The sequence below is a fragment of the Pseudomonas sp. SM4 genome, from assembly GCF_051913165.1.
Lineage (GTDB): Bacteria > Pseudomonadota > Gammaproteobacteria > Pseudomonadales > Pseudomonadaceae > Aquipseudomonas.
This window is the reverse complement of sequence record NZ_JBODOE010000009.1, coordinates 56,660-286,235: the sequence shown is the minus strand read 5'-3', so window position 1 is coordinate 286,235 and position 229,576 is coordinate 56,660. Positions and strand designations below refer to the sequence as shown.

General features: G+C 59.8%; 206 protein-coding genes and 1 pseudogene (2 of these 207 cut by a window edge). 113 read left to right on the top strand and 94 right to left on the bottom strand.

Annotation, left to right across the window (positions count from 1 at the left end; genetic code table 11):
* Positions 1-670: the 3' end of a DUF7844 domain-containing protein gene (locus ACQ4MY_RS18825; protein ID WP_440096091.1), read on the top strand. It extends 1,292 nt beyond the left edge of the window; the window shows 670 of its 1,962 coding nt (coding positions 1,293-1,962); the start codon falls outside the window, past its left edge; the stop codon is at positions 668-670.
* 208 nt (positions 671-878) lie between these two features.
* Here the strand turns inward: ACQ4MY_RS18825 and ACQ4MY_RS18820 are convergent, their stop codons facing one another.
* The 3 genes from ACQ4MY_RS18820 to trpB all read right to left on the bottom strand — a co-directional run bounded on the left by ACQ4MY_RS18820 (position 879) and on the right by trpB (position 3,516).
* Positions 879-1,334 (bottom strand): anti-virulence regulator CigR family protein, encoded by a 456-nt coding sequence (locus ACQ4MY_RS18820; protein WP_440096090.1) that lies wholly within the window; start codon positions 1,332-1,334, stop codon positions 879-881.
* Between the two features lie 122 nt (positions 1,335-1,456).
* Positions 1,457-2,269, bottom strand: a complete 813-nt coding sequence (gene trpA / locus ACQ4MY_RS18815; protein WP_158831633.1) for a tryptophan synthase subunit alpha — start codon at positions 2,267-2,269, stop codon at positions 1,457-1,459.
* Entirely contained in the window at positions 2,269-3,516 is a 1,248-nt protein-coding gene (trpB, locus tag ACQ4MY_RS18810) for a tryptophan synthase subunit beta (protein ID WP_440096089.1), read from the bottom strand. Before trpB ends, trpA begins: the two co-directional genes overlap by 1 nt.
* A 114-nt stretch (positions 3,517-3,630) precedes the next feature.
* On the opposite strand from trpB, the gene ACQ4MY_RS18805 reads away from it, so the two are divergent.
* Positions 3,631-4,548 carry a LysR family transcriptional regulator gene (locus ACQ4MY_RS18805; protein WP_440096088.1) on the top strand — a complete coding sequence of 306 codons (918 nt, stop codon included), beginning with the start codon at positions 3,631-3,633 and terminating at the stop codon, positions 4,546-4,548.
* Here the strand turns inward: ACQ4MY_RS18805 and ACQ4MY_RS18800 are convergent.
* The gene (locus ACQ4MY_RS18800; protein WP_007911686.1) at positions 4,521-4,847 is read right to left on the bottom strand and encodes a DUF883 family protein; all 327 of its coding nucleotides are present in this window, start codon (positions 4,845-4,847) and stop codon (positions 4,521-4,523) included. The two genes, ACQ4MY_RS18805 and ACQ4MY_RS18800, sit on opposite strands and share 28 nt — an antisense overlap.
* A 157-nt stretch (positions 4,848-5,004) precedes the next feature.
* Here ACQ4MY_RS18800 and ACQ4MY_RS18795 point away from each other — a divergent pair, with 157 nt between their 5' ends.
* On the top strand, positions 5,005-5,220 hold the full coding sequence (locus tag ACQ4MY_RS18795) for a dodecin (RefSeq protein WP_008081151.1): 216 nt from the start codon (positions 5,005-5,007) through the stop codon (positions 5,218-5,220).
* 128 nt (positions 5,221-5,348) lie between these two features.
* Positions 5,349-5,573 carry a DUF1161 domain-containing protein gene (locus ACQ4MY_RS18790; protein WP_008081153.1) on the top strand — a complete coding sequence of 75 codons (225 nt, stop codon included), beginning with the start codon at positions 5,349-5,351 and terminating at the stop codon, positions 5,571-5,573.
* Positions 5,574-5,730: 157 nt separating this feature from the next.
* Here ACQ4MY_RS18790 and ACQ4MY_RS18785 read toward each other — a convergent pair whose 3' ends face one another.
* Entirely contained in the window at positions 5,731-6,732 is a 1,002-nt protein-coding gene (locus ACQ4MY_RS18785) for an LLM class flavin-dependent oxidoreductase (protein WP_440096087.1), read from the bottom strand.
* Positions 6,733-6,973: 241 nt separating this feature from the next.
* Between ACQ4MY_RS18785 and ACQ4MY_RS18780 the strand changes: the two genes are divergently transcribed.
* Both ACQ4MY_RS18780 and ACQ4MY_RS18775 read left to right on the top strand, forming a co-directional pair.
* Positions 6,974-7,405, top strand: a complete 432-nt coding sequence (locus tag ACQ4MY_RS18780) for an OsmC family protein (protein ID WP_008081156.1) — start codon at positions 6,974-6,976, stop codon at positions 7,403-7,405.
* A gap of 259 nt (positions 7,406-7,664) precedes the next feature.
* Complete coding sequence (locus ACQ4MY_RS18775; protein WP_008081158.1) at positions 7,665-7,904, top strand: DUF1161 domain-containing protein; 240 nt, start codon at positions 7,665-7,667, stop codon at positions 7,902-7,904.
* Positions 7,905-7,910: 6 nt separating this feature from the next.
* Here the strand turns inward: ACQ4MY_RS18775 and ACQ4MY_RS18770 are convergent, their stop codons facing one another.
* Together ACQ4MY_RS18770 and ACQ4MY_RS18765 are read right to left on the bottom strand one after the other, a co-directional pair.
* The gene (locus ACQ4MY_RS18770) at positions 7,911-8,330 is read right to left on the bottom strand and encodes a PA0061/PA0062 family lipoprotein (protein ID WP_440096086.1); all 420 of its coding nucleotides are present in this window, start codon (positions 8,328-8,330) and stop codon (positions 7,911-7,913) included.
* Between the two features lie 41 nt (positions 8,331-8,371).
* Positions 8,372-8,794 carry a PA0061/PA0062 family lipoprotein gene (locus ACQ4MY_RS18765; protein ID WP_440096085.1) on the bottom strand — a complete coding sequence of 141 codons (423 nt, stop codon included), beginning with the start codon at positions 8,792-8,794 and terminating at the stop codon, positions 8,372-8,374.
* Between the two features lie 60 nt (positions 8,795-8,854).
* Here ACQ4MY_RS18765 and ACQ4MY_RS18760 point away from each other — a divergent pair, with 60 nt between their 5' ends.
* Positions 8,855-9,931: an aminopeptidase gene (locus tag ACQ4MY_RS18760; protein ID WP_440096084.1), complete on the top strand. Its 1,077-nt coding sequence runs from the start codon at positions 8,855-8,857 to the stop codon at positions 9,929-9,931.
* A gap of 100 nt (positions 9,932-10,031) precedes the next feature.
* Here ACQ4MY_RS18760 and ACQ4MY_RS18755 read toward each other — a convergent pair whose 3' ends face one another.
* A complete protein-coding gene (locus ACQ4MY_RS18755) occupies positions 10,032-10,682 on the bottom strand; it encodes an HAD family hydrolase (RefSeq protein WP_440096083.1) in 651 nt (216 codons plus the stop codon).
* A gap of 29 nt (positions 10,683-10,711) precedes the next feature.
* On the bottom strand, positions 10,712-11,257 hold the full coding sequence (locus tag ACQ4MY_RS18750) for a gamma carbonic anhydrase family protein (protein ID WP_440096082.1): 546 nt from the start codon (positions 11,255-11,257) through the stop codon (positions 10,712-10,714).
* Between the two features lie 88 nt (positions 11,258-11,345).
* Here ACQ4MY_RS18750 and prlC point away from each other — a divergent pair, with 88 nt between their 5' ends.
* The 3 genes from prlC (at position 11,346) to ACQ4MY_RS18735 (ending at position 15,845) form a co-directional block, all read left to right on the top strand.
* Positions 11,346-13,397, top strand: a complete 2,052-nt coding sequence (gene prlC / locus ACQ4MY_RS18745; protein ID WP_440096081.1) for an oligopeptidase A — start codon at positions 11,346-11,348, stop codon at positions 13,395-13,397.
* The gene (locus tag ACQ4MY_RS18740) at positions 13,394-13,687 is read left to right on the top strand and encodes a YheV family putative zinc ribbon protein (protein ID WP_158830075.1); all 294 of its coding nucleotides are present in this window, start codon (positions 13,394-13,396) and stop codon (positions 13,685-13,687) included. Before prlC ends, ACQ4MY_RS18740 begins: the two co-directional genes overlap by 4 nt.
* A gap of 112 nt (positions 13,688-13,799) precedes the next feature.
* Entirely contained in the window at positions 13,800-15,845 is a 2,046-nt protein-coding gene (locus ACQ4MY_RS18735; protein WP_440096080.1) for a M3 family metallopeptidase, read from the top strand.
* Here the strand turns inward: ACQ4MY_RS18735 and ACQ4MY_RS18730 are convergent.
* On the bottom strand, positions 15,838-16,482 hold the full coding sequence (locus tag ACQ4MY_RS18730) for a dual specificity protein phosphatase family protein (RefSeq protein WP_440096098.1): 645 nt from the start codon (positions 16,480-16,482) through the stop codon (positions 15,838-15,840). The genes ACQ4MY_RS18735 and ACQ4MY_RS18730 overlap by 8 nt on opposite strands.
* Before the next feature lie 300 nt (positions 16,483-16,782).
* Between ACQ4MY_RS18730 and ACQ4MY_RS18725 the strand changes: the two genes are divergently transcribed.
* The 6 genes from ACQ4MY_RS18725 (at position 16,783) to ACQ4MY_RS18700 (ending at position 24,346) form a co-directional block, all read left to right on the top strand.
* On the top strand, positions 16,783-17,529 hold the full coding sequence (locus ACQ4MY_RS18725; RefSeq protein WP_158830073.1) for a gluconate 2-dehydrogenase subunit 3 family protein: 747 nt from the start codon (positions 16,783-16,785) through the stop codon (positions 17,527-17,529).
* A 2-nt stretch (positions 17,530-17,531) separates the two neighbouring features.
* Entirely contained in the window at positions 17,532-19,316 is a 1,785-nt protein-coding gene (locus ACQ4MY_RS18720) for a GMC family oxidoreductase (RefSeq protein ID WP_440096079.1), read from the top strand.
* Between the two features lie 12 nt (positions 19,317-19,328).
* The gene (locus tag ACQ4MY_RS18715; RefSeq protein ID WP_440096078.1) at positions 19,329-20,630 is read left to right on the top strand and encodes a c-type cytochrome; all 1,302 of its coding nucleotides are present in this window, start codon (positions 19,329-19,331) and stop codon (positions 20,628-20,630) included.
* Positions 20,631-20,704: 74 nt separating this feature from the next.
* A complete protein-coding gene (locus ACQ4MY_RS18710) occupies positions 20,705-21,763 on the top strand; it encodes a PA0069 family radical SAM protein (protein WP_440096077.1) in 1,059 nt (352 codons plus the stop codon).
* A gap of 237 nt (positions 21,764-22,000) precedes the next feature.
* Positions 22,001-22,729, top strand: coding sequence for a carbonic anhydrase (locus ACQ4MY_RS18705; protein WP_008081186.1), 729 nt, complete (start codon positions 22,001-22,003; stop codon positions 22,727-22,729).
* Positions 22,730-22,819: 90 nt separating this feature from the next.
* On the top strand, positions 22,820-24,346 hold the full coding sequence (locus tag ACQ4MY_RS18700; protein ID WP_008081189.1) for a SulP family inorganic anion transporter: 1,527 nt from the start codon (positions 22,820-22,822) through the stop codon (positions 24,344-24,346).
* A 123-nt stretch (positions 24,347-24,469) separates the two neighbouring features.
* Here ACQ4MY_RS18700 and ACQ4MY_RS18695 read toward each other — a convergent pair whose 3' ends face one another.
* A complete protein-coding gene (locus ACQ4MY_RS18695; RefSeq protein WP_008081191.1) occupies positions 24,470-25,120 on the bottom strand; it encodes a hypothetical protein in 651 nt (216 codons plus the stop codon).
* 369 nt (positions 25,121-25,489) lie between these two features.
* Between ACQ4MY_RS18695 and coxB the strand changes: the two genes are divergently transcribed.
* The 4 genes from coxB (at position 25,490) to ACQ4MY_RS18675 (ending at position 30,081) form a co-directional block, all read left to right on the top strand.
* Positions 25,490-26,617, top strand: a complete 1,128-nt coding sequence (gene coxB / locus ACQ4MY_RS18690) for a cytochrome c oxidase subunit II (protein ID WP_440096076.1) — start codon at positions 25,490-25,492, stop codon at positions 26,615-26,617.
* Between the two features lie 82 nt (positions 26,618-26,699).
* The gene (gene ctaD / locus ACQ4MY_RS18685) at positions 26,700-28,286 is read left to right on the top strand and encodes a cytochrome c oxidase subunit I (protein WP_008081194.1); all 1,587 of its coding nucleotides are present in this window, start codon (positions 26,700-26,702) and stop codon (positions 28,284-28,286) included.
* A gap of 330 nt (positions 28,287-28,616) precedes the next feature.
* Positions 28,617-29,168, top strand: coding sequence for a cytochrome c oxidase assembly protein (locus tag ACQ4MY_RS18680; protein ID WP_440096075.1), 552 nt, complete (start codon positions 28,617-28,619; stop codon positions 29,166-29,168).
* 25 nt (positions 29,169-29,193) lie between these two features.
* A complete protein-coding gene (locus ACQ4MY_RS18675) occupies positions 29,194-30,081 on the top strand; it encodes a cytochrome c oxidase subunit 3 (RefSeq protein ID WP_053125435.1) in 888 nt (295 codons plus the stop codon).
* 9 nt (positions 30,082-30,090) lie between these two features.
* Here the strand turns inward: ACQ4MY_RS18675 and ACQ4MY_RS18670 are convergent, their stop codons facing one another.
* Entirely contained in the window at positions 30,091-30,294 is a 204-nt protein-coding gene (locus tag ACQ4MY_RS18670) for a twin transmembrane helix small protein (RefSeq protein WP_016986462.1), read from the bottom strand.
* A 71-nt stretch (positions 30,295-30,365) separates the two neighbouring features.
* On the opposite strand from ACQ4MY_RS18670, the gene ACQ4MY_RS18665 reads away from it, so the two are divergent.
* From ACQ4MY_RS18665 to ACQ4MY_RS18645, 5 genes are read left to right on the top strand one after another with little or no spacing between them, the layout of a single operon-like run.
* Positions 30,366-31,106, top strand: a complete 741-nt coding sequence (locus ACQ4MY_RS18665; protein WP_440096074.1) for an SURF1 family protein — start codon at positions 30,366-30,368, stop codon at positions 31,104-31,106.
* Positions 31,072-31,665: a hypothetical protein gene (locus ACQ4MY_RS18660; protein ID WP_440096073.1), complete on the top strand. Its 594-nt coding sequence runs from the start codon at positions 31,072-31,074 to the stop codon at positions 31,663-31,665. Before ACQ4MY_RS18665 ends, ACQ4MY_RS18660 begins: the two co-directional genes overlap by 35 nt.
* A gap of 10 nt (positions 31,666-31,675) precedes the next feature.
* Positions 31,676-32,755, top strand: a complete 1,080-nt coding sequence (locus ACQ4MY_RS18655; protein ID WP_141126083.1) for a COX15/CtaA family protein — start codon at positions 31,676-31,678, stop codon at positions 32,753-32,755.
* A complete protein-coding gene (gene cyoE, locus ACQ4MY_RS18650) occupies positions 32,743-33,642 on the top strand; it encodes a heme o synthase (protein ID WP_038365028.1) in 900 nt (299 codons plus the stop codon). Before ACQ4MY_RS18655 ends, cyoE begins: the two co-directional genes overlap by 13 nt.
* Entirely contained in the window at positions 33,639-34,274 is a 636-nt protein-coding gene (locus tag ACQ4MY_RS18645) for an SCO family protein (RefSeq protein ID WP_440096072.1), read from the top strand. Before cyoE ends, ACQ4MY_RS18645 begins: the two co-directional genes overlap by 4 nt.
* A 241-nt stretch (positions 34,275-34,515) precedes the next feature.
* Here ACQ4MY_RS18645 and ACQ4MY_RS18640 read toward each other — a convergent pair whose 3' ends face one another.
* The 3 genes from ACQ4MY_RS18640 to ACQ4MY_RS18630 all read right to left on the bottom strand — a co-directional run bounded on the left by ACQ4MY_RS18640 (position 34,516) and on the right by ACQ4MY_RS18630 (position 37,045).
* A complete protein-coding gene (locus ACQ4MY_RS18640) occupies positions 34,516-35,286 on the bottom strand; it encodes a MetQ/NlpA family ABC transporter substrate-binding protein (RefSeq protein WP_440096071.1) in 771 nt (256 codons plus the stop codon).
* 77 nt (positions 35,287-35,363) lie between these two features.
* Positions 35,364-36,038 (bottom strand): methionine ABC transporter permease, encoded by a 675-nt coding sequence (locus ACQ4MY_RS18635; protein WP_008081214.1) that lies wholly within the window; start codon positions 36,036-36,038, stop codon positions 35,364-35,366.
* On the bottom strand, positions 36,038-37,045 hold the full coding sequence (locus tag ACQ4MY_RS18630; RefSeq protein WP_008081216.1) for a methionine ABC transporter ATP-binding protein: 1,008 nt from the start codon (positions 37,043-37,045) through the stop codon (positions 36,038-36,040). Before ACQ4MY_RS18630 ends, ACQ4MY_RS18635 begins: the two co-directional genes overlap by 1 nt.
* 260 nt (positions 37,046-37,305) lie before the next feature.
* Between ACQ4MY_RS18630 and katE the strand changes: the two genes are divergently transcribed.
* Complete coding sequence (gene katE, locus ACQ4MY_RS18625) at positions 37,306-39,447, top strand: catalase HPII (RefSeq protein ID WP_440096097.1); 2,142 nt, start codon at positions 37,306-37,308, stop codon at positions 39,445-39,447.
* Between the two features lie 75 nt (positions 39,448-39,522).
* Here the strand turns inward: katE and ACQ4MY_RS18620 are convergent, their stop codons facing one another.
* The 4 genes from ACQ4MY_RS18620 to ACQ4MY_RS18605 are packed head-to-tail and all read right to left on the bottom strand — an operon-like array spanning position 39,523 to position 42,322.
* Positions 39,523-40,236, bottom strand: a complete 714-nt coding sequence (locus ACQ4MY_RS18620; RefSeq protein WP_008081221.1) for a PA5502 family lipoprotein — start codon at positions 40,234-40,236, stop codon at positions 39,523-39,525.
* Between the two features lie 37 nt (positions 40,237-40,273).
* The gene (znuB, locus tag ACQ4MY_RS18615) at positions 40,274-41,062 is read right to left on the bottom strand and encodes a zinc ABC transporter permease subunit ZnuB (RefSeq protein WP_008081222.1); all 789 of its coding nucleotides are present in this window, start codon (positions 41,060-41,062) and stop codon (positions 40,274-40,276) included.
* Positions 41,055-41,840, bottom strand: a complete 786-nt coding sequence (znuC, locus tag ACQ4MY_RS18610) for a zinc ABC transporter ATP-binding protein ZnuC (RefSeq protein WP_008081224.1) — start codon at positions 41,838-41,840, stop codon at positions 41,055-41,057. Before znuC ends, znuB begins: the two co-directional genes overlap by 8 nt.
* Positions 41,840-42,322 (bottom strand): Fur family transcriptional regulator, encoded by a 483-nt coding sequence (locus ACQ4MY_RS18605; RefSeq protein ID WP_007911760.1) that lies wholly within the window; start codon positions 42,320-42,322, stop codon positions 41,840-41,842. The genes znuC and ACQ4MY_RS18605 overlap by 1 nt, the downstream gene beginning before the upstream one ends.
* Positions 42,323-42,388: 66 nt before the next feature.
* On the opposite strand from ACQ4MY_RS18605, the gene ACQ4MY_RS18600 reads away from it, so the two are divergent.
* Positions 42,389-43,309 (top strand): zinc ABC transporter substrate-binding protein, encoded by a 921-nt coding sequence (locus ACQ4MY_RS18600; RefSeq protein WP_440096070.1) that lies wholly within the window; start codon positions 42,389-42,391, stop codon positions 43,307-43,309.
* Positions 43,310-43,420: 111 nt separating this feature from the next.
* Here the strand turns inward: ACQ4MY_RS18600 and ACQ4MY_RS18595 are convergent, their stop codons facing one another.
* Both ACQ4MY_RS18595 and ACQ4MY_RS18590 read right to left on the bottom strand, forming a co-directional pair.
* Positions 43,421-44,374 (bottom strand): homoserine kinase, encoded by a 954-nt coding sequence (locus tag ACQ4MY_RS18595; protein ID WP_440096069.1) that lies wholly within the window; start codon positions 44,372-44,374, stop codon positions 43,421-43,423.
* 61 nt (positions 44,375-44,435) lie between these two features.
* The gene (locus ACQ4MY_RS18590; RefSeq protein ID WP_008081231.1) at positions 44,436-44,732 is read right to left on the bottom strand and encodes a DUF2782 domain-containing protein; all 297 of its coding nucleotides are present in this window, start codon (positions 44,730-44,732) and stop codon (positions 44,436-44,438) included.
* A 74-nt stretch (positions 44,733-44,806) separates the two neighbouring features.
* On the opposite strand from ACQ4MY_RS18590, the gene polA reads away from it, so the two are divergent.
* Entirely contained in the window at positions 44,807-47,611 is a 2,805-nt protein-coding gene (gene polA, locus ACQ4MY_RS18585) for a DNA polymerase I (RefSeq protein ID WP_440096068.1), read from the top strand.
* A gap of 409 nt (positions 47,612-48,020) precedes the next feature.
* On the opposite strand, the gene yihA is transcribed toward polA, so the two are convergent.
* Positions 48,021-48,665, bottom strand: coding sequence for a ribosome biogenesis GTP-binding protein YihA/YsxC (gene yihA, locus ACQ4MY_RS18580; RefSeq protein ID WP_008081236.1), 645 nt, complete (start codon positions 48,663-48,665; stop codon positions 48,021-48,023).
* Between the two features lie 191 nt (positions 48,666-48,856).
* On the opposite strand from yihA, the gene ACQ4MY_RS18575 reads away from it, so the two are divergent.
* From ACQ4MY_RS18575 to ACQ4MY_RS18545, 7 genes are all read left to right on the top strand, one after another.
* Positions 48,857-49,162, top strand: a complete 306-nt coding sequence (locus ACQ4MY_RS18575) for a c-type cytochrome (RefSeq protein WP_045123119.1) — start codon at positions 48,857-48,859, stop codon at positions 49,160-49,162.
* A gap of 30 nt (positions 49,163-49,192) precedes the next feature.
* Positions 49,193-49,804: a c-type cytochrome gene (locus ACQ4MY_RS18570; RefSeq protein WP_008081240.1), complete on the top strand. Its 612-nt coding sequence runs from the start codon at positions 49,193-49,195 to the stop codon at positions 49,802-49,804.
* 266 nt (positions 49,805-50,070) lie between these two features.
* Positions 50,071-50,712, top strand: coding sequence for a thiol:disulfide interchange protein DsbA (gene dsbA, locus ACQ4MY_RS18565; protein ID WP_008081242.1), 642 nt, complete (start codon positions 50,071-50,073; stop codon positions 50,710-50,712).
* 14 nt (positions 50,713-50,726) lie between these two features.
* Positions 50,727-51,605 (top strand): endonuclease/exonuclease/phosphatase family protein, encoded by an 879-nt coding sequence (locus ACQ4MY_RS18560; RefSeq protein WP_008081244.1) that lies wholly within the window; start codon positions 50,727-50,729, stop codon positions 51,603-51,605.
* The gene (locus ACQ4MY_RS18555) at positions 51,602-53,686 is read left to right on the top strand and encodes a diguanylate cyclase (protein ID WP_440096067.1); all 2,085 of its coding nucleotides are present in this window, start codon (positions 51,602-51,604) and stop codon (positions 53,684-53,686) included. The genes ACQ4MY_RS18560 and ACQ4MY_RS18555 overlap by 4 nt, the downstream gene beginning before the upstream one ends.
* Before the next feature lie 101 nt (positions 53,687-53,787).
* Positions 53,788-54,570, top strand: a complete 783-nt coding sequence (locus ACQ4MY_RS18550) for an N-acetylmuramoyl-L-alanine amidase (RefSeq protein ID WP_008081248.1) — start codon at positions 53,788-53,790, stop codon at positions 54,568-54,570.
* A gap of 76 nt (positions 54,571-54,646) precedes the next feature.
* Positions 54,647-56,260 (top strand): EAL domain-containing protein, encoded by a 1,614-nt coding sequence (locus tag ACQ4MY_RS18545; RefSeq protein WP_440096066.1) that lies wholly within the window; start codon positions 54,647-54,649, stop codon positions 56,258-56,260.
* Here the strand turns inward: ACQ4MY_RS18545 and ACQ4MY_RS18540 are convergent.
* Both ACQ4MY_RS18540 and algB read right to left on the bottom strand, forming a co-directional pair.
* Positions 56,257-58,047 (bottom strand): KinB sensor domain-containing domain, encoded by a 1,791-nt coding sequence (locus tag ACQ4MY_RS18540; protein WP_440096065.1) that lies wholly within the window; start codon positions 58,045-58,047, stop codon positions 56,257-56,259. The two genes, ACQ4MY_RS18545 and ACQ4MY_RS18540, sit on opposite strands and share 4 nt — an antisense overlap.
* Before the next feature lie 10 nt (positions 58,048-58,057).
* A complete protein-coding gene (gene algB / locus ACQ4MY_RS18535; protein WP_007954049.1) occupies positions 58,058-59,404 on the bottom strand; it encodes a sigma-54-dependent response regulator transcription factor AlgB in 1,347 nt (448 codons plus the stop codon).
* A 427-nt stretch (positions 59,405-59,831) separates the two neighbouring features.
* Between algB and ACQ4MY_RS18530 the strand changes: the two genes are divergently transcribed.
* The 5 genes from ACQ4MY_RS18530 to ACQ4MY_RS18510 all read left to right on the top strand — a co-directional run bounded on the left by ACQ4MY_RS18530 (position 59,832) and on the right by ACQ4MY_RS18510 (position 64,289).
* Entirely contained in the window at positions 59,832-60,122 is a 291-nt protein-coding gene (locus ACQ4MY_RS18530; protein WP_008081254.1) for a hypothetical protein, read from the top strand.
* A gap of 73 nt (positions 60,123-60,195) precedes the next feature.
* Positions 60,196-60,360 carry a DUF1328 domain-containing protein gene (locus ACQ4MY_RS18525; protein ID WP_003177151.1) on the top strand — a complete coding sequence of 55 codons (165 nt, stop codon included), beginning with the start codon at positions 60,196-60,198 and terminating at the stop codon, positions 60,358-60,360.
* Positions 60,361-60,362: 2 nt separating this feature from the next.
* Positions 60,363-60,827 (top strand): inhibitor of vertebrate lysozyme family protein, encoded by a 465-nt coding sequence (locus ACQ4MY_RS18520; RefSeq protein ID WP_008081255.1) that lies wholly within the window; start codon positions 60,363-60,365, stop codon positions 60,825-60,827.
* 702 nt (positions 60,828-61,529) lie between these two features.
* Complete coding sequence (gene gltP / locus ACQ4MY_RS18515) at positions 61,530-62,861, top strand: glutamate/aspartate:proton symporter GltP (RefSeq protein WP_158832320.1); 1,332 nt, start codon at positions 61,530-61,532, stop codon at positions 62,859-62,861.
* A gap of 198 nt (positions 62,862-63,059) precedes the next feature.
* Positions 63,060-64,289, top strand: a complete 1,230-nt coding sequence (locus ACQ4MY_RS18510) for a nucleoside recognition domain-containing protein (protein WP_440096064.1) — start codon at positions 63,060-63,062, stop codon at positions 64,287-64,289.
* Between the two features lie 121 nt (positions 64,290-64,410).
* Here ACQ4MY_RS18510 and ACQ4MY_RS18505 read toward each other — a convergent pair whose 3' ends face one another.
* The 9 genes from ACQ4MY_RS18505 to ACQ4MY_RS18465 all read right to left on the bottom strand — a co-directional run bounded on the left by ACQ4MY_RS18505 (position 64,411) and on the right by ACQ4MY_RS18465 (position 75,021).
* On the bottom strand, positions 64,411-65,037 hold the full coding sequence (locus tag ACQ4MY_RS18505; RefSeq protein ID WP_440096063.1) for an ABC-type transport auxiliary lipoprotein family protein: 627 nt from the start codon (positions 65,035-65,037) through the stop codon (positions 64,411-64,413).
* Positions 65,034-65,972 (bottom strand): MlaD family protein, encoded by a 939-nt coding sequence (locus tag ACQ4MY_RS18500; RefSeq protein ID WP_440096062.1) that lies wholly within the window; start codon positions 65,970-65,972, stop codon positions 65,034-65,036. Before ACQ4MY_RS18500 ends, ACQ4MY_RS18505 begins: the two co-directional genes overlap by 4 nt.
* A gap of 1 nt (position 65,973) precedes the next feature.
* Positions 65,974-66,777 (bottom strand): ABC transporter ATP-binding protein, encoded by an 804-nt coding sequence (locus ACQ4MY_RS18495; RefSeq protein WP_008084317.1) that lies wholly within the window; start codon positions 66,775-66,777, stop codon positions 65,974-65,976.
* Positions 66,774-67,922 (bottom strand): MlaE family lipid ABC transporter permease subunit, encoded by a 1,149-nt coding sequence (locus ACQ4MY_RS18490; protein WP_440096061.1) that lies wholly within the window; start codon positions 67,920-67,922, stop codon positions 66,774-66,776. Before ACQ4MY_RS18490 ends, ACQ4MY_RS18495 begins: the two co-directional genes overlap by 4 nt.
* A gap of 54 nt (positions 67,923-67,976) precedes the next feature.
* Positions 67,977-69,005, bottom strand: coding sequence for a DUF5924 family protein (locus tag ACQ4MY_RS18485; protein WP_007911799.1), 1,029 nt, complete (start codon positions 69,003-69,005; stop codon positions 67,977-67,979).
* A gap of 191 nt (positions 69,006-69,196) precedes the next feature.
* The gene (locus tag ACQ4MY_RS18480) at positions 69,197-70,588 is read right to left on the bottom strand and encodes a M16 family metallopeptidase (protein WP_440096060.1); all 1,392 of its coding nucleotides are present in this window, start codon (positions 70,586-70,588) and stop codon (positions 69,197-69,199) included.
* Positions 70,589-70,765: 177 nt separating this feature from the next.
* On the bottom strand, positions 70,766-72,424 hold the full coding sequence (locus ACQ4MY_RS18475) for a Na/Pi cotransporter family protein (protein WP_440096059.1): 1,659 nt from the start codon (positions 72,422-72,424) through the stop codon (positions 70,766-70,768).
* 452 nt (positions 72,425-72,876) lie between these two features.
* Positions 72,877-73,644 (bottom strand): TerC family protein, encoded by a 768-nt coding sequence (locus ACQ4MY_RS18470; RefSeq protein ID WP_008084323.1) that lies wholly within the window; start codon positions 73,642-73,644, stop codon positions 72,877-72,879.
* Positions 73,645-73,713: 69 nt separating this feature from the next.
* A complete protein-coding gene (locus ACQ4MY_RS18465; RefSeq protein ID WP_008084326.1) occupies positions 73,714-75,021 on the bottom strand; it encodes a CitMHS family transporter in 1,308 nt (435 codons plus the stop codon).
* Between the two features lie 324 nt (positions 75,022-75,345).
* Between ACQ4MY_RS18465 and ACQ4MY_RS18460 the strand changes: the two genes are divergently transcribed.
* A complete protein-coding gene (locus ACQ4MY_RS18460; RefSeq protein WP_440096058.1) occupies positions 75,346-75,747 on the top strand; it encodes a GFA family protein in 402 nt (133 codons plus the stop codon).
* Here ACQ4MY_RS18460 and ACQ4MY_RS18455 read toward each other — a convergent pair whose 3' ends face one another.
* Positions 75,748-76,074 (bottom strand): DOPA 4,5-dioxygenase family protein, encoded by a 327-nt coding sequence (locus ACQ4MY_RS18455; protein WP_008084331.1) that lies wholly within the window; start codon positions 76,072-76,074, stop codon positions 75,748-75,750.
* 82 nt (positions 76,075-76,156) lie between these two features.
* Between ACQ4MY_RS18455 and ACQ4MY_RS18450 the strand changes: the two genes are divergently transcribed.
* The gene (locus ACQ4MY_RS18450; RefSeq protein WP_440096057.1) at positions 76,157-76,825 is read left to right on the top strand and encodes an NAD(P)-dependent oxidoreductase; all 669 of its coding nucleotides are present in this window, start codon (positions 76,157-76,159) and stop codon (positions 76,823-76,825) included.
* 30 nt (positions 76,826-76,855) lie between these two features.
* Here ACQ4MY_RS18450 and ACQ4MY_RS18445 read toward each other — a convergent pair whose 3' ends face one another.
* Complete coding sequence (locus ACQ4MY_RS18445) at positions 76,856-77,806, bottom strand: choline sulfate utilization transcriptional regulator (protein WP_440096056.1); 951 nt, start codon at positions 77,804-77,806, stop codon at positions 76,856-76,858.
* 114 nt (positions 77,807-77,920) lie between these two features.
* Between ACQ4MY_RS18445 and betC the strand changes: the two genes are divergently transcribed.
* The 3 genes from betC (at position 77,921) to ACQ4MY_RS18430 (ending at position 82,108) form a co-directional block, all read left to right on the top strand.
* Positions 77,921-79,435 carry a choline-sulfatase gene (gene betC, locus ACQ4MY_RS18440; RefSeq protein WP_440096055.1) on the top strand — a complete coding sequence of 505 codons (1,515 nt, stop codon included), beginning with the start codon at positions 77,921-77,923 and terminating at the stop codon, positions 79,433-79,435.
* Between the two features lie 16 nt (positions 79,436-79,451).
* Positions 79,452-80,372 carry a choline ABC transporter substrate-binding protein gene (gene choX, locus ACQ4MY_RS18435; protein ID WP_440096054.1) on the top strand — a complete coding sequence of 307 codons (921 nt, stop codon included), beginning with the start codon at positions 79,452-79,454 and terminating at the stop codon, positions 80,370-80,372.
* 167 nt (positions 80,373-80,539) lie between these two features.
* Positions 80,540-82,108, top strand: a complete 1,569-nt coding sequence (locus tag ACQ4MY_RS18430) for a SulP family inorganic anion transporter (protein WP_008084340.1) — start codon at positions 80,540-80,542, stop codon at positions 82,106-82,108.
* A gap of 114 nt (positions 82,109-82,222) precedes the next feature.
* Here the strand turns inward: ACQ4MY_RS18430 and aroE are convergent, their stop codons facing one another.
* The gene (aroE, locus tag ACQ4MY_RS18425; protein WP_440096053.1) at positions 82,223-83,044 is read right to left on the bottom strand and encodes a shikimate dehydrogenase; all 822 of its coding nucleotides are present in this window, start codon (positions 83,042-83,044) and stop codon (positions 82,223-82,225) included.
* A gap of 9 nt (positions 83,045-83,053) precedes the next feature.
* On the bottom strand, positions 83,054-83,968 hold the full coding sequence (hemF, locus tag ACQ4MY_RS18420) for an oxygen-dependent coproporphyrinogen oxidase (RefSeq protein WP_053125461.1): 915 nt from the start codon (positions 83,966-83,968) through the stop codon (positions 83,054-83,056).
* 149 nt (positions 83,969-84,117) lie between these two features.
* Between hemF and ACQ4MY_RS18415 the strand changes: the two genes are divergently transcribed.
* On the top strand, positions 84,118-85,095 hold the full coding sequence (locus ACQ4MY_RS18415; protein WP_440096052.1) for a quinone oxidoreductase family protein: 978 nt from the start codon (positions 84,118-84,120) through the stop codon (positions 85,093-85,095).
* Positions 85,096-85,207: 112 nt separating this feature from the next.
* On the opposite strand, the gene ACQ4MY_RS18410 is transcribed toward ACQ4MY_RS18415, so the two are convergent.
* From ACQ4MY_RS18410 to ACQ4MY_RS18400, 3 genes are all read right to left on the bottom strand, one after another.
* A complete protein-coding gene (locus tag ACQ4MY_RS18410; RefSeq protein WP_440096051.1) occupies positions 85,208-85,765 on the bottom strand; it encodes an L-threonylcarbamoyladenylate synthase in 558 nt (185 codons plus the stop codon).
* Positions 85,766-85,820: 55 nt separating this feature from the next.
* Positions 85,821-86,918: a DNA-processing protein DprA gene (dprA, locus tag ACQ4MY_RS18405; protein ID WP_440096050.1), complete on the bottom strand. Its 1,098-nt coding sequence runs from the start codon at positions 86,916-86,918 to the stop codon at positions 85,821-85,823.
* 84 nt (positions 86,919-87,002) lie between these two features.
* A complete protein-coding gene (locus ACQ4MY_RS18400) occupies positions 87,003-88,028 on the bottom strand; it encodes a LysM peptidoglycan-binding domain-containing protein (protein WP_158830509.1) in 1,026 nt (341 codons plus the stop codon).
* A 158-nt stretch (positions 88,029-88,186) separates the two neighbouring features.
* Between ACQ4MY_RS18400 and def the strand changes: the two genes are divergently transcribed.
* The 5 genes from def to ACQ4MY_RS18375 all read left to right on the top strand — a co-directional run bounded on the left by def (position 88,187) and on the right by ACQ4MY_RS18375 (position 92,899).
* Positions 88,187-88,693 carry a peptide deformylase gene (def, locus tag ACQ4MY_RS18395; RefSeq protein ID WP_008084349.1) on the top strand — a complete coding sequence of 169 codons (507 nt, stop codon included), beginning with the start codon at positions 88,187-88,189 and terminating at the stop codon, positions 88,691-88,693.
* A 57-nt stretch (positions 88,694-88,750) separates the two neighbouring features.
* Positions 88,751-89,710: a methionyl-tRNA formyltransferase gene (fmt, locus tag ACQ4MY_RS18390; RefSeq protein WP_440096049.1), complete on the top strand. Its 960-nt coding sequence runs from the start codon at positions 88,751-88,753 to the stop codon at positions 89,708-89,710.
* Positions 89,707-91,017, top strand: coding sequence for a 16S rRNA (cytosine(967)-C(5))-methyltransferase RsmB (gene rsmB / locus ACQ4MY_RS18385; protein WP_440096048.1), 1,311 nt, complete (start codon positions 89,707-89,709; stop codon positions 91,015-91,017). Before fmt ends, rsmB begins: the two co-directional genes overlap by 4 nt.
* Positions 91,018-91,039: 22 nt before the next feature.
* Positions 91,040-92,416: a Trk system potassium transporter TrkA gene (trkA, locus tag ACQ4MY_RS18380; protein WP_008084356.1), complete on the top strand. Its 1,377-nt coding sequence runs from the start codon at positions 91,040-91,042 to the stop codon at positions 92,414-92,416.
* Between the two features lie 168 nt (positions 92,417-92,584).
* Entirely contained in the window at positions 92,585-92,899 is a 315-nt protein-coding gene (locus tag ACQ4MY_RS18375; protein WP_440096047.1) for a tetratricopeptide repeat protein, read from the top strand.
* 4 nt (positions 92,900-92,903) lie between these two features.
* Here ACQ4MY_RS18375 and ACQ4MY_RS18370 read toward each other — a convergent pair whose 3' ends face one another.
* From ACQ4MY_RS18370 to ACQ4MY_RS18360, 3 genes are all read right to left on the bottom strand, one after another.
* The gene (locus tag ACQ4MY_RS18370) at positions 92,904-93,143 is read right to left on the bottom strand and encodes a PilZ domain-containing protein (RefSeq protein WP_158830514.1); all 240 of its coding nucleotides are present in this window, start codon (positions 93,141-93,143) and stop codon (positions 92,904-92,906) included.
* 121 nt (positions 93,144-93,264) lie between these two features.
* Positions 93,265-94,152, bottom strand: coding sequence for a lysophospholipid acyltransferase (locus tag ACQ4MY_RS18365; protein ID WP_440096046.1), 888 nt, complete (start codon positions 94,150-94,152; stop codon positions 93,265-93,267).
* Between the two features lie 40 nt (positions 94,153-94,192).
* Positions 94,193-94,750, bottom strand: coding sequence for a DNA-3-methyladenine glycosylase I (locus ACQ4MY_RS18360; RefSeq protein ID WP_008084360.1), 558 nt, complete (start codon positions 94,748-94,750; stop codon positions 94,193-94,195).
* Between the two features lie 81 nt (positions 94,751-94,831).
* Between ACQ4MY_RS18360 and glyQ the strand changes: the two genes are divergently transcribed.
* The 4 genes from glyQ (at position 94,832) to ACQ4MY_RS18340 (ending at position 99,243) form a co-directional block, all read left to right on the top strand.
* Positions 94,832-95,785, top strand: coding sequence for a glycine--tRNA ligase subunit alpha (gene glyQ, locus ACQ4MY_RS18355; protein WP_025112261.1), 954 nt, complete (start codon positions 94,832-94,834; stop codon positions 95,783-95,785).
* Positions 95,782-97,836, top strand: coding sequence for a glycine--tRNA ligase subunit beta (glyS, locus tag ACQ4MY_RS18350; protein WP_440096045.1), 2,055 nt, complete (start codon positions 95,782-95,784; stop codon positions 97,834-97,836). The genes glyQ and glyS overlap by 4 nt, the downstream gene beginning before the upstream one ends.
* 4 nt (positions 97,837-97,840) lie before the next feature.
* On the top strand, positions 97,841-98,380 hold the full coding sequence (gene gmhB, locus ACQ4MY_RS18345; protein ID WP_174245032.1) for a D-glycero-beta-D-manno-heptose 1,7-bisphosphate 7-phosphatase: 540 nt from the start codon (positions 97,841-97,843) through the stop codon (positions 98,378-98,380).
* An 83-nt stretch (positions 98,381-98,463) separates the two neighbouring features.
* Positions 98,464-99,243, top strand: coding sequence for a lysophospholipid acyltransferase family protein (locus ACQ4MY_RS18340; RefSeq protein ID WP_008084363.1), 780 nt, complete (start codon positions 98,464-98,466; stop codon positions 99,241-99,243).
* Positions 99,244-99,411: 168 nt separating this feature from the next.
* Here the strand turns inward: ACQ4MY_RS18340 and ACQ4MY_RS18335 are convergent, their stop codons facing one another.
* Positions 99,412-100,944, bottom strand: coding sequence for an ATP-binding protein (locus tag ACQ4MY_RS18335; RefSeq protein ID WP_440096096.1), 1,533 nt, complete (start codon positions 100,942-100,944; stop codon positions 99,412-99,414).
* Positions 100,945-101,113: 169 nt separating this feature from the next.
* Between ACQ4MY_RS18335 and ACQ4MY_RS18330 the strand changes: the two genes are divergently transcribed.
* Complete coding sequence (locus ACQ4MY_RS18330) at positions 101,114-101,833, top strand: response regulator transcription factor (protein ID WP_242207938.1); 720 nt, start codon at positions 101,114-101,116, stop codon at positions 101,831-101,833.
* Between the two features lie 14 nt (positions 101,834-101,847).
* On the opposite strand, the pseudogene dinD reads toward ACQ4MY_RS18330, so the two are convergent.
* The 5 genes and pseudogenes from dinD to dnaA form a co-directional block, all read right to left on the bottom strand.
* Positions 101,848-102,609: pseudogene (gene dinD, locus ACQ4MY_RS18325) on the bottom strand (DNA damage-inducible protein D); the annotation flags it as partial.
* Between the two features lie 279 nt (positions 102,610-102,888).
* Positions 102,889-105,306 carry a DNA topoisomerase (ATP-hydrolyzing) subunit B gene (gene gyrB, locus ACQ4MY_RS18320; RefSeq protein WP_008084382.1) on the bottom strand — a complete coding sequence of 806 codons (2,418 nt, stop codon included), beginning with the start codon at positions 105,304-105,306 and terminating at the stop codon, positions 102,889-102,891.
* A 5-nt stretch (positions 105,307-105,311) separates the two neighbouring features.
* A complete protein-coding gene (recF, locus tag ACQ4MY_RS18315) occupies positions 105,312-106,415 on the bottom strand; it encodes a DNA replication/repair protein RecF (RefSeq protein WP_007911886.1) in 1,104 nt (367 codons plus the stop codon).
* A gap of 14 nt (positions 106,416-106,429) precedes the next feature.
* Positions 106,430-107,533: a DNA polymerase III subunit beta gene (gene dnaN / locus ACQ4MY_RS18310; protein ID WP_008084384.1), complete on the bottom strand. Its 1,104-nt coding sequence runs from the start codon at positions 107,531-107,533 to the stop codon at positions 106,430-106,432.
* A 39-nt stretch (positions 107,534-107,572) separates the two neighbouring features.
* Positions 107,573-109,099: a chromosomal replication initiator protein DnaA gene (gene dnaA / locus ACQ4MY_RS18305; protein ID WP_440096044.1), complete on the bottom strand. Its 1,527-nt coding sequence runs from the start codon at positions 109,097-109,099 to the stop codon at positions 107,573-107,575.
* Positions 109,100-109,666: 567 nt separating this feature from the next.
* Between dnaA and rpmH the strand changes: the two genes are divergently transcribed.
* From rpmH to mnmE, 5 genes are all read left to right on the top strand, one after another.
* Entirely contained in the window at positions 109,667-109,801 is a 135-nt protein-coding gene (gene rpmH / locus ACQ4MY_RS18300) for a 50S ribosomal protein L34 (RefSeq protein ID WP_003213577.1), read from the top strand.
* Between the two features lie 16 nt (positions 109,802-109,817).
* Positions 109,818-110,219: a ribonuclease P protein component gene (rnpA, locus tag ACQ4MY_RS18295; RefSeq protein ID WP_016984072.1), complete on the top strand. Its 402-nt coding sequence runs from the start codon at positions 109,818-109,820 to the stop codon at positions 110,217-110,219.
* Positions 110,212-110,457: a membrane protein insertion efficiency factor YidD gene (yidD, locus tag ACQ4MY_RS18290; RefSeq protein WP_010465488.1), complete on the top strand. Its 246-nt coding sequence runs from the start codon at positions 110,212-110,214 to the stop codon at positions 110,455-110,457. The genes rnpA and yidD overlap by 8 nt, the downstream gene beginning before the upstream one ends.
* Before the next feature lie 2 nt (positions 110,458-110,459).
* The gene (yidC, locus tag ACQ4MY_RS18285) at positions 110,460-112,139 is read left to right on the top strand and encodes a membrane protein insertase YidC (protein ID WP_008084390.1); all 1,680 of its coding nucleotides are present in this window, start codon (positions 110,460-110,462) and stop codon (positions 112,137-112,139) included.
* A 79-nt stretch (positions 112,140-112,218) separates the two neighbouring features.
* Positions 112,219-113,589, top strand: a complete 1,371-nt coding sequence (mnmE, locus tag ACQ4MY_RS18280) for a tRNA uridine-5-carboxymethylaminomethyl(34) synthesis GTPase MnmE (protein ID WP_008084392.1) — start codon at positions 112,219-112,221, stop codon at positions 113,587-113,589.
* A gap of 43 nt (positions 113,590-113,632) precedes the next feature.
* On the opposite strand, the gene ACQ4MY_RS18275 is transcribed toward mnmE, so the two are convergent.
* The 3 genes from ACQ4MY_RS18275 to ACQ4MY_RS18265 form a co-directional block, all read right to left on the bottom strand.
* On the bottom strand, positions 113,633-116,068 hold the full coding sequence (locus tag ACQ4MY_RS18275; protein ID WP_440096043.1) for a TonB-dependent siderophore receptor: 2,436 nt from the start codon (positions 116,066-116,068) through the stop codon (positions 113,633-113,635).
* Positions 116,069-116,187: 119 nt separating this feature from the next.
* A complete protein-coding gene (locus tag ACQ4MY_RS18270; RefSeq protein WP_440096042.1) occupies positions 116,188-117,135 on the bottom strand; it encodes a FecR domain-containing protein in 948 nt (315 codons plus the stop codon).
* Complete coding sequence (locus ACQ4MY_RS18265; RefSeq protein ID WP_440096041.1) at positions 117,135-117,641, bottom strand: sigma-70 family RNA polymerase sigma factor; 507 nt, start codon at positions 117,639-117,641, stop codon at positions 117,135-117,137. The genes ACQ4MY_RS18270 and ACQ4MY_RS18265 overlap by 1 nt, the downstream gene beginning before the upstream one ends.
* Before the next feature lie 568 nt (positions 117,642-118,209).
* On the opposite strand from ACQ4MY_RS18265, the gene mnmG reads away from it, so the two are divergent.
* The 19 genes from mnmG to ACQ4MY_RS18170 all read left to right on the top strand — a co-directional run bounded on the left by mnmG (position 118,210) and on the right by ACQ4MY_RS18170 (position 137,833).
* Positions 118,210-120,108: a tRNA uridine-5-carboxymethylaminomethyl(34) synthesis enzyme MnmG gene (gene mnmG / locus ACQ4MY_RS18260; protein WP_008084400.1), complete on the top strand. Its 1,899-nt coding sequence runs from the start codon at positions 118,210-118,212 to the stop codon at positions 120,106-120,108.
* Positions 120,105-120,749 carry a 16S rRNA (guanine(527)-N(7))-methyltransferase RsmG gene (gene rsmG, locus ACQ4MY_RS18255; RefSeq protein WP_440096040.1) on the top strand — a complete coding sequence of 215 codons (645 nt, stop codon included), beginning with the start codon at positions 120,105-120,107 and terminating at the stop codon, positions 120,747-120,749. The genes mnmG and rsmG overlap by 4 nt, the downstream gene beginning before the upstream one ends.
* A gap of 18 nt (positions 120,750-120,767) precedes the next feature.
* Entirely contained in the window at positions 120,768-121,565 is a 798-nt protein-coding gene (locus ACQ4MY_RS18250; RefSeq protein ID WP_008084406.1) for a ParA family protein, read from the top strand.
* Positions 121,566-121,574: 9 nt separating this feature from the next.
* Complete coding sequence (locus tag ACQ4MY_RS18245; protein ID WP_158830524.1) at positions 121,575-122,447, top strand: ParB/RepB/Spo0J family partition protein; 873 nt, start codon at positions 121,575-121,577, stop codon at positions 122,445-122,447.
* Positions 122,448-122,595: 148 nt separating this feature from the next.
* Complete coding sequence (locus tag ACQ4MY_RS18240) at positions 122,596-123,003, top strand: F0F1 ATP synthase subunit I (RefSeq protein WP_008084411.1); 408 nt, start codon at positions 122,596-122,598, stop codon at positions 123,001-123,003.
* Between the two features lie 16 nt (positions 123,004-123,019).
* Positions 123,020-123,889 carry a F0F1 ATP synthase subunit A gene (atpB, locus tag ACQ4MY_RS18235; protein WP_008084413.1) on the top strand — a complete coding sequence of 290 codons (870 nt, stop codon included), beginning with the start codon at positions 123,020-123,022 and terminating at the stop codon, positions 123,887-123,889.
* Positions 123,890-124,022: 133 nt separating this feature from the next.
* A complete protein-coding gene (gene atpE / locus ACQ4MY_RS18230) occupies positions 124,023-124,280 on the top strand; it encodes a F0F1 ATP synthase subunit C (protein ID WP_003097235.1) in 258 nt (85 codons plus the stop codon).
* A 59-nt stretch (positions 124,281-124,339) separates the two neighbouring features.
* The gene (locus ACQ4MY_RS18225; protein ID WP_008084415.1) at positions 124,340-124,810 is read left to right on the top strand and encodes a F0F1 ATP synthase subunit B; all 471 of its coding nucleotides are present in this window, start codon (positions 124,340-124,342) and stop codon (positions 124,808-124,810) included.
* A 12-nt stretch (positions 124,811-124,822) separates the two neighbouring features.
* On the top strand, positions 124,823-125,359 hold the full coding sequence (locus ACQ4MY_RS18220; protein ID WP_007911956.1) for a F0F1 ATP synthase subunit delta: 537 nt from the start codon (positions 124,823-124,825) through the stop codon (positions 125,357-125,359).
* A gap of 21 nt (positions 125,360-125,380) precedes the next feature.
* A complete protein-coding gene (gene atpA / locus ACQ4MY_RS18215) occupies positions 125,381-126,925 on the top strand; it encodes a F0F1 ATP synthase subunit alpha (RefSeq protein WP_158830525.1) in 1,545 nt (514 codons plus the stop codon).
* Between the two features lie 50 nt (positions 126,926-126,975).
* Positions 126,976-127,836, top strand: a complete 861-nt coding sequence (atpG, locus tag ACQ4MY_RS18210; protein WP_008084419.1) for a F0F1 ATP synthase subunit gamma — start codon at positions 126,976-126,978, stop codon at positions 127,834-127,836.
* 27 nt (positions 127,837-127,863) lie between these two features.
* Positions 127,864-129,243 (top strand): F0F1 ATP synthase subunit beta, encoded by a 1,380-nt coding sequence (gene atpD, locus ACQ4MY_RS18205; RefSeq protein WP_008084423.1) that lies wholly within the window; start codon positions 127,864-127,866, stop codon positions 129,241-129,243.
* Positions 129,244-129,288: 45 nt separating this feature from the next.
* Complete coding sequence (locus ACQ4MY_RS18200) at positions 129,289-129,714, top strand: F0F1 ATP synthase subunit epsilon (RefSeq protein WP_008084424.1); 426 nt, start codon at positions 129,289-129,291, stop codon at positions 129,712-129,714.
* Positions 129,715-129,831: 117 nt separating this feature from the next.
* Positions 129,832-131,199 (top strand): bifunctional UDP-N-acetylglucosamine diphosphorylase/glucosamine-1-phosphate N-acetyltransferase GlmU, encoded by a 1,368-nt coding sequence (gene glmU, locus ACQ4MY_RS18195; RefSeq protein WP_158830526.1) that lies wholly within the window; start codon positions 129,832-129,834, stop codon positions 131,197-131,199.
* 159 nt (positions 131,200-131,358) lie between these two features.
* Complete coding sequence (locus ACQ4MY_RS18190; RefSeq protein ID WP_008084428.1) at positions 131,359-132,135, top strand: DeoR/GlpR family DNA-binding transcription regulator; 777 nt, start codon at positions 131,359-131,361, stop codon at positions 132,133-132,135.
* Between the two features lie 2 nt (positions 132,136-132,137).
* Positions 132,138-133,970, top strand: a complete 1,833-nt coding sequence (gene glmS / locus ACQ4MY_RS18185; RefSeq protein ID WP_440096039.1) for a glutamine--fructose-6-phosphate transaminase (isomerizing) — start codon at positions 132,138-132,140, stop codon at positions 133,968-133,970.
* A 128-nt stretch (positions 133,971-134,098) separates the two neighbouring features.
* Complete coding sequence (locus ACQ4MY_RS18180; protein ID WP_440096095.1) at positions 134,099-135,025, top strand: LysR family transcriptional regulator; 927 nt, start codon at positions 134,099-134,101, stop codon at positions 135,023-135,025.
* Positions 135,026-135,130: 105 nt separating this feature from the next.
* Complete coding sequence (locus tag ACQ4MY_RS18175; RefSeq protein WP_440096038.1) at positions 135,131-135,757, top strand: glutathione S-transferase family protein; 627 nt, start codon at positions 135,131-135,133, stop codon at positions 135,755-135,757.
* 45 nt (positions 135,758-135,802) lie between these two features.
* Complete coding sequence (locus tag ACQ4MY_RS18170) at positions 135,803-137,833, top strand: pyridoxamine 5'-phosphate oxidase family protein (RefSeq protein WP_440096037.1); 2,031 nt, start codon at positions 135,803-135,805, stop codon at positions 137,831-137,833.
* A 114-nt stretch (positions 137,834-137,947) separates the two neighbouring features.
* Here ACQ4MY_RS18170 and ACQ4MY_RS18165 read toward each other — a convergent pair whose 3' ends face one another.
* From ACQ4MY_RS18165 to ACQ4MY_RS18130, 8 genes are read right to left on the bottom strand one after another with little or no spacing between them, the layout of a single operon-like run.
* Positions 137,948-139,078, bottom strand: coding sequence for a glycosyltransferase family 4 protein (locus ACQ4MY_RS18165; RefSeq protein ID WP_440096036.1), 1,131 nt, complete (start codon positions 139,076-139,078; stop codon positions 137,948-137,950).
* Positions 139,079-140,209: a glycosyltransferase family 4 protein gene (locus tag ACQ4MY_RS18160; RefSeq protein WP_440096035.1), complete on the bottom strand. Its 1,131-nt coding sequence runs from the start codon at positions 140,207-140,209 to the stop codon at positions 139,079-139,081.
* Positions 140,193-141,569 (bottom strand): glycosyltransferase family 4 protein, encoded by a 1,377-nt coding sequence (locus tag ACQ4MY_RS18155; RefSeq protein ID WP_440096034.1) that lies wholly within the window; start codon positions 141,567-141,569, stop codon positions 140,193-140,195. Before ACQ4MY_RS18155 ends, ACQ4MY_RS18160 begins: the two co-directional genes overlap by 17 nt.
* Positions 141,566-142,831: an ABC transporter ATP-binding protein gene (locus ACQ4MY_RS18150; RefSeq protein WP_440096033.1), complete on the bottom strand. Its 1,266-nt coding sequence runs from the start codon at positions 142,829-142,831 to the stop codon at positions 141,566-141,568. The genes ACQ4MY_RS18155 and ACQ4MY_RS18150 overlap by 4 nt, the downstream gene beginning before the upstream one ends.
* A complete protein-coding gene (locus ACQ4MY_RS18145; protein ID WP_158830546.1) occupies positions 142,831-143,628 on the bottom strand; it encodes an ABC transporter permease in 798 nt (265 codons plus the stop codon). Before ACQ4MY_RS18145 ends, ACQ4MY_RS18150 begins: the two co-directional genes overlap by 1 nt.
* Positions 143,629-145,071, bottom strand: a complete 1,443-nt coding sequence (locus ACQ4MY_RS18140) for a mannose-1-phosphate guanylyltransferase/mannose-6-phosphate isomerase (RefSeq protein WP_008078911.1) — start codon at positions 145,069-145,071, stop codon at positions 143,629-143,631.
* 3 nt (positions 145,072-145,074) lie between these two features.
* Complete coding sequence (gene gmd, locus ACQ4MY_RS18135; RefSeq protein WP_008078910.1) at positions 145,075-146,046, bottom strand: GDP-mannose 4,6-dehydratase; 972 nt, start codon at positions 146,044-146,046, stop codon at positions 145,075-145,077.
* Entirely contained in the window at positions 146,043-146,957 is a 915-nt protein-coding gene (locus ACQ4MY_RS18130) for a GDP-mannose 4,6-dehydratase (RefSeq protein WP_440096032.1), read from the bottom strand. The genes gmd and ACQ4MY_RS18130 overlap by 4 nt, the downstream gene beginning before the upstream one ends.
* 427 nt (positions 146,958-147,384) lie before the next feature.
* On the opposite strand from ACQ4MY_RS18130, the gene ACQ4MY_RS18125 reads away from it, so the two are divergent.
* The 7 genes from ACQ4MY_RS18125 to ACQ4MY_RS18095 all read left to right on the top strand — a co-directional run bounded on the left by ACQ4MY_RS18125 (position 147,385) and on the right by ACQ4MY_RS18095 (position 156,627).
* A complete protein-coding gene (locus ACQ4MY_RS18125; protein WP_440096031.1) occupies positions 147,385-149,007 on the top strand; it encodes a glycosyltransferase in 1,623 nt (540 codons plus the stop codon).
* Complete coding sequence (locus tag ACQ4MY_RS18120; RefSeq protein ID WP_440096030.1) at positions 149,001-150,305, top strand: glycosyltransferase; 1,305 nt, start codon at positions 149,001-149,003, stop codon at positions 150,303-150,305. The genes ACQ4MY_RS18125 and ACQ4MY_RS18120 overlap by 7 nt, the downstream gene beginning before the upstream one ends.
* Positions 150,302-151,183: a class I SAM-dependent methyltransferase gene (locus tag ACQ4MY_RS18115; RefSeq protein ID WP_440096029.1), complete on the top strand. Its 882-nt coding sequence runs from the start codon at positions 150,302-150,304 to the stop codon at positions 151,181-151,183. Before ACQ4MY_RS18120 ends, ACQ4MY_RS18115 begins: the two co-directional genes overlap by 4 nt.
* Positions 151,180-152,334, top strand: a complete 1,155-nt coding sequence (locus tag ACQ4MY_RS18110) for an acyltransferase family protein (RefSeq protein ID WP_440096028.1) — start codon at positions 151,180-151,182, stop codon at positions 152,332-152,334. The genes ACQ4MY_RS18115 and ACQ4MY_RS18110 overlap by 4 nt, the downstream gene beginning before the upstream one ends.
* Entirely contained in the window at positions 152,328-153,155 is an 828-nt protein-coding gene (locus ACQ4MY_RS18105; RefSeq protein ID WP_440096027.1) for a class I SAM-dependent methyltransferase, read from the top strand. The genes ACQ4MY_RS18110 and ACQ4MY_RS18105 overlap by 7 nt, the downstream gene beginning before the upstream one ends.
* Before the next feature lie 159 nt (positions 153,156-153,314).
* The gene (locus ACQ4MY_RS18100; RefSeq protein ID WP_440096026.1) at positions 153,315-154,502 is read left to right on the top strand and encodes a DUF3142 domain-containing protein; all 1,188 of its coding nucleotides are present in this window, start codon (positions 153,315-153,317) and stop codon (positions 154,500-154,502) included.
* Positions 154,489-156,627, top strand: coding sequence for a hypothetical protein (locus tag ACQ4MY_RS18095; RefSeq protein ID WP_440096025.1), 2,139 nt, complete (start codon positions 154,489-154,491; stop codon positions 156,625-156,627). Before ACQ4MY_RS18100 ends, ACQ4MY_RS18095 begins: the two co-directional genes overlap by 14 nt.
* On the opposite strand, the gene ACQ4MY_RS18090 is transcribed toward ACQ4MY_RS18095, so the two are convergent.
* Positions 156,624-157,253, bottom strand: coding sequence for a LysE family translocator (locus ACQ4MY_RS18090; protein ID WP_008078892.1), 630 nt, complete (start codon positions 157,251-157,253; stop codon positions 156,624-156,626). The two genes, ACQ4MY_RS18095 and ACQ4MY_RS18090, sit on opposite strands and share 4 nt — an antisense overlap.
* A gap of 144 nt (positions 157,254-157,397) precedes the next feature.
* Between ACQ4MY_RS18090 and ACQ4MY_RS18085 the strand changes: the two genes are divergently transcribed.
* Complete coding sequence (locus ACQ4MY_RS18085) at positions 157,398-157,871, top strand: Lrp/AsnC family transcriptional regulator (protein WP_053125245.1); 474 nt, start codon at positions 157,398-157,400, stop codon at positions 157,869-157,871.
* Between the two features lie 93 nt (positions 157,872-157,964).
* Here the strand turns inward: ACQ4MY_RS18085 and lpdA are convergent, their stop codons facing one another.
* A complete protein-coding gene (gene lpdA / locus ACQ4MY_RS18080) occupies positions 157,965-159,365 on the bottom strand; it encodes a dihydrolipoyl dehydrogenase (RefSeq protein ID WP_008078887.1) in 1,401 nt (466 codons plus the stop codon).
* 211 nt (positions 159,366-159,576) lie between these two features.
* Here lpdA and hflK (ACQ4MY_RS18075) point away from each other — a divergent pair, with 211 nt between their 5' ends.
* From hflK (ACQ4MY_RS18075) to cfaB, 5 genes are all read left to right on the top strand, one after another.
* Positions 159,577-161,538 carry a protease modulator HflK gene (hflK, locus tag ACQ4MY_RS18075; protein ID WP_440096024.1) on the top strand — a complete coding sequence of 654 codons (1,962 nt, stop codon included), beginning with the start codon at positions 159,577-159,579 and terminating at the stop codon, positions 161,536-161,538.
* A complete protein-coding gene (gene hflC, locus ACQ4MY_RS18070; RefSeq protein ID WP_440096023.1) occupies positions 161,535-162,575 on the top strand; it encodes a protease modulator HflC in 1,041 nt (346 codons plus the stop codon). Before hflK (ACQ4MY_RS18075) ends, hflC begins: the two co-directional genes overlap by 4 nt.
* Positions 162,572-163,621 (top strand): protease modulator HflK, encoded by a 1,050-nt coding sequence (gene hflK / locus ACQ4MY_RS18065; protein ID WP_440096022.1) that lies wholly within the window; start codon positions 162,572-162,574, stop codon positions 163,619-163,621. The genes hflC and hflK (ACQ4MY_RS18065) overlap by 4 nt, the downstream gene beginning before the upstream one ends.
* A complete protein-coding gene (locus ACQ4MY_RS18060; protein WP_440096021.1) occupies positions 163,618-165,528 on the top strand; it encodes a heavy metal translocating P-type ATPase in 1,911 nt (636 codons plus the stop codon). The genes hflK (ACQ4MY_RS18065) and ACQ4MY_RS18060 overlap by 4 nt, the downstream gene beginning before the upstream one ends.
* 224 nt (positions 165,529-165,752) lie before the next feature.
* Positions 165,753-166,940 carry a C17 cyclopropane fatty acid synthase CfaB gene (gene cfaB, locus ACQ4MY_RS18055; RefSeq protein WP_440096020.1) on the top strand — a complete coding sequence of 396 codons (1,188 nt, stop codon included), beginning with the start codon at positions 165,753-165,755 and terminating at the stop codon, positions 166,938-166,940.
* A 31-nt stretch (positions 166,941-166,971) separates the two neighbouring features.
* Here cfaB and cls read toward each other — a convergent pair whose 3' ends face one another.
* Entirely contained in the window at positions 166,972-168,411 is a 1,440-nt protein-coding gene (gene cls / locus ACQ4MY_RS18050) for a cardiolipin synthase (RefSeq protein ID WP_008078877.1), read from the bottom strand.
* A 131-nt stretch (positions 168,412-168,542) separates the two neighbouring features.
* Between cls and ACQ4MY_RS18045 the strand changes: the two genes are divergently transcribed.
* Entirely contained in the window at positions 168,543-169,061 is a 519-nt protein-coding gene (locus ACQ4MY_RS18045) for a DUF3617 domain-containing protein (protein WP_008078876.1), read from the top strand.
* 113 nt (positions 169,062-169,174) lie between these two features.
* Here ACQ4MY_RS18045 and ACQ4MY_RS18040 read toward each other — a convergent pair whose 3' ends face one another.
* Genes ACQ4MY_RS18040 through folE2 form a run of 6 tightly spaced genes read right to left on the bottom strand, consistent with a single transcriptional unit; the run spans position 169,175 to position 174,382 of the window.
* Positions 169,175-170,506, bottom strand: a complete 1,332-nt coding sequence (locus tag ACQ4MY_RS18040; RefSeq protein ID WP_440096019.1) for a dihydroorotase — start codon at positions 170,504-170,506, stop codon at positions 169,175-169,177.
* A gap of 4 nt (positions 170,507-170,510) precedes the next feature.
* The gene (locus tag ACQ4MY_RS18035) at positions 170,511-171,071 is read right to left on the bottom strand and encodes a gamma carbonic anhydrase family protein (RefSeq protein WP_008078874.1); all 561 of its coding nucleotides are present in this window, start codon (positions 171,069-171,071) and stop codon (positions 170,511-170,513) included.
* Positions 171,068-171,943, bottom strand: a complete 876-nt coding sequence (locus ACQ4MY_RS18030; protein WP_440096018.1) for a metal ABC transporter substrate-binding protein — start codon at positions 171,941-171,943, stop codon at positions 171,068-171,070. The genes ACQ4MY_RS18035 and ACQ4MY_RS18030 overlap by 4 nt, the downstream gene beginning before the upstream one ends.
* Before the next feature lie 11 nt (positions 171,944-171,954).
* The gene (locus ACQ4MY_RS18025) at positions 171,955-172,821 is read right to left on the bottom strand and encodes a metal ABC transporter permease (protein ID WP_008078872.1); all 867 of its coding nucleotides are present in this window, start codon (positions 172,819-172,821) and stop codon (positions 171,955-171,957) included.
* Complete coding sequence (locus ACQ4MY_RS18020; RefSeq protein WP_440096017.1) at positions 172,821-173,489, bottom strand: metal ABC transporter ATP-binding protein; 669 nt, start codon at positions 173,487-173,489, stop codon at positions 172,821-172,823. Before ACQ4MY_RS18020 ends, ACQ4MY_RS18025 begins: the two co-directional genes overlap by 1 nt.
* The gene (folE2, locus tag ACQ4MY_RS18015; RefSeq protein ID WP_440096016.1) at positions 173,486-174,382 is read right to left on the bottom strand and encodes a GTP cyclohydrolase FolE2; all 897 of its coding nucleotides are present in this window, start codon (positions 174,380-174,382) and stop codon (positions 173,486-173,488) included. The genes ACQ4MY_RS18020 and folE2 overlap by 4 nt, the downstream gene beginning before the upstream one ends.
* Positions 174,383-174,466: 84 nt before the next feature.
* Here folE2 and ACQ4MY_RS18010 point away from each other — a divergent pair, with 84 nt between their 5' ends.
* On the top strand, positions 174,467-175,669 hold the full coding sequence (locus tag ACQ4MY_RS18010; RefSeq protein ID WP_440096015.1) for an N-acetylmuramoyl-L-alanine amidase: 1,203 nt from the start codon (positions 174,467-174,469) through the stop codon (positions 175,667-175,669).
* Here the strand turns inward: ACQ4MY_RS18010 and ACQ4MY_RS18005 are convergent.
* The gene (locus tag ACQ4MY_RS18005) at positions 175,666-176,043 is read right to left on the bottom strand and encodes a glutamine synthetase (RefSeq protein ID WP_440096014.1); all 378 of its coding nucleotides are present in this window, start codon (positions 176,041-176,043) and stop codon (positions 175,666-175,668) included. The two genes, ACQ4MY_RS18010 and ACQ4MY_RS18005, sit on opposite strands and share 4 nt — an antisense overlap.
* 222 nt (positions 176,044-176,265) lie before the next feature.
* Here ACQ4MY_RS18005 and zigA point away from each other — a divergent pair, with 222 nt between their 5' ends.
* Positions 176,266-177,471 (top strand): zinc metallochaperone GTPase ZigA, encoded by a 1,206-nt coding sequence (zigA, locus tag ACQ4MY_RS18000; protein WP_440096013.1) that lies wholly within the window; start codon positions 176,266-176,268, stop codon positions 177,469-177,471.
* Complete coding sequence (locus ACQ4MY_RS17995; protein ID WP_440096012.1) at positions 177,471-178,115, top strand: DUF1826 domain-containing protein; 645 nt, start codon at positions 177,471-177,473, stop codon at positions 178,113-178,115. Before zigA ends, ACQ4MY_RS17995 begins: the two co-directional genes overlap by 1 nt.
* On the opposite strand, the gene ACQ4MY_RS17990 is transcribed toward ACQ4MY_RS17995, so the two are convergent.
* Positions 178,112-178,468 (bottom strand): NADH:ubiquinone oxidoreductase, encoded by a 357-nt coding sequence (locus ACQ4MY_RS17990; RefSeq protein ID WP_440096011.1) that lies wholly within the window; start codon positions 178,466-178,468, stop codon positions 178,112-178,114. The two genes, ACQ4MY_RS17995 and ACQ4MY_RS17990, sit on opposite strands and share 4 nt — an antisense overlap.
* A gap of 29 nt (positions 178,469-178,497) precedes the next feature.
* Here ACQ4MY_RS17990 and ACQ4MY_RS17985 point away from each other — a divergent pair, with 29 nt between their 5' ends.
* Positions 178,498-179,463, top strand: a complete 966-nt coding sequence (locus ACQ4MY_RS17985; RefSeq protein WP_440096010.1) for a CobW family GTP-binding protein — start codon at positions 178,498-178,500, stop codon at positions 179,461-179,463.
* Between the two features lie 78 nt (positions 179,464-179,541).
* Here ACQ4MY_RS17985 and ACQ4MY_RS17980 read toward each other — a convergent pair whose 3' ends face one another.
* Positions 179,542-179,955: a DUF3301 domain-containing protein gene (locus tag ACQ4MY_RS17980; protein WP_122593228.1), complete on the bottom strand. Its 414-nt coding sequence runs from the start codon at positions 179,953-179,955 to the stop codon at positions 179,542-179,544.
* Positions 179,956-180,072: 117 nt separating this feature from the next.
* Here ACQ4MY_RS17980 and pdxY point away from each other — a divergent pair, with 117 nt between their 5' ends.
* Positions 180,073-180,945 carry a pyridoxal kinase PdxY gene (gene pdxY, locus ACQ4MY_RS17975; RefSeq protein WP_008078854.1) on the top strand — a complete coding sequence of 291 codons (873 nt, stop codon included), beginning with the start codon at positions 180,073-180,075 and terminating at the stop codon, positions 180,943-180,945.
* 101 nt (positions 180,946-181,046) lie between these two features.
* On the opposite strand, the gene ACQ4MY_RS17970 is transcribed toward pdxY, so the two are convergent.
* Positions 181,047-181,529, bottom strand: a complete 483-nt coding sequence (locus ACQ4MY_RS17970; protein WP_003229693.1) for an acyl-CoA thioesterase — start codon at positions 181,527-181,529, stop codon at positions 181,047-181,049.
* A 279-nt stretch (positions 181,530-181,808) separates the two neighbouring features.
* Between ACQ4MY_RS17970 and ACQ4MY_RS17965 the strand changes: the two genes are divergently transcribed.
* Entirely contained in the window at positions 181,809-183,572 is a 1,764-nt protein-coding gene (locus ACQ4MY_RS17965; protein ID WP_440096009.1) for a cation:proton antiporter, read from the top strand.
* 20 nt (positions 183,573-183,592) lie between these two features.
* On the opposite strand, the gene ACQ4MY_RS17960 is transcribed toward ACQ4MY_RS17965, so the two are convergent.
* The 3 genes from ACQ4MY_RS17960 to uvrD form a co-directional block, all read right to left on the bottom strand.
* Complete coding sequence (locus tag ACQ4MY_RS17960; RefSeq protein WP_008078852.1) at positions 183,593-184,000, bottom strand: SMI1/KNR4 family protein; 408 nt, start codon at positions 183,998-184,000, stop codon at positions 183,593-183,595.
* A gap of 138 nt (positions 184,001-184,138) precedes the next feature.
* Positions 184,139-185,017 carry a Tim44 domain-containing protein gene (locus ACQ4MY_RS17955; protein WP_008078851.1) on the bottom strand — a complete coding sequence of 293 codons (879 nt, stop codon included), beginning with the start codon at positions 185,015-185,017 and terminating at the stop codon, positions 184,139-184,141.
* Positions 185,018-185,321: 304 nt separating this feature from the next.
* Entirely contained in the window at positions 185,322-187,505 is a 2,184-nt protein-coding gene (gene uvrD / locus ACQ4MY_RS17950; protein WP_440096008.1) for a DNA helicase II, read from the bottom strand.
* Positions 187,506-187,762: 257 nt separating this feature from the next.
* Between uvrD and ACQ4MY_RS17945 the strand changes: the two genes are divergently transcribed.
* The 3 genes from ACQ4MY_RS17945 (at position 187,763) to ACQ4MY_RS17935 (ending at position 191,987) form a co-directional block, all read left to right on the top strand.
* Positions 187,763-190,636, top strand: coding sequence for a putative bifunctional diguanylate cyclase/phosphodiesterase (locus ACQ4MY_RS17945; protein ID WP_008078847.1), 2,874 nt, complete (start codon positions 187,763-187,765; stop codon positions 190,634-190,636).
* A gap of 127 nt (positions 190,637-190,763) precedes the next feature.
* Complete coding sequence (hexR, locus tag ACQ4MY_RS17940) at positions 190,764-191,630, top strand: transcriptional regulator HexR (protein ID WP_008078846.1); 867 nt, start codon at positions 190,764-190,766, stop codon at positions 191,628-191,630.
* Between the two features lie 153 nt (positions 191,631-191,783).
* Positions 191,784-191,987: a PA3496 family putative envelope integrity protein gene (locus tag ACQ4MY_RS17935; RefSeq protein WP_008078845.1), complete on the top strand. Its 204-nt coding sequence runs from the start codon at positions 191,784-191,786 to the stop codon at positions 191,985-191,987.
* Here ACQ4MY_RS17935 and ACQ4MY_RS17930 read toward each other — a convergent pair.
* A complete protein-coding gene (locus ACQ4MY_RS17930) occupies positions 191,929-192,891 on the bottom strand; it encodes a LysR family transcriptional regulator (protein ID WP_158836288.1) in 963 nt (320 codons plus the stop codon). The genes ACQ4MY_RS17935 and ACQ4MY_RS17930 overlap by 59 nt on opposite strands.
* A gap of 190 nt (positions 192,892-193,081) precedes the next feature.
* On the opposite strand from ACQ4MY_RS17930, the gene ACQ4MY_RS17925 reads away from it, so the two are divergent.
* Together ACQ4MY_RS17925 and oadA are read left to right on the top strand one after the other, a co-directional pair.
* Positions 193,082-194,497 (top strand): acetyl-CoA carboxylase biotin carboxylase subunit, encoded by a 1,416-nt coding sequence (locus tag ACQ4MY_RS17925; RefSeq protein ID WP_053125176.1) that lies wholly within the window; start codon positions 193,082-193,084, stop codon positions 194,495-194,497.
* 11 nt (positions 194,498-194,508) lie between these two features.
* Positions 194,509-196,317 (top strand): sodium-extruding oxaloacetate decarboxylase subunit alpha, encoded by a 1,809-nt coding sequence (gene oadA, locus ACQ4MY_RS17920; protein ID WP_212545390.1) that lies wholly within the window; start codon positions 194,509-194,511, stop codon positions 196,315-196,317.
* A 164-nt stretch (positions 196,318-196,481) separates the two neighbouring features.
* On the opposite strand, the gene ACQ4MY_RS17915 is transcribed toward oadA, so the two are convergent.
* The 3 genes from ACQ4MY_RS17915 to ACQ4MY_RS17905 all read right to left on the bottom strand — a co-directional run bounded on the left by ACQ4MY_RS17915 (position 196,482) and on the right by ACQ4MY_RS17905 (position 200,557).
* Positions 196,482-198,629: an autotransporter outer membrane beta-barrel domain-containing protein gene (locus ACQ4MY_RS17915; protein WP_440096007.1), complete on the bottom strand. Its 2,148-nt coding sequence runs from the start codon at positions 198,627-198,629 to the stop codon at positions 196,482-196,484.
* Between the two features lie 273 nt (positions 198,630-198,902).
* The gene (locus ACQ4MY_RS17910) at positions 198,903-199,739 is read right to left on the bottom strand and encodes an amino acid ABC transporter permease (RefSeq protein ID WP_440096006.1); all 837 of its coding nucleotides are present in this window, start codon (positions 199,737-199,739) and stop codon (positions 198,903-198,905) included.
* Positions 199,736-200,557: an ABC transporter substrate-binding protein gene (locus ACQ4MY_RS17905; protein WP_158836294.1), complete on the bottom strand. Its 822-nt coding sequence runs from the start codon at positions 200,555-200,557 to the stop codon at positions 199,736-199,738. Before ACQ4MY_RS17905 ends, ACQ4MY_RS17910 begins: the two co-directional genes overlap by 4 nt.
* 113 nt (positions 200,558-200,670) lie before the next feature.
* Between ACQ4MY_RS17905 and ACQ4MY_RS17900 the strand changes: the two genes are divergently transcribed.
* Positions 200,671-201,570, top strand: coding sequence for a homocysteine S-methyltransferase family protein (locus ACQ4MY_RS17900; RefSeq protein WP_008078826.1), 900 nt, complete (start codon positions 200,671-200,673; stop codon positions 201,568-201,570).
* 63 nt (positions 201,571-201,633) lie between these two features.
* Here ACQ4MY_RS17900 and ACQ4MY_RS17895 read toward each other — a convergent pair whose 3' ends face one another.
* From ACQ4MY_RS17895 to ACQ4MY_RS17885, 3 genes are read right to left on the bottom strand one after another with little or no spacing between them, the layout of a single operon-like run.
* Positions 201,634-202,305 carry a GNAT family N-acetyltransferase gene (locus ACQ4MY_RS17895; protein ID WP_440096005.1) on the bottom strand — a complete coding sequence of 224 codons (672 nt, stop codon included), beginning with the start codon at positions 202,303-202,305 and terminating at the stop codon, positions 201,634-201,636.
* A 12-nt stretch (positions 202,306-202,317) separates the two neighbouring features.
* Positions 202,318-202,764, bottom strand: coding sequence for a GNAT family N-acetyltransferase (locus tag ACQ4MY_RS17890; RefSeq protein ID WP_008078822.1), 447 nt, complete (start codon positions 202,762-202,764; stop codon positions 202,318-202,320).
* A gap of 10 nt (positions 202,765-202,774) precedes the next feature.
* On the bottom strand, positions 202,775-203,398 hold the full coding sequence (locus ACQ4MY_RS17885) for an FMN-binding negative transcriptional regulator (protein WP_440096004.1): 624 nt from the start codon (positions 203,396-203,398) through the stop codon (positions 202,775-202,777).
* A gap of 92 nt (positions 203,399-203,490) precedes the next feature.
* Between ACQ4MY_RS17885 and pdxR the strand changes: the two genes are divergently transcribed.
* A complete protein-coding gene (pdxR, locus tag ACQ4MY_RS17880; RefSeq protein ID WP_440096003.1) occupies positions 203,491-205,044 on the top strand; it encodes a MocR-like pyridoxine biosynthesis transcription factor PdxR in 1,554 nt (517 codons plus the stop codon).
* 2 nt (positions 205,045-205,046) lie between these two features.
* Here pdxR and ACQ4MY_RS17875 read toward each other — a convergent pair whose 3' ends face one another.
* From ACQ4MY_RS17875 to ACQ4MY_RS17835, 9 genes are all read right to left on the bottom strand, one after another.
* Positions 205,047-209,609, bottom strand: a complete 4,563-nt coding sequence (locus tag ACQ4MY_RS17875; protein ID WP_440096002.1) for a dermonecrotic toxin domain-containing protein — start codon at positions 209,607-209,609, stop codon at positions 205,047-205,049.
* A complete protein-coding gene (locus ACQ4MY_RS17870; protein WP_440096000.1) occupies positions 209,606-214,198 on the bottom strand; it encodes a hypothetical protein in 4,593 nt (1,530 codons plus the stop codon). The genes ACQ4MY_RS17875 and ACQ4MY_RS17870 overlap by 4 nt, the downstream gene beginning before the upstream one ends.
* Before the next feature lie 150 nt (positions 214,199-214,348).
* Positions 214,349-215,374, bottom strand: coding sequence for a histone deacetylase family protein (locus ACQ4MY_RS17865; RefSeq protein ID WP_440095999.1), 1,026 nt, complete (start codon positions 215,372-215,374; stop codon positions 214,349-214,351).
* A 161-nt stretch (positions 215,375-215,535) separates the two neighbouring features.
* Positions 215,536-215,790 carry a hypothetical protein gene (locus tag ACQ4MY_RS17860; protein WP_440095998.1) on the bottom strand — a complete coding sequence of 85 codons (255 nt, stop codon included), beginning with the start codon at positions 215,788-215,790 and terminating at the stop codon, positions 215,536-215,538.
* Positions 215,791-215,794: 4 nt separating this feature from the next.
* Positions 215,795-217,432 carry an ankyrin repeat domain-containing protein gene (locus tag ACQ4MY_RS17855; protein WP_440095997.1) on the bottom strand — a complete coding sequence of 546 codons (1,638 nt, stop codon included), beginning with the start codon at positions 217,430-217,432 and terminating at the stop codon, positions 215,795-215,797.
* A gap of 71 nt (positions 217,433-217,503) precedes the next feature.
* Positions 217,504-218,496, bottom strand: coding sequence for an AraC family transcriptional regulator (locus ACQ4MY_RS17850; RefSeq protein ID WP_440095996.1), 993 nt, complete (start codon positions 218,494-218,496; stop codon positions 217,504-217,506).
* Positions 218,497-218,659: 163 nt separating this feature from the next.
* Positions 218,660-219,664 carry an asparaginase gene (locus ACQ4MY_RS17845; RefSeq protein ID WP_440095995.1) on the bottom strand — a complete coding sequence of 335 codons (1,005 nt, stop codon included), beginning with the start codon at positions 219,662-219,664 and terminating at the stop codon, positions 218,660-218,662.
* 171 nt (positions 219,665-219,835) lie between these two features.
* Positions 219,836-221,284: an alanine/glycine:cation symporter family protein gene (locus tag ACQ4MY_RS17840; RefSeq protein ID WP_440095994.1), complete on the bottom strand. Its 1,449-nt coding sequence runs from the start codon at positions 221,282-221,284 to the stop codon at positions 219,836-219,838.
* 608 nt (positions 221,285-221,892) lie between these two features.
* A complete protein-coding gene (locus tag ACQ4MY_RS17835) occupies positions 221,893-223,317 on the bottom strand; it encodes an aspartate ammonia-lyase (RefSeq protein WP_008078790.1) in 1,425 nt (474 codons plus the stop codon).
* 180 nt (positions 223,318-223,497) lie between these two features.
* Between ACQ4MY_RS17835 and ACQ4MY_RS17830 the strand changes: the two genes are divergently transcribed.
* The 5 genes from ACQ4MY_RS17830 (at position 223,498) to ACQ4MY_RS17810 (ending at position 227,317) form a co-directional block, all read left to right on the top strand.
* Positions 223,498-224,415, top strand: coding sequence for a LysR substrate-binding domain-containing protein (locus ACQ4MY_RS17830; protein WP_158836320.1), 918 nt, complete (start codon positions 223,498-223,500; stop codon positions 224,413-224,415).
* Positions 224,416-224,747: 332 nt separating this feature from the next.
* Positions 224,748-225,239: a 5-(carboxyamino)imidazole ribonucleotide mutase gene (gene purE, locus ACQ4MY_RS17825; RefSeq protein ID WP_007954291.1), complete on the top strand. Its 492-nt coding sequence runs from the start codon at positions 224,748-224,750 to the stop codon at positions 225,237-225,239.
* A gap of 10 nt (positions 225,240-225,249) precedes the next feature.
* The gene (locus tag ACQ4MY_RS17820) at positions 225,250-226,332 is read left to right on the top strand and encodes a 5-(carboxyamino)imidazole ribonucleotide synthase (protein ID WP_440095993.1); all 1,083 of its coding nucleotides are present in this window, start codon (positions 225,250-225,252) and stop codon (positions 226,330-226,332) included.
* A gap of 109 nt (positions 226,333-226,441) precedes the next feature.
* On the top strand, positions 226,442-226,687 hold the full coding sequence (locus ACQ4MY_RS17815) for a GlsB/YeaQ/YmgE family stress response membrane protein (protein ID WP_007920223.1): 246 nt from the start codon (positions 226,442-226,444) through the stop codon (positions 226,685-226,687).
* A gap of 93 nt (positions 226,688-226,780) precedes the next feature.
* Positions 226,781-227,317 carry a DUF3299 domain-containing protein gene (locus tag ACQ4MY_RS17810; RefSeq protein ID WP_008078784.1) on the top strand — a complete coding sequence of 179 codons (537 nt, stop codon included), beginning with the start codon at positions 226,781-226,783 and terminating at the stop codon, positions 227,315-227,317.
* 169 nt (positions 227,318-227,486) lie between these two features.
* Here the strand turns inward: ACQ4MY_RS17810 and ACQ4MY_RS17805 are convergent, their stop codons facing one another.
* Together ACQ4MY_RS17805 and ACQ4MY_RS17800 are read right to left on the bottom strand one after the other, a co-directional pair.
* Positions 227,487-228,386 carry a D-hexose-6-phosphate mutarotase gene (locus ACQ4MY_RS17805; protein WP_440095992.1) on the bottom strand — a complete coding sequence of 300 codons (900 nt, stop codon included), beginning with the start codon at positions 228,384-228,386 and terminating at the stop codon, positions 227,487-227,489.
* 57 nt (positions 228,387-228,443) lie between these two features.
* Positions 228,444-228,848, bottom strand: a complete 405-nt coding sequence (locus ACQ4MY_RS17800) for an acyl-CoA thioesterase (RefSeq protein WP_003229628.1) — start codon at positions 228,846-228,848, stop codon at positions 228,444-228,446.
* 376 nt (positions 228,849-229,224) lie between these two features.
* Here ACQ4MY_RS17800 and ACQ4MY_RS17795 point away from each other — a divergent pair, with 376 nt between their 5' ends.
* Positions 229,225-229,576: the 5' end (the start) of an MFS transporter gene (locus tag ACQ4MY_RS17795; protein ID WP_008078773.1), read on the top strand. The gene runs 947 nt beyond the window's last position; 352 of the gene's 1,299 nt are visible here — the first part of the coding sequence; its start codon is at positions 229,225-229,227; its stop codon lies beyond the right edge, outside the window.

Here is a 229,576-nt window from a genome sequence, read left to right as displayed (position 1 = left end):
GGACAGCATCATGCCCAACGGCTTGCTGGAAGTGATGAAGGGGCGCGGGTTGGCCGATACCAGTGTGCTCGATGATCCGAAAGAAGCGCTGCGTCTGGGTTATCGCTTCGACTCGTTCCGCGATCGCTACCAGGCGATGTTTGATGTGCTGAAGAAACAACTGCCGATCAAACAGACCACCGTTGAGGAATGGCTGTCGCTCACCGCCGAAGAACGCCGCGAGTGGTTCGAGCGTGCGGATCTGCGCACCAGCGCCGCCTTGTTGTTGCTGGAGCAGGCGAGTTATCGACGTCAGTTGCTGTTGGCTCAGGATGAGGTCAAGCAACGCTACCTCGGCGCGCGCGAGCTGGAAAATGGCGGCATGGACAAGGCCAACGCGACGCTGCAGGAAATCCTCGCCAACAGCGGCTTCCTCAGCCGTCCGGCAGAATTGCTCGATAGTCGTGGTTATGGGTTGCCACAGCCGAGCGAGTTCAAGCGACTGGAAGATGAAAGCAGCCAGCGGCAGAAGAAGTTGCTGGTGCTGTCGGGGGATCTCGACGCGGAGGTGCGCAAGTTGCTGGAGCCGAAGCGCGCTGCCGAGATAGCGGCGAGTGAGGAGAACGTGAAGCAGATCGGCGCGCATTTGCGCAAATTGCACAAAGCCTCTGGCGGGCTGGAACTGCCCTGAGCCTGATGCTGATGCTGATGCTGATGCTGATGCTGAGTGCATACCTTGTGGCGAGGGGATTTATCCCCGATCGGCTGCGAAGCAGTCGCAATCCCAGCGAACACAGTTTGACTGAAAAACCGCATTTGCCGGATTTGGGGCTGCTTCGCAACCCGTCGGGGATAAATCCCCTCACCACAGTTGATGGCCTGCCAGTTAGATCAGATGGTCAATAGAGGACACCCTCGAGAATTTCGTAGACGATCCCGGTACCCACCGCGATCAGCACGATATCGCCCCCCGCCCGGCGCCACTCATACCCCGGATACACCGGCAAGCGACCCAACGCGCGATTATCCAGGCGCTCGCCGTAATACCCGTGCGGCAGCGGCCGGCCACGCTCCAGATGAATCCCCGGAGGCGGCGGTGCGCCGCGTACGAAGTAGCCATGATTGTCACGAATGGTCTGGCGCACCGGGCCAAAGTCGCGCGGTGGCGGGCCACCACGGTGGTTGTTCTGCGGGCCGTGGTGATCATCACCATGGTTGTCACCGCGGTTGTCGTGTTGGCCCTGCTGTGGGCCGCCGTGGTCGTGATCGTCGCGCTGATCGGCGCTGGCCAGCAGCGGCGTTGCACTGATCATCAGTACGCCCAATCCGGCTATCAGACGTTTCGGCATTTTCATCGGGTCTTTCCTCACGGCACAAACAGCAAAAAGGGCCTCAGAACGATGTTCTGAAGCCCTCGGTCTTGCTGGATTAGTCTGCACTTTGAGGTGCTAATTCCTCTGTATCAGGAACTTTACCTTCAGCTGACGCGGGCCTTACGCACGCCTTCGGAGAGTGCCGAGCACAGGCCCAACACACCGTCGACGGCTTGGGCTGGAGTGGTCGCATTAGCGATGTGATCGATCAATGCCGAACCCACCACCACACCATCAGCCAGACGCGCGATGGCCGCCGCTTGCTCCGGGGTACGGATGCCGAAACCGATGCTGATCGGCAGATCGGTATGCCGACGCAGACGGGTCACCGCCTCTTCGACGTGTTCCAGCGTTGCAGCGCCAGCACCGGTCACACCAGCCACCGACACGTAGTAAACGAAACCGGAACTGCCATTGAGCACTTTAGGCAAACGCGCATCATCGGTGGTCGGGGTGGTCAGACGGATGAAGTCCAGACCTGCAGCCTGCGCCGGATCACACAGCTCGGCATTGTGCTCAGGCGGCATGTCGACCACGATCAGACCGTCGACACCGGCCTCTTTCGCGTCAGCGATGAAGCGCTCAACGCCATACATATGAATCGGATTGTAGTAACCCATCAGCACCAGCGGGGTGTCGCTGTTGCCTTCGCGGAATTCGCGAACCATTTGCAGGGTTTTCACCAGGTTTTGCTTGGCGCCCAAGGCACGGATGTTCGCCAATTGAATCGCCGGGCCGTCGGCCATCGGGTCGGTGAACGGCATGCCCAGCTCGATCACATCGGCGCCGGCACCCGGTAAACCTTTGAGGATCGCCAGCGAAGTATCGTAGTCCGGATCACCGGCGGTGACGAAGGTCACCAGCGCGGCACGGTTCTGTTCTTTCAGGTCGGCAAAACGGGTTTGCAGGCGGCTCATCAGTGTTTCTCCTGCTTGGAGGGCTCTTGTTGAGCGTTTTCCATGTGATGCATGACGGTCTGCATGTCTTTGTCGCCACGGCCCGACAGGTTGACCACCATCAGGTGATCCTTCGGCAGCTTCGGTGCGCGTTTGAACACTTCGGCCAAGGCATGCGCGCTTTCCAGTGCAGGAATAATCCCTTCCAGGCGGCAGCATTTGTGGAACGCATCCAGCGCTTCGTCGTCGGTCACCGAGGTGTACTGAACGCGGCCGATGTCATGCAACCACGCGTGTTCCGGGCCGATGCCCGGGTAGTCGAGGCCGGCGGAAATCGAGTGGGCGTCGATGATCTGGCCGTCGTCGTCCTGCAACAGGAACGTACGGTTGCCGTGCAACACACCCGGAACGCCGCCATTGAGGCTCGCCGCGTGCTTGCCGGTTTCGATGCCGTAACCGGCCGCTTCAACACCGATGATTTCAACGCTCTTGTCGTCGAGGAACGGGTGGAACAGGCCCATCGCGTTGGAACCGCCACCGATGCACGCCACCAGGCTGTCCGGCAGACGACCTTCCTGCGCTTGCAACTGATCACGGGTTTCCTTGCCGATCACGGCCTGGAAGTCGCGAACCATCGCTGGGTATGGATGTGGGCCGGCCACGGTGCCGATCAGGTAGAAGGTGTTGTCGACGTTGGTCACCCAGTCACGCAGGGCTTCGTTCATCGCGTCTTTCAGGGTGCCGGTGCCGGCAACAACCGGAATCACTTCAGCGCCCAGTAATTTCATGCGGAAGACGTTGGCCTGCTGACGTTCGATGTCAGTGGTGCCCATGTAGATCACGCAATCCAGACCGAAACGGGCGGCGACGGTGGCCGTGGCCACGCCGTGCATGCCGGCGCCGGTCTCGGCGATGATGCGTTTCTTGCCCATGCGTCGCGCCAGCAGGATCTGGCCGATGCAGTTGTTGATCTTGTGCGCGCCGGTGTGGTTCAGCTCTTCGCGCTTGAGATAAATCTTCGCGCCGCCGCAGAATTCGGTCAGGCGTTCAGCGAAATACAGCGGGCTCGGACGTCCGACGTAGTCACGCTGGAAGTAGGCCAATTCTTCTTTGAAGGCCGGATCTTCCTTGGCCGCTTCGTATTCGCGGGCCAGGTCGAGGATCAACGGCATCAGGGTTTCCGCTACGTAGCGGCCACCGAACGAGCCAAACAGGCCATTATCGTCCGGGCCGTTGCGCAGATTGGAAGTGTTCGAAGTCTGGGTCATGAGTTGCTCCAGGTGAATTCGGGTCAAAAGACAATGACGACCACTCTACCCCTGACCTTCCAGGCTGAAAACCGATAAGATCGCCACAACCTGTCAGGAAAACTCACAGATACCATGAGCCATGACCTTCCCCCGCTGAACGCCCTGCGCGCGTTCGAAGCGACCGCCCGGCTGAACAGTGTCAGTCAGGCTGCCGAGCAGCTGCACGTTACCCACGGCGCGGTCAGTCGTCAGCTCAAGGTGCTGGAAGAGCACCTCGGCGTCAGTCTGTTCGTCAAGGATGGTCGCGGCTTGAAACTCACAGATGCCGGTATGCGATTGCGCGATGCCAGTGGCGAAGCTTTTGATCGGCTGCGCGGTGTTTGCGCCGAGTTAACTCAGAGCACCGCCGATGCGCCGTTTGTGTTGGGATGCTCGGGAAGTCTGCTGGCGCGCTGGTTTATTCCGCGTTTGGGACGATTGAATGCCGATCTGCCGGATTTGCGTCTGCATCTTTCAGCGGGTGAAGGCGATCTCGATCCTCGGCGTCCGGGGCTGGATGCTTTGCTGCTGTTCGCCGAACCGCCATGGCCGGCAGACATGCAAGTTTATGAATTGGCCGCAGAACGTATCGGCCCGGTCATGAGCCCATTGTTCAGCGGCTACCAACGTCTGCAAACCGCGCCAGCCTCGGCCCTGCTCAATGAACCGCTGCTGCACACCACCTCGCGCCCACAAGCGTGGCCAAGCTGGGCACAGCAAAGCGACCTCGACGCAAAAGCGTTGAAGCTCGGGCAAGGTTTCGAGCATTTGTATTATTTACTGGAGGCAGCCGTCGCTGGTCTCGGCGTGGCAATCGCGCCGGAGCCGCTGGTGACGGAAGATTTGAAGGCCGGTCGCCTGGTTGCGCCATGGGGTTTCTGTGAAACCCCGGCGCAACTGGCGTTGTGGCTACCCAAGCGCGCCGCAGACGGACGCGCTCGGCAACTGGCGCAATGGCTCAAGAACGAGCTGCGCCAGAGCGATCACTCGCCGCGCTTGAACAGCAAGTAAGCAGCGAGCAGACCGATTGCACCGACCGCGACACCGGCAGTCGTCCACGGATGTTCCTGCGCGTAGTCGCGGGTGGCGATCCCGGTCTCGCGGGTTTTCACTTTGACTTCTTCATAGGCGTCGCTGAGCAGATGACGCGAATGTTTCAGCGCGCTTTCGGCGTTGCTCTTCAGCGCCTTGAGGGTCTTGCGCGACTCGTCCGAAGCGTCGTCCTTCAGGCTTTCCAACGACTTGAGCAGACTCTCGATCTCGGCTTCCATGCTTTGCAACGAGGCTTTACGTAAAGAGGTGTTGGCCATGGTGGCTCTCCTGCATTGGTGATGAGTGGCGTGTGTTGTTTGGGACTTCAACGGTTTGAGAAAGTGCAGAAAATCTGAACTTCGCCTGCGCAGAGCCACCGAAATCAACAGTGCAGATTCACTGCTAGTCTCAATTCCACACGCCAAGGAGTTCGTTATGAGTGACCATCACACGTACAAGAAAGTCGAGCTGGTCGGTTCGTCGACCACCAGCATCGAAGACGCCATCAACAACGCAATTGCCGAAGCCAACAAGACCATTCGCAACCTGGAATGGTTTGAAGTGACCGAAACCCGTGGTCACATCAAGGACGGCAAGGCCGCGCACTTTCAGGTGACGCTGAAAGTGGGCTTCAAGATTGCCAGTAGCTGAGTTTGGTCTAGTCTTCTGAACTTGCGCGCTGGCCGAGTGCCATAGGAATGGCAAAGCGCTATAGGGTGAGCGCATCGGGTGGATGACCCGATGCCCGCCTCTTTCAATCCGACCAGGGAGTGCGACCGATGAAGAAGTTTATGTTGGCGGTAGGTTTGTTGAGCCTTGCGGGTGGTGCGTTTGCTGCCGGTAAGCCATGTGAAGAGCTGAAAAGCGAGATCGCGGCGAAAATTGATGCCAAAGGTGCGTCCAATTACTCGCTGGAGGTTGTCGACAAAGGCGCAGCGGCTGACGGTAAAGTGGTCGGCACCTGCGAAGGTGGCACCAAGGAAATCGTCTACAAACGCGGTTGATCGCGCCTGAAATACAAAAGCCGACGCCAATGCGTCGGCTTTTTTGTGTCTCATGTAGGAGCTGCGGCACGCTGCGATCTTTTGATCTTGCTCTAAAAACCTGGATCAAAAGATCGCAGCCTCGTTTCACTCGACAGCTCCTACAGGGGGGCGCGCGTTATCCCTTCATGACTTGTGCCAGCAGTTCGTAGGAATGCACGCGATCGGCGTGTTCGTAGAGATCACTGGTGAAAATCAGCTCATCGGCCTGTGTTTGCTCGACCAACACCTCCAGCTTCGCGCGGATTTTCGCTGGGCTGCCGACCATCGCCAGCCCAAGGAAATCACCCACCGCCTCACGCTCATGCGGCAGCCACAGGCCGTCCATGGTTTTCACCGGCGGACGCTGCACCAGACTCTGCCCACGCATCAACGCCAGAATGCGCTGGTACACCGAAGTCGCCAGGTAATCAGCCTGTTCATCGGTATCCGCTGCCACCAACGGCACACCGAGCATCACGTACGGCTTGTCGAGCACCGCCGATGGCTTGAAGTGATTGCGATAGACGCGAATCGCCTCGTGCATGAAGCGCGGGGCGAAATGCGAGGCGAAGGCGTACGGCAAACCACGCTCACCGGCCAGTTGCGCACTGAACAGGCTGGAACCGAGCAACCAGATCGGCACATTGGTACCCGTGCCCGGCATCGCAATCACCCGCTGATCCGGGGTACGCGGGCCGAGGAAACGCACCAGTTCGGCGACGTCTTCAGGGAAGTCATCAGCGCTGCCGGAGCGTTCACGGCGCAGCGCACGCGCGGTCATTTGATCGGAACCGGGCGCACGGCCCAGACCCAGATCGATCCGCCCCGGGTACAGGCTTTCCAGCGTGCCGAACTGTTCGGCGATCACCAGCGGTGCGTGGTTGGGCAACATCACGCCACCGGAGCCGACACGAATGGTCGACGTACCGCCAGCCAGATAGCCGAGCAACACCGACGTTGCCGAGCTGGCGATGCCATCCATGTTGTGGTGTTCCGCCACCCAGAATCGCGTGTAGCCGAATTTCTCGACGTGTTGCGCAAGGTCCAGCGAATTGCGTAGCGACTGCGCCGGGCTGCCGTTTTCGCGCACTGGCACCAGATCGAGGGTAGAAAATTTTACGTCGGACAGTTGCTTCATAAACCTGCGTCTCCGAGTGAGGCGGCAGGTTTTTCTTGCAAACGAAAACCTGCCGAATCCATAAGCTTGTTTGTGCAATAAGGGCATATACCCGAGTTTCAATAGCGGAGCCGAAATTTCCTACTAAAAAAGTCAACGATTCAGACGGGCTGAACTTTGTTCCGACGTCTATCCTCAGAAGCCTTGCAGGCAAAAACCACGACGGCGCGGCGTTTCCGCGTCAGATCTTGAGGAGGCAGACATGGCTATCGTGAAGAAAGCATCCGCACATTGGGCAGGCGATCTGAAAACCGGCATTGGCTCGATCTCCACTGAAACCGGTGTCCTCAGAGAAGCACCGTACGGTTTCAAGGCGCGCTTCGAGGGCGGCAAGGGCACCAACCCGGAAGAACTGATCGGCGCTGCACATGCCGGTTGTTTCTCCATGGCGTTTTCGATGATTCTCGGCGATGCGGGCCTTAAGGCTGACAGCATCGACACCCAGGCTGAAGTGACCCTCGATCAGGTTGAGGGCGGTTTCGCGATTACTGCGGTGAAGCTGATCCTCAAGGCGAAAATCCCGGGGGCCACACAGGCGCAGTTTGATGAGCTGAGCAAAAAGGCCAAGGAAGGGTGCCCGGTGTCGAAAGTGCTGAATGCGCAGATCAGCCTTGAGGCGACGTTGGTCAGTTGATTCGGAGTTAGCAGGTCCGACGCTATCGCGAGCAGGCTCACTCCTACAGGGAATTTTGGTCGATCACAGAAATTGTGTCCGCCGGAGATCAAATGTAGGAGTGAGCCTGCTCGCGATAGCGATCTCAACATCACCGCAAATCAGAAACTGTGCGTACATCTTGTGAGCGAAGTCAGAACTCGTTTTATGAAAATATGGTCGAATACATGACAGCAGCTTCAGCGCACGCCCGTGCGCGCTGCCTCAGGGAGCTTCACTCATGAAACGTATTGGCTTGGCGATCCTTTGCAGTGCACTGGCCACCTCGGTAGTTGCAGCACCGAAAGACTGCGAAGAACTGAGAAAAGAAATCGAGATCAAGATCCAGGCCAAAGCCGTGCCTTCGTACACGCTGGAAATTGTCAGCAAGGAAGAGGCGGCCAAGCACGATATCGCCATGGTGGTGGGTTCGTGTGAGAACGGCACCAAAGCGATCATCTATCAGAAGAACGACTCCTGATAACGCTTAAGGCACGCAGTTGATCTGCCGTTCTTCGGCAACGATCTGCCCCTGACGATTGATCAACCGGGCGCTTGGCGTGAAGGCCAGCGAGCGGGCTTCGAGCCGGTAACGTTGCCCGGCTTCGAAGTGGTCATAAGGCACGGTCATGTAACACAGCCGCTCCTGCGGGTCGGTGTCCATGCCCTGGCCGCCGCCGAAAATCTCGAAATCGAAGCGCACCGTCAGTTCATGACTGCCCGGCGTGACCTGAAAAAAGCGTCCGTCCTGCAGGCGCACATTGTCCAGCCGTTCCGCCATCAACACCTTGCCGCCGGGTGTCGGCATCGCAAAGTCGACCCAGGCTTTGCCGGGATCCGCCGCTGGCAGCGGGCTCTGGCAGCCGGCAAGCACACTTCCTACCAGCAACAACGTCAACCTGCGCATGATCAAATGTCCTTTGATGTGGACATCCAGCATACCGCCGATCAGGTCTTCTGACAGCCCGCCGGCGTGCCCTGCCCCACCACGTTGCGCTGCTCATCATAAAGTTTGGCCCAGGGCCGGAAACCGATGCTGCCGGCCTGCAATTGATAACGCTGACCGGCATTGAAATCCTTGAATTTCACGTTCATCCGGCAATCACGCCACAGCGGTTCGGCATCGGGGCCGATGTTGGTGGCGTCAACCGGAAACTGATAGCGCACCGTCAACTCATGGCTGCCGGGCTGTACCTCGAAGTAACGTTTATCGACGGCCGCGCTGCTATCGACCTTCAGCGCTTGCAGTGCCGTGTCCTGCTGCCGTGCATCAAGATCAATCCAGGCTTGCGAAGGGTCCGGATCGGGCATTCCGAAATGGGCACAACCGGCCAGCGTCAGCAGGCCTCCCGTCAGCATCAACATGCGCATAGCGGTGCTCCTTAAGGCGGGATAGTCTTGCGAGCAGACTCTCCGGGGGGATTTCTTATTTTGATCAGGCCGTTTGCAAGCCATGGGTTACTTGATCGCGTTTTTCGGGTTTTGTTTCCGGGTGTGATGTTTTTGTTGCTCAACGGTTGCGCCAGCGTCAGCTATTACGGCCAGTTGGCCAGTGGCCAACTGCAACTGTTGCGGGCGCGTGAGCCGGTGGCAAAGGTCATTGCCGACCCCAGCCGCGACGCCACGTTGCGCGCGCACCTGAGCCAATCGCAAAAGGCCCGTGCATTCGCCAGCGAGCATCTGCACCTGCCGGACAACCAGAGCTATCGCCTGTACGCCGACATTGGCCGGCCGTACGTGGTGTGGAATGTGTTCGCCACTCAGGAGTTTTCCCTGACGCCGCAGAATCATTGCTTTCCGATTGCCGGGTGCGTGGCCTATCGCGGCTATTACAGCCAGGGCGCGGCGCGGGGTGAAGCGGCGATCCAGCGCTTGCAGGGCATGGACGTGTCGATTGGCGGCGTCGAGGCTTACTCGACGCTCGGCTGGTTCAACGATCCGATCATCAACACGATGCTGGGCTGGGGTGATGAACGTTTGGCCACGCTGATCTTTCATGAGCTGGCGCATCAGCGCTTTTATGTGAAGGACGACACCGAGTTCAACGAGTCCTTCGCCACCTTTGTCGAGCAGGAAGGCACGCGGCAGTGGCGCGCGTTTCGCGGGTTGCCGGCGGATAAAGATTCTCGGCTCAAGCAACGCGATCAATTCATTGAGTTAGTCCTCGATACCCGCTCACGGCTGGAAAAGCTGTACGCACAGCCATTGCCGGCTGAGCGGATGCGCGAACGCAAAGCGGCCGAGTTCGAACAGTTTCGCCGGGATTATCGGGTGATGAGGGACAGCCAGTGGGCCGGGGACAAGCGCTATGACGCCTGGGTGAACGCGCCGCTGAACAATGCACGGTTGTTGCCGTTTGGGCTGTATGACCAGTGGGTGCCGGCGTTTTCGGCGTTGTTCAAACAGGTCGGGGGGGATTGGCTGAGATTTTATGCTGAGGTTGAGCGGTTGGGTGGGTTGCCGGTGACGGAGCGCAAGGCGGCACTGAAAGCGTTGGCAAAATCCTGATTTCGCATTGGCTGAGCCGACCCCTTCGCGAGCAGGCTCACTCCTAAAGGGGGAACGCATTCCAAATGTAGGAGTGAGCCTGCTCGCGATTGCAATCTGATCAGCGCCGCAGAAAGGCCTGATGCAACTCGTCCAGCGTTTCAAAGTGATAAGCCGGCGCCTCGGCATTCAGCTCTTCAAAACTGCCAAATCCATAACCGACCGCCGCCGCATCCAGTCCATTGCTGCGCGCACCGATCAGGTCGTGCTTACGGTCGCCGATCATCAGCGTATTCGCCGGGTCCAGCCCTTCTTCCTTCACTAGATGCGCAATCAACTCAACCTTGTTGGTGCGCGTGCCATCCAGTTCGCTGCCGTAAATCACTTTGAAATGCCGGGCGAAATCAAAGTGCCGGGCGATCTCGCGGGCGAATATCCACGGTTTGGACGTCGCGATATACAACTGCCGACCTTGGCCACCGAGGGTTTCCAGCAACGGTGTGACGCCGTCAAACATACGGTTCTCGTACAGGCCAGTGACCTTGAAACGCTCGCGATAGAAATTCACCGCTTCCCACGCCTTGGCCTCATCAAAGTCATAGAACTGCATGAACGCCTGCAACAGCGGCGGGCCGATGAAGTGTTCGAGCTTGGTCAGATCCGGTTCATCGATGCCGAGCTTGGCCAAGGCAAACTGAATGGAACGGGTGATGCCTTCACGCGGGTCGGTGAGGGTGCCATCGAGGTCGAACAGTACGGTTTGGTAATGCATGGGAATTCCTGGGCAGTCGCCAATTCAGTTCAGAGTGTGTCGTAGCCTTCGGCCAGATGCAGGTCCTTGAGCTTCACGTAGTTCGCCGCGCTGTAAGTGAAGAAGGCTTTTTCCTTGTCGGTGAGTTCTCGCACCTGTTTCACCGGGCTACCCACATAGAGGAAGCCAGTTTCAAGGCGCTTGCCCGGCGGCACCAGGCTGCCGGCGCCGATGATCACGTCGTCTTCAACCACCGCGCCGTCCATGACGATGCTGCCCATGCCGATCAGCACGCGGCTGCCGACGCTGCAGCCATGCAGCATGACTTTGTGGGCGATGGTCACGTCGTCGCCGATCAGCAGCGGAAAGCCGTCAGGGTTGAACGGGCCGGCGTGAGTGATGTGCAACACGCAGCCGTCCTGCACGCTGGTGCGCGCACCGATGCGGATGCGGTGCATGTCGCCACGGATCACGGTCAGCGGCCAGACCGAGCTGTCTGCGCCGATTTCGACGTCGCCGATCACCACCGCCGAGCTGTCGACAAATGCGCCTTTGCTCAGGCTGGGGGTGTGATTCTGGTACTTGCGAACGGACACGATAATTTCTCTCTCTGTCGCCGATAGCTGCGGTGAATGCCGATTGTAATTAAGATGGGGCAATGTTTCCCCAGCCAAGGTGCCAACCGTGAGCGTGAACAACCCTCTGCTGCAGTCCTACGACCTGCCACCGTTCTCCACGATCCGTGCCGAACACGTCCTGCCCGCCATCGAAACGATCCTGGCCGACAACCGCGCCGCCATTGCCGAAATCCTCAAGACCCAAGTGCAGAACCCGACGTGGGCCGGCCTGGTACTGGCGATGGACGAACTCAATGATCGCCTCGGCGCTGCCTGGAGCCCGGTCAGCCACCTCAACGCCGTGTGCAACAGCGCCGAACTGCGTGAAGCCTACGAATCGTGCCTGCCAGCCCTGAGCGCCTACTCCACCGAGATGGGCCAGAACCGCGAGCTGTTCCAGGCTTATGAAGCCCTGGCCAACAGCCCGCAAGCCGCCGGTTTCGACGTGGCGCAGAAGACTATTCTGGAACACGCCCTGCGTGACTTCCGTCTGTCGGGTATCGACCTGCCGGAAGCCGAACAGAAACGCTACGCCGAAGTGCAGAGCAAACTGTCCGAGCTGGGCAGCCGCTTCTCCAACCAGCTGCTCGACGCCACTCAGGCGTGGACCAAGCACGTCACCGACGAAGCCGCCCTCGCCGGCCTGACCGATTCGGCCAAGGCGCAAATGGCCGCCGCTGCTCAGGCCAAAGGCCTCGATGGCTGGCTGATCACCCTGGAATTCCCGAGCTACTACGCGGTGATGACCTACGCGCAAGACCGTGCGCTGCGTGAAGAAGTCTACGCCGCCTACTGCACCCGCGCCTCGGATCAAGGCCCGAACGCCGGCCAGAACGATAACGGCCCGGTGATGGAAGAGATCCTCGACCTGCGTCAGGAACTGGCCAGGCTGCTGGGTTTCGCCAGCTTCTCCGAACTGAGCCTGGCCACGAAAATGGCTGAATCCAGCGATCAGGTGCTGAGCTTCCTGCGCGATCTGGCCAAGCGCAGCAAACCGTTCGCCGCACAGGATCTGCAACAGCTGCGCGCCTACGCCGCCGAACAGGGCTGCGCCGATCTGCAAAGCTGGGACAGCGGTTTCTACGGCGAAAAACTTCGTGAACAACGCTACAGCGTTGCTCAGGAAACCCTGCGCGCCTACTTCCCGATCGACAAAGTGCTGGGCGGTCTGTTTGCCATTGTTCAGCGTCTGTACGGCATCGAAATCGCCGAACAGAAAGGCTTCGACACCTGGCACCCGGATGTTCGCCTGTTCGAAATCAAGGAAAACGGCCAGCACGTCGGCCGCTTCTTCTTCGACCTCTACGCCCGCGCCAACAAGCGTGGCGGTGCGTGGATGGACGGCGCCCGCGATCGTCGCCGCACCATCGACGGGGTTCTGCAAAGCCCGGTGGCCAATCTGGTGTGCAACTTCACCCCGGCCGACAGTGGCAAGCCTGCGCTGCTGACCCACGATGAAGTGACCACGTTGTTCCACGAATTCGGCCATGGCCTGCACCACCTGCTGACCCGCGTTGATCACGCCGGTGTTTCCGGGATCAACGGCGTGGCGTGGGACGCGGTCGAGCTGCCAAGCCAGTTCATGGAAAACTGGTGCTGGGAGCCGGAAGGCTTAGCGCTGATTTCCGCTCACTACGAAAGCGGTGAGCCGCTGCCGCAGGATCTGCTGGAAAAAATGCTCGCAGCGAAGAACTTCCAGTCCGGCCTGATGATGGTCCGTCAGCTGGAATTCTCGCTGTTCGACTTCGAACTGCACGCCACCCACGGTGACGGCCGCACTGCCGCGCAGGTGCTCGAAGGCGTGCGTGACGAGGTGTCGGTGATGCGTCCGCCAGCCTACAACCGCTTTCCGAACAGCTTCGCGCACATCTTCGCCGGCGGTTATGCGGCGGGTTACTACAGCTACAAGTGGGCTGAAGTGCTGTCGGCGGATGCCTTCTCGAAGTTCGAAGAAGACGGCGTGCTCAACGCTGAAACCGGTCGCGCCTTCCGCGAAGCGATTCTGGCGCGCGGCGGTTCGCAGGCACCGATGGTGCTGTTCGTCGACTTCCGTGGCCGTGAGCCGTCGATTGACGCACTGTTGCGCCACAGCGGCCTGAGTGAGGACGCGGCAGCATGAGTGACGGGCCTGTGATTACCAAGAAACGCTTTATCGCCGGGGCCGTCTGCCCGGCGTGCAGCGAGCCGGACAAGTTGATGATGTGGAACGAAGACAGCGTGCCGCACCGTGAATGTGTGGCTTGCGGTTACTCCGACACGCTCAACGAGCAAGGGCTGTCGGTGCCGAAAGAACTGGGCACGCGGGTCAACACCAGCGCGATCAGCAAACCGGCACCGGACAAAACCGTGCAAGCGGTACAGTTTTTCCCCAACCCGAAGCTGAAGAAAAAGCCTGACGAGCAACACTGACGTGTCATCCACCTTTCACCGTTTTTGCGGTGAAAGGTGGTAACTATGTACCACCCTTCCTCTGCGCTTCCTGATTAGGCTGGCTCTTCAGCCATCCCTCAAGGAAGACGTCATGCCTGATTCCAATCCGCTGTTACAACGCTGGACGCTGCCTCCGTGGTCGACCGTGCGTGCCGAACATCTAGTGCCGGCAATCACCGCAATCGTGACCAACAACCAACTGATCATTGAACACGTGATCACCAGCCAGACCGAGCACCCGAACTGGGACGATCTGATCCTTGCCGTCGATGAAGCCGATGCGACATTGGCGGAAACCATGGCGGTGATCGAATACCTTTCGATGGGCAAATCAGCCGATAGCGCGTGGGAAAAGGCCAGTGCGCAGTGCAGGCAAATCGACGAGCAATACCAGACTGACAAATCAGCGAGCGTGCCGTTGTTCCGTACGTTTCAACGCTTGGGCAGCAGCGCGGCCGCTGTCCATTTCAATGCCGCGCGCAAAGCCTCGCTGGCAAAGATCCTGCGCGGGTTTCGCTTGTCCGGAATTGAGTTACCCACCGCGCAACAGGAAAGACTCGCCCGTCTGAATAGACTAATCGGCTTGCTCGAGCGACTGTTTTCAAGCCAGATCGAACTCGCCAATGCCGCGTGGACCAAGCACATCACCGATGTCACGCTGCTCGCCGGGCTCAGCCCGCACAGTCAGGCGCAACTGGCACTCCAGGCCAGGCAGGCCGGGCTCGACGGCTGGCTGCTCACGCTGGACCAGAACACTTGCCAGCAAATCCTGACCTACGCGCGCGACCGAGCCTTGCGCGAGGAATATTTTATTGCCTGGAGCACCCGCGCCTCCGATCAGGGCCCGCAGGCGGATCAGTTCGATAACGAGCCGGTGTTGAGTTTGCTGCTGGCTTTGCGTCACGAGAAAGCCCAAGTGCTGGGCTTCAACAATTTCGCCGAGTTGCGCCTCGACAACCGGGTGATCACCAACACCACTCAGGTCAGCGCCTTTCTGCGCCAGCAGATAGCGCTGGCGAAACCTTTGCTGGAGCAGGAGGCGCAAACGCTGCGAACGTTCGCCGATCAGCAGGGCTTCGGGACGATTCAGGCGTGGGATGAGGATTTTCTCGCCGAGCAATTACGCGTGCAGCAACTGGACGGCGCCCTGCAGGGCTTACGCCAGTACTTCCCGCTGGAGAGCACGTTGCGCGGGTTATGCCGGTTCAGCGAACACCTGTTCGGTATCGCGATTCGCGAGCAACTCACGTTTGATCGCTGGCATGAGCAGGTGCGCCTGTTCGAGGTCAGTGAGCACGACCAAGTGATCGGGCACATCTATCTGGATCCGTACGCGGCTGAGAATGCGCCCGACTATGCCTGGACAGGCACCGTGCGTAATCGGCGAATCAATGCCGAAGGGCGCTTGGCGACGCCGATAGCCGTGCTGTCGAGCAATTTCACCGCCCCGACGGCTGAGCACCCGTGCCTGCTTTCGCATCACGATCTGCGGGTGCTGCTCCATGAATTCGGGCATTGCCTGCAACAGGTGCTGACGCGCTCGCCGCACTTCAATTTGTCAGGCATTTCACAATTCGCCCGCGATAGCGCCGAATTCACCGGGCAGTTGTTTGAGCAATGGTGTTTGTCGCAGGAGTTTCTCCTGTGGCTGGCGGCGCACCATCAAACGGGGGAGCGTCTGACCGCAGAGCGGGTCAACACCGCACTGACCGCGCTTGAGGCACAGACCAGCAGGGCCACGGCGATGTTGCTGATGGGGGCGTTACTGGATTTTGAATTGCACCAAAGCCACGGCGACGGCCGCAGTATTGCGCAGGTATTCGAGGCGGTGCAGCGCGAATTTCCCACGCTACAAATGCCGGACTATTGCCGGTTCGCCAACAGCTTCGATTATCTGGCCACCGGCTACGAAGCCTCGGTGTATGCCTACAAATGGTCAGGCGTGCTGGCGACCGAGGCGTTCAAACGTTTTCAGCACGATGGCGTGTTCAACCCGCACACCGGGCGGGCGTTTCGCGAAGCGTTTTTATCCGGCGATTCGTCTTCGCTACTGAGCGCCATGCAAATGTTCCTCGGTCAGCCCGTCAGCCTTGAACCCACGGCAGTCGAAGGCGAATTGAACCCTGCGCTTACTTGAGATTCACCGACTGCAACCAACTCTTCATCGAGCAGGTAGCGAATGCGCTGGTGCTGCAATCACCATTGGCCAGCGCCGTGCGCAGTTTGTCGACATCAGCCTGCATCACGTAGCGCACGCTGTCGCGAAAGTGCCCGCTCTCGCCGAATCCGCCTTGGGTCATTTCGCTCAAGGCGTCCTCTTTGCTCCAGCCTTGCACCACCACACGGTACATGGCGGCCATCAGGCCCGTGCGGTCGGAGCCGTGTTTGCAATGCATCAGCACCGGGCCGTTGGCTTCAGCAGCCTGAATGGCGCGCAGGGCTTTGAGGACATCGGCGTCGTCGACGTGGTTGGTGCGATACGGCAGTTGTACTTGATTGATGCCCGGCTCCGACAGCCAGTTGCTGTCCGCTTCCGGGAGGAAGTTGATCACCGTGGCGACCTTGAGATTTTTCAGCAGCGGCACCGCGCCGCCATCGGGTAATGCGCTGCGATAGAGCGTTGGCGACATCTGGAACAGGTTGTATTGCACCTCGACCGGCTGCGCCCATTCAGTCGGGCGAACAGCCGTTGCCGACGCGGCGTGGGCCGGCATCCAGGGCAGCAGCACTACAAGCGATAAACACAAAGCAGAGAACAAGCGCACTCGAGACATGCTGGTGACCGTGTCGGGATTCATCGATGAGAGGAACCATAGCTTCGATGTTCGGCGGTCAAAGCCCCGTGAGCCGTTTGTAAAAGAATCGTCAATCAGCGCTGTTTCATGGCGTACAGCCAACAAAAACCGCTCTTTTTCCACTGAATCGGTTCATCCCGAAGCTTAGCCTGCTACCATTTGTCACACGATGTTGCAGACGCGCCCCCCTTTTCCGGGTCATCCGGCCGCGTCGCGACGAAAAATCCTCAAGCCGTTCGCAGAAACGGTTACCCCCTGATGCCTGATGAGGTGCACCCCATGTCTGATGAAAGTCGAGACAACCCGCGGCGTGAGTTTTTGCGCAAATCCCTGACCCTGATCCCGGTGGTCACCCTGGCCGGCACCGGTCTGGGCAGCAGCGTGCTGCAAGCGGCGCCCGCAGCTGCGCCTGCTGCTCCGGCCGGGCAAGCCGCTCGCGCTGACGCCGGCGCGTATCAGCCGAATTACTTCACCGCCGAAGAATGGGCGTTCATCAATGCCGCCGTAGCGCAATTGATCCCTAACGATGCCCAAGGCCCAGGCGCGCTCGAAGCCGGTGTGCCGGAATACATCGATCGCCAGATGAATACGCCGTACGCCGCCGGCGCCCTCTGGTACATGCAAGGCCCGTTCAACGCCGACGCCGCTCCGGAAATGGGCTGGCAGAGCAAACTGGTGCCCAAAGAGATCTATCGCCTCGGCATCGCCGCCACGGATCAGTGGGCAAAATCCCTCAACGGTAAAGTATTTGCTGAGCAAGACAGCGCTACCCGAGACGATTTGCTCAAGCAACTTGAAGCCGGCAAACCACAGTTCGACGCGGTTCCGGCGAAGATTTTCTTCAATCTGCTGCTGCAAAACACCAAGGAAGGGTTCTTCTGCGACCCGATCCACGGTGGCAATAAAGGCATGGTCGGCTGGACCATGATCGGCTTCCCCGGCGCCCGCGCCGATTTCATGGATTGGGTGGAACGCAACGAGCAATACCCCTTCCCGGCAGTTTCGATTCGCGGCGAGAGGGCGTAAGCATGGCAACGGTAATGAAGAAGGTTGACGCAGTCATCGTCGGTTTCGGCTGGACCGGCGCAATCATGGCCAAGGAACTGACCGAAGCAGGTCTCAATGTGCTGGCACTGGAGCGCGGGCCGATGCAGGACACTTACCCCGACGGCAACTATCCACAGGTGATCGACGAACTCACCTACAGCGTGCGTAAAAAACTCTTTCAAGACATCTCCAAAGAGACCGTCACCATTCGCCACAGCGTCAACGACATCGCCCTGCCGAACCGCCAGTTGGGCGCGTTCCTGCCGGGCAACGGCGTCGGCGGTGCCGGCCTGCACTGGTCGGGCGTGCACTTCCGGGTCGACCCGATCGAGTTGCGCATGCGTAGCCACTACGAAGAGCGCTACGGCAAAAGCTTCATCCCCAAGGACATGACCATCCAGGACTTCGGCGTCAGCTATGAAGAGCTGGAGCCGTTTTTCGATTTCGCTGAGAAAGTCTTCGGCACCTCCGGCCAGGCGTGGACGGTGAAAGGTCAACTGGTGGGTCAGGGCAAAGGCGGCAACCCATACGCGCCCGATCGCTCCAACCCGTTCCCGCTGGAAGCGCAGAAGAATACGGTGTCCGCACAGCTGTTCGGCAAAGCGGCTACAGAAGTCGGTTACAAACCTTACAACCTGCCTTCGGCAAACACCTCCGGGCCGTACACCAACCCTTACGGCGCACAAATGGGCCCGTGCAACTTCTGCGGTTTTTGCAGCGGTTATGTTTGCTACATGTACTCCAAGGCTTCGCCGAACGTGAACATTCTGCCGGCGCTGAAACCGCTGCCGAATTTCGAGCTGCGCGCCAACGCCCACGTGCTGCGGATCAACCTCGACAGCACCAAGAGCAAAGCCACCGGCGTCACCTACGTCGACGGCCAGGGCCGCGAGATCGAGCAACCGGCGGATCTGGTGATCCTCGGTGCGTTCCAGCTGCACAACGTGCGGTTGATGCTGCTCTCCGGCATCGGCAAACCGTACGACCCGAAGACTGGCGAAGGCGTGGTCGGGCGTAACTTCGCCTACCAGAACATGGCGACCATCAAGGCGTTCTTCGACAAGGACACTCACACCAACAACTTCATCGGCGCTGGCGGCAACGGCGTGGCGCTGGATGACTTCAACGCCGACAACTTCGACCACGGCCCGCACGGCTTCGTCGGCGGCTCGCCGATGTGGGTCAACCAGGCCGGCAGCCGGCCGATTGCCGGCACCTCGAACCCGCCGGGCACCCCGGCCTGGGGCAGTGACTGGAAACGAGCGACCGCCGATTACTACACCCACCAGGTGTCGATGGACGCCCACGGCGCGCATCAGTCCTACCGTGGCAACTACCTCGACCTCGATCCGGTGTACCGCGATGCCTACGGTTTGCCGCTGCTGCGGATGACCTTCGACTGGCAGGAAAACGACATCAAGATGAACCGTTTCATGGTCGAGAAAATGGGCAAGGTTGCCGAAGCGATGGGCCCGAAAGCCATTGCGGTGATCGGCAAGAAAGTCGGCGACCACTTCAACACTGCGTCCTACCAGACTACCCACCTCAACGGTGGCGCGATCATGGGCACCGATCCGAAGACCAGCGCGCTGAACCGTTACCTGCAGAGCTGGGACGTGCATAACGTCTTCGTTCCGGGCGCCTCGGCGTTCCCGCAAGGCCTGGGCTACAACCCGACCGGGCTGGTTGCTGCACTGACCTACTGGTCGGCGAAAGCGATCCGCGAGCAGTACCTGAAAAACCCCGGCCCGCTGGTTCAGGCTTAAGGAGCGATGACCATGAAGAATTTCGTTATCGCGACTTTGGCCCTGCTCGGCAGCGCCTCAATTCATGCGGCTGAAGTTGATCAAGCCTTGATCAAACAAGGCGAATACCTTGCCCGCGCCGGTGACTGCGTAGCCTGCCACACCGCCAAGGGCGGCAAGCCGTTCGCCGGTGGTCTGCCGATGGAAACGCCGATCGGCACGATCTATTCGACCAACATCACCCCGGATAAAACCGGCGTCGGTGAATACAGCTTCGAGGACTTCGATCAGGCCGTTCGCCATGGCGTCGCCAAAAACGGTAGTACGTTGTACCCGGCGATGCCTTATCCGTCCTACGCGCGTGTCAGCGAAACCGACATGCAGGCGCTGTATGCGTACTTCATGCATGGCGTAGAACCGGTCGCGCAAGAGAACAAGGCCAGCGATATTCCGTGGCCGTTGAGCATGCGTTGGCCATTGATGGGCTGGCGCTGGATGTTTGCGCCGAAGGTCGAGGACTACCAAGCAACCAGTGCCGACCCGGTGATCGACCGAGGGGCGTATCTGGTTGAGGGCCTCGGCCATTGCGGCGCCTGCCACACGCCACGTGCGCTGACCATGCAGGAAAAATCCTTAAGCGCAGCCGATGGCAGCAACTTCCTCGCCGGCAGTGCGCCGCTGGAAGGCTGGATCGCCAAGAGTCTGCGCGGCGATCACAAGGACGGGCTCGGCGGCTGGAGCGAAGAGCAACTGGTGCAATTCCTCAAGACCGGTCGCAGCGATCGCAGCGCGGTGTTCGGCGGCATGAGTGATGTGGTCACCCACAGCATGCAATACATGACCGACGCCGACCTGACCGCCATCGCCCGCTACCTCAAGTCGCTGCCGGCCAATGACCCAAACGATCAACCGCATCAGTACGACGAAAAAGCCGCCAAAGCGCTGTGGAACGGCGACGACAGCCAACGCGGTGCCTCGGTGTACATCGACAACTGCGCGGCCTGTCACCGCACCGATGGTCACGGCTACACGCGAGTGTTCCCGGCACTGGCGGGCAATCCGGTGCTGCAATCGGAAGATCCGACCTCGCTGATTCACATCGTGCTCAAGGGCGGCACCTTGCCGGCGACGCACACCGCGCCTTCTACTTTCACCATGCCGGGTTTCGCCTGGCGCTTGTCGGATCAGGAAGTCGCGGATGTGGTGAGTTTTATTCGTGGCAGTTGGGGTAATAAGGGTGCGCCGGTGAAGGCTGCTGATGTTGCCGAGCTGCGCAAGGAGGATATGAAACACACCTCCAGCGATGACCTCGGTCAGGTAACACAGCACAACTGACCAGTCGCCCGACGGCACTAGCCAGATGCTCAACGCCCCGATACTGTGTGCATATACAGTATCGGGGCGTTTTCATGTCTACTCCATTGCCACCTCGCGGTCGCGGCACCGCGACCAACCCGCACAACCGCTTTGCACCGAATCGTTCGGTGGCCGAGGACGACGGCTGGTATCAGGAAGTGCCCGAAACACAGAACACCGAGGTGATGATCGAAACCGCGAAAACCATCATTACCCGTAACACTTCGCCGGATCTGCCCTTCGATCGCTCGATCAATCCCTACCGCGGCTGTGAACACGGCTGTATCTATTGCTACGCGCGGCCCAGCCATGCCTATTGGGACATGTCGCCGGGGCTGGATTTCGAAACCCGGCTGATCGCCAAGACCAACGCCGCTCAGGTATTGGAAGAACAACTGAGCAAACGCGGTTATCAATGTGCGCCGATCAATCTGGGCTCCAACACCGATCCATACCAACCGATCGAGCGCGAACACAAGATCACCCGCCAGACCCTCGAAGTGCTGCTGCGCTACAAGCATCCGGTGACCATCGTCACCAAAGGCTCGCTGATCTTGCGTGATCTCGACCTGCTCACCGAGCTGGCGCAGCAGCGGCTGGTAGCGGTGATGATCAGCCTGACCACGCTGGACGATGAACTCAAACGCATTCTGGAACCGCGCGCGGCGGCGCCCAAGGCGCGATTGCGCGCTATTCGGGTAATGCGCGAAGCAGGGATTCCGGTCGGTGTGCTGTGTTCGCCGATGATTCCGATGATCAACGACAGCGAGATCGAAAATCTGCTCAACGAGGCCCACGCCGCCGGCGCGCAAAGTGCCGCCTACATGATGTTGCGTCTACCGCTGGAGGTGGCGCCGCTGTTCGAAGAATGGCTGCAGGCGCACTATCCGCAACGGGCGGCGCATGTCTTGAGCCTGATCCGTCAGAGCCGTGGCGGCGAGCTGTACGACAGTCGTTTTGGCGCACGCATGCGCGGCGAAGGAGTGTTTGCCGATCTGTTGGCTCAGCGGTTTGCGAAGGCGATTAAACGTCTTGGTCTGAATCATCGCGAAGGCTACAACCTCGATTGCACAGCCTTCTGTCCGCCGGGTCGCCAGATGTCGTTGATTTAGCGACAATTAGCTCTGGGTTGAGGGGTTGGAATCCTTCCGTCGAAAGTCGCCAGTCACGTTTTTTGTGACCTGGAACACACGTTCTAGAGCGTTTGATTCAGTTTGAGTTAAGTTTCGGCGGCTACCTTGTTCATCGAGTGACTGACCGGTCGGGATGACCGGGATAGTTTAAACAGCCACTGGCTTCATACCGGAATACCGGGGAAGATTCCCTGAATCCGTCAAAGAGGATGAATCATGAGTGATAAGGATAAACAGCCGCTGGCTGCGTCGGCGCAAACCCCAGAAGCGGAATCCGCCGATGCAGCGCTGCGCCAGATCGTAGATGGCTTTTTGCATTTTCATCATGAGGTTTTTCCGCAGCAGGAAGAACTCTTCAAGAAACTCGCCACGGCCCAGTCGCCAAAAGCGATGTTCATCACCTGCGCCGACTCGCGCATCGTCCCCGAGCTGATCACCCAAAGCTCGCCTGGCGACCTGTTCGTGACCCGTAACGTCGGCAACGTTGTCCCGCCTTACGGCCAGATGAACGGCGGCGTGTCCACCGCGATCGAATACGCGGTATTGGCCCTCGGCGTGCAGCACATCATCATCTGCGGCCACTCCGATTGCGGCGCCATGCGTGCGGTGCTCAACCCGGACAGCCTGGAAAAAATGCCGACGGTCAAAGCCTGGCTGCGCCACGCCGAAGTCGCGAAAACCATGGTGCATGACAACTGTCACTGCGCCGACGAAAAAGAAAGCATGCCGATCCTCACCGAGGAAAACGTCATCGCCCAGTTGCAGCACTTGCGTACCCATCCTTCGGTAGCCTCGCGCATGGCGAACGGTCATTTGTTCATCCATGGCTGGGTCTACAACATCGAAACCAGCGAAATCAAAGCTTACGACGCGGATCAGGGACGCTTCCTGCCGCTCGATGGCAGCCATCCGATTCCGGTGGCGACGCCCAAAGCGCGCTTCTAAATCCTCCTAAACATCTGTGTGGTTTGACGCCGGTCGCTGATTCAGCGACCCGGCCTTGCCATGCCTGAAGAAAACTTCGGGAGAATCGCCATGCGTGCGGCTCAATTGAAAGCGGTGTTGCCACGGGAGCTGCTCGCTTCAGTGGTTGTGTTTCTGGTCGCCCTGCCGCTGTGCATGGGCATTGCGATTGCCTCAGGGTTGCCGCCGGCCAAGGGTCTGATCACCGGGATCATCGGTGGTCTGGTGGTCGGTTGGCTGGCGGGTTCGCCGTTGCAGGTCAGTGGACCAGCGGCGGGTCTGGCGGTATTGGTCTTTGAACTGGTGCGCCAGCACGGCATCGAGATGCTCGGGCCGATTCTGCTGCTCGCCGGTTTTCTGCAACTGGTGGCCGGACGCTTGAAGCTCGGGTGCTGGTTTCGGGTTACAGCGCCAGCGGTGGTGTACGGGATGCTGGCGGGGATTGGTGTGTTGATCGTGCTGTCACAGGTGCACGTGATGCTCGATGCGTCACCGAAACCTTCAGGGCTGGATAACCTCACGGCGTTCCCGGCAGCCGTGGCGCAAGCGCTGCCGTCGTTCGGCTGGCAGGCCGGGTTGCTCGGGCTGTCGACGATTGCGGTGATGTGGTTGTGGGAGAAGTTTCGCCCGCATTCGCTGCGTTTCGTACCTGGTGCATTGCTCGGTGTCGGCCTGGCGACAGGGGCGAGTCTGCTGCTGGCGTTACAGGTGAAACGCGTTGAAGTACCGGCGAATCTGGCGGAAGCCATTGATTGGCTCAGGCCTGCCGATCTGCTCAGCCTGGCTGACCCGACGCTGCTGATCGCGGCGTTCGCCGTGGCGTTTATCGCCAGTGCGGAAACCCTGTTGTCTGCCGCCGCAGTGGATCGTATGCACAGCGGTGTACGCTCGGACTTTGACCGTGAACTGTCGGCGCAAGGTATCGGCAATATGCTCTGCGGCCTGGTCGGCGCGCTGCCGATGACCGGGGTCATCGTGCGCAGTTCGGCCAACGTTCAGGCCGGCGCGACCACGCGTTACTCGACGATCTTCCATGGCCTGTGGCTGTTGGCGTTCGTGCTGTTGCTGTCGAGCGTGCTGCAAAGCATTCCGGTGGCGAGTCTGGCGGGCGTGCTGGTGTATACCGGTTTCAAACTGGTCGACCTCAAGGCGTTTCGTGGTCTGGGTCGTTATGGACGGATGCCGATGTTCACTTACGCGGCGACGGCGCTGGCGATCATCTTCACAGACCTGCTGACGGGTGTGCTGATCGGTTTCGGTATGACCCTGCTGAAACTGGCGTTCAAGGCTTCGCGGTTGAAGATCAGCCTGATCGATCTGCCGCAGGAAGGCGAAATGGAGTTGCGTCTGGTCGGCGCGGCGACCTTCCTCAAGGTGCCGGCACTGACGCAAGTGCTGGGTAGCATTCCGCTGGGCACGACGGTGCATGTGCCGCTCAATAACCTGAGCTACATCGACCATTCGTGTCTGGAGTTGCTGGAGGAGTGGGGCCGGGCGAATGCGGCGAAGGGCTCGAAACTGTTGATCGAATCGCGAGGCTTGAAGCGCAGGCTTGAAGGGCGGATTCGCACAACAACAGGCATCGGTGCAGCCGGATAAATTTGCTGGCTGAACTCAACCGCTGTAGGAGCTGCCGCAGGCTGCGATCTTTTGATCTTGATTGTAAAAAACAAGGTCAAAAGATCGCAGCCTGCGGCAGCTCCTACATTGGATCGTGTGAACTCAGGCGGCGGGCTGGTCGAGTTCCAGGCCCACACCCAGGCGGCGGCCCATGCACGGCCAGCGTTTCCACGCGGCGCCGGTGTCCGGACTGCTGAGTTTGTCGCGGTAGGCTTCTACCGATTCCAGGGCAAAACTCTCGTCGTTGAGCATCTCGTCGATGGCGTGATGCACCGCTTCGTCCAGTTGGTTGGCAAATTCCTCACCGATCAATTGGTGAGCAATCAAGTTGGCGACTGTCATGTCCAAGGGGATCAATGGCTGGCCGAAATGCTTGATGTACAGGTCGTTGACCTCTTCGACAAAACGGTGCGCCAGATAGGCTTCGTCGAGCAGGCTGTCCAGGCCAACGTGCCCGGCCATGATGGCCGGCGGCTGGAGGAAATACTGCTCGGCGATTTTCAGCACCGGTTTGATCTGCGATTCGATTCCCGCTTCCCTGGCGACTTCATTGGCTGCGTCCAGCAGGTCCGGCACTTCATCGATATAGGCGGCGACAAAACGCGTCAGCACACCATTGGCGTCGGCTTCCGGTAACTGGATCGACGGGTGTAGATGCGGCAGCTTGCTTTCCAGCTGACGGGTCAGCAGGCCAGTGTCTTTCTCATGTTGTTGGGCTGTTTGGATCTGCTCGCGCAATGCGGCGGTGTTCATGAAAACTCCAGGAAACAAGGCAATGAAATAGGGAAGACATAAGTTAGCTGGCTTACGAAAAATGCTAAGACGCATTTGTCATAATTATTTCATCCTTGATGCAGCTGCGTTATATCGATTTGCCACCACTCGTCTGCATCCTTCTCCATTCGTGCCCTCGAATGCAAGCACCCGCTGTTTCAGATCATTTACTTCAGCACATTGCATTTCTCAGCCGCTGACTATACTCGCCAGTGAATGGAGTTAGCTGATGACGCCCGACTGCACCCGCAGCAAGGCCCGGCGATTCAAGTTCGTAGTCTGATGCAGCCGCTCCCTTGCCGCAGGCGAAAGCCGGCGGGATAACAAGAACGATAAGGGGAACCCGCAATGATGCGACATCCACACGTCTGGATGGGCCTCCTGTTGTGGTCGATTTTCAGTCCGGCACACGCTGCCTGGACTGTGAATATGGCGCCTGGAGCGACTGAAATCAGTCACGCAGTATTCGACCTGCACATGACCATTTTCTGGATCTGTGTGGTGATCGGGATCATCGTCTTCGGCGCCATGTTCTGGTCGATGATGGTGCACCGCCGTTCTACCGGGCAGGTCGCCGCAAAATTCCACGAAAGCACCACCGTCGAAATTCTCTGGACCGTCGTACCGTTTCTGATTCTGGTGGCGATGGCCGTGCCGGCGACTGCCACCCTGATCAAGATGTACGACACCAGTGAGCCGGATATCGATATCCAGATCACCGGCTATCAGTGGAAGTGGCACTACAAATACCTGGGTCAGGACGTCGAGTTCTTCAGCAACCTGGCCACCCCCGCCGAGCAGATCCACAACAAGGAAGCCAAGGGCGAGCACTACTTGCTCGAGGTCGACAAGCCATTGGTGCTGCCGACCGGGGCCAAGGTGCGCTTCCTCGTGACCTCCGCCGACGTTATTCACTCCTGGTGGGTACCGGCCTTCGCGGTCAAGCGCGATGCGATTCCAGGGTTCGTCAACGAGGCGTGGACGCGCATCGACAAGCCCGGCATTTACCGTGGCCAGTGCGCCGAACTGTGCGGCAAGGATCACGGCTTCATGCCGATCGTGGTCGAGGTCAAGGACAAGGCCGACTACGACAAATGGCTTGCCGAGCGCAAAGCCGAAGCCGCGCAGCTTAAAGAGCTGACCAGCAAGGAATGGACGCTCGACGAACTCAAGGAACGCGGCGACAAGGTCTATCACACCACTTGCGTCGCCTGCCACCAGGCCGAAGGCCAAGGCCTACCGCCGATGTTCCCGGCGCTCAAGGGCTCGAAAATCGCCACCGGCCCGAAAGAAGGCCACTTGAGCATTGTCTTCCACGGCAAGCCCGGTACCGCCATGGCGGCGTTCGGCAAGCAGCTGTCGGAAGTCGATATCGCAGCGGTCGTGACCTACGAACGTAACGCCTGGGGCAACAACAAGGGCGACATGGTCACGCCAAAAGAAGTGCTGGAGCTGAAACAGGCGGAAAGCAAATGAGCCGGTCTATCGCGTACTTCGTGAACCGGCCGGGGCAACGCGCCCCGGCCCGCCCCATCCACTCACGTAAAGGAGACCGGTCATGAGCGCTGTCATCGATGACCACGGTCATGCCGACCACGCCCACGGCCCCGCCAAAGGCCTGATGCGTTGGGTGCTGACCACCAACCACAAGGACATCGGCACGCTGTACCTGTGGTTTGCGTTCTGCATGTTCCTGCTCGGCGGTACGTTCGCGATGGTGATTCGCGCCGAGCTGTTCCAGCCGGGGCTGCAAATCGTCGAGCCGGCGTTCTTCAACCAGATGACCACCATGCACGGTCTGGTGATGGTCTTCGGTGCGGTGATGCCGGCCTTCGTCGGCCTCGCCAACTGGATGATCCCGTTGATGATCGGCGCGCCGGACATGGCCCTGCCGCGGATGAACAACTTCAGCTTCTGGCTGTTACCGGCGGCATTCCTGATCCTCGTCTCGACCCTGTTCACCCCCGGTGGCGGGCCGAACTTTGGCTGGACGTTCTATGCGCCGCTGTCGACGACCTACGCGCCGGAAAGCGTGACCTTCTTCATCTTCGCCATCCACTTGATGGGGATCAGTTCGATCATGGGCGCGATCAACGTCGTCGCGACCATTCTCAACCTGCGCGCCCCCGGCATGACGCTGATGAAAATGCCGCTGTTCGTCTGGACCTGGCTGATCACCGCGTTTCTGCTGATCGCGGTGATGCCGGTACTCGCCGGGTGCGTAACGATGATGCTGATGGACATCCACTTCGGCACCAGTTTCTTCAGTGCGGCCGGTGGCGGTGACCCGGTGTTGTTCCAGCATGTGTTCTGGTTCTTCGGGCATCCCGAGGTGTACATCATGATTCTGCCGGCATTCGGCGCCGTCAGCTCGATCATCCCGACCTTCTCGCGCAAGCCGCTGTTCGGCTACACCTCGATGGTCTATGCGACGGCGAGCATTGCCTTCCTGTCGTTCATCGTCTGGGCGCACCACATGTTCGTGGTCGGCATTCCGCTGGTGGGCGAGCTGTTCTTCATGTACGCGACGCTGCTGATCGCGGTACCGACCGGGGTGAAGGTGTTCAACTGGGCCAGCACCATGTGGCAAGGCTCGCTGACCTTCGAAACGCCGATGCTGTTTGCCGTGGCGTTCGTGATCCTGTTCTCCATCGGCGGTTTCTCCGGGTTGATGCTGGCCATCGCCCCGGCGGACTTCCAGTATCAGGACACCTACTTCGTGGTCGCGCACTTCCACTACGTGCTGGTGCCGGGGGCGATTTTCGGGATCTTCGCGTCGACCTATTACTGGCTGCCGAAATGGACTGGCCACATGTACGACGAAACCCTCGGCAAGCTGCATTTCTGGCTGTCGTTCGTCGGCATGAACCTGACCTTCTTCCCGATGCACTTTGTCGGACTGGCGGGGATGCCGCGACGGATTCCGGACTACAACCTGCAGTTCGCCGACTTCAACATGGTCTCGTCGATTGGCGCGTTCATGTTCGGTGCGACGCAGATTTTCTTCCTGTTCATCGTGATCAAAACCATTCGCGGCGGCCCGCCAGCACCGGCCAAACCATGGGATGGCGCGGAAGGTCTGGAGTGGAGCGTGCCGTCACCGGCGCCGTACCACACCTTCACCACACCGCCGGAAGTGAAATGAATATCCAGCCTTTTGTGAAATTTGTGCAAAGGCACAGGTCCCCTGTAGATGTTCACAGATATTCTCTGGATGCACACAGATCCCCTGTGGATGCTCACAGATATTCTCTGGATGCACACAGATCCCCTATGAATGCTCACAACTCTTATTGGGCAGTACACAGATCCCCTGTGGCGAGGGGATTTATCCCCGCTGGGTTGCGAAGCAGCCCCAAAATCTGCAACCGAGATTTATCAGGCAAACCGTGTGCGCTGGATTCAGGGCTGCTGCGCAACCCAACGGGGATAAATCCCCTCGCCACAAAGGCATCACCGATAGGGGGTGGAAGCCATGCCTGACTCGATCTCGACGAAGAAACTCGTCACCCGCCTCCTCGGTGTCGTGGTGGCGATGTTCGTTTTCGGCTTTGCCCTGGTGCCGATCTACGACGTGATGTGCAAAGCCTTCGGCATCAACGGCAAGACCGCCGGGCAGTACGAGGGCGAGCAAGTGGTCGACACTTCGCGCCAGGTGCGTGTGCAGTTTCTGTCGACCAACACCGCCGACATGCCCTGGGACTTTTACCCCAAGCATGACGAACTCACCGCCAATCCCGGCGCAGTCAACGAAATGATCTTCATCGCGCGCAACCCCACCGACAAACCGATGAGTGCGCAAGCCGTGCCGAGCATCGCGCCGAGTAACGCGGCGGCGTATTTCCACAAGACCGAATGCTTTTGCTTTACCCAGCAAGTGCTGCAGCCCGGTCAGCAGATCGAGATGCCGGTGCGTTTCATTGTTGACCGCGACATGCCCAAGGAAGTGAAGCACCTGACGCTGTCCTACACGCTGTTCGATATCACTGCCCGACATCCGCCGGTGGCTGTAAACACTGGCGGTTGAGCGTGCCCGATAAGGAGAACAATAAATGGCAACTCATGAGCATTATTACGTTCCGCCGCAAAGCAAATGGCCGATCATTGCGACCTTCGGCATGGCCATCACCGTGTACGGCCTGGCCGTCTGGTTCAACGATCTGAAGGCGGCGCGCCCGGAATCCCACGGCCCGTACATCTTTTTCGTCGGTGGCCTGTTGCTGGCGTACATGCTGTTCGGCTGGTTCGGCGCGGTGATCAAGGAAAGCCGCGCGGGCCTCTATAGCGCGCAGCTGGATCGCTCGTTTCGCTGGGGCATGAGTTGGTTCATCTTCTCCGAGGTGATGTTTTTCGTCGCCTTCTTCGGTGCGCTGTTTTACGTGCGCCACGTCTCCGGCCCGGCGCTCGGCGGGGAAGGCACCAAAGGCATCGCGCACATGCTCTGGCCGAACTTCCAGTTCACCTGGCCGCTGCTGCACACGCCGGATCCGAAACTGTTCCCGCCACCCAAGGACGTCATCAGCCCGTGGGGCCTGCCGCTGATCAACACGATTCTGCTGGTCAGCTCCAGTGTGACCATCACCATCGCCCACCATGCCTTGAAGAAGGGCCATCGCGGCGCGCTGAAAATCTGGCTGGCGATCACCGTACTGCTCGGTTGCGCGTTTCTTGGTTTCCAGGCTGAGGAATACATTCACGCCTACCACGAACTGGGCCTGACCCTCGGTTCGGGCATTTATGGCGCGACGTTCTTCATGCTCACCGGTTTCCACGGCGCCCACGTGACCATCGGCACGATCATTCTGTTTGTGATGCTGATGCGCATCATGAAGGGCCACTTCGACAACGAGCACCAGTTCGGCTTCGAAGCGGCGAGCTGGTATTGGCACTTCGTCGACGTGGTGTGGATCGGCCTGTTTATCTTCGTTTACGTACTCTGAGGAACAACCCTACCAAGGTGCATGCGAGACCAATTGGCCGCTGTAAAAGCCCCAGGCGATCAAGCCGACGGTGCCAGCGGCCAGTGCCACCCGAACACTCAAGGCGATGACCAGGCGATTGGAACTGCTGTCGTCCTTGACCAGGAAAAACAGGCCGCTGAACAGGCTGATCACCGTGGCAATCAGCATCAGGACGATCGCTGTTTTGAGCATGGGAAGAACTCCGGGGGACAGGCGATGCAATTGAGTATAGCGAGCGCAACGACTGACTTTGTGGCGCGGCCATGAAGCGCTTTCGTCCGGGCGTGATTCCGACCGTGGTGGTGGCGTTATTGCTGCCGCTGCTGGTGTCGCTGGGCTTTTGGCAACTGAGCCGGGGCGCCGAGAAAACCGCACTGCTCGCCAGTTACGCCGAACGCCGCGCGGCCGAGCCGATGGCCAGCATTGAGTTGCTGAACAGCGCCGATCCGGCCTATCGCCGCGTGCACCTGCATGGCCAGTTCGATGCCGCGCACAGTTTGCTGCTGGATAACCGCCAACGTAACGGCAAAGTCGGCGTCGAGTTGCTGCAACCGTTTCAGGATCAACGCAGCGGTTTGTGGCTGCTGGTCAACCGCGGCTGGTTGCCGTGGCCGGATCGCCGCGTACCGCCGCAATTCACCACGCCCACTGAAGCGTTGAATGTCGATGCCTGGGTCTACGTCGCCCCCGGCGCCACTTTCCAGTTGCACGCTGATCCAGTCAGCAGCACTTGGCCGCAAACCATCACTGCCGTCGAACCCGCCAAGCTGTGGCAAACCCTCGACCGCGACGGCTTCGCCTACGAATTACGCGCCGAACCCGGCCCGGCCAGCTACGAGGCCGATTGGCCGGTGGTTGCGATGGGCCCGGAAAAACACCTCGGTTACGCCGTGCAGTGGTTCGCCATGGCCACCGCCCTGCTCGGCCTCTACGTCTATTTGGGCTTGCACAACGCAAAGGAGAAACACCATGGGAACGGCCATGAATCCACCCAGCATGTCTGAGGCGAAACCTGCCGCCAGCCGCCGTCGCGGGCGCGTTCAGCTGCTGCTGATTTTGCTTGGCGTGATTGGCCCGATGGTGCTCGCCACCGGCATGTACAAATTGCAGTTCTGGGTCCCGGACGGACGCAGCTATCACGGCGAACTGATCGGCAACGGCCAGACCCGCGCTGACCTCGGTGTGCAGGCCGATGAAGCGCGTTGGCAGATCCTGGTCACGGCGCCGAAAGATTGCGCGGTGGATTGCCAGCAACTGGTGTATCTGGCGCGGCAGATCCAGATCGGCCTCGGCCGCGATGCCGGCCGCGCCAGCCATGCCCTCGCCGTTGCGCAACCGGTCAGCACTGATTACGACGCCAAGCTCAACCGCGAATATCCACAGCTGCAACGCTACCCGCTGGACGCCGCTGTGTTCAGTAAAACCACGGGCGACAAAGCCACGTCGCAGCTGTGGATCATCGACCCCCACGGCAACCTCGTGCTGCGTTACGAGCCGAATGTGAAAGGCAAGGATCTGCTCAACGACCTGCGGCACCTGCTGAAACTGTCGAACATCGGATAAGGGCATCGTCATGGCCAAACCTGGATTTCGCCTCGCGCTGTTTGCCACCCTGCTGGCGCTGATTGTGGTGCTGCTCGGCGCGTATACGCGCCTGACCCACGCCGGCCTCGGTTGTCCGGATTGGCCGGGCTGCTACGGTTTTATCAGCGTGCCGAAAAGCGAAGCCCAACTGGCCCATGCCGAACTGCATTACCCCGACTCGCCGGTGGAGGCGCACAAGGGCTGGAACGAGATGATCCACCGCTACTTCGCCGGCACCCTCGGCATGCTGATTTCGATTCTGGCCGGGCGGGCGTGGGTCAATCGGCGTCATCCGGGGCAGCCGTTGAAACTGCCGTTGTTTCTGCTCGCGGTGGTGTTCGCACAAGCGGCGTTTGGCATGTGGACGGTGACGCTCAAGCTCTGGCCGCAGGTGGTCACCGGGCATCTGCTCGGCGGTTTTGCCACGTTGAGTCTGCTGTTTTTGCTGACGCTTAGATTGTCCGGCGTGCTGCCGGCGCTGACCGTGCCCAAGCGTTTGCAGTATTGGGCGACGGCGGGATTGCTGTTGGTGATTGGCCAAATTGCGCTGGGTGGCTGGGTCAGCTCCAACTACGCGGCGGTGGCCTGCATCGACTTCCCGACCTGCCACGGGCAGTGGTTGCCGACAGCGGATTTCGCCAATGGCTTTCATCTGACGCAACACATCGGCCCGAATTATCTCGGCGGGCAACTCGACAGTGATGCGCGCACGGCGATTCATCTGACTCACCGGATCGGCGCGCTGCTGGTGACCTTGGTGCTGCTCGGTCTTGCGTGGCAATTAAAAGTGGTCGGCATGACAAGGCTGGCCGGTCTGGTGCTGATCGCCCTCGCGGCGCAGATCACCCTCGGCATCAGCAACGTGTTGTTCCATCTGCCGCTGCCGGTAGCTGTCGCGCATAACGCTGGCGGTGCGGCGCTGTTGCTGACGATGGTGCTGGTCAATTACCACGCGCGCACCAGCCTGGTCCGGGTCAAACAACCGGTGCTCGCGCGCTGGCGCCTGAGCCCGCGCAAACATTCCGCCGCGCCCATCACTATTAAAGGAGAAACGCCGTGGCGATTCTGATTGGCGAACGTCCGCATCAGGCGATCTGGCGTGATTACCTGGAACTGACCAAACCGAAAGTCGTGGTGCTGATGCTGATCACCTCGCTGGTCGGCATGTTCCTCGCGACCCGCGCCGGGGTGCCGTGGACGGTGCTGGTGTTCGGCAATCTGGGTATCGCGTTGTGTGCCGGTGGCGCGGCGGCGGTCAATCATGTGGTCGATCGGCGCATCGATGCGGTGATGGCGCGTACGCACAAACGGCCGTTGGCCGAGGGCCGGGTTTCGCCGGCGGCGGCGCTGACGTTTGCGCTGGTACTGGCGCTGCTCGGTCAGGCCTTGTTGCTGACTTTCACTAATCCGCTGACCGCTTGGCTGACCTTGGCCTCGCTGCTCGGTTACGCGGTGATCTACACCGGTTTCCTCAAACGTGCGACGCCACAGAACATCGTCATCGGTGGCCTCGCCGGCGCCGCCCCGCCACTGCTCGGCTGGACGGCTGCCACCGGCCATGTCAGCGCCGAACCGTTGTTGCTGGTGCTGATCATCTTCGCCTGGACGCCGCCGCACTTCTGGGCGCTGGCGATCCATCGCAAGGAGGAATACGCCAAGGCCGACATCCCGATGCTGCCGGTTACCCACGGCGAGCACTACACCAAGGTGCACATTCTGCTGTACACCTTCGCGCTGCTGGCGGTGAGTCTGCTGCCGTACGTGATCCACATGAGCGGCGTGCTCTACCTGATTTGCGCGCTCGCTCTGGGCGCAAGGTTTCTGCAATGGGCCGTGGTGCTGTACCGTGGCACTCGGCCGCACGCGGCGATCAACACCTTCAAGTACTCTATTTGGTACTTGTTTCTGCTGTTCATCGCCCTGCTCGTAGACCACTATTTACTGTTGAACCTATGACTCGAACCCAGAAAACCGTCTTCATCCTCGTCGCCGTGATCGCGCTGATCCTGGGACTTACCGTCAACAAAGTGCTGAGCGGCAAGGGCCAGGGCGACCCGACCGCGTTGATCGACGCCGGCATCATCCTGCTGCCACAGAGCCGCAATCTGCCGGACGTGACGATGACTGATCAGGACGACAAACCGGTGGCGATCAATGAGTTGAAGGGTAAGTGGAGCCTGTTGTTCTTCGGCTACACCTTCTGCCCGGACATCTGCCCGACCACGCTCGCACAGCTGCGGCAGATCAAGAGTGAACTGCCGAAAGACGCCGTGGACAAGTTGCAGATCGTGCTGGTCAGCGTTGACCCGAACCGTGATAACCCGAAGCAGTTGAAGCAGTATCTGGGCTACTTTGATCCGCAGTTCATCGGCCTGACGCCGACTTCGATTGAAGAGCTGCAGAAGGTGGCGAATGCGGTGAGTATTCCGTTTATTCCGGCGGATACCAGTAAGCCGAATTACACCGTGGATCACAGCGGCAACCTCGCGGTGATTGGCCCGGATGGCACCCAGCGGGGGTTTATTCGTGCGCCGCTGAACAACGCCAAACTGGTGGCGCAACTCCCGGTCATGCTAAACCGCAAATAAGTCACCAATGGACGCACCGAGAACCCTTTGTGGCGAGGGGATTTATCCCCGATGGACGGCGCAGCCGTCCCAATACCCCTGAATGCAGCACACCAGTTAGCGCGCAAATGCTGCATTTGGAGCTGCTGCGCAGCCCATCGGGGATAAATCCCCTCACCACAAATTTAGTGCTACCGGAGCGGTATTTCAGACACAAAAAAGGGACGCCAGTGGCGTCCCTTTTTCGTTACAGCAATCTAAATCAGAACGCCGGCAGCACCGCGCCTTTGTACTTCTCGGTAATGAATTTCTTCACTTCCGGGCTGTGCAGGGCTGCAGCGAGTTTCTTCATCGCGTCGCTGTCCTTGTTGTCCGGGCGGGACACGAGGATGTTCACGTACGGCGAGTCGTTACCTTCGATCACCAGCGCATCCTTGGACGGATCGAGCTTGGCTTCCAGCGCGTAGTTGGTGTTGATCAGCGCCAGATCGACCTGGGTCAGCACGCGCGGGATGGTCGCGGCTTCCAGTTCACGGATCTTCAGGTCTTTCGGGTTGGTCGCGATGTCTTTGACGGTCGACAGGATGTTGGTCGGATCCTTCAGAGTGATCACGCCAGCCTTGGCCAGCAGCAACAGGGCACGGCCGCCGTTGGTGGCGTCGTTCGGGATCACCACGTTGGCGCCGCTTGGCAGATCCTTCAGATCCTTGAGCTTGCTCGAATAAGCGCCCAGCGGCTCCAGGTGCACACCGGTCACGGCGACCAGATTGGTGCCCTTGGCCTTGTTGAACTCATCGAGGTACGGCTGGTGCTGGAAGAAGTTGGCGTCCAGACGCTTTTCCGCGACCTGTACGTTCGGCTGAATGTAGTCGGTGAAGACCTTGACCTTCAGCTCCACGCCTTCTTTGGCCAGGGCTGGTTTCACGAACTCGAGGATTTCTGCGTGCGGCACCGGGGTGGCGGCAACGGTCAGGGTTTCGGCGTGGGCCGAGAATGCTGCAACGGCAGCAAAAGCAGCGATCAGTTTTTTCATTCAGCTAACTCCTTTTCAAAGCGCCCGTCTGGCGCCTGCCAGCGAATGGCCGGCTCATCTCTTGATTACAAAACCGGTTATTTGCGCGAGAAATGCACGACCAGTCGATCACCGACCATCTGCAGCACTTGCACCAGAATCAACAGCAACACCACGGTGACGATCATCACGTCGGTCTGGAAACGCTGGTAACCGAAACGGATCGCCAGGTCACCCAGACCACCGGCGCCGACCACACCGGCCATCGCCGTGTAGGACACCAGTGTAATCGCCGTCACCGTAATCGCCGCGAAGATGCCCGGGCGGGCTTCCGGCAGCAAGGCGTTCATGATGATCTGCCGCGTGGTCGCGCCCATCGACTGGGTCGCTTCGATAATGCCGCGATCGACTTCACGCAGCGCGGTTTCCACCAGACGCGCGAAGAACGGTGTCGCACCCACCACCAACGGCGGAATCGCACCGGCCACGCCCAGCGACGTGCCGGTGATCAGTACGGTGAACGGGATCATCACGATCAACAGAATAATGAACGGCAGCGAACGCAGGATGTTCACCGCCAACGACATGAACGCGTAGAGGCCACGGCTTTCCAGCAACTGACGCGGGCTGCAAAGGAACAGCAACACGCCCAGCGGCAGGCCGAGCAACACGGTGAACAGCAGCGAACCACCGAGCATCAGCATGGTGTCGCCGGTGGCCAGCCAGATTTCGTACCAGTCGATATTGGTGAAGAAACTGATCAGGTCTTCCATTAGCGCAATACCTCCATGTGAACGTCAGCGGCGGTGAAGCGGGCGAAAGCCGCTTCCATGTCGCCACCGGTGACGGCGAGGGTCAATTGCCCGTACGGAATGTCTTTGATGCGGTCGATACGACCGGCAAGGATGCTGTAGTCGACGCCGGTTTCCCGCGCGACGGTACCGAGCAACGGCGCGTAGGTCGCTTCGCCCTGGAAGGTCAGACGCACGATGCGGCCTGGCACGTGAGCGAAGTCATCACGCTGTTCACTTTCGTCGATCTGCTCGCTTTCCTGAACGAAACGCTTGGTGGTCGGGTGCTTGGGATGCAGGAACACATCGGCCACCGAACCTTGCTCGACGATCACGCCAGCGTCCATCACCGCGACTTGATCGCAGACGCGACGGATTACATCCATCTCGTGGGTGATCAGGACGATGGTCAGTTTCAGCTCGCGGTTGATCTCGGCCAGCAGTTGCAACACCGAGGCCGTGGTCTGTGGGTCGAGGGCACTGGTGGCCTCGTCGCACAGCAGAATTTTCGGCTTGGTCGCCAGGGCGCGGGCGATGCCGACGCGCTGCTTCTGGCCGCCGGACAATTGCGCCGGGTACTTTTTCGCGTGGTCGGACAGGCCGACGCGCTTGAGCAATTCGGCGACGCGCTGATTCACCTCGCTGCTCGACAACTCCCCCGCCAGGGTCAGCGGCAACGCAACGTTGTCGGCCACGGTCTTGGAGGCAAGCAGGTTGAAGTGCTGGAAGATCATCCCGACTTGCTGGCGGAAACGGCGCAGGCCGTTGGCATCCAGCGCGGTGACTTCTTCGCCGTCGACGAAGATCTTGCCGCCACTGGAGTCTTCCAGGCGATTGATCAGACGCAGCAGGGTACTTTTGCCCGCACCGGAATGGCCGATCAGGCCGAACACCTGCCCGTTCTCGATAGAGAGACTGGTCGGGTGCAGCGCGGGAATATCCTTACCGGCGACGCGGTAAGTCTTGTGGACGTTTTGAAACTCGATCACGTAGCGAACCTTGTGGGGCGCGTTAGAAAAGGATCAGCGGTTAGCCGGGCGCGCATTTTAGCCTGTCCGTATAGAGGTTCTTAGCATTTATTTCGCAATTAACCTTCGATTTGGCAATAACAAGATCAAAGGTCATAAAAAAGGAACGCCCCGAGTGCCTCATCAGTCACTAAGTAAGCGACTTGAAAACCCTGGGTGCCGTGCCTGGGAACCACTCAAGAGTCCCCGGCAAGCATCGGGGTCAACCGAGGAGTTTACGACTGATGAGCAAGAAGCCTACGACCGATAAAAGCCAGATGGCCGGAACCGATACCCCGGATCGCGCCAACACCAACGCCAAACTCGACAGCCTGGAAAAATTTCGCTCCGACGCCACCGGCCAGGCCCTGCGCACCAACCAAGGGGTCAAGGTTGCTGACAACCAGAACACCCTCAAGGCCGGACCGCGCGGGCCGTCGCTGCTTGAAGACTTCATCATGCGGGAAAAGATCACGCATTTTGACCATGAGCGGATCCCGGAGCGCATCGTCCACGCGCGCGGCACTGGCGCGCATGGTTTCTTTCAGGCCTACGAGAACCATTCGACGCTGACCAAGGCCGGTTTCCTACAGGATCCGGGGAAAAAGACGCCGGTGTTCGTGCGCTTTTCCACGGTGCAGGGCCCGCGTGGTTCCGGCGATACCGTACGCGACGTGCGTGGCTTCGCGGTGAAGTTCTTCACCGATGAAGGCAACTTCGACCTGGTCGGCAATAACATGCCAGTGTTTTTCATTCAGGACGCGATCAAGTTTCCCGACTTCGTCCACGCGGTGAAACCCGAGCCGCACAATGAAATCCCCACCGGTGGCTCAGCTCACGACACCTTCTGGGATTTCGTCTCGCTGGTGCCGGAATCGGCGCACATGGTCATCTGGGCGATGTCCGACCGGGCGATCCCGAAAAGCCTCCGCAGCATGCAGGGCTTCGGCGTGCACACCTTCCGGCTGATCAACGCCGAGGGCAAATCGCGCTTCGTCAAATTCCACTGGCGCCCGACTGCCGGCACGTGTTCGCTGGTGTGGGACGAGGCGCAGAAGCTCGCCGGTAAAGACACCGACTACCATCGTCGCGACCTCTGGGAAGCGATCGAGATGGGCGACTACCCGGAATGGGAACTCGGCGTACAGATCATCGAGGAGGAAAACGAGCACGACTTCGATTTCGACATCCTCGACCCGACCAAGCTGATCCCCGAAGAAATCGTGCCGATCACGCCGCTGGGCAAAATGACCTTGAACCGCAATCCGGACAACTTCTTTGCCGAGACCGAGCAGGTTGCGTTCTGCCCTGGCCACATCGTGCCGGGCATCGACTTTTCCAACGACCCGCTGCTGCAAGGTCGGCTGTTTTCCTACACCGATACGCAAATCAGCCGACTCGGTGGGCCGAACTTTCATGAGCTGCCGATCAACCGCCCGGTGGCGCCGTTCCACAACGGTCAGCGCGATGCGCAGCACCGCACGGTGATCGACAAGGGCCGTGCTTCCTACGAGCCGAACTCGATTGATGGCGGCTGGCCGAAAGAGACACCGCCGGCCGCGCAGGACGGTGGTTTCGAGAGTTATCCGGAACGCATCGATGCGAACAAGATCCGTCAGCGCAGCGAATCGTTCAGCGATCACTTTTCCCAAGCGACGTTGTTCTTCAACAGCATGAGCGACCATGAGAAAGAGCACATCATTGCCGCCTACAGCTTCGAACTTGGCAAGGTTGAACGTGAGTTCATCCGTGCGCGGGAGGTGAACGAGATTCTGGCCAACATCGATCTGGAACTGGCCAAGCGTGTGGCGGCCAATCTGGGTCTGCCTGCGCCTGCCAGAGGCACGGTGGATTCGCGCAAGGTGTCGTTCGATCACTCGCCAGCACTGAGCCAGGCGAACCTGCTGCCGGAAAACATCAAAACGCGAAAAGTGGCGATTCTTGCTGCTAACGGCGTCGATGGTGCGGCAATTGATGCGATGAAGAAAGCATTGGCGGCTGAAGGTGCGCATGCCAAGTTGCTGGGGCCGACTTCGGCGCCGGTGAAAACGGCGGACGGCAAAAGCCTGCCAGTGGACGCTTCGATGGAAGGCATGCCGTCAGTGATCTTTGACGCGGTGTTTGTGCCGGGTGGCGCGGCGTCGGTCAAGGCGTTGAGCGGCGACGGCGTGGCGTTGCACTACGTGCTGGAGGCGTACAAGCACTTGAAGGCAATTGCGTTGCAGGGCGAAGCCAAGCAGTTGCTGGATGTGTTGAAGCTGGAGAAAGATGCCGGGCTGCTGGAGGGTAAGGATGTGGGTGCGTTGACCAAACCGTTCTTTGCGGCGATCGGGCAGCATCGGGTTTGGGATCGCGAGCCTAAGGCGAAAGCCATTCCGGCTTAAAAAGCAAAAGATCGCAGCCTTCGGCAGCTCCTACAGGGAATGACTGTGTAGGAGCTGCCGCAGGCTGCGATCTTTTTAAGGTTTACGCGGACTCAAAACCATTTGCGCAGGCACGGTGCGCACGGTCTGCTTCACAATCTTCAGATCAAAATCCGGATTCAATTTCTTGACCCGCTTGGTCAGCAACGTCGCCAACCAAGGATAATCATTGGTCCGAGGCGCCTGAATCGTCACCCCACACTCATAATTCACCACATCGGCGGCGATCGCATCCAGTTGCCGGCGAAGTTTGCGGCTATCAGTGATATTCAACGCAACCGTGGTGCTCTCGGCAGTCGGATCGATCACCTTGGCTTTCGGCTTGGCCTCAGCGGCCAGCAGCGCCGCTTCAGCCTTTTCCAGCTCAGCCTTGCGCGCTTCAGTGATGGCGCCGTTGACGCCACCGGTCAGCGCCGGCGCTTTCGGCATCAACGCACGGGCACGGCTTAACGCCGTAGCAGCGGCATTCACATCGCCCTTCTGCAGCACGATCTGGCTGCGACGCAGATACGCTTCGGCAAGCTGCCGCTGGTATTGCTCAAGGGATTGATCATTGGGAGTTTCTTTCTGCAAAGCGGCCAATTGGTCTTCGGCGGTGGCCAGTTCGCTGCTGGCCAGGCTTTGCTCCAGCTGTGCGATGGCCGTAGCCCGCGCATCGGGGACTTCGGCCACCGGCGGCGTGCTTTGGCAGGCGCCCAGCAGCACTGAAAATGCGACAAGGAGCAGATAACGGGAGGCGAACGGCTTCATTCCTGCGACTCTCTATTTGCGCAAAAAGCGGCCAAGTCTACACCCCACGACGGGGCAGAACAAAACTCAACAGAAACAGTGCGGCCGCCGTCACAACGATTGACGGCCCGGCCGGGGTGTCCTTGAACCACGACAGTGCCAGCCCGCCACACACGGCGAGCATGCCCAGCAGGCTCGCGCCCACCGCCATCTGCTCCGGCGAGCGGGCGTGACGTTGTGCCGCAGCCGCCGGAATGATCAGCAGTGAAGTAATCAGCAACACACCGACGATTTTCATCGCCACCGCGATCACCACCGCAATCAACAACATCAGCGCCATGCGCAGACCTGCAACCGGCAGGCCTTCGACCTTGGCCAGCTCTTCATGCACGGTGATCGCCAGCAATGGCCGCCACAATGTCACCAGCAACACCAGCACCGCCGCGCTGCCACCGAGAATCCACGCCAGGTCGGTCGGGCTGATCGCCAGCAAGTCGCCGAACAGATAGGCCATCAGGTCGATCCGCACTTCATGCATGAAGCTTAGTACCACCAGGCCGAGAGAGAGCGTGCTCGGTGCGAGAATTCCCAACAGCGTGTCAGACGCCAGCGGTTGGCGCTGTTGCAAGGTCACTAAAAGCACCGCCAGCAGCAGGCAGCCTACGGTGACCGCGACCGTCGGGCTGACATCCAGCAAAAAGCCCAAAGCCACACCGAGCAACGCGGCGTGGGACAGGGTGTCGCCGAAATAAGCCATGCGCCGCCAGACCACAAACGAACCGAGCGGCCCGGCCACCAGTGCCAGCGCCAGACCTGCAAGCAGGGCATACAACAGAAAATCAGCCATGCTTGCAGTTGTCTCCGTGAACGTGGGGTTGGCCGATAACCGGCCCTTTGACCACCGAACCGTGCAGGTCGTGAGCGTGGTCGTGATGGTGGTGATAAACCGCCAGGCTCTGCGCGTTCTTGCCGAACAGTTCGACAAACGCCGGATCGCCGCTGACCTGCTCGGGATGCCCGGAGCAGCAGACGTGACGGTTGAGGCAGACCACCTGATCGGTGGTGCTCATCACCAGATGCAAATCGTGGGACACCATCAGCACGCCGCAGCCATGGCGATCGCGCAGACGGGTGATCAGGCTGTACAACTCGGCTTGCCCAGCGACGTCGACGCCTTGCACCGGCTCGTCGAGCACCAGCAATTCCGGCTCGCGCAGCAACGCCCGCGCCAGCAATACGCGCTGCATTTCACCGCCGGAAACACTTTGCACCGGGCTGTCGATGACGTGTTCGGCGCCAACTTCTTTCAGCGCCGCCAGCGCACGCGGACGATCAACGCCCGGCACCAGCCGCAGAAAGCGCAGCACCGACAGCGGCAAGGTCGGATCGACGTGAAGTTTTTGCGGCATATAGCCGACACGCAGCTTCGGCTTGCGCCAGACGCTGCCGCTGTCCGGCTTCAATAAACCCAGCACGGCGCGCACCAGCGTGGTCTTGCCGGCGCCGTTAGGGCCGATCAACGTAACGATCTGCCCCGGCTCGACGCTCAGCTCGATGTTGTCCAGCACAGTCTGCCCGGCAAACGTGACGGCGACCTGTTCCAGACGAATCAGCGCATTGCTCATCAAGCCCCCTGGCAACCGGAGCATAGGCCGACGACTTCGACGGTTTGTGCTTCGACGATGAAACCGACGTCTTTGGCGCTGTTGATGATCGCGTCGCTGATCACTTTTTGCTCAAGTTCGATGGCGGCGTGGCAATCGCGGCAGATCAGGAACTGGCCCTGATGCGCATGCTCGGGGTGGACGCAGCCTACGAAGGCGTTCAGCGAAGAGATGCGGTGCACCAGGCCGTTTTCCAACAGGAAATCCAGCGCGCGGTACACGGTTGGCGGCGCGGCGCGGCGGCCGTCCTGCTCGCTGAGCACGGCGAGAATGTCGTAGGCGCCCAGCGGTTTGTGGCTCTGCCACACCAGTTCCAGCACCCGGCGGCGCAACGCGGTCAGGCGCAAGCCTTTCTGGGCGCACAAGGTATCGGCCTCGGACAAAGCGCTATGCACGCAATGAGAGTGGTCGTGGGGACGGCTGGCAATCGGTGTAATAGGCATGGGCGGCGACGAGTTTTGATAGAGACGTTATTATGTTACCCGTTCTCGCCTCCTTGAGTGGTCATCGTGTCCCGACTTTTTTCTGTTTTTGTGGCTTTTGTCGCCAGTTTTCTGTTGATCGGTTCGGCTCAGGCCGAGGTCAAAGTCCTCACCAGCATCAAACCGTTGCAGCTGATTGCAGCGGCCGTGCAGGACGGCGTGGCGATTCCCGAAGTGCTGCTGCCGCCGGGTGCGTCGCCGCACAATTACGCCCTGCGGCCATCCGACGTACGGAAGGTGCAATCGGTCGATCTGCTCTACTGGATTGGCCCGGACATGGAAGGTTTCCTGCCGCGCGTGCTGAATGGTCGTACGCTGCCGAGCGTCGCCGTGCAGGATCTGCCAGGGATGAAACTGCGGCGCTTTGCTGAAGACAGCCACTCCCACGCGGAAGAGGCCGACGAGCATGATCACGACCACCGTCCGGGCACGCTGGATGCGCATTTGTGGTTGTCGCCGGTCAATGCGCGGGTGATTGCCGACAAGATGGCGGCAGACTTGAGCGCTGCCGACCCGGCCAACGCCGAGCGTTATCAGAGCAATGCCAAGGCGTTTGACGAACGTCTGGACGCACTGGATCAGCGTTTGAAGCAGCGTCTGGCCAACGTTGAAGGCAAGCCGTACTTCGTCTTTCACGAGGCGTTTGATTACTTTGAAGAGGCTTACGGCCTGAAGCACGCTGGGGTATTCAGTGTTGCAGCGGAAGTGCAGCCGGGTGCACAGCATGTCGCGGCGATGCGCAAGCGTTTGCAGGAAGTCGGCAAGACTTGTGTGTTCAGCGAGCCGCCGTTGCGTCCGCGTCTGGCCGAAACCCTTGTGGCTGGCCTGCCGGTGAAACTGGCTGAGCTGGATGCGTTGGGCGGGTATACACCGGCGACGGCTCAGGGCTATGAGCAGGTGTTGGAGAAGTTGGGTAACGATCTGGCCGGGTGCCTGGAATCTCTGTAAACCCATAGAAAAAGATCGTCCGAACGCGGCCCGAGCCTTCGGCAGCTCCTACAGGTGATTCCATGTAGGAGCTGCCGGAGGCTCGGGCCGCGTTCGGACGATCTTTTGATCTTAAAGCGCGAAAGGCAAAGGTGTATTGACCTGCTGTCGCTGCGCCAAGCGCTGCTCAAATTCCCGCGGATCGTGAATCAGCACGTCCTGCCCGGCAAACTGCTCCGCCGCGATCAACCGCGACAGCCAGAACCGTACACAGGCCACGCGCAGCATGGTCGGCCACAACTCGGCCTCCGCCGCCGTAAACGGTCGCAACGCCGCATAGGCGCCGAGAAGCGCGCGGGCACGTGGGCCATCGATCAAACCTTCCTCGTCCGAACACCAGTCATTCAAGGCAATCGCCACGTCGTACAGCATCGGCCCCGAGCAGGCGTTGTAGAAGTCGATCAGCCCGGTCAGGTGCGTGCCTTCGAACATCGCGTTATCGCGAAACAGGTCGGCATGAATGTTCGCCCGAGGCAGCGCGAGAATCTTGTCTTTGCGCTCGGTGATTTCATCCAGCGCCTTTTGCAGCAAGGCACGCGGCTCATCGCTCAGGTGCGAGAGAAATTCGCTGCCCTCCTCCAGCATCCAATCGAGGCCACGATCGGTCTTGCGTTTGATCATGCGCTCGCCTTGGGTCGCCAGATGCAGATGCGCCTGCAACTCGCCGACCTGCGCGCAATGCTGAGCATTGGCGACTTTGATGTGCTTGCCGGACAGGCGAGGTTGCAACAGCGCCGGTTTGCCTTTCAGCTCACGCAACGCCACGCCGTCAGTGGTGCGCAGTGCGTACGGCACCGGCAGATCGGCTTCGTGGAGCACGTCGAGCAGGTCGATGAAAAACGGCATCTCCTGCACCGGGCCGCGCTCGACCAGGGTCAGGACGAATTCGCCCTGCTCCAGACTGATAAAGAAATTGGTGTTTTCGCTGCCGGCGGCGATCCCCTGGAAATCAAGCAGACGGCCAAGCCCGTAAGGGGCGAGAAAGGTTTCCAGCTCGGGCCGAGCCAGGGGAGTGAACACAGACATGGTTAAAAACTGCTCAGTTCAGGCGTCGCGGTCAGGCGACGCCGATTAAAAGTCGGGAAACTTACTTCCAGGTAAAGATTTCCCACGACGGAATCAGCATATCCGGCTGGTCGGAGCGAATGTAGTTCGCGTCCGTGCCATCGGCGCGCACCAGGAAATACGGTTTGCCACCCTTTGGCGTGACCTTGATCGCGTAGACGAAGCCACTGCGACTGTATTCCTGGATGACCTTGTCGCCTTCCGTGTGCGTGTTGATCGTAACTTCCGGCTCCGAGGCGGGCGCATCATCCGCCGCCATCGCGGCCAACGGTGAGGCAGCAATCAGACCGACCAGCAGCAAGCGATTTAACGTACGCATGATAACCTTGTCCCTTTGTCGTCAACGGTCCCGCTATTCTAGCGCCGGACCCGCCGAAAAGGTTGATCCTGCTCATGAGCCAAGCCCCCCTCGTCCTGGTGGACGGTTCGTCTTACCTGTACCGCGCGTTTCACGCGCTGCCACCACTGACCACTTCCAAAGGCCTGCCGACCGGTGCGGTCAAAGGCGTGCTGAACATGCTCAAGAGTCTGCGCAAGCAGTACCCGGACAGCCCGTTCGCCGTGGTGTTCGACGCCAAGGGTGGGACATTTCGCGATGAGATGTACGCCGAATACAAAGCCAATCGCCCAAGCATGCCCGACGACATGCGCGTGCAGATCGAGCCGCTGCACCAGAGCGTGATCGCCCTCGGTTTCCCGCTGCTGTGCGTGGAAGGCGTCGAGGCCGACGACGTCATCGGCACCCTTGCCCGCAGCAGCGCGGCGGCGGATCGCCCGGTGGTCATCTCCACCGGCGACAAGGACATGGCGCAACTGGTCGACGGCCACATTACCTTGGTCAACACCATGTCCGGTAGCTCGATGGACGTCGAAGGCGTGAAGGAGAAATTCGGCGTCGCACCGGAGCAGATCATCGATTATCTGGCGCTGATGGGCGATTCGTCCGACAACATTCCAGGCGTTCCGGGCATCGGCCCGAAGACCGCGTCCGGCCTGCTGGTGGGCGTCAACGGCGGTTTGACCGAGCTGTACGCCAATCTCGACATCGTCCCGACCCTGCCGATTCGCGGCGCGAAAACCCTGCCGGCCAAGCTCGAAGAGCACAAGGAGATGGCGTTCCTCTCCTATCAACTGGCGACCATCAAGGTCGACGTGCCGCTGGACGTTGAGCTCGATGATCTGCAGATGGGCGCGGAAGACCCGGCCAAGCTCTACGAGTTGTACTCGCTACTGGAATTCAAAAGCTGGATCAATGATCTGGATCGCGACGCCAAACGCCTGGAATTGAGCGCGGCCAGCGAGCCTGCACCGGCCGGCGATCTGTTCAGCGCGCCAGAAGCCGAAGCGCCTGCCGCTTCGACTGAAGCGGCGTACGAAACCATCCTCGATCAGGCACGCTTCGACGTCTGGCTGGAAAAACTCAGTAACGCCAAACTGTTCGCCTTCGACACCGAAACCACCGGCATCGATGCGCAGCAGGCGCAACTGGTCGGTCTGTCGTTCGCCGTGCAGGCCAACGAGGCCGCGTACATTCCGCTGACCCACTCCTACATCGGCGTGCCGGAGCAGCTGGATCGCGACACCGTGCTGCGTGCACTCAAGCCGATTCTGGAAGATCCGAGCAAGCTCAAGGTCGGCCAGCACGCCAAGTTCGACATGAATATCCTGGCCAACTGCGCCATCGGTGGCGATCAGAGCCAAGGCATCAGCGTGCGCGGCATCGCCTTCGATACAATGCTTGAGTCCTACGTGCTCAACTCCACCGCCACCCGCCACGACATGGACAGCCTTGCGCAAAAGTACCTGGATCACACCACCGTGAGCTTCCAGGACATCGCCGGCAAAGGCGCCAAGCAGCTGACCTTCGACCAGATCGCCTTGGAACAGGCCGGGCCGTACGCCGCCGAAGACGCTGACATCACGTTGCGTTTGCACCAGACTTTGTTCGAAAAGCTCAGCGCCATCCCGAGTCTGGCCAGCGTGCTGACCGACATCGAAATCCCGTTGGTGCCGGTTCTCGCACGCATCGAACGCCAAGGCGCGTTCGTTGACGCGGAGCTGCTCGGCATCCAGAGCATCGAGCTGGGCAACAAAATGGTCGCGCTGGAGCGCGAAGCGTTCGAGATCGCCGGGGAAGAATTCAACCTCGGCTCGCCGAAGCAACTGGGCGTGATTCTCTACGAGAAACTCGGCCTGCCGGTGCTGAAAAAGACCGCCAAGGGTCAGCCGTCCACCGCTGAAGAAGTGTTGGCGAAACTCGCCGAAGACGATCACCGCTTGCCGAAGGTGCTGATGGAGCACCGTTCGATGAGCAAGCTGAAAAGCACCTACACCGATCGCCTGCCGGAGCAGATCAACCCGCGTACCGGGCGCATCCACACTTCGTATCATCAGGCCGTAGCGTCGACCGGTCGCTTGTCTTCCAGTGATCCCAACCTGCAGAACATCCCGGTGCGTACCGCTGAAGGTCGTCGTATCCGTCAGGCGTTCGTCGCGCCGAAAGGCTACAAACTGCTGGCGGCGGACTATTCGCAGATCGAACTGCGGATCATGGCGCACCTGTCCAAAGACGAAGGCCTGATGAACGCCTTCCGCAACAATCTGGATGTGCACACCGCCACCGCTGCCGAAGTGTTCAAGGTCGAACTCAATGAGGTGACTTCCGACCAGCGCCGTGGCGCCAAAGCGATCAACTTCGGGTTGATCTACGGCATGGGCGCGCAGAAGCTCGGCAAGGACATCGGCGTCGACACCAAGACTGCCAAGGCTTACATCGATACTTACTTCGCCCGCTATCCAGGCGTACGCGAATACATGGATCGCACCCGCGCGCAGGCGGCGGATCAGGGTTATGTAGAGACGTTTTTCGGTCGTCGTCTGTATTTGCCGGAGATCAACTCGAACAAACCGCAGGAGCGCGCTGCCGCCGAACGCACGGCGATCAACGCGCCGATGCAGGGCACCGCTGCCGACATCATCAAGAAAGCCATGGTCGCGGTGGATGAATGGCTGGCGACGTCCGGGCTGGATGCCAGAGTCATCCTGCAGGTACACGATGAACTGGTTCTGGAGGTTCGCGAGGATCTGGTCGAGCAGGTCAGCGCCGAAATTCGCGTGCACATGAGCGAAGCGGCGAAACTGGATGTACCGCTGCTGGTCGAAGTCGGTGTAGGCAACAATTGGGATGAGGCTCACTGAGCCTTTTGAACACGGTCTGCCGCGACCTGTTGTCGCGGCAAGCCCGGTAAAACCTGCTTATTTCGAAAAGCGCTTGAGATTATTCCAAAGCTTTTTGAAAAAAATCTGAACTAATCTGGAAGGACACTACTCAGAGTTACTGAATGGCTGGTGAAGCCCTTCGATGCTCCTATGTTGTGTTAAGTGTTGGCAGATATCTGAACCCCGCCCTAGCGGTTCGGAACTTAAACCCCGGAATTTCTCCCTCCCCAATGAAATCCGGGGCTTTTTTTGCCCAAAATTTGTCTGTAGCGCGTTCATGCTGCGTTGAAAGATCAGCTCAAATGCTCATTTAGGTCCCCTAAACTCCGCTTTTCACTGCCCTTTCGCCTTGCCTGAACACACTACAAACAAATTTCCATATCCCGACTTACTCGGCTGCCGCCTCGGCGCCTTTGTCTGCGAGTTCCATCCAGCCTGCCAATACAGTGTAGGCCTCTTCCAGGCCCATGCGTTTTGGCGCGGAGAAGAGTTGGATGGTGACCAGGTCGCCCCAGCCTTTACGGATTTCCGACTGCACTTTGAGCAGGGTGTTCTTGGCTGCGCCGTAGGTCAGTTTGTCGGCCTTGGTCAGCAGGATGTGCATCGGCATGCCGGCCGCAACGGCCCAGTCGAGCATCAGCAGGTCGAAGTCGGTCATTGGATGACGGATGTCCATCATCAGAATCAAACCCTTCAAACTCTCGCGGCCACCGAGGTAAGCCTCAAGGTGACGCTGCCAGTGCATCTTCAGCGGGATCGGTACTTTTGCGTAACCGTAGCCCGGCAGGTCGACCAGACGGCGATCTTCGTCTAGCTTGAAGAAGTTCAACAGCTGTGTGCGACCCGGAGTTTTCGAGGTGCGCGCCAGGCTGGCGTGAGTCAATGTGTTCAGCGCGCTGGATTTACCGGCGTTGGAACGGCCGGCAAACGCTACTTCGAAGCCTTCGTCGTCAGGGCATTGATCGACTTTGGCAGCACTGAGCATGAACGTGGACTGTTGGCACAGGCCGAGGATGGGATTCTTGAGTTGCATGGGATTTCCGATGTGGGCGGCGCCGGGATTGGGCGCGGAACGCGGTGTCGCTTCCGTTTCAGTGACGCCAGTATATAATGCCGCAGATTTTGTGTGTGCTTTGTCCCAGCGAAGGATGAAGTTCACGAGAGCGACAGACTTTGATTGCGCATTAGAACGCAGAACGCTCTCAACCCTGAAAAGGTCGTTTTATGACGAAATGGCTGCTGGCTGCCGGAGTCTTGATGCCGCTTTACAGCGCACAGGCTACACAGGATCCGGAAGCTGTGTACAACCGTGTTTGTGGTGCCTGTCATTCCGGCCAACTACCCATGGCGCCCGAAAGAGGCGATCAGGAAGCTTGGACGCCGAGGTTGGCGAAAGGTATGGGGACGCTGGTGCAACACGTGACCCAGGGTTTCAAGGCGATGCCGCCGCGTGGTTTGTGCATGGACTGCAGTGCCGAGGATTACCAAGCCATCATCCTTTGGATGAGCGCGAGTAAGCCCGGTCCATAACTTAACCCTTAGCCGTAGTTGGATTAGCTGATGAACAAATTGATCGTGAGTCTGCTGTTGACCGTGGGAATTTCAGGCTTCGCCCATGCTGCCGGTGATGCCGCAGCGGGCCAGGCAAAAGCCGCCGTTTGCGGAGCCTGCCATGGCCCGGACGGCAACAGCATGGCGCCAAACTTTCCAAAACTGGCCGGTCAAGGTGAACGCTACCTGACCAAGCAACTGCATGACATCAAGTCGGGCAAGCGCACCGTTCTGGAAATGACCGGGCTGCTGACCAACCTGAGCGATCAGGATCTGGCCGACATCGCCGCCTACTTCGCCAGCCAGAAAGGCAGCGTCGGCGCCGCCGATCCGAAGATCGTCGCTCGCGGTGAAGCACTGTTCCGTGGCGGCAACCTCGCCAAAGGGCTGCCAGCCTGCACCGGTTGCCACTCGCCGAATGGCGCCGGCAACGCCGCTGCCGGCTTCCCGCACCTGGGTGGCCAACACGCTCAATACATCGCCAAGCAACTGACCGATTTCCGCAAGGAAGAAGGTGGCCGCACCAACGACGGCGACACCATGACCATGCAGACCATCGCCAAGCGCCTCAGCGACGAAGATATCGCGGCGGTCTCCAGCTATATTCAGGGTCTGCACTAAGCGCGTCGTATCAGGCGTTGAGCGGGGCTGAAGATCAAAAGATCGCAGCCTTCGGCAGCTCCTACAGGGGAGTTGCGCGATTCAATGCAGGAGTTGATATCTCCGGCAATGTTAACGCTCGATTAATCCGTCGCAGCAAGTATAAAAAGGGTGGCTTTGGCCGCCCTTTTTTGTGGCCGCTGCCGTTACACTACAGAACTCATGCCCGCCAGGATCTGTCTGAAAACAGGTCGCGCGAGGCGACCAAAATTGTCCAGGAGTAAAGCATGCGTAATCTGATCATCAGCGCCGCTCTCGTCGCTGCCAGCCTGTTCGGCGTGACCGCTCAAGCCGCCGAAGCCCCTGCCGCCCCTTACGTGGAACTGGCCAACCCGGTTCCGGTTGCAGAGCCTGGCAAGATCGAAGTGGTCGAGCTGTTCTGGTACGGCTGCCCGCACTGCTACGCCTTCGAGCCGGTGATCAACCCATGGGTTGAAAAACTGCCCAAGGACGTCAACTTCGTGCGTATTCCGGCGATGTTCGGCGGCCCGTGGGACGCTCACGGCCAGATGTTCCTGACCCTGGAAGCCATGGGTGTCGAGCACAAGGTTCACGCGGCGGTTTTCGAAGCAATCCAGAAACAACACAAAAAGCTGACCGACAAGAACGACATGGCTGACTTCCTCGCCACCCAAGGCGTGGACAAGGACAAGTTCCTCGCCACCTTCGACTCGTTCGCCATCAAAGGTCAGATCGTCAAGGCGCGTGAACTGGCCAAGAAGTATGAAATCACCGGGGTGCCAACCATGATCGTCAACGGCAAGTACCGCTTCGACATCGGCTCTGCCGGTGGTGCCGAACAAGCGCTGCAACTGGCTGATCAACTGGTCGCCAAAGAGCGAGCGGCAACCAAGGCTGCTGCCAACTAAGCGCGGCAACCGCCATGCGCCGCTGGAAGTCTGAACGCCTCGTTGGCCTGCATGATCCGCAGGTCAACGAGCATCACCTGGCGTCAACGGGCCTGCCCGCGGACCAGCGTCTGCGCCTGCTCAGTTTCAATATCCAGGTCGGCATCAGCACCGAGCGTTATCGACATTACCTGACGCGCAGCTGGCAGCATCTGCTGCCGCACAACGGCCGCTCGGGCAATCTGCAAAAGATCGGCGATCTGCTCGGCGACTTCGATCTGGTCGCCCTGCAGGAAGCCGATGGCGGCAGCCTGCGTTCGGGCTACGTCAATCAGGTCGAACACCTGGCCCACCTCGGCGCCTTCCCCTACTGGTATCAACAACTCAATCGCAACCTCGGTCGACTGGCCCAGCACAGCAATGGCGTGCTCAGTCGCCTGAAGCCGTGGGCGATCGAGGATCATCCCTTGCCCGGCCCGAAAGGTCGTGGCGCGATTCTGCTGCGTTTCGGCGAAGGTCCGGAGGCACTGGTGGTGGTGATGATGCACCTGGCCCTCGGCGCGCGAACGCGCAGCCTGCAACTGGCCTATATTCGTGAACTGATCGGTGGCTACAAACACCAGGTGTTGATGGGCGACATGAACACCCACGCCAGCGATCTGCTACAACACTCACCGTTACGCGATCTTGGCCTGCTGGCCCCGCAGCTGGAAGCGACGTTTCCTAGCTGGCGCCCGCAGCGTTGCCTTGATCATATTTTGCTCAGCCCGACCCTGACCCTTGAAAGAGTCCAAGTGCTGGCCCAACCGATTTCCGATCACCTGCCGGTCGCGGTAGAGATTCGTCTGCCGGGTTCGCTCACGGCCGATGCATTGCCCGCGATGAGTCCTGCCCCTCGCGGAACCCCTGAATGAGCGACGACGCCCAGCGCTGGAAAGAGAAGTACCTCAAAAGCATCGAACAGCAGGACAAGCTCGAACGGCGCTGGGCCGCCAGGCTCGATTTGCTGCGTCGCGGGCTGGTGCGCAGCACGCTGGCGGCCGAAGGCACCGACAAGGTCGTCGATCAGTGCATGAAAGAGATGCGCGACGTTGTGCGCACCGACGACATGGATGCCGGCCTCGCCGCCCTGTTGCCGCGCCTGGAAAAAGCCGTGCTCGATTCCGAGCAGCGCCGCGAAACCCGCATCGATCAGGTCAGCACGGCGCTGACCTCACTGGTGGCTCAGTTGCAGGCCTTGCCGTTGCCCCGGGAAGTGGCGCAACCGCTGAAGAAATTCGCCAAACAACTGGATGGCCGCGTCGGCCAGGCGCGCGAGATGCCGCTGCTGCTCAGCGAACTGAGTGGCTTGCAGGGCAAGGCGTTGAGCCAGCTGGAAACGCCAGCCGAGCCGGGGCGTCCGGGATTGTTGCAGCGACTGTTTGGCAGCCGGGAAAACGAAGAAACGCCCGCCCCAGCGCCAGAAGCACCACCAGCTCCGGCGGCCGCGTCCGTGCCGGCGGCGCCCTCACCCGTTGCGCCGCAAGCCGAAGCAGTGCCCGAGCAGACGGCCCCCGTCGCAGCTACTGAAAAGGTGATTACAACGACGCCGCCCGTTCAGCAAACTGCGCCAGCCATCGAACCAGCGACAGCCGCACCCGAGACTCCAACGCAACCGCCAGTGGTTGCCTTCGTCCCGCCGACCGTGCTCAACGAAGCGCCCAGCACCCCGGCCGAGACCGAAGCCCTGCCTCTGGAGCCCGAACTTGAGCCTGTTTTCGCCCAGGCGCCGGCGGCGATTGCACCCGCCCCCTTCAATCCGGACGAATTGATCCACCCCGGCGATCCCGTTCCGCTGATTCTCGACAGCCTGCCGCTGCCCGAACCTATCGCGCAGGCATTGGCGGCCATCGACCCGGAGCAATCCGAGCACGACATCCTGTTCGCCCTGCCGGATTCCCCGGAGCCGTCCTACAGCTCCGTGGCCAAGCACATCGAAGACACCCTGATCGGCCTGCTCGATGACCTGACCTTGCCCGAACGCCACCGCCCGCAAGCCGAGGCGATGCGCGAACGGCTGCAACACGGGTTGAACTGGTACGAACTGATCCCGATCCTCGACGATCTTGCCACCTTGATGCTGGCGATTACCGACAGCGGTCAACACGAATTCGAAGTCTATCTGCAACAGCTCAACGAACGCCTCGAAGCGTTCCAGAGCAACCTGCAGGCCGCCAGTGAAGGCCATGCCGACAACAGCTCGGCGGCGCGGGCAATGGACACGCAAATTCGCGAGCAGGTCGACGGTTTGCAGACCAGCGTGCAGGAAGCCGCCGATCTGGATGACCTCAAGCAAGTCCTGGAGAATCACCTCGAAGGCCTGCTCGGCACCATGGATCAACACCAGAAACAGCGCGATGCCCGTGAACAGGAAGTCGCGACACGGCTTAAAAGCCTGTCCGAACGCGTGGCGCACATGGAACAGGAAGCCCAGGGTTTCCGCGAGCACCTTGAAGTGCAACGGCAGAAAGCCCTGATCGACCCGCTCACCGGCTTGCCCAACCGCGCCGCATGGAGCGAGCGCCTTGAGCATGAAATCAAGCAGTGGCAACAACACGGCAATACCTTGAGCCTGGCGATGCTCGACCTTGATCACTTCAAACGGATCAATGACAACTACGGTCATCTGGCCGGTGACAAAGTGTTGAAGATTATCGCCACCGTGCTGCGCAAGCGCCTGCGCGGCACTGACTTCATTGCCCGTTTCGGCGGTGAAGAGTTCGTGCTGTTGCTGCCGACCACGCCACCGGCAGTCGGTGCCAAGCTGCTGGAAACTCTGCGCGCGGCCATCGAAGCTTGCCCGTTCCACTTCAAGGGCGAACGCGTGACCATCACCATTTCCATGGGATTGGCGTCCTTCCGAGCGGGAGAACACAGCGATCTGGTGCTGAAAAGAGCCGATCAGGCGCTGTACCGCGCGAAAAATGCAGGGCGCAACCGGGTCGAGCTGGGCTAAGCAATGTGTTCCATTTTGTTTAAATCCGCCCGCTGACCGTCGAGACGCAAGGCAGTACGTTACACTGTTGCATTACTGTCTTGCGTGTATTGTCCTCTGCCATGAAATTCTTTGCCCTCCTCGCTTCGCTGCTCGTTCTGGCCGGTTGCGCCAGCAGCCCGCGTTATGACACCAGCCACCCTTCGGCCAATTACGATAGCCGCATCCAGTTTGTGATCGTCCACTACACCTCGACATCGCTGGAGCGTTCGCTGCAATTGCTGACCCACGGCGAAGTCAGCAGCCATTACCTGATCGGCGACGACAAGAGCGCCACCGTCTACAAACTGATGGATGAAAACCAGCGCGCCTGGCACGCCGGCGAAAGCCAATGGCAGGGCCGCACCTGGCTCAACTCCAGCTCGATCGGCATCGAAATCGTCAATCCGGGCTTCAAGGACACCCCGACCGGGCGCCTGTGGTATCCATACAGCGAAGCACAGATTCAATCGTTGATCGCCCTGCTCAAGGACATCAGCAAACGCAACGGCATCAGCCCGCGCCACATCATCGGCCACAGCGACATCGCGCCGCTGCGCAAGCTCGATCCGGGCCCGCTGTTCCCGTGGCAGCGCCTTGCCGCTGAAGGCCTTGGCGTGTGGCCCAACGAGCAAGCCGTGGCACGCCAACAGGCCGTGTTCAACAGCAGCGAACTGCCGAGCGTCAGCTGGTTCCAGGCGCAACTGGCGCACCTTGGCTACGACACGCCGCAGACCGGCGAACTCGACGTCGCCACCCGCCACGTCCTTGCCGCTTTCCAGATGCACTTCCGGCCTTCGCGCTTCGACGGTACGCCGGATGCGCAAACGGCAGCGCTGTTGTTGGTGCTCAATCAGACAAAATAATGACGCCCGCCCGACGGTCAGGGCGAAATTGCAATCAGCAGCTATAACTCATTGGTAATACTTCGGATATTCCATGATGGTTGCTACCCGAGAGACGCTGCGTAGCTGGTTTTATCGCCCATGGTTTTTGGCGATGATCGCGGCTGTCCTCAGTGCCTGCCTGCTGATCGCCGGCGCAATGTTCGTGGCGATGCATCAGGTCGAGCAAAACGAGAGCCGGGAAATGAACGCGCAAGGCGAACGTTTCCTCGCTCGCCTCGAACAATTGTTCGGCCAGTTGCGCGAAAGTCTCGACGACCTCGAAGCGCAACCGTTGCGCAGTTGCGACGACGAAATGATCGCCACCCTGCAACAAGTCACCTTCAACTATCGCTTCGTTTACGAAGCCGCTTATATGGACGCCTCGCGGATCTGTTCGAACCGGCCGCGCCAGGAAGGCTTATCGGTTGTCCGCGCACCAGACATCAAAGGCCCGACCTACAGCTACTGGCTGAACACCACCACCGAACCCGACGAGAACCGCGCCGCGCTGATGCTGGGTCGGGGAAATTTTCGTGTGGCCACCTCGCGCGGCCATTTGACCGACATGGTCGACCTGTCGCCCGGCAGCAGCCTTCTGGTAGTGCTCGACCATGGCACCCGAGCGATTCCGGTACTGGGTACCGAGCAGGACTGGCCGCCGACGGCACACTGGCCACCGAAAAGCCGCGATGCCCTGCAAGTCACGCAAACGCGACTGATCTACCGCATGCCCACCGACAACCCGGAATATCAGTTGGTGTTGATCACGCCGCGCACCGGCATGCACATCCCCACCATTTGGTGGTGGATAATTCCAGTCTGCCTGGTGGCCGGTGCGATTGTCGGCTTTCTCACCTTCCTGCTGGTGCGCCAGCGGCAATCATTGGATGCCGAGCTTCACGGCGCGATCCGCCGCGGCGAGTTGCAGGTGCTCTATCAACCGATCTTCGACCTCGACAGCCGCAACTGCGTCGGTGCCGAAGCCCTGCTGCGCTGGCGCCGCCCGGACGGCACGCTGACCAGCCCCGACCTGTTTATCCCGATGGCGGAAAACACCGGGCAGATTCGGCAAATGACCGACTTTGTCCTGCAGCGTTTGCTCGAGCAGTTGGGCCCGGTATTGCGCGCCAACCCACAACTGTATATCTCGGTGAACCTGGCGGCGTGCGACGTCATGGTGCCGCGCATCGGCCTGGTCATGGCGCGCTTGCTGACCTTGCACCGGGTCGCCGCACGACAGATTGCCTTCGAGGTCACTGAACGCGGTTTGATTGATGTGGTGGTCGCGCGGGAAAACCTGCAAGCCCTGCGTGATGTTGGCCATCAGGTGCTGATCGACGATTTCGGCACCGGCTATTGCAGCCTCGCCTACCTGCAGACCCTGCCGGTGGACTGCCTGAAGATCGACAAGGCGTTTATCGACGCCCTCGGCCATGACGCCGCCAGCAGCGGCGTCGCCCCGCACATCATTCACATGGCGCAAGCGCTGGACCTGAAGGTGATTGCCGAAGGCATCGAACTGGAATCACAAGCGCAATTGCTCAGCAGCGAAGGCGTCAAGTTCGGTCAGGGCTGGCTGTTCGCCCACGCGCTGAGCGCGGTGCAGTTCATCGAACTGATCACGCGCGGCCGCCGGCTCGCCGGTCGGCGCATGGACGACGAAGCCTAAACGGCTAACGCCATATAGAACTGCGTGCCCTGCCCCGGCCGCGAATACACGCCCATGCGCCCGCCATGCAACTGGACGATTTCCTTGCACAGCGCCAAGCCGAGCCCGGCTCCGCCCTTCTTGCGCCCGACCTGAACGAAGGGCTCGAAGATCCGCCCCTGCTGGCCGTAGGCAATGCCTTCGCCATTGTCCTCGACGCTGATGATCACCCGCTCGCCGTGTCGCCGCGCCTGCAGACGAATCAATCCGTCGCGGGCGGTATGGCGCAGGGCGTTGTCGATCAGGTTGTCGAGCACGCGGTCGAGCTGCGCCTGATCCGCCTGCAAACGCGGCAGCGGGCCTTGCACTTCGACCTCCAGGGCGATGCCTTTGGCCGCCGCCGACTCGGCGAAACGCAGCTGGGCCTGCGCCAGCAGATCTTCGATGGAGCACGGTGCCAGCGTGAGTTTCTGCAAACCGTTCTGGTAGCGCGAGAAATTCAGCAAGTCGTTGATCAACTGCATCAGGCGCTGCATTTCCTCATTCACGGTATCGAGCAGATCAGCCTCGCGTGACTCCGCCGGAAACTTCGCCCGCTCGCGGAACAGGCCGAACGCCATGTGCATGCCGGTGACCGGCGTGCGCAGCTCATGGGACGCGCGCAGGACGAACTCGCTGCGCACCCGCTCGAACGCGCGCTGCTCGGTGACGTCGTGCAAAACCATCACCGCGCCGAGGATATGACCTTGTGTGTGGCTGACCGGCGTCAGGCTGTAAGTCAGCAGGCGCGATTCGCCGTCGACCTCAATGCTCAAATCCTCCGGCGCGCGCTCCAGCGTGCCGCCGCGCAGCACCAGTTGCAGCTGCGCATCCAGCTCCGGCCGCTCAAGCGCCGCGCCCAAACCCTGGCCGAGTCGATCATCGTCCCAACCCAACTGGCGTTGAGCCACCGGGTTGAGGTGCTCCAAGTGACCTTCGCGGTCAATCATCAGCAGACCATCGTCGATGCTGTCGAGTACCGCCTGCAGACGCTGCTGGCCCGCCAGCAGCTCGTCGACGTTGGTGGCCTGGTGCTCACGCAGCGCTTCGGCCATCAAACCGAAGCGACGCGACAACAGGTTCACTTCCATCGCCGAGGAAATCGGCAGGGTCACTTCATAGTTGCCCTGACCAATGTTGTCCGCCGCTTTCGCCAAGACTTCGATCGGCACACCGAAGCGTCGAGCGATACCGTGCGCGGTGACGAAACCGATGATCAACACCGCCAGCCCTACCAGCCCGAGCAGGCCGGCGATCAACAGTGCACGGTCACGCGCTTGATGCTGGACCGCGTTGATGTTGTCCAGCGCATGCTTGTGTTCGGTGATCAAACCGTTGCGCAGCGTGTTGAAGCGCTCTCTGAGGTTGGCGTTGCTGCTCAACGCCGTCCCCGGGTCACGGGACACATCGAAGGCCTGAAGAAAACTCAGGTAATCAGCCTTGGCCTGACTGAAACCATACTGGCGACCATCGCCAATGTGCTCTTGGGCGATACCGTCATCGAGCAACTTGAGGTATTGCTGCTTGGACGCCTCGAACGCGACCGGATCGGGCTCTTCGGCAAGCATGATGACCAGTTGATCACCCAAAGTTTGTCGCAGCTTGAGGCCCAGATCGAGCGTGACGAAGTTGTTACGCAGCGTGGTTTCCTGTGTACCGGCCATCTGCATCACGCTGACCAGCCCGAGCAGCAACCCGAGCAAGGCCACGGTGATCAAGGCGGAAATGCTCAGGAACAACCGCGTGCGCAACTTCATCGCCAGTTTCATCGCCCGGCACTCACAGGTTGTACTGCTTGCGCTTGCGATACAGGGTCGAGGCGTCGATGCCGAGGGTTTTCGCTGCTTGATCCAAGGTGCCGGCGGTGGCGAGAACCGCGCCGATGTGGGCTTTTTCCAACTCGTCCAGACTCAGCGCGGCGCCGACCCGAGGCGCGTTGTTGGCCGGTTGCTCGGCCATGCCGAGATGGCTGATCTCCACGCGCTCCTGCGGGCAGATGATGCTCGCGCGCTCGACCACGTTGCGCAGCTCACGAATGTTGCCCGGCCAGCGGTAGCCGAGCAGTGCCTCGCGAGCCTCGTCGCTGAACCCACGCGCCGGACGTGCGTACTCTTTAACGAAGCGCGCCAGAAAGCGATCAGCCAGCGTGAGGATGTCCTCGGCACGCTCGCGCAACGGCGGCAGGTGCAGGGTAATGACGTTCAGGCGATACAGCAGGTCTTCACGGAAACGACCGTCACGGACCATGTCCTCCAGATTGAGGTTGGTCGCCGCCAAAATACGCACGTCGGCGCGACGGGTGACCGGGTCACCTACGCGTTCGTATTCCTTGTCTTGAATGAAGCGCAGCAACTTTGGCTGCAATGTCAGCGGAAAATCGCCGATCTCGTCGAGAAACAGCGTACCGCCGTCGGCCTGGTTGACTCGACCCAGCGTACTTTCGCTGGCCCCGGTAAACGCACCACGGCTGTGACCGAACAGCTCGCTTTCCATCAGCTCTGCGGTCAGCGACGGGCAGTTGATGGTCACGCAGGATTTCTTCTCGCGCTTGCTCCAGCCGTGAATCGCACGGGCCAGCTCACCTTTACCGGTGCCGGATTCACCAAGGATAAGAATGTTGGCGTCGGTGCCCGCGACTTGGCGCGCGGTTTCCAGGACGACCTTCATCGCCGGGCTGTGGGAGTCGAGACCGTCCTTCGGTTTACGGATCTCGCCTTCAAGCGCTTCGAGGCGCGCCGACAACTGGCGCACTTCCAGCTGCTTGGCGGTAGCCAGACGCAGCTGATCAGGGCTGCACGGCTTGACCAGATAATCAGCGGCGCCCGCCTGAATAGCATCCACAGCGGTATCGACAGCCGAATGCGCGGTGACGATCACCACGCGCATCCACGGTGCCTGAATGCGCATTTGCGCCAGTACATCGAGACCGTTGTCTTCGCCCAAGCGTAAATCAAGGAAGCACAAATCGAAGACCTGGCGTTGCAGCAGTGCGTCGGCCTGAGCCGCGCTGTTGGCGGTAGCCACCGTATAGCCTTCGTCTTCAAGGCAATAACGGAAGGTACGCAGGATGGCGGATTCGTCGTCCACCAGCAGAATGCGGCCTTGATGCTCAGTGGCAGATTCCATTTTTCCTACGCTCCATAGTGATTGGTCTGAGGTTAGTCCCGGAAAAATCGGGCAAGTTGCATGGTTGATTCTGAACGATGCCAGCCATAGGAGGGTAGCTCTCTCCTGCCATTACGGCCAATACGTTGATTTTGTTGGTTTTTTAAACAATCAGCGGTTTACAGGACATTGCCTGCGTCCTTTTCTGACATCTGCGCCCTGCTCTCAATTCCATAAGAATGAATTCTCCTACGAAAAAATCGTGCATTGCGCACGATCCCAGACGACCCATCGTGCAGGATGCGTCGCCAACTCTTTTTGCATCTATTTTAAGTCATTGATTTTATTAGATATTTTTCAATGAAAAAACTGGCATGCAGGCTGCAATAACTCATTCAGCCCGGGCAGATCAGATCTGCCCCAACCGAATAAGAGTGAGGAACCCAGGATGACTCGCCAACGCGCCGCTCAAGTACGCATCTCGCCACTGCATCTGCAACAAGCTCTGTTTGGCGTACTTGCGCTGTTGATCACCCTGATTGCTTGCCAGCAATACCTGCGCTGGGAAAACAGCCAGCAGCCGGAAGCACCGCTGATTTCCATGCAGCACGCGACCCAGAGTCATTTCAGCGCTGTCAGCAGCAGTGTCCAGGATGACAACGCGACGATGCGCATGGTCGATGTCGATCAGGCGCAGCCACTGGATCAAATGCCACGTGAAGAGCGCTGGGTTTTCTGATTGAACAAACGGATTCAGGCGCGATGCGCCGGAACACGCAATATCCCTAAATAGAGAAGTAAGGAGAATCACCATGTTGAGCTGGGCAATCACATTCTTGATCATTGCCATCATCGCTGCAGTACTGGGCTTCGGTGGTATCGCGGGCACCGCCACGGGTATCGCCAAGATTCTCTTTGTCGTGTTCCTGGTGATGTTCATCGCTTCCTTCTTCTTTGGCCGTCGCGGCCGAGGTTAACGATGACTGTTTTAAAAACACTGGCAGCCGCCCTGCTTCTGGGCGGTAGTGCCATGGCGATGGCGGCCAACGATGGCCAGGCGCGGGTCAACGAACTGTTGAGTTCCGACCCGCAATATCGCGAAACTTGGGAAGGCGTGGTGAAGAAGGAAGAACGCCTGCCGGAATGGGTAATGAACCTGTCCGGCACGCCAGACCAACAGATGAATGCCGTGACTGAAGACGGCGATCAATATCTGGTCGGGCCGCTCTGCGAATCTGCGGACAAGTGCCTCAACCACCGTTTGATCGTCGCCTTCAGTTTCGACAAGAAAGACGCTTACGCCATGCTCGTCGATGTGCCCGAAGGACTGCCGGCCGACAAGTCGCCCACGCGACATGCCACCTACCGCTTCCTCGGCAAACCCGATCAGGGCATGCAGGATCTGCTGATGGAAACCCTGAAGAAAGATCCGAACTGGTATTGAACATGAAGGCAGCAGCCCCTGCTGCCTTCCATTGCACCGATCCGAGGAGGCTCGGCGCATGACCAAGGGGCCGGGACGTTCTGACTGTTACAGGGTCGGAGTGACCTACGGGTACAGGGAGTGCCTGCGCGAGGGCCGGGTCAGGGCAAGTAAAAGCTGCATCGCAGGTTCGCCGACTCACAGCAGATCGACGGACTTGCGTTGAGCTTCCTTTTCAGCAAAACATTGATCCAGAGCGTCCAGCTCGCCTTTTTTATCGTCGACACTGCGCGCGAAAACATTACGCGGTGTTTCCTGGCGACCGTATATCGACAAAGAAACCTTTTAAACAGTGGGACTTCTAGGCTTCCCACGTAGGCTTTTTCCTAAATTTTTCGCTGATTTTTCTCGTTCAAAAAATAACCAACCTACGCTGTGATGGCCGGTTCACGGCACTTATGCCGGCCGAAATGTCACAATCGAACCGGTTGGGACGCCAGTTTCAATTAAAAAAGCTCATGCCGATTCGGCATAGGGTAGGCGTTTACGGCATTAGACGGCGCAACCTTGCATCGGAATAGTTGCGCCTTTTTTCGCCTGCCGAAGAGCCGTAAACACACGCTTCGGGGCACCTTATACGGAGGCAGATGCACAGACTTTTCCGCTAAAGAGCGTTCCAGTTCCTGCATGTGCCTGAGTCAAACGCAAGTAAGGGTAAAGATAATGAAGAAGGCAAAAATTAGCCTCGCCTGGCAGATCCTCATCGGTCTGGTTTTGGGTATTGCAATTGGTGCGTTGCTCAACCACTTCAGTGCCGAAAAAGCCTGGTGGATCAGCAACGTCCTGCAACCGGCAGGCGATATCTTTATCCGTCTGATCAAGATGATCGTGATCCCGATCGTCATCTCTTCCCTGATTGTCGGCATCGCCGGCGTGGGCGACGCCAAGAAGCTTGGGCGTATCGGCCTGAAGACGATTATCTATTTCGAAATCGTCACCACCATCGCCATCGTCGTCGGCCTGCTGCTGGCCAACCTGTTCCATCCGGGTGCCGGCATCGACATGAGCACGCTGGGCACGGTGGACATTTCCAAGTACCAGGCGACTGCCGCCGAGGTACAGCATGAACACGCGTTCATCGAGACCATCCTTAACCTGATCCCGTCGAACATCTTCGCGGCCATGGCCCGCGGCGAAATGCTGCCGATCATCTTCTTCTCCGTGCTGTTCGGTCTCGGTCTGTCGAGCCTGCAGTCGGACCTGCGCGAGCCGCTGGTGAAGATGTTCCAGGGCGTTTCGGAAAGCATGTTCAAAGTCACCCACATGATCATGAACTATGCGCCAATCGGCGTGTTCGCCCTGATCGCGGTGACCGTCGCCAACTTCGGCTTCGCCTCGCTGGTGCCGCTGGCCAAGCTGGTGATCCTGGTTTACTTCGCCATCGCCTTCTTCGCCTTCGTGGTGCTGGGCCTGATCGCCAAGATGTTCGGTTTCTCGGTGTTCAAGCTGATGCGCATCTTCAAGGATGAGCTGGTGCTGGCCTACTCCACCGCCTCCTCGGAAACCGTGCTGCCGCGCGTGATCGAGAAGATGGAAGCCTACGGCGCACCGAAAGCCATCTGCAGCTTCGTGGTGCCGACCGGTTACTCGTTCAACCTCGACGGTTCGACCCTGTACCAATCGATCGCGGCAATCTTCATCGCGCAGCTGTACGGCATCGACCTGTCGATCAGCCAGCAATTGCTGCTGGTGCTGACCCTGATGGTCACCTCCAAAGGCATCGCCGGCGTACCGGGCGTGTCCTTCGTGGTGTTGCTGGCCACCCTGGGCAGCGTCGGTATTCCGCTGGAAGGTCTGGCGTTCATCGCCGGTGTCGACCGCGTCATGGACATGGCCCGTACTGCGCTGAACGTGATTGGTAACGCGCTGGCCGTGTTGGTTATCTCGCGCTGGGAAGGCATGTACGACGACGCCAAGGGCGAGCGCTACTGGAATTCCCTGCCACACTGGCGCAGCAAGACCCAACTGCCAGCGGGCGAAATCTCGAAAAACTGACACACCCCTGTAGGAGCTGCCGCAGGCTGCGATCTGTTGATCTTGCTTTAAAAAAACAAAATCAAAAGATCGCAGCCTTCGGCAGCTCCTACATGAGATTGGGGCCACGAGCCTGTAGACGAACCCCGGAGAAATCCGGGGTTTGTCGTTTCTGGCGACCCCGCTATCATTCGCGGCATTCTTCGGGGGATTTGACTGATGCTTAATGGCCTGTGGCTTGGCTTCTTCATCGTGGCAGCCGTATCGGCGCTGGCGCAGTGGCTGATCGGCGGCAACGCCGGGATCTTTGCGGCGATGGTGGAGAGCATTTTCGTCATGGCCAAGCTCTCGGTCGAAGTCATGGTGCTGCTGTTCGGCACCCTCACCCTGTGGCTGGGCTTTCTGCGCATTGCCGAGAAGGCCGGGATCGTCGAATGGCTGGCCAAGGTGCTCGGCCCGCTGTTCCTGCGGCTGATGCCGGAAGTCCCGGCGGGTCACCCTGCCCTTGGCCTGATCACCCTGAACTTCGCTGCCAACGGTCTCGGCCTCGACAACGCCGCGACGCCAATCGGCCTGAAAGCCATGAAGGCGCTGCAGGAGCTCAATCCCAGCGCGACCATCGCCAGTAACGCGCAAATCCTCTTCCTGGTGCTCAACGCCTCCTCCCTGACGCTGCTGCCGGTAACGATCTTCATGTACCGCGCCCAGCAAGGTGCGCCGGACCCGACGCTGGTGTTCCTGCCGATTCTGTTGGCGACCAGTTGCTCGACGATTGTCGGCTTCCTCTCAGTGGCGTTCATGCAGCGCCTGCGGATCTGGGATCCGGTGGTGTTGGCCTATTTGATTCCCGGTGCGTTGATCCTCGGTGGGTTCATGGCACTGCTCGGCACGCTTTCGGCGACGGCTTTGGCGGGATTGTCGTCGATCCTCGGCAATCTCACGCTGTTTGGGTTGATTATGCTGTTTTTGCTGATCGGCGCGTTAAAGAAAGTGAAGGTTTACGAGGCGTTTGTCGAAGGCGCCAAAGAAGGCTTCGACGTGGCGAAGAATCTGCTGCCGTATCTGGTGGCGATGCTCTGTGCGGTTGGCGTACTGCGTGCTTCCGGGGCGCTGGACTTCGGGCTGGACGGTATTCGCCATCTGGTCGAGTGGGCCGGTTGGGACACGCGGTTTGTCGATGCGTTGCCAACGGCGATGGTCAAACCGTTCTCCGGCAGTGCGGCGCGAGCGATGTTGATCGAGACCATGAAGACCTCGGGGGTCGACAGCTTCCCGGCGTTGGTCGCCGCGACGATTCAGGGCAGTACCGAGACCACGTTCTATGTGTTGGCGGTGTATTTCGGTGCGGTGGGCATTCAGCGAGCGCGGCATGCGGTGGGGTGTGCGTTGCTGGCGGAGTTTGCCGGCGTCGTTGGCGCTATCTTTGTCTGCTACTGGTTCTTCGGCTAACCACAGATCAAAACTGTAGGAGTGAGCCTGCTCGCGATAGCGGTTTATCAATCGCCATCATCGGTGACTGATACACCGCTATCGCGAGCAGGCTCACTCCTACAGGGGTTTTGTGTTGGGCTTAGGGTTTTGGGGGAGCGAGTTTCTGGCCTTGGTCGACGGCCCAGGCCACGACTTTAGCGGTCAGGCGATCACTGGCCTGGCCAAAGCCTGCGACCACCGCCGGCACCTGCACATCACTCAGAGGCTGACGCTCTTCAAAGCGCCGACTGGCCAGAATCCGCTGGTCATAACCGCGCACCAGCAACGCATCGACCCGCACCACGACGCTGGCCTGCGATCCCTGATACTCGGTCTGAAACGCCTGCAAACTCCCGCCCAATTCGAGATCCGCCGCAAAGTTGCTGTCATCGGTACTGAGCAACGTCACCCGGCCATCACGCGCAAACCCATCCAGCAGACGATTACGCACCAGCACCGGCGCCGGGTCACTCCAGCGCGAGCCCTTGTAGCTGCTGATCACGTCACCCTGCGGGATCACCGCAATCGTCGGCCTGTTCAAAGCCTCACTGGCCTGCAACTTGTTCAGTCGCAACGACCAATGCTGTGCTGCCGCCGAACTGGCCGAGGCGGGCGCCTGTGCGGTCGGCAGGCGATAGACATCCGAAGGCTCGGATTTGGGCAAAATCGAGCATGCGCTGATCAGGGAAATGCCGGCGGCGAGAAGGGCGAGGCGAGTCAGCTTCATGGCGTGAATTCCTTGTTCTTGTCACGGCCCAGCAAGTAGCCGCTGGGGTTGGCCTCAAGGCGTTGCGAAATGGCTCGCAACGAAGTCAGCGTCTCGCGCAGTTCGCGGATCGCCGGGGCCAGGCCATTGAGGCCCTGCATGCCGTTGTCGAGGGAGTTTTCGTTTTTGCTGAGCAAGGTGCTGATGGTCGCGGTGCTTTGCTCCAGCGACTTCATCGCCTGCTCGGCGCTGCCCAGTGCTTGCTTGCCTTGATCGTTGATCAGGCCGTTGGCGTTGCGCATCAGCAGCGAAGTCTGTTCGAGCATGCTGCCGGCCTGTTTGCCAACGGTCGCCAGTTGCTGCATCGCCTGTTTGATGTCGCCGCGTTGATCGTTGATGGTGCCGGTGGTTTGCTCCAGGTGGGCGAGGGTCTTGCTGACGCGCTCAACGTTCTCTGGGGAGAACATCTGATTGGCGTTCTGCAGCAGCGCGCTGATGCCGGTCATCAAATCGTTGCTGTCATTGAGCAAACGCGAAATCGGCGAAGGCGAGGCGACAATCAGCGGCAGTTTGCCGTCATGGCCGGTCAGTTTCGGGCTTTCGGGCGTACCACCGCTGAGCTGGATGATCGACGTGCCGGTGATCCCGGCCAGTGCCAGTTTCGCCTGGGTGTCTTCCTTGACCGGGGTGTCACCGGCCAGACGAATCCGCGCCAGCACCCGCCGTGGGTCTTTCGGATCAAGGCGCAAATTGATCACATCGCCGACCTTGATCCCGCTGTACTGCACCGGGCTGCCCTTGGACAGGCCACTGACTGCCTCGCTGAAGACAATCTCGTAATCCTTGAACTCGGTGTCGACACTGGACTTGGCCAGGAACAGACCGAAGAGCAGGGCGCCTGCCACCACAATCACGGTGAACAGGCCGATCAATACATGATGCGCTCGGGTTTCCATGTCAGACCTCGTTGAGCAATTTGGCGGCGTCCAGCGCCGAGCGACCGCGCGGGCCGTGGAAGTATTCGTGAATCCACGCGTCGTCGGTTTCCGAAACGACGTCGATCGGGCCGGCGACCAGGACTTTCTTCTGCGCCAGCACCGCCACGCGATCGGTGATGGTGTAGAGCGTGTCGAGGTCGTGGGTCACCAGAAACACGCTGAGGCCGAGCGCATCGCGCAGGGTCAGGATCAATTGATCGAACTGCGCCGCGCCAATCGGATCGAGGCCGGCGGTGGGTTCGTCGAGGAACAGGATGTCCGGATCCAGCGCCAAGGCACGGGCCAGAGCAGCGCGCTTGATCATGCCGCCGGACAGCGACGAAGGATATTTATCCGCCGCCGACAATGGCAGCCCGGCCAACGCCAGCTTCACGGCGGCCAAATGTTCGGCGTCGTTACGGCTGAGGCCGGCGTGTTCGATAAGGGGCAGGGCGACGTTCTCGGTGACGGTCAGCGAGGAAAACAGCGCGCCCTTCTGGAACAACACACCGAAGCGGCGTTCGACCAACGAGCGCTCATGCTCGGACAGGCTCGGCAGGTTCTTACCGAACACTTTGACGATGCCTTCGCTGGGCCGGCGCAAACCGACAATGCTGCGCAGCAGCACCGATTTGCCGCTGCCGGAACCACCGACCACGGCAAGAATCTCGCCTTTGTACAAATCCAGATCGAGGTTCTCGTGCACGCTCTGGCTGCCGAAGCGATTGCACAGGCCACGGACTTCAATCACCGCCTCCGAGGGCGCGCGGGGTAGACGACTCACCAGCCCATCTCCATGAAGAACAGTGCGGCCACCGCGTCGAGCACGATCACCACGAAAATCGACTGCACCACGGCAGACGTCGTGTGCGCGCCGACCGACTCGGCGCTGCCGCTGACCTTGAAGCCTTCCAGGCAACCAATCGCGGCAATGATGAAGGCGAAAATCGGCGCTTTTACCAAGCCGACCAGAAAGTGCTGAACGCCGATGTCCGACTGCAACAGCGTCAGGAACATCGCCGGCGAGATATCCAGCGACACCGCGCAGACCACGCCGCCACCGATAATCCCGCAGAGCATCGCGAGAAAGGTCAGCATCGGCAGTGCCACCAGCATCGCCAGCACGCGCGGCACCACCAGCAACTCCATCGGGTCGAGGCCGAGGGTGCGGATCGCGTCGATTTCCTCGTTCGCCTTCATCGAGCCGATTTGCGCGGTAAAGGCACTGGCGGTGCGCCCGGCCATGAGGATCGCCGTCAGCAACACGCCGAATTCCCGCAAAAACGAGAAACCGACCAGATCCACGGTAAAAATCGTCGCGCCGAAACTGGCCAGCACCGTCGCGCCGAGAAACGCCACCACCGCGCCGACCAGAAAGGTCAGCAGTGCCACGATGGGTGCAGCGTCGAGGCCAGTCTGCTCGATGTGCGCAATCATTGGCGTGATGCGCCAGCGCTTGGGCCGGAACAGACTGCGAGCGATGGTTTCCAGGATCAGGCCGATGAAACCGAGGAGTTGCAGGGTGTCTTGCCAGATGGTGTCGACAGCGCGGCCGATGCGCGTCAGCAACTGCACGCTGACGCTGATTTCCGGCTCCTTGATTGGCACGCAGAAGTCGGTCATCGAGCGATACACGGTTTGCAGCAGCGCGCGGTCGGCGGTGGAGATCGTGCAATCAGGGTGCTCGGCAGATTTACCGAGGCGCTCGGAGCCGAGCAGTTCGACCAGCAGCGAAGCGCCCGCGGTGTCGAGTGCGCCGAGGCTGTTGAGGTCGATCTCGGTATTGGCGTCGTACTGGCCGTGGAGCTTTTCGCTCAGTTGCTTGAGCTCGGCGTAATGGGCAAGCGTCCAGTCCCCGGTGACCCGCAGGCGGGCAGGGCTGAACGACGTGTCCAGTTGGGCATTGCCGCTGATCGAGCTGCTGGTCATAAGCTCCGTGCTTGTTCGGCCTTTATGCGAACTAACGTAATAGCACGAACCGGATTACTTTTCTTTGATCGCTGTGCTGTCGGTGACTTCGAAGCGCAGCACGCCGATCACCTGGCCATCCTCGGTCAGCACCCGCACCTGCCATTTGCCCGCCGGGTTGCCAGGGAAATTCTGCTTGTGCGTCCACGCCCGGTAGCCTTCCTTGCGCCCGCCATGGATATCGAGGGCGATGCGATCGACCTCTTTGCCGTTGAACTGCCAGACGTGATAAATCCGCTCATCGAGCCCGCGTGGCGCGTTGATCGCGGTGTAGGCGTAGAGGCCATCGCCACGAATCTGCTCGGCGCTGACCGTGTCGAGGCTGGCACCGGGGGTGCGATCCTGCATTTGCGTGCTGATCGCCACGTCGGTCATCCACAGCGTCGCCGGCGGCACCCACGAACGCAGCGCCCAACCGACGCCGCCAATGCCGACGGTGATGCACAGGATCGCCAGCGCATTGCGCAGCGTGCGGATCGGGAAGATCGACGCCAGGCTGGGGAACGACAGCAGCACGGCAATACCCAGCGCCCATTTGAAGCTCTGCGCCGTGGTCAGGTGCATGATCACCGGCAACGCGGTGAGCAGGGCGGCGAACAACGTCAGTGTGTGCAGCGCCAGAAAAGCCCAGCGCCGTGGCGCCAGCCATTTGTAGTAGAGCGGATCGACAATCGAGATCAGCGCCGCGACGCTGAGCAGGCCGGTGAAGAACAACTGGCCGCTGTTCCACGTCGTGGTGATGAAGAAGAACGGCAGGACGAAAAACAGGCTTTCCTGATGGATCATCTGCGTCGCGTAACGCAGCAGCGGCTGGGGAATCTCGCGTTTGAAGATGCGGGTGAAGAGGCCGGTGAGGGTGTTTTCCAGCATCAGCCAGATCCAGCTGAGCAGCATGATCACCGTGATCCAGCTCGCCAGCCCCTGCTGACGATCGACCATGATGAAACTGCCGACGCCGGAGATGAAACCGCCAAGCGCAATGACCCCGGGATAGCGCTTCATCAGTTCGAGAATGCGCTGGATCAGGAGCTGTATTTTCGGCATGTGGGCGGTTCACAACTGGATAGGAAAAAACCTCGACAGAGTAGCGCCCGCCGGGCGATGTGGCGAGGCTGCCGGTCACTTAAAACCAACGCATTCCCTTGTAGGAGTGAGCCTGCTCGCGATAGCGGTGTATCAGCCGAAGCAATGGTGACTGAAAGACCGCTATCGCGAGCAGGCTCACTCCTACAGGGTTAGTGTTCGGCCGGCCGGCGGCGGTGGTGCAAACGCCAGCCGATCAGAATCAGCAGCAACACACCGATTCCACCCGCACTCAACCACAACACCTGATCATCACTGATCAACGGCTTCTCGATCCGCAAATACCCCGGCTGCAACAGCAATTCACGCATGGCTTTGTTCGCCGCCTCCAGCGACACCCCTTGCAGCTCGCGGGCCGGGTTGGCAAAACGGCCGTCCTCGTAATCGCCCAGCGCGCTCCAGTAATAATCCGCCATCGCGCTATTACCCTGCACCGACCACGCCTGATGGGCGATCGCGGCCTGTTTGATCCGCGCGAAGGTGTCCGGGTCGAGGCCGTTTTTCAGCAGATCGGCCTTGAGGTCTTCCAGCACCTGGATGGCTTCGTCGACGTCATCACGATCGAGATCAGCGTTCAGGCTCATGAAACCAACACCGCCAAACACTTCGCGCTCGGCCCACGGCCCGTACGACAAGCCATGATTGAGGCGGATCTGCCGATACAGCGCCCAATCCAGATAATCCTTGAGGATGTCGAAGGTCTGGTCGTACTGATCGTCAATCACCGGTTCCGGCACCAGCCAGTGCAGCTTGGCGCTGTCGCCGATGAAGCCACGGGTGAGGGTGCGTTCATGGGCGGCGCTGGTGCGAATGTCCGGCAGCGGTCGATGCTCGCTCGGATCGACCGCTTCGAGCGCGCCCCAGGTGCGTTCCAGGTAGGCCGGCAGCAGCTTGTCGAGTTCGCCGACGACGATCAGCGTCATATTGTTCGGCGCGTACCAGGCCTTGCGCACCTTCTCCAGTTGTTCCTGAGTCAGGTGACCGACTTCGGCGCGTTGCGGGCATTTCAGGCCCAGCTCGACGGCGAGCTGATTGCTCGCGGTGTGGCCAAGATCCTGCCGATCAAGGAAGCGCTGCAAACGGGTGTAATGGCCACCGTCCTCGCGTTCGACCACGCGTTTGGCGGCGTTGATCGCGTTATCGTCGATGCGCGTCTGGGTCAGCAGGTCGAGCAGCAGGTCGAGCACCTTGCGCTGGTTCTTCGCCGGGGCTTCGATGACGAAGGTGGTGTCGGCGTTGCTGGTAAAGGCATTCCAGTCACCGCCCAGCGCCTGCATACGTTCTTCCAGACCACCTTCGCCCGTGGCGTCGATGCCGCTGAACAGCAGGTGTTCGAGCAGGTGCGGCAGCTCTTTGTCCGCGCATTCGAAATCATCAAGGCCGACGCCGACCACCAAGCGAATCGCCACATGCCCACGTTCGGTGCCGGGTTTGAGCATCAGCTGCAAACCGTTGGGCAGCGCATAGCCTTCGACCTGAAAGCGATCCAGGGCAAAGGCAGGCAGGGAACCGAGCAACAGACAGGCGAACAACAGGCAACGCATAACAGGCTTCCATACGGCTGATTTGGAGATCCGTGTCGTCAGTCAGTGCCCCATCGCTGGCAAGCCAGCTCCCACAAGGATTTTGGTTGCTCACAAAACCCTGTGGGAGCTGGCTTGCCAGCGATGGGGCCCTTGAGACTGAACTCTGTGTTACTGACTGACCCTGGCCCCAGACGTTCAAGGCGAATGCGTAATGTCGGCAATATCATCCGCCGCCAGCGCCCCAGTGTCCGCGGTTTCCAGCACCACATACGCACTGCCGCAAAACAGCGAATTGAGCCGCTTCATGTCGGCAATCAACTCCAGGTGCAGCGAACTGGTCTCGATACTCTGCACGATCTTGCGTTGCAAACGGCTGACATGCGCATGGGCCAAACGGCGCTCCTGTGCGCGGAAACGGCGTTTCTCACGCAGCAACTGGCGAGCGCTTTCACGATCACCGCTGAGGAATACCGACAGGCCCAAACGCAAGTTGGAGATCAATTGCTGCTGCAACCCGGCCAGATCCTCCAGGCCTTCCTCGGAAAACGAGCGACGCTGCGAGGTCTTCTGCTGCTGGATTTTGCGCAGCATGCGTTCGATCAGGTCGGCGGCGAGTTTCAGGTTGATCGCCAGCTCGATGATCTCCGCCCAGCGCCGACTGTCCTGCTCGCCGAGATCCTCGCGGGGCATCTGCGCCAGGTACAGCTTGATCGCGCTGTACAACGCTTCGACGTCGTCGGTCAGCCGGCGTATCTCCTGAGTGACGGCGGTCTGCTTGCCGCGCAAGACATCGAGGGTGGCGTCGAGCATGTTCTCCAGCAGATCACCCATGCGCAGGGTCTCCCGCGCGGCGTTGGCCAGCGCCAGACTCGGCGTGACCAGCGCGGTGGCGTCGAGGTGACGCGGCTTGGCGGTGCCGTTGACCTCCGGGCGCTCCGGCAGCAGCCAAGCGCACAGACGTGCCATCGGCCCGACGCTCGGCAGCAGAATCAGGCAGCGCGCGGTGTTGTAGAGCAGGTGGAAGCCGATGACCATTTCCTGCGGGCTGAAATCGAGACTGTCGATCCAGTGCACCAGCGGGTCGAGCACCGGGATGATCAGCAGCAGGCCGATCAGTTTGTACAACAGGCTGCCCAGCGCCACTTGCCGGCCGGCGGCGTTCTGCATGCTGGTGCTCATGAACGCCAGCACGCCGCTGCCGATGTTGGCGCCGATTACCAGACCGATCGCCACCGGCAAGCTGATTACCGCTGCGCCGGCCAGTGTGGCGGTCAGCAGCACCGCGGCAAGGCTGGAGTAGGAAATCATCGCGAACAGCGCGCCGACCAAGGCGTCGAGAAGGATGTCGCCGGTCAGCGAGGCGAAAATCACCTTCACCCCTTGCGCGTGGGTGATCGGCGCGGCGGCCTCGACGATCAATTGCAGCGCAAGAATGATCAGCCCCAGACCAATGGACACCCGGCCCATTTGTCCGAGGCGCGTCTGTTTGCGCGACAGAAAGAAAATCACCCCGAGGAAAATCAGCAGCGGCGACAGCCACGACAGGTCGAACGTAAGCACCCGCGCCATCAGCGCGGTACCGACATCGGCGCCGAGCATGGTCGCCAGCGCCGGGGTCAGCGCCATCAGGCCCTGACCGACGAATGAGGTGACGAGCATCGCCGTGGCGTTGCTGCTTTGCACCATGGCGGTGACGACGATGCCGGCGACGAACGCGAGCCAGCGCTTGGACATGTTCTGGCCAATCACATGGCGCAGATTGGTGCCGTACACCCGCAGGATGCCGGTTCGGACGATGTGCGTGCCCCAGATCAGCAGGGCGACGGCGGAAAGCAGATTGAGCAGGGTGAGCATGCAGACCCCCTGTAATAGCAGTGCCTCAGAGAGGCAAGTTGACGGTACCGCGCGGTTTCTACGTTTTTGATACTTAAGCTGTAGTTGGCTAACGGACTGGGCGCCAGCATTGCACAGCTAAAGTGTTGATTGAAACAAAAGTGTCATGAAAAGCGCTTCATCCACCCTTCAGATTTCGAATCCACCAATGATCCTGTGGCGAGGGGATTTATCCCCGATGGGTCGCGCAGCGGCCCCCGTTGTTTAACCCAAAAGCAGGGGACTGCTGCGCAGTCCATCGGGGATAAATCCCCTCGCCACAGGTTTTTGCGGGTACAAAAAAGTCTGGATATAGCCCAAAACAAATGCAGGAGTGAGCCTGCTCGCGATAGGGCCATCAGCTTCAACATTGTTGTTGACTGACAGGCCGCCATCGCGAGCAGGCTCACTCCTACAGGGGTGTGGCGTATGGGTTACTGGCCCGGGATGTCCTTGCGCAGTTTCACCGGGTCCTGCTGCTTTTTCTTCTTGGCCATCGCGCCGCGCAACTTGATGTTGATCGCCTCGACCGCCAGCGAGAACGCCATGGCGAAGTAGACATAGCCTTTCGGTACATGCACGTCGAACGACTCGGCAATCAGCACGGTACCGACCACCAGCAGGAACGACAGCGCCAGCATCTTCAACGACGGGTGCTTGTCGATGAACTCACTGATCTTGCCCGACGCCAGCATCATCACCAGCACCGCCACAATGATCGCGGCGACCATCACCGGCACATGGGAGACCATGCCCACCGCCGTGATCACCGAATCCAGCGAGAAGACGATGTCGATGATCGCGATCTGGATGATGGTGTAGAGGAAGTTGCCGCCCTTGCCGCCAGGCGAATCGTCGCTTTCGTCTTCGCCTTCCAGCGCGTGGTACATCTCTTGCGAGCTCTTCCACAGCAGGAACAGGCCACCGAAGAACAGGATCAGGTCGCGGCCGGAAATGCCCTGGCCGAACACTTCGAACAGGTCGGCGGTGAGGCGCATGACCCAGGTGATCGACAGCAGCAACATGATCCGGGTGATCATTGCCAGGCCAAGTCCGAAAATCCGGGTGCGCTGCTGCATGTGCTTGGGCATGCGGCTGACCAGGATCGAAATCATGATGATGTTATCGATGCCGAGGACAATCTCCAGGGCCGTCAGGGTAAAGAAGGCAACCCAGATTTCGGGGTTGGTCAGCCATTCCATGTGTATTCCTTTGAGCGTGTGTTAAACCAGAACGCCAGCCAGCAGCTGGCGCCTGGTGAGTTGATGCCGTTACAACGTGCTGAACAGCGGGAAAGTCCCCAACAGCAGGGCTGCAACCAGGATGCACAGGCACACCAGCACGGCCCATTTCAGGGTAAAGCGTTGATGGTCACCGAACTCGATACCGGCCAGCGCCACCAGCAGGTACGTCGACGGTACCAACGGACTCAGCAAGTGGACGGGCTGACCGACGATCGAGGCACGGGCCATTTCCACGGCAGTGATGCCGTAATGGCTGGCCGCTTCGGAGAGCACCGGCAGCACGCCGTAGTAGAACGCGTCGTTCGACATGAAGAACGTGAACGGCATGCTCACCAGCGCCGTGATCACCGCCAGGTACGGGCCGAGGAAGTCCGGAATCACTGCCAGCAGACTTTTCGACATGGCGTCGACCATGCCTGTTCCGGAGAGGATACCGGTGAAGATACCTGCAGCGAAAATCAGACTGACCACTGACAGCACGCTGCCGGCGTGGGCCGCGACGCGGTCCTTCTGCATCTGCAGGCACGGGTAGTTGACGATCATCGCGATACTGAACGCGACCATGAACAGCACCGGCAGTGGCAGCAGGCCAGCGATCAGCGTGCACATCAGCGCCAGGGTCAGCAGGGCGTTGAACCAGATCAGTTTCGGACGGCGGGCATCCGGGAACTGCGACACGCTGATTTCGCTGTGATCGATTTCGTCGCCGATCAGGTGCAGCTCACCCAGACGCGCACGTTCACGTTTGCCGTAGAAGTAGGCAATCAGCAGGATCGCCACGACGCCGGCGGCCATCGCCGGGATCATCGGCACGAAAATGTCCGACGGATCGACATGCAACGCACTCGCGGCACGGGCGGTCGGGCCACCCCACGGGGTCATGTTCATCACGCCACCGGCCAGAATGATCAGGCCGGCCATGATCCGCGGGCTCATGCCGATGCGGCTGTACAGCGGCAGCATGGCGGCCACGCAGATCATATAAGTGGTCGCGCCGTCCCCATCGAGGGAGACGACGAGCGCCAGTACGGCGGTGCCGACCGAAACTTTCAACGGGTCGCCCTTGACCAGTTTGAGGATCTTGCGCACGGCCGGGTCGAACAGGCCGGAGTCGATCATCAGGGCGAAATACAGAATGGCAAACATCAGCATCACGCCGGTCGGCGCCAGCTTGGTGATACCTTCGAGCATCATCGGGCCGATCTTCGGGGCGAAACCACCGAACAGGGCGAACAGAATCGGGATGATGATCAGGGCAATCAGCGCGGACAGGCGCTTGGTCATGATCAAAAACATGAACGTGATGACCATGGCGAAGCCAAGGAAAGTCAGCATGGGAATACTCCAGGCGTAGCGCGGCTAGTTGAGTGAGCGGATCAGTGAGGGATCAGCGCAGAACGGCAAGCACGAAACGTACGGGCGGAGTGGGAGCGAGGAGGCGGGCTACAGAGGACATCGGAATCACCATTGTTGTTGTTAATTGGGCCTTGCGTGCGAGCGATCACACGGTTTGGCCAACCGGTCTGTTGCCGGAAGTGGGGCGATCCTAATCGGGGAAGCTTTCAGCCAGCTTTCGCTGGAGAAAGCTTTGAATGAACGGTCAACCGGTCGTCGGATGCGAACTAGAGTCAATGAGCACGGGAAGGGAGGGCTTCAGCCATGAGCCAATTGCACAGCGGCGGCTGCCATTGTGGACACATTCGTTATCAGTTCAGCGGGGCGCTGCAGGACATCGCCCATTGTCATTGCTCGATCTGCCGCAAGGTCAGCGGCGGGATTGTGACGACGTGGATCACCGTGCCGGTGGCGAGTTTCCAGTGGTTGGCGGGTACACCGTCGCGGTATGACTCGTCGCAGAGTTGCGCGCGGTTCTTCTGCCCGACCTGCGGCGCGCAACTGGCGCTGGCGACGTTGCTCAGCGCGGAAAGCATCGACGTGACCATCGCCACCCTTGATCACCCGGAACTGGCGCCGGCCGAGCGGCATATCTGGACCGACAGCCAACTGCCCTGGCTGCATCTGGACGAACAACTGCCGAGTGAAGCCGAAGAAACCATTTGATCAAAAAATAGACAGATCCAACGGTCGCACGGCGCCCATCCAGATCGCGTGCTCAGTGTGATCGAGCAAATCATCGCCAGTGTCCGGGTGCAGAAACACCACCAGGCCTTTGCGGTTCAGCGCCAGCCACGGCAACACCTCGCCGATCAGCTCGGGGCCGAAGGCCAGTTGGCAACTCCAGTCCGGGTGCGGGCCGACCGGGCGTTCGTGGACCCGGCCCATTTTCAGCGCAAACAACTGCGCCGCCTGTTCGCACAAATCCCGCGCCTGCCCAATGCTGCTGGCGTCGAAATAGACGTGGGCGTGGTAACCCTTGATCACTTGCATCTGAAAGCCTCTGAATCGGTTCGAACCCTCGGCGTTGCCCGTATGTCACACGCCATACAAGGGAAAACAAAAGGGATCAGCCATGAAAAATGCCGAAACCCCGGCGGTAAAAGTGGTGCTCTATGGTGCCATGAGTAGCCTGGGCGGTGCGTTGATGGCTGAGTTGCTGCGCCGTCAGCACGAAGTCATCGCTATCCTCGACGACCTCACCGCGCTTGCGCCGCGTCCGGGTTTGCGCACCAAAAGCGGTGATCTGTTCGATTCCGAGCGGGTCAATCAAAGTGTGGCAGGCAGTTTGGCGGTCATCTGTTTATTGGATGCGCCGGGGTTGCCGTTCAGCAGTGATCACGTTGAACGCTCGGTGGTGCTCGGGCCGGTGGAGCAGGTACTAGCCGTAGATGCTTTGGTCGATGGCCTACAAGCGGCGAATGTTTCGCGACTGTTTTTGGTAGGAGAGTTCTCGGTGCTCGACGAACCGGAACTGGACGATCGCCTGCAACGCCACGCCGCCGAGGAAATCCGTGAAGCGCTGCAAAGCAGCCCGCTGCAGTGGACGCTGGTCAATGCGCCCCACGGCGTGGCCGGGCTGACGATTGAGCATTTCAGTCAGGTCGGCGGGAATCTTGAACCGGGGCTGGCGGAACCGCTGGAACGCCTGAATCGCGTAGCGGTCGGCATTGCCGATGAGCTGCGGCTGAATTTGCACGTGGGCCAACACGTCAATTTCATCGCCGCCACAGATCCCATGTAGGAGCTGCCGAAGGCTGCGATCTTTTGATCTTCAAACCGCAATCGAAGGCAGCGCCAACCCGTTCAGGGATTCGGCGCTGCTCGCCTGCTCCTCCATCAACCACTCCACAAACTGTTGAATCAACACCCCGCGCCGTTTGCGCTGCGGCAACACTACGTAATACCCCAGCCGCGACAGCGTCGTTTCAGCAATCGGCCGACACAACAAACCTTGACTCAGCAAGTTATCCACAAGGTGCCGCCAGCCAATTGCCACGCCTTGCCCGCCAATGGCCGCCTGAATCAACAGCGTGTAATTGTCGAACCGCAACTGCCCCGGCGCCGGCGGCGTGCTGATACCCAACTCGCGAAACAGTCCGCTCCAGTCAAACCAGTTGCTGCTGTTTTCGCCACGCAGGTGCAACAACGGCAATTCCAGCAACGCCTGAGCGGGCAAGGGCAGGGCGCGTTCCTTGAGCAATTGCGGGCTGCACACCGGGAATACTTCCTCGCTGAACAACCAATGGCTCTCGCCCTGCTTGAAGCGCCCGTCGCCAAACAGGATCGCCACGTCGATGTCGGTGCGCAGCATGTTGTGGTTGCGTTCGCTGGTAACCAGGCTGACGTCGACGTGGGGATTGGCCTCATGGAAGCGGTGCAGACGCGGCATCAGCCAATACGCGGCGAAGGCGAAATCGGTAGCGACTTGCAGCACTTCATGTTGTTGCTGTGCGCTGATTGCGCTCAATCCTGCGTCGATATTCTGCAAACCCAAGCTAACTTGCTCGAAAAGGATCGCACCGACTTCGGTTAACTCGATGCCTCGGTAGATGCGATCAAACAGCCGCGTGCCGAGCTGTTCCTCCAGCCGCTTGATCTGCTGACTGATCGCCGGTTGCGTGGTGCCCAGCTCGACCGCCGCCGCAGTAAAACTGCGATGACGAGCGGCGGCTTCGAAGGCGCGCAGCAGGTCGAGCGACAGATCGCCCAAAGCATCATACATAAGCTGTGCTTATCCTAGTCATTGCCCGGTACGGGCTTTACCCGACACAGCATGGACTCCATGCTCGATCGCAGCAATGTCGCATAAATATTCACTATGGAATGCCGCGATCACATGAAGCGCAAGAATATTCTTTTCATCATGGCCGATCAGATGGCCGCGCCAATGTTGCCGTTCTACGGCCCTTCGCCGATCAAACTGCCGAATCTTTCCCGCCTCGCCGAACAAGGCGTGGTGTTCGATGCCGCTTATTGCAACAGCCCGTTGTGCGCGCCGTCGCGTTTCACCCTGGTCAGTGGCCAGTTGCCGAGCAAGATCGGCGCCTACGACAACGCTGCCGATTTCCCTGCCGATGTGCCGACCTACGCCCACTACTTGCGCCGTCTCGGCTACCGCACGGCGCTGTCGGGCAAGATGCATTTCTGCGGCCCGGATCAGTTGCACGGTTATGAAGAGCGTCTGACCAGCGACATCTACCCGGCCGATTACGGTTGGGCGGTGAATTGGGATGAGCCGGATGTGCGGCCGACCTGGTATCACAACATGTCCTCGGTGTTGCAGGCCGGGCCGTGCGTGCGCACCAACCAGCTCGATTTCGACGAAGAGGTGGTGTTCAAAGCGCAGCAGTACCTGTTCGATCACATACGCGAAGATGGCGATCAGCCGTTTTGCCTGACCGTATCGATGACCCACCCACACGACCCGTACACGATTCCCAAGGCTTTCTGGGATTTGTACGACGATGCCGATATCCCTTTGCCTACAACCCCGGATCAACACGAACTCGATCCGCACTCGCAGCGCCTGCTCAAGGTTTATGACCTGTGGGATAAACCGCTGCCTGTGGATAAGATCCGCGACGCGCGCCGAGCCTACTTCGGAGCGTGCAGCTATATCGATGCCAACGTCGGCAAACTTCTGCAAACCCTCGAAGAAACCGGGCTGATCGATGACACCATCATTGTGTTCTCCGGTGACCACGGCGACATGCTCGGCGAGAAAGGCCTCTGGTACAAAATGCACTGGTATGAAATGGCCGCCCGCGTGCCGTTGTTGATCAGTGCGCCGGGCCAATTTGGTGCCGGTCGGGTCAGCGCGGCTGTGTCTACCGCTGACCTGTTGCCGACCTTTGTGGAACTGGCCGGCGGCACCCTGGAGCCGGGCTTGCCACTGGATGGCCGCTCGTTGGTCTCGCATCTGCAAGGGCAGGGCGGGCACGACGAAGTGTTCGGCGAATATATGGCCGAAGGCACCGTCAGCCCGTTGATGATGATCCGTCGCGGCGCCTACAAATTTATCTACAGTGAAAGCGACCCTTGCCTACTCTTCGACGTAAGCAACGATCCGCGCGAACTGGAAGAACTCGGTCAATCACCGCAACATCGCCAGCTGTTCGACGATTTTCTCGCCGAAGCGCGGGCCAAATGGGACATTCCGGCGATTCACCAAGAGGTACTCGCCAGCCAGCGCCGCCGCCGTTTCCTTGCCGAGGCATTAACCATCGGCAAGCTGAAGAGCTGGGATCACCAGCCGCTGGTGGACGCCAGTCAGCAGTACATGCGCAACCACATCGACCTCGATGATCTGGAGCGCAAAGCACGTTATCCACAACCCTGCCAAAACCAATAATGTTAAGGGGAAGTCCATGCGTAAGTTATCCACAGTAGTGACGGTTGGCCTGCTCGCGCTAAGCAGCGCTGCGGCCTTCGCCGAGCAGAGTTGCGACACGGTGAAAATGGCCGACCCGGGCTGGAGCGACATCGCCGCGACCAATGCGATCACCGGGTTTCTGCTGGACGGCATGGGCTACAAGGCCAAAGTCGACACCCTCGCGGTGCCGATCACCTTTGGCGGGTTGAAGGACGGCCAGGTGGATGTCTTCCTCGGCAACTGGATGCCGGCGCAGCAGGGCTTCTACGACAAGTTCGTCGCCACCGGTGACGTCACGCAACTGGCGAAGAACCTCGACGGCACCGAATTCACCCTCGCTGTTCCGGACTACGTGTGGGATGCGGGTGTGCATAACTTTGCCGACCTGAACAAATACGCCGACAAGTTCGACAAGAAGATCTACGGCATCGGCTCGGGCGCGCCGGCGAATATCTCGTTGCAGGAAATCATCAAGAAGAACGACTTCGACCTGGGCCAGTGGAAGCTGATCGAGTCCAGCGAACAGGCGATGTTGGCCGAAGTGTCGCGGGCGGTTAAGAAACAGAAATTCGTCACCTTCCTCGGCTGGACGCCGCACCCGATGAACGTGCAGTTGAAGATGCATTACCTGATGGGTGGCGAGAAGTATTTTGGCGATACTGGCAGCGTGTTCACGTTGACGCGTAAGGGCTATGCCGAGGCGTGTCCGAATGTGGGTAAATTGCTGACCAATCTGTCGTTCACGCAGGCGATGGAGAACAGCATCATGGCTGAGGTGGTGAACAAGAAGGTCACTAATGCCGCGGCGGCGAAGGCGTGGATCAAAGCCAATCCGGCAGTGTTGGACAAGTGGCTGGACGGGGTGAAGACGGTTGACGGGAAGGATGCGTTGGCGGCGGTTAAGGCGAAGCTTTGATTGTGGGGTGATCGTTCCCACGCTCCGCGTGGGAATGCAGCCCGGGACGCTCCGCGTCCCTTCAAAGCCGAACGCGGAGCGTCCGTTGAGGCATTCCCACGCAGAGCGTGGGAACGATCAGCGTAACGGGCTGATACCCTAACTAAAAATTTCAACCGCGAGGACCCATGGCCTTCCCCAGCCGCCACTCTCTCTTCCCCTTCCTGACCTGGCTACCGCGGCAAACCCGCGCCAGCGTCGGACGGGATCTGATCGTCGGCCTCAGCGGCGCAATTCTCGCGTTACCCCAGTCGATTGCCTACGCACTGATCGCCGGCCTCCCACCCGAATACGGCCTCTACGCAGCGATCATTCCAGTGTTGATCGCCTGCCTGTGGGGCTCATCGTGGCACCTGATCTGCGGCCCGACAGCGGCCATTTCCATCGTGCTGTTCGCCAGCGTCAGCCCATTGGCCGTGCCGGCGTCCCAGGACTACATCACGCTGATCCTGCTGCTGACCTTGCTCGCGGGGATTTTCCAATGGCTGCTCGGCCTGCTGCGCTTCGGTGCGCTGGTGAATTTCGTCTCACATTCGGTGGTGCTCGGTTTCACCCTCGGCGCGGCGGTGGTGATCGCCATCGGGCAATTGCCGAACCTGCTGGGGCTGGAGTTGCCGGCCAAAGCCACGGCGCTGGCGAGTTTGATGGATCTGTTGCAACACCTCAGGGCTGTGGATAAACCGTCGTTAGTTCTGGGCGTAGCCACGGTGGTGGTCGGCGTAGTGCTGAAACAACTGCTGCCGCGCTGGCCGACGCTGCTGATCACATTGGTGCTGGCCAGTCTGCTGGTGTGGCTGTGGCCGGCGATGTTCGGCCATGTGCATCTGGTCAGCGCGTTTGTCGGGCGCTTGCCGCCGTTCAGTGGCTTGCCGCTGGATCTGGACTTGATCCTGCGCTTGCTGCCCAGCGCTGTGGCGGTGGGCATGCTCGGTTTGGTCACCAGCCTGTCGATCGCGCGCTCGATTTCGGCACGCTCGCAGCAGTTGCTCGATGCCAATCAGGAAGTTCGCGCGCAGGGTTTATCGAATATCGTCGGGGCGTTCTTTTCCGGGTCGCTGTCAGCCGGATCGTTTACCCGTTCTGGGTTGAGCTACGAGGCGGGCGCCTGCTCGCCATTGGCCGGGATCTTTTCAGCGATCTGGGTGGCGTTGTTTGCGATTTTCGGCGCCGGGCTGATTTCGCACATTCCCATTCCGGCGATGGCCGGCAGCATTCTGCTGATCGCCTGGGGCCTGGTCGATCATCGCGGCATTCGCGCGTTGCTGCGGGTCAGCCGTGCCGAGTTCGTGGTCATGGCGCTGACTTGCCTGGCGACGTTGCTGCTGGAATTGCAGACGGCGATTTATGCCGGGGTGTTGGCGTCGCTGTTCTTCTATCTCAAGCGCACCTCGCAACCGCGCGTGCAGCATTGGCGCGACGGCGAGGACGATGTGTTGCGGGTTGGCGGCTCGATCTTTTTCGGCGCCAGCCATTACCTGCAAGTGCGCCTGCAACGGATGCACGGCGCGCGGGTGGTGATCGAGGCGCAGCAGATCAACTTCATCGATTATTCGGGGGTGGAGATGCTGCATCAGGAGGCGCGACGCTTGCTCAGCCAGAGTCGCAGTTTGACCTTGCGCCGGGCGCGACCGCAGGTGGTGGAGGAATTGCGCAAGCTGGAAGGGCCGGAGAAATGTCCGATCCGGTTTGAGGATTGATCTGATAGCACCGCATAACCCTGTAGGAGTGAGCCTGCTCGCGATAGCGGAGTGTCAGATAAAACCCTATCAACTGACACTCCGCTATCGCGAGCAGGCTCACTCCTACAAGGATTATTGCGCTAGTTGGCGGCGTAGCTCGGTCAATACTGGCGCGGTGTCGGGGCGCACACCGCGCCACAGGAAGAATGCCTCAGCCGCCTGCTCAGCCAACATCCCCAAACCATCCATCGACACCGCCGCGCCATGCTCGCTGGCCCAGCGGCAGAATGCCGTCGGTTCCTTGCCGTACATCATGTCGTAGCACAGGGTTTTGCCCGGCTCGATCAGGCTGGGCGCAATCGGCGGTACATCACCGGTCAGGCTCGCCGACGTCGCATTGATGATCACGTCCACCGGCTCACGCAACCAGTCAAACCCGCTCGCCGACACAGGCCCCAGATCGCAGAACAACTCGGCCAGCAACTCAGCCTTGTCCACCGTGCGATTGGCGATGATCACCGATGCCGGTTGCTCCGCCAGCAACGGCTCCAGCGCGCCACGCACGGCACCGCCCGCACCGAGCAGCAAAATGCGTTTGCCGGTCAGGCTGAACCCGGCGTTTACCGTCAGATCCCGCACCAGTCCGGCGCCGTCAGTGTTGTCGCCGAGCAATGAACCGTCGGCGAGTTTGCTCAAGGTGTTCACCGCGCCAGCACGTTCTGCTCGGGCGGTGAGGCTGTTGGCCAGACGGTAGGCGTCTTCCTTGAACGGCACGGTGACGTTAGCGCCGCGACCTTCCTGGAAAAATCCCGTGGCGCAGCCAATGAAATCGTCGAGCGGCGCCAGCAGGGTGCTGTAGTCGAGGCTTTGCCCGGTCTGTTCAGCGAAGAGCTTGTGAATCATCGGCGATTTGCTGTGGCCGATCGGGTTACCGAAAACGACGTAACGATCCATCAGAAATCCTCAGGCCTCGGCCAACCAGTCGCGGTCTTGCAGGAAGTACTCGGTCAGGCGCGCTTCTTCGCTGCCCGGCTCGGCTTTCCAGTCGTAGCCCCAGCGCACTTGCGGTGGCAGCGACATCAGGATCGATTCGGTACGCCCGCCCGATTGCAGGCCGAACAACGTGCCACGGTCGTACACCAGGTTGAATTCAACGTAACGGCCACGGCGGAATTCCTGAAATTCACGCTGCTGCGCGGTGAACGCAGCGTTTTTGCGGCGCTGCACGATCGGCAGATAAGCATCGATGTAGGCGTCGCCGATCGCGCGCATGAAAGCGAAGCTTGTGTCGAAGTCCCACTCGTTCAGGTCATCGAAGAACAGCCCGCCGATGCCGCGCGGTTCGTGGCGATGCTTGATGTGGAAGTAGGTGTCGCACCAGGCTTTGTAGCGCGGGTAGACGTCCGTGCCGAACGGCGCGCAGGCCTGTTCGGCGACGCGATGCCAGTGGATGCAGTCTTCTTCGTTGCCGTAATACGGAGTCAGGTCGAAGCCGCCGCCGAACCACCAGACCGGCTCCTCACCTTCTTTCTCGGCGATGAAAAAGCGCACGTTAGCGTGAGACGTCGGCACATGCGGGTTGTGCGGGTGGATCACCAGCGACACGCCGAGGGCTTCAAAACCGCGACCGGCCAATTCCGGGCGATGGGCGCTGGCGGACGGCGGCAGACCGCTGCCGAAGACGTGGGAGAAGTTGACGCCGCCCTTTTCGATCAGCGTGCCGTTCTCGATCACGCGGGTGCGACCGCCACCGCCAGCCGGCCGGGTCCAGGCGTCTTCGACGAAGCGCGTGCCGCCGTCTTCGCTTTCGAGGGCGGCGCAGATGCGGTCTTGCAGGTCGAGCAGATAGGCCTTTACGGCGTCGGTGCGGGTCGTCATGGCTTCACCTTGAATCGGGCGGCGCCCCGCAGGCGGGCGACGCAAATGGGCGCGTAGCATACCACCGCAGAACAGCGCGCCGCAGTTGACGAAGATCAAGCATGGGAGTTGGATAGGGGGCTCACGAAAGACCCAAGGAGAGCAGGCAGATGGCAAAGCGTATCCAGTTCCGCGCCCACGGCGGCCCCGAAGTGCTCGAATTTGTTGACTACGAACCCGCCGCGCCCGGCCCCAACCAAGTGCGCGTGGTCAACAAGGCGATCGGCCTGAATTTCATCGACACCTATTTCCGCAGCGGTCTGTATGCGCCACCAGCGTTGCCGTCCGGCCTCGGCGCCGAAGGTGCAGGCGTGGTTGATGCCGTCGGCAGTGGCGTTACCCGTTTCAAGGTCGGTGATCGCGTGGCGTACGGCAGTGGGCCGTTGGGCGCTTACAGCGAGTTTCACGTGTTGCCTCAGGACAATCTGGTGAAGCTACCGGATGAAATCAGTTTCGAAACGGCGGCCGGAGTGATGCTCAAGGGCCTCACCGTGCAGTACCTGCTGCGCCAGACCTATGAGCTGAAGGGTGGCGAAACCATTTTGTTCCACGCCGCAGCCGGTGGTGTCGGTTCGCTGGCCTGCCAATGGGCCAAGGCCCTGGGCGTGAAGCTGATCGGTACCGTCAGCTCGAAAGAAAAAGCTGAACTGGCCAAGGCCAACGGCGCTTGGGCGACCATCGATTACAGCCACGAGAACGTCGCCGAACGCGTGCTGGCGCTGACCGATGGCAAGAAGGTCCCGGTGGTGTACGACGGTGTGGGCAAAGACACGTGGCTGACGTCGCTGGACAGCGTTGCACCGCGCGGTCTGGTGGTGAGTTTTGGTAATGCGTCAGGTGCGGTGGACGGGGTGAACCTGGGGATTCTTTCGGCGAAAGGCTCGCTGTACGTGACCCGACCGACGTTGGCGACTTACGCCAATAACGCCGAGAACTTGCAGCGGATGGCCGATGAGCTGTTTGAGATGATCATCAGTGGCAAGTTGAAGGTGGATATCAGTCAGCGTTATTCACTGGCTGAGGCGGCCAAAGCCCAGACCGAGTTGTCGGCTCGCCGCACCACAGGTTCGACCATTCTGTTGCCTTGAGGACGTCATCGCTGGCAAGCCAGCTCCCACAAGAATCTTCGGTGGACATAGATTTTATGTACAACGCCGAACCTGTGGGAGCTGGCTTGCCAGCGATGGGAGCAACTCGGTTCTAAGCCGGGCGCACGATATTGCCCGTGGCCAGATCGCGAATCGGGCTCGGGTTCTTGCGCCCACCCAATTCCCCGCCCAGCACCAGATCAATCTGCCCCCGGAAATACTGCTCGACGCGCAACCGCGTGCGCGCTGCCGGACGTCCTTGCGGGTTGGCCGAGGTCGAAATCAGCGGCCCGACCATCGAGCACAGATCACGCACCTGCGGATGATCGCTGACCCGCAGCGCCACCGTGTCGTGCACACCTGTCACCCATTCCGGCAGCAGGCATTGGTGCGGCACCAGCCAGGTGTTCGGCCCCGGCCAGGTGCTGGCCATGCGATCGAGCCATTCTTGCGGGAAGTCTTCGAACAGGAAGTCGAACTGGCGAATGTTGTCGGCGACCAGAATCAGGCCCTTGTCGACCGAGCGATTCTTGATCGCCAGCAGCCGATCCACCGCTTCTTCATTCCACGGGTCGCAACCCAGCCCCCAGACGGCTTCGGTTGGATAGGCAATCACCGCCCCGGCGCGAATCTCTCGTGCGGCTTGTTGCACACGCCAACTGTTGACCATGAAAAAACTCTCCACAAACAGGTTTCGCGCAGTTTACCGATCTTCCTTGTAAAACCTAGCTCACCCGCGCAAACCAGCGGCCGTTTTCACTCACCGCGCGGCCGTCCATTTCCAGTTCGGTCAGCGCTGCCAGCACTTTCGGTAACGCCCAGCCGCTGCTGTCGGCCAGACCTTCGCTGGTGTGCGGCGCGGCGTGCAGCAACATAAGCAGTGGATGATCGACTTGCGGCGTGTCGGCGGACAGCGGCAAACGCTGCCAGCCGCGCAGCGCTTCGAGGATGTGCTCGATAGTTTCCACCAGCACCGCGCCATCGCGAATCAACTGGTGACAGCCCCGTGCGCCGGGGTGATGGATCGAGCCGGGAATCGCGTAAACCTCGCGCCCCTGTTCTGCCGCCAGCCTTGCCGTGATCAAAGAACCGCTGGCGACGCTGGCCTCGACCACCAGCACACCGAGGGACAAACCGCTGATGATCCGGTTGCGCCGGGGAAAGTTGCTCGCGGTCGGCCCGGCATCCAGCGGAAACTCCGAAAGCACCGCGCTGCCGGACGCAATCATCGCGTCGGCCAAGCGTCGATTGCGCTGTGGATAAAAGTTTTCCAGCCCGGTGCCGAGTACCCCGACGGTCAGCCCACCGACATCCAGTGCGGCTTGATGCGCAGCGGCATCAATACCCAGTGCCAGACCACTGGTGATGACAAAACCAGCCCCGGCCAAGCTGCGGGAAAACGCCGCTGCGGTGTCCATTCCCGGACGCGAAGCGCGGCGACTGCCGACCATCGCCAGTTGCGGTTTTTCGAGAATCAGCGGATCACCGGCGACAAACAGCAACGGTGGCGGATCCGGAATTTGCGCCAGCAGCGCCGGGTAATCTGCCTGATCCCACATCAGCAAATGATGCTCCGGCCGCTCTAGCCAGCGCATTGCGTGGCTGGCGCCATCGCGCACCTCGGGACTACGGCGCGCTTCGGCACTCGACGTTGGCAAGCCCAACGAGCGCCAGGCACTGGCCGGTGCGCTGATGGCTTTCGAAGCCGAGCCAAAGGCTTCGAGCAATTTTGTAAAACGCTTGGGGCCGATGTCCGGCAAGCGGTGCAGGCGCAGACGCGCTTCCAGTTCCGCCGGCGAAACCGACGTGCAGACAGACAGCATGATTGGATCATCCTTGATCGTTATAAGCCCCGAACCATTCGGAACAAGCTGTGGATAACTCTGTTGGTAACTTGTGAAGCAAGCTTACGGATTTCGCACCTTGTCGAGCACCGCCAGCGAGCGCGATGCGTTAAGGACGAGGCCGTAACTGAGTTTGTCGTAGGTACGGAACACCATCAGCAACCCGGCACGTTCGTCGGGAATTTTCAGCGGTTGGCCGGTGATGCGGTCGCGCACGGTTTCGCCGGTTTTCATCACCTCCAGTACGTTGCCTTCGACCAGCCCGTCGCGTTTTCCCTTGTTCAGGGTGACCACGTCCATCACGCCGATCTGGGTGACGCCGCGTGGTACGTCAATGATCACGCCGTTGATGCTGGTGGTCGGCGCGCTGGGCATGAAGGTCGAGTTGATTGAGCGCTCTTCACCGCTGAACAAGCGGTCGCCGAGGCGCACTTCCTGCGTGGTGCGTTGCAGGGCGAGGGTGGCAACGTCGCCTTCGGTCGCGACGATTTCACCGCCGCCGATGTCGTCGGCATTGATGCCGAGAAACTCCTTGGTCTGCGGATCGGTGTAGACCTTGCCCTGGCGGAAGATGCCGTAGACCGGTTGATTCGGGTCGAAATGGCCGCGCGCGTAAATACGGTCGCCGGTGCCGCTGAGCACTCGTTCGGCATCGCCGGCGACGATGTACGGCGCCTTGTCGAAATCTTCGGCCTTGTCGACGATGCGGTTGCTCAGCAGAAAACTGTTGATCGATTTCAGTGGGATGCTCGGAATCGCCTCGGCCACCGGGCTGGTGCGAATCCGTGGCGACAGTTTGATGGTGCCGCGCGACTCGCCGCGATTGAGCGTCAGACGCGGCTGGCCATTGACGTAGCTGAGCGTCAGCGTGTCGCCGGGATAGATCAGGTTGGGGTTTTCAATCTGCGGATTAGCCCGCCACAACTGTGGCCATTGCCAGGGCTCGCGCAGGTATTTGCCGGAAATGTCCCAGAGTGTGTCACCCGTAACCACTGTGTATTGCTGTGGAAAACCATCCCTGAGCTGCACTTGCCCTTGCGCTACGCCGGCCGAAGCCAGCAACAGCAGGGCGAGTAGTGTTTTCCTCATGCAGTGAATCCCTTTATCATGTGCGTTCGCGTGAACCGTCAGAGCCCCCGTGGCTCGCTTGTGCAAAATGCACAAGCTACGCTTCACAACGGTAGCCTGCATCTTCGGACCTGCCAGGCCATCGCCCGACTTTACTCAACACGTGCAGCAATCAGCCTATGGCCATTTTAGACATCCTCGAATTCCCGGACCCGCGTCTGCGCACTATCGCCAAACCTGTGGCTGTAGTGGACGACGAAGTGCGTCAGTTGGTCGATGACATGTTTGAAACAATGTATGAAGCGCCGGGCATCGGCCTAGCCGCGACCCAGGTCAACGTGCACAAACGTATCGTCGTGATGGACCTTTCCGAAGACCGTACCGAGCCCCGGGTGTTCATCAACCCCGAGTTCGAATCGCTGACCGAAGAAATGGAGCAATACCAGGAAGGCTGCCTGTCGGTACCGGGTTTCTACGAAAACGTCGACCGCCCGCAGAAGGTCAAGATCAAGGCGCTGGACCGCGACGGCAAGCCCTATGAACTGATCGCCGAAGGCCTGCTCGCGGTGTGCATCCAACACGAATGCGACCACCTCAACGGCAAATTGTTCGTCGATTACCTGTCCACGCTCAAACGCGACCGGATCAAGAAGAAACTGGAAAAGCAGCACCGCCAGAACGCTTGATGCCCCTCTTCAAAGGCTTGCTGCGGCAAGCCTTTTTCTTTTTATGAGACTCCCTTCATGACTGAGCCACTGCGCATCGTTTTTGCCGGTACCCCGGAATTTGCCGCCGAACACCTCAAGGCCCTGCTGAACAGCCCTTACGAGATCGTTGCGGTCTACACCCAACCGGATCGTCCGGCCGGTCGCGGGCAAAAACTGATGCCGAGCCCGGTCAAACAGCTCGCGCTGGAAAATAATATCCAGGTGTTGCAGCCTCCGACGTTGCGCAACGCTGACGCTCAAGCCGAACTGGCCGCGTTGAAGCCGGACTTGCTGGTGGTGGTCGCCTACGGCCTGATCCTGCCGCAAGTGGTCTTGGATATTCCGCGCCTCGGTTGCATCAACAGTCACGCCTCGTTGCTGCCACGCTGGCGCGGTGCGGCGCCGATCCAGCGCGCCGTCGAACACGGTGATGCCGAGAGCGGCGTGACCGTGATGCGCATGGAAGCCGGCCTCGACACCGGGCCGATGCTGCTCAAGGTCGTCACGCCGATCACGGGCGAAGACACTGGCGGCTCCTTGCATGATCGCCTCGCCGAGATGGGCCCACCAGCCGTGGTGCAAGCGATTGCCGGTCTGGCCGCAGGCACGCTGGCAGGCGAAGTGCAGAACGACGAGCTCGCCACCTACGCGCACAAATTGAACAAAGATGAAGCACGCATCGACTGGAGCCGTCCGGCAGTTGAGCTGGAGCGACTGGTACGCGCCTTCAACCCATGGCCGATCACCCACAGCACCCTCAACGGTGAAGCATTGAAAGTGCTGGCGGCGACACTCGCCGACGGTAAAGGCGCGCCGGGTGAAATCCTCAGCGCCAGCAAGGACGGCCTGGTCGTCGCCTGCGGCGAACAAGCGCTGTGCCTGACCCGCCTGCAATTGCCCGGCGGCAAAGCACTGAATTTCAGCGACCTGTTCAACAGCCGTCGCGAGAAGTTCGCTGTCGGCACGGTGCTCGGCGCAGCGGTGGACGCGCAATGAACCCGCGTCTGGCCGCCGCCAAGGCACTCGCCGCCGTGCTCAGCGGCAAAGCCTCGCTGAACAGCTCTCTGCCGACACAACTGGACAAGGTCGAGGATCGCGATCGCGGTTTTACCCAGGATTTGGCGTTCGGCACCGCGCGCTGGCAGCCACGCCTGTCGGCACTGGCGGAAAAACTTCTGCAGAAACCGTTCAAGGCTGCCGACGCCGATGTCGAGGCGTTGCTGCTGGTCGGTCTCTACCAATTGCTTTACACCCGCGTGCCGGCCCACGCCGCCATCGGCGAAACCGTCGGTTGCGCCGACAAACTGAAAAAGCCCTGGGCCAAAGGTCTGCTCAACGCTGTGTTGCGTAACGCTCAGCGCGAAAGCGAAACGATTTTTGCCGAGCTTGAGCGCGATCCAGTGGTGCGCACCGCTCATCCGCGCTGGCTGCAAAAATCCCTGAAAGCTTTTTGGCCGGAACAGTGGGAAGCCATCTGTGAGGCGAACAACGCGCATCCGCCGATGATCCTGCGCGTTAATCGTCGCCACCACAGCCGCGACGCTTACCTCGGTCTGCTGACTGAGGCCGCCATTGCTGCGACACCGTGCGTGTACAGCCGCGACGGCATCATTCTCGAAGCCGCCGCCGACGTGCGCAGCCTGCCGGGTTTCGCCGAAGGCTGGATCAGCGTGCAGGACGAAGCCGCGCAACTGGCCGCCGACCTGCTCGACCTGGCGCCGGGCCAACGCGTGCTCGACGCCTGCTGCGCGCCGGGCGGCAAGACCTGCCACATCCTCGAAGCCGAACCGGCGCTGGCCGGCGTGGTCGCGGTGGATCTGGAAGCCAAGCGTCTGGTGCGCGTGAAGGAAAACCTTGAACGCCTCGGCCTCAACGCCGAACTGATCGCCGCCGACGGTCGCGACACCGAGAAATGGTGGGACGGCAAACCATTCCAGCGCATTCTGCTCGACGCGCCATGCTCGGCCACCGGCGTGATCCGCCGCCATCCGGACATCAAGCTGACCCGTCAGCCCGACGACATCGCCGCCCTCGCGCAACTGCAAGGCGAACTGCTCGACGCCATGTGGAAGACCCTCGAAGTCGGCGGCATTCTGCTGTACGCCACCTGCTCGACGCTGCCGACCGAGAACACCGAAGTCATCGCCGCGTTCCTTGAGCGTACGCCGGGCGCCCGCGAACTGGATCTGGCCACCACGGCCGGGATCAAGCAGCCCCATGGTCGCCAATTGCTGGCCCAGCAGGGCGGGCATGACGGTTTCTACTACGCCAAGCTGATCAAGATCGCTGCCGCGCGCGGCTAAACGGATTCAATGGAGTGACTGGATGAAAATCATCATCCTCGGTGCGGGACAGGTCGGCGGTTCGCTGGCCGAGCATTTGGCCAGCGAGGCCAACGACATTACCGTCGTCGACACCGACGGCGAACGCCTGCGCGACCTCGGCGACCGCCTCGACATCCGCACCATCCAGGGCCGTGGCTCGCTGCCTTCGGTATTGCGCCAGGCCGGCGCGGATGATGCCGACATGCTGGTGGCCGTGACCAACAGCGACGAAACCAACATGGTCGCCTGCCAGGTCGCTCACACGCTGTTCCACACCCCGACGAAAATCGCCCGGGTGCGCGAAGCGTCCTACCTGAACCGCGAAGAGCAACTGTTCCAGAACGAAGCGATTCCGGTCGACGTGCTGATCAGCCCCGAGCAAGTGGTGACCAACTACATCAAGCGCCTGATCGAGTATCCGGGTGCGTTGCAGGTCATCGACTTCGCCGAGGGCCAGGCGCAACTGGTGGCGGTGCGCGCGTATTACGGCGGGCCGCTGGTCGGTCAGCAACTGCGGCAGTTGCGTGAGCACATGCCGAATGTCGAAACCCGCGTGGCGGCGATCTTCCGCCGCGACCGGCCGATCCTGCCGCAGGGCGACACGGTGATCGAGGCCGACGACGAAGTCTTCTTCATCGCCGCCCGTGAGAATATTCGCGCGGTGATGAGCGAAATGCGCCGCCTCGACGAAACCTACAAACGCATCGTCATTGCTGGCGGCGGGCAGATCGGTGAGCGCCTGGCCGAGGCCATCGAAAGCCGTTATCAGGTGAAAATCATCGAGATGAACCCGGCGCGCTGCCGCTACCTCTCCGACACCCTGGACAGCACCGTGGTGTTGCAGGGCAGCGCGTCCGACCGCGATTTGCTGCTGGAAGAGAACATCGCCGACGCCGATATCTTTCTCGCCCTGACCAACGATGACGAAGCCAACATCATGTCGTCGCTGCTGGCGAAACGGCTGGGGGCGAAGAAGGTCATGACGATCATCAACAACCCGGCCTACGTCGACTTGATTCAGGGCGGCGACATCGACATCGCCATCAGCCCGCAACTGGCGACCATCGGCACGCTGCTGGCCCACGTGCGCCGTGGCGATATCGTCAGCGTGCACTCATTGCGCCGCGGTGCGGCGGAAGCCATCGAGGCAATTGCCCACGGTGATGCGAAGTCGAGCAAAGTGATTGGTAAACCGATCGAGAAAATCGGCCTGCCGCCGGGCACCACGATTGGCGCGGTAATCCGCAACGAACAAGTGATCATCGCCCACGACCACACGGTGATCGAAGCGGGCGACCATGTGATTCTGTTCCTTGTGGATAAAAAGCATATTCGTGATGTGGAGAAGCTGTTTCATGTGGGGTTGAGCTTCTTCTGATCCGGAACTTTCTGTGTCTGTTATGGCCTCATCGCTGGCAAGCTAGCTCCCACAGGGATCTTCGGTGTACATCACATTTGTGAACAACCCAAAACCCTGTGGGAGCTGGCTTGCCAGCGATGGCGGCGCCACAAATCTCCCCTGACACACCCGAGAAGGAATCCACCAATGCTCGAATCCCTGGAAAAAATGCTCGCCAAGGGTGTGGATAACTCTCTGCTGCGCTTCGGCCTTGGCAAGGGCTATCTGGATCTGGGCGAAAACGCCAAGGCTGCCGAGCATTTCCAGCGCTGCGTCGGCTTTGATCCGAAGTATTCAGCCGCGTGGAAACTGTTGGGCAAGGCGCAACTGGCGCTGGGCGACACTGCCGCCGCACGTCAGGCGTGGGAACAAGGTCTGGAAGCGGCGCGCGCGCATGGCGACAAGCAGGCCGAGAAGGAAATGACTGTGTTTCTGAAGAAACTCGATCGTCAGACGCAGTAACGTTCTACAAGTAGCGCAAGCCGATGCCTTCGGCGTCGACCGTTACCACTTCCATTCGCACCCGTGGCGCGCCTGTGGGTAAATCCTGCACCTGGCCATAGACGACCGCGCCTTTGGGCAACGACGCCAGGCTCGGATGCTGCACATAGACCCCGGTTGGCGACAGATTGCGGGTTTGCCCGAGGCATTCGCCGAGGCTGTCGTGGGTGATTTTGATGCGGAAGGATTTGCGGTGTTCGGACATCTTGGTGCGCCCTTTTTGAACGGGTTGTGGATAACTGAAAGAGAAAGATCAAAAGATCGTCCGATCGCGGCCCGAACCTGCGGCAGCTCCTACAGGTTATCCACAGAGTGTGCCAACTTTTTCAGTACCAGCGATCTTCGCCCGGTGGACGCTTTTTGAAGCGTTTCATGCTCCACATGTACTGGCTCGGATAGGCGGCGACATAGCGCTCGACGACTTTGCTCATTGCTGCGCAGGATTCGGCGGTATCGGTGCTGTACATGGCTTCCGGCGCGGCTTCGAGGATCACTTTGTAGCCGGAACCGTCGGGCAGGCGCAGCGCATGCAGGAACACACCGATGGCTTTGCCACCGGCCAACATGTTTGGCACGAACTTGCTGGTCAGCGCCTGCGTGGCGAAGAACGGCACGAAGATCCCGGCGGATTCGGCCGGTTCCGGGTCAGCGGGGATGCCCACTGCACCACCTTTGCGCACTTCCTTGATGACGCTGAGGATGCCTTCCTTGGTGGAGGCGGCGACCTTGTTGCCCAGTTGCACGCGCTGTTTACGCAACAATTCATCCACAGCCTTGAGCTTTGGCGGGCGGTAGAAAATGATCGGTTTGCACTGGCTGCAATAGAAGTGGTTGAGCACTTCCCAGTTGCCGAGGTGGCTGGTGATGCCGACCACGCCTTTGCCCGAGGCCAAGGCGTCTTTCAACACATCAAGGCCTTCGACTTCGCGCACCAGATCAATCGAGCGCTGCGCCGGCCAGATCCACGCGCAGGCGCTTTCGGTCAGCGACTTGCCGATGTCTTTCAGGCTCTGCCCGACCAATCGTTCACGCTCGGCCGGATCCATCTGTGGAAAACATTTGGCGAGGTTGATCCGCACCACGTCGCGGGAGCGGTTGGGGGTTTTCCACATGATCCAGCCAATCGCCGAACCCACGGCCTGCACGGCCCGCCATGGCAGCAGGGCAAACAGCCGCAGAGCGCCTACCAGCAAGGCGCCTTTAAACTTTTCCACAGGTCACTCCTGATCTTGTGCGGTGCGCGAGGCGGCCATTCTAACCGCCGTTGGCGAGCTGCGCGTAGCGGTCGCAATCCTGGGTGTGGTCCATGACCATCCCCGAGGCCTGCATCAGCGCGTAGCAAATGGTCGGGCCGACGAACGTGAACCCGGCCTTTTTCAGGGCTTTGCTCATCGCCAGCGCTTCGGCGGTGATCGCCGGGACTTCGCTGCGATCCTTGAAATGATTGATGATCGGTTGGTCGTTGACGAACGACCAGAGGAAGGCCACCGGATCCTCCAGCGCCAGCCAGGCCTGGGCATTACGCCGGGCGGCATTGAGTTTGAGGCGGTTGCGGATGATCCCCGGATCGAGCATCAATTCGTCGATTTCGGCGTCGCTCATTTGCGCCACGCGCTGTACGTCAAAGCCGAACAACACCTCGCGATAACGCTCGCGTTTGCGCAGCACGGTGATCCAGGACAGGCCAGCCTGGAACCCTTCGAGCAAAAGCAACTCGAACAAACCCTGCGCATCGCGTAGCGGCGTGCCCCACTCCTGGTCGTGATAAGCCATGTACAGCGGATCTTCGGTACACCAAAAGCAGCGTGGCATAAGGCTCCAGGGGGCGTGCGCAGCAATGAATCGGGTATACTCCCGCTCTTTAAATCGCAGCCCAAGAAACAGGTGAATTTCGTGAGCCAGCCTACGCCAGCCGTGCGTACCTTCCAAGACTTGATCCTCGCGCTCCAGCAATACTGGGCCGAGCAAGGTTGCGTGGTACTTCAGCCCTACGATATGGAAGTAGGCGCCGGCACTTTCCACACCGCGACCTTCCTCCGTGCCATCGGCCCGGAAACCTGGAACGCCGCTTACGTGCAGCCAAGCCGCCGTCCGACTGACGGCCGTTACGGCGAAAACCCGAACCGTCTGCAGCACTACTATCAGTTCCAGGTCGTGCTCAAGCCGAACCCGGACAACTTCCAGGAACTGTACCTGGGCTCCCTCAAGCATGTCGGCCTGGACCCACTGGTCCACGACATTCGCTTCGTCGAAGACAACTGGGAATCGCCGACCCTCGGCGCCTGGGGTCTGGGCTGGGAAGTCTGGCTGAACGGCATGGAAGTGACTCAGTTCACTTACTTCCAGCAGGCGGGCGGCATCGAGTGCTACCCGGTGACCGGCGAGATCACTTACGGTCTCGAGCGTCTGGCCATGTACCTGCAAGGCGTGGATTCGGTCTACGACCTGGTCTGGGCTGACGGCCCGATGGGCAAAGTCACCTACGGCGACGTGTTCCACCAGAACGAAGTGGAGCAGTCCACTTACAACTTCGAACACGCCAACGTCGACAAACTGTTCGAACTGTTCGACTTCTATGAAAGCGAAGCCAAGCGCCTGATCGAACTCGACCAGCCGCTGCCGTTGCCGAGCTACGAAATGGTGTTGAAGGCGTCGCACACCTTCAACCTGCTGGATGCGCGCCGGGCGATCTCGGTGACCGCGCGTCAGCAATACATTCTGCGCGTACGCACCCTGGCGCGTTCCGTTGCGCAAGCCTACCTGCTGGCGCGCGCCAAGCTGGGCTTCCCGATGGCGACCCCGGATCTGCGTGACGAAGTACTGGCCAAGCTGGAGGCAGCACAATGAGTGCGCAAGATTTTCTGGTTGAACTGGGCACCGAAGAACTGCCACCGAAAGCCCTGAACACCTTGGCTGACGCGTTCCTCGCCGGTATCGACAAGGGCCTGCAAGCCGCCGGCCTGAGCTATGAGACTAAAACCGTCTACGCCGCGCCGCGTCGTCTGGCTGTGCTGATCACCGCGCTGGCTACTCAGCAACCGGATCGCAGCATCAACCTCGACGGCCCGCCACGTCAGGCGGCGTTCGACGCTGAAGGCAATCCGACTCAGGCAGCGTTGGGTTTCGCCAAGAAATGCGGCGTTGATCTGAGCGAAATCGATCAGAGCGGCCCGAAACTGCGTTACAGCCAGAGCATCGCCGGCAAGCCGACCGCGAGCCTGCTGCCGACCATCGTCGAAGATTCGCTGAACGACCTGCCGATCCCGAAACGCATGCGTTGGGGTGCGCGCAAGGAAGAGTTCGTGCGTCCGACCCAGTGGCTGGTGATGCTGCTCGGTGACCAGGTCATCGACTGCACCATCCTCGCGCAGAAGGCCGGCCGTGACTCCCGTGGTCACCGTTTCCATCACCCGGAAAGCGTGCGCATCGGTTCGCCGTCGAGCTACCTCGCCGACCTGCGTGCCGCTTACGTGCTGGCCGACGCCAACGAGCGTCGCGAGATCATCAGCAAGCGCACCGAAGAGCTGGCCACCCGTCAGGAAGGCACGGCAATCGTTCCGCCGGCACTGCTCGACGAAGTGACCGCGCTGGTTGAATGGCCGGTGCCGCTGGTGTGCTCGTTCGAGGAACGCTTCCTCGACGTGCCGCAAGAAGCGCTGATCACCACCATGCAGGACAACCAGAAGTACTTCTGCCTGCTGGATGCCGACGGCAAGTTGCTGCCACGTTTCATTACCGTGGCCAACATCGAAAGCAAAGACCCGCAGCAGATCATCGCCGGTAACGAGAAAGTGGTTCGCCCACGCCTGACCGACGCCGAGTTCTTCTTCAAGCAAGACAAGAAGCAGAAACTTGAAGCCTTCAACGATCGCCTGCAGAACGTGGTGTTCCAGGAAAAACTCGGCAGCGTCTACGACAAGGCCGAGCGCGTATCTAAACTGGCTGCGTACATCGCCGCACGCATTGGCGGCAACGCTTCGTGGGCTGCTCGCGCTGGCCTGCTGTCGAAGTGCGACCTGGCCACCGAAATGGTTGGCGAGTTCCCGGAGATGCAAGGTGTCGCCGGTTACTACTACGCCCTCAATGACGGCGAGCCGGAAGACGTCGCGCTGGCGCTGAACGAGCAATACATGCCACGCGGTGCCGGTGCTGAACTGCCAGCCACCCTGACCGGTGCGGCCGTCGCCATCGCTGACAAGCTCGACACCCTGGTCGGTATCTTCGGTATCGGCATGCTGCCAACCGGTAGCAAAGACCCGTACGCCCTGCGCCGTGCGGCACTCGGCGTGCTGCGTATCCTCATCGAGAAGAAACTCGACCTCGACCTGAACGACGCCGTCGCATTCGCGGTGAATGCGTTCGGTGCCAAGGTCAAGGCTGCCGGCCTCAACGAGTCCGTGCTGGAATTCATCTTCGACCGTCTGCGTGCGCGTTATGAAGACGAAGGCGTTGAAGTCGCTACTTACCTGTCAGTACGTGCCTTGAAGCCGGGTTCGGCGCTGGACTTCGATCAGCGTGTGCAAGCGGTTCAGGCATTCCGCAAACTGCCGGAAGCGGCAGCGCTGGCGGCGGTGAACAAGCGTGTATCGAACCTGTTGAGCAAACTCGAAGGCGCGGTACCGACCGAAGTCCAAGCCAAGTACTTCGACAACGCCAACGAGTTCTCGCTGTACTCGGCGATCCAGCAAGCGGATCAGGCCGTACAGCCGATGGCTGCGGCGCGTCAGTACAACGAATCGCTGGCACGCCTGGCGGCATTGCGTGAGCCGGTGGATGCGTTCTTTGACGCGGTAATGGTCAATGCCGACGACGCCAATGTGCGGGCCAACCGCTACGCGCTGCTGGCGCGTCTGCGTGGTCTGTTCCTCGGCGTTGCCGACATTTCGCTGCTGGGTTGAGGGATTGTTGTTGAAACTGCTGATTCTCGATCGGGACGGAGTGATCAATTACGACTCCGACGCTTACATCAAGTCGGTGGCGGAGTGGATTCCGTTGCCCGGCTCGATCGAAGCGATTGCGCAGTTGAGCAAGGCCGGCTGGACGGTGGCGGTGGCCACCAACCAGTCGGGCATCGCTCGCGGCTATTACGATCTCGCCACCCTCGATGCCATGCACGCGCGCTTGCGTGAGCTGGTCGCGGAGCAGGGCGGTGAGGTCGGGCTGATCGTGTATTGCCCGCATGGGCCGGACGAAGGCTGCGATTGCCGCAAGCCGAAACCGGGGATGTTGAAAACCATCGCGGCGCATTACGACGTTGAGTTGACGAATGTCTGGTTCGTCGGCGACAGCCTTGGTGACCTGGAGGCGGCCAAAGCCGTCGATTCACAGCCAGTTTTGGTAAAGACCGGAAAAGGCGCAAAGACTCAGGGCAAAACCCTGCCGGTTGGCACTCTGATTTTTGACGATCTGGCGGCGATTGCCGCAGAACTTATCCACAACTAGAGTACTTCTGAAGTTCCTGACCAGGGATTGATCGGGAGTGCGCTTGAACACTCGGGCATTGCCCCGTCACGGTAAACGTCACTATGTCGATACTGCGGGCCATCAGGATTTTTCTCTTTTACCTGCTGCTGGGCACCACCTCCCTGCTGTGGTGCAGTTTGAGTTTTTTCATCGCGCCGTTTCTGCCGTTCAAGGCGCGTTATCGTTTTATCAACGTGTACTGGTGTCGTTGCGCCTTGTGGTTGACCAAGGTGTTTCTCGGTATCCGTTACGAAATCAAAGGCGCGGAAAACGTGCCTGACCGGCCCTGCGTGATTCAATCGAACCACCAGAGCACCTGGGAGACGTTCTTTCTCTCCGCTTATTTCTCGCCGCTGAGCCAAGTGCTCAAACGCGAACTGCTGTACGTGCCGTTTTTCGGCTGGGCAATGGCCATGTTGCGGCCGATCGCGATTGACCGCGATAACCCGAAAGCGGCGCTGAAACAAGTCGCGGCCAAAGGTGATGAGCTGCTGAAGGACAACGTTTGGGTGCTGATCTTTCCGGAAGGCACTCGGGTGCCGTTTGGCACTGTCGGCAAGTTCTCGCGCAGTGGTAGCGCTTTGGCGGTGAATGCGGCGCTTCCGGTGCTGCCGATTGCACACAATGCCGGCAAATTCTGGCCGAAAATCGGCTGGGGCAAGAAGTCCGGCGTGATCACCGTAGTCATCGGTGAACCGATGTACGCCGAAGGTACAGGACCGCGCGCCATCGCCGAGCTGAACGACCGGGTGCAAGCCTGGAACGAGAAGACTCAACGCGAAATGGGCTCACTGCCACCGGCCCCGCAGGCACCGGCCGCCAATGATCAGATCGCTGTCTGAGATTTTGTGGATAACCTGTGTACGGTTTTGTTGAAAAGGCTTGAATATTGGAATTAAGTGATTGAATTACTTATATATTTCTCAAGCTCATAAAACGCTGTAAAACGTGCATAAGTTTTTTTCGGATGTAAAAAAACCGGCTGATATAGCCGGTTTTTTTGTGCCTGATCACTCGGCGATCAGCGGCAGTTCCAGCAGGAACGTGGTGCCTTGATCGACCACACTCAGGCATTCGATTTTCCCGCCATGGTGATCGATCACTGCTTTGACCATCGACAGCCCCAGGCCCACGCCATCGATGCCCTGAGCCGAGGAAAAACGGCGGTACTGACTGAACAGATCGGGCAATTCATCGGCGGCGATGCCCTTGCCTTGATCCGACAGTTCGCAACGCAACCATTCCTCCTGAAAGCTCACATGCAACCGGACAGTGGTGTCTGGCGGACTGTACTTGATGGCGTTTTCCAGCAAGTTGAACAGCGCACGGGTCAGCAAGCCTTGGTCAGCCGAGATCAGCCGCTCCTGGGATTCCTCATCCATGTTGTGGAGCAGCTCAATGCGTTTCTGCTGGGCGATGGGCAGTGCCTGGTCCAGCACGTCCAGCACCAACATCGCGAACAGACTTGGCTGGAACTGGTACGCCTCGGATTCGGCCCTCGCCAGCAAAACAAAACCGTCAGTCAGATCCAGCGCGCGACGCACCTGACGTTCGATCTGTTCGAACAGCGGTGTATCGGCGCCAGCCTGGTGCCGGTGGACATCGAGCAAGGCAAGGATCGCCGAGTGCGGGGCACGCAGATCGTGCGAGAGGAACCGCAGCAGAACTCCGCGTTGCTCTTCGGCGGCCCGTTCGGCGCTGAGGTCGGTCAGGCTGAGCAGCCAGCCTATTGGGGTGTCGCCGTCCACCGGCAGCAACGCGGCACGCTCCAAGCGCAGGCTGCGCTCCTTGTTGTCGCGGAATTCCAGCAGCGGCAGGGCGGACAGCGTCGGTCGCGCCGCTGTGGATAATTCCGGATAACCCAGGCGCGCCAGCTGATCAAGCACGTCATCCCCCACCAGCGCATGATCAAACAGCGCGCGGGACTTGCGGTTACCCAACAGGATCTGCCCCTTGGGATCAGTAATCAGCGTGGCGACGGGCAAGTACTCTAGGCCATCGGCAATGAACCGCCGCGTATCGCGGGTACGGCTCATGGCCTGCTCAAGCGCCATGATCTGGCCCTGCAGGCGATCAGCGCCGGTGAATTGCGAGCGACGCCGTTCAGGAAACACTTTCGGTTCGCGATCCAGCCGCGCCAGTTCCCAACCGAAGTAGGTCAGCACCACGCTTAAGCGCCGCCAGTTCCAGATCAGATAACCGAACAACATCCCCAGCACCGCCGGTGTCGGCGACCACCAACGGCGCATTTCCGCTAACCCCGCACTGGCCAGCAGCGCGCACGCCATTCCGATCAACGTGATCCAGAGCGCCCAACGCGGACGCCATAACAGCAGGCCAAGACTGCCGGCGACCAAGGCAACCGACAACAGGGCGCCGATGGCGGGAGTCGCATCGTGCAAGTTGATCTGCGCGCGATAAGACAGCAGCGCAGTCAGCGGCAACAGCACTAGACTTATCCACAACCATTCGCGCACCAATTGGCGAAACAGGCGCTGCACCTGACTCGGCTCTCGGCTTTCACGCCGACGATCGTGGTTCATGTGGAAAAAGGGCAGGGCAATGTGAATGGTTTCATAGGCCACAGGTCTGAGACGTAGACCCGAAGAATCATAGCGGACGTCGACCAACGGCGGGCCGCTTACTTTCACTGCGGGGGCCGAGCGACTATGGTTGTCCGCCAACTGCCCAAGCAACAAGGAATAACCGCGAATGCGCGTTGCGATTCTGGACGACGAACCCGCCGAACTGCGCCGGGTCGAGCAAACCCTGCAGCAAATGGCCGATGCCGGCGAACAGCCGTGGTCACTGCACAGCTTCGAGCGTGGCGAAGACCTGCTGCGCCAACTGCGCCGGGAAACCTTCGACCTGCTGATCCTCGACTGGCAACTGCCCGACCTCACCGGCCTGGCCCTGCTGCGCTGGACCCGCGAACACATGGAAGCGCCACCAGCGGCGATCATGCTCACCAGCCGCGATGGCGAGAGCGATATCGTGCAGGCGTTGAATGCGGGGGCCGATGATTATGTGAGCAAGCCGTTTCGGCCGAATGAACTGAAGGCGCGGGTGGCTGCGGTGCTCCGACGGCATAGCCAGCAACGGGCGGCGGCGACGGAAGTGCTGAGCTTCAATGATTTGACGTTTGATGACGCTGAACTCACCGTCACTCGAGAGGGAAAGCCGATTGTCATGACCGAGCGCGAGTATCGGCTGGCGCGGTGTCTGTTCAGCAATCTCGGCCGGCCATTGTCGCGGGATTATCTGTACGAGCGGTTCTGGCCGCATGAGGAGATGGCTTCGTCGCGGCCATTGGATACTCATATCTATCGGCTGCGGAACAAGCTCGGGCTGACGGCGGATCGGGGTTGGCAACTGTTGACGATTTATGGGTATGGGTATCGGTTGGAGAGTGTGGCGTCGAACTCGCAGTAATGGTTCTGGCCGTTTCACTCTTCTTCGGCGCGACCCTTCAATTTTTTGATCGCAGATTCCAACTGCTTGATGCTGGTAGCCGGCATTGGAAGATCCTCTGGCATGGTGCCGCCAAGTTCGGAAATGGTTTCTCTGACTTTTCGACCAACCTGCAAGTGAACTTCGTTAGCTTGTTGCTTGCCCTGAACATTGTCGCGATGCAATTTATCTTCAGCCTGAGTCGCTCGAAATAAATTAGCGGCCAGTTCAGTCGAGCCCATGTGATCAAGAATTTTTTGGCTTTTTTTGAGGCCTTTGCGCTGGTGGATCGCTTTCTGATCAAGTCCTCCGTAGAGCCCTTGATATCCATGATTCTGGAAAACGGCGAAATCCAATTCTGTCTCAACGCCTGCCTGCTGTGCCGTTTCAACCAGAAGCTTGTTGTGCTCGCGCAACTCATTGCGCAGCAGCAAACGCTTCTGATCGTCCCTTAGACTTTGAAATTCGGCATCGTCTGTCAGCTCCTGACGTCGGGTCTGAATTGCAAAGTAGGTTTGCCCTGCGGCGATGACGGGCTTGGATGGATCTCCGTTCTGGACAACTAAATAGCAGGCATAGCGGGAGAGGTGAAAATCCTTCAGTTCTCGCAGAGAACCAGACCCCAAGGAGACCATTTTGCTGGCTTCAACAAAATGGTCGGATACCGAATGATCACCGTGTTCACAAGCTTGTATAGCCTTGGCGATAACGTTCTCGAAGTTACGCCACGTTCTGTATTCCAGCAGCGGAGCAAGGTCTCGGGCAGACCACTACTCCACTCCACCGTCGGTTCGGTACTTGAGGCCTTCAAACGTCTGATGCTGTTCGCTCAACGGTAAATCCTCTACTGGATGAATAAGTCGAAAGTAGCCAGACAGAGCGTTGCACTGACGCGAGGAGTTATCAATCCGGAAAACATGTACATACAAATCATGACGCAGACTTGTATGTATGGAGGGATGCTTGAAAACGTAAAAACCCCGATGAGCCAAAACTCACCGGGGTTTATTTTTTACTTCAAGCCCGAACAGAATTCGTTAGAAATCCAGGTTCGAAACCGCCAACGCATTGCTCTCGATGAAGTCACGACGAGGTTCGACCGCATCACCCATCAGGGTGTTGAAGATCTGGTCTGCGCCAATGGCGTCTTCGATGGTGACTTTCAGCATGCGGCGCACGCTTGGGTCCATGGTGGTTTCCCACAGCTGATCCGGGTTCATTTCGCCCAGACCTTTGTATCGCTGAATGGTGTGGCGCTTGGTGCTTTCAGCCATCAGCCAGTCCAGTGCTTCCTTGAACTCGGTGACTGCTTTCTTGCGTTCGCCACGCTGGATGTACGCGCCTTCGTCGAGCAGGGTGCTCAACTGAGCACCGAGGGTGACGACGGTTTTGTAGTCGTTGCTGCCGAAGAAATCGCGGTTGAAGGTGACGTAGTTCGACAGGCCGTGGGAGATCAGTTCGACCTCTGGCAGCCACACGCCACGTTCGCGGTCTTCACGCAGACTGGCCTTGTAGACCAGACCGGATTTTTCCACGGTACGCAGACGCGCTTCGTACTGGGCCAGCCACTCTTGCATCGCTGCGTGGTCGCCGAGCTTTTCCAGGCTCACGGCCGGCAGGTAGATGAAGTGCTCGGTCAGTTCCTGCGGGTACAGGCGCGACAGACGCTTGAGCGTCTTCATCACCATGCGGAAGTCGTTCACCAGACGCTCAAGCGCTTCACCGGAAATGCCCGGGGCTTCTTCGTTCAGGTGCAGGCTCGCATCTTCCAGGGCCGACTGCGTCATGTACTCTTCCATGGCGTCGTCGTCTTTGATGTATTGCTCTTGCTTGCCTTTCTTGACCTTGTACAGCGGCGGCTGAGCGATGTAGATGTAGCCACGCTCGATCAGCTCCGGCAACTGACGGAAGAAGAAGGTCAGCAGCAGGGTACGGATGTGCGAACCGTCGACGTCAGCATCGGTCATGATGATGATGTTGTGATAGCGCAGCTTGTCGATGTTGTACTCGTCGCGACCGATACCGCAGCCCAACGCAGTGATCAAGGTGCCCACTTCCTGGGAAGAGATCATCTTGTCGAAACGCGCTTTCTCGACATTGAGGATCTTGCCCTTCAACGGCAGGATCGCCTGGGTCTTGCGGTTACGTCCCTGCTTGGCAGAGCCGCCCGCGGAGTCACCTTCCACGAGGTACAGTTCGGAGAGCGCCGGGTCTTTTTCCTGGCAGTCAGCGAGCTTGCCTGGCAGACCGGCGATGTCCAGCGCGCCTTTGCGGCGGGTCATCTCACGGGCTTTACGCGCGGCTTCACGGGCACGGGCAGCGTCGATCATCTTGCCGACGACCAGCTTGGCTTCGTTCGGGTTTTCCAGGAGGAAGTCGGAGAAGTACTTGCCCATTTCCTGTTCGACCGCGGTCTTCACTTCGGAAGAGACCAGCTTGTCTTTGGTCTGCGAGCTGAACTTCGGATCCGGCACTTTCACCGAGATGATCGCGGTCAGGCCTTCGCGCGCATCGTCACCGGTGGTGGCGACTTTGTGCTTCTTCGCCAGGCCTTCGGCTTCGATGTAGGTGTTCAGGTTACGCGTCAGTGCCGAACGGAAGCCCACCAGGTGAGTGCCGCCGTCGCGCTGTGGAATGTTGTTGGTGAAGCACAACAGGTTCTCGTTGAAGCTGTCATTCCACTGCAGGGCGATTTCCACGCCGATGCCGTCTTCACGCTGAATGTTGAAGTGGAACACCTGATTGACCGCAGTCTTGTTGGTGTTCAGGTATTCAACGAACGCACGCAGGCCGCCTTCGTACTTGAACAGCTCTTCCTTGCCGCTGCGCTCATCCTTGAGGACGATGCCGACACCGGAGTTGAGGAAGGACAGCTCACGAATACGCTTGGCCAGGATGTCCCAGCTGAAGTGAATATTCTTGAAGGTGTCAGCCGATGGCTTGAAGTGAATCTGGGTGCCGGTGGTTTCGCTGTCGCCAACGATGGCCATCGGTGCCTGAGGCACGCCGTGGACGTAGGTCTGTTCCCAGATCTTGCCGCTGCGGCGAACGGTCAGTACCAGTTCTTCGGACAGCGCGTTCACTACCGAAACACCTACACCGTGCAGACCGCCGGATACTTTGTAGGAGTTGTCGTCGAACTTACCGCCAGCGTGGAGGACGGTCATGATGACCTCGGCGGCGGAAACGCCTTCCTCTTTGTGCACGTCTACCGGGATGCCACGACCGTTGTCTTTAACGGTGATGGACTCATCCGGGTGGATGATGATGCTGATATCGTCGCAGTGGCCAGCGAGGGCTTCGTCGATCGAGTTGTCGACCACTTCGAACACCATGTGGTGCAGACCGCTGCCATCGTCGGTGTCACCAATGTACATACCGGGACGTTTGCGTACGGCATCCAGGCCTTTCAGCACTTTAATGCTCGTTGAGTCGTACGTATTTTCTTCGCTCAATGCCTTCACTCCCGATGGTCGTGGGTCTGGGTGATACGGCCCTGTTCCACGTGGAACAAAGCGACTGGCGTTTCCGTCTGCCAGCCTTCCCTCAATAATTCGTGATCTACACAGGTGATAAACACCTGGCAGCGTAAGTCTTCCAGCAAGCGGCACAGCGCGCGACGGTGGCTCTCGTCCAGCTCGGACGGCAAGTCATCCACCAGATAAATACACTGACCGCGGCGGGCCTGGCTGACCAGGTGACCTTGGGCAATCCGCAGTGCACAGACCACCAACTTCTGCTGACCCCGGGACAAAATGTCCGCGGCGTTGTGTGCGCCCAATCTAAGACGCAAATCAGCCCGTTGCGGTCCGGCCTGGGTATGACCCATTTGCTGATCCCGTTGCAGGGACCCAGCCAGTACGGCGCTCAATTCCCGGTCTTTGTCCCAGCCTCGGTAATAGCTGAGCGTCAAACCTTCGAGCTCAACCAGTTCGCTCAAGGTTTGTTCAAAGACTGGTTTCAAGGCTTTGATGTAAGCGCGGCGGTATTCATCGATTTCAGCGCTGGCCTGGCACAGTTCCCTGTCCCAAACCGCTTGCGAAACGGCGTCAAGTGTACCATGCCGCAGCCAGGAGTTTCTCTGGCGCAAGGCCTTCTGCAAACGCTGCCAGGTAGCCATGAACCGTGGCTCAACGTGGAACACGCCCCAGTCGAGAAACTGCCGGCGAATCTTCGGTGCACCTTCGAGCAGGCGGAAGCTGTCGGGGTTGATCAACTGCAGTGGCAGTATCTCCGCAAGCTGTGCTGCGCTGCGGGCGTTCTGCCCGTCGATGCGGATCTGGAACTCGCCTTGACGATCGCGCGAGATTCCCAACGCACTGTGGCCACCCTCGGCCAATTCAACCTGACCAAACACGGTACAGGCGAGTTGTTCGTACTGGATGACCGGCAACAGACGCGTGCTACGAAACGAACGGGCAAGCCCCAGCAGATGAATGGCTTCCAGAACACTGGTTTTGCCGCTGCCGTTGGCGCCGTAAAGAATGTTGATGCGGGGGGAAGGGGAGAAGGTCACCGGGTGCAGATTGCGCACCGCGGTGACCGAAACACGACTTAAGGACATCCAGGGTCAGCTGATTACAGACGCATCGGCATGACAACGTAAGCCGAATCGTCGTTGTCAGACTCTTGCACCAGCGCACTGCTGTTGGAGTCGGACAGGATCAGACGAACCTGCTCGGTGGTCATCACGCCCAGCACGTCGAGCAGATAGCTCACGTTGAAACCGATTTCCAGCGAGCCGCCGTTGTATTCAACGCCCACTTCTTCTTCCGCTTCTTCCTGCTCCGGGTTGTTTGCCTGGATTTTCAGCTGACCGTTGGCCAGTTGCAGACGGATACCACGGTACTTCTCGTTGGACAGAATCGCGGTACGGCTGAACGCTTCACGCAACGCCTGGCGATCGCCCAATACCAGCTTGTCGCCGCCCTTCGGCAGCACGCGCTCGTAATCCGGGAACTTGCCGTCGACCAGTTTCGAGGTGAAGGTGAATTCGCCGGTAGTGGCGCGGATGTGGTGCTGGCCGAGAACGATGGCAACCGTGCCCTCCGGCTCAGTCAGCAGGCGCGCCAATTCCAGAATACCTTTACGCGGAACAATGACCTGATGACGATCAGGGTGGTCGATCGCGGCTTTCATGCTGCACATGGCCAAGCGGTGACCATCGGTGGCAACGGCACGCATCAGCCCACTCGACACTTCCAGCAACATGCCGTTGAGGTAGTAACGGACATCCTGCTGGGCCATGGCGAAGCTGGTGCGCTCGATCAAGCGACGCAGTTTGCTTTGCTCAAGGCTGCAAGTCAGCGAGCCCGGACCTTCTTCAACGGTCGGGAAATCGTTGGCGGGAAGCGTCGACAGGGTGAAACGGCTACGGCCAGCCTTCACCACCAGCTTCTGCTCGTCGACCTTGATGTCGATCAGCGCATCGTTAGGCAGGCTTTTGCAGATGTCCATCAGCTTGCGCGCAGGCACGGTGATGGAACCTGTTTCCGCCGGCTCTTCAAGTTGCACACGACCGACCAGTTCGACTTCGAGGTCGGTACCGGTCAGCGACAGTTGCTGGCCTTCGACTACCAACAGCACGTTGGACAGTACCGGCAAGGTCTGTCGACGCTCGACGACGCCTGCGACCAGTTGCAGGGGTTTCAACAGGGCTTCGCGTTGAATGGTGAAATGCATGGTCTAGTCCCTTGCCTTAATAAGCTGCGCTGGTGTTCATCAAGTGGTCAGTGTACGCAGCAGGTTCTTGTAGTCCTCGCGGATGTCCGCGTCGGATTCCTTAAGTTCGTTGATCTTGCGGCAGGCGTGCAACACGGTGGTGTGGTCACGGCCGCCAAACACGTCGCCGATTTCCGGCAGGCTGTGGTTGGTCAGTTCCTTGGACAACGCCATGGCCACCTGACGCGGGCGCGCTACCGAGCGCGAACGGCGCTTGGACAGCAAGTCCGAGATCTTGATCTTGTAGTACTCGGCGACGGTGCGCTGAATGTTATCCACAGAGACCAGTTTGTCTTGCAGCGCCAACAGGTCTTTCAGGGATTCGCGAATCAACTCGATGGTGATGTCGCGGCCCATGAAGTGCGAGTGGGCGATCACGCGTTTCAGCGCGCCTTCCAGCTCTCGGACGTTGGAGCGAATGCGTTGGGCAATGAAGAACGCGGCGTCGTGCGGCAAGTCGACTTTGGCCTGGTCAGCCTTCTTCATCAAGATCGCGACGCGGGTTTCCAGTTCCGGCGGCTCGACGGCAACGGTCAGGCCCCAGCCGAAGCGGGATTTGAGACGTTCTTCAAGGCCTTCGATTTCTTTCGGGTAGCGGTCACTGGTGAGAATGACCTGCTGGCCACCTTCGAGCAGGGCGTTGAAGGTGTGGAAAAACTCTTCTTGCGAGCGCTCTTTGCGAGCGAAGAACTGAATGTCGTCGATCAGCAAAGCATCCACCGAACGGTAGAAACGCTTGAACTCGTTGATCGCGTTCAGTTGCAGCGCCTTGACCATGTCAGCCACGAAGCGCTCGGAATGCAGGTACACGACCTTGGCATTCGGGTTCTTCTTTAATAGGTGGTTACCCACAGCGTGCATCAAGTGGGTTTTACCCAGGCCGACGCCACCATAAAGGAACAGTGGGTTGTAGCCGTGCTTTGGGTTATCCGCCACTTGCCAGGCCGCCGCACGGGCGAGCTGGTTGGACTTACCTTCGACGAAGTTTTCAAAGGTGAAGGTGCGGTTCAGGTAGCTGGTGTGTTTGAGCGCACCTTCGACCTGCACGGTGCGCTGTTCGGCGCGAACCGGCGCCTGTTGCGAAGCCGCGCCGGACATTGGGTCGAAACTGTCGCGAGACGGTTCGTCGTTGACTTCGGGGCTCTTCTGCGTCGAGCGCTTGGCCGCCGGTACTGGCGCTTGCGTAGGTGCCGGTGCGCTCACAGGTGCGGCATTTGCCTGGGCCTGGGAAACCTGCGCGGCCGCCAGCGGCGCGTTCGGTGCGGCACGCGGAGCGGAACTGCGTTTGCTGCCTATTAATAAGGAAAGCGCGGGCGCCATGCCGTTGCCATGCTCATCCAGCAGTTCAATAACGCGGCCCAGATACTTTTCGTTGACCCAGTCCAGCACAAAACGGTTCGGTGCGTAGACGCGCAACTCGTCGCCTTCGGCTTCGACCTGTAGTGGACGGATCCAGGTGTTGAATTGTTGGGCAGGCAGCTCCTCGCGCAAAAGCTCCACGCACTGCTGCCAAAGTTCCACTGACACGGATATCCCCTAAGTTGAAAGCCGGTGAGGCAAAAACAAGCGGCCATTGTAGCGGCGAGCCGCCCACTTATCCACATGCAGGTTGCGCGGTGACCATGATTTATCAATGCGTTAACCGACGAGAAAGCGACCAACGGTGTGTGAATAAGCTCTGTGGATAACCGCCTCTAAGGGCACTGGACAACTGGGGGTTGAACTCGGTGGATAACCTGCCTGTGGATAACAGGCCATTCCACACACAGGTTATCCGACAGTGCAGCACAGGCTGAACACGGTTTTCCACTGTAGTTGTCATTCGCTGTACATCAGGTGAAGCAAGGCCTGATGGCAGTTATCCACAGAGGAGGGCGTGCCTAGCTTTTATAAGCTTTACAGAAAAGCTTTAAATAATTCCCTTCTTTATTTTTATGTATGGCGAGCGGGTGATCAGGCAAAGAACACCTCGAGATCTATTTATAAGGAAACGCTGGTTGGAAATTGACCTGAGGGCTTGCTTTCTCTAGAATCCCCGGTCTCTTAAAACGGGGGCCATTCCGGCCCGTTGTGGACGAACCAGGTAACACGACAATGAAACGTACTTTCCAACCAAGCACTATCAAACGCGCCCGTACCCACGGCTTCCGTGCTCGCATGGCTACCAAGAACGGCCGTGCTGTCCTGTCGCGTCGCCGCGCCAAAGGTCGTGCGCGTCTGGCAGTTTGATAATCCGGTACTGGAGGTGAGTCAGGACTTCAGTCGGGAAAAGCGTTTGCTTACCCCCCGGCATTTCAAGGCAGTCTTTGACTCCCCTACCGGCAAGGTTCCGGGGAAAAATCTCCTGCTCCTTGCACGCAACAACGATCTTGATCACCCCCGTCTCGGGCTGGTTATCGGGAAAAAGAGCGTAAAGCTCTCCGTTGAGCGCAATCGCCTCAAACGTTTGATGCGCGAATCGTTCCGTCTGCACCAGGATTCACTGGTCGGCTGGGACATCGTTATCGTCGCGCGCAAAGGTCTGGGCGATGTAGAAAACCCCGAATTGATTCAGCATTTCGGCAAGCTCTGGAAGCGTCTGGCACGCAGCAAGCCAGTTCCAGAAGTCAAAACCGAAACTGTAGGGGTAGACAGTACCGATGCGTAAACTGGCCCTCGTTCCGATCCAGTTTTATCGCTATGCCATTAGTCCTTTGATGGCCAGCCACTGTCGTTTCTACCCCAGTTGTTCCTGCTACGCGTATGAAGCCATCGAAAATCATGGCCTTCTGCGCGGTGGCTGGCTGACCTTTCGTCGTTTAGGTCGCTGTCATCCGTGGAATCCCGGTGGTTATGACCCGGTTCCACCTATCCCTACCTCCCGTTCTTCTTCGATGGCCGAGTAATCATGGATATCAAACGCACGATCCTGATCGTCGCCCTGGCAATCGTGGCCTACGTTATGGTCCTTAAATGGAACCAGGACTACGGTCAGGCTGCCCTGCCGACTCAGAATGTTGCTTCCAGTACGACTACATCCGGTTTGCCGGACACCGCCACTGGCAATAATGCTGCCGCCAGTGACGATATTCCGCGCGCCGCTAGCGATACCAGCGCACCTGCCGAAACGCCGGTAGCCGCCAGCAAGGATCTGATCCAGATCAAAACCGACGTGCTCGATCTCGCGATCGATCCACAAGGTGGTGATGTTGCTCAACTGACCTTGCCTCTGTATCCACGTCGTCAGGATCGTCCTGATGTTCCGTTCCAGCTGTTCGATAACGGCGGCGAACGTGTTTATCTGGCCCAAAGCGGTCTGATCGGCACCAACGGCCCGGACGCAAATCCGGCCGGTCGTCCGATCTACTCCTCGGAGAAGAAGACTTATCAACTGGCTGACGGTCAGGACCAACTGGTCGTAGACCTGAAGTTCAGCAAGGACGGCGTCAATTACATCAAGCGTTTCACCCTGAAACGCGGCCTGTATGATGTAGCCGTTTCCTACATTGTGGATAACCAGAGCGCTCAGCCCTGGAACGGCGCAATGTTTGCTCAGTTGAAGCGTGATAACAGCGCTGACCCTTCGTCCACCACTGCTACTGGCACCGCGACTTACCTGGGCGCTGCCCTGTGGACAAGTTCGGAGCCGTACAAGAAAGTGTCCATGAAGGACATGGACAAGGCGCAGTTGAAAGAAACCGTCACCGGTGGTTGGGTAGCCTGGCTGCAACACTACTTCGTGACCGCGTGGATTCCGGCGAAGGGCGAAAACAACGTCGTTCAGACCCGTAAAGACAGCAAAGGCAACTACATCATCGGTTACACCGGTCCAACACTGACCGCTGCACCAGGTGCCAAAGTTGAAACCAGCGCTGTGCTGTATGCCGGTCCGAAAAGCCAGGCTGTGCTGAAAGAGTTGTCCCCAGGTCTGGAACTGACCGTCGACTACGGCATTCTGTGGTTCATTGCCCAGCCAATCTTCTGGTTGCTGCAACACATCCACGCGATCGTTGGTAACTGGGGCTGGTCGATCATTTTCCTGACCATGCTGATCAAGGGTCTGTTCTTCCCTCTGTCGGCTGCCAGCTACAAATCGATGGCGCGCATGCGTGCCGTTGCACCGAAACTGGCTGCTTTGAAAGAACAACATGGCGATGACCGGCAGAAAATGTCGCAAGCCATGATGGAGCTGTACAAGAAAGAGAAGATCAATCCGCTGGGTGGTTGCTTGCCAATCCTCGTGCAGATGCCGGTTTTCCTTTCTCTGTACTGGGTTCTGCTGGAAAGCGTGGAAATGCGCCAGGCGCCGTTCATGCTGTGGATCACGGACCTGTCGATCAAGGATCCGTTCTTCATTCTGCCGATCATCATGGGCGCAACCATGTTTATCCAGCAGCAGCTGAACCCGACTCCTCCGGATCCGATGCAGGCGAAGGTCATGAAAATGATGCCAATCATCTTCACCTTCTTCTTCCTGTGGTTCCCGGCGGGTCTGGTGCTGTACTGGGTTGTGAACAACTGCCTGTCCATCACCCAACAGTGGTACATCACACGTAAGATCGAACGGGCTACCAAAGCAGCCGCTTGATTTACACTGTGGATAACCACTCAAAACGCCCCCTAGTGGGGCGTTTTGCTATCTGTCATTTCTGTCTGGATTCCGGTTAATGAGCGTACCTCGTGAAACCATCGCCGCTGTCGCCACCGCTCAAGGTCGTGGTGGTGTGGGCATCGTCCGTATTTCCGGGCCGTTGGCCAGCGTGGCGGCAAAAGCCATCAGCGGCCGCGAACTGAAACCGCGTTACGCCCATTACGGCCCGTTTTTCACTGACGACAAACAGGTGCTCGACGAAGGTCTGGCGCTGTATTTTCCCGGGCCGAACTCGTTCACCGGTGAAGACGTTCTGGAATTACAGGGCCACGGCGGCCCGATCGTTCTGGACATGTTGCTCAAGCGCTGCCTGGAACTGGGCTGCCGTCTGGCGCGCCCGGGGGAATTCAGCGAACGCGCCTTCCTCAATGACAAACTCGACCTGGCGCAAGCCGAGGCGATTGCCGATTTGATCGAAGCCAGTTCTGCACAGGCTGCACGTAATGCGCTGCGTTCTCTGCAGGGCGCGTTCTCGCAACGTGTGCATAACTTGACCGAACAGCTGATCGGCCTGCGCATCTACGTCGAAGCCGCCATCGATTTCCCGGAAGAAGAAATCGACTTCCTCGCCGATGGCCATGTGCTGAGCATGCTCGACAAAGTGCGCGATGAATTATCCACAGTGCTGCGCGAAGCCGGGCAGGGCGCGTTGCTGCGCGATGGAATGACCGTGGTGATTGCCGGTAGGCCGAATGCTGGCAAGTCGAGCTTGTTGAATGCGTTGGCAGGACGGGAAGCGGCAATCGTTACCGAGATCGCCGGCACCACTCGCGACATCCTCCGTGAACATATCCACATCGACGGCATGCCGTTGCACGTTGTCGATACCGCTGGCCTGCGTGATACCGATGATCATGTGGAAAAGATCGGGGTTGAACGGGCATTGAAAGCCATTGGTGAAGCCGACCGAGTGTTGTTAGTGGTCGATGCGACCGCGCCGGAAGCGCTGGATCCGTTTGCCCTGTGGCCGGAATTCCTCGAAACCCGGCCGGATCCGGCCAAAGTCACCTTGATCCGCAACAAAGCCGATCTAACTGGCGAGGCCATTGTTCTGGAAACCAGTGAAGACGGGCACGTGACCATCAGTCTCAGCGCCAAGTCGGCCGGTGAAGGTCTGGACCTGTTGCGCGATCATCTCAAGGCGTGCATGGGTTACGAGCAAACCTCGGAAAGCAGTTTCAGCGCACGCCGCCGGCATCTGGAGGCTTTGCGCCACGCCAGTGCGGCACTTGAACACGGCCGCGCCCAGCTGACCTTGGCTGGCGCCGGAGAGTTACTGGCGGAGGATTTGCGCCAGGCTCAGCATTCTCTCGGCGAAATAACCGGGGCTTTCAGCTCTGATGATCTGTTGGGACGAATTTTTTCCAGTTTCTGTATCGGCAAATGAAAAAAGGGGCTGTGGACAATTTATCCACAGCCCCTTTTTCGTTTTACCAGTTATAGGAAACCGTACCGAGCAGGGTGCGATCTTCACCCCAGTAGCAACGGCCAGCATCGTTGCAACCCGACACATACTCCTTGTCGAACAGGTTCTTCGCATTCAGGTCGACGCTCCAGTGCGTATCGATCTGATAACCGATGGCCGCATCCACCAAGGTGACGTCGCCGGCATCCAGCTTCCCGTACAGAGAAGGCGATGTGTAAGCGAAGGCACTGTCGAAATAACGCACACCGCCACCCACATACAAACCTTTCAGATCGCCATCGAGGAAACGGTATTTCGCCCATACCGAGGCCTGATTACGCGGCACGCCGGTCATTTGATGGCCTTTGACCAATGACGTCGCGGCATCCTTGGTGATTCGCGCGTCGGTGTAGGTATAAGCCGCAGTGACGTTGAGGTTCTGGGTCAGGTTGCTGTTGAGTTCCAGTTCCACACCCTTGGAACGGCTTTCGCCCACTTGGCGATAACTCGACGTGGTGGCGTCGAAGTAGGTGTCGTCCTTTTTGCGCAGGTCATACACCGATGCTGTGAAGGCAGTGTCCCAGCCGATCGGTTCGTACTTCAGGCCCACTTCATATTGGCTGCTGGTGATCGGGTCGAGTGGCGCGCCGGCATTGGAAATCTGCTGCACCGGCACGAACGAGGTGGAATAGCTGACATACGGCGTCATGCCATTGTCGAACTGATACATCACCCCGCCCTGATAGGTGAACTTCTTGTCCTCGGAACTGATGTCGCTCGACTGAGCGACCTTGTCGCGAAAATCACTGTCGACCCAATCCTGACGGCCACCGAGCAGGAACAGCCAATGGTCATACTTGCTCTGGATCTGTGCATAAACCCCTTTCATCTGTTGCTCAAGCAAGGTGTTTTGCACGGCAATCGGTGTGGTTGGATCACGCAGGTATACCGGGTTATACACATCAATCGGCCCGACGATGCCGGCGTTCCAGTCCTGATTGAACGAGGTACGGTCATAGCTGGCGCCGAACAGCACGGTGTTCTCCAGACCACCGACCTGGAATTTGCCTTCCAGCTGGTTATCCAGCGAGTACACCATCGATTTGTTGAAGCGATCGTACGCCGTCATGTTCAGGCGTGTGCCAAACCCGGCGTTGTTGAGGTTGCCCGGCCAGGTTTCGTGGCGGGTAATGCGCGACTGCATGTAGCGCGAATTCTGGCGGAACTGCCAATCGTCGTTGAACGAGTGGCTGAACTCGTAACCTGTGCTCCAGGTTTCCCGTTCGAAGGTATTCCAGTCCGGGTCGCCGAGCATGGTGCCTTTGGATAACTTGCCGTTGGGGTTGGTCAGCAAAGTCCCGGCGGCCGGTAGGCCAAGTTCCATGTTGGTGTGATCCTTCTGGTAGTTGGCCAGCAGGGTCAGCGTGTTGTAATCGTCGAAATTCAGGGTCAGCGATGGCGCGATGTAGATACGGTCATCCGGAACGTGATCGGTCTGGGTGTCGGACTTGCGCCCAAGCATCACCACGCGCCCGAGCACGTTGCCGCTGTCATTGAGCGGGCCGGAGACATCAACGCCGATCTGCCGGCGATTGTTCGATCCATAACCCAATTGCACTTCGCCTTGCGGTGCGGCGGTCGGTCGTTTGCTCACCAGATTGACCAGACCGCCCGGAGCGTTTTCCCCATACAGCAGAGAAGATGGGCCGCGGAAAATCTCTACCCGCTCCAGCCCGTAAGGCTCGGTGCTGGTGTCATAACGATTGCCCTGAACGCGTAGTCCATCGCGCAACAGACCGTAGCCGTAATCGGTGGCGTTGAAACCGCGAATATAGAACAGGTCTCCGGCCAGGCTGTCGCCGGCGGCAAAGGGTGGCGCGAAGATTCCCGGCACGTAGCCGAGCACTTCGGTGAGCGTCTGAGATTTCTGATCCCTCATGCGTTGGGCGGTGACGACTGACACTGAGCGCGGCGTTTCCGACAAAGGCGTACTGGTTTTCGTACCGATCCGGCTGTTCTGCGCCTTGTAGCCGACGTCGGCGGCGTAATCCAGATTCATCGGGTTGGCCAACTGACCATTGATGTTGGTTGGGGCCAGTTCCAGCGAGTCACCATTGGATAGAGCCTGCAGAATGTAGCTGCCCGGCGCTTGGGGTACGGCTTGCAAACCCGAGCCTTGCAGCAGTTGGGCGAATCCCTGGTCGACGGTGAAATTGCCGTTCAACCCGGCACTGCGCAATCGGCTGGTTTGTTGCGGCGAGAATGACAGGATCACGTTTGCGGCCGAGGCGAACTGGCTCAATGCATTGTCCAGCGGGCCGGCGGCGATGGCATAACGCTGGGCTGCCGATGCAGCAACGGCGTTATGGCTAACCACCAGGCAGGAAGCGGCACTGGTCATTAGGAGGCTGTAAGCAATGCAGTGGTAGGAAAAACGCTGACGAAACGTGGGAAGACGCATGTGTGGATAAGCCCTGAAGGTGGCAAAGAGCCGCGTTTATCGCGATTACCTGTAGGGCCGGGTAAGGGCAAAAAAAGATAACCCTGTTGTCGATTTATTTTGCCCAAGTGACATTTCGGTCAAGCGTTGTGGCTGATCGAAACCCAGTAACGGCTGAAGTAGCGCACGTTGATCGGCAGTGATGCCTGAAGATTGGCCAGGACAGCGTCGGTTGAATTGAGGCGGAATGTCCCGGAAACCCGCAACTCCCGGGCACGCGCGTCGCAATGCAAAATCCCGCTGCGATAACGGCCCAATTCTTCAATCACATCGCCCAAGCGCGCATCGAGGACGATCAATTGGCCGTTGATCCACGCCACTTCGGAGGATTTGAATGGATGAATGAGCCCTATGTGCTGACGATCAAAATCAGCGCCTTCGCCTGCCTGCAAGATTTTTGCGGTCGTTGAAGTATCACCGGGCTGAACACTGACCCGGTCTTCCAGCACTCCAACTCGGGTAGAACTCGATAGCTGGTGAACGGAGAAACGAGTGCCGAGTGCTTGAATCCGGCCATCCCGGGTTTCGACGAAAAAGGGCCGTTGATCACCCAGCTTTCCGGTTTGAATGAGGATCTCGCCGGAGCGCAGGCGAATCAGCCGCTGCGCCGGGTCGAAAGACACATCAATCGCAGTGTCGGTGTTGAGTTGAATGTGGCTGCCATCCGCCAATGTGATATTGCGACGCTGGCCAACGCCGGTTTTATAGTCGGCCCAGACATTTCCCAAGGAAGTGTGTTGCTGAACATTCCAGCCTACAAACCCCGTTCCCGCTGCGAGCAGCAACAATTTCAGCACTTGGCGACGTTGCTGACCGGTATTTAATGCGCGACGTTTCAGATCCTGTGGCAGCGTGCCGAGGTGGCGCTGCAATTGTTCCATCTGGTTCCACGCCGCCAGATGCGCCGGGTCGCTATCTATCCACAACTGCCAGGCCTTTTGTTCGGCGAGCGTTGGCGGATCAGCCTGAAACTGCACATACCAACTGGCGGCTGCTTCGAAGATCTGGCGATTGGGGGCGATGGCCATCAACGTTGCGCCATGATCAGGGCACATTCCGTCAGCGCTCGGATCATGTGCTTCTTCACCGTGGTCAGCGAAACCTTCAATTGCTGAGCGATCTGTTGATAAGTCAGGCCATCGATCTGCGAGAGCATAAAGATTTTTTGGCTTCTGGCGCCAAGCCCGGCCAAGGCTTTATCCACAGCGACCAGGGTTTCGATGATCAGCGCCTTGTCTTCCTCGCTGATGGCAGTGGCTTCCGGTCGAGCCGCGAGGGTCTGCAAATAGGCGGCTTCGATAGCCTGTCTTCTATAGCGGTCAATCACCAGACCGCGTGCAATGGTCGCCAGATAATCACGTGGCTCGCGAATCTGTGCGGCATTACGTGCCGCCAGAATCCGCACGAACGTGTCATGCGCCACATCGGCTGCATCGCAGGCGTCATGCAATTTTCCCTTGAGCCAGCCATGTAGCCACGAATGGTGTTGCTCGTAGATTCGCTCGATCGCAGCAGTGTGGGCGGGTAGGGACATGGGGAAAACTGACGAGTTAATGATAATGCCTATTATTAGCCCCTGTTACGTTCTCTCACAATAGCCCGCGCACTTCCCTCCATCGGCTTCTTTATCGCCAGCGAACCCTCGCTGTGTTTTTTTTGCACTCTGGAAAGGCGTTTTATCGTTTTTCTGTGGATTAAGCCCTGTGAATAACTGCCACTAAGGGCAGTTGATAACAGGGCCTGAAAACTGGACATAAACCCCTCTGTGGATAACCACCCATTTCATCCACAGGCTTAAACCGGTTATCCAAGGCCCTCATTGGCACATGAACACAGGGTTTTGAATCTCTGTACATATTGAAAACAAAGGCCTGTAGAGATCTATCCACAGAAAGTAGGCTCAGTAGAAATAAACATAAAAACAAAGGTTTTATAAATTTCTCTCTTTTTTATTCTTTTAACCTCGAGTTCTCCACAGCTGGTTAAATTTTGTGCAAAGGGTTCTTTAGGAAGGGCGAAGTCCCTATACTTGTCGACCAGGTTCAAAAACCTGATCTCAAACTATTCCTGAATTACCTACTTAAGCAGGCACGAGGTGCGTGGTGGATTTCCCTTCCCGTTTTGAAGTGATCGTCATCGGCGGCGGTCATGCCGGTACCGAGGCAGCACTGGCCTCAGCACGTATGGGGGCAAAAACCCTGTTGCTGACGCATAACGTGGAAACCCTCGGTGCCATGAGTTGCAACCCGGCCATCGGTGGCATTGGCAAAAGCCATCTGGTCAAGGAAATCGATGCCCTCGGCGGCGCGATGGCCACAGCTACCGACTTGGGCGGCATCCAGTTTCGTGTGTTGAACAGCCGCAAAGGTCCAGCTGTACGGGCGACCCGTGCGCAAGCTGACCGGATTTTGTACAAGGCCGCTGTCCGCGAAATTCTGGAAAATCAGCCGAACTTGTGGATATTTCAACAAGCTGCTGATGACCTGATCGTCGAGCAGGAACAAGTCCGCGGTGTTGTCACGCAAATGGGTCTGCGGTTCTTCGCCGATTCCGTGGTGTTGACCACCGGTACGTTCCTCGGCGGACTTATCCACATCGGTTTGCAGAATTTTTCCGGCGGTCGCGCCGGTGATCCACCGTCGATCGCCCTGGCTCACCGTCTGCGTGAGATGCCACTGCGTGTCGGTCGCTTGAAAACCGGTACACCGCCGCGTATCGACGGCAAATCTGTGGATTTCTCGGTGATGACCGAGCAACCGGGCGATACGCCGATCCCGGTGATGTCGTTCATGGGCAACAAAGAACAGCATCCACGCCAGGTCAGTTGCTGGATTACGCACACCAACGCACGTACCCACGAAATCATTGCTGCGAATCTCGATCGTTCGCCGATGTATTCCGCTGCCGGTGAAATCGAAGGCATCGGCCCGCGCTATTGCCCGTCGATCGAAGACAAGATCCATCGCTTTGCCGACAAGGAAAGCCATCAGGTGTTTATCGAGCCGGAAGGTTTGACCACCCATGAGCTGTATCCGAACGGGATATCCACAAGCTTGCCGTTCGACGTGCAATTGCAGATCGTGCAATCGATCCGTGGCATGGAAAACGCGCACATCGTGCGTCCGGGTTATGCGATCGAGTACGACTACTTCGATCCGCGAGATTTGAAGTACAGCCTCGAGACCAAAGTCATCGGCGGTCTGTTCTTCGCCGGGCAAATCAACGGCACCACCGGTTACGAAGAGGCCGGCGCGCAAGGTTTGCTCGCTGGCGCCAACGCCGCACTGCGCGCCAAGGGCAAAGAAGCCTGGTGCCCGCGTCGCGATGAAGCCTACATCGGCGTGTTGGTCGACGACCTGATCACCCTCGGTACCCAAGAGCCGTACCGTATGTTCACTTCCCGTGCCGAGTACCGCCTGATCCTGCGCGAGGACAACGCCGACCTGCGTTTGACCGAAAAAGGTCGCGAGCTCGGTTTGGTCGATGACGCGCGTTGGGCGGCCTTCTGCAAGAAGCGCGAAAGCATCGAACTCGAAGAGCAGCGCCTGAAAAGCACCTGGGTTCGCCCGAACACGCAGCAGGGCGATGCGATTGCCGAGAAATTCGGCACGCCGCTGACCCACGAATACAACTTGCTCAACCTCTTGAGCCGTCCGGAAATCGACTACGCTGGTCTGGTCGAAGTGACCGGCAACGGCGCCGAAGATCCACAGGTCGCCGAGCAGGTTGAAATCAAGACCAAATACGCCGGTTACATCGACCGTCAACAGGACGAAATCGCCCGTCTGCGCGCCAGTGAAGACACGAAATTGCCTGTGGATATCGATTACACCAACATTTCCGGTCTCTCCAAGGAGATCCAGAGCAAGCTCGGCGCGACTCGACCAGAGACGCTGGGCCAGGCTTCTCGGATCCCGGGCGTGACCCCGGCAGCGATTTCGCTGTTGATGATTCATTTGAAAAAACGCGGCGCGGGCCGTCAGTTGGAGCAAAGCGCTTGAGTTCTAAGGTCACTTCGCAACACGCCGAAGAGTTATCCACAGGAGCCCGCGAGCTCGGTGTTAATCTCACTGAAACCCAGCACGGGTTGCTGTTGGGTTATCTGGCCCTGTTGATCAAATGGAACCAGGCCTACAACCTGACCGCGGTGCGCGATCCGGACGAAATGGTTTCGCGCCACTTGCTCGATAGTCTCAGCGTGATGTCGTTCATCGAAAACGGTCGTTGGCTCGACGTCGGCAGCGGCGGCGGCATGCCGGGGATCCCGTTGGCGATCCTGTATCCGGACTCGCAAGTGACCTGTCTGGACAGCAACGGCAAGAAAACCCGCTTCCTGACCCAGGTCAAACTCGAACTCAAACTGGATAACCTGCAAGTTATCCACAGTCGTGTCGAAGCTTTCCAGCCTGCAGAGCCGTTCAACGGGATCATTTCCCGGGCGTTCAGCAGCATGGAGAACTTCACCAACTGGACTCGCCATCTCGGCGATGCCGATACACGCTGGCTGGCAATGAAGGGCGTTCATCCGGCCGATGAGCTGGTAGCATTGCCGGCAGACTTCAAACTCGATAGCGAACACGCCCTGGCCGTACCCGGTTGCCAAGGCCAACGCCATCTGCTGATACTGCGCCGCACGGCATGATTGGGAACACAAGCAAGAATGGCTAAGGTATTCGCGATAGCGAACCAAAAGGGTGGTGTGGGCAAGACCACCACCTGCATCAACCTCGCAGCATCCCTGGTCGCGACCAAGCGCCGGGTGCTGTTGATCGATCTCGATCCACAGGGCAACGCCACCATGGGTAGCGGTGTGGATAAACACGGCCTGGAAAACTCGGTCTACGACCTGCTGATCGGCGAATGCGATCTGGCCCAGGCCATGCACTATTCCGAGCATGGCGGTTATCAACTGCTGCCGGCCAACCGCGATCTGACGGCGGCTGAAGTGGTGCTGCTGGAAATGCAGATGAAGGAAAGTCGTCTGCGCAGCGCGCTGGCGCCGATCCGTGAAAACTACGATTACATTTTGATCGACTGCCCGCCGTCGCTGTCGATGCTGACGCTGAACGCACTGGTCGCTGCTGACGGGGTAATTATCCCCATGCAGTGCGAGTACTTTGCGCTCGAAGGTCTGAGCGACCTTGTGGATAACATCAAGCGCATCGCCGAACTGCTCAATCCGAACCTGAAAGTCGAAGGTTTGCTGCGCACCATGTACGACCCGCGCCTGAGCCTGATGAACGACGTTTCGGCGCAGCTCAAGGAACACTTCGGCGATCAGCTTTACGATACGGTGATCCCGCGCAACATCCGTCTGGCCGAAGCGCCAAGCTACGGCATGCCGGCGCTGGCTTACGACAAGCAATCGCGCGGCGCCCTGGCTTACCTGGCCCTGGCCGGCGAGATGGTTCGTCGTCAGCGCAAAAATTCACGCATCGCCGCCGCTCAGGCAACTTAAGGAATCCCCATGGCCGTCAAGAAACGAGGTCTCGGACGTGGACTGGATGCACTGCTGAGTGGTCCGACCGTCAGCGCGCTGGAAGAACAAGCCGCGCAGGCTGACACCCGTGAGCTGCAGCACCTGCCGCTGGATCTGCTGCAGCGTGGCAAGTACCAGCCGCGTCGCGACATGGATCCGCAGGCGCTGGAAGAGCTGGCGCTGTCGATCAAGGCACAAGGCGTGATGCAGCCGATCGTGGTGCGCCCGATTGGCGGTGGCCGCTTTGAAATCATCGCCGGTGAACGCCGCTGGCGCGCGAGCCAGCAGGCCGGCCAGGAAACCATCCCGGCGATGGTCCGTGATGTACCGGATGAAACCGCGATCGCCATCGCGCTGATCGAGAACATCCAGCGCGAAGACCTCAACCCGATCGAAGAAGCGGTGGCCTTGCAGCGTTTGCAGCAGGAATTCCAGCTGACGCAGCAACAGGTCGCCGAGGCGGTGGGCAAGTCCCGCGTCACAGTGGCCAACCTGTTGCGTCTGATTGCGCTGCCGGAAGTCATCAAGACCATGCTGTCCCACGGCGACCTGGAAATGGGTCATGCCCGTGCATTGCTCGGTCTGCCGGACAATCAGCAGGTCGAAGGGGCGCGACATGTTGTCGCACGCGGCCTGACCGTGCGCCAAACTGAAGCACTGGTTCGCCAGTGGTTGAGTGGCAAACCGGAGCCTGTGGAAGCCAGCAAACCCGATCCGGATATCGCCCGCCTCGAACAGCGTCTGGCCGAGCGCCTAGGCTCTGCGGTGCAGATTCGCCACGGCAAGAAGGGAAAGGGTCAGTTGGTGATCGGTTATAACTCGCTCGATGAGCTTCAAGGTGTGCTCGCACACATCCGCTGAAACATTTCCTCATGTAGCGCGCAGTCGGAAATCACTACCTGACAGTTGAATAGGGGCAGAACCGCCCCTATACTCTGCGCGCATTTTGTCGGCACAAATTATGCCAAGTTATTGAATTCTGGCAGCCGACCATTGGAGAGCAATAGTGATGGAAACCCGCAAGCCAAACCGCCTGCCGTTCCATCGCCTGGCAGTTTTTCCGGTGTTAATGGCTCAATTTGTCATTTTGCTGATTGCCGCTTTGGCGCTCTGGCAATGGCACGGAGTCGTTGCCGGATACTCGGGACTTTGCGGAGGCCTGATAGCCTTGCTGCCCAATGTTTATTTCGCTCACAAGGCATTTCGGTTTTCCGGCGCCCGAGCAGCCCAGTCCATCGTCCGGTCTTTTTATGCCGGCGAGGCAGGCAAACTGATTTTGACAGCAGTGCTTTTTGCGCTGGTGTTTGCAGGTGTGAAGCCACTGGCGCCGATAGCTGTATTCGGCGTGTTCGTGCTGACTCAGTCGGTCAGCTGGTTCGCTCCCCTGCTGATGAGAACAAGACTTTCGAGACCTTAGGGCGTTTGAGGCAACCATGGCAGAAACAACCGCTTCGGGCTATATCCAGCACCACTTGCAGAACCTGACCTTCGGTCAGCTACCTAACGGCGGCTGGGGCTTTGCCCATACCGCAGCAGAAGCCAAGGAAATGGGCTTCTGGGCTTTCCACGTCGATACTCTCGGCTGGTCGGTCGCGTTGGGTCTGATCTTCGTTTTTCTTTTCCGCATGGCGGCAAAGAAGGCGACTTCGGGTCAACCGGGTGCTTTGCAGAACTTCGTTGAAGTATTGGTCGAATTCGTCGATGGCAGCGTGAAAGACAGCTTCCATGGCCGTAGCCCGGTGATTGCACCGCTGGCACTGACCATCTTCGTCTGGGTGTTCCTTATGAACGCAGTCGACCTGATCCCGGTCGACTGGATTCCTCAGCTGGCCATCCTGATCACCGGTGATCACCACATCCCGTTCCGCGCCGTGTCGACCACCGACCCGAACGCGACCCTGGGCATGGCGTTGTCGGTTTTCGCACTGATCATTTTCTACAGCATCAAGGTCAAGGGCATCGGCGGCTTCATCGGCGAACTGACCCTGCACCCGTTCGGCAGCAAGAACATCTTTGTTCAGGCCCTGCTGATCCCGGTGAACTTCCTGCTGGAATTCGTGACCCTGATCGCTAAACCGATCTCTCTGGCTCTGCGTCTGTTCGGCAACATGTATGCCGGTGAGCTGGTGTTCATCCTGATCGCTGTGATGTTCGGCAGCGGTCTGCTCTGGCTGAGCGGCCTGGGCGTTGTTCTGCAGTGGGCTTGGGCTGTGTTCCACATCCTGATCATCACCCTGCAGGCGTTCATCTTCATGATGCTGACCATCGTCTACCTGTCGATGGCGCACGAAGAAAACCATTAAGACCAGTCTCGACTAGTCTGATGTCCTTCCCGGTCAAACGGGAAGGGGCTCTTCACAGGGCACCTGAAACGATTTGTTTTACCGCTTTAATCTAAAAAACCTAAACCATACGACGTAAAAGTCGGGAGGAAAGATGGAAACTGTAGTTGGTCTAACCGCTATCGCTGTTGCACTGTTGATCGGCCTGGGCGCACTGGGTACCGCAATTGGTTTCGGCCTGCTGGGCGGCAAGTTCCTGGAAGGCGCAGCGCGTCAGCCAGAAATGGTTCCAATGCTGCAAGTTAAAATGTTCATCGTTGCCGGTCTGCTCGACGCCGTAACCATGATCGGTGTTGGTATCGCTCTGTTCTTCACCTTTGCGAACCCGTTCGTTGGTCAGATCGCTGGCTAATTACCCGGATTCTTCCGAGTAATTTGATGTGATGGACAACGTAACTGCGAGGTGTTGGCGTGAACATTAATGCGACCCTGATTGGCCAGTCCGTTGCGTTCCTGATTTTTGTACTGTTCTGCATGAAGTATGTATGGCCTCCGGTCATCACTGCCCTGCACGAACGTCAAAAGAAGATCGCTGATGGTCTGGACGCTGCCAGCCGAGCAGCTCGCGACCTGGAGTTGGCCCAAGAAAAAGCGGGTCAGCAACTGCGCGAAGCGAAAGCTCAGGCAGCTGAAATCATCGAGCAAGCCAAGAAACGCGGTAACCAGATTGTCGAAGAGGCCGTTGAAAAGGCCCGTGTCGACGCTGACCGTGTGAAGGTTCAGGCTCAAGCCGAGATCGAACAGGAACTGAACAGTGTCAAAGACAAGCTGCGCGCCCAAGTGGGTATGCTGGCTGTCGGCGGCGCCGAGAAGATCCTGGGTGCCACAATCGATCAAAACGCGCACGCAGAGCTGGTTAACCAACTGGCTGCTGAAATCTAAGCGAGGGCGATCATGGCAGAACTGACCACGTTGGCCCGACCTTACGCTAAGGCGGCCTTCGAGCACGCTCAGGCCCACCAGCAACTGGCCAATTGGTCAGCCATGCTCGGCCTGGCTGCAGCGGTGTCACAAGATGACACCATGCAGCGCGTGCTCAAGGCCCCGCGACTGACGAGCGCAGAAAAGGCCGCCACGTTTATTGACGTGTGCGGCGACAAGTTTGATGCCAAGGCACAGAACTTCATCAATGTCGTTGCCGAAAACGACCGTCTCCCGCTTCTGCCGGAGATTGCCGCTCTTTTCGACCTGTACAAGGCCGAACAAGAGAAGTCGGTAGACGTTGAAGTGACCAGTGCTTTCGCATTGAACCAAGAACAGCAAGACAAACTCGCCAAGGTTCTCAGTGCACGACTCAACCGGGAAGTGCGCCTGCAAGTTGCGGAGGATGCTGCCCTAATAGGTGGTGTCGTTATCCGCGCCGGCGACCTGGTTATCGATGGCTCGATTCGCGGCAAAATCGCGAAACTTGCCGAAGCATTGAAATCTTGAGTTTGAAGGGGCAGCAGAGCAATGCAGCAACTCAATCCTTCCGAAATAAGTGAAATTATCAAGGGCCGCATCGACAAGCTCGATGTGACCTCCCAAGCCCGTAACGAAGGCACTGTCGTCAGCGTATCTGACGGCATCGTGCGGATTCACGGTCTGGCCGACGTCATGTACGGCGAGATGATCGAGTTTCCGGGCGGCGTCTACGGTATGGCCCTCAACCTGGAGCAAGACTCCGTAGGTGCCGTTGTATTGGGCGCTTACCAGTCTCTGGCTGAAGGCATGAGCGCCAAGTGCACCGGCCGCATCCTCGAAGTTCCTGTTGGTAAGGAACTGCTGGGTCGCGTAGTCGACGCACTGGGTAACCCTGTTGACGGCAAAGGTCCACTGGGCAACACCGAGACCGACGCGGTCGAGAAAGTTGCTCCGGGCGTGATCTGGCGTAAGTCGGTAGACCAGCCTGTACAGACTGGCTACAAGGCTGTCGATGCCATGATCCCTGTCGGCCGTGGCCAGCGTGAGCTGATCATCGGTGACCGCCAGATCGGTAAAACCGCTCTGGCGATCGACGCGATCATCAACCAGAAAGACAGCGGCATTTTCTGCGTCTACGTAGCTATCGGTCAGAAACAATCGACCATCGCCAACGTGGTTCGCAAGCTGGAAGAAAACGGCGCCCTGGCCAACACGATCATCGTGGCTGCCAGTGCTTCGGAATCTCCTGCGCTGCAATTCCTGGCACCGTACTCCGGTTGCACCATGGGTGAATTCTTCCGCGACCGCGGTGAAGACGCGCTGATCGTTTATGACGATCTGTCCAAGCAAGCAGTGGCTTACCGCCAGATTTCCCTGCTGCTGCGCCGTCCACCAGGCCGTGAAGCTTACCCAGGCGACGTGTTCTATCTCCACTCCCGTCTGCTGGAGCGCGCATCCCGCGTTTCGGAAGAATACGTAGAGAAGTTCACCAACGGCGCAGTGACCGGCAAAACCGGTTCGCTGACCGCACTGCCGATCATCGAAACCCAGGCTGGCGACGTTTCCGCGTTCGTTCCGACCAACGTGATTTCGATCACCGACGGTCAGATCTTCCTGGAATCGGCCATGTTCAACTCGGGCATCCGCCCTGCAGTGAACGCCGGTGTTTCGGTATCCCGTGTGGGTGGTGCCGCTCAGACCAAGATCATCAAGAAGCTCTCCGGTGGTATCCGTACCGCTCTGGCTCAGTACCGTGAACTGGCAGCATTCGCCCAGTTCGCTTCTGACCTGGACGAAGCGACCCGTAAGCAACTTGAGCATGGTCAGCGCGTTACCGAGCTGATGAAGCAGAAGCAATACGCACCAATGTCGATCGCTGACATGGCGCTGTCGCTGTATGCCGCTGAGCGTGGGTTCCTGACTGACGTTGAAATCGCCAAGATCGGCAGCTTCGAACAAGCGCTGATCGCTTTCTTCAACCGCGATCACGCCGATTTGATGGCCAAGATCAACGTTAAAGGTGACTTCAATGACGAAATCGACGCTGGCATGAAAGCCGGTATCGAGAAGTTCAAGGCCACCCAAACCTGGTAAGCCGCAGCGGGAGCCGCGAGGCTCCCGCTTGCTAACCTGATAGGTGTTACATGGCAGGCGCAAAAGAGATTCGCAGTAAGATTGCGAGCATCAAAAGCACGCAAAAGATTACCAGCGCCATGGAAAAAGTGGCGGTCAGCAAAATGCGCAAGGCACAAATGCGCATGGCTGCTAGCCGTCCTTATGCGGAGCGTATCCGCCAGGTTATTGGGCATCTGGCCAACGCCAACCCGGAATACCGCCACCCGTTCATGATCGATCGCGCCATCAAGCGTGTCGGTTATGTCGTCGTGAGCAGTGACCGTGGTCTGTGCGGCGGCTTGAACACCAACCTGTTCAAGGCCCTGGTCAAGGACATGGCGGTAAACCGCGAAAACGGCGTCGAGATTGATCTGTGTGTCGTTGGTAGCAAGGGTGCGGCCTTTTTCCGTAACTTCGGCGGTAACGTCGTTGCAGCTATCAGCCACCTGGGTGAAGAGCCGTCGATCAATGATCTGATCGGCAGCGTCAAGGTGATGCTGGATGCCTACCTGGACGGCCGTATTGACCGCCTGTCCGTGGTGTCCAACAAGTTCATCAACACCATGACGCAACAGCCTACCGTGGAGCAGTTGATTCCACTGGTGGCCACCCCGGATCAGGATCTCAAGCACCACTGGGACTATCTCTACGAACCGGATGCCAAAGAGCTGCTTGACGGCTTGATGGTCCGCTACGTTGAGTCGCAGGTCTACCAGGCGGTGGTCGAGAACAACGCGGCTGAACAAGCTGCGCGGATGATCGCGATGAAGAACGCTACCGACAACGCCGGTGATTTGATCAGCGATTTGCAGCTGATCTACAACAAGGCGCGTCAGGCTGCGATCACCCAAGAGATCTCGGAAATCGTCGGCGGCGCTGCCGCGGTTTAACGGTTCAAATATTCAGAGGATCCAGCTATGAGTAGCGGACGTATCGTTCAAATCATCGGCGCCGTTATCGACGTGGAATTTCCACGCGACAGCGTACCGAGCATCTACAACGCTTTGAAAGTAATAAGCGATGCCGGCACCACTCTGGAAGTTCAGCAACAGCTGGGCGACGGCGTGGTTCGTACCATTGCGATGGGTTCCACCGAGGGCTTGAAGCGCGGTCTGGAAGTTACCGATTCTGGCGCAGCCATTTCCGTACCGGTCGGTAAAGCGACCCTGGGCCGGATCATGGACGTCCTCGGTAACCCGATCGACGAAGCTGGCCCGATCGACACCGAAGAGCGTTGGGGCATTCACCGTCCAGCGCCTTCGTTCGCTGAACAGGCAGGCGGCAACGACCTGCTGGAAACCGGCATCAAGGTTATCGACCTGGTTTGCCCGTTTGCCAAAGGCGGTAAAGTCGGTCTGTTCGGTGGTGCCGGTGTAGGCAAAACCGTAAACATGATGGAACTGATCCGTAACATCGCCATCGAGCACAGCGGTTATTCCGTGTTCGCCGGTGTGGGTGAGCGTACTCGTGAGGGTAACGACTTCTACCACGAGATGAAGGATTCCAACGTTCTGGACAAAGTGGCACTGGTTTACGGTCAGATGAACGAGCCGCCGGGTAACCGTCTGCGCGTAGCACTGACCGGCCTGACCATGGCCGAGAAGTTCCGTGACGAAGGTAACGACGTTCTGCTGTTCGTCGACAACATCTATCGTTACACCCTGGCCGGTACTGAAGTATCCGCACTGCTGGGCCGTATGCCTTCGGCAGTAGGTTACCAGCCGACCCTGGCTGAAGAGATGGGCGTTCTGCAAGAACGTATCACTTCGACCAAGGAAGGTTCGATCACTTCGATCCAAGCGGTATACGTACCTGCGGATGACTTGACCGACCCGTCGCCAGCGACCACCTTCGCCCACTTGGACGCCACCGTCGTTCTGTCCCGTGACATCGCTTCCCTGGGTATCTACCCAGCGGTAGATCCACTGGATTCGACTTCGCGCCAGCTGGACCCGAACGTAATCGGCCAGGACCACTACGACACCGCTCGCGGCGTTCAGTACGTTCTGCAACGTTACAAAGAGCTGAAAGACATCATCGCGATCCTGGGTATGGACGAGCTGTCGGAAGCCGACAAGCAGTTGGTAAACCGTGCTCGTAAGATCCAGCGCTTCTTGTCGCAGCCGTTCTTCGTGGCTGAAGTCTTCACCGGTGCTTCGGGTAAATACGTTTCCCTGAAAGACACCATTGCTGGCTTCAAAGGCATCCTCAACGGTGACTACGACCACCTGCCAGAACAAGCGTTCTACATGGTTGGCGGCATCGAAGAAGCGATCGAGAAAGCCAAGAAACTGTAATCCCGGCGCCCGGCAACGGGCGCTAATTTAGGTTGAGGCAATCAGATGGCTATGACAGTCCATTGCGATATCGTCAGCGCGGAAGGGGAAATCTTTTCCGGCCTGGTCGAGATGGTGATTGCGCACGGTGCACTGGGTGATCTTGGTATCGCTCTGGGTCACGCGCCGCTGATCACTAATCTGAAGCCAGGTCCTATCCGCCTGATCAAGCAAGGCGGGGAACCCGAGGTGTTTTACATCTCCGGTGGTTTCCTCGAGGTTCAGCCGAACATGGTCAAGGTGCTTGCCGATACCGTGCAACGTGCCGCCGATCTGGATGAAGCTCAGGCTCAAGCAGCTCTCAAGGCTGCCGAGAATGCCTTGCACGAAAAAGGCGCGGATTTCGACTATAGCGCTGCATCAGCACGTCTGGCCGAGGCTGCAGCTCAGCTGCGCACCGTCCAGCAGATCCGCAAGAAGTTTGGCGGTTAATCCGTCAGCCGCTTGTTGTGCGATTGATAAAAAAGGGTAGCCTCGGCTACCCTTTTTTCTTTTCCGATTTTTACAACCCGGTCGCAGTTGCTGACCACCCAGGATTGGTAGCCAGTCATGTCTCTTGAAATCGTTATCCTCGCGGCCGGTCAAGGCACTCGTATGCGTTCGGCCCTGCCGAAGGTGTTGCACCCGATTGCCGGCAACTCCATGTTGGGCCATGTTATCCACAGTGCCCGCCAACTTGATCCACAGCGCATTCATGTGGTCATCGGCCATGGCGCCGACGTGGTGCGTGAACGCCTGGCGGCCGACGATCTGAATTTTGTCCTGCAGGACAAGCAACTGGGCACCGGCCACGCCACCGCCCAGGCTGTGCCGTTCATTACTGCCGACACCGTGCTGATCCTTTACGGTGACGTACCGCTGATCGAAGTCGAAACCCTGCAACGTCTGCTCAAGCAAGTCGTGCCCGGGCAAATGGGCTTGCTCACCGTTGAGCTGGATGACCCGACCGGCTATGGCCGCATCGTTCGTGATGCCGATGGCAAAGTCACGGCAATCGTTGAGCACAAAGATGCCAGCGAAGCGCAACGCGCGATCACCGAGGGCAACACCGGCATTCTCGCCGTCCCGGCCAATCGTCTGGCCGACTGGATGAGCCGCCTGTCGAACAACAACGCTCAGGGCGAGTACTACCTGACCGACGTGATCGAAATGGCGGTCAACGATGGTCTGCTGGTGGCCACCGAGCAACCGCACGATGCGATGGAAGTGCAGGGCGCCAATGATCGCAAGCAACTCTCCGAGCTGGAGCGTCATTATCAGTTGCGTGCCGGTCGCCGTTTGATGGCGCAAGGCGTGACCCTGCGTGATCCGGCGCGCTTTGATGTGCGTGGCGAAGTGACCGTGGGTCGCGACGTGCTGATCGATATCAACGTGATTCTCGAAGGCAATGTTGTCATCGAAGATGACGTGGTGATCGGTCCGAACTGTGTGATCAAGGACAGCACCCTGCGTAAAGGCGTGGTGATCAAGGCCAACAGTCATATCGAAGGTGCCATCCTCGGCGAAGGCAGCGATGCCGGTCCGTTCGCGCGTCTGCGCCCGGGCACCGTACTGGAAGCGCGTGCGCATGTGGGTAACTTCGTTGAATTGAAGAACGCGCACATGGGCGAGGGCGCCAAGGCCGGTCACCTGACGTATCTGGGCGACGCTGAAATCGGTGCGCGCACCAACGTTGGCGCCGGCACCATCACCTGCAACTACGACGGCGCCAACAAGTGGAAAACCGTGTTGGGCGCGGACGTGTTCATTGGCTCCAACAACTCGTTGGTGGCACCTGTGGATATCTCTGACGGTGCTACCACGGCGGCTGGGTCGACGATTACGCAGAATGTGGATAACGCGCAATTGGCGGTAGGGCGTGCGCGGCAGAAGAACATTGATGGCTGGAAACGGCCGGAGAAGATCAAGAAGGGCTGAGTTATCCACAGCGCTTTAAAGATCCAAAGATCGCAGCCTTCGGTAGCTCCTACATGGGACCTGGCGATGGCTGCGATTTTTTTGTCTGGCGGGTTGACGATTTGTGGCTAATAGGTTTTGATTGCTTCCGTTATCTTTCGAATCGAAACTTAGGTCGTCATGTCGAAACGCAATACGCCCCAGCGCCGCCATAACATCCTTGCCCTGCTCAATGAGCAGGGTGAAGTCAGTGTGGATGAGTTGGCCAAGCGCTTCGAAACCTCTGAAGTTACGATTCGCAAGGATCTGGCTGCCTTGGAGAGTCATGGTCTGCTGCTGCGCCGTTACGGCGGAGCGATCACCATGCCGCAGGAACTTGTCGCGGAAACCGCGCAAAGCATTTCCAAATATAAGCAGGCAATTGCCCGCGCAGCGGTGAAACGCATTCGCGAGCACGCGCGCATCATCATCGACAGCGGCAGCACCACCGCTGCGATGATCCCTGAACTCGGCCAGCAGCCGGGTCTGGTGGTGATGACCAATTCCCTGCATGTTGCCAACGCCCTGAGCGAACTCGAACACGAGCCGGTGCTGTTGATGACCGGTGGCACCTGGGACCCGCATTCGGAGTCCTTTCAGGGTCAGGTCGCCGAGCAAGTACTACGCTCTTACGACTTCGACCAGTTGTTCATCGGCGCCGATGGCATCGATCTGGTGCGAGGCACCACGACCTTCAATGAGCTGCTCGGTTTGAGCCGGGTCATGGCTGACGTGGCGCGGGAAGTCATCGTCATGGTCGAGGCCGACAAGATCGGCCGCAAGATTCCCAATCTGGAACTGCCATGGAGCAGCGTCCATACCCTAATTACCGATGATCGCCTGCCCCAAGAGGCACGGGATCAGATACAGGCCCGCGGTATCAACTTGATTTGCGCGGCTGTCAGTCAGGAGAAATAAGCATGTGTGGAATTGTCGGCGCAGTGGCTGAACGTAACATCACCGCCATCCTGCTCGAAGGCCTCAAGCGCCTCGAGTACCGCGGCTATGACAGCGCCGGTGTAGCGGTCTACACCAACGAGGAAACTCTCGAGCGTATGCGCCGTCCGGGCAAAGTCAGCGAACTCGAAGCCGCGTTGGCCGAGCACCCGCTGGTTGGACGTCTGGGTATCGCCCACACCCGCTGGGCCACCCACGGCGCACCCTGCGAACGCAACGCCCACCCGCATTTCTCCGGCGACATCGCCGTGGTGCACAACGGCATCATCGAGAACCATGAAGCCCTGCGCGAGCAACTGAAAGCGCTGGGTTACGTGTTCACCTCGGACACCGACACCGAAGTCATCGCCCATCTGCTCAACCATAAACTCAAGGATCAGCCAGACCTGACCGTCGCCCTCAAAGCGACCGTCAAGGAATTGCATGGTGCTTATGGTCTGGCGGTGATCAACGCCAAGCAACCGGATCGTCTGGTTGCCGCGCGCAGTGGCAGCCCGCTGGTGATCGGCCTGGGTCTGGGCGAAAACTTCCTCGCTTCCGACCAACTGGCGCTGCGTCAGGTCACTGACCGCTTCATGTACCTGGAAGAAGGCGATATCGCCGAAATTCGCCGCGATAATGTGCAGATCTGGGACGTGAGCGGCAACGCTGTCGAGCGCCAGACCGTGCAATACACCGACGGCGCCGAAGCCGCCGACAAAGGCGAATTCCGCCACTACATGCTCAAGGAAATCCACGAGCAACCGGCCGTTGTCCAGCGCACCCTCGAAGGTCGCCTGAGCAATGATCAGGTGCTGGTTCAGGCGTTCGGCCCACAAGCGGCCGAGCTGTTCGCCAAAGTGCGCAACGTGCAGATCGTTGCCTGTGGCACCAGCTATCACGCCGGTATGGTCGCCCGTTACTGGCTGGAAGAACTGGCCGGCATTCCGTGTCAGGTCGAAGTCGCCAGCGAATTCCGCTACCGCAAAGTCGTGGTACAGCCGGACACCCTGTTCGTGACCATCTCGCAATCCGGAGAAACCGCCGACACCTTGGCTGCCCTGCGCAATGCCAAAGAGCTGGGCTTCCTCGCCAGCCTGGCGATCTGCAACGTCGGCATCAGTTCGCTGGTGCGCGAATCCGACCTGACCCTGCTGACCCAGGCCGGCCGCGAAATCGGCGTCGCTTCGACCAAAGCCTTCACCACGCAACTGGTCGGCCTGCTGCTGCTGACTCTTTCGCTGGGCCAGGTGCGCGGCACCCTGGACAAAGGCGTTGAAGCCACACTGGTCGAAGAACTGCGTCGCCTGCCAACCCGCCTCGGCGAAGCGCTGGCGATGGACAGCACCGTGGAAAAAATCGCCGAGCTGTTCGCCGAGAAAAACCACACCCTGTTCCTCGGCCGTGGTGCGCAATTCCCGGTCGCGATGGAAGGTGCCTTGAAGCTCAAGGAAATCTCCTACATCCACGCCGAAGCCTATCCGGCCGGCGAGCTGAAACACGGCCCGCTGGCGCTTGTGGATAACGACATGCCGGTGGTCACCGTCGCGCCAAACAACGAACTGCTGGAAAAGCTCAAATCCAACCTGCAGGAAGTCCGCGCCCGCGGCGGCGAACTGATCGTGTTCGCCGACGAGAAAGCCGGGATGACCAATGGTGAAGGTACTCACGTGGTGCAAATGCCGCACATCCACGACATCCTTTCGCCGATCCTCTACACGATTCCGCTGCAGTTGCTGTCGTACTACGTTGCAGTGCTGAAAGGCACGGATGTGGATCAGCCGCGTAATTTGGCGAAGTCGGTGACCGTGGAGTAAGTTATCCACAGCTGAGTTAACCGCAAAAGATCGCAGCCTGCGGCAGCTCCTACATGGGAATCGTATTTCACCTGTAGGAGCTGCCGCAGGCTGCGATCTTTTTTGATTTTGAGGTGAGCGTCGACTCTATGGACCGCTTCCAGGAAATGCACATCTTCACCACCGTCGCCCAAGAGCAAGGCTTCTCCGCTGCCGCTCGGCGTTTGGGCCTGTCCGCAGCTAGCGTGACCCGTGCGGTGGCGGCGCTGGAGTTGCGCATCGGTACGCAGTTGTTGATCCGCACCACGCGCAGTGTGCATTTGAGCGAAGCCGGGCAGCGTTATCTGGAGGATTGCCGGCGGATTCTTGCCGAGGTGCAGGAGGCCGAGGATTCAGCGGCGGGCAGCCATGCTCAGCCGCGCGGGCAATTGACGGTGACGGCGCCAGTGTTGTTCGGTGATTTGTTTGTCACTCCGGTGATGGCGGGTTATCTCGCGCAGTATCCGGATGTCACGATTAACGCCGTACTGGTTGATCGGATCGTCAACATGGTTGAGGAGGGAATTGATGTCGCGGTGCGCATCGGTGACCTGCCGGACAGCAGTCAGCACGCGATTCGGGTGGGCGAGGTTCGCCGGGTTATTTGCGGTTCGCCGGCTTATTTCGCTCAGCACGGTCGACCGGTTCATCCTCATGCGCTGGCCGGTGTGCCAGTGGTAGCGACTTCTGCGATTGGTCAGCAACGCAGTTGGCCGTTTCTCGATGCAGGAGAGCCGCTCAGCGTGCGTCCCGAGCCGCGTCTGATCGTCACCGCCAATCAGGCTGCGATTACCGCCGCCAGCATGGGGCTGGGCATGACCCGCGTGTTGTCCTATCAAGTGGCGAGCAAGGTGGCGGCCGGCGAACTGGAAATCGTCCTTGCTGAGTTCGAACTGCCGCCACTGCCGATCCATGTGGTGTATCAGGGCGGGCGCAAGGCGCCGGCGCGGATCCGCAGTTTTGTCGATTTCGCCGCCAAGGCATTGCGTGACCACCCGGCGCTGCAAAATGCTGCGTTGTTGCACGAGATGAAATAATCGATTGCGGTTGCTGGTGATTCTGTTCTTTTCGCAGTGAGGGGATGATGGCCTGCATCGGCGCTCTCACCCTCGCAGTGGCGCCCCTGTTCAGCGGAGTCGACCATGCAAGCAATCAAACTCTACAACTTCCCACGCTCTGGCCACGCTCATCGCGTCGAGTTGATGCTGTCCCTGCTGCAACTGCCCACCGAGCTGATCTTCGTCGACCTGGCGAAAGGTGAGCACAAGCAGCCGGCGTATCTGGCGATCAACAGCTTTGGCCAGGTGCCGGCGATTGATGACGGCGGCGTGGTGCTGGCCGATTCCAACGCGATTCTGGTGTATCTGGCGCAAAAATACGGTCACGGTCGCTGGTTGCCTGCTGACCCTGTCGGCGCCGCGCGGGTGCAGCGCTGGTTATCCGCAGCTGCCGGGCCGATTGCGTTCGGCCCCGCAGCTGCGCGCTTGGTCACGGTGTTTGGCGCACAACTGAATGCTGAAGAGGCGATCAGCCGTGCGCACAACCTGCTCAAGGTGATGGACGTCGAGTTGGGCAAGACTGCGTTTCTGGCCGGCGACGAACCGAGCATTGCCGACGTTTCCGCCTACAGTTATATCGCTCACGCACCCGAGGGCAACGTGTCGCTGGACGACTACGACAACGTGCGCGCCTGGCTGGCCCGGGTCGAAGCATTGCCCGGTTTTGTCGGCATGCCGCGCACCGTCGCCGGTCTGCAAACCACCGCCTGATTTTCGCTATCCACACTGTGCCGTCGGCGCAGGGGAGAGGTCGTGATGGAACGTTCACCGTGGCACGCTGGCGAGCAACAGTTACAAGCCCATGTCGGCGTTGCCGAACGCATGGAAGCCTTCGGGCGTAAGGTGATTCGCACCTGGATGCCGGACCAGCACCGCGAGTTCTATCAGCAATTGCCCTTCCTGCTGTTCGGCGCCGTCGATGCGCAGGGTCGGCCGTGGGCCAGTGTGCTCGAAGGTGCACCGGGGTTCGCGCATTCGCCGGATCCCGAGCACCTGTATTTCGCCAGTCAGGTCGCGGCTGATGATCCGGCGCAACTGCGCAACGGTGAGCCGATCGGTCTGCTCGGCATCGAATTGCACACCCGCCGGCGCAATCGTCTCAACGGCCATGTCGGCAATCTGAACGCTCAGGGTTTCGCCGTGAGCGTGGATCAAGCTTTCGGCAATTGCCCGCAATACATCCAGCTGCGTCAGTTCCAGCGCGTGCCGCTGACGGATCCGCAGACTCGCCCGGCTGAACATCTCAACGCTCTGGATGATGCGGCCACCGCGCTGATCGCGGGAGCCGATACGTTCTTCGTCGCCAGTTATGTCGATGTCGACGGTCAGCGTGCGGTGGATGTTTCCCACCGGGGCGGCCAGGCCGGTTTCGTACGCGTGGACGGCAATCGTCTGACCATCCCTGACTTCGCCGGCAACCTGCACTTCAACACCCTCGGCAATCTGCTGCTCAACCCCAAGGCTGGCTTGCTGTTCATCGACTTTTCCACAGGCGATTTGCTGCAACTCAGCGGGCGCACCGAAATTCTGCTCGACGACCCGCAGATCGAAGCGTTCCAGGGCGCTGAGCGCTTGTGGACGTTCGAGGTGGAAACACTGGTGCGGCGCCCGGCAGCATTGGCGTTGCGCTGGCGCTTCGACGGCATGTCGCCGACCAGTCTGTTGACTGGCAACTGGACCGAGGCGGCGGCGCGTTTGCAGGCGCAGGCACTGGGCAACCAATGGCGGCCGCTGCGCGTGGCGAAGATCGAGGCAGAAAGTCGCAGCATCCGCTCCATCTACCTGGAGCCCGCCGATGGCGCCGGTTTGCCGGTGTTTCTCGCTGGCCAGCATCTGCCGCTGCGTTTCACGATTGATGGCGAGGTACACATTCGCACTTACAGCCTTTCGAGCGCGCCATCGGACGGTTTCTACCGGATCAGCGTCAAGCGTGAAGGCCTGATTTCATCACACCTGCATGAGCAGATCCGCGTCGGCGATGTGCTGCAAGCGCGGGCGCCGCAAGGGCATTTCACCGTGGCGCCGCTGGAGCACCGACCACTGGTGCTGCTGGCCGCCGGTGTGGGAATCACGCCGTTGCTGTCGATGCTGCGCGAGGTGGTGTACCAAGGCTTACGCACGCGCGGGATTCGTCCGACGTTATTGCTGCAGAGTTCGCGCAGCCTGGCGGATCAGCCGTTTCGCAAGGAGCTGGACTGTTTGCTCGAAACGTCAGGCGACTCAGTCCGCGTCCTGCGTTTGCTCAGCCAACCGGAAGCCGATCTGCAGGAGGGCGAGGATTTTGATCTGCCGGGCCGAATTGACGGCACGGTGCTGAGGAACCTGCTGGAGGCCGAGGATTTTGATCAGCTCGACTTTGTGCTCTGCGGCCCCGGAGGTTTCACCCAGGGGCTGTACGACATCCTGCGCGAACTGGATGTGCGCGATGCGCAAATTCACGCGGAAACCTTTGGCCCATCGACACTGAAACGTCAGGCCGACCCGGACGCGATCGTGATCGAACAACCGCCCGCCGCGACTACTTCGGTGCCGGTGGTGTTCGAGCGCTCGGCAAAAGAGGCGCGCTGGCAGCCCGATGGCGGCAGTCTGCTGGAGTTGGCGGAAAGCCGCGGATTGCGTCCGGAGTTCAGTTGCCGTGGCGGGTCATGTGGCACCTGCAAAACCCGGCTGGTCAGCGGCGCGGTGAATTATCCACAGCCCCCGGCGGACATCCCTGAAGCCGGCCACGTGCTGATCTGCTGCGCCGTCCCGGCACAGAGCCCCCACCCGCTGGTCTTGGACCTATAAACCGCCCCCCTGCAGGAGCTGCCGCAGGCTGCGATCTTTTGATCTTGATGTCCTGAAAACAAGATCAAAAGATCGCAGCCTGCGGCAGCTCCTACAGGGCGATCCGGTTTCGAATCAGGCGTAGGACAGGGATTTTTCTTCCAGCAGTTCCTGATACAACTCCGTCCATTTGCGGCCCATGTCATCCGCTGTGAACAACTGCCGATAACGGGCTTCTGCTTTCACGCCCATCGCCGCGGCGCGCAGCGGATCGTCCCACAAGGTACGCATCGCCTCGCGAAACGCCTGTGGATTACTGGGGGGCACAACCAAACCGGTCTCGTTGTGGATATTGATGTAGCTGGTGCCGGTGCCGATCTCGCTGGAAATCATCGGTTTGCCGTACATCGCCCCTTCGAGCAAGGAAATCCCGAACGCTTCCGATCGCAGGTGCGAAGGGAAGACGATGGCGTAGCTCAGTTGCAGCAGCGCGACCTTGTCTTCATCCCCCAGGCGCCCGAGGAAGTGAATGTTGCGCAGGCCCACCGCCTGCGCCTGCGCATGCAGTTCCAGCTCCAGCGGCCCGGCACCGACGATGACCACCGGGTAATCGACGTCTTTCAATGCATCGAGCAGGATATGCAGGCCTTTGTAATAACGCATCACCCCGACGAACAGGAAAAACTTATCCCCAAGCTGCTGGCGCCAGCGATTCATGCGCTGCGCGTCTGGCTGTGGATAACCGGCCTTGTTCAAGCCGTAGGGGATCACCCGGGTCTTGTCCTGGAACTGCTGCAATACATCGCTGGTGTGCAGGTAGTTCGGCGAAGCGGCGACGATACGGTCGGCGCTGGCGAGAAAGCGGTTCATCAGCGGCCGGTAGAGTTTGAGCAGGTGCTTCTGACGAATGATGTCCGAGTGGTAAGTGACCACGCTCGGTTTGTTCAGGGCGCTGGCGAAATGCACCAGGTCCATGAACGGCCACGGGAAGTGGTAGTTGACCACGTCGGCCTCGGCCGCCAGTTCGCGAAACTGCTTGAACACGCTCCAGGAAAACCCGGTGGAGGCGAATTGAATGTCGAGTCTGGCGCGGTGCACTTCGTGTTGGCCGAGTTGCACCACCGGCGGTGTCGGGTCGGCGCTGAGGGTCAGAACCTGACCGTCGATGCCGTGCTGGGCGCCGCTTTCGCAGAGTTGGAAGATCACTTGTTCGATGCCGCCGACCGAATCCGGCAGGTACGTTTTGAAAAAATGAAGAACTCGCATTCAACCTCCCATGGCCTGGTGGTAGGCACCGGCCGTGGCCCGTGCACAACGCTCCCAGGAAAAAAGCCGTGACTGCTGCAACCCGGCTTCTTGGCATGCCTGCCAATGCGCTTGATCATCGATCAGTCGGCTCAGCGCATCACGCAGGCCTTCTGCATCGTCAGCTTCAATATAGTTGCCCGCGGCGCCCGCGACTTCCGGCATGGCCGAAGACTGTGTGAGCACCACCGGTGTGCCGCTGGCCATGGCCTCCAGTACCGGCAGACCAAAACCTTCATACAACGATGGAAAAATCAGCGCACGGGCCCCGGCCAGCAGCTGCGCCACCTGTTCATCGGGCAGATAACCAAGCAGGCACACATGCCCGCTGGCCAGCGCCTGGCGCAAAGGTTCGCTGAACTGATCACGCTCCCAGCCGGCCATGCCGACGATCAGCAGCGGATAACGCTGACGCACGGGCTCCGGCAACAGGGCATGGGCGCGCAGGGCGAGACCAAGGTTCTTGCGCGGCTCCAGCGTGCCGACGCACAGAAAATACTCCCGCGCCGCCACCGCATGCGCCTTGAGTACTGCATCGATGGCGCTCGGCTCACGCGGGTGAAAACGCTCGGCGACGCCCAGCGGCGCCACCACGAAACGGTCGCTGGGCAGGCCGAAATAGGCTTGCGCCTCGTCCGCAATCGCCTGCGAGTCGGTCAGGATCACTTGCGCCTGTTGCACCCCCACGGCCAACCGCCGCTCGATTTCCTTGAGCCGTGCCGGTGGCTGGGTCTCGGGAAAATGCAGGTGGGTCAGGTCGTGCAGGGTGATCACGGTCGGGCCGTCGAAGGCCAGCGGCCACAGGCTCGGTTCGTGGTAGAGGTCGATGCCCTGCGCGCGGCCCTGATCGAAGCGTTTCTGCTCCAGCCAGCGGCGCGCCTGATAGGCCCCGGGAATTTGCCGCAGCAGTGGCGTCAGGCGTGAGTAACCGGGCATGGCCGCTTCCGGCAGTGCCGAACTCCAGCCCCAGCCGTGGAACAACGTCACCTCGATGTCGGGTTGATGGCGCAAGGCGCTGACCAGTTCGGCCACGTAATGGCCGATGCCGGTGCGCGGCGCCTGGAGAATGCGGGCGTTAAGAGCAATGCGCATGCTGACTCTCGATGGCAGGCTGCGCCGTGTTCAGGTTGCGCTCGATGCGCTCGACCAATTGCGCGCTCGCTTCGCGCCAGGTCAGCCAGCGCCAGTGTTCCAGGCTCAGCGGTGCCGGGAATGTCGGGTTGCGGTCCATGCCGATCACCAGATCCGTCAGGCGCTGTGGGTCGGCAAGGTCGAAATAAGCCATGTAGTCGCCGCCGATTTCACGGAACACCGGAATGTCGCTGCCCATCGCCGGCAACCCGCGTTGCATGGCCTCCACCAGCGGCAGGCCGAACCCTTCGACGTGCGACGGAAACACCAGCGCCGTGGCGTGCTCGTAGGCGTGTTCGAGGCTTTTGTCCGAGAGTGAATTGAACATGAACAGGCGTCGATTCAATTCCCGGTGTTGGCGGATGCGGTCGATCAGCGCCTCGCACTTCCAGCCGATTTTGCCGACGATGCACAACCTTGCGCGGGAGCCGTCAGCCCAGGCGCGATCGAATGCATCCAGCAGGTAGGCATGGTTTTTCCGCGGTTCGATGGTGCTGACCATGAGGAACACCGGCTCCGGCGTTTCGAACAGTTGCAGCAAGCCGCGGTCGACAGCGGCATCGGCGTCGCTCAAGTCCAGCTCGGAGCCGAGATGGAAATAATCGAACCAGCGCTGCGCCACCTGCTGTGAGCCGATCCGGCGTTGCATCTCCTGGCGGACCTGATCGCGGATCGTGGTCGAGATCGCCACGTAGCCATCGGCGGTGCGCGCAATCCAGTCGAACCAGTCATTGAAGACCTTGACCAACCCGGCGTCGCAAAACTGTGGGTGGGTCAGCGGGATCAGGTCGTAAATCACCGAAATGATGCCAACCCCTTCGCGCTTGAGCTGCTCGGCGAGGGGGAAGAAGTTGGCGTGCCACGATGAGTCGAGCAGCACCAGTTGATCGCCGGGGCGGTGCGCCAGCGGCACGCAACGTTCGGGGATGTGTTTACCCTTGAGGGCGCGTCCCAGCAGGCGCATCGGTAAGCTGAAACAGGCAAACGCGGTGAGCCGGCAGCCGACGTACAAAACCCGCCGGGCAAAGTGCGACTGGCTGAACGGGCGACGACGCTCGACGGCACGGTGGCGCAACCAGAAGGCGTTGGCCCATTGCTCCAGTTTTACCCGCAGGCCGATCAGGTCGAGCTTCAACGATTTCAGCGGCGCCAGGCTTTTAACCTCATACAAACCGCCATCGATCATCACCACCGGGATGCATTCAACGGTGTCGTCGGCTGCCGGCAGTTGCTGGATGACGTTGCGCACCACGCGCTGAATGCCCGAGTTGGCGGAGGGGTGTTCGAAAACGTACGTGCACTCCACCAACAATCGCGTCATCGCAAGGTCTCCGTGGCAGGCGTTTGCAGAAGTGTTTCGCTGGTGCGGGTGATCTCGGTTTGTGCCTCCAGCCACGAACAGCCGACAAAGTCTTCCTGGCGATTGTTGATCACATGGAACACCAGGCCGTAGTCGCGCCATTCGAAATTGCGGTCCAGGTGCGAGTCCAGGCGCGACAGGCTCAATGCCACTGAATAACTGCCCTTGCCCAGGCGCATGTCGAAGGCGAAGCGGAAGGTCACGCGCTCGCCGGCGCTCAGGTCGGTCACGGCTTTGTCGAGGCGATGGGTGTTGATGCCATAAATCGCCTGGCCGAGGCGATCCTTGATCATGAAACCGAGAATCAACCGTTCGATGTCCTGACGAATTTCCGTCTGCACTTCCAGCACCACCGGTTGACCGACTTCGGCCACTTCAAGGCTGCGGCCCTGCGCGTCGAGCAGGCGCACGCTGACAATCCCCGCTTCGCCGGTACCGGAAATGGTCCGTACCTGGCCGTTGGCGAGCATCTCCTGACGGACGATCTGGCCTTCGCGCTGGGCGAGCATGGCGTTGTAGTAATCCATCACCTCTTCAGGCTTGCCGCGCATGGCCAGGCGACCGTTTTCGAGGAGGATCGCGGTATCGCAGATCGACTGAATGGCGGAGCGGTCATGGGACACGATCAACAACGTGGTGCCGGCCTTGCGGAAGCTGCGGATGCGTTCGAAGCTTTTGTGCTGAAAGTAGGCGTCGCCCACCGACAGGGCTTCGTCGACGATGAGAATATCCGGGCGTCGCGCAGTGGCGACGCTGAAGGCCAGGCGCATCTGCATGCCGCTGGAGTAGGTGCGTACTGGATGATCGATGGCGTCGCCGATTTCAGCAAAACCCTCGATCTGCGGCATCAACGCTTCGATTTCTTCAACCTGCATGCCGAGCAACTGGCCGGCCATGAAAGCGTTCTGCCGACCGGTAAAATCCGGGTGGAAACCCATGCCCAGTTCCAGCAGCGCCGCCACCCGGCCTTCCAGTTGAATCTGTCCACAGGTCGGTTGCGTGGTGCCGGTGATCATCTTCAGCAGGGTGCTTTTGCCCGCGCCGTTGACGCCAACGATGCCGACCGACTCACCGGGTTTGATCTCGAAATCGATGTCCTGCAGGACCCAATGCAGGTGATGGCGCCTGGGGGAAAACGGCACCAGCCATTCGAGCAGACGGCTCCAGCGGTTCGGGTATTGTTTGTAGGCCTTGGCCAGGCCGCTGACTCGGATATGTCCCATCAGAGTTCGTCCACCATTTCACCGACACGCTGGCGAAACAACCGCAGCGCCATGGCGCAGAGCAGCAGGCCGATGACCAGCAGCGGGGTCAGTGAGGACCAGACCGGCCATTGGTTGTAGAGGAAGACATTCTGGTAGCTGGTCATCAGGGCCGTCATCGGGTTGAGCCCGATCAAGTGCTGGATCCCCGGGGGCAGGATCGACAGCGGGTAAACGATCGGCGTCAGCCAGAACCAGAATTGCAGGCAGATGCCGAACATCTGCCCGACATCGCGAAAAAACACATTGAGAATACCCAGCAACATGCCCAGCCCGGCCGCAAAGATCACCTGCAGGATCAGCAACGGTATCAGCGCCAGCAAGGCCATGCCGGGCAAGCGCCCGCTGATCAGCAGGAACCCGAAGAACAGGCCCAGGATGATCGCGAAGTTGATGCCGGCATTGAGCAGTGCAATGACCGGCAGGCAGATGCGCGGGAAGCTGATTTTCTTCAGCAGGTTGGCGTTTTCCAGAAACATGCTCTGGCTGCGCGTGGTGATTTCAGCGAACAGGCCCCAGGTCAGCAGGCCGGCGCAGAGATAGACGCTGTAGGCCAGGCCATCGTCCACACCCGGCAGGCGGGCGCGCATGATCTGGGAAAAGATCACCGTGTACACGATGATCATCGACAGTGGATTGAGTACCGTCCACAGGGCCCCGAACAACGAGTTGCGATAGCGTGCTTGAAACTCTCGCTTGACGCTGCCGAGGATGAATCCACGGTAGCTGCGCAGCGAGCGATACAGGGAAAGCAGCATTCAATCCGTCCTGCCGTATTGGTCTTCGAAGCGAACGATGTCGTCCTCTCCCAGGTATTCGCCGCTTTGCACTTCGATGATCACCAGATCGATCACGCCGGGGTTTTCCAGGCGATGACGATGGCCGGCGGCAATGAACGTCGATTCATTCTTCGCCACCAGGTGGGTGCCGGAACCGTTGTTGGTGACCTTGGCCATGCCTTCGACCACCACCCAGTGTTCGTTGCGGTGATGGTGCATCTGCAGGGAGAGTTTGCCGCCGGGCTTGACCACGATGCGCTTGATCTTGAAGCGCGGGCCTTCCTCGAGCACGGTGTACGTCCCCCACGGACGGCTGACCGTGCGGTGCAGGCGATAGGCCTCGTGGGATGTGTCCTTGAGTTGCTTGGCCACGCGCCGTACATCCTGCGCACGGTCGGCATGGGCCACCAGCACCGCGTCGGCGGTATCGATGACGATCAGGTTATCGACACCGACGGCGGCCACCAGCCGCCCTTCGCTCTGCACGAAGTTGTTGTGGCTGTCGATGAAGATCGCTTCGCCACTGGCGCGATTGTTGTCGGCATCGGCCGGCACCAGGGCGGCGACGGCGCCCCAGGAACCGATGTCGCTCCAGTCGAAACCGGCCGGCACCACGACGACTTTTTCCGAGCGCTCCATCAGCGCGTAGTCGATGGAAATGTCGGTGATTTCAGCGAACAGTGCTGGCGACAGTTCCTGTTGCAGGCAGCCAACGGTTTCGATCGGCGCGCTGGCGGCCATGCACGCGCGGGTCTGCTCCAGCAACTCAGGCGCGTGCAATTGCAATTCGGCAATGACCGCCGCGGTGGTGAAGCAGAACATCCCCGAGTTCCACAGGAAGTTGCCGCTTTCCAGGTAATGCGTAGCGGTTTGCAGGTCGGGTTTCTCGACGAAACGCTGCACTTTGGCGGCGCCCCTGGCGTCCAGCGGTGCACCGGTCTCGATGTAGCCGAAGCCGGTTTCCGGCGCTGTTGGTGTGACGCCGAAGGTCACCAGGTAACCGTCCTTCGCCAGATTGACCGCGTGCTCGACGGCGGTTTTCAGCGCGTCCTGATTGACGATCAAATGGTCGGCCGGCATTACCACCATGATCGCGTCGTCGCCATGCAACGCTTGCAGTGCCAGGGCGGCTGCGGCAATCGCCGGGGCGGTGTTGCGCCCGGTCGGTTCGAGCAGGAAGTGCCCGCGATGGCGCGATACGTGCGCGGCGCAATAGTGATCCTTGCTCTGGAAGTAGTACTCGCGGTTGGTCACCGTGACAATGTCGCCCCAGCCGTCCAGCAATGCGGCGGCACGCTGGTAGGTCTTGCCGAGCAGCGACTGGCCGTCGGGCAGGGTCATGAACGGCTTGGGATGGCCCTCACGGGACACCGGCCACAAACGGGTGCCGGCACCGCCGGACAGTATCACGGGGATCAGCATGGCCTACTCCTTGGCGACGCGTTTCATGTCCGCATCCATCATCATGCGGATCAAGGTATCCAGGTCGGTTTTCGGCTTCCAGCCCAGCACGCGCTGAGCCTTGGCCGGATTGCCGAGCAGCACTTCAACTTCGGCCGGACGGAAGAATGCCGGGTCGATCTTCACGTAATCGCGGTAGTTGAGGCCGACGTGATCGAAGGCGATGCGACACATTTCGCGCACCGTGGTGGTGACGCCGGTGGCGACCACGAAATCGTCAGGCTTGTCCTGTTGCAGCATCAGCCACATGGCTTCGACGTAGTCGCCGGCGAAACCCCAGTCGCGTTTCGCGTCGATGTTGCCCAGCGCCAGCTCCTGCTGTTTGCCTTGCTTGATGCGAGCGGCGGCGTCGGTGACTTTGCGGGTGACGAACTCGATGCCGCGCAGTGGCGATTCATGGTTGAAGAGGATGCCGCTGCTGGCGTGCAGATTGAAGCTTTCACGGTAGTTGACGGTGATCCAGTGGCCGTACAGCTTGGCCACGCCGTAAGGGCTGCGCGGGTAGAACGGCGTGTTTTCGTCCTGCTGCTCGGCCTGGATCAGGCCGAACATTTCACTGGTCGAGGCCTGATAAAAGCGGGTGTGCGGGCTGAACTGGCGGATCGCTTCAAGCACGTGGGTGACGCCCAGGCCATCGACGATGCCGGTGGTCACCGGCTGATTCCACGAGGCGGCGACAAAGCTCTGCGCGGCGAGGTTATAAATTTCGTCCGGCGCCGATTGAATGACCGCACGCTGTACCGAGCAGGCATCGGCCATATCACCGTCCAGATAGACAATGTCGGCTTCGACGCCCAGCTCGCGCAGGCGCCAGCGCGAATCGCTGCTGCGCCGAGCGACGAGGCCGTGAACCTTGTAGCCCTTGTCGAGCAACAGCTTGGCCAGATAAGCGCCGTCCTGGCCGGTGATCCCTGTGATCAGTGCACTTTTTGTCATTCTTGGCTTACTCGCGTCTCCCAGTCGGACAGGATCGCCCGCAGGGATTGTTGTGTAGTGATTTCAGGCGTCCATCCTGTGGTCTGGGTCAGCCTGGCATGGCTGCCGCAAACGCGACGCTGATCGGCGCGCCGCATGCGCGCCGGGTCCTGAACCAGTTGCAGCTCGACCTCGGCCAGATCGCCGAGCTGCTCGATCAGGCTGCGGATGCTCTGTTCACGGCCCGAGCAGATGTTGTAGACCTGCCCCGGTGTGCCTTTTTCCAGCAGCGCGAAGTAGGCCGAGATCACATCGCCGACATCGAGAAAATCCCGTGTCACGTCGATATCGCCGACTTCCAGCTGCGGTGCCTGCAGGCCTTGTTTGATGCGATTGATCTGGCGGGCGGCACTGGCAATCACAAAGCTTGGGTTTTGGCCGCTGCCGATGTGATTGAACGGCCGCGCGACCAGTATCGGCCAGGCTTCGCTCAGGCCCCATTGCAGGCTGAGGAATTCCGCCGAGAGTTTGCTCACGGCGTAGGGGTTGCGCGGGCAGGGCGATTGTTGCTCGGTGATCGGCAGGTGGTTTTCGCCGACCTGGCCATAGACGTCACCGGAGCTCACATACAGGAATGTGCCGGCAAAGCCGCGCGCCTTGAGGGCTTGCAACAGGTTGAGGGTACCGAGCAGGTTGATTTCGAGGGTGCGCGCCGGATCGCGGAAGGCTTCGGGGACGAAGGTCTGGCCGGCCAGATGAATGACGGCATCCGGCAGTTGCGGCCACAGGTCGGTGAGGCTGTGCGGATCGGTGAGGTCGTAGGGCGCAGCGGCAGGCAGCAGCTCCCACGACGAATCCGCCAACGCCAGACGCGACTGAATATGTTGTCCCACGAATCCACTGAGACCCGTGACGAACAGACGCTTTTTCAAACAGCGACCCCTTGGTCTTGAACTTGCGCCACTTTCCCACAGGCTTTGGGGGAAGGTCTTACAGACCGAAAGAAAAACCGGCTAAAAGACGGGCGAAGTCAGTTGTTGTAGTTGTTTGTTAACAATCTGTGCCAATTGCTCGGCAATTTCAACAGGCCAAACCGTGACTGGTCAGTTCTCGTCAGCGTAGCCAAATTTATTCTCGCCGGGCGGTTCACGGATCCTTGATGGATGTGTTTAGAATGCCCTTCGCCGCCATCCTTCAAAGTTCGCCGGAGGGGTTGCGAGCCGGAGTGAAACCGACCACTAAAACAAGAACGAAGACGTACTCCATGACGAAGGACGATTGCCGGTAATACCGACTCGATCCGACGCTTGGCCGTCATAGCATGAGACTGCCGGGATGGTGGTTTCATCGTGGGATGCCATGAATTTCATTCTTTACTCGGACGTCAACGACCGCTCCATCAGCCAGAGTCTCGGGCGTCCCGAATACAGTTACTACTTCGTACTCAAGGCCTATCGCCCGGTGCTGGAAAGCCTTGGGCGAGTCCACGTGGTGGCGTCGGCGGCTGAAGTCGATCCGCTGTATCGGCAGTTGCAGGAGGCCGGTCAGGACTGTCTCTTTCTGTCGTTCTCACCGCCGCACAAGACCCCGACCGACCTGCAATGCCCGACGGTGTGCGTGATTGCGTGGGAGTACGATTCGATCCCGTCCGAGTGCCACGACGATGACCCGCGCCAGGACTGGAGCCAGACCCTGGCGCGTCATGGTCGGGTCATCACGTTGTCCAGTCACACGGCCGCAGCGATTCGCCGCACGATGGGTGAAGACTTCCCTGTACTGGTCCTGCCGACACCGTTGTGGGAGGGCTTTGCCGGTGTACGTCAGCAGTACCCGGCCGCCGCTTCGAGCGCGGGGGCGACGTTGCAGATCAAGGGCTGCATCATCGACAGCCGGGCATTGGGGTTGTCTGCTGATGGCCTGATCGCGCCGATTCACAGTGAACAGGAGCTGGAAGTGCGCGGTCTGGCTGAACCGGTTGCCGAGCCCGCGACAGCACCGGCGTTGACCTTGCGGCGTCGGGCATTCATCACCAAACATTACCTGCGTGAGGGCTATCGCGGCCTCACGAGCCCGTCCGAGCATGGGCCGCTGTTTTTGCTCAAACACCATGCGCTGCTGTGGTACCGCGAAGCGGTCAGCGACCTGCTGCCCGCCGCGCTGCGCGAGAAAATCGCCGCACGGCGTGCCTCCTCTGCTGCCTCCTTGCCGCTGGCGACCAGCGTCACGGAGGCCCTTGAACAGGCCGAACACCCGCAAGCCGTGCTGCCCGATACCCAGGAACAGGTGCAGATCGACGTCAGTGGCGTGGTCTACGTCAGCGTGTTCAATCCCGAGGACGGGCGCAAGAACTGGCATCACCTGATCACCGCGTTCTGCTGGGCCATGCGCGATGTCGAAGATGCGACGCTGGTGCTGAAAATCACCCAGAACGACCTGTCGAGCTACTACGTTCACTTGATCACGCTGCTCTCGCAACTCTCACCGTTTGCCTGTCGTGTGGTGGTCATGCACGGCTATCTGGAAGACGAAGAATTCGCCCGGTTGTATGGCGCGGCGAGTTTCTACGTCAACGCCTCGCGCTGCGAAGGCTTGTGCCTGCCGTTGATGGAATTCATGTCGTGCGCACGGCCGGTGATTGCGCCGAACCACACGGCGATGGGCGATTACATCGACGAACACGTCGGCTTCATCGTCAAGTCGAGCCGCGAGCCGACGATCTGGCCGGAAGACGTGCGCATTCTCTATCGCACCCTGCGCCATCGCCCCGACTGGGGATCGTTGAAAGCCGCTTATGAGGACAGCTACGCGATGGCCAAGAACCAGCCCCAGGCCTATCTGGCCATGGCCGCCGCCGCTGAGCAACGCATGCACGATTACTGCAGCTTTACCCCGGTGCAGCAGCGCCTGGCGCAATTTCTCGGGTTGACGCCGATGCGTACCACAGCGCCACAGCCAGCCGAAGCGGGGACCGCCGCATGCTGATCATCATTCATTCGGAAACCAACAAGAGCAATATCCAGCAAAACCTCGGGCGGCCCGAGTACAGCTATTACTTTGTGCTCAAGGAATTTCGCCCGGTACTGGAGCGCATCGGTCAGGTGATAGAAGTCAGTCACCCGGACGAGTTGGTTGATCGTCTGTATTTCGACTGCCAGAGCCGGGGCGAGGCGTGTGTGTACCTGTCGTTCTCGCCGCCTCATCGCACGCCGACGCATTACGCCTGTCCGACCATCCCGGTATTCGCCTGGGAGTTCAGCACCATCCCGACCGAAAGCTGGCAAGGTGAACCGCGCCACGATTGGCGCGTGGTGCTGGCGGCCAGCGGCAGGGCGATCACTCATTCGACGTTCACCGTCAACGCTGTGCGTGCGGTGATGGGCGAGGATTATCCGATCTGCGCCATCCCGGCCCCGGTGTGGGATCGCTTCGCCGCACGCGGTGAACACCTGAGCAAATCCCCGGTGGTCGAGGCCGTGCAGCTGAACCTGCGCGGCCTGTTGATCGACAGTCGCACGACCGACCTGCGCGCCTACGGCCCGGCCGAATTGCGCGAGGGCATTCCCCTCTCGTTGAGTGGTCCGCCGCAGGATTGCACGTTGCAACTCGACGGCGTGGTCTACACCTCGGTGTTCAATCCCTATGACGGGCGCAAGAACTGGCAGGACATGATCAGCGCGTTCTGCACCACGTTCCGCGATACGGCGGACGCGACGCTGGTGCTGAAGCTGACGCACCATGACATCGCCAATGCGTTGAACGACATGCTCCATCACCTCTACAAAAACCAGGCGTATCAGTGCCGGATCGTGCTCATCCACGGGTATCTGGCCGACCCCGATTACGAACGCCTGGTGGAGGCCACGAGTTACGTGGTCAACAGTTCCTACGGTGAAGGGCAGTGCCTGCCGCTGATGGAATTCATGTCGTGCGGCAAACCGGCGATTGCCCCGCTGAACACGGCGATGGCCGACTACATCGACAGCGACTGTGCATTCATTGTCGACTTCACCGAAGAACTCACGGCCTGGCCCCATGACCCACGAGCGGCCTACCGCACTCTGCGTTACATGACCGACTGGGATTCCTTGTGTGCGGCGTATCGCGCCAGTTATGCGGTGGCGAAAAACGATGTCGAGCGCTATGCCGCCATGTCCGCGCGGGCAGTGCGTAACCTCGAACGGTTTTGCAGCCAGGCCAGCACCGAGCAGCGTCTGCGGGCGTTTTTCGAAGCGCACCTGGAGCCAGCCAAGACGCTGACTGTGCAAGCGTCGACCGCATGATTCGTCGTCTGCTCGCCCGGTGGTTTGCGCCCCCTCTGCCGACGCCTCTGCCGACCCCGGAGCCGTCCGCGACGGGGTCGCCGCGTATGGTCGGTCTGCACGATGCGGTGCTCGACGGCTGGTTCTTGAATGCCACGGGCGAATTGCTCAAGGGCTTTGCCATTACGGCTGACGACACCCTACTCGACGTCGGTTGCGGTGAGGGGGTGGCGACGTTGTTCGCCGTGCGTCAGGGCGCCTCGGTGATCTTCACCGACAGCGAATACGACAAGGTGCGCGAGCTCGCCCGGCAAGTCGAGGCGCAAAGCCAGCAGGCGAATCTCGGGCTGGTCAGCAACAGCCTGCCGTTGCCACTGGCCGCCGGTTGCGCCAGCAAAGTGGTGTGCATGGAAGTGCTCGAGCACATCACCGAGCCTGAACCGTTCATGGCTGAACTGGTGCGCATGGGCCGCCCCGGTGCGCAATACCTGCTCAGCGTGCCGGCGCCCATGGGCGAGCATTTGCAGAAAGGCATCGCCCCCGACAGTTATTACCAAGCCCCCAACCATGTGCAGATCTTCACCCCCGAGCGCTTCGCCGCGTTGGTCGAAGACGCCGGGCTGGTGATCGAGCACCGTCAGGCCAGCGGGTTTTTCTGGGTGATGGGCATGATTTTTTTCTGGGCCAGTGAGCGTGCGGCCGGGCGTGATCCTGGCGGCGCGGTGCGCGACCGCATTCAGGCGCCGTATCCACCCTTGATGGAGAGTTGGGCGCGCACCTGGCAAGACTTGCTCACGCAACCCGAGGGCCTGGCCATCAAGCAGACGCTCGACCGCTTCATGCCCAAGAGCCAAGTGATCATCGCCCGCAAACCGCTGGCCACCGGAGACACGCCATGAACGGCAAACGAATCATGGACATCGAAGTCCTGCGCGCCATCGCGGTACTCGGTGTGTTGTTTCATCACCTGCAGGGCAGCCTGTTCACCGATCCGGTGCCGCTGCTGGAAAAAATCCATGCCTGGGCGCAGCCGTGGTGGGGCGTCGATCTGTTTTTCGCGATTTCCGGTTTCGTCATTGCGCGCAGCCTGATTCCGGCGCTGCAAGGCTGCACCAGCCGCCAGCAATACTGGGCGCAGACGCGCAATTTCTGGCTGCGCCGGGTGTTTCGCTTATTGCCGTCGGCCTGGTTATGGCTGGCGCTGATTCTGCTGGCGTGCGTGTTTTTCAATCGCTCCGGAGCGTTCGGAACATTGGCCGCGAACTGGCAGGCGACGTTGGCCGGGGTTCTGCAATACGCCAACTTCCGCTTTGCCGACAGCTTCTTTCATTACGAGTACGGCAGCAGTTTTGTCTACTGGAGCCTGGCGCTGGAGGAGCAGTTCTATCTGTTGTTCCCGCTGCTGATCGTGCTGTGCCGCAAGCACCTGGTGTGGGTGTTGCTGGCGCTGGTCGCGGTGCAGATCTACACCTTGCGCACGCCGTTGCTGATGGTCGTGCGCACCGATGCGCTGGCACTCGGTGTGCTGTTGGCGATGTGGAGCGCGCAGCCGAGTTATCAGCGCTGGCAGCCGACCTTTCTGCGTCGACCGTGGGCCGGCATCGCGGCGCTGATCGGAATCGGCGCGCTGTTGAGCTTCATGGCCACCGACCGCTTTACCTTCACCAATTACCGCATCGGCTCGATCGCCGTGCTGTGCGCGGTGCTGGTATGGATTGCTTCCTACAACCGTGATTACCTGATGCCGGCGGGCGTGGTCCAGCGTTTGCTGGCGTGGGTGGGCAGTCGTTCCTATGGCATTTATCTGATCCACATTCCCGCTTATCTCACCGTGCGTGAAGTTATTTTCCGCTTGCAGAGCGCCGGCCTGCCGAGCCCGGCCGGGCACCCGATCCTCACGCTGATGATGGCCGGCGGCCTGATCGTGCTGCTCAGCGAGCTTAATTACCGCCTGATCGAAATGCCCCTGCGCAATCGCGGTGCTGCGTTGGTCAAGCGCCTTGGCACCGTCCCAACCGCCGTCCCATCCCCTGGAGCCACCTCATGCTGAGACTGTTGAAGAAACTCACGGCGGCGACGCCCGTGCCGGCGCCGGCAGAACCCGTTGCCCCGGTCACCGGCAAGGTCGACCCGTACATGCTCGGCCTCTACGATGCCAAGCTCAGCGGCTGGTTCAACCAGGAGACCAACGAGTTGTTCAAAGGCTTTGTGGTGTCGGCCGATGACACCTTGCTCGACGTCGGCTGCGGCGATGGCGGTAACGTGCATTTCTGCGGCATGCGCGGGGCGAAGATCATCATTGCCGATATCGACGGCGCCAAGGTCGAAGCGACCCGCCTGCGCCTGGGCGATACCCCGGCGCGTGACATCGAATGCCACGTCACCGACTGCAATCCGTTGCCGATTGCCGACGCTACGGCCACGCGCGTGGTGTCCACGGAAGTGCTCGAACACGTCGACGATCCCGCGCAGTTTCTCGCGGAGCTGGTGCGTGTCGGCAAACCGGGCGCGTTGTACCTGTTGAGCGTGCCGCACCCAAGCTCCGAAGACCTGCAGAAAGACATCGCCGCGCCCGAGTATTTCCAGAAGCCCAACCACATTCGCGTCATCAGCGAAGAGCAGTTCAAGGCGATGGTCAGCGAGGCGGGGCTGGAGATCATCAGCCACAGCCAGTACGGTTTTTACTGGTCGTTGTGGATGCTGTTGTTCTGGGAAGCCAAGGTCGATTTCAGCAACCCGGATCATCCGCTGCTCAATCATTGGGCCGAGACCTGGCAAGCGGTGCTCGATTCGCCGCGTGGCGCGCAGATCAAGCAGGCGCTGGACGCGGTGGTGGCGAAAAGTCAGGTGATCATCGCGCGCAAGCCTTGAGTTCCGAGTGCCTGTAGGAGCTGTCGAGTGAAACGAGGCTGCGATCATTTGATTTTGAAGATCAAAAGATCGCAGCCTCGTTTCACTCGACAGCTCCTACAGGTCGCAGAGGATTTTTGTGTAACCTGCGGTCTTTTGTCGGCAGGGATTGGCGATTTGATGCGGTTCGGTTTTTCGATGCTGATCACGGTGTTGTTGCTTGCAGGCTGCGAGCAGCACGATGCACCGGTGCTGGATCAGCAACTGTATGTCTGGCAACGCCAGTGGACGCCCGCCCATGAAACGGCGCTGCGTGACAGTCACAGTGACTTCTCGACGCTGCGCGTGCTGGCGCTGCAAGCCTTTCCCAATGCAGGCTGGCGCCGCGCGCGGGTTGATTCGTCGTTGTTGAAAGCCGATGGGCGCCCCGTGATCGCGGTAATCCGCCTCGACGGGCAACTCAAGGCGCTGGATCAGGATCAAGTCACTGCGCAGATTCTTCAGGTGCTCGCCGATTGGCAGACGCAAGGCCTGACGCCGAGCGGCGTCGAGATCGATCACGACGCCGGTAATGCGCGATTGCCGGCCTATAGCGAGTTTCTTCAGCATCTGCGGGCGGCATTGCCGAGTTCGCTGCCACTGAGCATCACCGCGTTGCCGGCGTGGCTGTCCAGCGCGCAACTGCCAACCCTTCTGCACACCGTCGACAGCAGCGTGCTGCAAGTGCACGCCGTCAGCGATCCACGCCACGGTCTGTTTGATCCTGAGCAGGCGTTGAAGTGGAGCAAGGCCTGGGCGCGCGTGAGCGACAAGCCGTTTTATCTGGCGCTGCCGGCCTATGGCGTGGCGCTGTTGCCGGATGACGGCGGCGCGCCGCTGGTGGAAAGCGAAGTGCAGCTTGAGCGAGCCGGTGAACGCCGCGAACTGCTCGCCGATCCGTTGGCATTGAGCCAACTCGGCAAGGTTTTGCGTGAAGACCCGCCGGCGCATCTGGCCGGGCTGATCTGGTTTCGCTTGCCGCTGGCCAACGATCGCCGCGCCTGGAGCCTGACCACCCTGCGCGCGGTCGCGCGTGGTGAGCAACTGGTCAGCCAGCTCGGCCTGACGTTCAGCGAACACCACGGCCTCTCCGACATCAGCCTCGACAACCGCGGCAATCTCGACAGCGCCTGGCCGGCGCGGATAACGCTCAAGGCGCGAGGCTGTGAAGGCGCCGATGCGCTCGCCGGATATGCATTGCAACAGAGCGCCGATCTGCTTACCTTCACCCGCCTGCGCGACGGCCGATTGCCGGCGGGCGGGCAGCGCGCCATCGGTTGGGCGCGTTGCGCGACTATTGATCAAGGAGGTTCGCATGTTGACCCGTAACTGGCCCCGCCATCTGCTCTGCCTGAGCCTCAGCCTGCCGCTGGGTTCCGCGCTGGCCTGTGGTCCGGATTTTCCCAATCGTCTGCTCGACGATCGCGGACAGACCCTGGCCAATCTGCCGGCGGGCAACTTCAAGTTCGAGATCAGCCGTCTCGGCCAAACGATCGCCGGGCTCAAGAATGTCACCGCCGCGACTTACGATCCCGACGATATGTACGGTGACGACAGTGCGCCAACCCAGGCCCGCGACAACGCCGAACAGCTCGGATTGAGCAACGAGCAGGCCGCGCTGGTCGCGCAACTGCGTGGCCTGACCGATGCGCGTCAGGTTGCAGAGCAGGGCGCCAGTCTGCCGCCTGAAATTCGTCTGTACGTGGCGGGCGCGGTGGCGTTTGCCACGGGCGAACATGCGCTGGCGGTCGAGTATTTCAACAAGCTGTTGGCGCTGCCGGCTGATCAGCGGCCGTTGCGCAGCACCTGGGCGGCCTATTCCCTGGGGCGTACCTGGTTTGCCATGAGCAGTGAAGCCGACGACGCCGTCGCAGCCCTGGAGCAATCGCGCGCAGCGTTCCGCCAGGCGCGGCAAATGAGCATCGATGGTTTCAGTGATCCGCTGGAGCTGGGCGTGGCCAGCCTTGGCGAAGAGGCGCGGGTATTGCGCACTGCCGGCGACTGGAGCGGCGCCATTGAACTGTATGAGGCGCAAAACCTGCACGGTTCGGCCGTGGGGTATACGTCGTTGAAGCAACTGACGAATGAGCTGGCCGAGTTGCCCGAGGCTGAGCTGGCGAAGCTGCTGGAGCGTAAGCCGGTGCAACAATTGGTCACCGCATCGTTGGTCAGCCGAATGGGCTGGTCGTTTGGCGAGCAGCCGCCGAACGAGAAAAAACTCATCACGCTGCTGCAGCAGAGCACGCGCGGCACGCTGGAAAACGCTGATCGGCTGGCGGCGATGAATTATCAACAGGGTGATTACGCCAGCGCCAGGGCCTTCCTCGAGAATGCCGGCGATGGCGGGCTGGCCTGGTGGTTGCGGGCCAAACTGGCGGTGCGCGATGGCGATAAAACTGCCGCTGCCGCCGCTTACGCCAAAGCTGCGCAGGCCTTTCCGCAAAGTGAATCGTGGGGTTACCAGCTCACGGCAGACTGGGCGTTTGAAACCGTGCAACCGAAATGCCGGGTCGAGGGCGAAAGCGCGATTCTGGCGTTGCAACGCGGCGAATACCTGCAAGCCTTTGTGCAGTTGTATCGCAGCAACAACATCTATTGGTTCGATGCCGCCGCCGTCGCCGAGCGGGTACTGACGGTCGAAGAGCTCAAGCAGTACGTCGATGAAAACGTCCCGGCCCCGGCAGCGCCGATTGACGATGGGCGAGCCGACGCCGGGCAGTTGCACATAGCCGAGAACCTGCGCTATCTGCTGGCCCGACGCTTGTTGCGTGAAGGCCATTACGCCGAAGCCGTCGACTATTTCGCCAACAGCACGATGCAGGAAGAAGCCAGGTATTACGGTGAGCAGCGTCTGGCGGCGGAGAGCGCCTGGTGGCCGACGAAACGTGCCACCGCACTGTTCAATGCCGCTGTGGTTGCGCGTGAGTCAGGCTTCGAGATTCTCGGTTACGAGATGGCGCCGGACTACGTATCGTTTGGCGGCTTCTATCAGCTCGGCAACAAGGAGCTGGTCGCCGGGCCGCTGGTCAGCGAAGACGAAGTGCAACGGCAGAAAGCCAGTGAAGCCCTGACGCAGCATCGTTTTCACTACCGTTTCGTTGCGACCGAGTTGGCCGATCGTGCTGCCGATAACCTGCCGCACACCAGCCAGGCGTTTGCTGCGGTGCTGTGCAAAGCCGTCAGCTTCAACAGCAGCGTGGAAGAGCAGAAAGCCCTGTATCAGCGTTACGTCAAGGAAGGCCCGTACGTGCAGTGGGCGGAGGATTTCGGCCGACAGTGCCCGAGCCCGGACTTCGCTAACGCCGACAAACGCTACGTCACCCAAGTGACCGATGCCGTGCGCGCGACGCTGCGACCGTACAAATGGCCGGTGCAGATCGGTGCCGCTGTGTTGCTCATCGGTGTCGCGCTCGCGCTGTTCATGCGTCGCCGGCGCAAGGCCGGCAAGGGCTAAGCCTGCTGGACGAAAGTCAGGCGCAGCGCAAAGCCGATCAACAGGCTGCCAAACAGCCATTGTTGAACACGTTGTGCCGTTGGACTGTGTTGCAGCCAACGGCCCAATGCGGCGCCGGTCAGGGCGTAGGCGCTGTCGAACAGCAGACCAACGCCAACCAGCAGCAGGCCGAGCACGGCGAACTGGTTTAGGACCTGCGCGCCGTCATTGACGATGAATTGCGGCAGCAGCACCGAGCAGAACAACAGCGCCTTGGGGTTGAGCAGGTTAGTCAGCAACCCCCGGCGAATCGCCTCGCGCCATTGTCCGGGTGTCGCGGTGAGGGCGCCGGTGGCCAGGTCTGGCACCAGTGAGCTGCGCAGGCATTGAACGCCGATCCACAGCAGATACGCCGCGCCCGCCAGCCGCACCACATCAAACGTCCACGGTGCCGCCTTGAACAGCGCCGCCAGCCCCAGCGCGGCCAATGCGACATGGCAGCCCCGGGCGATTGCCAAACCGATCGCCGTGGCCAACGCCGCGCCGCGACCCTGCCGTGCGCCGGTTTGCAGGAGCAGGATCATGTCCGGGCCGGGCAACAGATAGACCACCGCCAAGGCAAGGAAAAACAGCCAGAGATTTGCCACGTCAGCGTCCTTTCGTTGTCGATTCGGTGACGTCAGTCTAGGGCTGGAGGGCGGGGCAGGTGCTTGCGTAGTCAGCTTCAAAATCACCTTGTTTTGGCATAATCTGCTGGTTTTCAGTGCTCAAACTCTGTGGATCTGCCAAACATGAAACTCGACGCCTTCGACCGCAAGATTCTCGCGGCCCTGCAACGTGACGGACGCCTCAGCAACGTTGAGCTGGCCGATGAAATCGGTCTGTCGGCCTCGCCGTGTCTGCGCCGGGTGCGCATGCTGGAGGAGGCCGGGGTGATTCGCGGCTATCAGGCCAATCTGGATCGCGACGAAGTCGGCTTAGGGCTGACGGTGTTTGTCGGGGTCAAGGTCGAGCGCCACAACGACGAACAGGCCGAGGCGTTTTACGCAGCGGTGACGGCGTTGCCGGAAGTGATCTCGGCATTTCTGGTCTCGGGGGAATCGGATTTTCTGTTGCAGGTGGTGGTGCCGGATTTGCGCGCGTACGATCGTTTTCTCAGTGGTTGCCTGCTGAAACTGCCGGGGGTGAGTGACATTCGCAGCAACTTCGCGATTCACACGGTGAAAACGCCGGGGGCGTTGCCTTTGGGACATCTTCCGGCCTGACAAGCAAAGATCGCAGCCTTCGGCAGCTCCTACATGAAATGCTTACCCCTGTAGGAGCTGCCGAAGGCTGCGATCTTTTGATCTTCCAAACGATTACATCTGCGTCGCCATCCCCTCGACATTCATCGCCGCCTGGCGCAATGCCTCCGACCGCGTAGGGTGCGGGTGACACGTCAACGCAATGTCCTCAGCCGAGGCACTGAACTCCATCGCCACACAAAACTCGCCAATCATCTCGCTCACGCTCGGCCCGACCAAATGCACGCCAAGCACTTCATCCGTGCGCTCATCCGCAAGGACTTTGGCGAACCCCTCGGTTTCGTGGTTGATCTTCGCCCGGCTGTTGGCGGTGAACGGAAACTTGCCGACCTTGTAGGCGCGGCCTTCGGCCTTGAGCTGCTCTTCGGTCTTGCCGACGCTGGCCAGCTCCGGTCTGGTGTAGATGACGTTAGGGATCAAGGCGTAATTGACCTCGCCGGCCTTGCCGTGGATCTGCTCGACGCAGGCCATCGCTTCGTCTTCCGCCTTGTGCGCGAGCATCGGTCCGGACGTCACGTCGCCGATCACCCAAACGCCAGCGGCTTCGGTGCGATGCTGTTTATTGGCGAGCATGCCGCGCTTGTCGGTGCTCAGGCCGACGTTTTCCAGACCGAGGCCTTGGGTGTACGGACGGCGCCCAATCGCCACCAGCACGTAATCGGCTTCGAGCAGTTCAGCCGTGCCACCCGCCGCAGGCTCGACGCTCAGTTGCACACCGCTGGCAGAAGACGTGGCGCTGGTGACTTTCGAACTCAACCTGAAGGCGATGCCCTGTTTGCTCAGCGAGCGTTGCAGGGTTTTGCCGGCTTCGGCATCAACACCGGGGCAGATGCGGTCGAGGTATTCGACCACGGTCACTTGCGCGCCGAGTCGCCGCCACACCGAGCCTAATTCGAGGCCAATGACGCCGGCACCAATGACCACCAGATGCTTGGGCACTTCGCTGAGCGACAGCGCGCCGGTTGAATCCAGAATGCGTTGGTTGTCGATCTCGACGCCGGGCAGGGGAGTGGGCTCGGAGCCGGTGGCGATGATGATGTCCTTGGCGCTCAGCTCGACCTTGTTGCCCTGATCGTCAGTCACGGTGACCTTACCCGGGCCATCGATGTGGCCCCAGCCCTTGATCCAGTCGACCTTGTTCTTGCGAAAGAGAAACTCGATGCCTTTGGTCAGGCCGGTCACGCTCTCGTCTTTCTGTTTCATCATTTGCGCGAGGTTTAGCGTCGGTTTGACTTCGATGCCGAGGTTGGCGAATTCCGCACCCATGGCCGCGTCGTACAACTCCGAGGCGTGCAGCAGGGCTTTGGACGGCATGCAACCAACATTCAGGCAGGTGCCGCCGAGGGTCGCCCGACCTTCGACGCAAGCAGCTTTGAGGCCCAACTGCCCGGCGCGGATCGCCGCGTTATAACCACCGGGGCCGCCGCCCAGAATCACTACGTCATAGTTGCTCATGCGCTTGCTCCTGATGAATGGATGCGGATCGCTAAAAGTAGCTGTCGATAAAAATTACGAACGTAATATGTGCGTTTCCAGACATTTCGGTCAAGGCTTCAGGCAAGCGACAGGTTGAGCATCTTTGAATACGGGTAATTGTGTACGAATATTTCACGCTTTTCGTTATATCGTAACGATATGAACCGCGAGCCAACGATTTTGGGGTGATATGCAAGTTGATCTGGAGGTGGATGGCACGCAGGTGACCGGACTGCCGCGTTTTCAGCAGGCGGCCACGCAGGGCAGACGACTGCGGCATTGGGCGTTGGGCCTCGGCGGATTGGCCGGAGCGGGCTGGTTGTCGGCGTTTTTCGTCGGGTTGTTTGCGCCGCAATCATTGTGGCTGCCGCTGCTGGTCAATCAGAGCGCAGCGTTGCTGGTGCTGGTCGCAGGGCTGCAATCGGCATGGTGGGTGACGCAATGGCGCGCGCGGGTGATCAATCCTGTTGTGCTGACGCCGACTGCCGATGATCAAGCGATTGCGCCAGAAGGTTGGTACGAACGCCTGCTGGATCGCCTCAGTCAGCGCGGTTTGCATGTGCTCGGCCAGATCGGTGCAGCAGCGCTGTGGTTGGGCGGTTGGGCGTTGCTGGTGGCGCTGAGCATCGAACAGGTGTGGAACCTGATGTTGCCCGCCGCAGCCGTTGGAGTGTCCGCCACCGTCGGTGCGGCGTTGGCGTTGCTGCTGGCGTTTGGTTTGCTGGTGCTGGAGCGACAACTCGCTCAGGAGAATCCAGCGCAATGGCCGGAAGCAGGAGCACTGGCGCAATTGGCGCGCGTGGCGATCATCAGTCTGGTGCTCGGCGCGCTGTGCTTATTGTTCGCTGGCGAGAACGCGGTTTGGCCGGTTCGCGTGGCGGTAATCATCGGCATCTTGCCGGGATTGGTCGCGATCGAGCTGCTATTGCGCTCCGTACTCTCGGTCTTCAGCCCACGCCGCGAACAGCTGGAACCGACGCTATTGGCGCGCAGTTTTGTCGCCGACATGCTGCGCTGGCCGCCGCAGCCGTTGCTCGCATTGCAGCATGAATTGCACAACCGCTTTGGCATCGATTTGCGTCAAATCTGGGCGTTCAGTTACATGCGGCGAGCATTTCTGCCGGTGCTGGCGCTGGTCGCAGCGGTGGGTTGGTTGCTCACCGGCATCCATGAAATCCCGCTGCAAGGTCGGGGCATTTATGAACGCTTCGGCAAACCGGTGCAGGTCTTTGGCCCCGGTTTGCACACCGGTTTGCCGTGGCCGCTGGGTCGCGTGTTGATCGTCGAAAACGGCGTGGTGCATGAACTCGCTACCAGCGTCGGCGAGAACCCGGCACCGCCACAAGCCGATCCTGCTGAAGGCCCGGCGCCGATGACGGCCAACCGTTTGTGGGACGCCAGTCACGTCAACGACAAGTCGCAAGTGATCGCCAGCAGCCGTGGCGATCAGCAAAGCTTTCAAATCGTCAACATGGACGTACGTTTCGTCTATCGCATCGGCCTGACTGATCAGGCAGCGCTGGCTGCGACTTACAACAGCGCTGATGTACCGACACTGATCCGCAGCACCGCCAGCCGGATTCTGGTGCACGACTTTGCCTCGCGCACGCTCGACGGTTTGCTCGGCGAAGATCGGGTAGGGCTGGGCGAAGAGATTGGTCGCGCGGTGCAAAGCGACCTGCAACAACTCAACAGCGGCGTGGAGATTCTCGCCACGGTGGTCGAAGCCATTCACCCGCCGGCCGGTGCCGCCAATGCTTATCACGCGGTGCAAGCGGCGCAGATCGGTGCCCAGGCGTTGATCTCCCGCGAGCGTGGCGCAGCGGCCGAAGCGAGTAATCAGGCGCAATTGCAGGCCAGCCTCGCTCGCGATCAGGCCAGCGCCAACGCCCGCGAAACCAGTGCCACGGCGCAGGCGGCGGATCTGAAATTCAGCGCCGAACAAAAAGCCTACGCCAGCGCCGGCCAGGCCTTTGTGCTGGAGCAATATCTCGCGCAGCTCAGCCAAGGTCTGAGCAAAGCCCAATTGCTGGTACTCGATCATCGTCTCGGCGGCAGCAGCAATGCGCCGACCATCGACCTGCGGACCTTCACGCTGCCGGCTGACCCGACGCCCGCGCGTACCAACGCTCAACCAGGAGTCGCCCATTGAGCCAGTCGCACACGCACGAACCGCATGATCACAGCGGCCACGATCACAGCCATGGCGGACATCACCATCATCACGGGCATCATCACCACGGAGCGCCGGAAGAGGCGGGGCCTTTCCCGTGGCGGCGCATGGGCTGGGCGGTGTTGCTGGTGGCATTCGCCATTGCCGCAGCGAGCCTGGTGCAAGTACGCTCCGGTGAAGCCACGGTCATCACGCGATTCGGTAATCCGTCGCGGGTATTGCTTGAACCGGGTTTGAGCTGGCGTTGGCCGGCACCGTTCGAGGCGGCGATCCCGGTGGATCTGCGTCTGCGCACTACCTCCAGCGGCTTGCAGGATGTCGGCACCCGCGACGGTTTGCGCATCATTGTGCAAGCCTACGTAGCGTGGCAGGTGCAGGGCGACCCGGACAATGTGCAGCGCTTCATGCGCGCAGTGCAGAACCAGCCGGACGAAGCGGCGCGGCAGATTCGTACCTTCGTTGGCTCGGCGCTGGAAACCACCGCGAGCAGTTTCGACCTGGCGAATCTGGTGAACACCGATGCCAGCCAAGTGCATATCGCTGAATTCGAAGCGCAGTTACGGCAGCAGATTGATCAGCAATTGCTCGCGACTTATGGCGTGCGTGTCGTGCAAGTCGGCATCGAGCGTTTGACCTTGCCGTCGGTGACGCTGACTGCCACGGTCGATCGCATGCGCGCCGAGCGTGAAACCATTGCCACCGAACGTACGGCGATCGGCAAACGCGAAGCGGCGCAAATCCGTTCCGCGGCCGAACGCGATGCGCGAATTGTCCAGGCTGACGCCACGGTGAAAGCCGCAGAAATCGAAGCGCAATCTCGCGTCGAAGCCGCGCAGATTTACGGTCGTGCCTACGCCAGTTCGCCGCAGCTGTACAACTTGCTGCGTTCGCTGGATACCCTCGGCAGCATTGTCACGCCGGATACCAAACTGATTCTGCGCACCGACGCCGCGCCATTTCGCGTGCTGGTCGATGGCCCGCCGACACTCGACAGCAAATCCGGATCGCATCCATGAGTGAAGAAGTTCCACGTGGAACACATTCGCTGAACAGTCCGTGGATTCAGGCCGGGCGTTTGGCATTTTTCGCCCTGTACGCGGTAACCGTGTTGGCCGCATTGGCGTGGGCATTTTCCAACGTGCGGCAGATCGACCCGCAGAATCGTGCCGTGGTTTTGCACTTTGGTGCACTGGATCGCGTACAAAACGCCGGTCTGTTATTGGCTTGGCCACAGCCCTTCGAACAGGTGATTTTGTTGCCCGCAGCGGCTCGAGTCATCGAACGCCGGGTGGAAAACCTGTTGCGCAGCGATGAGGCGCTGAAGGCTGATCGCGTCGCTTCGTTCGCCACACCGCTGAGCGATGCGCTGGCCGGGTCTGGTTATTTATTGACCGGTGATGCCGGCGTGGTGCAACTGGATGTGCGGGTGTTTTACAAAGTTACCGACCCCAACGACTTCGTCTTGCAGGCCGATCATGTGCTGCCGGCGCTGGATCGTTTGGTCACCCGCAGCGCCGTGGCACTGACGGCCGCGCGCGATCTCGACACTATTCTTGTCGCTCGCCCGGAATTGATCGGCGCCGACAATCAAGCGGCCGAACGCCGTGAGCGGCTGCGCGGTGATCTGGTGCAAGGCATCAACAAACGCCTCGCCGAGTTGAAGGCGAGCGGGCAGGGCATCGGCATCGAAGTGGCGCGGGTTGATGTGCAATCGAGTCTGCCGGATCCGGCAGTCAGCGCGTTCAACGCCGTGCTGACCGCCAGCCAGCAAGCCGACAAAGCCGTGGCCAATGCGCGCACCGACGCCGAGAAACTCACCCAGACCGCCAACGAACAAGCCGACCGCACGCTGCAAGTGGCTCACGCACAGGCGGGTGAACGCCTGGCCAAAGCCTCGGCCGACACCGCCACGGTGTCGAGTCTGGCCAGCAGCACCGACCCGCAAATGCTCTTGCGCCTGTACCGCGAACGCATGCCGAAGATTCTCGGCCAGGCCGGATCGGTGACCACGGTCGATCCGAAAGACGATTCCCGCCTGATCATTCAGGGAGCCAGTAAATGACTGCGACGACCGCCGCACCGAGTTTGTTGTCCTCGGCCGAACAACGCCGCGCCGCCCGGCAACTGACCCTGGCCATGCTTGCGCTGGGTTTGCTCGGCCTCGGTTTGATCTGGCGTTGGCTGGTGCCGGAGCAAACCGGTGTCAGCCAATTGCTGCTGGGTTTTGCTTCTTTATTAGTCGCCGTGCCGGTAATGCGTTCGGCGTGGTACAGCCTGCGATATCCGAGTCTGCACGGCATCACCGATCAACTGATTGCCTTGGCCATGCTCGGCGCGTGGGCGACGGGCGATCTGCTCACGGCGGCGTTGCTGCCGATCATCATGATCTTCGGCCATGTGCTGGAGGAGCGTAGCGTCATCGGTTCGCAGGAAGCGATTCATGCGCTCGGCCAACTGACCCGCAGCCACGCACGCAAGGTTCAGGCTGATGGTTCGATCATCGAAGTGGACAACGGCAAACTGAAGTCCGGCGATTGCGTCGAGGTGCGCGCGGGTGACCGAGTACCGGCGGACGGCCGGGTGTTGTCGGGTCAGGCCAGCCTCGACACCGCTTCGATTACCGGTGAGTCAGTGCCAGTGGAGGCGGGCGTCGGCATGACGGTGTTCGGCGGTGCGATCAACCTTGATGGACTGCTGCGTATTGAAGTTACCCGCACCGGCGATGAGTCGACCCTGGGCAAAGTCATCGCACTGATGCAAAACGCCGAGCGCTCGAAACCCCCGATCACCCGGTTGCTCGAACGTTACGCCGGCAGCTACATGGTGCTGGTGTTGCTGCTGGCGGCGGTGACCTGGTTTGTCACCAACGATGCGCAAGCCATGCTCGCGGTGTTGGTGGCGGCGTGTCCGTGTGCGTTGGTGTTGTCTGCACCGGCGACGGCGATTGCCGGGGTGGCCGTGGCGGCGCGGCACGGGATTCTGATCCGCAGTTCAGCGTTCCTTGAAGAGCTGGCCGACCTCACGTCGCTGGTGGTCGACAAGACCGGCACGCTGACTTACGGCACTTTGCGTTTGCAATCAATCGACAGCTCACACGCAGACACCTCCGCGATTACCGCACTGGCTGCCAGTCTCGGTGCGGCGAGCAGTCACCCGGTCAGTCGCGCATTGGCCGGGTTGGTCAGCCCGGAACACTCTGTGCCTTTATCCGACATTCACGAGCGCCAGGGCCTCGGTGTCGTTGCCATGACCGGGCAGGGCGAAGCGGCGCTCGGGCGACCGGAGCTGTTCGCGCAACTGGGCGTCACCACCTCGACGGTGCCCGAACACGACGGACCGATTGCCGGACTGGCCCTGAACGGTGAATTCCTCGCTTGGCTGCTGCTGGCCGATAGCGTCAAACCGGAAGCCCGCTTTGCCCTTGCTGAGTTGCGGGAACTGGGGCTGGGTCGACAACTGTTGCTGACGGGCGATCGGCACAGCGTGGCTCAGTCGCTGGCGCGGGACGTCGGTTTGCACGAGGTCGAAGCGCAAGCCTTGCCGGAAGACAAACTCAATCGGGTGCTCAAGGAAATCGAAGACGGCTTCCGGCCGATGGTGGTCGGTGACGGCATCAATGACTCGCTGGCGTTGAAGGCTGGCGTAGTCGGCGTGGCAATGGGCGCGGGCGGGGCGGACATCGCACTGGCCTCGGCGGACATTGTGCTGATCGGCAGCGATCTGCGCCGCCTCGGCACCTGCGTACGCCTCAGCCGCCAGTGCCGGAGGACGCTGCAGGTCAACGTCATCATCGGTCTGGGCTGGACGCTGGCGATCGTCGTGTTTGCGGCATTTGGCTGGCTCGGTGCTGCCGGGGCGATGATCGCCGCGTTGTTGCATAACCTCAGTACGTTGCTGGTACTCGGCAACGCCGGGCGATTGCTGCGTTTTCAGGAACCGCTGCTCAAGCTCAAGGAGGAAATCATTTGAGCTCTTCGACCCCCACGCTGCATTGGCTGAACTGTGCGCCGCGTTAGCAGTCATTTAGGGTGAGGGCGCGCCGCTGCAAGCTGTTAGCGGGTTGAAACAGTCGGTTCTGGAAGGCTTGCTGGAGCGTCTGCAACGATAGTTTTGGCTAATTAAATCGATAGCCTGCTATTTTTTCAGGATGGTCTACCCTCAGATCTGACGGTCTGAAACAAGGGGGATTTTCCATGCTCGCGCAACTTCCACCGGCCTTACAGAATCTGCAGCTACCGCTTCGCCTGCGACTCTGGGACGGCCATGAGTTCAATCTGGGGCCGGCGCCCAGCGTCACCATCGTGGTCAAGGACCCGCAGATGGTCACCCAGTTCACCCACCCAAGCCTCGATGCACTCGGAGCGGCATTCGTCGAAGGCAAGCTTGAACTGGAGGGCTCGATCAGCGAAGTCATCCGGGTCTGCGACGAATTGAGTAATGCGTTGCTCGGCGACGATGACGACAGTCATCCTGTGCGCACCTTGCACGACAAGGAAACCGACGCCAAAGCCATCTCCTACCATTACGACCTGTCCAACGCGTTTTACCAGCTCTGGCTGGACAGCGACATGGCGTATTCCTGCGCGTATTTCGAAACGGGCAGCGAAACTCTTGAGCAGGCGCAGCAAGCCAAATTCCGTCATTTATGCCGCAAGCTGCGTTTGCAGCCGGGCGAATACCTGTTGGATGTCGGTTGCGGTTGGGGTGGTCTGGCACGTTTTGCCGCGCGTGAATTCGGGGCGAAAGTCTTCGGCATCACGCTGAGCAAGGAACAACTGGAACTGGCGCGCGAGCGAGTCAAAGCCGAAGGCCTGGAAGACCAGATCGAACTGCAACTGCTCGACTATCGCGATCTGCCCCAGGACGGGCGTTTCGACAAAGTGGTCAGCGTCGGCATGTTCGAGCACGTCGGCCACGCCAATCTGGCCGAGTACTGCAAAACCCTGTTCGGCGCGGTGAAAGAGGGCGGTCTGGTGATGAACCACGGCATCACCGCCAAGCACACCGATGGCCGTCCGGTGGGTCGAGGTGCCGGGGATTTCATCGAGAAGTACGTATTCCCCAACGGTGAGTTGCCACACCTGGCGATGATCTCGGCCGAGATCAGCGAAGCAGGATTGGAGATTGTCGACGTCGAAAGCCTGCGCCTGCACTACGCGCGTACGCTGGATCACTGGAGCGAACAGCTGGAGGACAACCTCGAAGCTGCTGGCAAACTGGTGCCGGATCAGGCCCTGCGCATCTGGCGTTTGTATCTGGCTGGTTGCGCCTACGCGTTTGCGCGCGGCTGGATCAATCTGCACCAGATCCTCGCGGTGAAGGCGCACGTGGATGGCAGCCATGAACTGCCATGGACGCGGGACGACATCTATAACCCATAAGCGGCTTCCCTCTCCATGCGGTAGAGGGGATTCAGAGAATCGGTGAAATCAGCCGGGCGATCCGCATGCCGAGTTGTTGCAGGCGGTGGATCTCCCGGCTTTCTTCTTTGGCGATTTCGTAGGACTGCTCGAAATCCTGATTGAGCATCTGTTCCACGCTGGCAGCGAAGTCGCTGTCGACCGTCAGCAGCATCACTTCGAAGTTCAGGCGGAACGAGCGGTTGTCCAGATTGGCGCTGCCAATGGCGCTGATTTCGCTGTCGATCAACACCACTTTCTGATGCAGGAACCCGGGCTCATAGCGGAACACGCGCACGCCTGCGCGCACCGCTTCAAAGGCATAAAGGCTGGAGGCGGCATAGACGATGCGGTGATCGGGGCGCGATGGCAGCAACAAACGCACATCGACGCCGCGCAGTACCGCCAGTCTCAGCGCGGCGAACACCGCTTCATCGGGGATGAAATACGGGCTGGTGATCCACACACGTTCGGTCGCCGCATGGATCGCCTCGACGAAGAACAGCGAGCAGGTTTCGTAGGCGTCTGCCGGGCCGCTGGCAAGCAGTTGGCAGAGCACGCCATCGTCAGGGTATTCATCAGGCAGGATCAGCGGCGGCAGGGTGCGTGCGGCCCAGAACCAGTCTTCGGCAAAGGATTCCTGCATGCACGCCACCACCGGGCCACGGACTTTGACGTGGGTATCGCGCCACGGTGCCAGCGGTGGCTTCTCGCCCAAGTATTCGTCGCCGACGTTATGTCCGCCGACAAATCCCACCACGCCATCGACCACGACGATTTTGCGGTGATTACGGAAGTTGACCTGGAAGCGGTTGAGCCAACCGCTGCGGGTGGCGAAGGCTTTCACCTCGACGCCGCCGTCGCGCAGTGTCTGTACATAACTGTGGGGCAGGGCGTGGCTGCCGATGCCGTCGTAGAGCAAGTGAATCGAGACGCCTGCGGCGGCTTTCTTCAGCAGTAAATCGCGCAGGCGTTGGCCAAGTCGATCGTCGTGGATGATGAAAAACTGGATCAGCACGGCTTCTTTCGCCTGATCGATCGCCTGAAAAATCGCATCGAACGTGGCGGTGCCGTTCACCAACAACTGCACTTCGTTGTTGGCCAGGCACGGCATACGCCCCAGTTTGGGCATTGCGCGTAACGAGGCGTAGGCACTGGAGGCGCGCGCGGTGAGGGCTTCTTCCACCCATGGGCGCCAGTTCAGTTCGGAGATCGCCTGACGCATTTGTTCGTTGGCCTGGCGCCGCGCCTTGATGTAGCCATCAAAGGTGCTGCGACCGAACACCAAGTACGGAATTAGCGTGAGGTAGGGAATGAAGATCAGCGACAATGCCCAGGCGATCGAGCCTTGAGCCGTGCGCACGGTGAGCACCGCGTGAACGGCGGCGATCAAGCCGAGGGTGTGTATCAGGGCGATCAGATAACCGAAAATGTGCGGTCCAAAATAATCCATGGGGCAGCCTTGCTCCGGAAGATTCAATGCTTAACAGACCATGTTCTGTCGTGAATGTCGCTATTTAATTGGCGCATGAACCGAAGCAACCGGCCGACGTCTAACGGCCACTACTGATCAGGAGTTTTTCGATGAACGTTCGTCTGCTGGGTTTGGCGCTGGGCCTGGGTTTGGCATTGCCGCTGGTTGCGCAGGCGCAGATGCTGCAGCCGGGGCTGTGGGAAATGACATCGAGCAACGTCAAGGTCGATGACCAGCCGATGGATGTGCAATCGATCCTCGGTCAACTGCAAGGGCAGATGACCCCGCAACAGCGCGCGGCGCTGGAGAAAAACGGCATCAATATCGGCGGCAAAGGTATCCGTGCCTGCCTGACGCCAGAGCAAGTGGCGACCAACGATATTCCATTGGCCGACCCGCAATCGGGCTGCAAGCAACAGATTACTGATCGCACCGGCAACCAGTGGAAATTCCGCTTCAGCTGCCCGAAAGCGCAGGGTACCGGCGTGGCAACGTTCCTCAGTGACCGCGAGTTCACCACGGTGGCCAACGGCACGTTCAATGCGATCGGGATCAACCAGAAGGGCAGCCTTGAGACGCGCGCAGTCTGGCTCGGCCAGGATTGCGGCGCTGTAAAACCAAGAGCTTAATGCGATCCCTGTAGGAGCTGCGGCACGCTGCGATCTTTTGATCTTGATTGTCAAAAACAAGATCAAAAGATCGCAGCCTCGTTGCACTCGTCAGCTCCTACAGGGTTTTTGAATCAGCGCATAAATCTTAGCGCCAGCCCGCGACATCCCTCATTCACCCGACCCTCCCGCCAGGCAATCTGCCCCGAGACAATTGTCGTGCTCACCCGATGCCGAAAGCTGCGCCCGGCGAACGGCGTCCAGCCGCACTGCGACAGAATCGGTTGCCGATCCACCTCCAGCGTCTGCGCTTCAACCAAGACCAGATCCGCCCAATATCCCTCCCGCAAATACCCACGATCCGGAATCGCAAACAGGTCCGCGACGCGATGGCTGGTCTTCGCCACCAAGGTCGTGATCGGCAAAACTCCATCCGCCACCAGTTCCATTAACGCGGGCAATGCGTGTTGCACCAGCGGCAATCCGGCCGGCGCCTGCGCGTAAGGCCGCTGCTTTTCTTCCCAGGTGTGCGGCGCATGATCGCTGCCAATAACGTCCAGTCGATTGCTGTTCAAAGCCTCAAGCAAGGCATCGCGATCGTTCTGAGTCTTGATCGCCGGGTTGCATTTGATCAGGTTACCGAGGCTTGGGTAGTCGCGATCATCGAACAACAAATGATGCAGACAGACTTCAGCGGTGATGCGTTTCTGCGCCAGTGGTTTGTCCTCGAACAACGCCAGTTCGCGCGCCGTGGTCAGGTGCAGAACGTGCAGCCTTGTACCGTGACGTTTGGCCAACTCAACCGCCAGTGAAGAGGATCGATAACACGACTCGGCGTTGCGGATGAGCGGGTGAGCATCGGGCGGGATTCGTTCGCCGTACACCTCACGCAGGTTGGCTGCGTTGGCGTCGATGCTCGGCGTGTGTTCACAGTGCGCCAACAGAATGGTCGGCACCTCGGCGAACAGTCGCTCAAGGATTTGCGGATCATCCACCAGCATGTTGCCGGTCGACGCGCCCATAAAGACTTTTACGCCGGCCACTTCGCAAGGATTGAGCGCGGCCACCGTATCGAGATTGTCCCGACTCACGCCAAAGTGAAATCCGTAATTGGCCACCGAGTTGATCGCCGCCCGACGCTTTTTATCCGCCAGTGCTTCGAGGGTGAGAGTGGCCGGGTTGGTGTTGGGCATGTCCATGAAGCTGGTGATGCCACCGGCGACCGCCGCGCGCGACTCGGTGTGAATGCTGCCCTTGGCCGGCGCGCCCGGTTCACGGAAATGCACCTGGTCATCGATCATCCCCGGCAGTAACCATTGGCCGTTGGCGTCGATTTCTATCATGGCGTTTTCACCTTGGATGCTGCGGGCGATCTTGACGATGCGCCCGTTGCTGACCAACAGATCACCATCGAACTCGCGTCCCTCGTTAACCATTCTGGCGTTGCGAATCAGCACGCTGCTCATGGTTTCAGAACTCGTTCTGCAAGGCTTTGTAGCCGCGCACCAGATCGACGTTGGTGCGCGCCACGTCTTCGGAAAACTCCGAGGCGCTGACGCTCACCGGCGGGAACAACGAAAGGTCGGTATTCGGACCGATGCGAGTAGTGGAGGGCACGTAAAACGCATCGGGCAAATCACGACCATCGACCACCGAGTTGTGCCGCACCACGCAACCGTTGCCGACCATGCAGTTGAACAACACGCTGTTGAAACCGATGAACACGCGGTCGCCGACCACGCACGGGCCGTGCACGATCGAGCGGTGCGCGATGGAACTGAACTCGCCGATGGTCACCGCCGCACCGGATTTCGAGTGGATCACCACGCCGTCCTGAATGTTCGAATTGGCGCCGATGGTGATCGGCTCCATCTCGCCTGAGGCGTCCACTTCGTCGGCGCGGATTACCGCGTAGGGGCCGACGAAGACGTTCTCACCGATCACCACTTTGCCGCAGATGATTGCGGTTTTATCGACGTAAGCCGACTCGGCAATTTGTGGCAAATCACCTGAAGGATTCTTGCGGATCATGGTTTGCTCAGCGCGTCGTAAAGGGTGTTGAGGTTGTATTCGAACAGGCCGGTGAAGGTGCTGGCCGGGCCGCTGGCGGCGAGGGCGTCGGAGTACAACGTGCCGCCAATGTGCGCGCCGCTTTCATCAGCGATCTGCTTGAGCAAGCGAGCGTCCTTGATGTTTTCCATGAACACCGCTTTGACCTTGGCCTGACGAATCTGGGTGATCAGCGCAGCGACTTCGGCGGCCGAGGGTTCTCGTTCGGTGGACAAACCTTGCGGCGCCATAAAGTCGATGCCGTAGGCCTGACCGAGATAACCGAAAGCATCGTGGCTGGTGACGATCTTGCGATTGCCTGGTGGCAGTGAACCGAGTTTGCTTTTGGCTTCGGCGAGCAGGGCGTAGATCTGCTTCAGATAGGCTTTGCTGTTACGTTCGTAGTCGGCTTTGTTCGCCGGGTCGGCAGCGGTCAGCGCCTTGGTGATGTTGGCGATGTACAACTCGGCGTTCGCCAGATTGTGCCAGGCGTGCGGGTCGGGAACGGTTTCGCCGTCCTCATCCAGCGAGCGCGGAATTACGCCATGACTGGCACTGATGAGCGTGGCTTTGGTTTCGGTGCTGGTGACCAGTCGATCCAGCCACGGCTCGAAACCGAGCCCGTTCTTGATGATCAGTTTGGCGCCGAGCAACGCTTTGGCATCGTCCGGTGTCGGCTCGTAGGTGTGCGCGTCGGCGTCCGGGCCGACCATGTTGGTGATCTGGATATGCTCACCGCCGACCTGATGGACCATGTCGGCGATGATGCTGAAGCTGGTGACCACCGGTAATTTTTCCGCCGCCGACAATGACATCGACAGCATCAGGCTGAACAACACGAGTAGAACGCGCATCGGGAAACACCTCATTGGGATGTGAGCAAAGGCGGGCGGCGCAACAAACCGTGAACCGGCCCGAACACCACCGACAGCAGATAACCGACGCCGGCGACCAGCACGATGGCCGGGCCGCTCGGCAGCGAGTAGTAAAACGACAGGAGCAAACCGAACCACACCGAGAGGCTTCCGATGACGGCGGAGACGGCTATCAGGATCGGTAAGCGGCGGCTCCAGAATCGCGAAGCAGCGGCGGGGAGCATCATCAGTCCGACCACCATCAGCGCGCCAATGGCCTGGAAACCGATCACCAGATTGAGCACCACCAGCGTCAGGAACACGCCGTGGGCGAGTGGGCCGAGGCGGCTGACGGTTCTCAGGAACAGTGGGTCGAGTGTGTCGAGCAGTAGCGGTTTGTAGATCAGCGCCATGGCGATCAGGCTGAATCCCGAGACCCACAACATGCCGGTGAGGGTCGGGCCGTCGACGGCCAATGCCGAGCCGAACAGCAGGTGAAGCAGGTCGAGGCGTTTGCCGGCGATGCCGAGAATCAGCACGCCGCTGGCGAGAGAGATCGGATAGATCGCGGCGAGGCTGGCGTCTTCGCGCAGACCGGTGCGGCGCGTGATCCATGCGGCGAGTCCGGCCATGCTCAGACCGGCGCCCAGACCTCCGAGTGTGAGCGCGGGCAGGCTCAGGCCGGCGAACCAGAATCCCAGTGCGGCGCCGGGGAGGATGCCGTGGGCGACGGCGTCACCGATCAGACTCATGCGTCGCAGGATCAAAAACACACCGAGTGGCGCCGTACTGCACGCCAATACCAGGCCGCCGATCAGGGCGCGGCGCATGAACACGAACTCGTTGAATGGTTGCCATAAGTGGGCGACGGCGTGCATCAGGCCACCTGCGTGTTAGGGGTTTGCTGGATCAGTTCGACGCTGGCGCCGAATACGCATTCGCGGTTTTTGATCAGCAAGGTGTGCGGAATGTGTTGGCGCACGGCGGCGAGGTCATGGCAGACCACGACGATGGTTCGACCTTGGTTATGCCAGGCGTGGATGTGTTGCCAGAGCAATTGTTGGCCAAGTTCGTCGAGGGCGGCATGGGGTTCGTCGAGGAGCAGAACCGGGGCATCGGTCAGGCTCAATCTGGCGAGCAGGGCGCGTTGTAATTCGCCGCCGGAGAGGGCCATGAGCGGGCAGTTTTCCAGTCCGCTGAGGTGCCAGTTTACCAGTGCGTCTTTCAGGCGTTGTGCGCGCAATTGGGTTGAGAGTCGACGTCCCCAGAATCCGGCGGCGATCAGTTCTTCGAGGCTGATGGGGAATTGGCGGTCGAGGTGCTGTTGTTGGGGCAGGAACGACAAGCCGCTTTGAGGTGGAACACTCAGGCTGACTTTGCCTGCCAAGGGTTTTTGCAGCCCGGCGATGACTTTCAATAGGCTGCTTTTGCCACAGCCGTTGGCACCGATGATGGCTGTGAGAGTGCCGCTTTCCAGCTCAAGATTCAGGGGCGTGGTCAGCGGTTGACCGGGTGCGCCCCAGATCAGGGATTGGCAGCGGATCATGCTTGCTCACGCTGCCAGTGGCTTTCGGCGACGGCGTCGTGGGCGTGAAGGCTCTCTGCGTGGATCACTCGGAGGTGGAACTGGTTAACGCCCGGTGTCCGGCGAAGGGCGAGATTCAATCGGCGGGCGGCGTCTTCGCAGAACATCAGGTTCTGCCCGTTGGCGAGGGCGAAGGCTTGTTCGTCGGCGCGTTTTACGGCGGTTTGTACGGCGGTGCCGAGAGCCGCTTCGGCGTCGTTGATGATCGCGCTCAGCGGTAACTCGTCGATGAATTCATCGAGGTGTAGATGCAGTTGTGCGGTGCTGCGTTGGCTGTGAGGCGTGGCGATGATGCCTTGGGTCGAGCCGAGCCAAGCTAGAACGTCTGCATGCTGAAGGGCTTTATTGGCGAAGTCGTCGACGAATTGTTTCTGGATTAACTGTCGAGCCAAGGCTGCTGAACACGGGCAAGTCGAAGAGTAGGGCACTTCAATTTTGAGTTCCACGTGGAACATCTTGTTTTTCAGGCTGGCTGAAATGGTCGCTGGATAGGATTTCCATCCGGCCAATGGGCTAATCAACGCAGGGCGTTTCAGCAGTAAATCGGTGTGGATATTCAGGTAGGCGCAGTTGGATAAACCTTCGTGGCTATCCAGAAAACGTTTGAGCACCTGGTGCAGCAGAGCAGGGGAAAGGCTCTGCTGTTCCAGCGCTTCCAGCGCCAGATAGAGGCGTGACATGTGAATCCCGCGAGCCTCGCCGTCATCCAGATTAACTCCCGCATCAGCTTTCGCACTCAAGCGTTGGCCTTCCAATACAACAGGTAATGCGATGCCGTGCATGCCCACCCATTCGAGGGGCAAGGCTTGGCGAGCGGACTGCGCGGCGATATCCGGAAGTGTCAGCGAATTCATGTTCGGAACCATCGTGTTGAATGAATTGGATGTTACATTATAACAATGCAATCCACGATGCCTTTTTCATGAACAGGTTTTCATATGCACAGACGCCATCTGCTCAATTTGATTCTGGCGAGCGCTGCCTTCGCCCTTCCGTTCAGTGTTTCGGCCGCGCAAATTCGCAACGCGCGGCTGTGGCGTTCTGATGAAAAACTGCGATTGGTTTTCGATTTAAGTGGGCCGGTGCGTTACAAAACTTTCACCCTCACTGCTCCTGCGCGGCTGATCATTGATGTGTGTGGTGCAAATGTGAGGGGTGATTTCAGTCAGTTGGCACTAAATGGCACGGTGATCCGCTCGATTCGATCCGGACCTTTTGGTCAGGGCGATACGCGGATTGTTCTTGATTTGATTAATCCAGTGCTGCTGAACAGCTTCCTTTTGGCGCCTCAAGACGGCCAAAGTCATCGCCTGGTTGTGGATTTATTCAGTGCGAAAACCACGCCAGTAGCAGCAATGGTTCCACGTGAAACACCCAAGCTCGGTGCTCACCCCAAGCGCGACATCATCGTAGTCGTCGATCCAGGGCATGGCGGAAAGGATCCCGGCGCGGTCGGGGCCAAGGGTGAGCGGGAAAAAGACGTGGTGCTTTCCATTGCTCAGCTACTCGCCAAACGTCTGAAAAAAGAGAAAGGCTTCGACGTGAAACTGGTGCGCAATGACGACTTTTTCGTGCCTTTGCGTAAGCGCGTGGAGATCGCCCGTCAGCACAAGGCCGACATGTTTATCTCGGTGCATGCCGATGCGGCGCCACGGTTAACGGCATCTGGCGCCTCGGTATATTGCCTGTCTGAAGGTGGCGCGACATCGGCGACGGCGCGCTTTATGGCGCAGCGTGAGAACGGTGCGGATCTGCTCGGTGCTACCAGTCTGCTCAATCTTAAAGATAAGGATCCGATGCTCGCTGGGGTGATTCTCGACATGTCGATGAACGCGACTATCGCCGCCAGTCTGCAGCTTGGAAACACCGTGCTGGGCAGTCTGGCCGGGATCACCACCCTGCATCAGAAGCGCGTGGAACAGGCCGGATTTGCCGTTTTGAAGTCACCAGATGTGCCTTCAATCCTGGTAGAAACCGGCTTCATTTCCAATGTTCGCGACAGTCAGCGATTGGTCACGGCGCGGCATCAACAGGCCGTGGCGAATGGTTTGTTTGAGGGATTGCAGCGTTACTTTGAGAAAAACCCACCGATCGACAGCTACATAGCCTGGCAGCAGGAGCAGCAAAAAGCGCAGGTCTAGCAGCCGACGATTCGGCTACAGGTGAACTTCGCACTGCTGCCGCCCGAGCTGGAGAAGCGATTGATGGTCGTCCAGCCGACTCGGCGGGTGTAGCCAACCCAGGCTTCACCGTCAGAGGCGACGCCGGTGAAGAATGTCAGTTGGCCAAAGCGACTATTGGTCTGCGCCCAATAACGCTGCCCAATCTTTTCAAATCCACGCAGGTAAAGCGTACTGCCGACAGTGTTGACGCTATACGCGTTGCCCTCGGCATCGACGCACGCCAGAAGATTAGCGCTGCGTGTGCAACTCGCCAGCGCCGGTAACTGCGCTGACACTTGGCCAGCCATCAACAACCCAAGACTCAACAACGAGCATTTCAGCGCAGTTTTCATTACCAATTCCGGGTGTGGGATGGGCTCAGCTTCCTGCTGTTGATCGTTCAGGACAAGAGCAGGGCTGGTTTATTCATGTTGTTATACTATAACATAAATAATAACTGAGCCTGAGCAGACCGATTTCAAGCGTTTAGCTTCAACGAAACCCTCGTATGAAGCCTCAAAACGCCAAGCGCTAGTAAAAGCGTCAATCGGCTGCCTTCCTACGAGGATTATCCAATGTCAGCCGAATTGCCCGTCACCGTACTTTCAGGATTTTTGGGTGCTGGAAAAAGTACACTTTTGAATTACGTACTACGTAATCGCAAAGGGTTGCGCGTCGCTGTAATCGTCAATGATATGAGCGAGATCAATATCGATGGCAGCGAAGTCCAGCGTGATGTCAGCTTAAACCGTGCAGAAGAAAAAATAGTCGAGATGAGTAACGGCTGTATCTGCTGTACGTTACGCGAAGACTTGCTCGAAGAAGTCAGCAAACTCGCCCGGGAAGATCGCTTCGATTATTTGCTGATCGAATCCACCGGAATCTCTGAGCCGCTACCGGTAGCTGAAACGTTCACCTTCCGCGATGAACACGGGCAAAGCCTCTCCGACATCGCCCGTCTCGACACCATGGTCACTGTAGTCGACGGCGTGAATTTCCTGCCGGACTACCAGGCGGCTGAAAGCCTCGCCTCCCGTGGCGAGATGCTTGGCGAGGAGGACGAGCGCTCCATCACCGACCTGTTGATCGAACAGATCGAGTTCGCCGACGTGCTGTTGATCAGCAAGATCGACCTGATCAGCCAGCCCGAGCGTGAAGAGTTGATCGCCATCCTCAAACGCCTCAATGCTCAAGCCGAAATCATTCCGATGGTGATGGGCGAGGTGCCGCTGGAGAAGATCCTCAATACCGGTCGTTTCGACTTCGAGAAAGCCGCGCAGGCGCCGGGCTGGCTGCAGGAGTTGCGCGGCGAGCACGTACCGGAAACCGACGAATACGGCATTGCCTCGACGGCCTACCGTGCGCGCCGCCCGTTTCATCCGCAACGTTTCTTCAACTTCATCGATCGTCCGTGGTTGAACGGAAAATTGCTGCGCTCCAAAGGATTCTTCTGGCTGGCGAGCAAACCCACAGACGCCGGTAGTTGGTCGCAAGCCGGCGGTTTGATGCGTCACGGTTTCGCCGGGCGCTGGTGGCGATTCGTACCGAAAAACCAATGGCCACAGGATCAGCAAAGCACCGCCGCGATCATGGAAAACTGGATACCGAGCGTAGGAGATTGCCGTCAGGAACTGGTTTTCATCGGTCAGAACATCGATTTCCTACAGCTCTCTGACGAACTGGATGACTGCCTGCTCACCGATGAAGAAATGGCCCTCGGCGTAGAAGGCTGGCGATTGTTGGCGGATCCGTTCGGCCCTTGGCATGAAGAGGCCGCCTGATGCTCGCCCTCAAACTCATGCAAAACCGTACGCGCCATCAGCACCAAGGGCCGACACCTGAAACGCTGACGAAAATCCTCCAGGACGACAGCAACCTCGCCGTGTGGCAGCGGCAACTGCCGTTGCACATCAGCGACTTTGCTCAATTACTGCTGTCCCTCAACGATCCCTTGGCGGAATCGTTATGCCTAGAGCTGGCGAAAGAGGATGCCGAGCCTGACCTGACCGGGTTGGCCTCAGGCTTCCGTGATCTGGAAGGCTATGAAGGCTTTATCGCTGACCTGAAATGGCTGGTCAGCGCCTTCGCCTGTTTGCTGGGCGCCAAGCGCATCGGCCTGCGCCTGCGGGTGCTCGATAAAGCCATGTGCCCGCGATTCCACGTTGATCACGTGCCGGTGCGGCTGATCACCACGTACGCAGGCGTCGGCAGCCAATGGCTGAAGGAAGGCACGATGGATCGCCAGCAACTAGGGCAGGCCAACGCCGAACCCCAAGCGCAAATCCAGCAACTCAACAGCGGCGACGTCGCGCTATTGAAAGGCGAGAAATGGCACGGCAATGAAGGTTTCGGTCTGATTCATCGCTCACCGCAACCGGCTGCTGGCGAGCGCCGATTAATACTGACGCTAGACTGGCTCGGTTAAGGCTTGAGCCACGATCCTTGGCTCTGGCCTTCGCAATACGGCTGCAAATACGCCGCATCCGTGGCCACGCCGTAATAGTGGATGTCCTGGCGATAAGGCATATTGGCGACTTGCGCGTTGCTGCACACGCCAAACGCACCGCTCGGGCACTGATCGACGTACTGCACCTCGACTTTCTGCCCGGCCAGCGATGGCTGGCAGAAGCCGTCGTTAAACAGTTTCTGCGGAATGTTTCGATTCTGCTGGCAGACTTTGACGTCCAGCCGCTCGCTTTGGCTGTGCACCACGCAGGCTTGCGCCCATGCTTCGCTCGACAGCAGCGCCAACAGCAACGACCATCCCATCCAACGCATCTTTGCATCTCCCAAGAAAGCTCCCGGCCATGTTGCAGAACATTCCTACCCATGTCATTGCTGGCCCTTTGGGCGCCGGCAAAACCAGCCTGATTCGTCAGCTCATGACGCAGCGTCCAGCAGGCGAGCGCTGGGCGGTGTTGATCAACGAGTTCGGCCAGATCGGCCTCGACGCCGCACTGCTGACCAGCGACGCCGATGGTATCGCACTGGGCGAAGTGGCCGGGGGCTGCCTGTGCTGCGTCAATGGCGCGCCGTTTCAGATCGGCCTCGGGCGTTTGTTGCGCAAAGCGCGGCCCGATCGGCTGTTCATCGAACCGTCCGGGCTGGGGCATCCGGCGCAGTTACTCAAACAACTGAATGAGGCGCCATGGCTGGGTGTGCTGGCGGTTCAGCCTTGTGTGTTGGTACTGGATGCTCAGGCGCTTCAGGAGGGGAAAGCATTGCCGGCAGCGCAACAGGAAGCGTTGGAAACCGCTGGCCTGTTGCTGTTGAACAAGGCTGAAAATCTTGACGACGCGGCCCGGGCAAAAATCGCCAGCCAGTTACCGTCCGTTCCGCTGATCTGGACGCAACAGGCGCAACTCGCCCTGAGCGAACTGCCGGGCCTGGCTGTAAAAGCGCTCAACGGTGTGGATAACCTGGTCATCCCCAAGGGATCAGGGCCAATGCCGGCCGTCTGGACTGATCCGACGCAGCCGATTTGCCTGAGTCAGGCGCAGGAGGGGGGCTGGAGCATTGGTTGGCGTTGGCATCCGCGGCAGATATTCGACAAGCAACGCATTGCTGACTGGCTGACCCGCCTCAATTGGCAGCGGGCGAAGCTGGTTATCCACAGCGCGGAGGGCTGGGTGTCTGCGAATGCCTTGGATAATGCCGAGTTGAGTTGGCAGGCCAGCGAGTGGCGAAAGGATTCGCGGATTGAGCTGATCTTCGTCGATCCGCAAAACTTCGATGAGTTGCAGCAGGGTTTGTCGGGGTGTCGGGAAAGTTAGATCAAAAGATCGCAGCCTGCGGCAGCTCCTACATGTGATTCCCTGTAGGAGCTGCCGCAGGCTGCGATCTTTTGATCTTCAAGGCTTCCACTTGGTATGTTCCTGCCGCCACTGACTCAACTCGATAACTTCCGCACGCGGCCTCTGCACCTCAACCACCGGTGGCGTATCGTCGAACGGTGCCGGGTAGGGCGCCAGTTCGATCTGCGCACTGTGCGCACCAAACTGGGTAATCGTGCCGTTATGCCGGGTTTCACCGGTCACGGTGAACTCGAAGTTGTACACCCGCGCCAGCCGTCGGCGACCGTTGGCGTCCTTGATGAAACCGATCTTCTTCAGGGCAACGTTGCCGTCGAGCAATTCGACGCGCACGTTCAGGCAATGCTGCTTGACCCGCTCCAGCGCCCGCTCGCGCAAGCCGTGGTTGTGCCATAGCCAGGCGCCGGCAGCGGCGAATAGCATCAGCACAAAGATGTTTTCGAGGGTCAGCATCAACATCAAACTCCAAAAGATAGCGTCAGCTTAACTGCGTCGCCGGTCTGTCGTACAGGCTGTGTTTCGTCGCATACTGCGCGGCTTGAATTTCAATCGTTTTACGGAATGACCCGAATGAAACGTACGCCTCATCTGCTCGCCATTCAGTCCCACGTCGTGTTCGGCCACGCCGGCAACAGCGCTGCGGTTTTTCCGATGCAGCGGGTCGGGGTGAATGTCTGGCCGCTCAACACGGTGCAGTTTTCCAACCACACCCAGTACGGCCAGTGGGCCGGCGAAGTGCTGGCGCCGCAGCAGATTCCTGAATTGGTCGAAGGCATCGCGGCGATTGGCGAACTGGGCAACTGCGATGCAGTGCTGTCCGGTTACCTCGGCAGCGCGGCGCAGGGCCGGGCGATTCTCAGTGGCGTCGAGCGCATCAAAGCGGTCAATCCGAAAGCCCTCTATCTATGTGATCCAGTGATGGGCCATCCGGAGAAGGGTTGCAGCGTGCCGACCGAGGTCAGCGACTTCCTGCTGGAAGAGGCGGCGGCCGTGGCCGACATCATGTGCCCGAACCAGTTGGAGCTGGACAGCTTCTCCGGGCGCAAACCGCAGTCGCTGTTCGATTGTCTGGCGATGGCGCGCGCGTTGCTCGCGCGTGGGCCGAAAGCGGTGCTGGTCAAGCATCTGGATTATCCGGGCAAACCGGCCGATGGCTTCGAGATGTTGTTGGTGACGGCTGAAGGCAGCTGGCACTTGCGTCGCCCGCTGCTGGCGTTTCCGCGTCAGCCGGTGGGCGTGGGCGATCTGACGTCTGGCCTGTTTCTGGCGCGGGTGCTGCTGGGTGACAGCCTGGTGGCGGCGTTCGAATTCACCGCGGCTGCAGTGCATGAGGTGCTGCTGGAAACTCAGGCGTGTGCCAGTTATGAGCTGCAATTGATCCGGGCGCAGGATCGGATTGCGCATCCGCGGGTGAAGTTTGAGGCGACCGCGATCAGTCTGTAATCGTGTAATCGTTCAAAAAGATCGCAGCCTTCGGCAGCTCCTACAGGGTTTTGCATTCCCCTGTAGGAGCTGCCGCAGGCTGCGATCTTTTGCTTTTGATCTCAGGCGTCGCCCTTGATCTCCTGATAGCGCTTTTCCAGTTCCTGGCGAATCTGCCGACGCTGCTGCGCCTGCATATAACGACGCTTGTCTTCACTGTTCTGCGGTTGCAGCGGCGGCACGGCGGCCGGTTTGCGCTGGTCATCCACCGCGACCATGGTGAAGAAGCAGCTATTGGTGTGGCGTACCGAGCGTTCGCGGATGTTCTCGGTCACGACTTTGATGCCGACTTCCATCGACGTGTTGCCGGTGTAGTTGACCGACGCGAGGAAGGTCACCAGTTCGCCGACATGGATCGGCTCGCGGAAAATCACCTGATCCACCGACAGGGTCACCACGTAGCGGCCGGCATAACGGCTGGCGCAGGCGTAGGCCACTTCGTCGAGGTATTTGAGCAAGGTGCCACCGTGGACATTGCCAGAGAAGTTGGCCATGTCGGGGGTCATCAGTACCGTCATCGACAGCTGGGCGTTTCCGGGTTCCATAACGTTCTCACGGATCAAGGCTGGTTTCTGGAAGCACCTCTGCGGGTGCCTGGTCACTTTTCAAAAGCACCGTTATCGGGACGCCGGGCGACTGGCCGCCGTCACGCCGGGATCGATCTGTTTCCATATATTGCACCGCCTTCCAGCCGCAAGTCGCGGTGTTAACCTGCAAAAGCTTCTCCCAAGGGCAATTCCCACACGAAAATCGGATTTTTACTTCGCTCGCTCAGACCTTTCTGACGTCTGACTGCGAGCCTCGTCATTCAAGGAGCCCACGCCATGCATGCCATCAGTTTTATTCAGGACCTGGCAGTGATCATGTTGGTCGCAGGTGTGGTGACCGTGTTGTTCCACCGCTTCAAGCAACCGGTGGTACTCGGCTACATCGTTGCCGGGTTCATCATCGGCCCGCACACGCCACCGTTCGGCCTGATTCACGACGAAGAAACCATCAAGACACTCGCCGAACTCGGGGTGATTTTCCTGATGTTCTGCCTCGGGCTGGAGTTCAGCCTGCGCAAGTTGTTCAAGGTCGGCGCCACCGCGTTTATCGCGGCGTTCCTCGAAATCGTCCTGATGATCTGGATCGGCTACGAAATTGGCCGCTGGTTCGACTGGAATACCATGGACTCGCTGTTCCTCGGCGCGATTCTGGCGATCTCCTCGACCACCATCATCGTCAAGGCACTCAATGATCTGAAGATGAAGAACGAGCGCTTTGCGCAGTTGATTTTCGGCGTGCTGATCGTTGAAGACATACTCGGCATCGGCATCATCGCGCTGCTGTCGAGCATCGCGGTCAGCGGCACGGTCAGTTCCGGTGAAGTGTTCTCCACGGTCGGCAAGTTGTCGTTGTTCATGATCGTCGCGCTGGTCATCGGCATTCTGTTGGTGCCGCGCCTGCTGGCTTACGTGGCCAAATTCGAAAGCAACGAAATGCTGCTTATCACTGTGCTGGGTCTGTGTTTCGGTTTCTGTCTGCTGGTGGTCAAGCTCGAATACAGCATGGTGCTCGGCGCCTTCCTGATCGGCGCGATCATGGCCGAGTCGCGGCAACTGCTGAAAATCGAACGGCTGATCGAGCCGGTTCGCGATTTGTTCAGCGCGATCTTCTTTGTCGCCATCGGGTTGATGCTCGACCCGTTGATCCTTCTCGAATACGCGTGGCCGATTGCGGTGATCACCGTCGCCGTGGTGCTCGGCAAGATGTTGTCCTGCGGCCTCGGGGCGTTTATCGCCGGCAACGACGGACGCACCTCACTGCGCGTGGGGATGGGGCTGTCACAGATTGGCGAATTTTCCTTCATCATCGCCGCGCTGGGCATGACCTTGCAGGTCACCAGCAACTTCCTCTATCCGGTCGCGGTGGCCGTTTCGGTGATCACCACGCTGCTGACGCCGTACCTGATTCGTGCGGCTGATCCGCTGTCGCTCAAATTGTCCGCAGCGGTGCCCAAGCCTCTCGGGCGCGTGCTCGGCATGTACGGTGAATGGCTGCGCAGCATTCAGCCGCAAGGCGAGGGCGCGATGCTGGCGTCGATTATTCGCAAGATTTTGCTGCAAGTCGGGGTCAACCTGGCGCTGGTGATCGCGATCTTCTTCGCCGGGGCGTATTTCGCCGAGCGCATTTCGCTGTGGCTGCAGGACTGGATCAGTGATCCGAGCTGGCAGAAAGCATTGATCTGGGGCGGGGCGTTGCTGGTGTCGTTGCCGTTCCTGATCGCCGCGTATCGCAAGCTCAAGGCGCTGTCGATGCTGCTGGCGGAGATGGGCGTGAAACCGGAGATGGCCGGGCGTCACACGCAGCGAGTGCGCCGGGTGATCTCAGAACTGATCCCGATTCTCTCGCTGCTGGTGATTTTCCTGCTGTTGGCAGCCTTGTCGGCCAGTATCCTGCCGACCAACAAGTTGCTGGTGCTGATCGCCGTGGTCGCGGCCGCCGTAGCGGCGCTGCTCTGGCGCTGGTTCATCCGTGTGCACACGCGGATGCAGGTGGCGCTGCTGGAAACCCTCGACAACCACAAGGAGTCGTCGGGGCATTGACCCGCCGGGGCGGCTGGCGATCAGCTTTCCAGCCAGACGTCCCGCGCCCAGTGCCACACCGATTCCCAGGATTCTTCGGTGATCAGCTCTTCTTCGCCGGACCACAGCACCACGGTGCCGTCTTCTTCGACGCAGTAGTAGTTCTCGCCGTCCTGGCAGATCGGGATCAGGTCACGCGGTACGCCGATGTCCCACGCATTGGCCGCGACATCCGGCAAATAGGTGTGCGATTGCGGGTCGGTGACGGTCACCGGCTCCAGGCTGCCGTAGACCACATCGCTGACGGTCAGCAAAAATTCTTTGAAGACGAACGGGATGTTGATGAAGAGTTCTTCTTCGACTTCCACCAGTTGGTCTTCGTCAGGCAATTCCAAAGGAACCGGCACGGGTTCGTTGGCTTCACGCAGTTGTTCGATGATTTCTTCCACGTCCGGGATCCTCTTGCTTGAATGGCGCGGTTTATATGGGCCGGTTTATACAGTAGCTCGCTATAGATGCAACCGCGAAATAGAAAACCCCAGCCGAGGCTGGGGTTTTTATGACAGCAAGTGAAGCGCGCGAGGGGATCAGCCGTTCTGGCGGATACCGGCGACCAGCCAAGGCTGGTTGTCGCCCTGTGGACGTTCCATGTTCCAGCTTTCGCTGAATGCTTCGCCCTGATCGAAGCGCGAAGACTTCGACACACCGTTGAAGGTCAGGGTGGCGATGGTCTTGTCGGCACGGTCATCGACGCCGTCCAGTTGTACCTGGAGATTGTCGATAAAGGTCGACTGGAACGCGTCGCCCAGGTCCGCACGCTCACGCTTGAGAAACTCGAGCATTTGCGGGGTCACGAACTCGGCAATCTTGTCCATTTCGTTGGCGTCCCAGTGCTGCTGCAGCGCCTGGAAATGGCTGCGTGCAGCTTCAAGGAAGCGCTGTTCGTTGAACCAGGCTGGCGCGTTGATCACCGGACGGGCGGCAGCGGGTGCAGCCGAACCACCGAAGATCGAACCCATGGCAGGCGGGTTCTGCTGGAAGGCTTCACGCTGCATCGGTGCGCCCGCTGGAGCGAATTGCTCCTGTTGCTTGCGGCGACGAGCGGCGATGAAACGGAAGATCACGAACGCGATCAGGGCCATGATCAAAATGTCGAAGATCTGCATGCCCTGGAAGCCGTCGCCCATGAACATGGACGCCAGCAGGCCACCGGCGGCGATGCCGGCCAGCGGGCCGAGCCAGCGCGAAGCACCGCTGGCCTTGGCCGCAGCGCCGGCGGCACCGGCAGCACCTGCGGTCGCTGCAGCGCCGCCCATGCCTGGAGAGGAAGGAGCCATCTGGCTGGTCTGGTGCGTCGGCGCAGCGCCGGCGCTTTTGCCACCACCGAAGCGCTTGGCAGCATTGACGTCGAGACTCATCGTCAAGCCAATGCACAACGCCATGGCGATGCTAAGAAAACGTTTCATAAAGGGAATTCCCGTTTGTGGAGACACGCGCGCCATGTTGCACAGCTCAACTGTTACTGGCTAGCGAGAGAGTGTTTCGGGCTTTTGCCTGACAGGTCGCGTTCAGCTCGGAAGAGGCAAGAGGGCCTTCTACCTTTTGGCTGTAGGAAAGCGCGACAGGTTCAGTGGGAAATCTACTTAGCGACGAAACGCCAGCATCACCACACCCGACGTGGTCAGAAGATCAAAAGATCGCAGCCTGCGGCAGCTCCTACTGGTACACAATCCCCTGTAGGAGCTGCCGCAGGCTGCGATCTTTTCGCTTTTAGATAGCTTCCAGCTTGGCGTAACCGAGCATCAGCCACTTGCTGCCTTCGCTGAAGTTCACCTGCACCCGTGCCTGCGCACCGGCGCCCTCGAAGTTGAGGATCACGCCGTCGCCGAAGATCGAATGGCGAACCGCCTGACCGAGGCTCAACCCGGTCTCCGGGATTTCACTGCCGGCGAACAGGTTGCTGCCGCTCATCGACTGGTTGCCGCCGAACGGTCGGCTGACGCTGTTCGACAAACGCACTTCCTGAATCAGACCCTTCGGCACTTCGCGTACGAAACGCGAGACCTTGTTGTAGGTCTCGCTGCCGTACAGGCGTCGGGTTTCTGCGTAGGTCATCACCAGATTCTGCATCGCCCGGGTGATGCCGACGTAAGCCAGACGCCGTTCTTCTTCAAGACGTCCCGGTTCTTCCAGGCTCATCTTGTGCGGGAACAGGCCTTCTTCCATGCCCACGAGGAACACGTAAGGGAATTCCAGGCCTTTGGCGCTGTGCAGGGTCATCAACTGAATGCTGTCTTCGTGCTCGTCGGCCTGGGTGTCGCCTGCTTCCAGCGACGCATGGCCGAGGAATGCCGCCAGTGGCGTCAGCTCTTCGTCTTCTTCGTTGTTCTCGAAGTTGCGCGCGGCGCTGACCAATTCCTCAAGGTTTTCTACCCGGGCCTGGCCTTTTTCGCCTTTTTCCGCTTGGTGATAAGCGATCAGGCCGGATTGCTCGATGACGGTTTGCGTCATCAAGTGCAACGGCATTTCCATGCACTTGGCGGCGAGGTTCTCGATCAGCTCGATGAACGCGCCCAACGCACCGGCAGCGCGACCGGTCAGGCCTTTATTGGCGACCAGTTGGCGCATCGCTTCCCACATCGATACATCGCTGTGGCGCGCGTGCTCGCGGATGGCTTCGACGGTTTTCTCGCCGATGCCACGGGCTGGGACGTTGATCACCCGCTCCAGCGCCGCATCGTTGCCGCGACCTTCGAGCAACCGCAGGTACGCCATGGCGTTCTTGATTTCCGCACGCTCGAAGAAGCGTTGACCGCCATAGATGCGATACGGAATACGCTCGCGCAGCAGGGCTTCTTCCAAAACGCGCGATTGGGCGTTGGAGCGATAGAGAATCGCGATATCGCTACGAGCAAGGCCGGTTTTCAGCGCGCTTTCAATGGTTTCGACAACGTAGCGTGCTTCGTCGTGTTCATTAAACGCGGCGTACAGATTGATCGCCTCGCCATCGCCGCCATCGGTCCACAGCTCTTTGCCGAGGCGCCCGGTGTTGTTGGCGATCAGGGCGTTGGCAGCCTTGAGGATGCCGGCGGTGGAGCGGTAGTTCTGTTCGAGACGAATGGTCACCGAGTCGGCGAAGTCGGACGAGTACTGATGAATGTTCTCGATCTTCGCGCCGCGCCAGCCGTAAATCGACTGATCGTCGTCGCCGACTACCATCAGGCTGTCGCCGCCCTTGCCGAGCAGGCGCAACCAGGCGTACTGCACGGCGTTGGTGTCCTGGAACTCGTCCACCAGAATATGGCGGAAGCGCTTTTGGTAGTGCGCCAACAGGCCCGGATGATCGCGCCACAAATCGAGGGCACGCAGCAGCAGTTCGGAGAAATCGATCACGCCGGCACGCAGGCACGCCGCCTCGTAGGCCTCGTAAATGCCGCGCATGGTCGCCAGGTACAGATCGCCGCTGGCCTGAATGTGTTGCGGCCGCAGACCTTCGTCTTTCTGGCCGTTGATGAACCACTGCGCCTGACGGGCCGGCCAGCGTTGCTCGTCGAGGCCCAGCTCGCGGATCACCCGCTTGACCAGCCGTTGCTGGTCGTCGCTGTCGAGAATCTGGAAGGTCTGGCTCAAGCCCGCTTCCTGCCAGTGCGCCCGCAACAAGCGATGCGCCAGGCCGTGGAAGGTGCCGACCCACATGCCGGCCGGGTTGATCCCCAGCAACTGCTCGATGCGGTGACGCATCTCGGCAGCGGCCTTGTTGGTGAAGGTCACCGACAGAATGGAGTGGGGCGAGGCGTTTTCGACCTGGATCAACCAGGCGATACGGTGCACCAGCACTCGGGTTTTACCGGAGCCAGCACCGGCCAGGACCAACTGACGGCCAACGGGGGCTGCTACGGCCTGGCGTTGGGCATCGTTGAGGGAGTTCAGCAGAAGGGAGAGATCATCGCGCATCGGGGCATTCTAGGGTGCGCCGCAGGCCCGGGCAAACCGAGCTTTGCATTAGCCGATGAAAGTGCTGCCGATGACGACCGGTCGGTCACCGGCTACAGGCTTGAGCCCGCCTCACTCTGCGGGTTTTACCGGGGCCTGAGGGCGGAAAAGTTTCGATGAAATTATGATCTGGGGCAGTTTGGCAACGGGGTCGGCTTGTGTATGCTCCGTCCACGTTTCGGGCGCACGCCCTCCTTATAAGAACAAGAACGTTGCCCATGACCCTCAGCGCCGAACTGTCGGGCCCCTCTGTGGAACCCCGGGTTATCCGCAAGCACTATGCCGTCGAAATGGCGGTGGAGCGCACGCGTCTGCTGTATCAGGGCTCCTTGTTGCCCACTCTTTTCATGCTCATCAATGGTCTGGTCTGCGCCGGTTTGCTCTGGAGCCCGCAGCGCTACTTCGTGGTCAGCGTCTGGCTGGTGTGGTTGCTGTCGCTGGTGGCGTTGCGGGTGATTCAGGTGGCGGCGTTCGACTCGGCAATCCCTGACCGCCAGGCCCAACCCATCTGGTTGCGGATGTTTCTGCTCGGCTCGACCCTGACCGGGCTGACGCTGGCCGGTGCCGGCATCGCATTGGTGCCCGCCGATAATTTCATGCAGCAAGCCTGGGTGTTCGGCCTGATCGGTGCCGCGACCCTGTCGGCCAGTGTCGCTTACGCGGTGAGCCTGCCGGCGTTCCTGTCCTTTACCTTGCCGTGTCTGCTGCCGGCGATCGGCTTTTTATTCTGGGGCGGCGATGAACAGGCGCGCGGTTGGGGCTGGCTCGGGTTGATTCTGCTCGGCTCGCTGAGCGTGGTCGCGTGGCAGGTCAATCGTCTGATCGATCGCGGCTTGCTGCGGCGCTTCCAGAATCAGCACCTGATCGAACACCTGCAGCAAACTCAATCGCGCAGCGAGCAGCTCAATCAGGAACTGGCCCGGGAAATCGATCACCGGCGCTGTGCCGAGGGCAAGTTGCGCGAAGCGCAGGTCGAGCTCGAAGACCGCGTCGCCCAGCGCAGCCGCGAACTCGATGCTGCCAATCAGGCCCTGAGCAAAAGCGAAGCGCGGCTGGCGCTGGCGTTGAAAGCCAGTGAGCTGGGGCTGTGGGACTGGAACCTGCAAACCGATGAAGTTCATCACACGCAGATTCAGGAGCTGTTCGGCCTCGCCCCGGAATTTGTCACGGCACTGCTGCGCGACCTCAAACCGCGCTTGCACCCGGAGGACGTGCCCACCCTCAAGCACGCATTGATCGAGCATTTGAAGGGCCGCACCGAGGATTATCAGATCGAGTACCGCGTGCGTCATGGCGACGGTCATTGGGTGTGGATCGAAGACCGTGGTCGCGCCGTGGAGCGCAGCGAAAGTGGTCGTGTGATCCGCATGGTCGGTACTCGCCGTGACATCAGCGTCAGCAAAAGCCTCGAAGAGCAGCAACGCCTGGCGGCGACGGTGTTCGAAGCGGCCAGCGAAGGTATCGTGATTCTCGACCCGAATTACTCGCTGATCGCAATCAATCAGGCGTTCAGCCGCGTGACTGGCTACGACATCGACGACATGCTCGGGCGCAACGTCGTCGAGCTGCCGTGCAGCCGCGATGCCCGGCGTCATTACGTGGCGATCCGTCATGCACTGGAGCAACACGGCAGTTGGCAGGGTGAGTTGGTCGAGACGCGCAAGAATGGCGAGTTGTATCCGCAGTGGCTGCAATTGAATGCGGTGCGCGACAGTCGGGGAAATGTAAGTCATATCGTCGGCTTCTTCGCCGATCTGTCAGCGCGGCGCGAATCCGAAGAGCGCATGCGTTACCTCACCCATTACGACGAACTGACCGGGCTGGCCAATCGTTCACTGTTCCGCGAGCGCCTGCATGAAGCGCATCAACGCGTGCGGCAGGGCGGGCGGCGTAGCCTGGCGTTGCTGCACATCAATCTGGATCGCTTCAAGTTGCTCAACGACAGCCTCGGCCACGAGGTCGCTGACCAGATGTTGCAGAAAATGGCGCGTCGGCTGGTCAATGCCTTGCCGGAGGCCGACACCATCGCGCGGTTGTCCGGTGATGAGTTCGCAGTGTTGTTCGATGCTTACGGCAACCTGTCGAGCCTGGCCCGTGTCGCCACCCGACTGTCGAGCAAGTTGCGCTTGCCACTGACCGTCGAAGGGCATGAGCTGGTCGTCAGTGCCTCGATGGGCATCAGCATGTTGCCGGACAACGCGCGGGAGATTTCCGCGTTGGTCAGCCAGTCGAACATGGCCATGCAACACGCCAAGCACTTGGGCGGTAACAACTTCCAGTTCTACACCGACAGCTTGCAGGCCAGCACCCTTGAGCGCCTGCAACTGGAAAACCAGTTGCGCAAAGCCATCGAAGAAAAGCAGCTAAAAGTGTTCTATCAGCCGAAGCTCTGTCTCGCATCCGGGCGACTGAACGCGGCGGAAGCACTGGTGCGCTGGGATCACCCGACCATGGGCCGGGTGCCGCCGGGGGACTTTATCGGGCTGGCTGAGGAAACCGGCCTGATCGGCCCGATCGGCGAATTCGTCCTGCGCCAGGCTTGCTGGCAAGCGTGTGAATGGCAGCGGCAGGGGCTGGAGCCGATCCGCGTGTCGGTGAACCTGTCGGTGCATCAATTGCGTCAGGGCAAACTGGTCAGCCTGGTGCGCCAGGTGCTGGAAGAAACCGGTCTGGCGCCGCACTACCTTGAGCTGGAACTGACCGAAAGCCAGTTGCTCGACAGCGTCGAACACATCATCGCGACCTTCCAGCAACTGCGCGATCTGGGGGTGAAACTGGCCATCGACGACTTCGGTACCGGCTATTCGTCATTGAGTTACCTCAAGCGTATTCCGGTGGATTACGTGAAGATCGATCAGGCGTTCATTCGCGGATTGGGTGAAGGCAGTGAGGATGCGGCGATTACCCGCGCGATCATTGCCATGGCCCACGGGCTCTCGCTGAAGGTGGTCGCCGAAGGCGTTGAGCGCCAGGATCAGTTGGAATTTCTGCGCGCCGAACGTTGCGATGAAGTGCAGGGCTATCTGATCAGCCGTCCGGTGGAGGCTGCCGCGCTGGCCGGGCTTTTGCGTGAACAGGAGAAACCGTTTTAAGGGCTACATGCACCTCATCGCGCCTGATATGGGGACATGGAGTTACGCATTGAGCAGGCAAAAAGCCAATTCATGTAGTATAACTACAAGCGTGCTACATCCTTGCCCATAAGAAGAGTCCAGCCCCTTGAATCTGCTGCAACACATCGCCCAATCACGTCACCTGTTACGCAAGTCGGAGCTCAAGGTCGCCGACCACGTGCTGCTTGACCCTGCGGCGGTGATGCACAGTTCCATGGCCGACCTGGCCCACAGCGTCGGCATCAGCGAGCCGACCATCGTGCGCTTCTGTCGCGCCATCGGTTGCTCCGGTTTTCAGGATCTCAAACTCAAATTGGCGCAAAGCCTGGCCGCCGGTGCCAGCTTCGGCCAGTTCGCGATCCACGAAGACGACTCGGTTGCCGATTACAGCCTGAAGATTTTCGACACCACGTTGCACACCCTGATGGAGGTTCGCGAGAAGCTCGATCCGATTGAGTTGCAGCGCGCGGTGACGTTGATGTCGCAGGCGCAGCGCGTCGAGTTCTATGGTTTTGGCGCGTCGGGCGCAGTGGCCGCGGATGCGCAGCACAAGTTCTTCCGTTTATTGCTGACCGCAGCGGCGTACTCCGATCCGCACATGCAGGCGATGTCGGCGGTGACGTTAAAGCCCACTGATGTGGCGATCTGTATTTCGCAATCGGGGCGTTCCAAGGATTTGCTGATCACCGCCAATCTGGTGCGCGAGAGCGGGGCGTCGTTGATTACCTTGTGCCCGAGCCAGACTCCGCTGGCCGAGTTGTCGACTGTGAATCTGGCGATCGATGTGCATGAAGACACAGAGATCTACACGCCGCTGACCTCGCGTATCGCCCACCTGGTGGTGATCGACGTGTTGGCGATGGGCGTGGCCATGGCGCGTGGGCCGAGTCTGGTCAACCACCTCAAGAGCGTGAAGCGCAGTCTGCGCAGCTTGCGCTTGTCGCCGAAAGCGGCAAAAGCCCTCGACGATTAAGAGCAAAAGATCGCAGCCTGCGGCAGCTCCTACACGGTCAATGTAGGAGCTGCCGAAGGCTGCGATCTTTTGCTTTCTTGCCGGCAACTTTCATCAAACCGTCATCCCCCGCGCCTATCGTGAAACTCCCGTCATCGCCTTGGGAGACTCGAAATGGCTCAGCCCTACGAAGAACGCAACAGCGCCGCGAAAACCCGTCGTCAGCAGGAAGACCAGCGCCGCATGGAGTTTCGCCGCGCCATCGAAGATCGCTTCGAACTCCGTCAGCTTCAAGCCGAGATCGGCGACTTTCCCGAGATCACTCACTGGCAGGCGGCACCCGCAGCTTCCCGTCGAAGCGCTCAACCAGCGCGCTGATCTGCACGCGCTCGCTGCGGATAAACGCCAGGAAGGCGTGCGCCACCGGTGACAAGCGTTTGGCTTTTGCTTGCACCAGGCACCAGCTACGCAGCAGCGGCAATTCCTCGACCGGCAGCTCGACGAGCCCACCGGTCGCCAGCTCCAGGTTCAGGGCATGGCGCGTCAACAGCGCCAGGCCCAGACCCGCCTGCACACATTCACGTTGTGCTTCGGCCGAGGCCACTTCCTGGGTCTGGGTGAAGTGCACACGTTTCTCTTTGAAATATTCTTCACACGCCAATCGCGTTCCCGAGCCGGGTTCGCGGATCAGCAACGTGTAGGGCTCAAGATCCTGCAGGCGCAGCGGGCCCATGTGCGCCAACGGGTGATCCGGGCGCGCTACCGCGACAATCGGATTGTTAAGGAACGGCAGGAATTCCAGGCCCATGTCCTGCGGCACCATGGACATGATCACCAGATCATCACGGTTATCGGACAGCCTGCGAATGACTTGGCCACGGTTGACCACGGTCAGTTGCAGATTCACTTCCGGGTGCTGGCGCTTGAACGCGGCGAACAGGTGCGGGACGAAGTATTTGGCGCTGGATTCGACGGCCAGTTTCAGCTGACCTTGCAGCGAGCCCTGCATGTCCGAGAGTTGCATATCGAGGTTTTCCAGGCGCCCGAAAATGTCCCGGCTGGCGCGCTGAAGAGCTTCAGCGGCTTCGGTCATGTAGAGTTTTTTGCCGACATAATCGAATAATGGCTGGCCGATCAGCTCTTCGAGCTGCTTTATTTGCAGGCTGACCGCCGGTTGGGTGAGCGACATTTCCTCAGCTGCGCGACTGTAAGAGCGTAAATCACACACTTCGTTGAAGATCTGCAATTGACGCAATGTCATACGCATCAAGGACTTACGCATTTTTTATAGGCTCTGACGGCTGGCTGATGTTTCAACTATAAGTCTTTGCTTATGCCTGACCCAATTTTTATTCATTTTTGTTAATCCCTCATCAGCGCTAGTGTGGACCTGCGACTAAATTGAAACATTTGGTCACGCGTCGACCTGGGTCTAGCAGGTCGTGGTGCCACCGGCTCAAGGGAACCTCCAAGTGATAACAAAGATCCTGATCGCCAACCGTGGTGAGATTGCCGTACGAATCGTACGAGCCTGCGCCGAAATGGGTATTCGCTCGGTTGCGATTTTTTCCGACGCCGACCGTCATGCGTTGCATGTGAAGCGTGCGGACGAGGCCCACAGCATCGGTGCCGAGCCACTGGCCGGTTACCTCAACCCGCGCAAGCTGGTGAACCTGGCCGTGGAAACTGGTTGCGATGCACTTCACCCTGGCTACGGTTTCCTCTCGGAAAACGCTGAGCTGGCTGATATCTGCGCCGAACGCGGGATCAAGTTCATTGGCCCGTCGGCAGAAGTCATTCGCCGCATGGGCGACAAGACCGAAGCGCGCCGCAGCATGATCAAGGCCGGCGTACCGGTCACGCCGGGCACTGAAGGCAACGTCGCCGACATCGAAGAAGCTTTGGTCGAGGGCGACCGCATCGGTTATCCGGTGATGCTCAAGGCCACCTCCGGTGGTGGCGGCCGTGGTATCCGTCGCTGCAACAGCCGCGAAGAACTCGAACAGAATTTCCCTCGGGTGATTTCCGAAGCTACCAAGGCGTTCGGTTCTGCCGAGGTGTTCCTGGAAAAATGCATCGTCAATCCCAAGCACATCGAAGCGCAGATTCTCGGCGACAGCTTCGGCAACGTCGTGCACCTGTTCGAGCGTGACTGCTCGATCCAGCGTCGCAACCAGAAGCTCATCGAGATCGCCCCGAGCCCGCAACTGACCCCGGAGCAGCGCGCCTACATCGGCGACCTGTCGGTGCGTGCGGCCAAGGCAGTGGGTTACGAGAACGCCGGCACCGTGGAGTTCCTGCTCGCCGAGGGCGAGGTGTACTTCATGGAGATGAACACTCGGGTGCAGGTGGAACACACCATCACCGAAGAAATCACCGGGATCGACATCGTCCGCGAACAGATTCGCATCGCTTCCGGCCTGCCGCTGTCAGTGAAACAGGAAGACATTCAGCACCGTGGTTTCGCGTTGCAGTTCCGTATCAACGCCGAAGACCCGAAAAATAACTTCCTGCCGAGCTTCGGCAAGATCACCCGTTACTACGCCCCCGGTGGCCCGGGCGTGCGCACCGACACAGCGATCTACACCGGCTACACCATTCCGCCGTTCTACGACTCGATGTGCCTGAAACTGGTGGTCTGGGCACTGACCTGGGAAGAGGCGATGGACCGTGGTCTGCGGGCGCTGGACGACATGCGTCTGCAAGGCGTGAAGACCACCGCCGCGTACTACCAGGAAATCCTGCGCAACCCGGAATTCCGTAGCGGCCAGTTCAATACCAGCTTCGTTGAAAGCCACCCTGAACTGACCAACTACTCGATCAAGCGCAAACCCGAAGAGCTGGCCCTGGCCATCGCCGCCGCCATCGCCGCCCACGCAGGCCTGTGAGGAATACAACAATGTCCAAGAAGATCTTTGTCACCGATACCATCCTGCGCGACGCTCACCAATCGCTGCTCGCCACCCGCATGCGCACCGAAGACATGCTGCCGATCTGCGACAAGCTCGACAAAGTCGGCTACTGGTCGCTGGAGTGCTGGGGCGGCGCGACGTTCGACGCCTGCGTACGTTTTCTGAAAGAAGACCCGTGGGAGCGTCTGCGCCAACTGCGCGCGGCGCTGCCTAACACGCGCCTGCAAATGCTCCTGCGTGGCCAGAACCTGCTGGGCTACCGTCACTACAGCGACGACGTGGTCAAAGCCTTCGTCGCCAAAGCTGCCGTCAATGGCATCGACGTGTTCCGCATCTTCGACGCGATGAACGACGTGCGTAACCTGCGCGTGGCCATCGAAGCGGTGAAAGCGGCCGGCAAACATGCCCAAGGCACCATCGCTTACACCACCAGCCCGGTGCACACCATCGACGCGTTCGTCACCCAGGCCAAGCAAATGGAAGCCATGGGTTGCGACTCGGTGGCGATCAAGGACATGGCCGGTCTGCTGACCCCGTACGCCACTGGCGAACTGGTACGCGCACTGAAAGCCGAGCAGTCGCTGCCGGTGTTCATCCACTCGCACGACACGGCCGGTCTGGCGACCATGTGCCAGCTCAAGGCCATCGAAAACGGCGCCGACCACATCGACACCGCGATCTCCAGCTTCGCATCCGGCACCAGCCACCCTGGCACCGAGTCGATGGTCGCTGCGCTCAAAGGCACCGAGTTCGACACCGGTCTGAACCTCGAACTGCTGCAAGAGATCGGTCTGTACTTCTACGCCGTGCGCAAGAAGTACCACCAGTTTGAAAGCGAATTCACCGCCGTCGACACCCGCGTGCAAGTCAACCAGGTGCCGGGCGGGATGATCTCCAACCTCGCCAACCAGTTGAAAGAGCAGGGCGCACTCAACCGCATGGGCGAAGTGCTCGCGGAAATCCCGCGCGTGCGTGAAGACCTCGGCTTCCCGCCGCTGGTGACCCCGACTTCGCAGATCGTTGGCACCCAGGCGTTCTTCAACGTGCTGGCCGGCGAGCGCTACAAGACCATCACCAACGAAGTGAAGCTCTACTTGCAAGGCGGCTACGGCAAGGCGCCGGGCGTGGTCAACGAGAAGCTGCGTCGTCAGGCGATCGGCAGCGAAGAAGTCATCGACGTGCGTCCGGCCGATCTGCTCAAGCCGGAAATGACCAAGCTGCGTGCCGACATCGGCGCACTGGCCAAGTCGGAAGAAGACGTGCTGACCTTTGCCATGTTCCCGGACATCGGCCGCAAGTTCCTCGAAGAGCGTGCCGCCGGCACCCTGACCCCTGAAGTGCTGCTGCCGATTCCTGAAGCGGGCGGTGTGACTAAGGCGGGCGGCGAAGGCGTACCGACCGAGTTCGTCATCGACGTGCACGGCGAAACCTACCGCGTCGACATCACCGGTGTCGGTGTGAAAGCCGAAGGCAAACGTCACTTCTACCTGTCCATCGACGGCATGCCGGAAGAAGTGGTGTTCGAACCGCTCAACGAATTCGTCGGCGGTGGCAGCAGCAAGCGCAAGCAAGCTTCGGCACCGGGCCACGTCAGCACGACCATGCCGGGCAACATCGTTGATGTGCTGGTCAAGGAGGGCGACACCGTCAAGGCTGGCCAGGCTGTGCTGATCACCGAAGCGATGAAGATGGAAACCGAAGTCCAGGCAGCGATTGCCGGCAAGGTCACCGCGATTCATGTGGCCAAGGGTGATCGGGTCAATCCGGGCGAAATTCTGATCGAGATCGAAGGCTGAGATAACCGCCGCGATCCAACGCTTTAAACCTCGGGGGGGCATGTGCTCCCCTTTTTTTTGCTTTTTTCCCTGTAGGAGCTGCCGCAGGCTGCGATCTTTTGATCTTGTCTTCTAAAAAACAACATTAAAAGATCGCAGCCTGCGGCAGCTCCTACCGGGATCGGTTAGAACGCCATGCGCCATTGGCCCATTACGCCGGTGTTGCGGCTGTCAGATGCGACGTCCCCGGTGACGCCCATGCCCAGCGTGTGGTTGGCAGACAGGGCCAGGTCGAGGCCGGCGTCGACTGACAGGCTGTTGCGATCCAGTGCTGCTCCGGCGATTTCGAAATCGATGCCACCGTTGAGCAATTGCTGGCGGGTGTGCTGGTCGAGTTCGCCGTAGGTGTGTTTCCAACCAGCACTCAGGCGCGGCGTCAGGTGCATGCCGTTGTCGAGGGTATTGGTTTTTGCCACACGCAGGCCGAAGGTGCTGGTCAGGTTGTTTTGCGATTGCCCGTGGACTTTCAACGCCGCATCACCACCCTTTTCGCTGTAGCTGTCGCGTTGATAGCGCTGGTAACCCAGATTGGCGAAAGGTTCGAGCGTGATGTCACCCTCGCCGAAGTTGTAACCCGCTTCGGCAAAAGCCTGTTGGGTGCTGGCGTCGTAACTGCCCTTGAGACGATCGCTGAAACCATTGAACGCGACTCGACGTTTACTGCTGCCGTCGTGGCTGGCATACGTCGCGCCGAAACGCAGCGCCAAGGGGCCGTCCTGGCGAACGGCATAAGCACCGAGGTGCCAGTTGTCGAGGTCGCCGTCCGAATGACGGGCATCGAGTTTCGTCTGCGATTTGCCACCGATGATCCCGACATGCCATTGCTCATCGAGACGCCAGTCGGCACCCGCGACCAGACCCTGGGTGGCGTGTTTCAGTGTGCTGTCGGTGTCGCGATCGATCTTGCCACCATTGCCCAGTGCCTGGACCCAGACTCGGCCATTGCCGTCGTTTGCGCTGGTCGAGGGCTTGCCACTGTCCAACTGGCGCATCGCCGACAGCAGGCTGTCGTTGACCGGGGTCACGGCACTCAGTGTGGCTTTGGCCAGGTTGGCGTTACTGCCGGCGGCAAGTTGCTCAAGTGCGAGGGCGGCGGTGTTTCGGTTACTGCCGAGCAGGGCGACGAGGGCTTTGTTGGCCGGCGGGGAAAATTCACTGCGTTTGGGGACCGCCGCAGGAGTGGAAACCACAGCGGATGCGGCCACCCCGCTAGCCACGCCGGAAGTCGTTTTCGCGGACGCTACCGCAGAGGGGGCTGCATTGGGCGTCTGATCAATGCTTTTGGCAATCTCGCGAGCACTCGTGGTGTTTGCTGCGCTTTCGACGGGCACCTCATTGCGAGCGTAGGTCAGGCTGACATCCTGAGCGTTGTAGTGGGGTGTTGGGGTCATGTACGCGAGGTTGTGTTCGATTGCACCAAAGCGACCTTCAACCCTTTCGGCTTTGAGCAGGGTGTGCTCGCTGCTCTGAGGGTAGTCCCCGGCAGTCAGCAGTTTAAGGGTCGCATCGCCGAGATTGGCTGTCCCGCGTACCAGGATGGTTTCACTGACACCGGCAGCGTCCACCTCGTAAGCCAGTGTTGCGCTGTGCGACAGGTTCAGATCGCCGTTGATTTGCGGTGCGCCATAAGCGTGATCAACTGTCAGGCGGCCGTGCAGGTTCAATGTGCCGGTCGCCCCTCGACCGGCAAAGTGGCCGTTTTCGTTGACGGTGACCCCACCGCCGATGATTCCCAGGTTGGTCAGATCACCGCCAGCCACCACAAGTGCTTCGCCACCTATCCCGCCTCGGTTGACCAGAATGCCTTGGACAATGGCATGACCTCTGATGTCTCCTTCGTTAGTAAGGTTGGCTTTCGGCCGAACCATCGCGCCTTTTTCGAAGCTCCCCAATCCTTCCTTGCTGAGCGTCCACTTGCCTTTCATCACCTCCAGCCCGTCAATATTGCGCGTTTCCCCCAAGGTACCTTTCGCTGCATCCAGTTGTAGAACGTTGATGCCCCCGGCTCCATCCAGTAGGCCGGCCAGACTGCCACGACCGGTGACGGTGATCAGGTCATCCCGATCATCGAATGGCTCTGAGTAGCCCTTTGTACTGACGGATGTTTTATGAGTCGCCGGATCGCTGGTGAATTGGTCGAGCAGACCGATCAGCTCCTCAGGCGTCGGCATCGGAGCCGGCGGTTCTTGTGCCTGCGCAAATTGCGCGCAACCCACTGCGAGGGTGATGGCCAAGGCCAGTTGTTTCGGTCGAAATATGTGTTGAGCGGGCATCAAGTAAGGCCTCTTTTGACAGGAGGCCAAACTCTATGTGGAAGGACTGTGGGGGCGATGTCAGCTGCTTCCCACAGGTTTGCGGCTTCTATCAGTTTCCTCTGTGGAAAATTTCCGCGACCGTGAGAACGGCTGGTTTTACCCCGCCGTTGCGGCGTGTTTTCCTACAGCGAATACAGATGTAACCCGCTGGCAAACTCAAAAACTCGTCTGCCTCTGTCCGATCAGCCTTTGATTACGGCTGTTAAGTGGACGGCCTTGTTGCAGCACACCTCACGTCCGGCGTTCGTACGCCTTGCCGTAATGCCGCTCCATTCGCGCCTGAATCAACTCCAGACCGATCGACATCACCCAGTAAATGATCGCCGCAGTGGTGAGCATTTCGATATAACGATAGCTGGAGCGCCCATACGACTGCGCCAGAAACATCACTTCCCAGACCCCCATCACCGAGATCAGCGACGAATCCTTGAGCATCGAGATGAACTGGTTAGTCGTCGGCGGGATGATCGTGCGCATGGCCTGGGGCAGGGTGATGCGCCAGAAAATCACCGATTCGCGCATGCCCAGCGCCAGTGACGCTTCGCGTTGGCCATAGGGAATGCCGAGGATACCGGCGCGGAAAATCTCGCTGAGGTAGGCACCGTAATTCAATGACAGGGCGATGATGCCCGCGACAATGGCGCCGGGCACGATGCCCAGTTGCGGCAGCCCGAGATAGATCAGCAGGATCTGGATAAGCAGCGGCGTGCCGCGAAAGAACGACGCGTAGAAACTGGCGATGCCGAACGCCACGGCGCTTTTCGACAGGCGTGCCAGCGCGGTGACAAAGCCCAGCAGTGACGAGGCGACAATCGAGCAGACACACAGAAAAAGCGTCAGCGCAGCGCCCTGCAGAAAGCCGTTGGGGGCCAGATGCAGGCCGACCAGATTGGGCAGTTTGTCGAGGATGATCGAGAACTTCAGGTCGAAGCTGAGGAAAAATCCGCTGAACAGGCAGACCATCGCCGCCCACGTCAGGTACAGCCGCGTACGAAAACCGAAGAGTCGTTGCAGACGTGATTCAGCCACCCGCTGCGGTGGCTGTGGAGGTGTAGGGAAAGAGGTCATTGGCTGATATCGGCGCCGATCCATTTTTGCGAAAGTTTGCTCAGGGTGCCGTCCTGTTTGAGCTGCGCGAACACTTCGCGCACTTTGGCAGCCCATTGTGCGTCGCCCTTCTCGATGGCGACCGAGTTCGGCTCCGAGTACAGCGGCGCGCCAGCCAGTTTGAAGCGTTTGTCCTGGTTCAGGCGTGGTTGCGCCGTGACGAGATTGGTGAGAATCGCATCCAGCCGCACCCCTGCGCCAAGCCCCAGGTCCTGGAACGCGACGTTGTCGGTATCGTACGGCGCGATCTGCACGTCCTCGAACGGGTACTGCAACTGCGTGTCTTCAGCGCCTTCGATCACCAGGTTCTTGTTCAGATAGCTCTCGTAGCTGGAGGCACTGGTGAGGCCGACTTTCTTGCCGCTCAGATCCTTGGCTTGGTGGATCCGGTCATCCTTGGCATTGACCACGATCACGGCCGGCGAGGCGTAATACTCGACCGGGAAATCGAACACTTCGGCGCGCGCCTTGCTCGGTGTCATCGAGCAGATGCAGATGTCGTAACGGCCGCTCCAGCGACCGGCGGCGATGACATCCCAGGACGGCGTTTCGAGGCGCAGCTTGACCCCGAGTTTGTCGGCCACGGCTTTGGCGACATCGACGTCGAAGCCGTCGAGCTGGTTCTGATCGTTGAGAAACGAGAACGGTGGATAACTCTCCATCAGCACGCCGACCAGTTGCTTTTTCTGCTCGACACGGTCCAGCGTGGTGCCTGCAAACGCTTGCGTGGAGGCGGCCAGAATCGTCAGGCCCAGGGCCAGTAGCGGTTGAAATTTCACAGTCGATCCCTGAGTAAAAAAGAGGTTGTTATTAACCGAATGGTGCGTATTAAATAGTTATAAGAACGACTCTGATAGTGAGTTATTTTCATAAGCATATGAGTGAAAAGCATATGGGCGCAGGCAGCACGATTATTCTCGATGGCGGTATGGGCCGTGAGTTACAGCGCGCCGGGGCGCCATTTCGGCAGCCGGAGTGGTCGGCGCTGGCGTTAAGCGAAGCGCCGCAAGCGGTTGAGGCCGTACACGCGGCGTATATCGCCAGCGGTGCCAATGTGATTACCACCAACAGTTATGCGGTGGTGCCGTTTCATATCGGCGCAGAGCGCTTCGCCGCTGAAGGGCAGGCGCTGGCGGCATTGGCGGGTGAATTGGCGCGGCGGGCGGTGCAGGCGTCGGGAAAAACCGTGCGCGTGGCCGGCTCGTTGCCACCGCTGTTCGGCTCCTATCGACCGGACTTGTTCGAAGCCGCACGCGCGCCCGGGTTGCTGGCGCCGCTGGTCGACGGCCTGGCGCCGCATGTTGATCTGTGGCTGGCGGAAACCCAGAGCTCGATCATTGAGGCGCGAGCCATCCACAATGGTTTACCGCAGGACGGCAAGCCGTTCTGGCTGTCGTTCACCTTGAAGGACGAAGACATCGATGAAGTACCGCGCTTGCGCTCTGGTGAACCGGTCGCCGAAGCAGCAGCAGTGGCGGCTGAGTTGGGCGTCGAGACGTTGCTGTTCAATTGCAGTCAGCCGGAAGTGATCGGTGCCGCGATTGACGCGGCGCGTGAAACCTTCGAACGCCTGGGGGTGAACATTCATATCGGCGCTTACGCCAATGCGTTTCCGCCGCAGCCAGAAGAGGCAACGGCCAATGATGGGCTTGATCCGTTGCGCGAGGATCTTGATCCGCCGGGTTACTTGCACTGGGCGATAGATTGGCAGCAGCGCGGTGCCAGCCATTTGGGCGGTTGCTGCGGGATCGGCCCCGAGCACATTGCGGTGCTGGCGCAAAAGCTGGGGTGAAAAACAGATCAAAAGATCGTCCGAAGGCTCGGGCCGCGTGCGGACGATCTTTTGCTTTGCGCCTCAGCTACGGCACTCAACCAACCCTTTCACCTGGCCATCCGGCGTCTGGTTTTCATCGCTCAACCAACGCGCGAACCCGGCGCCAATCGCCGGCCATTCCGAATCCACAATCGAGTACCACGCGGTGTCGCGGTTCTGGCCCTTGACCACCATGTGCTGGCGGAACACGCCCTCGAAGCTGAAGCCCAGACGTTCGGCGGCATATTTTGAGCGAGCGTTGCCGTTGTTGCATTTCCATTCGAGGCGGCGGTAGCCGAGTTCGAAGGCGTATTTGCCCAGCAGGTACACCGCCTCGGTGCTTTTCGGCGAGCGCTGCATCGGCGCGCCGAAGGTGACGTGGCCGATCTCGATGCGGCCCTGCGCCGGGACGATCGACATCAGGCTGAGGATGCCTTGCACCTGGTTGTTCGCGCGGTCGATGACCGCGAAGAAATACGGATCGCTGGCGGCCGCATGGTTGTTCAGCCAGGCGTCGAAAACGCTGCGTTCCGGGAACGGCCCGTAGGGCAAATAATCCCAGAGTTTCGGGTCGGCGCCGGGGCCTTCGAGGGCGGCGAACAGTTGTTCGCCGTGGCGCGCCGGGTCGAGTCGTTCGAGGCGAATAAAACGCCCTTCAAGCAATGTGGCGGTGGGGGCGGGGACGCCTGTCCAGTCAGCCGGTGAAATGATCATGCGTACCTCTCCTTAAATGGCTTTGCGAAACTGGATGAAACCCGGGCGTTCGGCGATGCGCTCGTAGAGCTGGATCGCGGTGGCGTTGGATTCGTGGGTCAGCCAGTGCACTTTGCAGCAACCGTCAGCCTTGGCGGTGGCGTAAACGTGTTCGATCAGCAGGCGGCCGACGCCGGTACCGCGTGTTTCCTCGGTCACCAGCAAATCCTGCAGGTAGCAGGAGTTTTCGATGCTCCAGTTCGAGCGATGGTAGATGTAATGCACCATGCCCACCGCTTTGCCATCGGCCCAGGCCAACGCTGCATGAGTCGGTTCGCTCGGGTCGAGGAAGCGCTGCCAGGTGCTGTCGGTCACGGCGTCCGGCAGTTCAGTGTTATAGAAACGCAGGTAGGCCTGCCACAGCGGCAGCCACGCGGCGCGGTCGGCGGCGCTGACCTGGCGAATGTCGATCTGACTCATGGTGATTTCCTTAGCGCATCAATTGGGCGAGGGTTTGATCGTTGACTTCGGGGCTGGCGGCCAGACCTTCACGCACGCCGGCAATGTCTTCGGCGCTGCGGTTCTGACTGAGTTTGCGCTTGCCCTCGAGACGGTCGATGGGAATGGCAAAACCGACAATCGCCTTGAGCATGCCGTCGATGTAATCGGCGGGCGCATCGGCGACTGACCAAGGCTGGGCACGGCCGGCTTCATGACGGTCGGTGAGGGTGCTGACGATGTCGAGCAGGCGTCCGCCATCGCTGAAGGTTTCGGCGTGGCCGTAGGCATGCACGGCGATGTAATTCCAGGTCGGCACGACTTTGCCGTGCTCGGCTTTGCTCGGGTAAAAACCCGGGCTGACGTAGGCGTCGGCACCGGCAAAAATCAGCATGGCTTCGGCGCCGTCGCGCAGGTCTTTCCATTGTGGATTGGCGCGGGCCAAGTGCCCGTACAGCGTGCCGTACTCGCCTTGTTCACAATGCAGCAGCACCGGCACATGGCTGGCTTGCAGACCGTTTTCGCCGTGAGTCACCAAAATGGCGAGACGGGTGGCGAGGATCAGTTCGTGCAGTTGGGACAGTTCTTCGATGGCAAAGGCGCGCGGCGTGTACATGGACAGATTTTCCTTGGCGAATGCCTGCATCCTAGGCAGGCTATTGGTCTGTTGTAAGAGCCATTGCCGACCAATTTCATAGGTCCATTGCCATGCCTGACTCGCCATCGCTGTCCATGCCCTTCAATCCCGCCGGTATCGAGCTGGATCGGCGCCAGGGTTTGAGCCGCCAGCTGTATCAGGCGCTGCGTTTGCGCGTGCTCGATGGACGCCTCGTCAGCGGCACGCGGCTGCCGGCCAGTCGCGATCTGGCGGCGGCATTGGCGATTTCGCGTAACAGCGTGGTGCGCGCTTACGATCAGTTGTATGCCGAAGGCTTTATCGAAGGGCGCGTTGGCGACGGTACTTACGTCGCGCAATTATCGGCGCCGCCGCCCTCGGCGAAAAAACTATCCACAAAAGTATCCACAGGGTTTTCAACAGGCTTACCCACAGCCTTATCCACAAATTGGCTGGATTTACCTGTGATTCCATCCAGTAAAGTTATCCACAGCGCTACTTTTTCGCGTATTGAAAACAACCATTTGGCCAAGCCGCCGAGTGGTCCGCCGCGTGCTTTTCGTGTCGGTGTGCCGGCCTTCGATCTGTTCCCTTTTGAGGTCTGGGCCAAGCTGAACGCGGCTTTCTGGCGCAAACCGGATTTGCAGCAGCTGTGTTACGGCGATCCGGCCGGTGATGCGCGTTTGCGCGCGATGATCGCCGCCTATCTGCGCAGTTCGCGCGGTATGCAGTGCAGCGCTGAGCAAATTGTGATCACCAGTGGCGCGCAGCAGGGCATTAGCCTTTGTGCACAGTTGCTGGTGGAGCCGGGCGATGGCGTCGGCATTGAAAATCCGGGCTACCGTGCGGCGGGTCATGCGTTCGCTGTAGCGGGTGCGCGATTGCGTGGGATTGCGGTGGACGAGGAGGGCATTGATTGCGCGGCATTGGCGGCGGCGACGGATTGCCGAGTGGCGTATGTGACGCCGTCTCATCAATACCCGACCGGCGTGGTGATGAGTCTGGCGCGACGTCTGGAATTGCTGGCGTGGGCCGAGCGCACGCAAGGCTGGATAGTCGAGGACGATTACGACGGCGAGTACCGTTACACCGGCGCACCGCTGGCGCCATTGGCGGCGCTCGATCGGCAGGGGCGGGTGTTGTACGTCGGCACCTTCGGCAAAGTCGCATTCCCGGCGCTGCGCCTGGGTTATCTGGTGTTGCCGCCGGGGTTGGTGGACGCCTTTTCCCAGCGCCGCGCGGTGGACGTGCGCCACTCGGAAGTTAGCACCCAAGCGGTGATGGCCGAGTTCATGGCGGCCGGGCATTTTCAGCGACACATTCGGCGGATGCGCCGTGCAGCGTTGAGCCGGCGCAATACCTTGTTGGCCGGATGGCCGAGCGATATTCCCGGCGTTGGCAGCTTGCCGAGTGTCGCGGCCGGTCTGCATCTGACTATTCCCGTGGACACATTGGCCCGTGAGCAACAGTTGATTGCTCTGGCCGCCAGCGTCGATGTCGAGATCAACGGTTTAAGCAGTTACTGGCTGCCGGATTCAACTTTGCCGGCGGATCAGCACGCCGGCCTGGTACTGGGTTTTGCCGCCGTGCCCGAGGCCGCGATCACTGCGGCACTCGGGCGTTTACGAAAGGTTTGGCGGGGCTGAGCTCAAGGGTTTTCTTCGACGGCAGACTCCTCCAGCACAGGCAGATCGAGGAACAGTTTGCGCAGTGCCGGATCAGTCAGTTTGCGCAAAACACCGTTGACCCGATCAAACGCATTCAATGATTTTTGCTGATCCACGGTGAGCGTTTCCAGGTAGCCGTCGGCGACTTTCAGGTGAGCCGTCGTTGGTTGGTCGGACGGTGTCTGCAGCGTTTTGTAATGGAAGTGCGCGACCCACAGCGGCCGATCGTGATTGGCTTTGTCCAGAATCCGGAATTCCTGAAAGTAATCGCCGAACTGTTTCGTTGCAATCCGTCCGCGCTCATCACGTACGAGATTGACCTGCGCTTGCTCGTACATCCAATTGAAGGCGGTTTGCGTCGGCTTGCGCAGTTTGTACAGGCTGGCGCGGATATTCACGCCTTCCTGCCTGACATGTCGGGCTGCTTCACGCAGTTCAGCACTCAGCTCTGCCACTGGAGGCTGCTCTTTTTTGGCTTCGCGCAAGTTTTTCAGCGCTTGTTCGACCTCGTCAGCACTGCGCTCCAGTTTCAGCGCGTACTGATCATGGATGTCCTGCATGTCGGCAGGAATACGTGAGGGCCGCAGCGCATCCTTGCGGGTACGCTTGAGAAAGTTGGGGTAATCGAGAGTGAGATCCAGGGCATTGTTTATGGTGTCGATATCGTCGCGAGCCGGCGTCGGTGGCGGAGATGATTTTGGCAGTATTTTGTTCACTGCTTCAGCGGGTTTTTGCGCAGGGGCTGCGGGGGCTGGATCGCGTGGTCGGGACTTGTGCACCTTGATCATCGCCCGCGATGGACCGGGGCGCTCGGATTGTGACGTCTCGGTGATCTGCAGGGATTCTTCATTGAGCAGCAGAGAGTCGAGACGGGTCTGCGCCACTTGCCGAAATTCTTCGATCACCGTGCGCAGATGCATCACCGGGGCGCGCTTGACCAGTCCCGGGTGAGTATCGGGCAGCTCGAGCAAGCGCTCGTCGGCATCGTTGAAGGTTTCGAGGAAGTGGTTCATCCGTTCCAGCTCCGCAGCGGGTGTCGCTGAGGGTGTTCCGGGATTGATCTGCACAGCCAGCTCATGCGCTGCTCTCGCCGCACTGATGATAATGCTACTGACATCTTCGCGAGCCTGAGCCATGAGCGGGCCACCGCGGTCTTCCAGACACAGCTCGTTGGACATGCCGATTTCATTAGCTTTGAAATCCAGCGCGGTAGCACGGGACATCAGGTTTTCAAGTTTTGTCGCTGTGATGATGCCGGTTTTACCAAGCGCCTTGAGCTGCTCAAGGGAAGTACGAGCCAGGGTCAGTTTCTCTTCCAGTTGCTGGCCCAGATGGATCGAACGGGTGATGGTGTCGACGTAGATCTGGCGGGGGATTGGTTGATCGGCGGGTACGTTGAAGGCCATTGCATGCGTGGCTGCATCGTAGGCATTCCTGTTGATTAAAAACCACGCCGAGATGTTTTTGTGCAGTTCTGTGGTCATGCGCACCATGTCGTACACATAACCGACCGTGCCGCCCTTGGTGCGCCATTCGCGCAGTTGATCCAGCGCCGTTGCGTACTCGTTGATGGCCGTTTCCACTTTTTGCCCGTAAGCGCGCGTGGCGGCTGCGCTTGCCGGTGGGGCTGCCCTGAGCTTTTCGTTGAACGTCGTGTCCAACTCGGCCTGGAGGATCTTTTCGCGCTCCTTGAACGCCTTCAATGCGTCTTCAAGTTGTTGTTTTCGGTGTTCGTTGGCGTGCTTGAAATGCTGCAGACGACTTTTGCGGCCACCCCCGCGCAGGCGCAAACGGGTGTCGATGTACCACAATCCCTGCAGACCGTGAGTTAACAGCGGGCCACTGCGCGTCGGATCGCCAGGCACACACAGGGTGACTTGATCCTCGGGGTCCAGGCGCACTTCAAACCAGCGTTCGCGCACCTGCGCGTAGGTCTTGTCCCCGAGCTGGTAGAGGTGAGGCGGCTCTACGTTGAGCGTGATCAACGCTTCGTGCTTCAGGTCGGGCGGTGTCACTTTCAGCGAATCCAGATAGCGCCCCAGTTCGGCGGAGTTGCGTCGTGGCACTGAGCCGCCGACTTCAAGCGATGAACTGTGTTCAGGCGGCAGTTCATTGAGCAAAGGCATTGGCTGAAAACGTGAGCTCACCGGGGCGACCTCGATTTTGCGCGGGACTTCAATGACCGTTCGTGGGGTGCCTGCCGTGCCCGAAATCCGACGTCGTTGCCGCACGGCGCGGTGGGTCAGAATGATCCCCAGCGTCAACAGCACATTGCCCAGTGAAGTCCACTCGCCGAGGCGATTACCGCGCTCATGCGCGTCGAGCGCCTGCTGGATTTCCTCAATGCTTTGCCACACCCAAACGGCTGTCCCGAGGGCGCCGCTGAGAAAATTCGACGCGACATTGAACAGGCTCCAGCTGCTTTCCTGCAGCAACAGCCAGCGCTGATCGGCGTTGGACAGCGATTGACGATCCGCCAGTTCGACAATGGCCCGAGCGTTGTTTTCAAAAAGCGTCTGCAGCCGGTCTCCGTTGATTTCGACATGGCCGAAACTCACGTAACCGAGCCCGCCCAGACGCAGGTTGGGATCGGAGAGCTGTTGAGTGATCAGCCAGGGCGACGGCAATCCTACGGGGAATACGTACTGGGCGTATTCGAAACTCAGGTTGCGATCGGGCAGCCAGGCCAGTACCGAATCCCTGAGTTCGCCCGGTTGATGCAAGGCGTACAGTAGATTCTGTCGCGACGGGAATTGCCTCAAGGTCGGCTCAAACAGCGGGCGGTACAGAATGCACGGACCATTGTCCGGATCGCCCGGGCCGATGATGAACATGTTGGTGACCGTGTCCGCGGCGCTGACCAGTCGATGCTGCGGGATCAACGTCAGTGGGCAGATGGAAATCCGCTGTGAAGACACAACGGGTTCGCCGACCAATTGGCGAATGTAGGCAAAACCGGTTTCATCAAAACCGTTCTGCGCGCGAACCTTGTTTTCCAGCGCGGCAAGGGGCAGCAACAGGCGCAACTGCTGGTGATACAGCGCTGCCTGACGCGCCGACTCCTGTGGGTCGTCGAGTAACCTGCGCTTGATCAACTGCGGGTAGACCTGACCGATATCGACTTGCTTTGACAGCCGCACCAACAGATCGACTGTCAGCCAGGCCGGCACAGGCTCGCCGTGTTTGAAACGCAGACTGGCCTGATAAGGCGTGGTGTTTTCCAGGGCGAATTCGCCCAGGGAGCGCGAATAGGTGTCGAGCACGTTGGGCAACGTCAGATCACCGGCGGTAAAGCTGTTGGTGATGCTGATCTCGAGATCATCCAGCGGCAGGGCGGCGGCGCCTTCGGCGTGTTTGTCGCGAACAATCGCTTCGTGCATGAGCCGCTGGGCAAAACGGTCGATAGGTTCGATCAGATCTCTGCTGATTTTGACCTGCGGGTCGCGGTACAGCTTGCCCAGGCCGGTGATGTATCGACTGTAAGCGGCGAGGTCTTTGGCGGAGGCGTTGTGCAGCCAATCCGGAATTGCTGCGTCGAGTTGATCGAGTCGGGCCTGCTCGTCGACAGGCATCACCGACTCCGTCAGGGTGGCCGCAGCGGAGGGGTTGTCGCTGTCACTGGCACTGATCGCGACAATGGCGTCGAGCTGCGAAGCCACCAATGCCCAGGCCATGTGATCAAAGATGTTGCCGTCAGGCTCGAACAACCGCCACTGCATCGGATGCCCGTCCAGCTGTTCGGAGAGGCGCGAGGGCAACGACGCCCCCAGCGCATCCATCGACGCAAACGACTCGTAGCCGCTCTCGATGGTGTACATCAACACCCGCTCGTGCCCTTCGTGAAGAGCGCGAATGACCAGCGCGCCACCGAGCAACAGATGAGTTGCGCCAGCGCTTTCGAGAATGTCGATATCAATCAGCCCGGCCTGAATGTCGCTGAAGTCACCCTGAGTTGCCAATCGAATGTTCTTGTCCGGCGTGGTGAAAATCAGCCGGGCCAAGGCACATTCTTCGGTGTTCCAGCCCTGCACCTGGTTGACGTCCAGGGCTGTGCGCAAAGAGTCGGCAAGTGCTTGCCAATGCGGTTCGGAGCGGCTGCTGCTGTTCCAGAAATCCAGTTGGCGTTCCTGATACTCGACGAACAACAGCGGCGCGTACTCATTAAGCAGGCGGCCGATCTCTTCGATGTCGACGGCCAGATGCGTCGGCGTTGGCGCGTCGGGTTCTGTGGTCAGGAAGTGTTCAGCGGCAAGAAAGTTGGCTGAGGCGCCGTACAAATTCAGGCGTACCAACGCGTGGCTCAGGGATTCAAAACGAGTGGTGTCGGCAACGATCTGATGGTCTTGTTCACGCCATTGCGGTGTACCGATCATGCACTTGTCAGGATTCAGCGCCAGCTCGGGATATAACCCGTTCAAGGCTTCGCTGAGCATTTGCGTAGCGACACCTGCCAGCGTCGGACCATGGCTGGTCAGGCTGACCAGACGGCTTTTATCGAGCAATGGCGTGGACGGGCTGGAAGCCAATGTGATGACTGGATTCATGCGTGAGCCTGCGATGTGGAAGGTGTGGTAACAGCAAAGAACAGGTTTTTTGCCAGTTGCACGCCGATCTCGCTGCGGTAGATGGCAATCACATCCTGTGTGCTGGACGCACTGCTCAGGTTGTAGGCTCCGCCTAACAGGCGCTGGTCTCGGGTCTTGAGGTGGGCGGCGCTGAACAACTCGGCAACCGTGTCGGCGCGCTCGTAATGAAAGTGCGCGTACCACAGCACGGCGTTGGTTTTGCGGTCGCGAATTTCATATTCCTGCAGAAAGTCTTTCCTTGGGCCTTTGAGCCGACGCCGACCGGCAATCACTGCGATCGTCACCTCTTGCTGCGCCACCAGCCATTCGACGCGCGGCGCTGTGGGCAACTGGCGTTTGGTCATGCTCACGCGCAGTGAATGCCCCTCGGTCTTGAGCTGCTTCACCGCCGCGTCGAGTTTTTCTTTGAGCAGGGTCGCGGTGTTCGCCTGGGCATTTGAAGAGGGCGCAGAACGCAACGCCTGTTCGATGGCCCTGGCGGTATCGTGCAACTGATTGGCGTGGTGGTTCAGCGATTCTTCGACTTCGATCGGCAGCCGGTTCGCTTCATGAGCGAGACTTTTTTGCCGTTCGATAAAGCCCTGCAGCGCATCCAGCAAGGATTGCCCCGAGTTCATCAGGCTGCTCAAACTTCTCGGTGGCAGGATTTTCGGAGGTTTGCTGCGCAGGCGTTGCACCCAAACGCCCGGTTCCTTTTTGTGAAAGGTTGCCAGTACTCTGCCGGTCAGGCTGGCTTTGACATCCGCCAATTGCACGTGACCCTCGGCTTCTTTGCGTGGCACCGCGAGCTGAGTGCCTTTGAAGCGCGTTTTGATGGCTTTCTTTACCGGCGCGCGTGACGGGCCGGGCTGTGGCTGCTGAGGTCCACGGTCACGCAACAGTTGAGTCAGTTGGTGGGTGCTTTGCTGGCTGAATTCGCTGATGTGTAATTGCAATTGCTCTAGCTGGTCGGGTATCAGCTCTGCGGCTGACTGCAGCGCAAGATCACGTAATCGCGAGTCGATGATGGCGAACTGATCGACCAATGCATTGAGCGGCTCGATACGTTGGCTATCGCTGAGGACATGATCCTCACGTTGCAGATCCAGCGAGTTCTGAATCGCCAGATCGGCCTCGTCGACCAGACGTTCGAGGTTTTCCCGAACAGCGTCCAGCCTGGCGCTGTTGCCTTCTTTGACGCAGAACGGACGCGTCAGCGTTACCCGTAGCGCTTTCATGTCCGGTACTTCGTAATCCGGCAGTTTTCTCTTGAAATCACTGGCAACTTGCGCGGCTTCTTTGCCGAGAATGTTCAGTTCGAGAAAACTCGCTTGAGCCATTTCTGTACGCTGGATCATCAGGGTGGTCAGTCTGAGCATCTCTTTGTAAGGGCCCAGATCAGCCGGCTTGATCCCTAGCTCCTCACCGGCCAGCAGCTTCAATGTCTCGTTCAGCGACGACTTGAATGCCGTTTCGATCTGATCGATCCACGACTGATTGAAAAACAGCTGGGTTCTGAGCATCTCGATCATCGAGGCGCGGTAACGCGGAACGGCATCGAAGCGGTTCAGCTCTTTGACCGAGCTGATGGCGCCGTCGTAGGCGCGGATCTGTGCTTCAAGCTTTTGCAGAAATACCGTTTCGTGGGCGGGATAGGTCGCATCCGGCGCACTGAGCATCGCCTTGCGCGCAGCGACCAACGCCGCCTTAGTCGGCCCCAGCTGGTTGTCGAATTGTTTAAGTTGCTGGCGCAGTTCGTCGACCCGCTGTGCATTCTTGCGCAGCACTTCGGCTCTGCGGCTTTTGAGCCCGCCACCGCGCAACCGCAGGCGCGTATCGATGAACCAGCGCCCCTGAAGGTTATGTACCAGCAGGGGCCCCGGGCGTGGTGGCTGGTGGCGGGAGTCGATGATCTGTACATCGTGCTGGTCGTTGAGTTGAACCTCGAACCAGCGCGATCCGACATTGGCGTAGAGCTTGTCGTCGCTGGCATAGAGGTGTTGTTGCGGGCCCTCATTGATGGGTTGTCCCAACTCGGGCGGCTTGCTGATGGCAAAGCGTTCCAGAGCCTGACCAAGGCTGACGGGCGTGCGATTGAGCGCGCCATCGCTATGGATTGCCAATTGATGGCTGGCCGGCAAGTCGACGGATGAAATGTCCGCGAGCTGTTTCATCTGGATTTTCGCCGGGTGCACAGGTGTTTCAACGACTGTGTTTTTGCCCTGCGCTTCGGTTTCGCCGATCCGGCGAGTCGGCCTGCCCCGCGTGGCCGCGCGATGGGCCAGCACCATGGCCAATTGCAGAAGCAGGTCAGTGAGGGCGTGGGCAGCCAGTTCGTGGTCGTCGTTTTGTGCAGCTTCAAGTGTTTGCTGCAGGTCATCGAAAATCTGCCAGATCCACACCGCCGCGCCGAAAGTCGGATTGAGAAATGGCAGCACCGCGTTAAACAGTTTCCACGCCCCCAGTTTCAGCGTCGCCCAATGACTTTCGGCGTTTGATACCGATTGCCGGTCGGCGAGATCGATCAGCGCGTGGGCATTGGCCTTGAACAAAGCAGGCAGGTAATCACCGGCCAGTACGTCGCCGCCCAGCCTCACCGGTCTATTGAGGTTGACGTTAAGCAGCGGATTGGTCAGCAGCTCGGCGAGCACCGCGAGGTCGGGCAAGTCGCCGTGGAAAATGTAGTTTGAATAAGTGGCGCGCACTCGATCCGGCAACCAGGCGAGTACCGATTCGCGGATCTTTTTCGAATGCTTGATGGCGTAGATCAGACTCGCCGGTGTCGGGTACTGAGTCAGTGCGTTATCCAGCAGGGGCCGGTAGAGCAGGCACGGGCCTCTAGTCGGGTCACGCGGGCCGATCACGAACATGTTGGTGACGGAATCAGCGCTGTCATCGGCCTTTTGGTCAAGGACGAACGACAGTGGCCGGATGACGATTTCCTGATCGTCGACGCGGCGACTTTCACCGTCGGTACTCATCACCGCGACGACGTAACGATAACCCTGCTCATCAATGCCGCCTTCGCCGCGGATCTTGTTTTGCAGCGCGAGCAGCGGCAGTTGCACTCGCAAGTGACGGCTGTACAGATCCTCCAGATAGGCCGACTTGACCGGGTCATCGATCAGTCGATCCTTGATCCGCGCCGGGTAGGTTTTACCGACATTGAGCGTGGTGACCAGCTCTTCGACATAGACGGTCGTCAGCCAGTGGGGAACGCTTTGCGCGCCGAGGAAATACAGTTCTTTATCGCCCAACGGTTCCGCGATCAGGTTTTCCAGAGCCAGTTCGGCCAGGCTCAGGATCAGCGTCTCGCTGGTGCCGGTGGCCTGAGTACCCCAGACCACCGGACTGGTGATGCGGATACGCAGATCTTCAAGTTTCAGGTCTTTGGCTTCGGGGTGTTTTTTTTGCATCAGCAGGCTGATGTTATTCAGGGCAAAACGCTGAATCGGCGGGATGTCATCTTCAAATGAAGTGGCACTGTTCTGCCGTATGGCGGCCAACTCCATGAGGTGGCGGCTGAACGCACTGAGGTCGTTGGAATTCGCTCGGCTCAGCCACTCTGGTAATAACGGGTCGATGCGATTGAAGCGCGCGTCGTTGTTGTGCGCGTGGTGGGCGTTGGTGTCGTGGGCAGTGCTCGCCGCGTTGTCGCTGAAATCGAGCTCGCCCAGCGCCTGAGCCTGGAGGGCGATCAAGGTGCAAGCCTGGGTGTCGAAAAAATTGCCTTCGGGTTCGACTAGCCGCCACTCAAGCGGGCTCTGCGGTGGCAGATCGCCAACAAACCGGCTCAGGTAGTCGCTCAGTGCGTCCAGTGAAGGATGGGCGCGAAAGCCGAGGACCACCGAGTGGGTGAGGATCAGCGTGCGCTCAGCCTGCATGCCGATGACCACCGCGATGTCCATGATGTTGAGGTGCTGCGCGGCTGCGCCACCGCGATCCAGATCAATCAGGCAGGCCCGCGTCTGGTAAGGGTCATGGGGCTGGCGCAGGGCGCGGTCGGGATAGTTGAACACCAGGCGCGCGAGGGCCTGTTGATCGGCGTCCCAGCCTTTGACCCGCTTGAGGTTCCAGCGGGCGCGCAAGGCCAGCGACAGCTCCACCCAGCGAGGTGTGTCGGACGTGGTGTGCTGGTTCCAGTAATCCAGCTGCTGTTCCTGATAAGCGGTAAACAGCACCGCGGCCAGTGTGTTGAGCTGCCGGCCGATGACATCGATATTGACGGGCAACTGGATGGACGGGTTGGCGCTCGGTTGTCGGGTCAGGAACTGTTCACCGTCGATGTACATCACCGGTTTGCTGGCGATCACGTGCCACAGCAGGGCGTCGGTCAGGGACTCGAAACGGGTATCACCGGCGATGATCTGCTCACCGTCGCTGATCCAGGAGGGCGTGCCGACCATGACCAGATCCGGGTCAAGTTCAAGGGCCGGGTACAGCTCGGCCAGTGCCGAGCGCAGCACCGTTGCGGCGACTTCGCGCAGGGCCGGGCCAGTGACAAGCTGTGTCAGCAGGTCGCTGGGTGGGGCGGACTTGGGTTGAGAATCGGGCTCGTTGTTGAGCATGTTCAGATCCTTCTGACGATGAGGCTGCAAAACGCAGCATCGGATTCGCGAAGGTAGCGGGGGGGCTTTGGCGTTTGGTGGTAACTATTTATCGCAGGCAAAAAAAGACCCGCGCAGTGGCGGGTCAGTTTATGCGCCAGTCTGTCGGGCTTACTGCTCGAAACCTTCCAGCACGTTCACCGCGTTGATGCCGATTTCCTCGACCGCGTAACCGCCTTCCATGACGAACAGCGTTGGCTTGCCGAGGGCGGCAATGCGTTGGCCCATTGCCAGATAATCCGGGCTGTCGAGTTTGAATTGCGAGATCGGATCGTCCTTGAACGTATCGACGCCGAGCGACACGACGATGACGTCGGCGCCGTAGCGGTCGATTTCGTCGCAGGCCTGTTCCAGCGCTGCGCTCCAGACGTCGTAGCCGGAACCGGCGGGCAGCGGATAGTTGAAGTTGCAGCCTTCACCGGCGCCTTCACCGCGCTCATCGTCGTAGCCGAGGAAGAACGGGAATTCCGCTTCCGGGTGGCCGTGGATCGAAGTGAACAGCACATCGCTGCGCTCGTAGAAGATCGACTGCGTGCCGTTGCCGTGGTGATAGTCGACGTCGAGGATCGCAACCTTCTTGTGGCCCTGATCGAGGAACGCTTGTGCGGCAATGGCGGCGTTGTTGAGGTAGCAATAACCGCCCATCAAATCGCTGGCGGCGTGGTGTCCCGGTGGGCGGCACAGGGCGAAGGCCGCACGAGCGCCGCGCTGGATTGCTGCTTGCGCGGTGAGGGCTACTTGCGCCGCGCTGTAGGCCGCTTGCCAGGTGCCGGCGGTGATCGGTGCGCCGCCGTCGAAGCTGTAATAACCGAGCTGGCCGTGCAGGCTGGTCGGTTTTATCGCACGCAGGGTGCGGGCGGGCCAGGTGTAGGGCAGCAAGTCGCCGTCGGTGTTGAATTCAGTCCAGCGATCCCATGCGCCTTTGAAGAAGTCGAGGTAGTCGCGGCTGTGGATGCGGGCGATCGGTTCGAGGCCGAAATCCTTGGGTGCTTCGACCGGGCCGAGGTTTTGATTGTGTACGCGTTGCAGCACGTGGTCGGCGCGCGAGGGCATTTCGAAGCACGGCTTGAGCTGGCCATCGATCAGTTCGCAGCGGCCATGGTGCAGGTGGTGATCGTCTGAGTAGATCGTCAGCATTTGTTGTTCTCCGCAAGGCTGGTTCGGTTGCCCCCAGTGTTGCGGCGCGAGACAAATCGGAGAACGGCAGGAAAGGCCAAAAGGGGATTGATCTGGCCAAAACCTCTGACCGCAATTCGCCCCTCGATGGTGTCAGGCGCCCCGACGGGGCGCCCGCAAGGTTAGCGCTGCGTCGGCGTCTTGCCGGCGGCTGCCTGATGCTGGTCGAGTACCTCCAGCCAGTCCTGGCGATCACGTTGTTTCAGCACTTCGCGCAGCTTGCCGTAGGCATCGCCAGTGCAGGCGTCGCCCAGCATCGGGTCGGCGCCTTTCTCCAGCATCAGGGTGAACAGATGCAGTACTTGCTGACGAGCGAGCTCTTTGTCCATGTCGCTCCTGGGCGTCTCGCTGGCCAGCAGATACAGCGCCGAATCCATGCGATCACGTCCGTAGCAGCGTCCGGCGGGGTAGAGCAGATTCAGCTGCGCGCCGGCTTCGACCAGACGTTTGGCGGCCGAATAGTTGTTGCGGTAGATCGCTTCGTACAGTGCGGTTCGTTGTTCGTTGTTCTTTGCTCTGCCGCCGATCAAGGTTTTGCGGGTGCTCGAACAACCAGTTGAACAGCGCATCGTCGTTTTGCGACACGCGCTGCATCAGCAACGTTTCGCCCCGTGCATCGGGTTCGTCGATGGCGGCACCGGCACTGAGCAGAAACTGCGTGCGTTGGCCCTTTTGTGGATCCTTGTCAGCCTTGAGGTCCTTGTTGAAGGCCTGCATCACCAGCGGCTCGTTGCCGTTGATCCCGCTGGTGGCGGCGCCACGCTCGAGCAACAGACGGGCAATGGCGAAGTTCGGTGCATCCAATGCGTGGGCCAGGGCACTGCGGCCATCCTCGCCTTGGGTTTTCGCCTGCAGGCCACTGTCGAGGAGCTGTTTTACCAGGGCCTCGTTTTGCTGGTCGACAGCCTCGATCAATGGCCATTGTGCCTGGCAGGCCTGAGGATCAGCCTGAGTGAGGCCAAGCCGTTGAATCACGCGCTCGGGAACGCTCAGATTGCGTTGCAGGCGCAAACCGCAATAAATCCGGTAATACTCCTGCGCCAACGCGTATTGCGTGGTGTAGGCCGGCGCTTTTTCATAGCCCTTCCAGGCCTGATCGGCGAGGTTGAGGTACACCGGGATGCGTTGCGGCGCGCGCCGCACGACCTCCAGCAGCCACTGCCGGGAGCCTTCGTCCGGCGCCAGTTCGCTTTTCCAGTAGGCAATATCGTTGAGCTGGCCGACGAAATCCTTTTGGTCGGCGCCGATGCGGCGATAGTCTTGATTCAGAAACAGCTCATCGACCTTTTTCAGGCCCGGTCCTTTGTCGCTGGCCTTGCTCAGTTGCTGATGCAGTTCCCACAGTTGCAGGGCGCCGTCACCCGCCAGGTAAGGTTGCGGGTCAACCACGATGCTCAGCGGCGCTTCGGGAACGTCATGGCGCATGGCGTCGCGAGCGCCTTCGATGCCTTTGAGCCAAGTGTCGAGTACCGGCGCCGGCGTCTCTTGCAATGGCTGGAACGCAAGCATGTGCTCGCCGCGAACTCGTCCCAGTGCCAGCAGCGGTTCGCCGGGTGTACGCCAGTCGATCAGCAGATAGCGTTTGGTTTCCCAGCCATTGGTTTTGAGGCAGTCGAAACTCATCGTATCGACCACGATGCCCGGTGCGATGTCGGTGCGCATGGCCGACGATGACAGGTTCATGTACTGGTATTCGGTCACGCAGCTGTGAAACTCATCAGCGGTCAGCAGCGGGATCGGCCCTAGCTTGTGCAAACGTTCGCGGTAGTTCTCATCGCTGTAGACGTTCAGATAGAAAAGGCCGCGAAAACCGCTGATCAAGCCCGTCAGCGGTTTTGCCGCATCGAGGGTCTGGGCAGCGGCGGGGAGCGGGATGATGGTTTTTCCGTCTTCGGGTGCATCGACAGTCGGGTGTGGCGGGCGGCCCCACCAGTCCAGTTGAATGGCGTGGGCGCCTACAGGCAAATTGAGCAAAACGGCGAGCAAGGCAAGGCGTGAGCAGCGGCGGAAAAGAGGCATCAAGCAAAAACACCGGCAACGTGGTTGGCTGCGTAATGTAGTGCAGATGATGGCACGGTGCCTGATTTATCTTAAGTGCGGAACTGGCTCGGGGCGACGCCGCTCCAGCGCACGAAGGCGTGGCGGAAGCTGGCCGTCTCGCTGAAACCCAGCGTTTCGGCAATGCGATAGATCGGCAGTTGGTCCTCACACAACATCTGCTTGGCCCGCTCGAAGCGCAGCTCATCGAGCAGTTCCTGATAGCTGCTGCCCATGTCCTTCAGGTGCCGGCGCAACGTGCGTGGTGAGCACTTCATCTGCTGCGCCAATCCTTCCAGCCCCGGTGCGGCATTCAACTGCGCACTGAGCAACTGCCGTATCCGCCCCAGCCACGCCTGACGCCCGGTGAACTCAAGATTCTGCTTGCGGCAACGTTCGGCCATGGCTTGGTGGGTAATGGCATCCGCCAAAGGCAACGGTTGATCGAGCCAGTGGCGGTCGAAGGCGAACGCGTTGTCCTTGGTGGCGAAGTGCAATGGCGATTCGAAGTGCTCGGCGTAACGGTCGCGGTAATCCGGCGCGGCGTGTTCGAACCGCGTGGCAAGCAAGGGCAGAGGATGCCCGAGCAGGTCATCGCAAATCACCTTCAGCGAGACCAGGCAGAACTCGGCATTGAACACCGCCATCGCCGGACTTTCGCGATAGTCCGCCGCAACGAACCAGACGCGCTCGCCATCGTCTTCCAGGCTCAGTTCGAAAAGTGTTCCCAACAGCGCCGGATAACGGATCGCCAAACGCAAAGCGTCACCGAAGGTGGCACAGGTCAGCAGCGCGTAACCGAGGATGCCGTAGCAGGAAACGTGCATGCGCCGGCCCAGTTCCAGACCGATATCGCGCTTGAGCGCGACCGCGTTGGCGCAGACCTGCATCTCCTGGTTGGTGGTGATGCGGGTGTCGGCCCGGTGCAAATCCGCGGCACTGATGCCGCTACCGGCGAGCAGCGCCTCGCTCGACAGGCCTTCGGCTTTGAAGGTGTTGAGGATTAGCGAGACAGCGTTGAGGGTAGTGAGGTGGGAGTGCAGCATGGGATCTTCCAGCCTTGAGATGGCTGGAATGCAGCAATTTATATGCCGCACGCGGTTCTTGTAGGAGCAAGGCTTGCCCGCGAAGAACGATGACACGGTGTATCTGTGTCATCGAGGTGGGCCATTCGCGGGCAAGCCTTGCTCCTACAAGGGCGGGGTGGTGTCAGAGGAGTTCGCCGCAGAGGTCGAGTTCGATCAGTCGGCGCACTTCTTCAGTTTCAAGCCCAGCACCGAGCAGGCCGTGCAACTTGCCAAACGCCGCCTCACGGGTCATGCCGCCACCGGACAACACGCCCACACCGCGCAAGCGGCTGCCTGCCTCATACACATCCAGCTCAACCCCACCTTCATGGCATTGCGTCACGGCAACGACTACCACGCCGTTATCTCGCGCACGGCCGAGGCTCGCCAGAAACTCCGGGTTGTCGCTCGGCCCGGTGCCGCTGCCGTAGCATTCCAGCACCAGACCCTGAATGCCGCTGTCGAGCAGGCCATCAAGAACTCCAGCGCTAATGCCGGGGAACAATGGCAGCACGGCAACTTTGGCCAGTTGCTTCGGCTGGTTATAGCTCAACGACGCCGGAATCGATGGGGCTTTCACACCGCCACCCTGACGCTCCAGACGCTTGAACGGATGACGGCCAAAGCTGCGCACTTTCGCGCAACGGGTCGGCGCCAGCAGTTCGCCGTGGAAGTACAGATGCACGCCCGGCGCCAGACCTTGGCCGAGGGCAACCAGCGCGCCGCCAAGGTTTTCCCAGGCATCGCTGTCGGTCACGCCCGCTGGCAGCATCGAACCGGTGAAACAAACGCGGGCGTGCAGGCCGAGCAACTGGAAGCTCATCGCCGCGGCGCTGTAGGCCAGGGTGTCAGTGCCGTGCAGGATCAGCACGCTGTCGCAACCTTGTACATCCACCGCATCGACTACCGCTTCACGCAGTTGCTGCCAATAGGTCGGGGTCATGTTGGCGCTGTCGATCAGCGGCGACATCTCGCGAAAGCGCCACTGCGGCACGACGAGTTCAGGCTGGCTGTGCAGGTAGTCGCGCATCCGCGCTTCAAAACCGGACGCCGGGGCCAGGCCGTTGGCACTGGCCTGCATGCCGATGGTGCCACCGGTGTAGAGCACCATGACGTGTTGAGCGGCGGGATAAGTCGAAGGGTTCATAGGATTCTCCGAAACGATGAGGTCCCTGTAGGAGCGAGCCTGCTCGCGATGGCGTTTCATCATTCAACATTGATGTTGGCTGAAAGACAGCTATCGCGAGCAGGCTCGCTCCTACAAGTTATTGCATCACAATAACTGACGGGCGCAGGGGATGCGCCCGTCATTCACCTGTCAGCGTTGCGCTGCAGGCACGCCTTGCGGCTCGGCTTCAGTCTTGCCGACAGCAGCAGACGGGTTGGCCGGCCAAGCGTTCAGATCGAGGTCCAGATCGGCAAATTTGCTCGAATCGAACACCGGCTGTTTGACCCCGGCACGGCGCTGGCCGTCGTAGTCGCGCATCACACGCATGCCGACCTTGAACAGCATGGCCAGGGCCACCAGGTTGACGAAGGCCAGGCAAGTCATGGTGATGTCGGCGAAGGCGAACACGGTCGTCAGATCCTGCATCGAACCCCAGACCACCAGCGCCAGCACCAGGCCACGGAAAATCATCAGCGCGGCGCGGTTGCGGGTGAGGAACTGCAAGCTGTTCTCGCCCAGGTAGTAGTTGTAGAGGATGCAGGTGAAGACGAACAGCGACAGCGCGACGCTGACGAACATGCGACCCCAGTCACCGACCACGGCGGCCAGCGAGTTCTGGGTCAGGACAATGCCGTCACCTTCGAAGCCCGGGGTGTAGAAGCCCGACAGCAGGATCAGCAGCGCGGTGCAGGTGCAGATCACGAAGGTGTCGAGGAACACGCTGAAAGCCTGAACCACGCCTTGCGCACCCGGGTGCTTCACAGCGGCCACGGCGGCGACGTTCGGCGCACTGCCCAGGCCCGCTTCGTTGGCGAACACGCCACGCTTCACGCCCATGACGATAGCGCTGCCGAGCAGGCCGCCAAAGGCCGGGTCAAGACCGAAAGCGCTCTTGAAGATGGTTTCCAGCATGGCTGGCACGTGTTCGATCTGGGTGCCGATCACGTACAGGGTCACGCCGATGTAGGCCAGGGTCTTGATTGGGACCAGCAGGTCGGACACCGAAGCGATGCGCTTGATGCCGCCGAGGAAGGTAATGGCCAGCAGCACCGCCAGGACGATACCGGTGTGGCGCGGATCGAAGGCAAAAGCGTTTTGCAGCGAGTGGGTCACGGTGTAGGACTGCAGGCCAATGAAGGCGAAGCCGTAGGTGACCAGCAGCAGAACGGAAAACACCACTGCCATGCCTTTGAGCTTCAGGCCGTGCTGGATGTAGTAGGCCGGGCCGCCACGGTACAAGCCATCGCCATCGGCGCGTTTGTAGACTTGGGCCAAAGTACATTCGAAGAAGCTGCTGGACATGCCGACCAGCGCGGTGACCCACATCCAGAACACTGCACCCGGACCACCAAGGGTCACGGCGATGCCGACACCGGCGATGTTGCCTGCACCCACTCGGCCGGCAAGGCTGAGCATCAGGGCCTGGAACGAGCTGAGTTGCCCGGCGCTGCCCTTGAGGCTGTCGCGGAACACCGCGAACATGTGGAAGAAGTGCCGCAATTGAACGAAACGCGAGCGAATCGTGAAGTAGCTACCGAGCCCGACAATGAGCACGATCAGTACTTTCCCTGAGAGGAAGTCGTTAATGACTTCGAGCATGGATTTTTCCTCGCTGTTTATTGTGTAAGCAAATGCTGGATGGAAGAAATATCGTGTTACACCGGTGTGCGCACGGCACGACAGGTGAGGCGAAGGTTTCGTCCCGGATCCATTTCGCGGGTTTGTTATTAGTTCGGGTTTCGCATGGGTTGTGGCCTCGTTACCGACGACCGCTCACGCGAAGAGGGGCGGCACTATACCGATCAGTGACGCGCCCGTCTGCACGGTAGTGGTGCAAGCGACGAAACGAGGCTTTGAAACACCCAGCGTTACCGGCGCCGGGCTTGTACAGGAACTGCTCCTTTGCTGAAGCAAACCCTGTGGCGAGGGGATTTATCCCCGTTCGGCTGCGAAGCAGTCGCAAAACCATCGCACGCGGTGTACCTGATACATCGCGATTGCAGGTATTGGGGCCGCTTCGCGACCCAACGGGGATAAATCCCCTCGCCACAAGGGCTTGCCTCGACATAAAGCAGTCCCCAGACATACGGGTCTCAGGATCAAATAGTTAAAAAAAAGGGCCTGGGGACTAAATCCCCAAGCCCTCAAAAGGTGAGAGGTGTCTAGTCCCTCGACCTGGTGAGCGGTGCTACAAATTACGCATCGGTTCAGCCTTTCAGCGGAACCAGACGCGGAGCAATCATGTTTTCCGGGCGCAGGATGTCGGCGAGCATGGCTTCGTCGAGCAGACCTTCTTCGCGCACCAGTTCCAGCACGCCGCGGCCGCTTTCAAGGGCGAGACCGGCGATGCGGGTGGCGTTTTTGTAGCCGATGTACGGGTTCAGTGCGGTAACCAGACCGATCGAGTGCTCGACCAGTTCACGGCAGCGCGCTTCGTTGGCAGTGATGCCGACGATGCAGTGCTCGCGCAGCATGTCCATGGCGCGTTGCAGCAGGCGGATCGAGTCGAAGATCTTGAACGCGATCAGCGGCTCCATCACGTTCAGCTGCAGTTGGCCGCCTTCGGCTGCCATGGTCAGCGCCAGGTCGTTACCGATGACCTGGAACGCAACCTGGTTCACAGCTTCCGGGATGACCGGGTTGACCTTGCCGGGCATGATCGAGCTGCCTGGCTGACGCGCTGGCAGGTTGATTTCGTTGATGCCGGTGCGTGGGCCGCTGGACAGCAGGCGCAGGTCGTTGCAGATCTTCGACAGCTTGACCGCGGTGCGCTTGAGCATGCCGGAGAACAGCACGAAGGCGCCCATGTCGGAAGTCGCTTCGATCAGGTCGGCGGCTGGAACCAGCGGTTGACCGCTGATCAGGGCCAGACGCTGAACAGCCAGCGCTTGATAACGCGGGTCGGCGTTGATGCCGGTACCGATCGCGGTGCCGCCCAGGTTCACTTCAGTCAGCAGTTCCGGGGCCAGCGTCTTCAGACGGGCCAGGTCTTCGCCCATGGTGGTGGCGAAAGCACGGAATTCCTGGCCGAGGGTCATCGGCACGGCGTCTTGCAGCTGGGTACGGCCCATTTTCAGGACGTGATCGAATTCTTTACCCTTGGCCGCAAACGCTTGAATCAGGCTGTCGAGGCTGGCCAGCAGGGTGTCGTGACCGAGCAGCAGACCCAGGCGAATCGCCGTCGGGTAAGCGTCGTTGGTCGACTGCGCCATGTTGACGTCGTCGTTCGGGTGCAGGTACTGGTACTCGCCTTTCTCGTGACCCATTGCTTCGAGGGCAATGTTGGCGATCACTTCGTTGGCGTTCATGTTGGTGGAAGTACCGGCGCCACCTTGAATCATGTCGACCACGAACTCTTCGTGGTAATCACCGCGGATCAATCGGGCACAGGCTTCGCTGATGGCAGCGTGCTTGGCTTCGCTCAGGTGACCCAACTCGCGGTTGGCGTCAGCAGCGGCCTGTTTGACCATTGCCAGACCGACAACCAGTTTCGGGTAATGCGAAATCGGAACGCCGGAGAGACGGAAGTTGTTCACCGCTCGCAGGGTCTGGATGCCGTAATACGCTTGAGCCGGTACTTCGAGGGCGCCAAGCAGGTCGTTTTCTGTGCGGAAAGATGCAGCGGAGGACATGATAGAAATCATCTCGATATGGACCCGGTCTGTGCCGGAACGCTGCGAATGCTAGGCTTGTGCGAATTTTTGGGCCAATGCTGTTAAGCACTGCCCTATGCACATTCGGCATAATGCCCGTGTGACGCCGCGTGCGCGGCAGACGTGTGACCTGTTTTGGTGCGTGTCCGGGAGGACGTGATGAATCTGGAAAGCAAATGGCTCGAGGACTTCAGTGCCCTGGCCGCCACCCGCAGCTTCTCGCAGGCCGCTGAACGACGCTTCGTGACCCAGCCGGCCTTCAGCCGGCGGATCCGCAGTCTCGAAGCGGCGCTGGGGCTGACGTTGGTCAACCGCTCGCGCACGCCGATCGAGCTGACGGCGGCGGGGCAATTGTTTCTGGTGACCGCACGCACCGTGGTTGAACAGCTCGGTGAAGTGCTGCGCCATTTGCATCATCTGGAAGGCGGGCAGGGCGAAGTCATGCAAGTCGCTGCCGCTCACTCCTTGGCGCTGGGTTTCTTCCCGCGCTGGATCGCGCAGTTGCGCAATGAAGGGCTGAACATCGCCACGCGGCTGGTCGCGACCAACGTCGGCGATGCGGTGCATGCCTTGCGTGAAGGGGGCTGCGATCTGATGCTGGCGTTCTACGACCCGGACGCGGCGATGCAGATGGACCCGGAAATTTTCCCGTCGCTGCATCTGGGCCAGACCGAGATGCTGCCGGTGTGCGCGGCGGATGCTGACGGCAAGCCGTTGTTCGATCTGGAGGGGGAGGCGAGCGTGCCGTTGCTGGCGTACAGCGCCGGGGCGTTTCTCGGGCGTTCGGTGAATGGCTTGCTGCGTCAGCGTCAGCTGCGCTTCACCACCATCTATGAAACCGCAATGGCTGACAGCCTTAAAAGCATGGCGCTGGAAGGCCTGGGTATCGCCTGGGTACCGCAATTGAGCGTGCGTGCTGAATTGGCTCGTGGCGAGTTGGTGGTCTGCGGTGGCCCGCAATGGCATGTGCCGCTGGAGATCCGCCTCTATCGCTGCGCCTTGGTGCGCAAGGCCAACGTCCGGCTGTTGTGGCGCAAGCTCGAAGGCAGTGCTGCACAAGGTACAACCGGAGCCTGAGGTTGATGAAAAACCCTGTGGGAGCTGGCTTGCCAGCGATTGCGGTGGGTCAGTCACCCGCGCTTTTTACTGATGCGACGCCATCGCTGGCAAGCCAGCTCCCACAGGGATCGGGGGATGTCTTTTCGCTGACCTTCAGGTCAATAAAACCGGGCATTTGCGGCAGATGACAGATGGTCGCGCAGGGGGCTGTTTATTGCTTTCTTTGCGGTATACTGCGCGGCCTTCGGCCGGCACGTCCGGCCATTTTTCGTACAATCAAGCCACGCAACCTGCGTGGCTTGTTGTTTTATGACGCGCCTGTGGGCGCTCCAGAGAGAAGAGGCGCGACGATGAGTGCACTGGTTGGCGTGATCATGGGCTCCAAGTCCGATTGGTCCACCCTTAGCCACACCGCCGATATGCTGGAAAAGCTCGGCATCCCGTACGAGGTCAAGGTGGTCTCTGCCCACCGCACCCCGGATCTGCTGTTCCAGTACGCCGAAGAGGCTGAAGGCCGCGGCATCGAGGTGATTATCGCCGGTGCCGGTGGCGCAGCCCACTTGCCAGGCATGTGTGCGGCCAAGACCCACCTGCCGGTGCTGGGCGTGCCAGTGCAGTCGGCCATGCTCTCGGGCGTCGACTCGCTGCTGTCGATCGTGCAGATGCCAGCCGGCATTCCGGTCGCCACCCTGGCCATCGGCAAGGCCGGCGCGATCAACGCCGCGCTGCTCTCGGCGAGCATCCTCGGCGCCAAGCATCCACAGTTCCACGCGGTACTGAAAACCTTCCGTGCCGAGCAGACAGACAGCGTCCTGGACAATCCAGACCCACGTATTGCCTGAGGTTGTTGAGATGAAGATCGGTGTAATCGGTGGCGGCCAGTTGGGTCGCATGTTGGCCCTGGCGGGCACTCCGCTGGGCATGAACTTCGCTTTCCTCGACCCTGCGCCGGACGCCTGTGCGGCCGCGCTGGGCGAACACCTGCGGGCCGATTACGGCGATCAGGATCATCTGCGCCAACTGGCCGATGAAGTCGATCTGGTGACCTTCGAGTTCGAAAGCGTCCCGGCCGAAACCGTGGCATTCCTCTCGCAGTTTGTGCCGGTTTATCCGAGCGCCGAAGCCCTGCGCATCGCTCGTGATCGCTGGTTCGAAAAGAGCATGTTCAAGGATCTGGGCATCCCGACCCCGGCCTTCGCCGACATTCAATCGCAAGCCGATCTGGATGCCGCCGTGGCTTCGATCGGTCTGCCGGCCGTGCTGAAAACCCGCACCCTGGGCTATGACGGCAAGGGCCAGAAAGTCCTGCGCAAGCCGGAAGATGTGGTCGGCACCTTCGCCGAACTGGGCAGCGTTGCCTGCCTGCTGGAAGGCTTCGTGCCGTTCACCGGTGAGGTCTCGCTGATCGCGGTGCGCGCCCGCGATGGCGAAACCCGCTTCTATCCATTGGTGCACAACACCCACGACAGCGGCATTCTCAAGCTGTCCGTTGCCAGCACTGATCACCCGTTGCAGGCATTGGCCGAAGACTACTCGAGCCGTGTGCTCAAGCAGTTGAACTACGTCGGCGTGATGGCGTTCGAGTTCTTTGAAGTTGACGGTGGCCTCAAGGCCAACGAAATCGCCCCGCGCGTGCACAACTCCGGGCACTGGACCACCGAAGGCGCCGAGTGCAGCCAGTTCGAAAACCATCTGCGCGCCGTTGCCGGCCTGCCGCTGGGTTCGACGGCCAAGGTTGGCGAGAGCGCGATGCTCAACTTCATCGGCGTGGTACCGCCGGTTGAGAAGGTCATCGCCATCGACGATTGCCACCTGCATCACTACGGCAAAGCGTTCAAGGCCGGGCGCAAGGTCGGTCACGCCAATCTGCGCTGCGCGGACATGGCCACGCTGCAGGCGCAGATCATCGAGGTCGAAGCGCTGATCGCCGAGTAAAACAGTTTCATGTGGCAGCGGCGGAACCATTCAGGGGCCGCCGTTCTCTCATGGCAGGATGCCAAAGTCTGACTAGGCTTCGCATATCTACTACTGAGAGGGAATTGCCATGGGAATTATCGGAACCATCTTTATCGGCTTGATCGTCGGCCTGCTGGCTCGGTTCCTGAAACCGGGCGATGACAGCATGGGCTGGATCATGACCATCCTGCTCGGTATCGGCGGTTCGCTGGCGGCCACTTACGGCGGCCAGGCTCTGGGCATCTATCACGCGGGCGAGGGCGCAGGTTTCATCGGCGCACTGGTTGGCGCAATCGTGTTGCTGGTGATCTACGGCCTGATCAAAAAGAACTGATCCAAAGCGACAAAGCCCTCTCTGCCAACGCGGCAGGGAGGGCTAGAATGCTCGGCGATTCAACGTTCATTCCTTTCTATACCGAGCACCTTCATGCGCCGTCTTCTGTTGACTCTCCTGTTCCTGGGCAGTGGTTTGGCCCACGCCGGCGAACTGCCGGAAACCGACTGGCTCGAACTGATGCCCAAGTCGGATCAAAAGGCCCTCGAGGCCATGCCTGAAATCGACCACAACTCCCCGGAAGCCACCGGCACCTTCACCGAGAAGGGCGGGATGAAGCAGGCCAAAGGTCTGCCGGCGGTGATGTATTCGACCAAAACCGTGGCGTCGATGAACGACAAGCACATCCGCATCGGTGGTTACCCGGTGCCGTTGGAGTCTGACGCCAAGGGTCGCAGCACGCTGTTCTTCCTCGTGCCTTATCCGGGCGCTTGCATTCACGTGCCGCCACCGCCGCCGAATCAACTGGTGCTGGTGCGTTATCCGAAGGGTTTGAAGCTGGACGATATCTATACGCCGCTGTGGGTGACCGGCACGCTGAAAGTCGAGAAGGTCAGCAATGACCTGGCTGACGCGGCGTATGCGCTGGACGCGGACAAAGTGCGGGTGGTGCAGGAATCTGATCTTTAAAACCTGCACATAACACATGTAGGGATTAGCCCATGTGGCGAGGGGATTTATCCCCGATGGGTTGCGAAGCGACCCCGCTTTTAAAAGAGCAGGGCCTGCTGCGCAGTCCATCGGGGATAAATCCCCTCGCCACAAAGGCTCACATCCACATTGGGTTTGGCGGTGTTGGTTAGAGCGGTGTGCTGGCGACACTGACACCCATGGTATGGCTCGCGCCCGGCGCCAGCGTGACGATGTCGTCCATCACGTTCGCCGTCTCGATGCACAACATGCGCTGCCAGCCATCGTTATCCATATCCGCCAGCGCGGCCGCGCGGTCAATCCACGGATTCCAGATCACCGCCGTGCGCGAGCCGGTGGCGGTCAGCACAATGCGTCGTTCCCAGGCCGCGTCGACGATGCTCAGCTGCGGCGGAGCGTCGAGATAGATGCGGTCGGTCTCACCGGCAAACTGCAGGTCACCTTGCTGACGGTTGGTTTTCCAGTCATCCAGCGTCTCGATGTAATTCAAGCCATCGACGCCATCGACGTGCACGTTGCGCACATCGCTGACCGCGAAATAGGTGTGCAGCGCCTGGCTCAGGCTGACGGTGTCACTGCCACGGTTATGGCTGGTCAGGCTGAAACTCAGTTGCTCGGACAAATGCAGGGTCAGGGTCAGATCGACCTGATGCGGCCAGCCCGGCAGGCCGCCTTCGGGGTAGGGCAGTTTGAACTCGACCTTGACGCCGTCAGCCTCTGATTCGATGCCACCCAACTCCCAATCCATCGCCCGCACCAGACCGTGCGCGGACGCCGGTTGCTCACCGGTGTACATGGCCTGCACGCTCTGCGGGTTGCGCTCGAACTTGCCAAACCACGGCCAGCACACCGGAACACCGGCGCGGATGCTTTTGCCTGTCTTGAAGTCGGCCTTGTCGTTGAGCCAGATGATCGGCGGCTGGCCATCGATCTGATAACTGAGGATGTGCGCGCCTTGCTGGGCCACCAGCACTTCGGCCTGACCGTGGCGGATGCGCCAGCAGTTCAGTTCATCCAGTTTCACGGCTTCAACGTTGGGCGTGTTCATGGGACAGCTCTCGATCAGTAACAAGGACAACAATCGACCGTCAAACGGCCGCGAGGTTTAACGCGCGCGCGGTGGAACCGAGCGTGTGCGACCGCTGCCGTCGATGGCGACGAAGACGAAGACCGCTTCGGTCACTTTACGCCACTCGCTGGACAGCGGATCGTCGCTCCACACTTCGACCATCATCTGGATCGAGCTGCGGCCGATTTCCAGGGTCTGGGTATAAAAGGACAATTGCGCGCCGACAGCGACCGGCACGAGGAACGCCATGCGATCGATGGCAACCGTGGCGACGCGACCGCCAGCGACACGGCTGGCCATTGCTGTGCCGGCCAAATCCATCTGCGCCACCAGCCAGCCGCCGAAAATATCGCCAAAGCCGTTGGTTTCGCGTGGGAGTGCGGTGATTTGCAGGGCCAGGTCGCCTTGCGGGATCGGATCTTCTTGTTCGAGCTCTATCATGCCGGGGGTGCCTCTGACCCGTGACTCTTGTTGGTATTGCGGGTGGTAGCCGTCTTCAGGAAAAACGATTCAGCACCGAACATACTACGTTCGTCACGTTTTCCATAAGCCGCCTGAAGGAGAAACTCTGCGAAACCGGCTAATCCCGAGCAAAGGCCGGGCCAACGACGTTTTCGCACAGCAACCCCCTACAAACCGGAGCAGGTTGCGAGTATATCGGTCGGTAGACTCCACGACGACCATCCGGTTCTGATTTTGACCGTCAAATACGCACCTCTATGTGCTTTTTCGAACAATTTGCTATGGTGCCGAACCTGCCCAAGCCACCGCCAGCGTTGTTGTGGCGGCAGATCCGACTATAAGAGAAGCCCTTGCCATGACCACAGCGCCTTCGAGCCTCGCGCAGCCCGAGCAACCCGCACGACCGTTGACCCGCAATGACTACAAGACTCTGTCGCTGTCCGCCCTCGGCGGTGCGCTGGAATTCTACGATTTCATCATCTTCGTTTTTTTCGCCACCGTGGTCGGCAAGCTGTTCTTCCCCGCCGACATGCCCGAGTGGCTGCGCCTGATGCAGACCTTCGGCATCTTCGCCGCCGGCTACCTCGCGCGGCCGCTGGGCGGCATCGTCATGGCGCACTTCGGCGACCTGCTGGGGCGCAAGAAGATGTTCACCCTGAGCATTTTCATGATGGCCGTGCCGACCCTGATCATGGGGCTGCTGCCGA

Coding starts and splice junctions, on each gene's coding strand:
- ACQ4MY_RS18505 (WP_440096063.1), bottom strand. CDS start 65,037: ATGAAGCTGACTCGCCTCGCCCTTCTCGCCGCCGGCATTTCCCTGATC.
- ACQ4MY_RS17850 (WP_440095996.1), bottom strand. CDS start 218,496: ATGCTGCACTCCCACCTCACTACCCTCAACGCTGTCTCGCTAATCCTC.
- ACQ4MY_RS18095 (WP_440096025.1), top strand. CDS start 154,489: ATGTTGACCCGTAACTGGCCCCGCCATCTGCTCTGCCTGAGCCTCAGC.
- ACQ4MY_RS18800 (WP_007911686.1), bottom strand. CDS start 4,847: ATGGCCAACACCTCTTTACGTAAAGCCTCGTTGCAAAGCATGGAAGCC.
- ACQ4MY_RS18245 (WP_158830524.1), top strand. CDS start 121,575: ATGGCCGTCAAGAAACGAGGTCTCGGACGTGGACTGGATGCACTGCTG.
- rsmB (WP_440096048.1), top strand. CDS start 89,707: ATGAACCCGCGTCTGGCCGCCGCCAAGGCACTCGCCGCCGTGCTCAGC.
- betC (WP_440096055.1), top strand. CDS start 77,921: ATGAAGCGCAAGAATATTCTTTTCATCATGGCCGATCAGATGGCCGCG.
- ACQ4MY_RS18755 (WP_440096083.1), bottom strand. CDS start 10,682: ATGCATTACCAAACCGTACTGTTCGACCTCGATGGCACCCTCACCGAC.
- ACQ4MY_RS17875 (WP_440096002.1), bottom strand. CDS start 209,609: ATGAATCCAGTCATCACATTGGCTTCCAGCCCGTCCACGCCATTGCTC.
- ACQ4MY_RS17885 (WP_440096004.1), bottom strand. CDS start 203,398: ATGTACACGCCGCGCGCCTTTGCCATCGAAGAACTGTCCCAACTGCAC.
- znuB (WP_008081222.1), bottom strand. CDS start 41,062: ATGGCTGATTTTCTGTTGTATGCCCTGCTTGCAGGTCTGGCGCTGGCA.
- rpmH (WP_003213577.1), top strand. CDS start 109,667: ATGAAACGTACTTTCCAACCAAGCACTATCAAACGCGCCCGTACCCAC.
- ACQ4MY_RS17890 (WP_008078822.1), bottom strand. CDS start 202,764: ATGAGTCAGATCGACATTCGCCAGGTCAGCGCCGCCGACCGCGCCGCG.
- trpA (WP_158831633.1), bottom strand. CDS start 2,269: ATGAGCCGCCTGCAAACCCGTTTTGCCGACCTGAAAGAACAGAACCGT.
- ACQ4MY_RS17980 (WP_122593228.1), bottom strand. CDS start 179,955: ATGCTGACCCTCGAAAACATCTTTGTGCTGATGCTATTCGCCGCTGCC.
- ACQ4MY_RS17985 (WP_440096010.1), top strand. CDS start 178,498: ATGTTGCAGAACATTCCTACCCATGTCATTGCTGGCCCTTTGGGCGCC.
- ACQ4MY_RS18640 (WP_440096071.1), bottom strand. CDS start 35,286: ATGAAAAAACTGATCGCTGCTTTTGCTGCCGTTGCAGCATTCTCGGCC.
- purE (WP_007954291.1), top strand. CDS start 224,748: ATGAGTGCACTGGTTGGCGTGATCATGGGCTCCAAGTCCGATTGGTCC.
- polA (WP_440096068.1), top strand. CDS start 44,807: ATGAGCCAAGCCCCCCTCGTCCTGGTGGACGGTTCGTCTTACCTGTAC.
- gltP (WP_158832320.1), top strand. CDS start 61,530: ATGAAGAAGGCAAAAATTAGCCTCGCCTGGCAGATCCTCATCGGTCTG.
- coxB (WP_440096076.1), top strand. CDS start 25,490: ATGATGCGACATCCACACGTCTGGATGGGCCTCCTGTTGTGGTCGATT.
- ACQ4MY_RS18475 (WP_440096059.1), bottom strand. CDS start 72,424: ATGCTCACCCTGCTCAATCTGCTTTCCGCCGTCGCCCTGCTGATCTGG.
- dnaN (WP_008084384.1), bottom strand. CDS start 107,533: ATGCATTTCACCATTCAACGCGAAGCCCTGTTGAAACCCCTGCAACTG.
- fmt (WP_440096049.1), top strand. CDS start 88,751: ATGACTGAGCCACTGCGCATCGTTTTTGCCGGTACCCCGGAATTTGCC.
- yidD (WP_010465488.1), top strand. CDS start 110,212: ATGCGTAAACTGGCCCTCGTTCCGATCCAGTTTTATCGCTATGCCATT.
- uvrD (WP_440096008.1), bottom strand. CDS start 187,505: ATGCGCGATGATCTCTCCCTTCTGCTGAACTCCCTCAACGATGCCCAA.
- ACQ4MY_RS18765 (WP_440096085.1), bottom strand. CDS start 8,794: ATGCGCATGTTGATGCTGACGGGAGGCCTGCTGACGCTGGCCGGTTGT.
- ACQ4MY_RS18590 (WP_008081231.1), bottom strand. CDS start 44,732: ATGCGTACGTTAAATCGCTTGCTGCTGGTCGGTCTGATTGCTGCCTCA.
- ACQ4MY_RS18180 (WP_440096095.1), top strand. CDS start 134,099: ATGGACCGCTTCCAGGAAATGCACATCTTCACCACCGTCGCCCAAGAG.
- ACQ4MY_RS17830 (WP_158836320.1), top strand. CDS start 223,498: ATGAATCTGGAAAGCAAATGGCTCGAGGACTTCAGTGCCCTGGCCGCC.
- ACQ4MY_RS18400 (WP_158830509.1), bottom strand. CDS start 88,028: ATGAGGAAAACACTACTCGCCCTGCTGTTGCTGGCTTCGGCCGGCGTA.
- ACQ4MY_RS18710 (WP_440096077.1), top strand. CDS start 20,705: ATGTCTACTCCATTGCCACCTCGCGGTCGCGGCACCGCGACCAACCCG.
- ACQ4MY_RS18715 (WP_440096078.1), top strand. CDS start 19,329: ATGAAGAATTTCGTTATCGCGACTTTGGCCCTGCTCGGCAGCGCCTCA.
- ACQ4MY_RS18770 (WP_440096086.1), bottom strand. CDS start 8,330: ATGCGCAGGTTGACGTTGTTGCTGGTAGGAAGTGTGCTTGCCGGCTGC.
- ACQ4MY_RS17815 (WP_007920223.1), top strand. CDS start 226,442: ATGGGAATTATCGGAACCATCTTTATCGGCTTGATCGTCGGCCTGCTG.
- ACQ4MY_RS18530 (WP_008081254.1), top strand. CDS start 59,832: ATGACTCGCCAACGCGCCGCTCAAGTACGCATCTCGCCACTGCATCTG.
- ACQ4MY_RS18595 (WP_440096069.1), bottom strand. CDS start 44,374: ATGTCTGTGTTCACTCCCCTGGCTCGGCCCGAGCTGGAAACCTTTCTC.
- ACQ4MY_RS18145 (WP_158830546.1), bottom strand. CDS start 143,628: ATGCTGCTTTCCCTGTATCGCTCGCTGCGCAGCTACCGTGGATTCATC.
- ACQ4MY_RS17970 (WP_003229693.1), bottom strand. CDS start 181,529: ATGGAACCCGGAAACGCCCAGCTGTCGATGACGGTACTGATGACCCCC.
- ACQ4MY_RS18265 (WP_440096041.1), bottom strand. CDS start 117,641: ATGTCCCTACCCGCCCACACTGCTGCGATCGAGCGAATCTACGAGCAA.
- ACQ4MY_RS18660 (WP_440096073.1), top strand. CDS start 31,072: ATGGGAACGGCCATGAATCCACCCAGCATGTCTGAGGCGAAACCTGCC.
- ACQ4MY_RS18025 (WP_008078872.1), bottom strand. CDS start 172,821: ATGCACGCCGTCGCCCACTTATGGCAACCATTCAACGAGTTCGTGTTC.
- recF (WP_007911886.1), bottom strand. CDS start 106,415: ATGTCCTTAAGTCGTGTTTCGGTCACCGCGGTGCGCAATCTGCACCCG.
- algB (WP_007954049.1), bottom strand. CDS start 59,404: ATGGAATCTGCCACTGAGCATCAAGGCCGCATTCTGCTGGTGGACGAC.
- atpA (WP_158830525.1), top strand. CDS start 125,381: ATGCAGCAACTCAATCCTTCCGAAATAAGTGAAATTATCAAGGGCCGC.
- ACQ4MY_RS17915 (WP_440096007.1), bottom strand. CDS start 198,629: ATGCCCGCTCAACACATATTTCGACCGAAACAACTGGCCTTGGCCATC.
- ACQ4MY_RS18010 (WP_440096015.1), top strand. CDS start 174,467: ATGCACAGACGCCATCTGCTCAATTTGATTCTGGCGAGCGCTGCCTTC.
- ACQ4MY_RS18635 (WP_008081214.1), bottom strand. CDS start 36,038: ATGGAAGACCTGATCAGTTTCTTCACCAATATCGACTGGTACGAAATC.
- ACQ4MY_RS18150 (WP_440096033.1), bottom strand. CDS start 142,831: ATGGGACATATCCGAGTCAGCGGCCTGGCCAAGGCCTACAAACAATAC.
- ACQ4MY_RS18735 (WP_440096080.1), top strand. CDS start 13,800: ATGCCTGATTCCAATCCGCTGTTACAACGCTGGACGCTGCCTCCGTGG.
- ACQ4MY_RS17805 (WP_440095992.1), bottom strand. CDS start 228,386: ATGAACACGCCCAACGTTGAAGCCGTGAAACTGGATGAACTGAACTGC.
- yihA (WP_008081236.1), bottom strand. CDS start 48,665: ATGCAACTCAAGAATCCCATCCTCGGCCTGTGCCAACAGTCCACGTTC.
- ACQ4MY_RS18555 (WP_440096067.1), top strand. CDS start 51,602: ATGAGCGACGACGCCCAGCGCTGGAAAGAGAAGTACCTCAAAAGCATC.
- ACQ4MY_RS18445 (WP_440096056.1), bottom strand. CDS start 77,806: ATGTATGATGCTTTGGGCGATCTGTCGCTCGACCTGCTGCGCGCCTTC.
- ACQ4MY_RS17860 (WP_440095998.1), bottom strand. CDS start 215,790: ATGGATTCGGCGCTGTATCTGCTGGCCAGCGAGACGCCCAGGAGCGAC.
- ACQ4MY_RS18060 (WP_440096021.1), top strand. CDS start 163,618: ATGACTGCGACGACCGCCGCACCGAGTTTGTTGTCCTCGGCCGAACAA.
- ACQ4MY_RS18160 (WP_440096035.1), bottom strand. CDS start 140,209: ATGCGCATTGCTCTTAACGCCCGCATTCTCCAGGCGCCGCGCACCGGC.
- hflK (WP_440096022.1), top strand. CDS start 162,572: ATGAGTGAAGAAGTTCCACGTGGAACACATTCGCTGAACAGTCCGTGG.
- ACQ4MY_RS18740 (WP_158830075.1), top strand. CDS start 13,394: ATGAGTGACGGGCCTGTGATTACCAAGAAACGCTTTATCGCCGGGGCC.
- ACQ4MY_RS18620 (WP_008081221.1), bottom strand. CDS start 40,236: ATGAAGCCGTTCGCCTCCCGTTATCTGCTCCTTGTCGCATTTTCAGTG.
- ACQ4MY_RS18730 (WP_440096098.1), bottom strand. CDS start 16,482: ATGTCTCGAGTGCGCTTGTTCTCTGCTTTGTGTTTATCGCTTGTAGTG.
- atpG (WP_008084419.1), top strand. CDS start 126,976: ATGGCAGGCGCAAAAGAGATTCGCAGTAAGATTGCGAGCATCAAAAGC.
- ACQ4MY_RS17955 (WP_008078851.1), bottom strand. CDS start 185,017: ATGAAACGTTTTCTTAGCATCGCCATGGCGTTGTGCATTGGCTTGACG.
- ACQ4MY_RS17835 (WP_008078790.1), bottom strand. CDS start 223,317: ATGTCCTCCGCTGCATCTTTCCGCACAGAAAACGACCTGCTTGGCGCC.
- ACQ4MY_RS18575 (WP_045123119.1), top strand. CDS start 48,857: ATGACGAAATGGCTGCTGGCTGCCGGAGTCTTGATGCCGCTTTACAGC.
- trpB (WP_440096089.1), bottom strand. CDS start 3,516: ATGACCCAGACTTCGAACACTTCCAATCTGCGCAACGGCCCGGACGAT.
- ACQ4MY_RS17895 (WP_440096005.1), bottom strand. CDS start 202,305: ATGATCATTTCACCGGCTGACTGGACAGGCGTCCCCGCCCCCACCGCC.
- ACQ4MY_RS18125 (WP_440096031.1), top strand. CDS start 147,385: ATGAATTTCATTCTTTACTCGGACGTCAACGACCGCTCCATCAGCCAG.
- gmd (WP_008078910.1), bottom strand. CDS start 146,046: ATGACAAAAAGTGCACTGATCACAGGGATCACCGGCCAGGACGGCGCT.
- ACQ4MY_RS18170 (WP_440096037.1), top strand. CDS start 135,803: ATGGAACGTTCACCGTGGCACGCTGGCGAGCAACAGTTACAAGCCCAT.
- atpD (WP_008084423.1), top strand. CDS start 127,864: ATGAGTAGCGGACGTATCGTTCAAATCATCGGCGCCGTTATCGACGTG.
- ACQ4MY_RS18340 (WP_008084363.1), top strand. CDS start 98,464: ATGTCGATACTGCGGGCCATCAGGATTTTTCTCTTTTACCTGCTGCTG.
- def (WP_008084349.1), top strand. CDS start 88,187: ATGGCCATTTTAGACATCCTCGAATTCCCGGACCCGCGTCTGCGCACT.
- ACQ4MY_RS17935 (WP_008078845.1), top strand. CDS start 191,784: ATGGCTCAGCCCTACGAAGAACGCAACAGCGCCGCGAAAACCCGTCGT.
- ACQ4MY_RS18720 (WP_440096079.1), top strand. CDS start 17,532: ATGGCAACGGTAATGAAGAAGGTTGACGCAGTCATCGTCGGTTTCGGC.
- ACQ4MY_RS18410 (WP_440096051.1), bottom strand. CDS start 85,765: ATGGTCAACAGTTGGCGTGTGCAACAAGCCGCACGAGAGATTCGCGCC.
- folE2 (WP_440096016.1), bottom strand. CDS start 174,382: ATGAATTCGCTGACACTTCCGGATATCGCCGCGCAGTCCGCTCGCCAA.
- ACQ4MY_RS18500 (WP_440096062.1), bottom strand. CDS start 65,972: ATGGAAACCCGAGCGCATCATGTATTGATCGGCCTGTTCACCGTGATT.
- choX (WP_440096054.1), top strand. CDS start 79,452: ATGCGTAAGTTATCCACAGTAGTGACGGTTGGCCTGCTCGCGCTAAGC.
- oadA (WP_212545390.1), top strand. CDS start 194,509: ATGTCCAAGAAGATCTTTGTCACCGATACCATCCTGCGCGACGCTCAC.
- pdxY (WP_008078854.1), top strand. CDS start 180,073: ATGAAACGTACGCCTCATCTGCTCGCCATTCAGTCCCACGTCGTGTTC.
- ACQ4MY_RS18270 (WP_440096042.1), bottom strand. CDS start 117,135: ATGGCCATCGCCCCCAATCGCCAGATCTTCGAAGCAGCCGCCAGTTGG.
- ACQ4MY_RS18605 (WP_007911760.1), bottom strand. CDS start 42,322: ATGCCTATTACACCGATTGCCAGCCGTCCCCACGACCACTCTCATTGC.
- ACQ4MY_RS18045 (WP_008078876.1), top strand. CDS start 168,543: ATGAACGTTCGTCTGCTGGGTTTGGCGCTGGGCCTGGGTTTGGCATTG.
- ACQ4MY_RS18785 (WP_440096087.1), bottom strand. CDS start 6,732: ATGAAGCAACTGTCCGACGTAAAATTTTCTACCCTCGATCTGGTGCCA.
- ACQ4MY_RS18680 (WP_440096075.1), top strand. CDS start 28,617: ATGCCTGACTCGATCTCGACGAAGAAACTCGTCACCCGCCTCCTCGGT.
- glmS (WP_440096039.1), top strand. CDS start 132,138: ATGTGTGGAATTGTCGGCGCAGTGGCTGAACGTAACATCACCGCCATC.
- ACQ4MY_RS18705 (WP_008081186.1), top strand. CDS start 22,001: ATGAGTGATAAGGATAAACAGCCGCTGGCTGCGTCGGCGCAAACCCCA.
- ACQ4MY_RS18695 (WP_008081191.1), bottom strand. CDS start 25,120: ATGAACACCGCCGCATTGCGCGAGCAGATCCAAACAGCCCAACAACAT.
- ACQ4MY_RS17965 (WP_440096009.1), top strand. CDS start 181,809: ATGCATGCCATCAGTTTTATTCAGGACCTGGCAGTGATCATGTTGGTC.
- ACQ4MY_RS18525 (WP_003177151.1), top strand. CDS start 60,196: ATGTTGAGCTGGGCAATCACATTCTTGATCATTGCCATCATCGCTGCA.
- pdxR (WP_440096003.1), top strand. CDS start 203,491: ATGCCTGACTCGCCATCGCTGTCCATGCCCTTCAATCCCGCCGGTATC.
- ACQ4MY_RS18480 (WP_440096060.1), bottom strand. CDS start 70,588: ATGCGTTGCCTGTTGTTCGCCTGTCTGTTGCTCGGTTCCCTGCCTGCC.
- ACQ4MY_RS18040 (WP_440096019.1), bottom strand. CDS start 170,506: ATGAGCAGCGTGCTGATTCGCAACGCCAGAATGGTTAACGAGGGACGC.
- ACQ4MY_RS18110 (WP_440096028.1), top strand. CDS start 151,180: ATGAACGGCAAACGAATCATGGACATCGAAGTCCTGCGCGCCATCGCG.
- yidC (WP_008084390.1), top strand. CDS start 110,460: ATGGATATCAAACGCACGATCCTGATCGTCGCCCTGGCAATCGTGGCC.
- ACQ4MY_RS17810 (WP_008078784.1), top strand. CDS start 226,781: ATGCGCCGTCTTCTGTTGACTCTCCTGTTCCTGGGCAGTGGTTTGGCC.
- ACQ4MY_RS18520 (WP_008081255.1), top strand. CDS start 60,363: ATGACTGTTTTAAAAACACTGGCAGCCGCCCTGCTTCTGGGCGGTAGT.
- ACQ4MY_RS18485 (WP_007911799.1), bottom strand. CDS start 69,005: ATGCCGAAAATACAGCTCCTGATCCAGCGCATTCTCGAACTGATGAAG.
- dprA (WP_440096050.1), bottom strand. CDS start 86,918: ATGCTGTCTGTCTGCACGTCGGTTTCGCCGGCGGAACTGGAAGCGCGT.
- ACQ4MY_RS18415 (WP_440096052.1), top strand. CDS start 84,118: ATGGCAAAGCGTATCCAGTTCCGCGCCCACGGCGGCCCCGAAGTGCTC.
- ACQ4MY_RS17820 (WP_440095993.1), top strand. CDS start 225,250: ATGAAGATCGGTGTAATCGGTGGCGGCCAGTTGGGTCGCATGTTGGCC.
- ACQ4MY_RS18450 (WP_440096057.1), top strand. CDS start 76,157: ATGAAAAATGCCGAAACCCCGGCGGTAAAAGTGGTGCTCTATGGTGCC.
- ACQ4MY_RS18780 (WP_008081156.1), top strand. CDS start 6,974: ATGGCTATCGTGAAGAAAGCATCCGCACATTGGGCAGGCGATCTGAAA.
- ACQ4MY_RS18430 (WP_008084340.1), top strand. CDS start 80,540: ATGGCCTTCCCCAGCCGCCACTCTCTCTTCCCCTTCCTGACCTGGCTA.
- ACQ4MY_RS18670 (WP_016986462.1), bottom strand. CDS start 30,294: ATGCTCAAAACAGCGATCGTCCTGATGCTGATTGCCACGGTGATCAGC.
- ACQ4MY_RS18035 (WP_008078874.1), bottom strand. CDS start 171,071: ATGATCCGCAAGAATCCTTCAGGTGATTTGCCACAAATTGCCGAGTCG.
- ACQ4MY_RS18700 (WP_008081189.1), top strand. CDS start 22,820: ATGCGTGCGGCTCAATTGAAAGCGGTGTTGCCACGGGAGCTGCTCGCT.
- ACQ4MY_RS18020 (WP_440096017.1), bottom strand. CDS start 173,489: ATGATCCGCTGCCAATCCCTGATCTGGGGCGCACCCGGTCAACCGCTG.
- ACQ4MY_RS18115 (WP_440096029.1), top strand. CDS start 150,302: ATGATTCGTCGTCTGCTCGCCCGGTGGTTTGCGCCCCCTCTGCCGACG.
- ACQ4MY_RS18645 (WP_440096072.1), top strand. CDS start 33,639: ATGACTCGAACCCAGAAAACCGTCTTCATCCTCGTCGCCGTGATCGCG.
- ACQ4MY_RS18140 (WP_008078911.1), bottom strand. CDS start 145,071: ATGCTGATCCCCGTGATACTGTCCGGCGGTGCCGGCACCCGTTTGTGG.
- ACQ4MY_RS17995 (WP_440096012.1), top strand. CDS start 177,471: ATGCTCGCCCTCAAACTCATGCAAAACCGTACGCGCCATCAGCACCAA.
- ACQ4MY_RS18805 (WP_440096088.1), top strand. CDS start 3,631: ATGAGCCATGACCTTCCCCCGCTGAACGCCCTGCGCGCGTTCGAAGCG.
- ACQ4MY_RS18665 (WP_440096074.1), top strand. CDS start 30,366: ATGAAGCGCTTTCGTCCGGGCGTGATTCCGACCGTGGTGGTGGCGTTA.
- ACQ4MY_RS17845 (WP_440095995.1), bottom strand. CDS start 219,664: ATGAACCCTTCGACTTATCCCGCCGCTCAACACGTCATGGTGCTCTAC.
- ACQ4MY_RS18725 (WP_158830073.1), top strand. CDS start 16,783: ATGTCTGATGAAAGTCGAGACAACCCGCGGCGTGAGTTTTTGCGCAAA.
- ACQ4MY_RS18190 (WP_008084428.1), top strand. CDS start 131,359: ATGTCGAAACGCAATACGCCCCAGCGCCGCCATAACATCCTTGCCCTG.
- ACQ4MY_RS18540 (WP_440096065.1), bottom strand. CDS start 58,047: ATGAAACTGGCGATGAAGTTGCGCACGCGGTTGTTCCTGAGCATTTCC.
- ACQ4MY_RS18795 (WP_008081151.1), top strand. CDS start 5,005: ATGAGTGACCATCACACGTACAAGAAAGTCGAGCTGGTCGGTTCGTCG.
- ACQ4MY_RS18510 (WP_440096064.1), top strand. CDS start 63,060: ATGCTTAATGGCCTGTGGCTTGGCTTCTTCATCGTGGCAGCCGTATCG.
- ACQ4MY_RS18370 (WP_158830514.1), bottom strand. CDS start 93,143: ATGTCCGAACACCGCAAATCCTTCCGCATCAAAATCACCCACGACAGC.
- ACQ4MY_RS17945 (WP_008078847.1), top strand. CDS start 187,763: ATGACCCTCAGCGCCGAACTGTCGGGCCCCTCTGTGGAACCCCGGGTT.
- ACQ4MY_RS18330 (WP_242207938.1), top strand. CDS start 101,114: ATGCGCGTTGCGATTCTGGACGACGAACCCGCCGAACTGCGCCGGGTC.
- trkA (WP_008084356.1), top strand. CDS start 91,040: ATGAAAATCATCATCCTCGGTGCGGGACAGGTCGGCGGTTCGCTGGCC.
- lpdA (WP_008078887.1), bottom strand. CDS start 159,365: ATGAGCAACTATGACGTAGTGATTCTGGGCGGCGGCCCCGGTGGTTAT.
- ACQ4MY_RS17930 (WP_158836288.1), bottom strand. CDS start 192,891: ATGCGTAAGTCCTTGATGCGTATGACATTGCGTCAATTGCAGATCTTC.
- atpE (WP_003097235.1), top strand. CDS start 124,023: ATGGAAACTGTAGTTGGTCTAACCGCTATCGCTGTTGCACTGTTGATC.
- ACQ4MY_RS18790 (WP_008081153.1), top strand. CDS start 5,349: ATGAAGAAGTTTATGTTGGCGGTAGGTTTGTTGAGCCTTGCGGGTGGT.
- glyS (WP_440096045.1), top strand. CDS start 95,782: ATGAGTGCGCAAGATTTTCTGGTTGAACTGGGCACCGAAGAACTGCCA.
- ACQ4MY_RS18460 (WP_440096058.1), top strand. CDS start 75,346: ATGAGCCAATTGCACAGCGGCGGCTGCCATTGTGGACACATTCGTTAT.
- aroE (WP_440096053.1), bottom strand. CDS start 83,044: ATGGATCGTTACGTCGTTTTCGGTAACCCGATCGGCCACAGCAAATCG.
- ACQ4MY_RS18275 (WP_440096043.1), bottom strand. CDS start 116,068: ATGCGTCTTCCCACGTTTCGTCAGCGTTTTTCCTACCACTGCATTGCT.
- cls (WP_008078877.1), bottom strand. CDS start 168,411: ATGGATTATTTTGGACCGCACATTTTCGGTTATCTGATCGCCCTGATA.
- ACQ4MY_RS17865 (WP_440095999.1), bottom strand. CDS start 215,374: ATGCTGACGATCTACTCAGACGATCACCACCTGCACCATGGCCGCTGC.
- ctaD (WP_008081194.1), top strand. CDS start 26,700: ATGAGCGCTGTCATCGATGACCACGGTCATGCCGACCACGCCCACGGC.
- ACQ4MY_RS18085 (WP_053125245.1), top strand. CDS start 157,398: ATGAAACTCGACGCCTTCGACCGCAAGATTCTCGCGGCCCTGCAACGT.
- ACQ4MY_RS18470 (WP_008084323.1), bottom strand. CDS start 73,644: ATGGAATGGCTGACCAACCCCGAAATCTGGGTTGCCTTCTTTACCCTG.
- ACQ4MY_RS18360 (WP_008084360.1), bottom strand. CDS start 94,750: ATGCCACGCTGCTTTTGGTGTACCGAAGATCCGCTGTACATGGCTTAT.
- ACQ4MY_RS17990 (WP_440096011.1), bottom strand. CDS start 178,468: ATGCGTTGGATGGGATGGTCGTTGCTGTTGGCGCTGCTGTCGAGCGAA.
- ACQ4MY_RS18335 (WP_440096096.1), bottom strand. CDS start 100,944: ATGAACCACGATCGTCGGCGTGAAAGCCGAGAGCCGAGTCAGGTGCAG.
- ACQ4MY_RS18200 (WP_008084424.1), top strand. CDS start 129,289: ATGGCTATGACAGTCCATTGCGATATCGTCAGCGCGGAAGGGGAAATC.
- ACQ4MY_RS17800 (WP_003229628.1), bottom strand. CDS start 228,848: ATGATAGAGCTCGAACAAGAAGATCCGATCCCGCAAGGCGACCTGGCC.
- ACQ4MY_RS18560 (WP_008081244.1), top strand. CDS start 50,727: ATGCGCCGCTGGAAGTCTGAACGCCTCGTTGGCCTGCATGATCCGCAG.
- ACQ4MY_RS18820 (WP_440096090.1), bottom strand. CDS start 1,334: ATGAAAATGCCGAAACGTCTGATAGCCGGATTGGGCGTACTGATGATC.
- dsbA (WP_008081242.1), top strand. CDS start 50,071: ATGCGTAATCTGATCATCAGCGCCGCTCTCGTCGCTGCCAGCCTGTTC.
- ACQ4MY_RS18545 (WP_440096066.1), top strand. CDS start 54,647: ATGGTTGCTACCCGAGAGACGCTGCGTAGCTGGTTTTATCGCCCATGG.
- ACQ4MY_RS18175 (WP_440096038.1), top strand. CDS start 135,131: ATGCAAGCAATCAAACTCTACAACTTCCCACGCTCTGGCCACGCTCAT.
- ACQ4MY_RS18570 (WP_008081240.1), top strand. CDS start 49,193: ATGAACAAATTGATCGTGAGTCTGCTGTTGACCGTGGGAATTTCAGGC.
- ACQ4MY_RS18220 (WP_007911956.1), top strand. CDS start 124,823: ATGGCAGAACTGACCACGTTGGCCCGACCTTACGCTAAGGCGGCCTTC.
- atpB (WP_008084413.1), top strand. CDS start 123,020: ATGGCAGAAACAACCGCTTCGGGCTATATCCAGCACCACTTGCAGAAC.
- ACQ4MY_RS18165 (WP_440096036.1), bottom strand. CDS start 139,078: ATGCGAGTTCTTCATTTTTTCAAAACGTACCTGCCGGATTCGGTCGGC.
- zigA (WP_440096013.1), top strand. CDS start 176,266: ATGTCAGCCGAATTGCCCGTCACCGTACTTTCAGGATTTTTGGGTGCT.
- cfaB (WP_440096020.1), top strand. CDS start 165,753: ATGCTCGCGCAACTTCCACCGGCCTTACAGAATCTGCAGCTACCGCTT.
- ACQ4MY_RS18465 (WP_008084326.1), bottom strand. CDS start 75,021: ATGCTGACTTTCCTTGGCTTCGCCATGGTCATCACGTTCATGTTTTTG.
- ACQ4MY_RS17900 (WP_008078826.1), top strand. CDS start 200,671: ATGGGCGCAGGCAGCACGATTATTCTCGATGGCGGTATGGGCCGTGAG.
- znuC (WP_008081224.1), bottom strand. CDS start 41,840: ATGAGCAATGCGCTGATTCGTCTGGAACAGGTCGCCGTCACGTTTGCC.
- ACQ4MY_RS18100 (WP_440096026.1), top strand. CDS start 153,315: ATGCGGTTCGGTTTTTCGATGCTGATCACGGTGTTGTTGCTTGCAGGC.
- ACQ4MY_RS18250 (WP_008084406.1), top strand. CDS start 120,768: ATGGCTAAGGTATTCGCGATAGCGAACCAAAAGGGTGGTGTGGGCAAG.
- ACQ4MY_RS17870 (WP_440096000.1), bottom strand. CDS start 214,198: ATGCTCAACAACGAGCCCGATTCTCAACCCAAGTCCGCCCCACCCAGC.
- ACQ4MY_RS18030 (WP_440096018.1), bottom strand. CDS start 171,943: ATGCGCGTTCTACTCGTGTTGTTCAGCCTGATGCTGTCGATGTCATTG.
- ACQ4MY_RS18005 (WP_440096014.1), bottom strand. CDS start 176,043: ATGAAAACTGCGCTGAAATGCTCGTTGTTGAGTCTTGGGTTGTTGATG.
- ACQ4MY_RS18675 (WP_053125435.1), top strand. CDS start 29,194: ATGGCAACTCATGAGCATTATTACGTTCCGCCGCAAAGCAAATGGCCG.
- ACQ4MY_RS17855 (WP_440095997.1), bottom strand. CDS start 217,432: ATGCCTCTTTTCCGCCGCTGCTCACGCCTTGCCTTGCTCGCCGTTTTG.
- mnmE (WP_008084392.1), top strand. CDS start 112,219: ATGAGCGTACCTCGTGAAACCATCGCCGCTGTCGCCACCGCTCAAGGT.
- ACQ4MY_RS18455 (WP_008084331.1), bottom strand. CDS start 76,074: ATGCAAGTGATCAAGGGTTACCACGCCCACGTCTATTTCGACGCCAGC.
- ACQ4MY_RS17840 (WP_440095994.1), bottom strand. CDS start 221,284: ATGCTCGAAGTCATTAACGACTTCCTCTCAGGGAAAGTACTGATCGTG.
- ACQ4MY_RS17910 (WP_440096006.1), bottom strand. CDS start 199,739: ATGACCTCTTTCCCTACACCTCCACAGCCACCGCAGCGGGTGGCTGAA.
- ACQ4MY_RS18105 (WP_440096027.1), top strand. CDS start 152,328: ATGCTGAGACTGTTGAAGAAACTCACGGCGGCGACGCCCGTGCCGGCG.
- hflK (WP_440096024.1), top strand. CDS start 159,577: ATGCAAGTTGATCTGGAGGTGGATGGCACGCAGGTGACCGGACTGCCG.
- ACQ4MY_RS18155 (WP_440096034.1), bottom strand. CDS start 141,569: ATGACGCGATTGTTGGTGGAGTGCACGTACGTTTTCGAACACCCCTCC.
- ACQ4MY_RS18120 (WP_440096030.1), top strand. CDS start 149,001: ATGCTGATCATCATTCATTCGGAAACCAACAAGAGCAATATCCAGCAA.
- ACQ4MY_RS18240 (WP_008084411.1), top strand. CDS start 122,596: ATGGAAACCCGCAAGCCAAACCGCCTGCCGTTCCATCGCCTGGCAGTT.
- ACQ4MY_RS18490 (WP_440096061.1), bottom strand. CDS start 67,922: ATGACCAGCAGCTCGATCAGCGGCAATGCCCAACTGGACACGTCGTTC.
- ACQ4MY_RS18655 (WP_141126083.1), top strand. CDS start 31,676: ATGGCCAAACCTGGATTTCGCCTCGCGCTGTTTGCCACCCTGCTGGCG.
- ACQ4MY_RS18775 (WP_008081158.1), top strand. CDS start 7,665: ATGAAACGTATTGGCTTGGCGATCCTTTGCAGTGCACTGGCCACCTCG.
- glmU (WP_158830526.1), top strand. CDS start 129,832: ATGTCTCTTGAAATCGTTATCCTCGCGGCCGGTCAAGGCACTCGTATG.
- hemF (WP_053125461.1), bottom strand. CDS start 83,968: ATGACGACCCGCACCGACGCCGTAAAGGCCTATCTGCTCGACCTGCAA.
- ACQ4MY_RS18375 (WP_440096047.1), top strand. CDS start 92,585: ATGCTCGAATCCCTGGAAAAAATGCTCGCCAAGGGTGTGGATAACTCT.
- ACQ4MY_RS18550 (WP_008081248.1), top strand. CDS start 53,788: ATGAAATTCTTTGCCCTCCTCGCTTCGCTGCTCGTTCTGGCCGGTTGC.